The sequence below is a fragment of the Paenibacillus sp. AGC31 genome (genome assembly GCF_057334655.1).
Genome location: NZ_JBHFJH010000024.1, coordinates 346,029 through 537,773 on the forward strand (window position 1 = coordinate 346,029; position 191,745 = coordinate 537,773).

Consider the following 191,745-nt stretch of genomic DNA (forward strand, 5'->3'; position numbering starts at 1 on the left):
TTAGAATTTGGGGAATACATATTTAACCAAGAAGTATAAGAATCCGAAAAAGATAATGACATATGCGGCATATTTAATAAATGTGGAAGCGACCATACTTGAATCCGACTTATGCTGAACATCCTTATGTTCCACCTCAACCGTACGATGTGGCTCATTCATTGTAATCATCTCCTTAGCGTGTTTGTTTGCTTTGAGAAACCATTACACCCGGAGCAAAGGATTGAATCGCAGCCATCGTTTTTACAGCTTTTCCTGTTTTGCCTATGTTATGATGAAGCTTGAATATGTAAGGGAGGAATTTCATGTGGACTGGTTCACACTGGGCAATATGATCACACGCATTCGTATCGGGCAAAAGGCTTCCACACCCGGGTTCTCCCGTACCGTCATCCGTCGTCCGGATGGTTTGTTTTGGGTAGGTGGTATATGGTCCGGGCAAGTTGTACAGTTACGGGATTTCCTTTTTTCCGACATATGGACCATCTATGATGATGAGGAGACAGAGCAGTGGCTTGAATTTCGGAGTCAAGTTGAACAGAAAGAACGAGAAATGATCGTGAACCAGTTCGAAGACTTGCGTGATTAATCGAATATCTTTAACAATAAAATGGAAATAAGACTATAAATCGACTTAAATGTGAAATTTCATTTTATCTCAAGAAGGTGACGTGACAAACGGTGGCGAATGATAAATGAGAGAATCTAAGATAGGGAAAATTAGAACTTTGAGGTGCTGTGAATGAAAAATGTGCCCAAAGCTATCGTCATCTTATGGATGAGTGTATTGATTATTCTAGGCATGCCACATGGGATAGTCTTTGCAACTACAGGAGTGGTTCAGCAATCTGTATCCATTACAGGATGGGAAGTAAAATGGGGGAACGTCGACGATCAAGGGTTCATCAGTGAGGTTAAGGGAGCAGACGAGATATGGGAAAAGCAGGGCAGCGATAAGTTAGAGTATAGCAATACGGATCGCTCGAATTCTTTATGGACTCGCCTGACCATTCCTGAGTTGAGTGAGGAAAGTTCAGCCATTCGATTTGAGAACATTAAAGGCAATCATATTGTAGTTTATCAGGAAGACCGCAAGGTCTACGAGAACTACCATTACAATTATGATAATAATGCTGTGCTGCTGCCCTTATCCAGCGAAAATTCAGGTGACACGCTCTATGTATGGTCGCAAAATGAGAAAGGCCGTCTGGGGATACAAGGTACTGTTCAGGTTGGACCTTATGCCGCGTTACAGGAGAAATATATTCATAACGGACTTATTGATGTAATTTTGGGCGCGACCTTTGTCTTCACAGCGATTACGATGCTGAGTTGTACGTTCTTCCTTGGCAAATTCCATAAGGGATTATGGATCTCGCTATGCATCGTGATGGGTTCCATCGGCACGATGATCATCACGTACTCGCAATTTTTGTATACGTTCTATCAGGTATATGGTGACCTGTATTCCGTAGTATTTGATCTGGCGATGCTGCTGGGTATGCCAGCGCTATGTTATTTTTTTGAACAGATTATCGGGCCAGGACTGCATGGAATCTTCACCAAACTGCGAAAAATACTATTCATATATTCAGTTATCGCTGTGTTCTCTTTATTTATCTATGTTACTTCAGGTGGGCAATGGGAGATCCTATACAATCTACTCGTACAGCGTGTGGTTGGTATTGTGCTGGTCATTCTGCTAACAATCCTGTTGGTTGGTACCATCGCCAAAGCGTTGCAACGAAATCGGGAAGCTATGCTGCTTGCGACGGGATTCGGTACATTTGCCTTGATCAGTGTGGCTGAACTGTTGTGGTATTATCAGCGGAGTGGGACGTATCATCTGTTATGGTGGAAATGGTCCATGGTTGCATTTGTGATCTCGTTGATTGCCATTCTCGGAAGTCGTTTTGCCGAAAAACATACTAAAGTTCTAGAGTATTCCAAGGAACTGGAGCTGTTTAACAATGAGTTGCAGCGATCCGAAAAGATGGAGATTATTAGCGAACTGGCTGCTTCCGTTGCCCATGAAGTACGTAATCCGCTTCAGGTGACAAGAGGCTTCCTGCAACTTATGACGGAACAGGAAGACAACAAAAACAAGGGGTATGTGCGAATTGCACTGGAAGAACTTGATCGGGCTTCGGGCATCATAACGGATTTTCTTACCTTTGCCAAACCTGAGTTTGACCATATTATCTCGCTCAATATCTCGGATGAGTTCAATCATATTGAAGGCATTCTTGTACCGATGGCTAATCTGGAAGGTGGTAGAATCACCACTGACATTCCGCCAGATCTATATATTCGGGGCAATTCCTCGAAGTTCAAGCAGGCTTTTATCAATATTATCAAGAACAGTATTGAAGCTCTGCAGGGACAAGGCCAGATTGATATCTGGGCGTACAAGCAGGATGGAATGATTAAGGTGCATGTCAGGGATAACGGAGAAGGAATGGACGAGGAAGCACTCTCCCGGTTGGGCGAGCCTTATTTCTCCAATAAAATCAAAGGCACAGGCCTGGGCATGATGGTGACATTCCGAATTGTTGAAGCGATGCAAGGACAGATCAGCTTTACAAGCACCAAAGGGGTAGGAACAGAAGCGGTTGTATCTTTTGCCGAGTTCGTCGATTGACGAACTCACAGAAGGATACAGCGGCTTTTTTGTTCCTACCCCTGATTTCTTACATTACCAATAACTCACCCGGTTTAACTTCTCCACGGTCCGCAATTCACATCATAATTTACTTTGGAAGGATTGGGAGGTATGACAAGCACATAGTCATTCTGCTGCTCCTCAACAGTACGTACCTGAATGTGCTCCGGAATTACGATGCCAAACGCTTCACGAAGCGCCTGCTTCGGATTGGAGTGCAATTGTTGTCTGAAGTGCTCGTCAGTCCAAGCCTTTTCAATAATATCCTCATGCAACGTTTTCTCTGATACCATCATCGTCAACATTCCCTTCATATTTAAAATTAAACTGAATCAGCTTAGTCCTTATGTTTATAATCCCAACTGTTGCTCGCTAATCCAGTGATGAAACCCGCCTTGGAGAAGCTGTTTCTTCCGTTGTGTAATGTCCTGAACAGTTTGTACTAAAGTGCTGCATAAATAAGAATTAAACGCCTCAAGATGCGATATTCCTAAGTTAGACGATGTTAGTATACGATTATAGTGATAAGCAATGTCTACGTAAGAGTTCATGAGTTGTGTATTGTATACATTGTCATGTATACGTTCGCTTAGAGGATGAACTGGATAGTTGTGATTTAGTGCTGCGGATATGTGGGAGAGGTAGCTGTTGTAGTTTCCATGCACAGCATCTTGTTGCGTGTCTGTGAAGTCATCGGTCATCTGGAGAGTCATGAGTGTGATGTTGATGGCAGAACACACCGGGATGATCCGGTCGGACTGATTCTGAAGAAGGAGTGCACCAGTAGCTCCAATGAGGAGAGGGGCAGCCTTTTGCGCAATCAACAAGGGATTCTGCTGGAAATAATCAATGGAATGCTCACCCGTAACACTCAAGGCCCAATCCACTACATATTGTCTGAAATAGACCCAGAACGTGGAGGAAGGATTAAATAATACCGAGTAAGATTGAAGTGCATCCATGTAATATAGATTACCCAGGGATAACTTCAATGTGGCATTCTCCGGTTGTTCATCCATCACGTCGTCCTGATTCAGAAAATATAACATGTGAATGAGACAGGCTGTACTTAATTGGTGTGCTTTCTCTGGGGGTAGTTTATCTGAGTGTCGCATCCAAAGTGGAATGATGTACCCGATGTAGCTGTGTCCCGAATCTTGTAACAGCGGATTAACCGAACGTAGCTGCTCTAATGCATGTCCTGACAAGGGTTCGGGATATTCCCGTACGCGTTGTTCCGCTGAAGCAAACACGACCTCCAGATCAGATCTAAACGGATCTAACCAATCTTTCCGCATTATTACATCTCGTCCTTCCTGCGATAAGATGACTAAGGACTGTTCGACTAGATCATGAAGTTACATTTAGTATAGCGGAAATAAACTGAAAAAAATAGGATTTTTTGTGATCAATTGTGAGAAAAATGATGACTTTTTGTATTTTATGGCATAAAAAAGTGGATTTTAGGTTCAAACTAGGAAGGCACAGGATTTCGACATCGGAAAGGCGGCAGAAAAATGAATTTGAAATGGAAAACATGGATGGCAGCCGGATTGGCAGCCGTAGTCATAACAGCAGCAACAGGGCATGTAGCATTCGCTGATTCAACGGTTCGGGCTGAGGAACATGAAGATGCGTCAAAAGCTTCTTCCTCCGGCAAACCAGCGAAGCCATGCATGCAGGCAGGACATGGTCTGTTTATGATTGGTGAGACAGCAGACTTGCTTGGGATTGGACTTCGGGATCTGAAAGAACAGATGGAACTTGGCAAGACGTTGTCCCAGATTGCGAAAGAGCGTAAGGGACTTAGTGAGGAGCAGTTATTGCAGAAGTTGAAGCCTACACTGGCACAGCGTCTGGATCAAGCCGTAGAAGAAGGTTGTCTCACCAAGGAACAAGCTGCAGCCACGAAGGCGGACATGGATACCAAGTTGAAAAAGGTCATCAATACCCCGCTGGGTGATTTGCGGCGTGAATTTGCCCACCATGGCAAACGTTCCATGGTAGATAAGGGCGAAATTGCCCGGTTTATTGGAGTCACTCCTGCGCAACTGCACGAGCAGCTTCAGGGAGGGAAGTCCCTGGCTGAGATTGCTCAGGCAAAAGGCATTAGTGAAACGCAGCTGGTGGACAAGCTGAAGGAACAATTAACGGGTGATCTGAAGAAATTTGTGAATCAGAAGGGCAACGTGCATCCAGCCCCGGGTCCCCAGGAACCTGTTCCTGGACGATCAACTTCGAGCGAAGTGAAATAAAGAAGAGCGTCTCCTTGAGGGGACGCTCTTCTTTATTTTTAAAACGGCTCACTCGTTCCCGGACTGCGAGTTGGGCCGGGTGACGGAGTTCGCTCAGGTGAATTTCTTTTGTCCACAGCAGCTGATGAATTAGGTATAGAACGTGGTTTACGCATTAACCCTACGGTGAAACGTGAGCCAGGAAGCTTGGATAGCGCCCAACTGATTGCAAGAGCAATACCAACGGTTACAAGGAACGATAGCAACGTTACAGGCAGATGCCATCCACTGAGTTGTAGCGGTCTGGTTACATAAGCGATCGCGTAGATCACCAGTGCATGAACCAGATATCCACCAAATGAATAGCGGCCAATCCAGGCTAAGAGGCGCTGAAACCGTGTATCTTTGCCCTGCATCACTACAAGGAAACCATACATCATAAACATCTGAGCCATAATGATCAGGAATGTGGTTGGTTTCAGATAGGTCGAGATATTCAGATTAACAACATCCCCGGACCCACGCAGCACATCGTATCCAAGCCATATATACATCCCTATGAACAGACAGATCGTCCATGGCAGCACCTTGGTGGTCCAACTCCTCCAGCTATCCACTGACCAGGCACACACGGCACCCAGTAAAAAGTAGAACCAGTACATCACCCATGAATAGGAGCGATATTGCAGCAACGTTGACCAAGGCTCAGACATGGATTCTGTCCAGCCCCCCATATTATAGTAGGACCATTGCATAAGCAGGGCATATAGTGCTGCTGCAAAGAGAATTAGCCCCATAATGACTTGCATGGGCGTGAAACGTGAGGTGTTCTGGATACGTCTCTGAATGGCTTTTGCTCCTGTCCAGAACAGGGGGAACAGAATATAGAACTGAAACACCATAATGACAAACCAGAGATGATATCCCGTCTGTGGTATAAATAGTTCACGAACAAGACTGCGCAAATCGGGTATGCCTCCACGCCAGAACGCGGGAGTGAAGATACCGACAGCAAGCCAGTAGATCAGTGTCCATACGACAAACGGCATATAGATATCGCCAAATCGCTTTCGAATGAAGCGAGGATATTCCGGTTTGGTGTTACGGTGATGGTAAAACAACAGTACACCCGATAAAAATACAAACGTTGGCGTACCAAATCGGGTCAGATGATAAATCATAGTCAGCATAATGGAATCCGGTTGTTCAATATCAGCACGATAGATATACTCAGCGATACTATGCTGCATGACGATTGCCAGAAAGGCAATGCCCCGCAGTTCGGTCCATTCCGCTATTCGCGGTTTTTTCACATTATAATCCTCCCTCCAGAAACCGGAGTTCATCCTATAAGGGTAGCTGTTATACATTAAGACTGCATTAAATGGAGAAAATAGGTACTAAAAAAGACGGCTGTGGCCGTCTTTTCTGTCGATATATCACTCAGGCAGATCTTGTTCAATCAATGCTCCAGTTTTTTGATTGTTTTTAGTTCAGGTCCTCTGATGATGGAGTCTCCGAGGACGCGGCATCTTCTTCAAACAGTTTCTGAATGTAGGACTGGAGTTTCGTTACATCGACACCCAGCACCTGTGCTGAGCCCACGAGTTCATTGGTGAGCAGCTTATTTGGAGGAATCTGCTGCTGATCGATATCGTTCACATGGATATCGAAGCCAAGTGATGCGAGTTTTAACATCTGGGTTGGACTAAGGTCCGTCTTAATATAGGGAGCGATCGCTTCCAGGATATCCGGGATTTTGAAAAGTGACGTGGTGCTCTGCATTTTCTTGGCCAGCTGGGTCATGAAGATCCGCTGCCGTTCGGTGCGCGTAAAATCCGAGGTGGCATCATGCCGGAACCGAACATATTGCAGGGCGGTCTTGCCGTCCATATGCTGCAATCCTTTTTTCAAGTCAATGTCGTACATATGTTTATCTGCTTTACTGGTGTAATACATGTCTTTCTCCACATCGATCTCAATACCGCCTACCGCATCAACAAGTGCCATGAAACCTGTAAAGTCTGTGTAGACATAATGCTGGATGGGAATACCGAGCAGATCACTTACGGTTTGTTTGGTCAACTCCGCACCCCCGTAGGAAAAGGCTGCATTAAGTCTGCTTTTGCCATGCCCGGGAATTGCGACATAGGTATCTCGCAGTACGGAGAATAGATGGGCTTTCTTGGTGACCGGATCAATGGAAGCGACCATGACCGAGTCCGAGCGTCCTGCATCGTCGCCTCTTGAGTCTCCACCAAGGAGCAGAATGTTCACCCGTTCCTGGCCCTCCCATCTGGGAATCGTTGTCGTTGGTGTGTCTGAATCGCTGTCTGTGCCGGAAGAGGACGAGTTGGATGAAGTCCCGGAAGCCGTGGAGATGCTATTGGCAAAATGAACAATCGAATATCCGTAATATACAACGACACCTGTAATCGCAAGTGCCAGGGTCAGGGCTGTACCCCATAACCATTTTTTAAGCATAATCTTCACCTTTCTATGATTGAACTGATATGTAACCCAAACTAGTTTAACAAAAAGAAAGCAAAAAGTCCTCTTTGATTTCGTAACATCGGTCAATGTGAGGAATGTTTGACAAATAGTTAGTGTATATTTATTATGTAAAAACTAATCTTGTTTTGTGTAATGGGGGTATTAAAAGTTAGTTATGAATCAATCACTATTTAATTGGATTAATCAGTATGCAGACCAAATACCGTTTCTGGACTGGTTTATGATCACATCATCCGAGTATGCGGTTTGGGTCATGATCGCACTGCTTGTTATCGTATGGTTTCTCGGCGAACCATCGAAACAGCGAATTGTTTTCTATGCCTGTGTGGCATCCATTGTAGCGCTAGTTCTGGCCAAATGGGGGATATCACCAGCGGTCGGTCATCCAAGACCTTTTGTAGAAGGGACTGTGCATCAGCTGGTTGCCCATGTACCTGATCCTTCTTTTCCAAGTAAACATGCTTCCTTTGTATTTGCTCTAGCGGCTGCTTCATTCTTTATTGGACGTCGCTTCGGGTTATGGATGTTGTTACTCGCTGTGTTGACAGGGGTGTCGCGGGTATATGTTGGTGTACATTATCCAGGAGATATTCTGGGAGGATTCATTCTCGGAAGTCTGCTTAGTGTGGTTCTGATTACAACACGCAATTATACCAAGTCGATTCCCGACTTTTTCATTAACATACACCGACGTGTTTTCCAGTAATGTCTGATAAACAATGTCTAGTGAAGTGGTGGTAGTTTCATTGAATGAAAGAAGTCTCTTAATCTCTGGTTCTGCCAAAGATGGGAGGCTTCTTTTATGTTATGTTCGAAGTTACAAGAAATTTAGAGAAATTGAATTCTAACATCTACAATTCATGACTACAGGTGACGATATACTATAAATATGTATTATTTGAGGAGTGGGACACATGGAAGACACGCGGGGAAACATGTTGGGGAAATTGAAGTTAACGATTCGAGGCAAGTTACTGACTGGTTTTCTCATAGTCGTAGCTTTGTTGATTATTGTAAGCAGCTATGCGCTAATTCAGATCCATGAAATGTCTGGCAAAGCCAATGATGTGGATCAGACCTGGATGCCGAGTGTAAGCCTCTTGGGCTTGATGAATGGTGACATCTCAGACGTAGAACGATTGGCGCTGGCGATTATCGTTGAACAGAACGAAGATGAAACAGCTAAGTTAAATGAAGCATTACAGCTGCTGCTTACGAAGATTGAAGGTGAGCGTAAACAGCTGCTAACGTTCATTGAGAGCAATGATGAAGCGATGAAGCTCTACAATGATTTTAGTACGAATTATGATGCTTATGTGGCGAAAATGCCAGCATTTATCGAATTTGGTTTGAAGAACAATTATGAAGAGTCCAGTCGTTTACATACAGAGGCTTACCCGATGTGGTACACAGCAAACGACTCTATCACCAAGTTAATCACTTTAGGTAATGAAGGATCAGACGCGGCAACAAATGAATCGGTTGTGATGGCCGAAAATACATTTAATGTAATTTTGGCAGTGACGATTTTTGCTTTCCTGGTTGCGATATTCATTGCATTCTTCATTGCAAGTATCATCTCACGTCCAATCAAAAAGATGAATGAAGCGGCCATGGCTATTGCCAATGGTGATCTGACGGGTGAAACGATTGTGCTCAAGAACAAAGACGAATTGGGAACACTTGCGGCTTCTTTCAATACCATGAGTGGCAATCTGCGCTCCATGATTGAATCGGTATCGATGACTTCCGAACAGGTAGCTGCTTCATCGGAGGAGCTTCTTGCAAGTGCAGAGCAAAATACTCAAGCCTCGGAACAGATTTCCCAAACAGTCGAGGAATTGGCTGTAGGTACATCTGATCAAGTTGATATTGTGAAGCGTTCTTCACAGGCGATGAATGAGATGGCTCTTGGATCGGAGCAGATTGCCGAGCTTGCTCAGAGTGTATCCGTATCTGCTGTGGATGCGGCGAATCAGTCTTCCGAAGGAAATATGATTATTCAGCAAGCGGTTGAACAGATGGGTTCTGTTCGAAATTCCATTGCTTCGCTGACTGAATTGGTTACAGGGCTGGGGGAACGTTCAGCAGAGATTGGAACCATTACCGAGGTAATCAACAACATTGCCCGGCAGACTAATCTGCTTGCACTGAATGCAGCCATTGAAGCCGCACGAGCAGGAGAGCATGGACGTGGTTTCGCCGTAGTTGCGGGAGAAGTGCGGAAGCTCGCTGAGGAATCTTCCACATCTGCGCAAAGAATTACGGATCTCGTTCAATTGATTCAGAAAGATACGGATCATGCTGTTCAGGCAGTTAAAGTGAACAGCAGTGAGACAGAGTCAGGAATCGAGATGGTTACTGCGGCAGGACAAGCGTTCGAACAGATCTCGGATGCGGTCAACAAAGTAGCGGGTGAAATCCAGGAAGTATCTGCAGGTTCAGAAGAAATGTCGGCGAGTACAACTGAGGTTGTAGGCTATGTACGCCAGATCTCCAACATTGCCGGAGAGGCAGCGGGCGGCGTTCATAATGTATCTGCCGCAACTCAGCAGCAGTTGGCTTCCATGGAAGAGATCGCTTCATCCGCAGGTTCATTATCCAAAATGGCGGAAGAACTGCAGGAGCAAATTAACAAGTTCAAAGTGTAACTAATGAGATATTCCGATACTTAAGGTATACAGGAGCATATTGATGGTCAGAATGCCATTCGATTTGTACTGTTGATGATAACAACGGCGAGAAGCTGTTTCTCTAACGCACATATGCGTCAGAGGAACAGCTTTTTTTGTCGCATGACGCAGAGCAGGTCACAACAATGTTATTTCAGAAGTCACCAACGCTTATATAGCAAGTGAAACAAACGGCTATAATGGTAATTAATGGTGGAACTTACACTGAAATACACCATGGGGAGGAGCGATATAAACTTGCAGTCCAGAGTAATGCATACGGAATATTGATGAAGAGGAGATGAATAGTTGAACATGAAGGGGAGCTGGTGGAGACGAGTCGCTATGATCGCGTTATCGGCAGGACTACTGGCAGGGAGTTTATCGATGGGCACAGGAATTCGTAAGGCGGATGCGGCCGCTGGAGATCAGAACTATGCTGAAGCACTGCAAAAGGCCATTTACTTCTATGAGGCACAGCGTTCGGGTCCGTTGCCAGCCAGTAATCGGGTCGAATGGCGTGGTAATTCGGGCATGCAGGATGGGGCTGATGTAGGCGTTGATCTGACCGGGGGATGGTATGATGCCGGAGATCACGTGAAGTTTGGCTTTCCGATGGCTGCTTCCGCAACGATGCTCGCCTGGTCTGTCGTGGAATACGGCGACGGTTATGAACAGGCTGGACAACTGGAGGAGATCAAGGATAACATCCGATGGGCGACCGACTATTTTATGAAAGTGCATACGAAACCTAATGAATTATGGGGACAAGTCGGAGCCGGGAATACCGACCATGCCTGGTGGGGACCGGCAGAAGTCATGCAGATGAACCGTCCTTCGTTCAAGATCGATGCTACATGCCCAGGCAGTGATCTGGCGGCAGAAACGGCTGCAGCACTGGCAGCGTCTTCGATTGTATTTGCAGATGATGATCCGGCATATTCGGCCAGACTGCTCCAACATGCGAAAGAGCTGTACAACTTCGCAGACACATATCGGGGGGAATACACCGATTGTATCACGGATGCCGCAGCGTTTTATAACTCGTGGACAGGATACGAAGACGAGCTGGCATGGGGCGGAGCATGGCTTTACTTAGCTACTAATGATAGCGCTTACTTGTCCAAAGCCATTGCAGCTACGGACCGGTGGTCTTCTAGCGGCGGCTCAGCCAATTGGCCGTATACCTGGACACAGGGCTGGGATAGTAAACATTATGGTGCCCAGATCCTGCTTGCCCGAATTACGTCCAGTTTGAACATGCCGGAGGCAACGAGATTTATTCAGTCCACCGAGCGTAATCTGGATTATTGGACGGTTGGAGTCAACGGGACACGAGTCAAGTATACGCCAGGAGGTCTGGCATGGCTGGATCAGTGGGGCTCGCTCCGATATGCAGCGAATGCATCCTTTATTTCTTTTATATACTCCGACTGGGTCAGTGATCCTGTGAAAAAGTCAAGATATCAGGATTTTGCTGTCTCACAGATGAATTATATTCTGGGCGATAATCCGCGTCAGAGCAGTTATGTGGTCGGATATGGGCAAAATGCACCTCAACATCCGCATCATCGGACTGCTCACGGTTCATGGCTGAATAACGAAGATATCCCGGCTAACCATCGCCACATTCTGTATGGTGCCATGGTCGGTGGACCAGATGCATCGGATGGATATACCGATGATATCGGGGATTATGTGAGTAATGAGGTCGCAACCGATTACAATGCTGGTTTTACCGGCGCACTGGCAAAGATGAATTTGCTATTTGGTCAGAATCATCAGCCCCTTGCGAACTTTCCTGCACCTGAGGTGAAGGGAGATGAGTTCTATGTGGAGGCTGCAATTAAATCATCAGGTGCCAATTATACGGAAATCAGAGCACAGCTTAATAATCGTTCCGCTTGGCCTGCCCGAATGGGAGATCAACTGTCCTTTAAGTATTTCCTGGATTTGAGTGAAGTGTATGCTGCCGGACGTACGGTATCGGACGTGCAAGTGACAGCCTCCTATACGGAGGGGGCGACGGTATCCCAACCAGTTGTGGTGAATGCAGCCCAGCATATCTATGCCATTACGGCAAACTTCGGTAATACCAAGATCTATCCAGGCGGGGAAGGAAATTATCGTAAAGAAGTACAGTTCCGCATTACAGGCCCACAGGGTGCATGGAATGCCAGCAATGACCATTCGTTCCAGACACTGACCACAGGAACTCCTGTGAAGAGTATATACCTTCCAGTCTATGATGCAGGGGTGAAGGTGTATGGACAGGAGCCTGGTGTTACACCAGTCACGGTTCCAGGCGCACCTGCTGGCGTGCAGGCTGTAGCGGGAAGCAGTCAGGTTAACCTGACTTGGGTTGCTGTATCCGGGGCCGAATCGTATACGGTGAAGCGTTCCGAGGTGAGTGGAGGACCATATACAACTGTTGCGACGGGTGTTAATGGATTGACCTACACAAACACGGGACTGACCAACGGGACAGCTTATTATTATGTAGTGACTGCTGTGAATTCAGCAGGGGAATCATCGGGTTCTGTACAGGTGTCGGCTACCCCGCAAGCAGTACCGGGAGCGCTGACTTTAAGTGGGACAGCTGGTAATGCGCAGTCGGTCCTGACTTGGACAGCAGCCTCGGGCGCTACTAGCTATAAGGTACAACGTTCGGTGGTAGGCGGAACATATGCAGATGTGGCAACCGGTTTGTCCGTGTTGACGTACACCGATACAACAGCGCTGAATGGCACCACGTACAATTACCGGATTGCAGCTGTGAATGCGAACGGACAGACACTGTCCAATGTCTTGGCACTGACACCTTCTGCACCTCCGGTGACGACCGGTACACTCGAAGTGCAGTACCGCAGCGGAGGGTCCGGGAATTCAAGTAATGCGGTGACTCCGCAGTTCAACGTGAAGAATACCGGAACACAGGCGATTGATCTCAGTACCGTGAAGATCCGATATTATTTCACCAAGGATGGTGCGGATCAAATGACCTTCTGGTGTGATTATGCCGAGATGGGCACGGCCAATGTTGAAGGTACATTTGTCGCAGTGAATCCGGCGAAGGGTACCGCAGATACGTATCTGGAGATTAGCTTCAAGTCGGGAGCAGGCAGTTTGTCCGCTGGAGCAGAGACCGGCGTGATTCAAGCACGCTTTTCCAAAAATAACTGGAGCAATTTCGATCTAAGTAATGATTATTCTTATGATGCTTCCAAGACGGATTTTGCCGCATGGAACAAGGTAACCGCGTATCAGGGAAACACCAAAGTATGGGGCTTGGAACCGTAACTGGCTGAATGTCAGAAGCAGAAGAGCAGCATGGGCAGACCAACAGCGTTTATATTCAATTTCCACTATTCCAGGGAGGTATATATTAATGTTGAAATCAGCTGCGAAAAAAAGTTTAACAGCCATGCTGGCGGGAACCGTCATGTTGACCGGATACACCGGACTCTGGGCAGGGCCGCAGACGGCACATGCCGCAGATCAGGCCATCGAGATTCAGGCAGACGGCATTAATGAAGCCCGGTTTTTGCAATTGTATGATCAGTTGAAAGATCCGGCGAACGGATATTTTTCGCCAGAGGGTCTACCGTATCATGCCATTGAGACCCTGCTGAGTGAGGCCCCGGATTATGGTCATATGACGACGTCTGAGGCATACAGCTACTGGCTGTGGTTGGAAACCATGTATGGTCACTACACGGGAGACTGGTCCCAACTGGAAGCAGCTTGGGACAGTATGGAGAAATACATTATCCCGGTCAACGAAGGTGACGGCAAGGAAGAACAGCCTACGATGAGCTCGTACAATCCGAACAGCCCTGCTACGTATGCAGCGGAAAAACCTTTTCCTGATCAATATCCATCGCCACTTAATGGTCAATATGCAGCGGGTAAAGACCCGATTGATGCCGAACTTAAGGCGACCTATGGTGACAATCAGACTTATCTCATGCACTGGCTGGTCGATGTGGATGACTGGTATGGATATGGAAACCTGTTGAATCCATCACATACGGCTACCTATGTGAACACGTTCCAGCGTGGGGAGCAGGAGTCTGTGTGGGAAGCCATTCCGCATCCATCCCAGGATGATAAATCTTTTGGTAAGGCAAACGAAGGCTTCATGAGCTTGTTCACAAAGGAAACTCAGGTACCGTCAGCGCAATGGCGTTACACTAACGCAACGGATGCGGATGCACGTGCAGTACAGGTGCTGTATTGGGCGAAGGAGATGGGATACAACAATCCGGAATATCTGGATAAAGCGAAGAAGATGGGGGACTATCTGCGCTATGGTATGTATGATAAATACTTCCAGAAAATTGGGAGTGCAAAGAGCGGTACACCAACTCCGGGTACAGGCAAGGATTCCAACATGTATCTCATGGCTTGGTATACGTCTTGGGGAGGTGGCTTGGGTCAAGGTGGGGATTGGGCTTGGCGCATTGGAGCGAGCCATACCCATCAGGCTTATCAAAACCCGGTTGCAGCGTATGCTTTGTCTGATCCGGCTGGCGGCTTGATTCCGGAATCAGCAACAGCGAAGGCAGATTGGAATGCTACGCTGAAACGTCAGTTGGAATTCTACACTTGGCTACAATCCCATGAAGGAGCTATCGGCGGGGGAGCAACCAACAGTCTGGATGGTTCATACAAAGCCTATCCGGCAGGCGTAAGTACATTCTATGACATGGCTTATCAGGAGGCACCTGTATATCGTGATCCGGATTCCAACACCTGGTTTGGATTCCAGGCATGGCCGCTGGAGCGTGTAGCCGAGATGTACTATATTCTTGCGGAGAGCGGGGACTTGACCTCTGAGAACTTCCAGATGGCTAAGAAGGTAATCACGAAGTGGATCGACTGGAGTAAGGATTATGTATTTGTAGGTGAGCGTCCGGTGACGGATGCGCAAGGCTATTATCTGAATGCGGCTGGACAGCGCATTTTGGGTGGAACTAATGTTCAGGTAGCAACAACGCCGGCTCCGGGAGAGTTCTGGATTCCGGGTGGTCAGGAATGGCAGGGTCAACCGGACAAATGGAATGGATTCAGTTCGTTTACGGAAAATCCGAACTTCCGTGTAACGACCAAAGATCCAGTGCAGGACACCGGAGTTCTGGGAAGTTACGTTAAAGCTCTGACCTTCTTCGCAGCTGGAACACAGGCAGAGAATGGTACACTTAGCGCGGAAGGCCAAGAAGCCAAGGATTTGGCTGAGGCTTTGCTGGATACAGCTTGGGATTACAATGATGGTGTGGGGATTGTTACGGAAGAAGAACGTAAAGACTACTTCCGCTTCTTCGCGAAAGAGATCTATATCCCGGCGAACTGGTCTGGAACCTTTGGTCAAGGCAATACGATTCCAGGTACAGCAGGTGTACCTTCCGAGCCGGCGAAAGGTGGCAATGGCGTATACATTGGATACTCCGATCTGCGTCCGGCCATCAAGCAAGATCCGGCATGGGCTTACCTGGATAACCTGTACAAAACGTCGTATAACACAACCACGAAACAGTGGGAAAACGGTGCACCTACCTTTACGTATCACCGGTTCTGGTCACAGGTGGATATGGCTACAGCGTATGGAGAGTATGATCGTCTGCTCGGTGATACCGATACGCCGGAAGTTGAAGTCCCGGCTGCTCCTGCCGGCGTAACGGCTGCTGGTGGCAGCGAGCAAGTTGTACTGAACTGGAACGCAGCCACTGGTGCAACGTCATATACGGTGAAACGTGCAGAAGTGAACGGTGGCCCTTATACGTCTGTAGCGACAGGAGTCACAGGATCAACATTCACGGACACAGGCTTGACCAACGGCACAACGTATTATTATGTCATCACTGCGGTGAATGCCGTAGGTGAGTCTGCACCGTCGACACAGGCATCTGCAACACCACTCGCAGGTACCGTTGTGCCCGGCGTATTCAACCTTACTGGAACGGCTGGCAATGCCCAGGCGGTACTGACATGGACCGCATCAACTGGAGCAGCGAGTTATAAGGTACAACGTTCGGTTGGCACCGGAGCATATGCTGATCTGGCAACAGGTTTGACCGCACTGACGTATACCGACGCTACAGCGGTGAATGGTACGGCTTATAATTATAGAGTCGTAGCCATTAATACGAGTGGTCAGACGAATTCAAATGTATTGGTGTTGACCCCATTGGCACCTCCAGTTACAACGGGAACGCTTGAAGTACAATACCGTAATGGTAGTTCAGGAACTTCGGTCAATGCGATTACTCCACAGTTTAATGTGAAGAATACAGGTACAACTGCTGTGGACTTGAGCAAAGTGAAGGTCCGGTATTATTTCACCAAGGATAGTGCAGCTGATCTGAGTTTCTGGTGTGATTATGCACAGATTGGCAGCGGTAATGTGGAAGGACATTTTGTTTCGGTAGATCCGGCCAAGGGCACGGCAGACACCTATCTGGAGATTGGATTCAAACCGGATGCTGGCAGCTTGGTTGCGGGTGCCGAGACCGGAGTCATCCAGGGACGTTTCTCCAAAAACAACTGGACTACTTTTGACCAAACGAACGATTATTCCTTTGATTCCACCAATACGGCCTTCAGTGCCTGGACTAAAGTGACAGCGTATCAGGATGGCGCCAAGGTATGGGGAATTGAACCTTAAATGAGTTGATCAACCAATTGTAGAGTGATGTTACTCATCATACAGGTTAAGCCGGGGAGAAATCCCTGGCTTTTCTTTTTTTATGGAAAAGCAAAAATGAAATACAAAATAATCAAACGGACACTGCTGATAAATCGATCCGTATTGAGGTTGGAGGCAAAAATGTGAATTCGGGGAACGGTAATCGGCAAATGAATCATAGTAATGTTTACCATATTTGCGGTTTTAAACATTAAAATCTAGGTCATATGGCATATGCACTGAATGAGAAACGGCCTAGCTCTTGTATCGAGGAAAAATCAAGCATATCAAATAGTTACAATAATTTAACCTTTCAAAAAGAAGGAATCAGCAGTGAATTTTTCCAGCAATCCATGGACACACCCTGATACTTAGTGCTCAAGTTCGCCTCTATCAATACAGGACTTTCGACTGATGAACGTTATGGATAGCCCGTTTACAATGGGGCAAGCCCGGGAGAACCAAGCCAGGTTAAAATTCTGTAACATCAGGGGGAACTCGACATCATGAACTGGAAAAAAACGATTGTTACGGCAAGTGTCACAGCAACGATGCTGATGGGAAGTCTGACGACAGGAGCACTAACGGCACAGGTATCGGCAGCTGCTGTTAACAATTCACAAGTAAAAGTAATCTGGGGCGTAAACCTACGCACAACACCTTCTTCTTCTGCGAAGATTGTTCGCATGGTCGCTAAAGGGGAAACGGTAACGGTGCTTCAGCAATCCGGTTCGGATTGGTATAAGATTAAGGATTCTGCTAACCGGACAGGCTACATATCTTCTTCATCCAAATACACACAAGCGATTAGTGGCAGCACAAGCGGATCAGGTTCGAATAGTGGTACATCGGTGACCGGTAATGCATCTGTGGAAAAAGTGATTGCGGCGGGAATGAAATATTTGGGAACACCGTATGAGTTCGGAGCCAGTCGTAACAGCACAGCTACTTTTGACTGTTCCAGCTTTGTACGCCAGGCATTCGTCGATGCACTTGGTATCAAACTTCCAGCGGATTCCCGCAAACAGGGAGACTATGTAAAAGCCAAGGGTACAGTTCAGACGAACTGGAAAAACCTGAAACGCGGCGATCTGATGTATTTCATGTCGTATAAAGGCAGCTCTGCATCATCGTATTCGGGCGTGAATAAATCTAGCGCAACCATTACGCACACAGGGATTTATCTGGGCAACGGCAAGGTATTACATACGTATTCCAACGCTGGCGGTGGTGTAACCACTAGTGATATCTCCGGCAAACACTGGGAGTATCGCTTCCTGTTTGGTGGCAGTGCGCTGTAGGTTAGAACAAGAACCTTCTTAAATAATCCACGCATGTTCATATGCATACAAAACACCTCCCATTCTGTCTTTGACAGGCGACTGGGAGGTGTTTTGGTGTTGTTTATTATTTTGAAGAACTCAATCGTGATAGTACAGTCGGAACAGGATATCCTGATTGTAGTTGCCGAATCCCTCGCCATATAAGGTAAGCCCGCCTACATGCTGAGCATCTTCCTCCACCGAAAGACGAAGAGTCCATTGGTTGCGTTCGACCGGGATATCTGCGAGTGTAATGTCGGATAGATGTTGTCCATCGATAAACGTACCTTCATTCGTAATTCGCAGCACCTTGAGCATGCCATATTGATTGATACTGTCACTCCACCATTCCGGGGTGAACATGCCGCGTCCGTTGCCTGAATCTCCAGGGCTTGTCCATTCCCCCAATCGAATGCCATTAAGCATAAATGTAATATCCGAGGGCCAATTCGGATTCACCGAAGGGGCTTCTGATCCAATCTCCAGAGATAATTCAATGGCATTGATCTGCTGTCCGGATAAGATATAGTTTGGAATTTTGTACTCCACAAATCCACGGCCAAACCACAGAATATGAGCATGCATCCGCTCAGGGTCGAGAAAATAACGAGGATCATCATACTGTCCGATAACATGATTGGACGTAGCCAGACCACATGTCGGATAGACATCAAAGTGTGTGTAGTGTCCCACAGGTACAGAAACTTCGTGCAGCTTGCGGGCTGTGCCACTTTCCTGCGGCATGGAGATGCCAATCCAGTCTACAGCAAGACTGTTCATTTTATGTGTGCCGCCGTCTTTACGTATCATTTTGGACTGAATAATGCCCACATCCTGAAGTTTGCGGACATGCATGGTCACGATGGCACTACTCAAACCCAGTGAAGCAGCGAGGTCCTTCACATTCATGGGTGTCTCTGCAACAAGGCGGATGATCTGTAAACGGACTTCACTGGCAAGTGCTTCATATAGGGGTAGCCATTCGGCATCGGTATTTGCTCTGATCACAATTGTTCCTCCAATATATCTGTATAGAATTAAGTTAAACATAAATTCAGTAAAAAGAATAACATTTTGCAAAATTCAGGTTGAAATTAAGGCTATAATCGATTTTAATATAAATATGAACGTTGATCCATAGAATATCAATTAATTTTTATATTAATCTTAGGGAGTTGAAATTCATTATGGAAAAAGCAAAAATGACGGTAGATAAAGATTTTACTATTGGTGTAGTGGATAAGCGCTTGTACGGATCATTTATTGAGCATCTGGGACGTGCCGTCTATGGCGGGATTTACGAGCCGGGGCATCCATCAGCGAATGAACAGGGTTTCCGCACGGATGTGCTGGAGATGGTCAAGGAGTTGAACGTACCGATTGTACGTTATCCTGGAGGTAATTTTGTATCCGGTTACAATTGGGAAGATTCGGTTGGACCTGTGTCAGAACGCAAACGCAGACTGGAACTGGCCTGGAGAACGATTGAGACCAATGAATTTGGCTTCAACGAATTCGTGGACTGGGCGAAACAGGCTAATTCTGAAGTGATGATGGCTGTCAATCTGGGAACACGGGGTACGGATGCAGCTCGCAACATTGTGGAGTACAGCAACCATCCGGAAGGTTCGTACTATAGTGATCTTCGCATCAAGCATGGATACAAGCAGCCACATGCGATTAAAACATGGTGTCTGGGCAACGAGATGGATGGCCCTTGGCAGATTGGTCACAAAACGGCAGAAGAGTATGGACGTGCAGCTGTTGAAGCGGCAAAAGTCATGAAGTGGACAGACCCGACGATTGAACTGGTAGCCTGTGGAAGTTCAAACCTGAATATGCCATCCTTCCCGGAATGGGAAGCAACGGTGCTGGATCATACGTATGATCACGTGGAGTATCTGTCCCTGCATCAATACTACGGCAATCAAGAGCAAGATACGCCAACGTTTCTGGCACGCTCGCTTGAAATGGATCGTTTTATCGATACCGTGAAGGCGACTTGTGATTATATCAAAGCGAAGAAACGCAGCAAAAAGACGATGTATCTATCCTTTGATGAGTGGAATGTATGGTATCACTCCAATGAAAATGATTCAAAGATGGACCCTTGGCAGATTGCTCCGCCACAGCTTGAGGATATCTACAATCATGAGGATGCGCTGCTTGTTGGATGTATGTTGATCAGTATGCTCAAACATGCGGATCGGGTCAAAATGGCATGTCTGGCACAACTCGTTAACGTGATTGCGCCGATCATGACAGATACGGGTGGTGGTTCATGGAGACAGACAATCTTCTATCCATTCATGCATACGTCCCTCTTCGGACGTGGAACAGCATTGGTGCCATTGATCCAGTCTCCAAAATACGATACAAAACAAATCACAGATGTACCTTATCTGGAAGCTATTGCAGTGCATAACGAAGAGCAGGGTGAAGTGACTGTATTTGCAGTCAACCGCCATCTGGAAGAATCCCTTCCGCTCGAGGTGGACCTGCGCAGCTTCGGGAAGTGTACCGTGATCGAGCATATCGTGCTGGAAAGTGATGATCTCAAAGCATCTAATACGGCAGCACAACCAAACCGCGTTGCTCCTCATAATCGCGGGGGTGCAGTTGTATCCGAGACCCTGATTACGGCGAGCTTGGCAAAAGCATCATGGAACGTAATCCGTTTGAAAGTCCAGTAAGGGATAGCATAAAGGCACGGGACATGTGAGAGCGCAATGGCAGACATGATGCTCGAGAAGGAAGCCAGCGGTTCAGCGTGTTCCTTCAATCAAAAAAGCTGGGTGCGAGTTCATCGCATCCAGCTTTTTTCGTCACGTGCTACGGTCTCACTTACGCTTTAAACTCAAAACTTTCGCCGTCACGTGGAATGAGCACCTGACCATCCAACTGCTCGGATGCCAGATAAGTCGCAAGGTCCGTGCGAGACACCACACAATGGTTAATTGCATCCATGTGCACAGCGATGACATGAGCAGATGGTGCATGGCGCTTCACGGCTGCAACGTCTGGCCCGTCCATTGTAATGGGATCACCCTCTACGAAGCGAGCTCCTCCGGCGTTTAGGACAATGACTTCAGGGCTATATTGGCGAATAGCCTCGGCGGGTTCTTCACACCAGATGGTATCCCCGGCAATGTACGTGACAGGTTCTCCATTTGCTTCGAGTACAAAACCGGACACCTTGCCCATACGTTCGCCGATTTCACCCGTACCATGACGCCCGGAAGTACGTGCGAATCGGACAGAATGATGCTCATGTTTTTCATCTATAGCGGTTACATCCGTGAATCCAGCCTCCAGAAATACGTTCTCGTCCCCAGGTTGGCAGATCAGCGGGATGTCCTTGCGAAATTGCTTCGCTGCTGCTTCATCCCAGTGGTCCAGATGGGTGTGTGTGACAATCAACAGATCCGGATTCAGATAATCCGTTTCGATTTCAGGCAGACCGACTCTCGGGTTACGCAGCTCATTCGGTGTGTTTGGAAATGCAGGCATGACTTCAGCGTCCATCAACATCGGATCAACGAGGATATTCAGCCCTCCGAATTTCAGCCAGAGTGTAGCATGGCGAATCAATTGAATTTTCATTATATTTGCACTCCTTCAGGTTGTTTAATAGTATTACCCTTATGGTATACAACCCGTTTAACGGCGTACATAACATGATGAATGGAATTAGGCCACACTAATTTCACGGTGAAAGGATTGCTGAAGCTAATGAATGAAACGATAGATCACACAGATATACGCATTCTGCAGATCCTGATCCGGGATGCCAAGCGTTCTCATAAAGAAATTGGTGAAGAGGTGCATCTTACAGGGCAGGCTGTTGGTGCAAGGGTGCGTAAGTTGCAAGATCTGGGTGTAATCGAAGGGTACACGGTAAAATGGAACCCCGAACGTATAGGCCTCGGCCTACAGGCTTTTGTCACGGTTTTTCTGAACTCCGGCGACAGACATACCGCCTTTCGTGCATTTATTGCCGAACGTGAGGACATCGTTGAAGTCCACCGTGTGAGCGGGGAAGGCTGTTATCTGATGAGAGCGCAGACCGGCACCACAGAGCAGCTTGGTCAACTGCTGGAAGCATTACTTCCTTACGGCAATTACAAAGTTAGCCTGTCCATAGGTGTAGAGAAATCACAGTGATGTGTGGGAAGCTTGTCCTCATCCATCCCGATGCTCAACGATCCTGCTGCTGTTCCTGTAAAGCCTGCTGAAGCAAAGTCACTGCCTGATTCAGCTCTTTTTTGCTGAGCAGGTGATCGGTCTGAACGTGAGATCGCGTGCCGTCCTTCAGGTACAGGACGAACATGGGTGAGGTGGATAGTAGCCACTTACTACGGGCGGGTGAGGCGAGTTCAACTTTGCGAATCTGGCTCCAAGGAATCTTCCGTTTGCCCGTGCTCAACGCATCATCATCCCAAGACAACAAAACAGTGGGAGTTCTGGTTAGTCGAGACAGGAACATGAAGAACAATGGACCGATCAACCACATACCCAGCACGGCTGCAATGGAATAGTATATCGTCTCCAGTCTTTCGGCTTGTCCGTCCACGATGATCCATAATAAGCTCACGCACAAGAGAAGGAACAGGAAGCATAAACTTCCTTTCCATAGAGCTGTGCTGCGTTGGTAACGAATCTGCTGATGGTCACGCTTGGGTGTTTCGGGTTGTTGCATAGATGTTCCTCCTAATTAACTATGCTGATCGATATGCCAAACGTGCCGCCTGTAAGCAGAGCGGCATGTTCAACGTTCTCTATCTACTATAACTCAGGTTCATTACCCTGATATAGCTGAATTTTTACCTGCATCACGCGCATGGGTGTACAAGTCTGCATATACACCTTTGGCTGCGATTAGTTCCTGGTGCGGTCCTTCCTCCACAATCTCACCATTCTCCATCACCAGAATTCGATCAGCATGCATCACAGTGGACAGACGATGAGCAATGACAATGGTGGTGCGTCCCTGGGATACCGATTCCAGCGCCTGCTGCACAAGCTGTTCGGTGTGTGAGTCCAGATTGGCGGTTGCCTCATCCAGGATGAGCACTCGGGGCTGAAATACCACAATCCGGGCAAATGAGATCAACTGCCGCTCCCCGGCGGACAGTCCGCTTCCGCGTTCGGATAGATGCGTATCATATCCTTGAGGCAAACGTGAAATCATCGCATGTGCTCCGACAAATCGGCAGGCCTCAATTGCCTGCTCTCGCGTAATATCCTCACGAAACATCCTCACATTATCAATAATGGAACCGGAGAACAGGAAGGGTTCCTGTTGAATCAGACCGACGATCCGATGAAGCTTAGCCTGCGGCAGATGCCGGATATCGGTACCATCAATCTCGATACTGCCCTTGTCTACATCATAGAAGCGATTGAGCAGGGAGATCAGGGTGCTTTTGCCAGCGCCTGTTGTGCCCACAATACCTACCATTTCACCCGGATAGAGGTGCAGGTTCATCTGCTGAATCAAGGGCCGGTCAGCCAGATAACCAAACGACACATCATTAAAATCAATCTGGCCCATCACATTTTGTGGTTCAAGCGAGGAGGCCATCCCGGGTTTGGGATCAGCAACTTCAGGCCGTGTATTCAGAATGTTCCAGATGCGATCCATCGAAACGGTCGTGGACTGGAATGTATTCCATTGCATCGTAATCTGGTTAATCGGTTGAAAGAACTGACGGATATAGCTGATAAATGCATACAATACCCCGACTTGCAGGGACTCACCCAGTACGGCGCGACCTCCAAGCCAGACCATCATGACCAGTGCCGCATTGCCAAGGATATCAAACGTTCGGTTGAAGATGACATTGGAGCGGGCTTGCGCAATGTTGGCTTTCAGATGAAGTGCGTTCTGTTCCGAGAAACGTTTCTTCTGTTCTTCCTCCTGGTGAAAAGCTTGAATCAAAAACATGCCGGACAGGTTCTCTGCTGTAAATGCGATCAAACGGGAAAGCCGGGTACGCGCATTTTGATAAGCTTTCCGCAGTCGACTACGGAATAATACAGCCACCACAGCAATGACAGGCAGAACGATCAGGGAGTATGTCGCCAGCACAGGATCAAGTTGGAACATAAAGACGATAATGAGCACCAGCATCATACCATCCCGAATCAGACTGAGCAGTACTTGAGTGAAAAAGCTGCTGATGGTCTCCGTATCACTGGATACGTTTGTAACCAGACTGCCGATATGAAAACGGTCAAAGAAGGACATGGACATTTTGGAGATATGCTTGAACAGGTCCTTTCTGATCCGGGATACAATGTTCTGTCCTACGTGCTGCAACAGATTATTCTGGATATAGGTAAAAATAAAACTGATGACAGCCAGCCCAAGAAAGATGGCTGCGAGCTGAACGAGAAAGCCCACACTGGTCTGGCCCACGGCCAGATGATCATCGATGGCGATCTTCACCAGATAGGGTTGCAGCAGATCTGCCGATATGCCAAGCAGTGAACAGAAGAAGATACCGGCAAAAGCCCATTTATGCGGTTTGGCGTATGCCATCATGGCCTTAAACGAAGTTCGTTTACTCTGATCGGCCTCTGCATCTGGGTGAAGTTCAGCGTTAGCTTTAGACATGATGTAATCCCTCCTCCTGCAAACGGTAGGTGGCCGCATATAATCCCTTGGCAGCCATCAGCTGAGCATGTGTTCCCTGTTCAGCAACTCGCCCTTCATCCAGAACGATAATATCGTCCGCATGACGGACTGCGCTGATGCGGTGAGAGATGATTAATGTAGTCTTGCCCTTGCCGATCTCGCGCAAACTGCGCAGAATACCACTCTCCGTGACGGCATCAACCGCGCTCATACTGTCATCCAGAATAAGTAACTGTGCTTGTTTGATCAGTCCTCTTGCAAGGCTGGTTCGCTGACGTTGTCCACCAGACAAGGTGAGTCCACGTTCGCCAAGCAGTGTATCGAAGCGATCAGGAAAACGGACAATATTGTCATAGATCATGGCTTGCCGTGCACTATGTTCCACCGTATCCAGCGATACTTCCCGGTCGCTGAATGCGATGTTATCCCGGATGGTGGTACTAAACAGGAATCCATCCTGAGGGACATAGGCGATGCGCGTTCTTAGACTTTCCAGCGACAGCTGCCGAATATCGGTACCATTGATGCGAATTGTTCCTTCAGGTGGTTCATATGTACGCAGCAATAGCTTAACGAGGGTACTTTTACCTGAGCCGGTCTTGCCTACAATACCGACCGTTCGCCCGGCACGGATATGGAGTTGAATGTTTTTGAGAGCAGGAGATGAACTGCCTGGATAGGAGAATGTTAGATTCTCCATGGTGATATCTTGTACGGTTTGGAGCGCTGTGGCTTCAGGGAGTTCACGTACATCCGCTACTTCGCTGAGCAGGTCATTTACCCGCTCCAGTGATGCGCCTGAGCGCTGAACGGTATTAATAACATTGCCGATCTGTTGAAGCGGTCCCATAATAATGCGCAGATATAAGGTTAAGGCGACAAAACTCCCGAGTGTAATAGAATTCTGCATGGTCATAATACCTCCGACAAGAAGGGAAACAACCAATGAGATCGCTCCCAGCAGCGGGAGCAAAGCCTGAAACAGGGAAGACAGGCGGACAAGCCGCAGCTGTTTGCTTTTGATCGCATCGACGGTGGTTCCAAAACGTTCACGGGCACTGTCTTCGATGGCAAATGTCTTGGTTACGCGAATACCACCCAGTTGTTCTTCTGCGGACTCCGTCATGGTCGCAAGGGCCTCTTGTACGTCACGAGAGCGCTTGCGAATTCGCGGACCGAAAAACACGACCAGAAATGGAATCGCCAACAAGGGCACAACACTGATCAGAATGAGCGTCAGTGGAATCCCGCTAAGCAGCATCATGACTATGCAGGATAACAGCAGGAAAGTAGCATTGGTCATAAGCGTTACGCCATTGGATATCGCTTCACGGACGGAAGTCACGTCATTCATGACATAACTGAGCAGCTTTCCGTTTCCCTGTTTGGAGAAATAGTGCTCACTAAGTTCGGAAAACTTACTGAATATACGCTCACGTGTCATGAATTCGAAGCGTCGACCCAGCTTCATAATCATGAATTGCCCGGTACCGAACAGCAGATTATACCCGATGGCAATAGCCAGAAGGGACAGGCTGTACCTTACGACCGTCTGCATCTGAAGAGAGTTCTGCATCAACTGATCCGTGAAGCTGCCGAGTATGCGGGGCAGGGATGCTTGCCCGACATTGGAGGCGATGATCAGAAGAACAGCAACCAGATAAACAGGCCAGTTCGACACAACATAACCGCGAAGTAATCCTTTCTTGGACATAAGCGTTGTTCTCCTTTTGTTATAGGTGAAGTCAGTTCAGGCAGGTGGAGTCAAGAAAAGGGCCGACACCTGTTATTAGCGCGTCGTGCCCTCTTACTGTATGCGATCCAGTTCGTTGTTTATCCGTCATCCGATGGATTTCTCTATTCTTATTTTTGCGCTAATCCGATGGGATGTCAACGAAGCCAGTTAGCAATAGCAGGTGGCCCCGATTAGTGACAGCGGAGAAGAGTTGTATGCCGTGTTCTCGTGTTGTATTCACCAGATGTCGAAATTACTGAAACATTTTCTAGGGATACCCCGTCTGTAGGAATGAAGAGGTAACAAATAGGCTTTACTAAACATATGGAGGTGCCAGGAAATGAAACATAAAAAAGGATTGGCTGCAACACTTGCGCTCTGCGTTTCTTTGACAGCAGGAGGTGCATCGGTACTCGCGTTTTCAGATGTGAAGGATGAAGGGCAGAAGTCGGTTGTAGATTCATTGAAATCAAAAGGCATTGTTAACGGAGTAACAGCGGATCTGTTCCGTCCAGATCTTGCATTGTCCGAGCCACAGGGTGTTCAACTGATTGTGAATGCATTTGGTCTGAAAAATGAATTTGCGGAAGCATCCGCTCAGAATAAAATCAGTCCGGACACTTGGTATGCTGACGCTGTTCAAGCCGCTACTCAGAATGGACTGTCCATTCCGGTTGAAGTGAACCCGCAGGGCAAGATGACGCGTGAACTGTTTGTCATTTTGCTACATGAAGGGATTAACACAACCGGGAATTATCCGGTCATCATGAAGTATAATCTTGTTAAGGACGAAAATAAAATCGGTAAGGACGCCATATCTGCAGTCCAGAACCTGCTGAACATGAACATCATTGAACTGGATAAGGACGGTAACTTCCGTCCAGATCAGTCGCTTACCCGTATGGAGGCTGCAAGCATGATCTTCAATGCACTTGAATTTGTGGATAAACACGGCAATGGCGGCTCGGCAGAGCCAGCTCCAACTAATCCAGGTGAAGGCCAACAAGCGATTGTACCTGAAGTAACAACGACGAAGGTTGATGACAAAACAACCAAAGTTAAACTCAGTGCTGAAATGCCACACCCTGGTTATGGATTGAAGATTGATGATGTGAAATTGGAGAAGGATGGACGCGCTATCGTGCTCTACTCCATTATTCAACCTGATCCAGACATGATGTATCCGATGGTTATCACAAATGTGACCGCAGAAACGGATATCCCAACGGGATATACGGCAGAAGCTCAACCTTCTGGTAAGTAAATTCACTGCAAACCATACAAACTAAACGCTGATTAAACGGATATGTATCCTCAAACCCACCTTCCATATATGTATGGAGGGTGGGTTTTTCATTTGAGTTGAAGTGAATTCATCTCAGTCGGGTTACATGACAACTTTTCCTTTGTATGATAATTTAAATTACACTTTATGAAGTTTTATAAATTATTTGTGTTATGTTTATTAACATAAATCTATAATCTATGAAATATATAATGGGTATTTGTTAAGGTTATACAGCTAATTTGTGTTATCGTAGCAGCTTATATTATGGTCTTTTTCCAAAAAAACTCACCGGACCCAGTTTACAAGCCTTGTGCAAAATCTACATATACGACTCAATATCCCCAGTGTTTACAGGCATTCATGTATCCTATAGGCAAAGATAAAAACAACATATATACGAAAGAGGGAGGAGAATTATAGAATAAGGACAAGCAGTTACAGGTTTGTATTATGCGTTATGTATATGAAAGATAATATTACACTTCGATTTAACATTTAAGTGGCTTTCCCTGCAGTATGATGCGTTTAGACATGAACACCCTGGTCAGGTAAGTATGTGGGTTTTGACTTTAAGGCCTGTTTGCTAACCTCCGTTTAGTTCCAACATCTTTCCAAGTTCGTAGGATACAACTCCAAATGACATCTAAAGGAGGGAAAAAGGTCAAATTCTACATGTTTTACTTCCCAAAATGACAATGACAAGCTGATAACAAAAGTGTAAACCCCCGTTGTAACAGTATATTCCGTGATTTTAAGAGTGAAGATGGAAATGGCATATTTACGAATTAGAGAATGATCCATAAACTCAGTATGTAAGCGTTACCAAATAGGAAGGGGAACAGAGCTGCTCGTCATGGAAACGGTTCGGAAATCCTTCCTTATATTTAAACAGGTGTGCTGGGCTCTTCCTCACAAACGGCCGGATTTTCATTATAAAAGGAGGAAACAACTGATGCAGCTAAATGGGGAGTCTCCCTCGACGCAAAACTTAGCGGTAAACACGATTCCGAACAGCAAGAAAAATAAATTATGGAGAAGGATGATTCGAAACTGGGAGTTGTATCTGTTTATCGCGCCAGCCTTTCTATACTTTCTGATATTCCATTATGGTCCGATGTACGGCATACAAATTGCATTCAAAAACTTTATTCCAACGCTTGGTGTCACGGGAAGCCCATGGGTCGGATTCGATCATTTCATCCGTTTCTTCAATTCTTATTATTTCTGGGATTTACTATGGAATACTCTTAGCATCAGCATGTATGAGCTGGCTATAGGTTTTCCGCTGCCGATTATTCTGGCGTTAGCGTTCAATGAAGTAAAGGACTCCTTTTTCAAACGTACCGTACAGACCGTCACGTATGCACCGCATTTTATTTCGGTCGTTGTCATGTCGGGGATGATCATTACCTTTTTATCACCATCGTCAGGCATGATTGTCAATTTGGTACAGGCCCTTGGATTTCAGTCACCTCAATTCCTGACGGACCCTGCGTGGTTCAAGACAGTGTATGTTCTGTCAGGAGTCTGGCAAAGTGCAGGCTGGGGCACCATTATATACCTTGCCGCTCTATCGGGTGTGGACCCGCAACTGCATGAAGCGGCTGTGGTAGATGGTGCGAGCCGGTTTAAACGGATTTTGCATATTAACATTCCAGCGATCATCCCTACAATCACCATCTTGTTAATTCTGAATATGGGCAGTATTCTGGGCGTCGGATTCGAGAAAATCCTGTTGCTGCAAAATCCGCTGAACATGGGCTCGTCCGATGTCATCTCAACATTTGTCTATCGGTCCGGTCTGGTTGATGCGCAGTACAGTTTCTCTACGGCGGTGGGATTGTTCAACTCCGTAGTGAATGCAATTCTGCTTATTACCGTGAATCAGATTGCACGCCGCACCAGTGAAAACAGCCTATGGTAAAAGGAGGGAATACACATGTCATCCGCTGTGAAAGAAAGCAGAAGTGATAAATTGTTCTTATTGTGCAATTACATCTATCTGACGGTAGCGCTCGTCATTGTGCTGTATCCGCTGTTATACATCATCAGTGCTTCAATCAGTGATCCCAAATATGTAGCCTCCGGTGAGATGTGGCTGCTACCCAAAGGCATTACTTTTGAAGGTTATGCCCGGGTGTTTGAGAACACCAACATCTGGATTGGGTACAAAAACACGATCATCTATACCGTTGTAGGCACCATCGTTAACCTGATTGTTACACTACCCGCAGCCTATGCGCTCAGCCGCTCGGACTTTGTGGGACGTGGATTCTTCATGGCGATGTTTATGGTAACGATGTTCTTCGGCGGAGGGCTTGTCCCAAGTTACCTGCTCGTTAAGGATCTTGGTATGGTGAACAGCATGTGGGCACTTATTCTGCCTGGAGCTGCATCCATATGGAATATTATCGTATGCCGGACGTTCTTCCAATCGACCATTCCCAAGGAGTTACAGGAAGCGGCGCATATTGATGGGTGTACCAACACCCGGTTGTTCATCAAGATTGTGCTCCCGCTTTCCATGCCAATCATTGCAGTGATGGCGCTCTTCTATGGAGTCGGACACTGGAACAGCTATTTTAGTGCCATGATCTATCTGAATGATTCTTCCAAGTACCCGCTGCAGCTCTTTCTGCGCCAGATTCTGGTGCTTCAGGAAATGGCGGCTCAAGGGGGAGGCGCTATCGATACGTCTTCAGCAACGGCGATGAATACCAAAGCGGAGATCGCTGCACTGGTTAAATATGCCGTCATTATTGTTGCCACCCTTCCGGTTATTGCAGTCTATCCGTTCCTACAGCGTTACTTTGTACAGGGTGTTATGATCGGTTCCGTTAAGGGATGATCTTAATCCATATACCACATTAAACAAGGGGAGTTGTTGTCATGAAAAAGCTTCGTAAGGCTTCATCCATTACACTCTGTCTCACCTTATTCGCAACATTGCTTGCAGCTTGTGGTTCAACCAATGAAGACGGAAGCACGACCTCCAAAGTAGAGGGGGTCAAAAAAGAAGGTTTCCCCATTGTAGACAAAACACTAACGTTGAAGGTCATGTCCCAGGATGCGGGCGTAGCCGACTGGAGCACCATGCCTGTGCTGCAAGAAATGGAGAAACTGTCGGGCATCAAGCTGGAGTACCAGCTCTCACCAATCGATAGCTTTGAAACGAAGAAAAATCTGGTTTTCGCGAGCGGGGACTTGCCAGATATGTTCTATGCTGCAGACCTCAAGCCAGCTGAGCAGGTGACTTATGGTAGCCAGGACATTCTGATTCCGTTGGAAAAATACATTGACGAAGGTTATGCACCCAATATCAAAAAGATCCTCGATGAGAACCCGGATGTCCGCAAATCATTTACAACACCTGATGGGCATATGTATGCACTCCCATTCATTGATAAAGCGGCCGTGTGGTATAGAGGCCCAATGTGGTACAACGGGGAATTCTTGAAGGCACTTAACGTAGAAGAGCCCAAGACTACGGAAGAATTGTATACGTATCTTAAGCGTGTAAAAGAAGAAGACCCTAATGGCAATGGCCAGCAAGATGAAATACCGCTTACTTCTGTAAAACTGGATGATCTTCGCATGTTTTTCTTCGGCTTCTGGGGAATGTACAACGAAGGCATCTATTCCGATAAAGACGGAAAAGTTCACTATCCTTATCAAGAAGAAGGCTACAAAGGTTATCTTACATTCATGAACCGCTTGTGGAAGGAAGACTTGCTGGATCACGAGACCTTCTCTCAAACAGGTGATCAGAAAAAAGCTAAAGGTGAAAGCAACAAACTTGCACTGTTCAACGATTACCATCCATACTTCACGCTTGGTGGTGAACCTAGCACGGATCATCCGCTGATGACACCCGTGAAGAGCGAGGTGGCAGACTCTCCAGTGTACGGCAAGCATCCGGGGATGTCGGCTCGCGGTACCTTTGCTATTACAAGCAGCAACCCGTCACCCGAGGCGACGATGCGATGGATCGATTACTTATACAGCTATGAAGGTGCGACACTGTTCAATCAAGGTCCAGAAGGTGTGCTGTGGAAATTCAAAGACAAGGAAAATCACGTGAAAGAGTGGCTCCCTGTTCCTGGCGGCGGTGATCGTGAGGAATACCGGGGTAAAATCACGCCGAACTTTGGTATCCTGACACCGGGTATTAATGATCCGGATGTAGCGAAGGGGCTACGCACCGAATTTGATGAGTGGATTGACCAGCAGAATCAAGAGAAGTTGGTACCTATCGGAAAAGCACCATTTCCTAACGTTTATCTGACGAATGAAGAGCAAAGCGAAGCAACCGCTCTATTGTCTGACCTGGATACGTACGTCAAACAGATGGAAGCGAAGTTTGTGACCGGTCAGGAACCGCTTGAGAACTGGGATAAGTACACTGCACAGATGAAGAAAATGGGCAGTGACCGTATCATCGAACTGTATCAGGGGGCATATGACCGCTGGAATACTGGAGAATGACCTAAAGATTTTTCACAGATAAGGACTCTCGAAAGAGGTGTGGACAGCTATGCAGAAATGGTTTGAAGAAGCCAAACTGGGGATATTCATCCACTATGGCATCTATGCGGTGGACGGGGTTGCGGAATCCTGGTCCTTCTATAATGGCAGGATATCCTATGAAGAATATATGAAACAGTTGGATGGTTTTACGGCATCGGAATTTAATGCGGAGAAGTGGGCGGACTTGATTGAGAAGTCTGGTGCCCGTTATGCCGTATTAACAACGAAGCATCATGATGGCGTTGCTCTATGGGATACGCAATATAGCGATCTCAATGTTGTCAAACAGACACCAGCGAATCGGGACATTGTGAAGGAATATGCGGAAGCGATTCGGGAAAAGGGCATTCATCTGGGGATGTATTTCTCGCTAATCGATTGGTCGCACCCGGATTATCCTAGCGTATATGAAGGTGGAAAAGTACCGGAGGATCTCACTAGTGTTAACCGGCATTCAAGTCCTGTGGACGGCGTTCAAGATCAGGCAAAGTGGCAGAAGTTCCTGCAATTCAATAACCAGCAGCTGGAAGAGATTTTGACGAATTACGGAAAGGTGGATCTGCTGTGGTTCGATGGCGACTGGGAACGGAGTGCCCAGCAGTGGAATCTGCCGCAGTTCAAGCATTATCTGCAATCTTTCAATCCGGATATCATCATTAACTCCCGTCTGCAGGGTTATGGGGATTACAAGACACCAGAGCAGGGCATTCCAATTACAAGACCGGAGGGGCCCTGGGAATTCTGCACCACGATCAACACATCATGGGGTTATGTGCCAACCGATCATAAATACAAATCGTTAAATCAGATCATTCGAATGTTCTGTGACTGCATTTCGATGGGCGGTAATATGTTGCTGGATATCGGTCCGCGTGAAGATGGCACCATCGATCAGAGGCAGGAGGATATTCTGCTTGGGCTGGGAGCATGGATCCGAACCCATGAAGAGGCCGTCTTTGGTACGGGTGAAGGCATTATGCCTCGCTATTATCTGGGGGGAAGCACCGTATCCGAGGATCGAAAGACGCTGTACCTGTTTGTGTATGACGATCCAAAAGAGAATGTGTGCATCAAGGGTCTCTGCAATCCGATCAAGAAAATTACCGTGCTGCATTCGGGCAAAGAGCTGAATCATGAGATTCATGGGGGCGTGCCTTGGTTCAATATCCCGGGGACAACGTGGATCAAGATGACCCCGGAGGACACGCATGAACAGGTGACCGTTCTTAAGCTCGAATTTGATGAGGAGCTGGAAATGTACGGCGGCTCTGGAGCCGTTGTCACCCATAACTAACCATTACGGGGAGGGCATGTGCTGGTAGATGCATGCCCTCCCTTACGAATTGGAGAGAGTGACATGAACAGAAGTGGAGTGCCAGAACCCAGGATTGAGTATGCTCCCAAACATTATATATGCAAGCGTGCGCAGGAACCGTTGGTGTTAGACGGTCGTGTGGATAAGGCATTTTGGAATGCGGCTCATTGGACGGATGATTTCGTTGATATCGAAGGGGATCTTCGTCCGAAGCCAGAGAAACAGACACGGGTAAAAATGCTGTGGGATGACGACTATTTCTATTTTGCTGCCGAGCTGATTGAAGATCAGATCTGGGCTACCCTGACTGAACGTGATTCCGTTATTTTTTATGACAATGACTTCGAAATTTTTATCGATCCCGACGGGGATTCCCATCAATATTATGAGTTCGAGATCAATGCGCTCAATACGGTATGGGACCTGTTATTAGTGAAGCCTTATCGGGATGGTGGGCCTCCGGTTAACGGTTGGGATATCAGCGGTCTCAAGACGGCCGTATATATCGATGGGGAACTGAACAGACCTGATGCAGAGAACCGGAAATGGAGCGTGGAAGTTGCGATTCCCTGGGCCAGTCTAAAGGAATGTGCCGAAGGAAACCGTCCACCTGCGCCGGGTGAGTTCTGGCGTGTCAACTTCTCGCGTGTGGAGTGGCAAACCGAGGTACAGGACGGTGAGTACCGCAAGGTGTTGAATCCAGATACGGGTAAACCTTATCCGGAGGACAACTGGGTGTGGTCACCTATGGGCATCATCAATATGCATTACCCGGAGTTGTGGGGTTATGTTGTATTCTCGGATGACGGAACGGATCATTCGTTTGAGTTGACGGAAGACGAACGAATCAAATGGGAGCTTCGTAAGCTCTATTACCGTGAACGCAATTATTATGAAACCCATGGTGAATTTACACAGGATGTGAAGCTGCTTATGGGTGAGGAATCGTGGAGCTGTGAGCCTGTTATTGAAACGACTCGCAGCCTGTTCCAGATTACTGCGCCTTCCGCGGATGGCACGGCCTTGATCTGTATTCGGGAAGACGGAAAGCTGTGGAAGGAGTGAGAACGCAATGACCAGCCAAACCTTGGTGTTTTCCCTTGATGCACAGTCATTGGAGAGGATTGAGCAGAAGTTCCAGGAGAAGGTACGTTTTGCAGAGGCCCGCAAATCGGAATTGTTTCATGTTTTTCAGCAGGAGCTAACGCAAGAAGAGACATGGGCACTGAAGTATGTCTATGCCTATATGCCGGTAAACGACATGGCTGATTATAACGGGGCCTTGTTCTTGAGCCATGTGCGCCAGGCTTTGGACACCCGCAAACGTGTGCCTTGGGGAGAACGCGTTCCTGATCATTTGTTCCTTCATTTTGTACTGCCTTATCGCATAAATACGGAGAATATTGAAGATTTCCGCGGTTTGATATATGACGAATTAGCCGAGCGGACAGCGAAGTTATCCATGGCGGATGCCATTCTAGAGACCAATTACTGGTGTCATGAGAAAGCGACCTATATTGGCAGCGATCTGCGTACGATATCACCGCTGACGATGATCCGGAATGCTCGTGGTCGATGCGGCGAAGAATCCACGCTGGCGGTGGCCGCTCTTCGCAGCATTGGCATACCCGCCCGTCAGGTCTACACACCGCGCTGGGCTCACTGTGACAGTAACCATGCTTGGGTAGAAGCCTGGGCAGATGGTCAATGGTATTACATCGGGGCATGCGAGCCTGAAGCCCGTCTGAACCAAGGGTGGTTCAGTCCGCCAGCCCGCAGGGCCATGCTGATTAATACGAGGATCTATGCCGACTATCCCGGACCGGAGGATATAACGCTCTCCGAGAAGGGATTTACGGAAATTAATTTGCTTGAGAACTATGCGCCCACACGCAACATTTATGTGAAGGTGAAAAATGAACAGGGAGAGCCTGTACTCGGCGCGAGTGTCCGTTTTGAGCTGTACAATACCGCTGAATTCTATCCGATTGCCGAAATCAGGACGGACGCACAAGGGGAAGCTGCTTTTAAGACAGGCTATGGCGAACTTTTGATTCGTGCGGTCAGCGGCGGCAAGTGGAGTGAAATCCTATACAAGGCTCAGGACAGCGATCATGTTGAGCTAGTGTTGAACTCGTCAGAGCAGCCATCAGGGATCGTGGATTTTGATATGGTTCCCCCTCCGGAAGGGGAGGGAGAAGTAGTGACTGCATTACCGGAAGAGAAGATCCGGGATCACAACCGCCGCCTGGAGGAAGGCACGAAGATTCGGAGTGGATATGAGGGTACATTCCTGAGTGAGGAAGAGGCGTTTGCTTTGGCTCGTTCGGCTGGACTGCCTTCGGAACGGGTATGGGACATTCTACGGAAGGCACGAGGGAACAGTCGCGAAATCGCAGCTTTTCTGGAGGAACGTTCCAATGCATATGGTGAGTGGCCGCTCCGGTTGTTGGAGTCGATGAATGAAAAAGATTTAATGGATACCTTTCGTCAGACGCTGGACGATCATCTGATCGGTGCGCTCTCGCAGCAAGGATCATGGGCGGAAGATACGTTCGTGAGCTACATCTTGTGCCCGCGGATCTCCTATGAGATGCTGGTCCCTTATCGAGGTGTATTCCAGAATGCCTTTTCGGCAGATGAGGCGGCAACTTTCAGGGAGAATCCCTCGACACTTGCCCGAATGCTGGAACAGCAATATGAATACTATGAAGATCTTCCTAATCTAAAAGGCAAGGGTAATCCTATCGGGACATTTGGTCTGATGAAAGGGGACACTCAGTCGCTGGATATTTTGTTTGTGGCTGTATGTCGCAGTTTGGGTATTCCGGCCCGATTACATCCGAGCGCACAGAAACCACAGTATCTAAGTGACAGAGGCTGGGAGGATGCAGTGTTTAGTCTCACCTCACTTCAAATTCAGGAGAGCACAAGCTGGGGAATGCTCCAACTTCATAGGGATATAAAGGCTCCGCAGGATACACCTGCAGCATCCTATTTCGAAAACTTCTCGTTTGCCCGTCTGGAGGATGGCGTCTACAAGACGTTGATATATCCTTATGGCAGCACGAATGTCTATAGCGAGCCATACGAGATTGAAGCAGGAGCTTATCGCTTAACGACAGGCATTCGTCTGAAAGATGGAACGGCAAAAGTACGCTTTGTTTACTTTACCGTGAGCGCCGGAGATACCACTGAAGTTGTATTGTCTTATCGTGAGAATGAGGTTGATATTCCTGTACTGGGTAAACTGGCACCAGGAAGTAATCTGACCCGTCTGGATGGCTCAGAGGCAGAACTGGAGGAACTTCTAGGATCGGAGGGTGCCATTGCTGCCTGGATTGAGCCGGAGAGGGAACCGAGCAAACATCTGATTCGGGAACTGTGCGAGCTTGCTGACCCGCTGAATAAGCTGGATGTGCCAATCGTACTCATAATCGGAGATGCAGAATGGAACGCTTCCTTTGATCCTGTTGGTTATCCGAAGCTGCCTGTGCGCACGGTTTTTGTACGAGATTCCAGTTATGCTTCCTTGTCCGGTTACATTTCAAAGCCTGCAGCTCACGAAGCGGGCTATCCACATCTGTTTGTGCTGGATGACCAGGATCAAATTCGGTATTTGGCTTCCGGGTACAAGATCGATACCGGGAAGGAAGCCCTGCAGATTGCTGCTGCGATATCTCAATCATCGAACGGATCGGAGTGAAGAGAGTGACGAAATATATTGCTGCAGGTTATGCCGTTGATTCAGTTCTCCCCGATATGACACATGAGGATCTGTCGAAGTTAACACATCTGAACGTAGCCTTCGGCCATGTCAAAAACGATGAAATCACCACCGAGCATTTAAAAAACGGTCACGTTATCCAGACTATGAAGCGGGAGCATCCGAATCTTACGGTGCTGCTATCTGTTGGCGGATGGAGTGCTGGCGGTTTCTCGGAGGCCGCTTCAACCCAGGCGGGGAGGGACGCCATGGCCGCATCGGCAGTCCGGGTATTGGAGGAATACCCTTTTGACGGGATTGATCTGGACTGGGAATATCCTTGTTATGGTGAAGCTGGTATCACATCCAGTCCTGATGATAAACGGAATTTTACCTTGCTGCTCAAGACGATCCGGGAGACACTGGATGCCAAGGGAGCCGAGGATGGCCGTCATTATCTGCTCACCATTGCGGCAGGGGCTGACCAATACTACGTAGACGGTACAGAGATGGCTGAGGTGCAGCAGTATCTGGACTTTGTCCAGTTGATGACCTATGATATGCGCGGCGGTTTTCAGGTTCTAACCGGACATCACACGAATCTGTACACGCCAACAGGAGATCTGTTTCGAATTAGTGCGGATGCATCCGTGAACCTGTTTGCTCGAGCTGGCGTTCCGAGGGAGAAAATTGTGATCGGTGCCGCGTTCTATTCCCGCATCTGGACTGAGGTCCCTGACCGAAACCACGGGCTCCATCAGATGGCGGGCAGCACAGGCGGCTACGGTCCTTCATTTGCCGAGCTGGAAGCGAAGTACATCAACAAGAATGGATACATCCGTTATTGGGATGAGGAAGCCTGTGCACCGTTTCTGTTTAATGGGTCCAGCCTCATATCTTATGATGATGAAGAATCGATCCATTGCAAATGTGATTACGTAAAGGAACAAGGTCTGGCCGGAATCATGTTCTGGGAGTACGCCTGTGATCCGACCCGCCGTTTGCTGGGTGCAATACATCAAGGGCTGCAGGATATTCCGGCTGGGAAAATAGGATAAACATGTCAGGGAGCCGACGGGTCAGATGATGGATATGGACTAAAAACATATGAAGGGGCCGTCCTACAAGTCATGAGCATGACTTGTGGGATGGCCCCTTGTTTGCGATATTTTGGTCTAACGAATCTGGCACATGTTAGACGATATCTCCATTTATCCAATACATTCCTCGTCGTCATCTTCTGGGGAATCGGGGGAGCCGTTAGGACGGTGCATTTTGCGATACTGTCCGGGTGTGTAACCCGTCTCTTTCTTAAACTTGCGGATGAAGTTCGGTGTATCCAGGTAACCGACCCGTGTAATGATGTCTTTTAACGGATCAGTTGTATGCAGCAGCAGCCGAATGACCTCATCCATCCGTTTCTGCCAGATGTATTGGGTGAAATTCATGCCGATCTTTTCTTTGAAGGAACGACTGAAATATGATGAAGAGATTGTGAATTGAGATGAGATCGTACCCAGGCTGAGGTCATAATTCGAGAAATTGGCATCGATATAAGCAACGATTTCATCCATAAGGGAACTTTCTTCCGTCTCGCTCTTCGCCTCGACGTGGGCGCAGATTTCGGCGGCAAGCCCTGTCAGTTTCTTCTCCAAATCTTCCAGCGAGTCATAGGATGTGATTCTTGGGAGTTGATTAACGACATGATGAATCCCAAGCTCCGATGCGGTTTTTAGCATGGTATTCAGAATATCAAAGCAGATGCAACGCAGCAGTGGTACGGACGGCATTTCGGCTTTCAGGTTGTTTAATGCGGTCGACACCATCTGAACCGCCACATCATAGCTACCCTGTTTTAAGCTCTGAACCAGCTTCAACAGTACATCCTTAGGGACCCAGAAGGAAGCATCCTGTTCACTGGAGCCGGAAAGGGCGTTAAAGAAGGTACTGCTGCCCTGTCCATGCAGCATCGATGCTTCAAGAGCGGTCGATGCTTCAATGTAAGACTGATTCAGTTGCTCCGGATAACTGTATCGATTACCTATCCCGATTGCGGGCGCGACCCCGGTGTGATCTGTCACCATCCATTGCAGTTTTTCAACAATAGGCTCCATACGGGCATTTAAGCTACCTTCATGCTCTATTTCGGCATCAAATCCTATGATAAGGGCTAATTGGTCTGCCTGTGGCAGCTCTACGCCGTAAGCATAAGCGGACAACTCCGGCAGCTCCACATCGTTCATCAGCTGCATGACAGTAGGTTGCTCGGGATTATCACCGTTAGGAAAAGCATGCATTTCCCAGCCCATGATCATGACAAAATAATGGGATCGGTTAAACCGTATGCCAAGCTTATCCGTAAACTCAGAGGGGAAATCTCCGGTATGACCATGCTTCAGCAACATGAGCAAAATGTGATTGCGGGCATAGGGCTCCTGAAGATCTACACGCTGACTATAATCATGCAGTGTTTTCTTGATCCATTCCAGCTCGTTGGTGGTTGTGGAGGATGGATCAGGATCATTCTTCAACCGAATGAACTCCATTAAGTCTGAAATCGGATGGTACTGTCTTCGGGCCAACATAATGGCGAGGAACGTGCCCATCACCACCATGAAGGAGAAAACGAGAACAACAAAGGTGCGAATATGAACGATTCGGCTAAAAAATTGATTGCTGGGCATAGCGGTCACATAAGTCCAACCCGCATCCGATTTAACGGATACAACCGAATGTGGTTCTTGATTTAAGGAGATGCTGTGCGTCCCGGGTTCAAGGGCAAACAGAGCATTAACTTCTTGCTCGGATATGATTTCTCCCTTGTAATTGGCTGCCAGTACTTGCCCGTAATTATCGAAAATATACGTCATCCCGTGATAGTCACTGAGGATGGAATCAATTAAGCCTGTCAGATTGGACTCGTGAATCAGGTACATGACGGTTCCATGGGCGGGTGTATTGTTAGGTGCAATCGGTACAAGATAGGCCAGCATGGAATTGGGTATTCTGGTTCCTTGGATGACCTGCTCCGCTGGACGTATCGTGGGGGACTGCACGTTATTCAAATCCCGGATCATGTCTGTTTTGTTCCACGTAGTAAATTTGTAGCGGCCAGTGAATACATCCAGATTCTCAGAACCTTGAGAAGAATAGATGTTATCATCTCCGCGGAAGAACAGGAATAACTCATCGATAATGGAACTGGTGGCTTTGTATTTGACCAATGCGCCGATTGATTCCCGGCTATAGTACGGATGGTGGGTCCAATACCGCGTTAACTGCTCATCGTACGCGATGCGAAAAGCAATGTCCTGTAATTCCTTCATGCGATCATCGATGACAGTTTTGGCTTGAGTGAGCTGATTGACATTGGTCTGTTCAATCTCTGAACGGAGCGTGTTCACAGCGTTGTGATAAATAATGATGGTTAAAATAACAAGAGGGATAAGGAATATGGAGATATAGGATAGTGTGTACTTAAGCAGAAGCTTGGACTTGAAGTGATTCCATTTCATATCTGCAACCTCCCGTTTTTCTTTCGTGCTGCAGCGATAGCGCTCTCATATGGGCAGTGAAGGTATTGCCAAGATGAGAGCTGCTGGGGTGTTCCTTCTAAAAATACTAGGAGAACTTCTCTAATAAAGCAATGGTTCTTTTATAAATTCCGGTGCAATCCGTAAGAAAGATATAGCTATAGCAAAATCCCCTCAAAGTTCACTCATTTCCTTATGCTACCACACAAGGTTTTTCAAAGAGTATCTACTTTAAGGGGATATATTTTATATTTTCTAATTATTGAGTATACGAGTTAAAACGATTATTCGTTCAGAGGTTCATAGTCAAACCAATCGTAACTTGCAGGCGTACACTCCCCCGATGGAGCATAAGCGTACATGGCGATCATCACACCTGTGAAACCACTTGCTACTTCGGTAGATAACAGATGTGTTTCCCCTGAACCCATTTCGATGGCATCGGATGAACCTTGCTGGTAGAGGAACGTGAAGTGATTCCGGTCAGCCTTGATTTGTAATACAACCGGCCCCGTCTCACAGTCAAGCTCCTGTTCGGTTCGCAGAGAGCCGACGGTTCGTCGCAATACAATTTTCTTCTGCCCATCGACCTGTGTTACAGCGAAATCGTAATGATATTTATCATTCATAAATAAGGTTAATCCGGCTTCTTCACCGCTCGCATTTGGCTCATAACGCAGCTCGGTGGCCATATTGCATAAGAAATGGCTCAATCGACGTCCAACAAAGGCTGGATTTTGTCCATCATCAAGTGAAACCGAATGACCAAAGAGGGTGAGTTGCCCAGGATTCTCAGTGAGCGTCCAACTACCCGGAGCCGGATTACGTAAGAAGATCCAGTTCATGCCTAATGATGGTTCGTCAAAATCATCCCGAATAGCCTGGGGCGACCAAGGGTGCTCAGTCAACAAAGGACCAGTCATCTCCTGCTCAATATGTCCGTCCACACCGATCACCGGCCAACCGGTGTCCGTCCAAGTGACAGGTGCCAGGAATGTTTCGCGTCCCAGATGGTGTCGCATAGGGTAACCTGCTGGACGAATACCAAGAGATACGGCCCACCAGCTTCCATCCTGGATCTGCACAAGGTCTGCATGACCGGTTGCATGAATGCTGGATTTCATGCTCCGATTGGAGAGAATCGGATTATGTGGACACGGATCAAAGGGTCCGTAGGGCGCTGTACTCCGAGCAATGGTCTCCATATGACCATACTCGGTTCCACCTTCGGCGATCATCAAATAGTAGAAGTCGTCTATTTTGTACAGGTGGGGGGCTTCGGGGGCTGCGCCTCCGGTTCCAGTCCAGATCAATCGACTATTGGTCAGTCTGGCTCCGGTCGTGATGTCTATCTCGCACTGATAGATGCCCTCGCCTTCATCGCCGTTACAGGCCGTTTGAAAATACACACGACCATCTTCGTCAAATAGAAAAGAGGGATCTATACCATCTTGATCAACAAAGATGGGAGCAGACCATGGCCCTTCGGGTTGGATGCTGCGTACATAAAAATTTCCGCCGCCGCTTACATTGGTTGTTGTCATATAGAACCAGCCATCATGGTACCGGAGTGTTGGAGCATAAATACCGCCAGAGCTGCCTGCATTCGCTAGAGGAAGTTGTTCTGGGGTAGTAAGGACATGACCGATCTGTCGCCAATTCACAAGGTCTTTGCTGTGGAAGATGGGCACACCAGGGAAATATTCAAAGGTACTGGTTACCAGATAATAGTCTTCATCTACACGGCAGATACTCGGATCTGGATAAAACCCAGGAATCACCGGATTGGTATATTTCATCATGATATGCTCCTATTCATTTCGAGAGTTTAGTGCGAATCTGGACACATTGAAAATCCCTGCTACAAGGCGAATTATAACGTCTTTAAGTATATTACACCTTGATTTTTCGGTCCTCGAATAGCATGATATAGACATTCAACCCAACAATGTTCGTGGAGGGGAATGCTTTTGAGTAATGCATATTTGAGATGGTTTACTTCAGATCATCAACAATTCCCGTTTTTTATTCAGTACGGCGGACATGTTGAGGATACGGACCTTCATAATCATGTGGACTTTACGGAACTTGTCATTGTTCTGAGTGGTCATGCAACTCATGTGGTGAACACCGAGGAATTTTTTATTAAAAAAGGGAACGCATTTGTGATTAATGGCGACACTCATCATGCGTATAAAGACCCTCATGATTTTAGGATCTGTAACATTATGTTCAGTCCCGAGATGCTTGCTTCGGCTGGGCCCGATCTGAGAAAATCTAACGGCTTCCAGGCGCTGTTTGTTTTGGAACCGTTTTATCGTAATATTCACTCCTTTCCGAGTAAATTGGCGTTATCCATTTCCAGTCTGGAGTATGTAGAATCGCTGATATCGTTCATGATTGAGGAGTATCAGAGTAAACAGCAAGGGTATCAGACGATGTTGATCTCACGTCTTACGGAGATGGTTGTTTATTTGTCGAGGCAATATGATACACAGGAGAAAGGAATCGAAGGTAATAATCTGATGCATCTGGCAAATGCCATTTCATTTATTGAAGATCATTATCTTGAGCCACTGTCGCTGGAGGATATTGCGGGGAAGTCGAATATCTCAATAAGGCATCTGAATCGGATTTTTCGATCCTATTATCAGATGACCCCGATCTCTTATCTGCAAAAGTTGCGTCTGGAGAAGGCATGTCATTTGTTGAAAAACGGGAACCTGTCCATTACGGAAATTTCGTATGAATGCGGGTTTAACGACAGTAATTATTTCACCCGTCAGTTTAAGAAAGCCTTTGGCAAGTCTCCCAAAACATACAGGCAGACTCATTAATACATGACCGAATATAAAACACCAAAACAGGGCCTCCTCATAAGAAGGTCCTGTCTGCTGTCTCGGGTAATTTCAATAGTCCAAAAGCCGTCCGTTGTCATGCCACTGACCGTACATTTTATTCTCCTTTGTGTTGGTTATGAACTTATCCAATCTGCACTGGAATAATGCTGGCTGTTTCTTGACACTTTGGATCGTATCGATCCGAACGTGTTGATACAGAGCAGGAAACGCCATGAAATTTGCATAAACCTGATAATCTTCTTTCAGCCTTTGTTCGATCACACCATCAATTATGAAAGCATTTGGCTCCATAACAGGAAGAACCTTTCTACCCTCGTCATGCATGAGGCCCAACTTTTCAAGACGACGGACACGTTCCTTGTTCAATTCAGTCCAAGAGCTTCGTTTGCTTCGAGGAGATAATCTCTGTGCTAATTGGGTCTCGGATATTTTCTTTTTAACTCCATCGATCCAGCCGAAGCATAGCGACTCCTCAACCACATCCAAGTACAGCAGGGTATCAGAAGTTGGTTTCATGCTTACAATGACCCAGCAAGATTTCTCAACTTTTCCATGTGTCCGCAACCAATTTCTCAATTCATCCCTCGACGTTACGGGGATACAATGTACATTTTCCATTCGATTGTCAACTATACCTGAGCCGGTTCCTGATACCAAAAGAGTGAATAGTCATTCATGATGGAGGCATGCCCCAATTGACGAAGCATGGTAGAAATATTGCCTCGATGATAGGTTCCGTGGTTAACCACATGGATTACCATGTCCGATAAGCTGGTTTCACGAACTCCTTCAAATGGATTCTCGAGTAGAATGGTTTGCTCCAGATTAGCTTGGCCTCGTAACCACTCACTGTATTGTGCCGACAGGTCGGTAAAACATTGGATGTACTCATTCACAGAACCGTGAATTTCACTATTGAGTGGTATGCATGCTTGCAGTGCCTCGGGCATACCTGTGCCGGTTAACACCAGGTACCACATCTTATCCACCGCATAGATATGGCTGAGTGCATGAGCGATGGTTGGAAACGAACTATTCACTTCCTGACTCAGGACAGAAGAGGGCAGTTCCTTAATTCTGCCCAGGATGGTTTGAGTGGCCCATGCGTGGTAGTTATACATTTGTTCCGGATGATTCATTGATGATCGTCTCCTTTAATTTGGCGATGGATTGGATGAACTTACTGAGATGATTATAAAAAAAGAAGTATGACAACAGCGTGTCATACTTCTTCATAGAGCTTAAGTGCGTTTCGAAGTTGTTCTTTCAGAATGCCTCGTAATTCAATCGGTTCGAGTACCTCAGCGCCACTACCCAAACTAAGCAGAAACGACCATAACCACTTGGCTTGTAACGGCTGATGAACCGAGATACGCATCGTCATACTTCCATCCTCGTGAAATTGCTTATCTGCCTGTTGAAAATGATCCATGGCTTCCGCGAGCGCTTCCGGGTTCACCCGAAACACTACATCACTTACCTGATCTTGCCATGACGGATCTGACACAACTGTCTCTTGGGGAAGCTCAAGGTGGGGTTGGAAGTGTTCCGATGTCAGTTGCACGTTCATCATCCGGGACAGTCGGAACTCGCGATAATCCTGCCGTGTCTGGCAAAATCCATATACATACCAATTACGATATTTAAAATGGAGTCTTACCGGTTCCAGATGGCGGGGTGTATGTTCATTCTTAGTATTGATGTAGTCAAAACGGACAACCTGATGATCCGTAATACCTTTACGCAGATGAGGGAGGGCATCCGGTTCTGTTCGGCGAGTCTCCAGATCCACCGACAGACTTGAGGTTTGATGCTCCGGTCCAATCGTTTGCAGACGTTCAATCGTGCCTTGTGCACGTGCATCTTCAAATACTGTGGATAGACTGCTCAGGACCGTGATCAGGGAATCCACATCATAAGAACCGAGCAAGCTTTTATCCATCTTGTATCCGTCCATCATGCCGTAGCCGCCTTTGAGTCCCTGATGGGAGACGACCGGGAAGCCGGCGGCACAGATCACATCAATATCCCGATAGATCGTTCTTGGGGACACCTGAAACTCTTCCGCCAAGGTGGAAGCAGACAATACTTCGTGGTTCAGCAGTTTGTATATGATTGAGATTAAGCGCTCCAATTTCAAAAGGTATCCCCGCCCGTTATTCCATTTTGTCATTACAGGCCATTATTATATCACGACACAGTGAACAAGATGGATGACTACGGAGGGCCATTATAATCTACTATGTGTTGTTCCAGCCTGAATGAACAAGGGATTGGTTGGGATGGAACAACAAAAAAAGAGTGCTGGATCGCACTCTTTACAAGGCACATTATTGTTGTGTAGAAAAACAGGTATCTTAGGTATCTTGGCAGTTCTGTTGAGCTTAGCTTTTATTATGGGCATTTAGTCAGAGCTGGCTCTACTCTTCTTGCACGTTATAGAGAACGCGGGCGAGCAGATTCTGTCCATAGTTACCAAAGTTTTTGCCAAAGATCGTTAAACCGCGTTTGTTGAGAGGTCCATCGGTAACCGCAATGCGGAAGTGAATATCGCTTTTGTAATCCAGCCCAATTTGGTCCAGCGTTACATCCGAGATACGACACCCATCAATATAGCTGCCTTCCTGCGTGATTCGGATCAGCTTCAGCATGCCGTACTGGTTCAAGTGGGGAGGCCACCATTCCGGGTTGAAGGTACCACGTGTATTGCCAAAATCCCCCGGACTTGTCCAGCAGCCAATCTCAATCCCATTGACATAGAAGTAAATATCCGAAGGGTAATTGTCACAAAAGCCAGGGGCCTCCGATCCCAGTTCCATCGACAACTGAATTTCGCTAAAGGACTGATTAGGTTTGAGATAGTTGGGAATCCGATACTCGAGATAACCTTCAGCCAGCCAGATCATCTCCGCATCAATTCGCAGTGGATCAGCAAAGTACCGCGGATCATCGAACTCTCCAACAATGCTGTCCCGGGTAGCGAGACCACATGTAGGTGCAGCCTGATAATCGCTGTAATGACCGACCTGAATTTCCACCTCATAACGATTGTTAATCTCCTGTGAACGCAGATCAACCATAAGTTTTTCCTCATTGAGATAACATATCTTCTGAATTCCATGTTTGCCAACAGCGGTGTTGATCTCGATCAATCCGCTCTCTTCAAGTTTCTTGATATGCATCGTAATGGCGCCATTGCTCAATCCCAGCTTGGTTGCGAGATCATTGAGATTAAGGCTTTGGTTCTTGGCCAGCAGCTCGATGATCTGAATCCGGATTTCCGAACTGAGCGCTTTGAAGATATTCACACCCGACATCAGATCTTTAATATAAATCATAGGTGGATTTCCTTTCCCCGTTCTGAACAAAGTCTTCGACACAGACATTTGCACATTTATATGTTTTATTTCAGATAATTATAAATCATTCCCTCATGGAAGGGAAGGGTGGAGAAATAGAAGCCAAAACCCTTGTGTATAGCGCAAATACGAAAATATAATCTATATTTTGTTCACTATTCCGGTTAAAATAAGTGTTAATCAGTTCACATATATTTGAAATATACCATTGAAATGTCATGTAACCGCTTTTATAATCCTATTATACCTAAATTGATTCATTACTTCATGAACCTAATTAACCATTTGATCAGGAAAGGTGGAGTTTGGTTTGGAAAAGTTAAGCAATGTGAAGAGGTTTAAGTGGAAACGGTTGACGTTACCGGCATTACTTGTCGTGGTATTACTGCTGGCAGGTCAGTCAAAAGCTTTGGCGGCGTTCTGGAATCTGACCGGAGATACCGCTGTTCATGATCCGTCGATTATCAAAGAGGGCAGTTCATGGTACACCTTTTCAACGGGTCCGGGCATTCAAGTATTGAAATCCGATAATGGATCGTCCTGGTATCGTGTTCCGCAAATCTTCTTAAGTAAGCCATCCTGGTGGGCTTCTGCCGTTCCGGGACAAAGTGGATTGGATGTATGGGCACCGGATGTAGAGCAGTATAACGGAAAAGTATGGCTCTATTATTCGATCTCCACCTTTGGCTCCAATCGGTCTGCGATTGGTCTTGCTTCTGCGAACAGTATTGGAGCAGGGCAATGGAAGGACGAAGGATTGGTGCTTCAAACCACGACCGCCAATAATTATAATGCCATTGATCCGAATCTGGTCATTGATGCTTCAGGTAATCCATGGCTGACCTTTGGTTCTTTCTGGAGCGGTCTGAAGATTGTCAAGCTGGATAAAAATACGATGAAACCAACGGGAAGTATAACTTCCATTGCTGCGCGCCCGAATAACGGAGGTGCTATTGAGGGACCAAGTATTGTATATCGTGGTGGCTACTATTACCTGTTTGCTTCCATTGATTCTTGCTGCCAAGGGGTGAACAGTACCTACAAAATGGTCTATGGACGTTCGACCAGTATAACAGGCCCTTATGTGGACAAAAACGGAGTCAATATGCTGAATGGCGGCGGGACGATATTGGATACAGGCAATGTGAAATGGAAAGGTCCAGGTGGTCAGGACGTGTACAACGGTAATGTCATCGCAAGACATGCCTATGATGCAGAGGATAATGGCAATCCGAAATTGCTGATTAATGACTTGCTTTGGGACTCGAATGGCTGGCCGAAATACTGATTTATTTTAAACAAATATAAAATGTTTTATAAAAGTGTTGACTAAAGTGATCTGGATTTGATAAATTTAACAACAGAAATCTTATTTCATCCAATTGAATACGGTTACAAGTCCAGATCAGGAGGGGTTCAGATGGTAAAGAAAAAGAGTTGGGTCACATTTATGCTTCTTATGCTGGTAAGTGCGCTGGTACTTGCGGGATGTGGAGGAAGCAGCGGTGCAAGTGGGGACAAGGAGTTAACATTTATGTTCCGCGGTGGTACAGACGAGCAGAAAGCATACCAAGCGGTGGTTAAGAAATTCGAAGAGGATCATCCGGGTGTGAAAGTCAAAATTATCGTAACGGCTGCGGATCAATATGCAACCAAGCTCAGAGCGGCAATTACAGGCAACAGCTTGCCTGACGTATTTTATATCAATCCGGGCGACGTGAAAGCGTATGTGAACAGCAATGTGCTGATGAACCTCACTTCGTATATTGAAAACAATCCGGATGTTGATCTTGATAATATCTGGAAATACGGCGTGGATCTGTATCGTTATGACGGCAAAATGGCAGGACAGGGCGATATCTACGGTATGCCGAAGGATCTGGGGCCATTTGCACTGGGCTACAACAAAACGTTGTTTGAAAAAGAGGGCATCCCACTCCCTGACAAGGATAAACCATACACATGGGAAGAGTTCATCAAGGTGAACCAGCAAGCGACCAAGGATACCAATGGAGATGGTAAACCGGATGTATACGGTACTGGATTCAACGTACAGTGGGCCCTGCAATCCTTTGTATGGAGCAACGGTGGGGATTGGTTGGATGAGACCAAAACAAAGGTAACGATTGATGATCCAAAATTCGCGGAAGCGCTGCAGTTCTTCGCGGATATGCAGAATGTATACAAAATTACACCTTCCATTGAGGAAGCGCAAACATTGGATACGTATCAACGCTGGATGAAAGGTGAAATGGCTTTCTTCCCTGTAGGACCATGGGATATGAGTACATTTGAGAAATTACCTTTCGATTATGATTTGCTGCCTTTCCCTGCGGGATCGACTGGCAAGTCGGCAACGTGGATCGGATCTCTGGGAATTGGAGTATCGGCGAAAACAAAACATCCGGAAGAAGCTGCTGCATTGGTGAATTACCTTACGGCTTCGAAGGAAGGCATGCAGCAACTGGTGGATGCCAAGGTACAGATTCCGAACTTGCTTGATATGGCAGACGAGTGGGCCAAAGATACATCCACGAAACCAGCCAACAAACAGGAATTCATTGATATCGTTGAAGATTACGGCCGGGCTCTGCCAGGTAACTACACGTACAATGCGGAATGGTATGACCTGTTCTTCACGGACATCCAGCCGGTATTGGATGGCAAGATTACAGCCGCAGACTATGTGAAGCAGCAACAACCGAAAATGCAAAAACTGCTCGACAAAGCGGTTGAGCAAGAAAAGAAATCTCAGAAATAGTAGATAGGAAAGGGTGATGCCGGCAGCCTGCAATCATGCTGCTGGCATCATTCGTATTGGAACTTATTGGATTCCATACGGGCATGTGGCATTCGTTGATCGACAAGGTTCAATCGAAGAATGCCACATGCTGATACTAGAAACAGGGGTGAACGTCGTGATTACGAAATCGAGTTTGTATCGCAAAGAGATGCTGTACGGATATCTGTTTATTTTACCTCCGATTCTTGGATTGCTGATCTTTGTCATGTTCCCGTTCCTCTACTCCCTTTATGGTTCCTTTACGGATTGGGACGGACTGGGACAGATGAACTTTATCGGTTTGGCCAACTTTAAGGATTTGCTCACGGATGACCTCTTCTACAAAGCGATGTTTAATACATTTTTCCTGATGCTCGGTATTCCGATTGGATTGTTGCTCGCATTGTTGCTGGCAATGGGTCTGAATCGTAAAATTCCCGGCACAACGACATTCCGTGTGATCTATTACATTCCAGTTATTTCTTCCCTCGCTGCGGTGTCCATCATGTGGAACTGGGCGTATAACGGGGATTACGGTCTGGTGAACCAGTTCCTTGATCTGTTTGGGATTAAAGGGCCTAACTGGCTCGCGAACAAAGACACGGTCAAACCGGCTCTGATTATTATGACGGTGTGGAAGGGTCTTGGATACACGATGTTATTGTACTTGGCGGCACTGCAAAGTGTATCACGTACATACTATGAAGCGGCTGAGCTGGATGGAGCGAACGGGTTCCAAATCTTCCGCAATATCACCTGGCCTATGGTGAAGCCGGTTACCTTTTTCCTCATTGTTACAAATATCATTGGTGGTTCCCAAATCTTCACCGAGATGAACATTATGACACCTACGGGTGGTCCTGAATATTCTTCGGCATCAATCGTTTTCTACATCTGGCAGAAAGCCTTCAGTAACTTGCAGATGGGTTATGCCTCAGCGATGGCCATGATTCTTGGTATTTTCATTTTTGTCATTACCCTGGTGCAATTCAAAATGAACGAAAAATCAGCCTATGATGGGGATTGATTGTCAAGGAAAGGAGTGAACCGGAGATGTCTTACAGTCAAAAGAGGAAATTAACAAACTCGATCATTTTTATCGTACTCGCGATTGGTGCGATTGCAATGATTGCACCACTGATCTGGATGTTGTCCACGTCATTGAAGGAGAAGCAGGATGTGTTCGCGCTTCCGCCTGTATGGATACCTGAAGTTTTCCAATTTGGAAAGTATAAAGAAATCTGGGAAGCAGGCCCGTTGCTCAGCGGGATCAAAAACAGCCTCATCGTTGCGGTTAGTGTAACGGTGGTGGGTACGTTTACGTCCAGTATCGCAGCATTTGCTTTTGCCAAATTAAGATTCCCGCACAAAAACAAACTGTTTCTCGCGTTGCTGGCATCCATGATGATTCCTTATCCGACAGTCATGATCCCGCAATTCATCATGTTTGCAAAGCTGGGCTGGGTGGATACGCTGTTACCACTGATTGTTCCTGGCCTGTTCGGTAACGTAATTATGATCTTCTTCCTGCGCCAATACCTGCTTAGTGTGCCTGATGCGATTATTGAAGCAGCTAAAATCGATGGAAGTTCTTACTTCCGGTTGTACTCCAGTATTACGTTTCCGCTCATCAAACCGGCGATTGCTGCACAGTTGATTCTCTGGTTCATGGGCATCTGGAACGATTATCTGGCACCGATTATTTATCTGAATTCACCGGAGAAGCAGACGTTACAGCTCGTTATAGCAAACTTTAATGCCACGTATGCAATTCAAACCGATTACCCGCTTATTATGGCGGCGTCGATTGTGGCTCTGTTACCTGTATTAATCATCTTCCTGATCTTCCAGAAACAGATTATTGAGTCGGTTGCCATTTCGGGAGTGAAGGGATGAACCAGCGGAAGAAATTCCGACGGTGGTCGAATTCAGGCAAAGGAGTGGTTGCTTCCATGTTGTTATTGTTGGTTGTTGGAGCTACGGGTTGTTCAGGGGAAGGAGCAGGAGAAACGGTGTCCCGTCCCGTCTTTCCTGAAGCTCCTCAAGATACTCAGTTGTATGACACTTCCATTTTGGACGATGAATCACGCTGGACGGTGAACAATGCGCATGATCCGGCCATTATCAAAACAGACCAGGGATACTACGTCTATTCCACAGACGTTCGTGTAGCAGGGGAAGCGAAACCCGGCGTCATGGTACGCAAATCGGATGATCTGATCCACTGGAAGTGGGTAGGTCAAGCTCTGCCGGGCATTCCGCAAGAAGTGTTGGACTGGACAGGTGCAGTCAATCTGTGGGCACCGGATGTGATCCAGGCTGGTGATACCTATCGGATGTATTATTCGGCTTCTTCTTTTGGCAGTACCCAGTCGGCGATTGGTCTTCAGACATCCTCTTCTCCCGAAGGTCCATGGACTGATGAAGGACTGGTTGTGAAAACTTCTGCGAATGAACAGGACAAATTAAATGCCATTGATGCCAATCCCATTGTGGATGCCGAAGGCAATTCGTGGATGGTATACGGTTCATTCTTTGACGGAATCTACATTGCGCCACTTGATCCCGACACCGGCAAATTCAAGGACGAAGGTTACGGTACTCGCATTGCCGCTCGGGATCGTGCTACCGAAGAGGGCGCAGTCGAAGGTCCATACATTGTGTATAACCCGGAGTTCAAAAAGTATTATCTGTTCGTCTCCTATGATTCTTTATTCGAGGACTATAACGTGCGGGTTGCGCGTGCTGATTCAATCACAGGACCGTACACAGACATAAACGGCAATAACATGCTGGATACGGAGTATCTGCCGCAATATGAGATCGGCACCAAAATTCTCGGCGGTTATCGCTTCATAGAAGGCGAGGGCTGGGTTGCGCCCGGACATAACTCCGTTCTGAAGGACGGAGACGATTATTACATCGTGCATCATGCACGGGGCGAGACGGATAAAAACTGGCCCTATCTACATGTACGCAAAATGTTATGGACCAAGGACGGCTGGCCTGTCGTTTCACCGGAGCGTTACGCCGGTGAGACTGTACAGGACATTCCGAAGTCCATGATTGCCGGGGAGTGGGAAGGTATGGCGCTTGATCCGTCCGTGGACGGACAGATTCATGCCGTGCCTTATACCCTAACAAGCAACGGTAAGATTAAAAGCGAAAAAGGTTCAGGAACCTGGACATTTGATGGTAAACAAACATTGACGTTGAAGTGGAAAGAAAGCCCATGGGGCGGAGCCTCCACGGACCAGCTGCAACTGCTGCCATCCTGGGACTGGGAGCGAAGCCAGCCCGCACTGGTGGTGACAGGCCTCAATGACCACGGCATCGCGGTCTGGGGCAAGCAGATGAGCGCAGCTGAGGAGTAAGGGGCTAGCTGCTACGCCGATGGTGCACAAGCAGTGAGGGGGTGGAAGGAGCCGCAGGAGCGAGTTTGGCATCCGATTTCAGCCGCCAGGAGCGGTGGAAAGAGAAATCGGAGGACAAGAGAGCGCCAAGGCCCTACCGCCCCCGAACGTCCGCTGTGCATGCAAGCTGCCTATTAAGGTGCGCTAACACAGATAGACACTCAAGATTCTCATCTATGCTGGCCTATGTCTGAGGCCAATCATGCTCTAAATACGGGGAGAGTTGACCCTGCGAAGTGGTCAACCCCATAAGACCGAGCCAAACAATGGTTCGAGGTTGAGTTGTAACCCAGCGAGCACGTTAAGAGCGAGCTGCCGCTCTGAGGGTGCACAAGCAGTGAGGGGGAGGAAGGAGCCGCAGGAGCGAGTTTGTCCTCCGATTTCAACCGCCAGGAGCGGTGGGAAAAAGAAATCGGAGGACAAGAGAGCACCAAGGCCCTGCCACCCCCGAACGTCCGCTGTGCACCACCCAAAAGGGTTTTCGTTTTTTTCGCAATTGGGTTACATCCCCCAACTTCGAGCCAAACAACATTTGAAAGGGGAGCATTCCCATGACTGATTCCATTACCTTTACTAATCCCATCCTGGAGCAGCGCGCTGATCCGTGGGTGTACCGTCATACAGACGGTTACTATTATTTCTCCGCTTCCGTACCAGCCTTTGACCGGATTGAGATCCGGCGAGCAGAGACGTTGGAAGAGTTAAGAAATGCTGAGCCGGTAACGGCTTGGACCAAGCGTGATACGGGGCCAATGAGTGCCAACATCTGGGCACCGGAGATTCATTTTATCGATGGCAAATGGTACATACACTATGCTGCGGCTCACACCAGTGAGACCAACGAAGGTCTGTTCGATCACCGTATGTATGTTCTGGAGAACGATTCCGCGAATCCACTCGAAGGAGAGTGGGTAGAAAAGGGACAGATACACACACGGTGGGAATCATTTGCGCTGGATGCAACAACCTTTGAACATAAGGGTATCCGCTATCTGGTCTGGGCACAGAAAGATCCTGATATTGTGGGCAACTCGAACCTGTACATTGCCGAAATGGAAAACCCGTGGACGCTACGCGGCGAACAGGTCATGATCTCTACGCCAGAGTACGATTGGGAGATCATCGGCTTTAAAGTCAATGAAGGAGCAGCCGTGATGCATCGGAATGGACGGTTGTTTATCGGCTACTCGGCAAGCGCGACCGATTACAATTATTGTATGGGTCTGCTCACCGCAGATGAAAATGCCGACTTGCTTGATCCGGCCAGCTGGGTGAAATCACCCGAGCCGGTGTTCCAGACTTGTGAAGCGAACGGCCAATACGGTCCGGGCCATAATAGCTTTACCGTGTCGCCGGATGGCAAGACCGATATTCTGATTTATCATGCGCGTAATTACAAAGACATCGAGGGTGATCCCTTGTATGATCCAAACCGTCACGCCCGTGCTCAAGTGATTCATTGGCGTGAAGATGGCACACCTGATTTCGGTGTTCCGGTTCCAGATGGAAAAGCAGTAGCAGAAGCAAAATAAGAGGTAGTGAAACCTTTCATACGAGAGTCCTTAGTTAGCGAGTGATGCTGATTAAGGGCTCTTCCGTATGTGAACGATAAGATAGAGCGGTCTGAACATATGTGTCTGGACATAAAAACAAAGCAACCACAACGATGATTTCTGCGTATGAGAAAGATACAGATTACGATGCAGAACCTATTAGGAGGATCACATATGGATTCACGCGAGACATTGGACAAGGAACTTGAACAGATTTTGAAATGGGAGAAACAACAGAAAGACTTGTTTATTTGGGATAAACTCGGGCGTTTGCCCTTTGCGATGTTGGATAAAGTGATGCCTAAAGCGCTGAAACAAAAAATCGGAGATTCCCTGAACGACGTGGGTCAGTATGTGCAGAATGGAGGCAAGTTCCTCGTACAGAAGAAAAAAGTAGCCAAGCTGCTGCAAGAGGAAGCCGAGAGGTCCGGTTATTCCATGATGGATACGACCTACCGTCTGGAGCAGGATGCTGAAGCGGAGGGGACAGCGAAGATTCATAGTGTAGAGAATCTGCCACTTCAGGTACTGGACCAGGTGGCCGATAACATCACCGAGAGTCGAACGAAGTTTGCCGCGGCTCAGGGAGCAGCTACAGGTTTTGGTGGCATTGTAACCATTGCAGCAGATATTCCGATGGTGATGGGGCTTTCTCTGAAGGTACTTCAGGAGATGGCACTATGTTACGGGTATGATCCAGATGAACCGCTGGAGCGCATCTTTATTGTCAAATGTCTGCAATTCTCTTCCGCTGATATTGTAGGCAAGAAAGCGATTATTGAAGAACTCGCAGCTTACGATGATCCGGACAAGCCCATTGAAGTGGTATCGCAGATGCAGGGGTGGCGGGAAGTGTTTAACTCCTACAGTGAATCCTTTGGTTGGAAGAAGCTGTTCCAACTCGTGCCGATTGCCGGTATGGTGTTTGGTTCCGTGAGCAACAAAAATACAATTCGAGATGTAGCCGAAGCAGGCAAAATGTTGTACAAAAAACGGCTGATCCTTCAGCGTTTGAAGTAATATTACAGAAGAAGTAATATTAGAGAAGAATATTTATATTGAAAGAGATGAATTTGTTATGTTAAACAAACAGGGTTTCTATGATCTTTTGGATCGCAATAATATCGTTTACGAAAGTATTGAACATCCCGCAGTATACACGATGGAGGAAATATTCTCTTATCAGATTCCACATACAGAACGTATCGTTAAAAATCTGTTTCTGCGTGATGACAAGAAGCGCAACTATTATCTGGTGACGATTGCCGGAACGAAGTCAGTTGATTTGAGAAGTTTAAGCGAAAAGATACCTAGCCGCAAATTAAGTTTTGCCAGTGAAAAGGATTTGTTGGAATTCCTCGGATTGGAAAAGGGCCACGTAAATCCAATGGGAGTGTTTAATAACATACAGAAAAACGTGACCGTAGTTTTTGACAAGGATCTAGTCGGTCAGAAAATCGGAATTCATCCGATGGAAAATACGGCTACGGTATTCCTTGAATTTGAAGATGTGAAGGAACTGATTACAGCTCATGGCAGCAGCGTTATCATGTGTGACGTTGAATAATACGTTTGAAGCTAAATACGAGAAAAACATATATAACAAAAAAGGTTCCTACCGTTCTGTATATACAGAGATGGCGGGAACCTTTTTGTTGTGGTTAAATTTTTTATTTAGACTGCAGATGTAGGTTACTCTTCACTACCATTTTCTTTCGCCCAGATATTCAGTAATTTATCGGATGGAAGCAGGAACGTGAAGATCCCGAGCAGGGGCAGGAAGCTGCACATCTGCATCACGGGTGATACACCGAAGACATCAATCCAGTTGCCCAGCACGAGTGCGCCCAGGCCTCCCATACCAAATGCCAGACCGGTAATTAGACCGGAAACCGTTCCGATTTTGCCCGGAATCAGCATTTGTGCATATACAACCGTAACCGAGAAGCTGGATAACATAATAAAACCAATAATGGTTAGTAGTACGCCTGTCCAGAACAGATTCGCATAGGGCAGCAACAGCGCCAGTGGAGCAGCTCCGGCCATGGACAGGAAGATCAGATTACGTTTGCCGAATCGGTCCGCCAGTGGGCCTCCGAAGAACGTACCAAGCGCCCCGGCAGCCAGGAACAGGAAGATATAGATCTGCGCGTCCTCTGTGGACAATCCAAAGGTATCTTTCAGATTAAACGCATAGAAGCTGCCGATGGAAGCGATATACCAGGAACGAACAAAGACGAGCAAAATTAATAGCGTAATGGCGGCAGTAATCTTTTTACGTAAAGCAGGATTGGGTGCACGACGAGCAGCAGCCTGTCTACGCAGGTATCCTCCTGATTGCAGCATGCGTCCATACCAACGGGCTATGTAGATCTGAACTGCAATCCCCATGGCAGCAATGCCTGTAAATCCAATGGCACCGAACAGTCCAAACGGGATAAAGATCCAGCGTGTAAGCAATGGGGCAAGGGATTGCCCAGCGTTACCACCGACTTGGAAGATGGACTGTGCCAGGCCACGGCGTTGCCCGGCAGCCATGTGTGATACACGCGAACCTTCCGGATGGAAAGCAGCGGAACCCAGACCGACAAAGATAACGGAAATCAGGACAGCCATATAACTGTCAGCGAAGGCCAACAGCAACATGCCGGTAAATGTAAAACCCATGCCAATGGGCAGGATAGATGGTGTCGGTTTTTTATCAGCAAACCAGCCTACGACAGGCTGCATAATGGAAGCGGTAAAGTTGATAGCAAATGAGATCCATCCGATTTGAGTATACGTGAGATGCATAGAGTCTTTCAGAATCGGAAAAATGGCGGGAATGACCGACTGGATTGAATCATTGAACAGATGAACCAGACTGATCGCAATGAGTATCCGGTATACGGTGCTTTGAGCATCCAATCCGGGTGGGTTTTTCGAACGCGCTGTGGCGTCCTTGGTTAATGAGGTTTGTGTAGACATGTACAATTCTCCTTTGGTCGCGGTCACGAGGGATCAGCGCCTGATGTTGTATTCTATGCGTGTAAGCATATTGTTACATAATAGGATAGATTGATTGGACCGACAAGGGGAAAAAGAGAAAACGTACATTTACAACAGAAACGTATTACTTTAGCATCTACTGTAAGAAGATCCATATTTATGTGTAAGAAGGCCAGAGGAGGGATGGATATGAAATCGCTATCACCTTATGCTTCTGCCAAACGTGAGCTGTGATGACCATTGTATATATGACTGTAATAACGTTTCAGGCTATATATGTTGCACCGAAATCTCTATCTGCTGCCATCGTCATATTTATCATTTTTCAATCGATTGGTATGCTAATGTTGAGACATTACGTTAAAAAAGTCAAAGAACTAAAGGAAGATCAGTCTACTTGAATGCACTGCGATCCCATTGTATCGAGAGACTGAGTTTCTAAAGGTTTATACTAAAAAGCCGAACTCTGTTATATAAGTTGAACTAAAGATTATTTACACTGGCACTACGATGACAGAACAACCTTCCAATCGCTGTTATCCCCAGATTTTTTCCATTCCCTTTCCTAAAGGGAAAAATGGGGGATAAAGGCGAACGCTTCGCTTTTTCAGGTTTTTTCTGTCCTCTCCGTTATCGTGTAAATGATTAATTCAGCTTATATAGCTTAAGAAGTTCGGCTTTTGGCATTCTATGACTCTATTGTATACAGAATGGATGAACCTAAAGATTTAACGATTATCAATCGTCTCCGGATACATATCATGATTCATCATGCGGTGGTCAGCCATCTGCTCGTACTTTGTTCCCGCCTTACCGTAGTTCGTATAAGGGTCAATGGAAATACCCCCGCGTGGTGTGAATTTACCCCATACTTCGATGTAGCGGGGGTCCATCAGCTTGATCAGGTCGTTCATGATGATGTTCACACAGTCCTCGTGGAAATCACCATGGTTACGAAAGCTGAACAGGTACAGCTTGAGTGATTTACTCTCGACCATTTTCACATCGGGAATGTAGCTGATATAGATCGTTGCAAAATCCGGCTGACCCGTAATCGGGCACAGGCTGGTGAACTCCGGGCAGTTGAATTTTACAAAATAATCGCGGTACGGATGTTTGTTATCAAAGCTCTCCAGGATGCCCGGATCATATTCAAACGTATATTTTACGTTCTGGTTACCCAGCAACGTCACATCTTGCATCTCATCAGGTTGTCTCATCGGTTATTAAACGCTCCTTGTTTCCGTCAAAGCCCGAAGCCTCGCGGTATATATGAATAGGCATTTTTGCCTGTTGAATTCTCTTTTTTGTCTGAGGACATTTCGTCCTCATCCTTACATCATGCCGCCCATTCCACCCATACTGCCCATCACACGCCGCGTTTGTTGCCCCATACCAGCGTATGAAGCTGTGGAAGCACACGAACATCATTCAGGTCATCGGAGGCGCTGACTTGGTCGATCAGCCACTCATAACGAGCAAGCAGTGAGGACGCCAGATCTGGCGTTTCAGCGGAAGTCACATCCGGGTTCCCGGTTTGTAAAAATAAATCCGTGCCCGGATACCGTGCATGTACACGGCGGGCATAGTCCAAGTCTGTCTCATCGAAGATCACGATCTTCAGACTGTGACTTCGTTCTACCGGACCAGCTGCCAGCCGTCCGATCAGATCATCCAGCACGGCCCAATCGGTGTCCATGCCGGAGCTGGGTGGCTTGGGCGAGACGGTGACTTCGTCAATGTCCGCCAGCCAAGGCTGCCAGCGAGAGCCCTGTGTCTCCACCGCGGTGCGGATGCCGTTCTCCCGCAGCAGGGCAACCAATCCGCCCAGCGAAGCGAGCAGGGCGGGATTACCGCCGGAGATGGTGACATGGGAGAAACGGGTGCCGCCAACGCGGCGCAATTCTTCCCATACGTCCTCTGGCGTAATCATTCGAATCTGGTCCTTGCCACTGCCGTCCCAGGTAAAGGCTGAGTCGCACCAGGAGCAGCGATAATCGCAGCCCGCGGTGCGAACAAACATCGTTTTTTGCCCGATGACCATGCCTTCGCCTTGAACCGTCGGTCCAAAAATCTCCATCACGGGAATACGAGCCTCTTTGCGAGATCCCGTCTCATTCACCGTATGCTTCTGGTGTGTCACACTACTCATGGATCATCCACTCCCGTCTCGCTTCCGCGTAACTGGTGGGTGTCTCGAAAAGTCGGACAAACTCCGTCCGCCCACCATCGGTCAGCCCGGCGTATGGTTCCGTCTGGAGCGCATGTTCCATTTGTTCGAACAGCCAAACGACCATATTTTCAGCCGTGGTATTCATTAAAGGAAGTGTCTCGTTGAGGTACTGATGATCCAGATATCCCTCAATCTGAGTTTTCCATATATCTTTGATATGTCCAAAATCAACCGTCAGCCCGGTTTCACCCGGATAACCGCTGATACCAAAAATAACTTTATACGTATGACCGTGCAGGTTCTTGCACTTGCCTTCATAACAATGCAGATGATGTGCTGCGTCAAAGGTGAATTCTTTGCTTACAAGCACACGTTTGCGGTGATAGCGCAGCTGGGTGGGCAGAATATCTTCTCCGATGCGTTGCAGATGCTCTACAATACGGAATGTTCCCGGCTCTCTCATCGTACATCCACTCCCGCCGATTCAGCAGTAGTACGTTGCTGTACATAGCGATCCAGTCCAGCTTTGCGCAGTTTGCAGGCAGGGCATTCTCCGCAGCCATCGCCGATCACGCCGTTATAACAGGTGAGGGTACGCTCGCGTACATAATCAAAGGCGCCGAGATCATCGGCCATCTTCCACGTTTGGGCTTTGTCCAGCCACATGAGCGGGGTGTGAATGACAAATGGATAGTCCATCGACAGGTTAAGCGTCACATTCATCGACTTTACAAATGAATCCCGGCAATCCGGGTATCCGCTGAAATCCGTCTCGCATACACCTGTAACCAGGTGACGAGCTCCTTTTTGCTTGGCCATAATGGCCGCAAAACTGAGGAATAACAGATTCCGTCCATCTACAAATGTACTCGGCAGTTCGCCTTCTTCATGGGTAATCTCCACATCCGTGCGAGTAAGCGCGTTGGGTGCAAGCTGATTTAACAGCCTCATATCAAGTACCGTTTGCTGTACGCCCAGATCACGAGCGATCTCGGCTGCACATTCAATCTCCAGCTTGTGGCGTTGACCGTAATCAAACGTAACAACCTCGACTTCGGCAAACTGTTGTTTGGCCCAGAACAGACACGTGGTACTATCCTGACCTCCGCTGAATACAACGACTGCTTTTTCTTCGTTCAACATAAAAAAACCTCTCTATCTTCTTGAGATCAAACCATGCACATAGGCATAGAGTGTCGGAAGAACAGAGAAGTTCATGAACTGGCATCCATCAAAAAACACACCTTCTCGATAACCGCTTCAAAAAAGCAGGCAAGAGTAAGTGTCCTTAGTTTTTTACGTACATGATTGCATGGTGACCGCAACGTGTACGCAAGACTTATACTGACCATCGCATGGTCAAGTCTTGTAGAGGGAGTTCGCGAACCTCTCCCATGCCACAGGCATGGATTTTCTTCTTCAATTGTCTGAACCATTATAACATGAAACAGTGTGGTGACCACCCCACTGGAGCATAGTGGCAGCTCATCGGTCGGTTCCATCCTATAACAGCTTACTTGATCAATACATTGCCGAAAGGGATAACTTCTTTCAGGATTCGTTTGAACAGTCCCTCATCGTTAAGATCCTGTTCCAAGCGGTGATTCTCACGTCCAGCCTGAAAGAGTACAGATCCATGCCCGGTCATCTTCCAATGATAATTCATATGCTGACTGGCAAGGTTGTTACCATATACGGTGAGTTCCAGATGTGCATTTTCGGGATAGGCAATAATGCTGCCAGCATCCACATAGAGTGGCGCTGTTGGGTGAAGTTCCTGTTGGCAGACCTGGCCTTGAGTGAGCAATCCGATTTTGCCTTTGCCGGAAAATTTCATTTTCACTGCATCACGGGTGATCAGCATATTTTTGATTTTCTGAATTTTGGTATGCATGGTTACACCATCAGAGTAGAAGAACAGGTGGCGGAAGTCATAGAGCAGATCACTGTCCTCCGTGAGCTCCACTTCCTTCATGGTGAATCCGGGAGGCAGGGCAGCCACAAATTGGCAAGGTCCGGTGATTTCGGATTTAATCAGCTTTTTTTTGCGATATATGCCCGTGATATTCATGAATTTATCATTGCGATTCCCACTTGGACCGCGAAAGGCCACAATCTGCTGCGGATGCAAAATATGAAGGCGGTCATCTTTAATCAGTGAAAATGTGACGACTTGTCCTGCTCCGCCTGCTTCAGCATTGTTCAGGTGTATGTTCATGCAGTTGCTCCTGTTCTTTTATACTCGGCCTGAACGGCGACGCATTCCCCAGCGCATCACACGAATCAGAACAAAGTAACCCAATATGAGAGAAACGACAGTGATGATCGTCGTCTGAATTCGTTTGGTGGTAGCTGCTTTGGCATTCTGGTCGTCCTGTAATTTACTTACCATTTCAGTGAGTTTCTGGTTCTGAGCCAGCAGTTGTTCGTTCTGGGTCTTAAATGCTTCGACATTGGCCTGGGCTTGTCCCAACTGAGCAGATGTTTGATTTAATTGCTCCATTGTTTGCTTATAACTTTCCTGCAGAGCGTTCACTTCTCCGGGCAGTTCGGAGACTCGCTCCCATCCGCTGTATATATCCGTAAAAATATTGGCGCTGGCTGCACTTACTGTCGAAGCGATCGAAACGGTAAATAGAATGCATGTGGTGAATAACACCCGAATGAAATAACCCTGAATGGATTTTGGCATCGTTAACACCTCTTTCTTCGGTTAGATAGATCAATTGCCGAATTCGTCGTCTATTGTTGAAATACGGCTCTTACATTATACGTCAAAACCGGGACGATGGGTTCAAGATGATATCGTTTTATTACCCGAAATATTTAAAATGATTTAGGAACACGGCTGTTTAACTTACAGTTCTGTGGGGTAATAGAACGATAGGCAAGCACACCGGACCGTTTTACAGATCTTTTACTTCAGTTCCGGGTGCATGCTATTCACAAATGCGCAATTTAATGAACGATGCCAATATATCCGATTGAATATAAGATCGTGAACATGAAGGAGTAGAAAGATATGTACACAACAGATCAGAACACATCAACCAAAACAATTATGATCACTGTTAATGGGGAGCCAGTAGGCCGTAAGCTGGTCATTGATAGTGTCACCTATGCTCCGGTAACCGAAGCAGATAACACACAGTATTTACACAAAATGGGAATCGATCATTCTACTGTTTAATTTGGGACTTGTCATAGATAAGTGATTGAAAAGCTTGGCATAGCGCCAGGCTTTTTCGTCGTTTATTGTCGTATTGAGACGGATTTAGGGATATAAAACTAATATATTGGAAAAATTTAATGAGAACATGTGTTCCGTGACAATATAGTGTCCATTCACCCTGATAACTTAGAAGATAATACATATAAATCGGGGGAGAGACTACCAGTGAACTCAGTCTTTGAAGTATCTTATTCGTGGAATAAAGAGGCCATACCGACAGGGGGAGCCGACCCCGTATATATGATGGTAGAGTGGCGTAACGGTGCCCCTGCCAAAAGACTTAGGAAAATAGCACCCAAAATTGTATCAAGAGATTTGGAACTTTTGCTCAAACCGGAATATGGAGTACAGCTAAAAGGTATCTATGGATGTCGTTCCAAAGAAACGGATATTGGCTGGGTACTGAGGCTTGGCGATATGTACAAGGGGGAAAGCAAGCAAATTTTGCTTGAATTCGTCATGGGACCCCGTGCATCAGGAAAAGCTGCCGTATGTTCAGCCTATTGGAGCACAAGGAAGTTGAAACAAAGTCAACGTGTATTGTTACGAAGAGAACAGTTGTATATTCAGTACACCAGTCATCTGGGCATGTTGCGACAGCCCGAAGATCCCAAGGTGGAGAAAACGATCAAATTAAGTGAAACGGTGCCCTTGATCAAACAAGCCCTGCGCGCTTACGAAAGAGGACGGGTTCAAGAGGGAAACAATATGTTGCGTCGTCATGCAGATGCATTGTTAATTGAAGCTGCACGGAAACAGGATCTGGACTATTACGCGGAAGCCGAGATCGTCGAAAAGCTACGTTATCACTACGAGATCACGTTTACAACCGGATATCATGATCGTGAAAAAAAGATATTAGGGGAATAGGGTTGATTTCAAATGGTAACGGTTAGAGTGAGTCTACATATTTGAAGGTGAAGTTTAGGAGAAGGTCGAATGTATGTATCAATATCATATTAAACAATGGATGGAGTTGTATCAAATTTATTGAAACAACATCGTGGAGGGTCCGGCAAAATGACAGACCGACTAATCCGATTAATGCGCATTATAACGCTGGTACAGGCCAAGCCGGGTATTCTGGCACGTGAGCTTGCCGAGCGATGCGAGACGACGGAAAGGACGATATATCGCGACATGGAGGCCCTCAGTGCAATGCATATCCCGATCGCCAATATGGGACACGGGCAAGGGTACATGTTTATCAGCCAGTTTGCCATGTATCCGCTAAATTGGTCTGATGAAGAAGCCCAAGCTTTCATGCATCTTGCTGAAGTCATGGAGAATATTCGTCCTTTGCTGAAACCTGCTTTTGAGAGCGCTTATGAGAAAGTGGTTGCTGCGAGTCAGAAAAACAAAACAGAACGAGTGGAATGGTCGGAGCATATTAGTAGTTTGTTTAAACTGGGGTTGCCTGCATGGCAAAATGAGAGAAATGATCCACAGAATCAATCTCTAATTCCCCTGCTTCAGGCTGGCATTTCACAGAACACCATTGAAGGGGAATATCTGTCTCAAGGTAAAAAAGGGATCGTACGCATAGATCCTTACTGTCTTATCCCTCGCGAGTACAGATTCGAGCTGTTAGCATATTGTCACCTGTCGGAGAAACTTCGAATCTTTCAGGTAAGTCGGCTGCAGAGGATACGAATATTGCCACGCACGTTTCGCAAAGAGGATCATCTCATACAATCGCATTTCCGCATTCCTTGGGCATACGAGGGAAGTACGGAGTGGACAGCGTTCAAAATTCGATTTGCACCCCATGCTGTGGAGCGTGTGATGCAGGAGCAATTTTTTATGCGACCGATCCTAACCATTGAACCGGAAGGTAGCCTGTTATTTGAAGCCATATTAAGTGATGTTGACGAATTTCTCGTATGGATATCTAAATATGGACCTGATGCGGAAATCCTCGAACCGGAGATCTGCCGCATCAAGATGAAAGAACGTCTGAATGATTGGCAACAAATGTACAATAAAAGTTGAGATTAGAATGCCATCCATCCTAAGGCAAAACACGATTAAGTACTGTGCTTTGGACAGTTATTCTTTGGTTTTGAAAAGGCTTGCCAGATTGCCAAAAGGTGATTCTTTCTCTTCATCTTCTGTGGAGCTGGAATAGACAACCTTGGATGTAATGCCCTCATCATCGGCTGCACAGTTGTTTTCGAGCGTGAATCGGTCAAATTGATGCATAAATACCTTTGCTGTATTGATGGCATCATCCAAGGCACGGTGCTGGGTACCATCAAATTCAATTCCGCAGATTTCAAGAGCCTGAGCGAGTCCGAGTTGACGGAATTTGCCTTCTTTGCGGACGGTGCGGGACCACTGTTGCTGGAGATCGTTATGATTGGTGATCCAGGCCACATCAAGTTGATGGGTGCGACAATGAGAGATCAGTTTGCTGCGGTCATCGGGTCCCCAGGAACACATGTAATAGGGGTCACTTCCCATCCAGGCAATGAATTGGTTCAGTGCTGCCGGGAAAAGAGGGGCTGCATCAATATCTTTCTGCGTGATACCTGTAAATTGAATCGTGTCAGTGGACAGCACGGACTTGTTGGAAGGACGAACATACGTATGGAACGTATCCGTTACGACCAATCCATCGGCACTTTCCGTAACTTTGACGGCACCGATATCAATAATTTCAGAAGAATAGCGAGTATTGCGGCTTACCGTGAATTCAAGATCATATATGATATATGGCATAGGACAAGCTCCTTTATCGATTAATACCTGTGATAGATTTCTATTTCTCTATATTACAGGGAACGTGCTGCCATGTCAGCCATCGCCAGAGAATTCATTATAGTCAGGATGAACGAAGAGTCAAAAAGTGGTCATTATAATGAGGAAAGTTAGGGACTTTCCTATATTTTGTTTGTATTTATGGTAACATAATAGTAGAATTTTCCGTCTTATTATCAAAACTTCCTAACACCGTTAAAGTGTTGGGGAGTTTTTTATTATGTATAGCATGCTCATGTTGGAAAGGAGAAAAGGTTAGTCGGTTGTTGGTATAACATAGGAAAACTAGTTCACGAGTTAGTATTATTGAATTTAAAGTACATATGGAGGTTTGTTTCTTTGATTAGTCGAAAATTGAAAATAACAGCAATTACAGCTAGTGTGTTTATTGTGTTAATTGGCGCTGCATATGCTGCATTCTATATTTGGAACAAAAATTATAAATTTAATAATAATTATGTATGGCAGCCTTTGGAGGACGTGCAATCTACACTAAACCTGAAAGATTCCTATAACGTGATTGTAGCTGGAACGGATCCGGAAGGTATTACTGCTGCCTTATCAGCTGCTCGTAATGGGATGCGTGTATTGTTGGTGGAAGCAAGAGATCGCAACATGTTGGGAGGATTGTTGACCGAGGGAGGCCTTAATACGCTGGATCTAAATTATTCCCCTGAACAACCGCAGCTATTGAGTAGTTTGCGGCAGCCTGACTTTTTGAACAAAGGCATTTTCCAGGAATGGTTTGACCAGATCGAGGGTAGTTCATTTGATACCAATACAGCGGCTAACATGTTCTATCGGATGGTTCGTTCCGAACCTAATATTGACCTGTTGATGAATGCTAAGGAATTAGTTCCACTTACTGAACAATCTACGGGAGATCACACAACAATAACGGGTATGAGTATAACTAAAGAAGATGGAACAACTGTTCAGATCTCAACCCGCTCCATCATTGATGCAACGCAAGATGCGGATATTGCAGCCGCTGCAGGAGTTCCATATTCCATAGGCAGACAAGATATTGGAGATGGTAAATCCAAAATGGTCTCTACGCTTGTATTCAAGCTAAGCGGTGTTACTGATGAGGTATGGCAAAAGTTCAGGGAAAGAGATGGGACCGGGGTTGATAAGATGAGTGCTTGGGGGTACGGTGATGCTAGAAAATATGAATCCTCCAATCCACAACATATTAAGATTCGCAGTCTGAATATCGGAAGACAAAATGATGATACAATCTTGATTAATACAATGCAGATCTTTGGGGTAGATCCGTTAGATCCGATATCTGTGAAAGAAGGTCTGGAAATCGGACGTAAAGAAGCCCCGCTAATTGTTGATTTTCTGAAGAAAAATTATGATGAATTTGCAGGGTTACAATATGCTGGAACAGCAGACGAGCTTTACGTGAGGGAATCACGTCATATCTATGGAGAGTACCGATTAACATTAGCTGATGTCATGGAAAATCGTGATCATTGGGATGCCATCGGATACGGCTCATACGATATTGATATTCAGAGCACGAGTGTTGGAAATCCCGGCACGATTATGTTGAGTCCGATTCAATATGGTGTACCCTTTCGCTCGCTTGTACCGTTAAAGGTTGATGGTTTGCTCGTCGTCGGACGTGCAGCAAGTTATGATACCATCCCACACGGTAGTGCAAGAGTTGTCCCACTGGGCATGGCAGAGGGAGAAGCAGCAGGAGCAGCGGTGAAGCTGGCATATATGCATAAGGAGTCCTTCCGCGAACTCTCAGCTTCTAAAGAGCGAGTATCTGAACTACGTAAAATGCTGGAGAATCAGGGTATGGATCTGAAAGTACATCGTTTCGAACAGCCAGATTATATGGAGCATAAGGATTACAAGGGATTGCTGGCTGCAGCGAGTATGTATATGACTTCAGGCAATTATAATAACGATGGTTGGGAACTGGATAAAGGAATGAATCCAGAACGATTTTTAAGTAAATTGAAAAGAATGCAAGCGATGTTTCCAGAAGCCTACACAGGTAGTGCCGACCAAGCTCTAGCAAATATGGAGAATGCCGTAACCCTACCTTTAACGTTGGATCAGGCTGCGTATATGTTATGTCTGGCAATGGGATCTTCAGAAACGGAAACTTCACTTGAACAGGCACTTGCTCATTTGCAAACACAAAACTTTATAAGTGCCGACACGCTTACTGGCATTGCTGACAAGAACAATCTTACCAATGGGGATGCGTTTATGCTCATTCGTGATGTAGTGGAGTATTATTCAGGAGTTGTATTCGACTAATTGGTTGACAATTACTTGTAAATGAACTAATGTGGTCAAAAATGAGAACAGCGTTATAACGAGGACATGATTGTGCAAGCCAGCTTCAACAGAGAGGGAACAGTGTGGTGCAAGGTTCCTGTAGCTGCTTCATAATTCCTACCTCGCGAGCTGCGGAAGAGAATGCCCATCCAGGGTTGCAACCTCCGCCGGCAGGGCCCGTTACGCCCCGTAGGACTGCATGTCACAGATCGTATAGGTTGCGAACGGATTAATTTGCAGTTAAACAAGGGTGGTACCACGACACATTCGTCCCTTGACGGATGTGTCTTTTTGCTGTTTATGCGCCGTATTTTGATAACAAAAAAGAAAAATTAGGAGTGTGTTATGATGCGTCAAAGTGAAATGCTTGTTCCAACATTACGTGAAGCGCCAGCGGAGGCAGATGCAGCGGGACATCGTTGGTTACTGCGTTCCGGTATGATTCGCCAACTTGCTGCGGGAATTTACAGTTACCTGCCCCTTGGACGGCGTATATTGTTAAATGTTGAACGGATCGTTCGTGAAGAGATGGATCGTGCTGGATGTCAGGAAGTATTGCTGCCGATTATGCAGCCTGCGGAGTTGTGGGAAGAATCCGGAAGATACACACAGTATGGTCCCGAATTGATGCGTCTGAAGGATCGTCATGCACGGGAATTTGCTCTTGGACCAACACATGAGGAAGTCGTAACCGCTTTAGCGCGGGACGAGGTGAGTTCGTATCGTAAGCTGCCATTCACCCTGTACCAGATCGGAACCAAGTTCCGGGATGAACGCCGTCCTCGATTTGGATTGCTGCGTGGACGTGAGTTCATCATGAAGGATGCGTACTCTTTTGCTTCGGACTGGGAAGAGCTTGATCGTACTTATCAGGCGATGAACAAGGCGTATAGTCGCATTCTGGAGCGTTGCGGTCTGGACTATATCCGTGTTGAGGCGGACGCGGGAACGATTGGCGGTCAAGGTGAAACACACGAGTTCATGGCTCTTGCTGATGTGGGTGAGGACACAATTGTAACCTGCAAACATTGTGGATATGCTGCGAATCTGGAGAAAGCGGATTATCAGACTTCTGGAGATATGGAGAAAAAAGAAGGAAGTTTGGAAGTTCCAGTCGTCTCTGCGAGTGCAGACTCCGCGCTTCAAACGGATGAACATTCGGGAGCGGAAAACCTAGTACGAATCTCGACACCTGGCGTTCGTACGATCGCAGAGTTAACCACTTTTGTGGGCAAAGGTGCTGAACATATGATCAAAACGTTGCTTTATGTGGCGGATGGTCAGCTCGTCGCTGCGCTTGTACGTGGAGATCATGAACTGAATGACATCGCATTGAAGCAGGTGTTGGGGGCAGAGGAACTGATCCTTGCAGACGATGCAGCCATTGCGGCACATCCAAATCTGAAGGTAGGATTCCTGGGTCCGATTGGACTAAATCTGCCGATGGTGGTGGACGCTGACGTGGCAGTGATGAAGAGTGCAATTACAGGAGCCAATGAACTGGATGTACACGTTTCCGGCGTGCGCCCAGGCTTTGATTTTGGATTGGAGCGAGTTGAACGAATTCGCTTTGCTGCGGAAGGGGATACTTGTCCAACATGTGCGTCACCACTTGTGTTTACCAAAGGTATTGAGGTTGGACATATTTTCAAATTGGGAACGAAATATAGTGATGCCATGGGCGCTTCCTTCCTGGATCGTAATGGTCGGCAGTGTGCGCCCGTCATGGGGTGTTACGGCATTGGCGTATCCCGCCTAATGGCCGCTATAGCTGAACAATATGCAGGAGATGATGGCATAAAATGGCCTGCCGCTGTTGCGCCTTATGATGTGCATCTGATTACAGTAAGCTGGAAGGATGAGCAGCAGCGTCAGCTCACCCTCGAACTGGAACAACAATTGATCGATGGCGGTTACACGGTATTGGTTGATGATCGGGATGAACGGCCGGGTGTGAAATTCAAGGATGCGGAGCTGATCGGATTGCCTGTGCAGATCGTTATTGGCCGAGGAGCAGCCGAAGGGCAGGTCGAACTGGGATCACACGCACTTGCAGCATCAGGTGAATCGAAACGAATCGGGTTGAATGCCCAGGAAGCTGTGCTTTATGTGAAGGAACAGCTCACTTCCTAAATTCAGGGGAGCTTCTAATTATATGAGTTCATATAATAGTACCGAATATGATGCGGTAGATGATTTTGATTGCTGAAATTCCAATGTGAGCATGAAAAAGAGGGCTATAGGCATGCAATTTGGCAGGATTTTATGAGTGATATCATACGAAATAACTATATTTGGTTCTATGTATTTAGTATACAAATGGTTTTATGATTAAGGATTTGAAGATGATCCTACTCAGGCGGATCTATGTGCAAGTATGCAATGTTGAGAAGACAGAGATGTCGAAATTAAATGTACAATAACCGCATGAACACGGTCATTCCTGAGAGATTTTATATAGTTCGGTGTCGAAGGCACATGATAAAGATGGGCCATAAAGGCTGCACTGGGATTTATTTTTGCCTCAGAGGATTGTCAGGATCAGCAGGATATGTCCACAGGAAATGTTGAAGTATCTGATGTGGATGGATGTTTAAGAATGGAGATACAAAAGGGTGTCCCCTCAACCAGTAATCTGGCTTGGGGGACACCCTTTTGGTATGACAAGATAGATTCGTTATGTTGTTGCGCCATATAAGCGATCATGCCTATATGCACTTTGCTATGCTGAGCTTAAGAAGCTGCAGGCAATTTCAATTGTTGACCTGGATAAATCCAGTGTGGATTTTTGATATTATTCAGCTTCTGCAATGCCTGCCAAGTTGTGCCGTATTGTTTGGAGATAGAGTACAGGGAATCTCCGGATTTCACAACATGCAGTTTGGCTGGAGCTGGTTTACTTGGTGTTGGTTTAGACGGTTTTTCCGGTTTTGGTGTTTCTGGTTTTGGCTTGGTTGGAGCTGGTGTTTCTGTTGCCGGAGTTTCCGGCTCTACTGCAGGTTTTACCGCTTCACTGATCCGACCATCTGTTTTGATGTCTACAGCGCCAAGCTTTTGCATGTAGTTGATCAATGCTTCATCCAATGCGCCGTACATACCTGTTGTAGCATATTTGGTGAACATGGTGTACTCGTCACCGCCAACAGCTGTGAAATCATTGGTTGCCAGTGTGTATGTTGCTTCCGGATCAAGGGCTTTATCGCCCACGGTTACGGAATGTACACGGCTACCTTCTGCAGCGGAAGTGTCGATTTTGAACTTGATTCCAGATACTTGTGGGAATCCACCGCTTGGTTCCGGGTAGGAAGCTACACCAACTTCAAGGGCTGCCAGAATATCAGACCCTTTCACTTCAAGGGTTACCACTTGATTACCAAAAGGAAGCACTGTGATAACATCACCTTTGGTTACGATACCCTTTTCAATGGAAGCACGGATACCACCACCGTTAGTCAGTGCAATATCGGCGTTGCTGACATCACGAATGGCATCTGCAAGCAGGTCACCCAGGTTGGTTTCACCTGCACGTACCTGTTCACGTTTACCATCCAGCAGAATGGCTGTATTGGCTACTTCTTCTTTCAAAATAGGCTCTTGTTCTTTTTGAATGGAGTTCACGAGAGCTGCGACTTTCTCATTTGGTTTGATGTCTTTTGCTTCAGTTTCATCAATTAATGTTGCTTGTTTCTTCGTTACTTTACCACCATCTACCCACAGGTCGATGACACCTACGTAGTTAGTGTATTCTCCTGCACTTGCGATCAACGTTCCGTTATCGGACACAAGACCGTCCTGCAGTATGGTGTGGCTGTGACCATCGATGAATATATCAATGCCAGGGACTTCTTTAACGACTTTTAAACTAGTATCTGTGCTGGACGCATCTTGTCCAAGGTGTCCCAATACCACAACAACATCTACTTTGCTGCGGATCTCGTTCACCAGAACTTTAGCCTCTGCAGATGGGTCTGTAATATCTAGACCTTCTACGTTTTTCGGATTCGTTTTGTACATCGTTTCAGGTGTGGACAGGGCAATGATTCCAACCTTTACACCATCAATTTCTTCAATCAGGTAAGGATCGAAGAGACGAGTTCCATCTTTTTTCTTCACGTTGGCACTAATCATTGGGAAGTTCATCATGTCTGCCAGTTCGATCAAGCGATCCGAACCATAGTTGAACTCATGGTTACCCGGTACGATAGCTTGGTAGCCCATTTCATTCATGACTTTCACGATGCTCTCACCATTCACGAGAGTGGCAAAAGTTGTACCATGTACAGCATCTCCAGCATCTAGCAGGAGCGTGTTCGGGTTTTCGCTGCGATATTTGTCAGCGATTCCAGCTACTTTGGCAAAACCCATAGCAGGTGAAGATTCAACTGCACGGGCATGCGTATCATTCGTATGTAGAATGGTAATGTGTTTGCCTGTGCCCGGAGTAGTATCCGTTGCAGCCGCGGCAATACCTACACTGCCAAACAGCAAACAGACCGTTAGCAGAAGTGAAACGTAATTCTTCCAGATTTTCATATGAATCCGAAACCTCCCCAATTAATAATCTACTTGAGCGTTTACACAGCTCACGTAGTATTTTAACAGACTATTATTAGGAAATCTCGCGAATTACGTAAAAATAGGTAACCTGAAAGTGACATGTAAAATCTGCTGTTAGATAATATAATCTTCGGATAGAACATATGTTCTTAAAGAGTGTAAAAAAAATGCTGCGCTTCACGCGGCAGTCCGGTACGTAAACAAAATTTCTCCAAAGATTCATCCGGTTCAGGCATCACTCCGGAGGTTAGCAATTGAATGGCAAAACGATTGGCCTGTCTCTCCAGCTTGCCTGGAGCAAAATAGGAATGTTCCTCCAGAAAGAATCGATTGATTCCTTTATGAAGCCGATCATGACCAAGCTCATGTGCGCACACGAACCGCTGCCATTCCGGCGGCAAATCATTGTGTATGACGATAAACCTGCGCCGGAGCTTGCGAAAGTACAGTCCCTTGGTGGACTTCCCCAAATTGGTGAAACGAATCTGTATTCCAACCGCGCGGGCAATGCTGAACGGGCAGTTGGTCCGGTGTTTGCGAATCAGCTTTGTTACGATGTCATCCATATGATCTCACCTGCTGCTTCATTAAATTCAGTGGGTCATGCCTCATGGGCGATTGTCCGATTCGTCTGTCTTTTTGCGTTTGTTCATCTGTTTGGCTTCCCAGAACAGACCTGTCAGCACATCCTTGATTCGTTTCTTGTCCTCTTCATCGAGTGGAATGCCGTCAAACATCAGATCATCATCGTCTTCCAGCATCTTTTTGAAATCACGACGGTCTTTGTATGTAGCCCATTCCGGTACGTCCTGAAGTTCAGCAGCACTCCCTGGTTCAATATAACCGGCCTGCTTCATCATCTCTGTATAGGGCACCGAGAGTGCGTCTGAAATCTTGCGAATGGTCGCTGGTTTCGGCACACCCCGGACCCCATTCTCAATACGTGAAATCTGTGAGTTGCTTATTCCGGCTGCTTCGGCGAGCTGATTGATGCTGTATCCCTGCTGCTCGCGCAGTTGTTTCATATAAGGACCAAAAGCGTGCTCCACAATTATGCCAACTCCTTCGATTCGTACAAGTACTTGAATTAATATTAAGAAGAAACTTGAATGCGACAACTCCTAAACCCTCTGCGGGTGCGCCGTTCCGGATTCGGATCGTTCTTTTGATCGCTGTTATCCCCGGATTTCCTGTTTCCCTTTCCTAAAGGGTGAAATCCGTTGATAAAGGCGAACGCTTCGCTTCTTCAGAATCGATTCCGTCTCCTTCACTACGTATGCGCTTGATATGTACCTTAGCGGCATTAAGGAGAAGGGGAACTTCTTAATATTAAAAATCAAATGACTTATACGGAAGTTCATTAATTAAACAGTACTATAACGTATATATACCATTAGGTAAAGGGATATGAAACAATTATGCCAAAAGGCATAGGAAATGAGAGCGAAGGTTTTATTTTATCGTCAAAACGAACCAAAATGGAGGTTTACTCTGATCTCCAGAAAGTGGTATCCTCAAATAGAAATACGAACAATATACGAACAAAATGTAAACTTGATACAGGTTAGAGTTTGGAGGAGTACCTTCCGAACAATGGAATTCCGCGAAATATAGCGGTTTGGATTGATTCCAAAAGGCAACAGGGAAAATTGAAGAAATGTCGTTACTTTTTTAGAAAACTGAATAACTCTATGAATAATAGCTTTTTGCTATCGTCCAAAGAACGATAGCAAAACAATATCATGTGAACGATAGAGTGACTTAATTGATTAATGAGAAGAAGTGCGGGAGATGAGATGGTTGCATGTTTAACTGTATAGTTGAACGGAAACGTAGAGGATAGAAATAACCTGAAGAAGCGGAGTTGAAAGTTTTCTGAAAGAAAGCTGCATCGGAAGCTTGTTCTATCATCAGAGTGAATATGCGAAGCTACTAGACTTTCATTCTATAGCGAATACTGAAGGAGGAAGATAAATATGGAATTGATGCTGCCCGAATTGGACCGACGCAAAACGCAAACAGCTGTTGAAGCTGCGCTGGAAAAATACCGAATTTATAAAACCATTGCATTTGAAGAACGAGAGGTTATGGTGACGGCAAGTTATGCCGAGCGTTTCCACGGTGCAACCAATGTGACGGGGGATTCCACGGCGAGAACGGCGATCTACAATGTGGACGTGCAGCGCGCGCGTCAGGCATACTGCGATACGATTGATTTTGTAGTGTCCCGGCTGAGTGAAAAGGAACGTGTACTCGTCTGTGAACGATATTTGAAAGACGATGATGTGTTTGACTATAAGGTGTATAACCATGTGTTTGATCCACCTGTCAGCAAGGATACGTATACGAAGATTCGTACACGTGCTTTCTACAAAATGGCGCTGGCTCTGTCAGATCGAGGTCTGATTAATATGGAACCTTTGTCTGTGTCTCGCAAAGAGCGTCAGAAGCTGGGCTGAGTGAGCGATTGAAGAAGTTGATCCTTTAATATCCAAGGTGGATTGGGTACAATAGTTGAACAAACCACAGTTGGCATTAGGTCGTGTCTGAAAACTCGCTGAAGTGCATCTTTTACCGCCTTTTCGTCCCCTGCTGCGTCACTTTCCCTTGACGTGCCCCGGCACGCCTGCGAAAAATTTCCTTGCTTGGAACGAAAATTCAGCAAAATCTGCCTCCTTCGGAGTTTCCAGACTCGCCCTACCCAAAGGAGAGAAGTCTGCCATGTCGGAAGAAGTCGGAATGCAGGAAATGGTCACATTGAAGACAATCGCGGAAACGCTCAATACGTCCAATGATCTGAACTTAATGCTGGATACCGTGGTCGGCAAATTACTGGAGTTGACCGGATTAACGGCAGGCTGGATGTTTCTGATTAATGAACGTGGAGAATATACCTGTTTTTCGGATTACAATCTGCCCCCGGCATTACTGCGTAAAAATAAAGAGCCCATGCGAACGGGGACCTGCTGGTGTGTGAACCGCTTTAAGGATGGTCAGCTCAATCATGCGGTCAACATCATTAACTGTAAACGTCTGGAGGATGCGGTGGAATTCCAATGGGGAGATACCCATGATATTACCCATCATGCAACCGTCCCGTTAAGGTCAGGTGAGAAGATGCTCGGCCTGCTCAATGTGGCTGCGCCAGCCAAGGAACATTTCAGCGACAGTGAACTGGCACTGTTACAGGGCGTGGCGTACCAGATTGGTAGTGCGATAGAGCGGATGAGATTGTATCGTGCGGAGCAGCGACGAGCTGATCTGTATGCCAAGCTGGGGGAGTTCAGCACGGCTTTGGGTCTTTCAGTGAACGAATGCAACAATTCGGATGCTTTTTCTTTAAAAGTTGTACAGTTGCTTGGGCAGCATTATGATTGGCCTTTCGCTACCATTATTCAGCAGAGAAATGGCGTATATACGGTGCAGGCAGCTTATGCAGGTGGCATCGTTCAGACGTTACCTAGAGCGACTCTATCTTTGGAAGCAGAAAACCACATGAACCGAGTGATCAATAGTCATCGTGCTACATCTCTGTCTGCAATAGAGATTGCTGAGATATTTACCCTGTGCGAGCCCGACGAGGCTATGAATTTCTTTACCTTCGGAATTGCTGCTCCCCTTCCATACCATACGCCAGGGGAAACGGGAGTTCTGGTGATTGGAATAGGAACAGCTGGTCCTGCGCAGGCGGACCGTGAGGTGTTGGAGGCACTGGCCGAACATATTGCGGCCTCATGGGAGAGTCTGAAGCTGGCGGAGAATCGCCGCGAACTTGCGCGAATGGAAGAGAGAAACCGGTTGGCTCGCGATCTGCATGATTCGGTTAATCAGATTTTATTTTCACTATCGTTAACTGCTAAAGGCGCGGAAAGTATGTTATCCGGCTCCGAGCAGTTGCACCCGGCAACGGAAGCGATGAAGGATGTTCGGGCTTTGTCTCAGGAGGCTCTCAAGGAAATGCGCGCTTTGATTATGCAGCTCCGTCCCGCGGGACTGGAAGCAGGGCTGCTCCATGCGCTACAGGAATACGGCACCAGCCAGGGTCTTCAAGTGGTGATGAATCGGACGGGAATGATGTCTTTACCGCGTAATATAGAAGAAGCATTGTGGCGAATCGGACAAGAAGCGCTGAATAATGTACGGAAACACGCGGATGTTCCTTCTGCTGAGGTCTCCCTCAAATTAAGTGATCATGAAGTGGTGCTCACCGTCACAGATCAGGGAAAAGGTGGTACGGAAAGGCCAAAAGCCTCGTCTGGAAGCTCCCTTGGCCTGTCCATTATGAAGGAACGGGCTCAATCGCTCGGGGGTAGCTTAGAAATAGTTAGCTCTTCCCGTAAGGGAACAACAGTAACGGCAGTCATTCCGCTTCCGTTCGAATCTGTATAAAGTCTGGGGGAAGAAGAGATGCCAATTACCATTTTGCTCGCAGATGACCATGCGATGGTGAGACGAGGGCTGCACGTTTTTTTGACAACGCAACAAGACATGGAGGTTGTTGGTGAAGCATCGAACGGGCAGGAAGCACTGGCGCAGGCGGAAGCGTTAAAACCTGACGTGGTATTAATGGATCTGCATATGCCGGTCATGGACGGAATTGAAACAGCCAGACGGTTGCGTGCATTAATGCCAGCAACGCGAATCATTGTGCTCACATCGTTTTCGGATCAGGATCATGTGGTTCCTGCTGTACGTGCAGGGGTGAAGGGGTATCTACTCAAGGATATTGAACCGGAGGATCTGGCTGTGGCCATTCGCAATGTGCATGCAGGTCAGGTAGAATTGCATCCCGCCGCAGCAGGTCAATTGATGCATGTGATGGCTTCATCCGATTGGTCTAAAAATGAACAGCAACCACAGGATATACCGACAGATCAGTCAGCAGACAGTCAACATCAGGAGCCAAAGCAGGTTGGAAAATCAAATGAAATATCCCTTGGTGGTCCAGATATGCTCACTCGCCGTGAACAAGAGGTTTTGGGGTTGATTGCTCAAGGATTGAGCAACAAGGAAATTGCAGTTCAATTGGTCATCACCGAAAAAACGGTCAAAACACATGTCAGTCATCTGCTCGACAAACTCGGGCTGGCGGATCGGACACAAGCAGCTCTTCATGCCGTAAGAAATGGCTGGGTCGTCTGAGCAATTCCGACATATGTTCATACTTAAGTCGTATAAACTCAACCTAAAGGTTGAGTTTTTTGGTATTTCAAGTTAAGTCTATCTGCTGACGATTTGGATGCCAAAGAAAGGTAAGATAAGAGTAGAAATAACAGATCGGTTGAAACATGAGCGTTTGAATTATTAAAAAACCAAGGAGAGTGACATGAATGAATATTGTTATCTTGGCAGGCAGCAATCGGAACAATGCAACCAGTACACGTCTGGGAGAGTATGCTGTGGAGATTATTCGAGGTCAGGGACATCAGGCCAGCCTGTTTGATCTGTATCAGACGCCACTTCCATTCTACGCGCCAGATGAAAAACAAGCGGATCATGAACATCTGGCAGAACTGAATACACGTATGCTCGCGGCTGATGCAATCATCCTGTCTACACCAGAGTATCACGGCAGTATAAGTGGTGTGCTCAAAAATGCACTGGATCACCTGAGTCAGGCTCATTTCAGCGGCAAGCCCGTCCTGTCCATCAGCTCCTCTGGCGGAGCGGTGGGGGTAAGTTCGCTTTTACAACTGCAAGCGATTGTTCGCAATCTGCATGGCATCAATGCCCAAGAGTGGATTTCGATTGGTGGTGCGCAGCGCAGACGATTCGAAGCGACATTTGACGGATACGAGGAGTACGAAGGCAGTCAGGATATAGAGGACCGGGTGCAGCGGGTTATTGGATCGTTTTTAAATCTGGCACAGACGTTAACAAATGCGCGGAATTCAACCATGAGTTGAGAACAAGCGAAGATGAAAATGGGAAAAGGAAAAGAGGTTGAACATGATGATTACAGGCATATTTGAAACACATTTAAACGTTACGGATCTGGAGAGATCCCATCATTTCTATGAAACGGTCCTGGGCTTACCTCATGCCTACGGGCAGAAAGAACGTGGAAACTCCTTCTACTGGATAGGTGGAAAAGGCAATGCCATGCTGGGATTGTGGCAAAAGGAACCTTCCGAGGTGCAACGTCAGCACTTTGCTTTTCATGTATCTCTGGAGGATATGAAACATGCGGTGGCTCACTTGGAGAACAAAGGAATCAAGACACAGAACTTCCTGGATGATGATATCGGTGAACTGTACGTCTTCGGATGGATGCCCGCAGTATCTGTATATTTTAACGATCCAGATGGTCATTCGCTTGAATTCATCGCCATGCTCCCGGATGAAGCGAAGCCTGAGCTTGGCATGGTGCCATGGAGTCGGTGGGAGGAGATGCAGGAGAAGACCGTATGATGATTGAAGAATTACAGTTATATACAACACGGCTGGAGGACCTCAAGCATTTTTATCGTGATACGTTGGGCATGGAGGTGTCCAATGCGACAGATCAGGCCTTCAACCTGGAGGTTGGAGGGACAAAGATGATTTTCAAACCGTGTGAAACAGATCCGGAGCCCTTCTATCATGTAGCCTGGTTGATTCCAACGAATCGGTTCAAGGAAGCGAAGCAGTGGGCTGCATCACGTGTTGTTTTAAGTAGGGAAGAACATCGGGATGAGACGTACTCTGCTAATTGGGACTCTCATTCCCTCTATTTTGAAGATCCGGCAGGCAATATTATCGAGTTGATTGCTCATCATCGTATTCAGAACGAGAGTGACCATGACTTCTCTACTAAAAATATATTACAGGTGTGTGAGATTGGCCTGGTGACGGATGACGTTCTGGCTGCGGTGAATGAGCTTCAGCAGATTGGAATCACGCGATGGGGTGAGGTTAGTGATACCTTTGCTCCTGTAGGAGATGTACATGGTTTATTTATTGTGGTGAAGAAGGATCGGACGTGGTTTTTCTCCAAGCAAAAAGCAGAGATCTATCCGCTGGAAGTATCCATTCGTGGTGTGGGCAAGCTTCGAATTGGCTAAACTTTGCATTCCGGGGCAAAACGGGCATATGTGAAGCATTTCCATCATGTTATAGAAGTAAACGCTTTATTTATTAATTAGGATATATAAGTTGAACTAAATTTACACGATAACGGAGAGGACAGAAAAAACCTGAAAAAGCGAAGTGTTCACATTGATCACCGGATTTTCCCTTAGGAAAGGGAATCGAAAAAAATCTGGGGATAACAGTGATTGGAAGGTTGTTCTGTCATCGTAGTGTCAGTGTAAATAATCTTTGTTCAACTTATATAGTTTCTCTGATGGGCTTACATATGATGAAGGGTGGTGGCAAGCTTGGATCGACGTTTGTTGGAAGAAGGACTTGCAATTATTGTTTCCAGTCGGGAACGTACAGGAGATCTGTGGCACGCCCATTATGGGGCGGGTGCGATTGCGGCATATTTTTGGTTGCGGGAAAATCGTCTCACTGCCCTTGCCGCCGGCAGTGTTACGGCCGAAGCAAAAGCCATGCTTCGCCAGCATGGAATCAGCCCTGATCAGACCTCTCCGATTGGTGAGATGATGCCCAGGGAAGATGCCGAAGCGCGTATTACGGACGCATTGGATCGAACGATTGGAGAGCTGCACTGGGTTGGGCACCAGGCCATCTACGGGGCAATCAGTCTGAAAGCCATTCGTGAACTGGATGGATGGGGTACTGCAGAGGATATTGATCGGCTGGTTGAACTGATCGATTCATTCGATCGGACCATCCCAGGAAGATCCTGGATGAACACAACGATGAAAGAAATTAGCAGTCTGAAGCCGGAAAACAGCGATGGTTTCCCTGAGATTGAAGATCCAGTTCAGTTGTCACGCCTGATTCTGGATGAGCTTGGGGCATTCCAGACCATCTATCACGCGGAAGCGCATCATGATCTAATCGGTCATATGCTCACCTACGGACATGCGCTTAACATATTATATGAATTGGGTTATCCGGCATTATTCCATAAAGGTATTCCGCCTTTCCTTACTATGGTGAAGGCGCTACGCTTAAGCCGAGATGTGGATATTGAACAGGAGATGCCGACATTGCAATCACCCGTAGATCTGCTGCCACTAGAACGGGCGGAACGATCAGTGGCGCTCCCTCATGAGCTGGAATATTGGCTCACCGACAGACGTTCCCGCGACTGGAACGGAGGTCATGTATTCAAATTCCCGTTCAGCTTCTATCATCATGCCAAGAACGGGGAGCCTGTACCGGAAACATGGGAGAACTTTCGTTATATCATCGCGTGAGTAAAAACATACATTTAAGAAGGGGTGTCCGTAATGACGGACACCCCTTCTAGGCATTATTCTAGTCTACCGAATCGTGGGCAGCCTGCACCTTTTTAACGGGGCCAAATTTCAAGGATAAAAAGGATCAGCATGACTCTGGACACCAGCATGTATGGTGATTTTCGTACGGGCTGACGCGCTGCCCATATTCCCCAGGAACTCATAAGTGCAATACTCCCCCAGAACATCCATAAGGAAACGCCTTCGGGTGTAAATGGAAAGGATAGCTTGGGCAGTCCTGTGTTGCCAGCCCCAAGAAGAACAGTGGTCATATAGACAAGCACAAGGAAAAGCAGCTCGAAGAGCAGGGTTTGCAGCCAGAAATAATAGATGTTTAACACTCGAAGCATGATGACTGTGATCAGGATAAACAGGATGCCAACGGATAAGAATGTTGCCGCGGTCCATCCAATGAGTGATGTCGTTACAACATCTGTTTCCTGATATAAGATGTACATTGTTAAAGCATACATAGCGGGACCCGCCATATAACTGGTGACAGCAATCCAAAGATAGAAGAAGTACCTTTTTTTCATGGTCATATCCATCCTTTATTGTTCGTAGGATTTGAAAGCTACTTATGTCATATAAACATCATCAGGATGAGTTTGGTTGGACTATCGATAGGAGTTTCTCGCGGGAAATCGGCATTTAACCGCCATAGAGACAACTACATTCAGGCGTAATTCATCCCGTTTACCATCAGCGCGAGTGGGAAAAGGCGGTAAGATGGTATTATCGGATCAGCAGCAAGGAAGACACACCGACAGCTCATACGCTAACGTACAGCCGGCTAGGGGCCGTTTTTTAATTCGGTGATTGCATCCTTGCCCTGATCGGGTATTAAAGACTAGATATATAAGTTGAACTAACGATTTACACGAGAACGAAGAGGACAGAAATAACCTGAAGAAGCGGAGCTAACAGCTTTCTACAAGAAAGCTACTTCGGAAGCATACACTGCGCCTTTATCCACGGATTTCTACCTTTATATAGTGGATCAAGAAAATCCGGGGATAACAGCGATCGGAAGGTTGTTCTGTCATCGAAGTGGCAAGTGTAAATATTCTGTAGTTCAACTTATATAGATAACAGGAGGCTACGTGATATGAAAACAGTATTGTATGTTCCACTGGATGATCGTCCAGCGAATCTGGATGATGTGATTGTGCAAGGGAAAGCAGCCGGTATCCATATCGTTACACCGAACCTGAGTGATATTAAGAATCGTCTGGACTCGGAGAAAACCGTAGATGGCACAACGCTGCTCGGCACCTCCACGCCGGTTTATGGCAAACCGTCCAAGATTCACGACTTTATTCTGAAACATGCTGCCAAGGTCGACGGATTCATTATCTCATCCGATATGCTCGCTTATGGCGGTCTGATTGGCAGTCGTCAGCTCCGCGAAGATGGAGGAGGTGTTTATCCGGAATACGATGAGGAGACCACTCGTTTGCTGGATGTGATTCGTGTGATCAAGCAGAAATACCCACGCAAACCTGTATTCGTAATGGATACCATCATGCGTTTGGCTACAACCTCGTTTGCAGATGGCTTGGCGCTTGATGCATATAATGAGTCTCGTGCGTTGATGCAGAAGCCACGTCAGACATACACTGAGTTTGAGGATATTATCGAAGGTTATAACCTGTCCCCGGATGGAGTGGAATATGGGACAACGACCTATTTTGATAAAGAACAGTATTACAATACAAGGCAGCATAAATTCAAAACAAATCTGTACATTTTAGATCAGCTGGCTCGCACAGGTTATATCGATTTCCTCGCGGTTGGAGTCGACGATGCCAACACGCAGGGTGTTCAGATCAATGAGATCAAATATGTAGAAGCGCGGATCAATGAATGGCTGGGTGGAACCAACGGGCAAAATCCGGATCGTGCTATCATCTTGCCGGATGCGGATGGTCTGGGACACGCTTTGGTTGCTCGCATGGCTAACCAGTTGTTCCGAGGCGGGGCGAGGACACGTTACGCAGTGAAATATTTTGGTCCTCACGGCAATACCATCATTAACACGTATGAATACATGGATGTACACGAGAATGTGGTTCGTCATGTGGATATTGTAGGTGGTGTGCTTGTAGCGGATTCGGCATATCCTGAACCGGAGGTGGTGACGGATGTGGGTGCTGGCTTGGAAAATGAACAGCTAGTGGCTGTAGCAGCCGATCAAGTTGTCCCGTTTGACATGACCTCCGAACTGGATCGTATGACCAAGGGTCATCCGGGTAATTCCGGGGAGAACACAAGCATCGATATCGAGATTATTGCCATTACGGCTCTGGATCAGGTGCAGGCTGCGTTGGAGCAATTGACGCTGAATAGTGAGCAAGGTTTGCCTTCGGTATTGATTGATTTTGTGGGTAAAGGACCAGCGAATGTCGATGTTGCCGAAGCATTGCTAAACAGTCCATATACCGGACGGGTTCTGGGTTATAGTGCATGGAATACACCAGGTAACAAGATCGGTATTGCCGTAGGCATGGGGCAGTCGAGGTACGCGTTGATCACAACAGAGAAGCATGAGCATAAGTTGCGTGATGCGATGAACGCGCATGGCTCGTTGTTGTTTAAGCGTTTCCTGAAGGATTACTACTACAAAGCGGTAGCGATTGCAGAGATCCGGACGTATTCCCGAGCCCATGCGCTATATACAAACGTGGCTACCCTTTCGGATCAAAATATGTTGCTGTTCAACTCAGAGGAAGACTATGCCCATTTGCAAACATTGCTCCGTGATTTGATGCAGACTTATACCACGGCGCTTGCGAATAAAACAGCCTTCCAGACAGGCAATGTGGCGATTAAGCAGATCTGTGATGACGAATTGTCCTATGCGACGTATGGCAGTGCGCTGCTGGAATATGCGAATCCTGATTTCATTTGGGGGCGTGCATTTGAGATTACGTTGAACCCGAAGGTTACGCTGAACTAAACTGTTATCTCACCATGGGCTCCTCATGTTTGGGATCATCACTGGTATGACTGTACTGCTTAATCTCTCTGTTGTTAAAAATGATATATTGATACTTCGCTTCGAGTTCATCCGCGAATATTACTGAGGCACCGTAAGGTGCTTCAGAACTTTTTGAGGAGTAAGTACCTTGTACTTCGATAAGCTGTTCGGGTGAGTAACCTTTCTGTTCAATCAGGTAAGTGGTTACCTGTTGTTCAGCATCATTTTTCTTCAGCGGATTACCAAGCAGTCCGAAGTAAGCCCAGCAGGATATTCCGAGTATAAATGCTAAGACAGCAAGTGAAGTAATCTTGAATTTTTTACTCATAGTTACCTCCTTCTTTTACGTAAGCCACAATGAATTTGATAATGAAATATTAATATATTTGGATAAATTTATCAATTTATTGAACTTAATGCTTAATTGTTTGTTCGTTAAAATGATGATTCCAGAATCGTCTTTTTTCCACCCGAACGACGCCCTTAATCGCACCGAAGTCGTACGAATCACCATCCGCGCTAGGGATGAAAGGGTGTAAGATTGTATTATCGGATCAATAACAAGGGACACACCGAAAGCACATACGCTAATGTACAGACCGGCCAGGTGGCCGGTCTTTTTGATGCGGTGAATGTAGTCCCAGTACTGGTTCGATAGCAATACAGACTCTGAGTTAAAAGGGGGAGTCTACTGCTGCTGCACTGTCGCTGCATCGTGTGGGCAGATCTCAAACTTGCAGCCAAAGGGGGCGAAATGAATGTGTCTATGAGAAATGAGATTAACACTGACATGAGCACCAGTAAAATGAGTACGCTCATTAAAAAAACGCTGAAACAGAAGCTCGCGGTACTTGTTCCAGATTGGGGCGGTCGTGTGCTGGATGTACCTGGGCCAGGCGAAGTGTTGGCTGGGCCTTGTGCCGTGGTTGCGTTTGCCGAAGAGGTGCCGAAGTCTGCCTGGGCGGGATACCGACGGATCATCAAAATCTCACCATACGCTCGTCCGGAAGATGGTGGCGCTGAACAGGTGGAAGCTTGGTCAGCCCTTCTAATCGAAGGGTTGCACCAGGTAAGGCTGGTGGATGAAGCAGGTGGGGCATTCACATGTATCTATCTGGGTTCTTCAGATAGTGATCGGGTGGATGCTGGGTCTGGCATGGTTACGCGCAGTCTGCGGTTCGGAGTGTATGTTCCCGAAGACTCGGGAGCTGTCCTCGCCGAAAGAGGCGACGCGTGGTTAGCTGCGCTTCAAGACTGGACACAGCAAGAGCTTGGCTCGAACTGGTCGGTATATGGTGATGCCTGGCCTGGAGGATATGAGATGCCGTCTGTGTTATGGCGATTGGCCGGATACAGCACGTCTGTGGCGGGCACTTCGGCATTGGAGGTTCGACAACAGTGGATTGGGCATGTGCTCACCGATCATTCGGTGCTAACACGGCAGACCGTTACTCGGTTGGCCCGGCAACTTGCAGTGCAATCTCGTCTTGCCGTCACTGAAACGGATGGCGAAGAGCACGAAGGTAACACGCGATATATCACAGTGGATGAAGTCACGGCAGATCTGCAGACCGATGCGTATCTGAACGGACAGATTCGCCTGACGTTGCAACAGCGGATTCGTCGTCCGGGTACGAATGTACCTTTGATTCGTGAGATTCACCATAGCAAAGGTATGGAGTAAACGTTAGTCGAGAGGAACCTTCTATTAGAGGTTGTTCAAAAAGCCCGCTTTTGATTACAAAGGATGCCTAACGGCATCATCAGCATCGAATATGGAATTCAGCCGAAATGTCCGTTGCTCACGTAGTTTTCCCTACGCTCTGCTACTCCATTTCTAACTTCATCCCATCTTCTCGGTACTGAAAACCGATCTTTTTGAACATGCACTTTTAAGAGTGGTTCCAGATTATAGCTTTGAAATGATAGATGTAGCTTCAACATTATAGCTTCATATTCATAGGATCAAAAATTCATAGATCAAGCTTAAAGATCATCGTTTCACGAAATTAGTAGTCCAACAAATGAGGTGAGATGGCAATGGCAAGCTCAGTGAAAAAAAGTAAACAGACAGCCCCACGGTATACACGGGCAGAACTGATGAATCATGCAGAAGCCCTCTTTGCCGTTAAGGCAGAGGTGCTATACGGTGCGCTGTACGAAGCGGCGCAAGAGACGTTTTCCATTGAAGAAACGCAGGAACGAATTAACCAATTTATGAAAGCGAAGGTGAAGGGATAATGGCAGGCGGAAATTGGGAGCAAACAAATCGTCCGGTCCTTCCGGGCTTATATATGAATTTTCAGGCGGCAGCATCCTCGGCCATTCAAGCGGGTACGCGGGGGACGGTCGTGGTGCCAATCAAGGCCAACTGGGGTCCGGTGGGGACTTTTGTTGAAGTAGGGAGCGAAGCAGCAATTGAACGTATTTATGCGGCGAATGTGCGGGACAACGGCACGGCCTATACGTCCTTGAAGCTCGCCCTGTTGGGTGGGCCGAAAAAGTTGCTCGCTTATCGGGTAGCAAGTGCTGCGGCCAAAGCAGCTACGCTTACTTTGAAGGACAGCGGTGATGTGAATGTGTTGCAACTGGATGCGAAGTATCCAGGGGATCGTGCGAATGGATTCTACGTCACCATCCAGCCGGGTGTAATTGATAATACGAAACATGAAGTGCGCCTTTTTGAAGGTAACCGGATGTTGTATGCGTTCCTGACAGCGGATATTACAGCAGCTTCTCTGGCAAAAGAGATTAACGCGGATGAACAAAATGTCTGGGTAACGGCGCAGGCGATTGGCGATGGTACTGGCGTGGTTGCTACTGTTGCGGGTGCGGCATTCAAAGGCGGCGTAAGTGGCAACGATGACCTGACCAATGCAGAATACATTGCTGTACAGGGTGCGCTGGAAGGGGAGCAATTCGACGTCTTGGCTCTGGATCAGGCGGCTGATGCACCTCTGCTTGCGAGTTTTGCGGCATGGGTGAAACGTGTGCGTAGTGAAGGTAAACCGGTGGTGGCTGTATTTGGCGGTTCCGCAGCGGATGACACTTCTGCTACAGCAGCACAAAAAGCGGCAGCACGTTCGCTTGCGCTCAACCATGAAGGTGTGATTAATGTAGGTACAGGCGTACGCCTTGGAGATGCATTCTACAGCTCGGCGGAAACATCCGCTTATGTTGCAGGACTGATCGCCGGACAACGTCTGAACCAATCCACAACCTATGCAGCTACTCCGTTCGATGATGTGACACGTCGCTGGACGCGTGCAGAACAGGAGCAGGCGGTACAGAATGGCGTATTTATTTTCTTCCATGATGGACGGCAGGTGAAAGCACTTCGCGGTGTAAACACACTTGTAACTCCGGCCGCTGGACAGAATAATGCGTGGAAAAAAATCCGTTCCATTCGTGTGTTGGATGCCATCAACACGGATCTGCAACGTTCCGCGGAAGATACGTACATCGGTAAAGTAAACAATACCGAAGAGGGTCGGCAGGCACTGATTAGTGCCATGAAGGCCTATTTGGCGTTGCTAGCACAGAGCAATGTGATTGAAGCTGACGGTTATGATGTCATTCTTGACCCGGCATATTATGGCGCGGCACCAGTTCTCAAACCGGAAGCGGATCAGGTATTCCTGCAATGGAATGTGAAGCTGACGGATGTAATGGAGCAGTTGTTTGGTACATTTTACGTGCAATAAGGTTGTGTGAAAGGAAAGAACCGTTTTCTAGAATAAGTACTACACGTTGAACTGATGGTTTACACGATAACGGAGAGGGCAGAAAAAATCTGAAGAAGCGAAGCGCTCGCCTTTATCCACCGGATTTTCCCTTTATTATGAAAAGGAATCAAAAAAATCTGGGGATAACAGCGATCGGAAGATTGTTCTGACTGCGGGGTTATACCGTGTAATATTTATTAGTTCAATGAACCCAAGGAGGAAAATATATGTTGGATGCGTCAAGAGTAATTCTCGGTACCCATGGTCAGCTGCATATCGATGGTGTGTGGCAGACGAACATTAACAAGTTGGAAGCGAGTGTGGAGATTGAAAAGCGTGAGCTGAATCTGGTCGGTAACGACTGGAAAGTGCACAAAAACGGCGCAAAAAAAGGAACAGGCACGATGACCGGCTACAAAGTCACTTCGGATATGATCCAGCGCGGCTTCACCAAATTCGAGATTATTTCCAAGCTGAACGACCCTGAATCGTATGGACATGAGAGCGTTTTGCTTAAAGGTTGTATGGTGGATAAAATTCAGCTTGCCAACTGGACAGCTGGCGAAGAAGTACCGGAAGAAACAGGCTTTACGTTTGAAGGATTTGAATTGCTGAATCCGATTGTGGCGAACTAAAGATTGGAATAGGCACGTGTGATTGGGCTAGTTTGCTCCAGCGTGGTTGCATAGTTACTTCATATCAAATGGACACCAATGCGGGCCGAGATGATCTCGGTCTCTTTGTTGTCTCTAAAGGCTTGGAAGCTGGCATAGATAAACCCATTTGTGAAATAAGAAGGAGATAACGCCCGATGAGTATGAATGAAAATATGTCCGAAGAACAGATTTTGGATCAGTTGTTTGAAGCAGCAGAACGTTTGCCAGAGGAGAATGTGCGCATTCAGCGTCTGGATCTATTGTTGACCTTGCGTGGACTGACGTCTTCCAAAGTGGATCACATTCGCGAACGCTGTACCATTCGAAAAACGACCAAAGGGCGCACCGAGGAAAAGGTGGATACCGAAACGTTTAACGCGCTGCTCATCTCTGAAGCAACGGTGAAATTGAAAGTCCGCAGCCTGGAATTGTCCGGCTGGGGGGATACCCGTATTACTGGCCGTATGAAGCTGTCTGGTGGAGAACAGGCGGTTCGCCGCATGCTGCTGGCTGGTGAATTGGATGCTGTAGGTGATAAAGTGCTGGAGCTGTCCGGCTTCGGTGTGGAGATTGAAGACCTAAAAAACTGATTCACTCCGGCGGGATGACCACGTTTCTATATCACATGTGGGTGCGTCATCATCTCCGGCCCGGAGAGTTCTGGTCTTTACCACGTGGGGAGCGCTCGCTGTTGATTGCGTTCTCGGAAGAGGAAATGTCAGCGATAACTTCGCAAATGAATCGATAACGATATAAGGCAGGAGGTGAAAAAATGGCAGAAATGATTGTAGGTCTATCCAAATCCAATGCGGAAATGCGGACAACCCTTCGTTATCTGGATCAGATTCAGCGTTCCACGGAACGTCTGGGCAGAGTTCGTTATCAGAGTCTGATTAAGGTGAACAATGAACTGAGAACGACCGGACGCAGGTTGGAAAGTATATATAGTATGGCTGTTCGAATTAGCAGGCTGCGAATCACACCGACGATTGGGTTGATTGATAAGCTGAGTCCGGCACTGGATCGCGCATGGGTTAAACTGAATAAATTCAGGGACCAGATGGTTACGGCTTCGGGAACAGTATCCCTTGAAGTTCGGCAGAAGATTGAAGTGGCGATGGGTAAAGGAGGAGCTTCGGGTCCAACTATGGCTGTCGTGATTCAAAACAACAAAAGTATCACTAATGCTACGAAGGAAGAAGATCCTAAGAGTTGGTTGGATAAATGGATTTTTGACCCTGCCGACAAGATTAATAGTTTGTTTGATGTATTTAATAACGTTAAGGGAATATTTGATAAATTCAAAAAGAAAAAAGAAGAAAGTCCTGCATCTGATCCAACCCGAAGTCCAGCATCCAAATGCTGCTGTTGCACAGGTGGAAAGATGGGCAAAAACCGTAGAGTTCGTTCACCGAATGCGGATGGTGGTGGATCAGATCGTGGAAGACGAAATTACCGAAGTGGTAGAAGGTCTAGTAATCGTTCGAACCGGGTCCCATCACCAGTACCCAATCCTGTACCTGATACTCCAACTCCTCCGGCCGATCGCAACCGTAATAGGGGAGGTGGTAGAAGAATACGAGGAAGCGGTAGATTAGGATTTGCGGATGGTGGATTGGGATCTTTAACCGACATGCTGGCTGGTAATGGATTGATGGATAATTTAAGTAGTGGCTTTGCCAAAGGAGCAAAAAGGTTGCTTGGACCCATCAGCATGCTTGCTGATGTGGCAAATGTAGCGACAGCACCCCCGGAAGAGCGTGGTCGAGCGGTGGGTTCCATGATTGGCGGCACAGCAGGTACTGCGATTGGTAGCGCCATAGGTAGCGTTCTTTTGCCTGGCATCGGGACATGGGTAGGTGGTGCAGTAGGTGGTTGGGCCGGAAGTGAAGCAGGCGGTTGGATTGGAGACAAAGCGAAGGATATTGGAAACTTTATGTCTAGTGCTACCGAAGGTGTAGGTGATGCATTGTCGGGTGCAGCGGATTACGTCTCTGAGAAAACAAAAAATATCACCGATGGTATATCCAGCTTCTTTGGATTTGGTTCCAAAAAAGAAGAGAAGACGATCTCGGCAGCAACGGTGGCTGCACCGTCTCCAGTTGCAACCGGCCCGCAGATGGCACCTGCCTATATGCCACCTGCACTGACCATGACAGGCCCAGCCGCATATATGAACAGCAAGGTCGGTCAGCCTACATCTGCTGGATTCATGGGAACAAGCATGATGCAGAACCAAGCAATGGCGCTTGGTAACGGTGCGCAGACGAATGGGAAATCTTCCACAATGACGGTACAAATATCCGAAGACCAGATGAGCAGTCTGTCCGGATACTTGAAGGATTTCAAAACCGAAACTACCAATCAGATTGCGATCAATATTCCACCGGGTACGGTACAAGTGACCGTTCGGGAGAACGCTATTGATTATGACGCAGTTTCTTATCAGGTGGGGCAACGTATCTCTGATGAGTTCCGCCGCGCGATGCAAAATCGCAAAACAATTATGGCCTAAGCAGAAAGGAGGCCGCAGATATGTCTGTACTTGAAGATAAAGTTGGTCCTAACAAAATGTCATTTACGTTGAAGGATGGCAATACTCCATTTCAATTTCCGGTAAACCCTGAAGAAGTTAATATTTCCAGATCTAAGGGATATGAAACGGTCAATATGTTGGAGCATGGCGAGTTTGATTTTGCACAAGGGGAGAAGGTGAAGGAGATCACCTTCTCTTCTTTTTTTCCGAAACGATATGATCCGTCCTATTGCATGGATGAAAAATATTTTCTGGATCCACGCGTGGCGATGAATGTGTTGAACACTTTTCTCATCTCCAAAAAGCCACTGCGTTTCATCATCTCCGAAACCGGAGTGAACGTGCCTGTTTTTATTGTTTCGCTTAATTCGAGCTTTCGTGGGGGGGAGACAGGAGATATTTACTTCGACCTGACCCTGCGCACATGGCGTGATTCCAAGGTGGAGAAGGTCGGTTCTGCGGCATCCGGGGGCAAGTCAGGTTCTCGTACCGATTTGAAAAAGAGTAGCAAGACCTACACCGTCAAATCTGGCGACTCCCTGTCCAAAATAGCAAAGCTTGAGCTGGGCAGCAGTTCCAAATGGAACGAGATCTACAAGCTCAACGCAAAGATCATCGGGAGTGATCCGAACCGGATCAAGCCCGGACAAAAGCTGGTGATGCCATGACCTACAAAGTCATTGTCGACGACAAATATGACATCACCAAGCTGGTGGAGACAATTACGCTGAAGGACTCGCTTGACCAGATTGCCTATCAGGCTAACATCCGGCTGGCAGTGTCTGCATCTTCCGGTCTGCCTTCGATCTCACCGGGCATGGCGGTGCGGATTAGCGGGGTTCCTTTTGGCGAAAAATCCATAGTTCATCTGTTGCATCCTGCGGTCATCTGGGAGGTGGAAAGCTCGAACAGCGGCACCAAGCGGCTGTCTCTCACGGTGTACGACCGAATGATATATCTGGAAAAATCAGAGGACGAGTTCCTGTTGCCTAAGGATCAGACCGCTACGCAACGACTCAAAACCTACGCCAAAGAGTGGAAGATTCCATACGCTACATTGCCAGAAACCAAGACAAAGCTGGGAAAAGCCGTGTATCGGTCACAGACGATCTTCTCGATGATGTTTGCTGATCTGAAAGAAACGGCGAAGTCCGGCGGTGAAATGTACCATCCACGGATGACGCCCGGTGGGTTGCAGCTCTTCCAGGTTGGAAGTAATGCAAAGGTGTATGAGCTGGATCGACTAATTGATCTAACCCAGATGCGTACGCTTGAAGGGGCGGTTACCAAAGTTAAAGTCATGGCGGCGTCGGAGTCACCGAGTGGCAAAGAAGTTCCTTCCAAAGTGCTTGCGATTGAGCAGGATCGTGTGGAAGAACTGGGCACATTGCAAAAGCTGGTCGAGGACGATCAGGTGAAATCGACAACCGCCGCGAAAAAACTGGCGAAAAGTCATCTGACGGGTATTCAGGAGACCTTTACGATATCCGCACCGGATGTGAATACGATCCGCGCTGGGGACGCAGTGTTGTTAAAAGGACTGAAGCTAATCGTCATGTCGGTTAGCCGTGATCTGTCTGCCGGACCTGGAATGATGACGTTGGAACTGGGGACAGCCGAGCTGGTGAAAAGGAGGTATTACCTTGAATAAAGATGATCCGTATGGGCATTTTGCCGACGTCATGCGGGGTGCGATGAGTACACATTCCCGTCAGGCCGTGAGCGGGCTGGGAGCAGTACTGGGTACGATGACCTCATCCGGCGTGAAGCTGGATGATTTCAAGCACGAAGTGCAGGATTACCTCGTGGCCGAGTTGCCGGGCACGCTTGGACTGCCGGAGCGCGACACTGCTGGCGCGATCTCCGGTATACCTGACGTGGCAAACGGCGGAACAACGGGCACGGGACGGTTTCTTTTGCAAGAAGAGGAAGTGGAAGAAGCGGTGTGGTCTCTTGGTAAGGGATTAAAAGCGGGAGATCGCGTGCTGGCGATGCGGGTGAATGGCGGTAACGACATTGTGGTGCTGTGTAAGGTGGTGAGTGCGCATGCCTAGTTTGTTCCCGGAAACGGGTGTGGTATGGGGAGATGAGGAGGATCTGTCGGGGGCGGTTTCAGAAGAGGTACGCTTTGGACGGAGCTGGCGATTTGATTACGATGCAGGGGATTTTGTACTGACCCCAAGTGGTAAAGTCGCTGCGGCTGGTGGGCATGAAGCCTGGGTACAGTGGTGCATTAAGGCCGTGAAAACGCCAAGATACAGACATGTGATCTATTCCCGAAACTACGGTTCGGAGCTGGAGGATCTGGTGGGTCAGGGTGACAGCCGGGGTGTGATGGAAAGTGAGATTACTCGGATGGTGACGGAGACGTTGCTGGCTGATCCGCGCACGGATTCGGTAGACCAGTTTACGTTTGATTGGAATCGGGAGCAGTGCATGTTCTCGTGCCGGGTGGCAAGTGTGCAGGAAGAGATGTTTATTCTGGAAAGTGAGGTGATCTGACGGGATGGCTGAGATTCCGCGTTATTTGGAGGACCAGACGGAGGAACAGATTATGCAGCGCATGCTGGATCGTCTGCCCGCGGATCTGGATAAGTCGGAGGGGTCGTTTCTGTGGGATGCGGAGGCTCCGGTTGCATTTATGCTGTCTGAGGCGGCATTGTGGGCTCAGGAATTACTGCGGCGTGGGTTTGCAAGTACGGCTGCAAGCAGTGATCCGAATTTTCGTTCGGAAGAGCTGGATCTGCGGGCAGGAGAGCACGGCATTACGCGGCGGGCTGCGGTGGCGGCACAGGGTTCGGTGAGGTTCGAGGGTACGCCAGGTAAAGTGGTGCCAGCAGGCACGGTTGTGGCTACGCTCGCAGATGAAGTGTCTGCTGAAGCTTCGCTCGAATATGAGACAGTGGGACGTTTGGAACTGGATGCAGAGGGCTCCGGGGTGGTAGGTGTGCGAGCGCTTGTTGCCGGGAAAGAGAGCAATGTGCCAGCGGGCACGGTAACTGTGCTGTCTACACCTGTAAGTGGCGTGACTTCTGTCACGAACGTTGATGTGATCAAAGGCGGTGCGGATATTGAGGCCGATACGGCGTTGTTGGAACGCTTTTATGCCAAAGTCCGCAATCAAGGGACAAGCGGCAACAAATCGCAATATGTGCAATGGGCCAGTGAAGTGCCAGGGGTTGGTGCAACGCGGGTTATTCCGTTATGGCAGGGGCCAGGCACGGTGGGATTGTATCTGTTGGACACGGACAAACGTGCTGCGGGTACGGATTTGGTGGCGGCGGTGCAGAAGTACGTAGATCCGACGCAAGATGGACAGGGTGAAGGTGTTGCGCCGGCGGGGCCAGTGGTGTCCGTGATGCCAGCCGAAGAAGTGCCGATGAACATTCAGGTGAAACTGACGCTGGCAAGTGATGCGACACTGGCTGATGTACGAGCATTGATCGAACGCGGGGTGACCGCGTATTTGAAGCAGTTGGCTTTTGCAGATCCACTCGTTCGTTACACTCGCATTGCCGCGATTCTGCTGGACATTCCGCCCATTATCGACTATTCGGAGCTTACCGTGAACGGTGTGAGTGACCAGAATATCGAGATGACCGCGAGTCAGGTGGCCGTGCTGGGGACGGTGGAAGTTCATGAGTAGTGTTGGGCAGATGGTGGATGAGAAAGTAGTTTGGGAGTGCGGAGGCCTAGGGAGATTGGGAGAAATACTCCGTTCCGGGTTAGAGCTAGTGAGCGAGACGCTCCATGTGGATGTGCAAGGAAGGGAGGGAACAGGGCATGAGTGCTCCTTCTATTGTAGATGTTGGACTGACGAGTGAGAAAGGGCGGGAGTTGTTCTCGTATTTGCCAAGGTATTATGAGACTTCACGCGTGATGCAGGCAGATATGCAGGCCAAAGGCAACGAGATGGATCTACTGTACCAGGCGCTGGATGAGACGTTGGAGCAGTTTTTTGTCCGTACAGCTACGTGGGGGCTGGACTTCTGGGAGCAGGAGCTCGGCATCGAGACAGATCGTCTCAAACCTGTGGAGCAAAGGCGTGCCGTGGTGGAGTCGAAGCTGCGTGGTGCCGGGAAGTTCTCTGGCATGCTGGTTGCGAATGTGGCCGAGGCGTATGCCGGGGGCAAGGTGGATGTAACTTTTCAGCCGGAAGCGTGGAGTTTTACGGTGAGCTTTGTGGATACGATGGGCATCCCGCCCAACATTGATGATCTGAAGGCTGCGATTGAGGATATTAAACCTGCACATATGGCTGTGGAGTATGAATATCGCTATCTGGTCTGGGATGACCTGGACAAGAGACAAAAAATGTGGGATGAACTGGACGCTGCGTCCCTGACGTGGAATGAACTGGAGGTGTGGGCGTAATGCCACAAGAAACGGATCGATTGAAGTTACCTCTACCTTTGGGGAACGAGAATGTGACCCGGGAGAGTATTAATGGGATTTTTGAAAAGATTGATGCTGGTGTTGCGACGCAAGCGGATTTGGATACGCTTCGTGAAGCGGTGAGTCAGATGGATATTCCTGATGCGTCTTTGACACAGAAGGGGAAGGTGCAGTTGTCCAGTAAGACGGATGGCCCGTCTGAGACGGTGGCGGCGACGGAGAAGGCGGTTAGGGATGCGAAAAATGCGAGTTTGCCGCGTACAGGCGGAGTTATGACTGGACGACTAATTATGAATCAGTGGGGAACGATTTCTGGCTCTTCAAATGGTTCGGTGTTGTACGGTAGTAACTGTTTTCTTGATGGGAATACATTCAAGTACGAAAACAATCATTCTAACTTAGGCGCTCGTGGTATTTACATGCGGTATTCAGGCGCTGTTGCGACGGAAGTTTACATGTTTGATACAGGCCCGGTCGCAACCACAGCAGGAGCAGTTTTCACGCCAAATTTGGCTCGAATTGTTCACATGGGGGACTTGTTCCAAAAGCACAAATTAACGGCTGATGACGGTAAAAACCAAGTACTAGCATCAGGGACTAACCTTAACTCTTTGACGGCAAATGGACAGTACAACGGCTATAATCTGGTGAATTCTCCCTTACCATCAAGTGCTGACGGATGGTGGTACATTGAAGTTCAGTGCCATACAAACAGTACAGGTTATGTACTCCAAAGAGCGAGTCGGCTTAATGGAGGGGTGCAGACTTTATATCAAAGAACCAAAGAAAATAATGTATGGTCGTCTTGGAGCCCTGATCTTTTTCAGGCTGTGGCTGATGCTAAAAACAGGCATATTATCTCGTCTGCAGCGCCTTCTGGCGGCAATGACGGTGACATCTGGTATCAATACTCATGATAGAGGGGAGGAGCATAATGCATGGCTTTAGGCATTAAGGTTGGCGGGACTTGGAAAACGCCTAATAAGTTATCAGTCATGGTCTCAGGGAATTGGCGGGCTGTCCAACAAATTTATGCGAAAGCCGGGGGAGTATGGCGACCCATTTGGTCAATCGCACCGACTATGCGTAAGGGTTACGTATGGGGTAGCAATTCATATGTGGTCAAACAATCGGACCATGTCGAATGCTACGCATATAACTCAAGCACGGGCGGCGGCGAGGCAGCTGTGGTGACAAACATACCAGTGGATTTAACTGGCGTTTCTTATGTGGTGTTCGATTACGCTCTAGAAGGTTCATCTGACATCCAATCGGACGGAATCTTTATTGCTTCCTCTTCGCAGATGGGTGGAGCTGGAACATTTGACGCTCGAATGTATCGTGGCTCACTGACGACAAGGACTACAGTCAGCTTAAGCGTGTCCAGTCTGTCCGGGCCCTACTATTTGCGGGCGCACGCTTCAAACAACGGCGGCGTAGCCGTATGGAAACGTGTGCGTCTTTACCGCATCTTGCTGGACAGCAAAGAGATTTGGAACGCCAGTGCGGGTGGATCTTACGTCTAATAAGGAGGCGCGATCATGTCCGATTACAATTATGTGCAATACTACGAAGAAACCGGTAACGTTGTGACCATCTCGACGACAGAACCACGAGCGTCGGATGGGTACGCTGTGGCCAAAACGGAGAAGGGAAGCCGGGCGACGAGTTCACATACACCATAACGGTATTGAATGTAGATATTGAAAAGGGGGTTATTGATTCAGACTATTCAGTCCTGAACAACCCGCAGGCGGCGCGGTTTCTTGCTGACAATGCCGCATTGAAAGAGGAAAAACGCCGAGCTGAAAACTGCAGTAGCAGAACTGACTATGATGATCGCTGCAGGTCAGGCACGAGGGGGATAAGCGATGACATTTACATCTAACAGCGGACTGGTCAAAGTTTGGGTCAGTTTGGTCATGACCGGCACGTATAAACTGGAACAGGTATCTAATCTATATAACCTTAAAGCAGTCGTGTCGGATGTTATTAACGCAAGAGCATAAGCGCCGCAAGGCGTTTTTTATTATGTCCTCTGGAGCGGTCAGGGGGCTTTTCCTATTACAAAGAAGGGTTTGCGGCGGCAGCCATGACAGGCACACCAAGAGTAACACTGGATTATTCGGGATCACAGCGTAAGATGCGCTCGCCTTTTTATATCGCAAATGAGTTGTTGTGCATTATTGAAAATGGAGGCAAACTGGGTGCGCCGATTAAGTCTCTCACAGGATCAGCTCTGAACGTATATTTATAACACGTAAGATCGGATGCTAGTCCTTGTTAAATAGGAGACCTGACTTAATTTCAGTTCTTACCAATAAAAAGGAGGTGAACCATGACCACAAACCAACTAACCACTGCCATCGCAGACGCTCTGACGCGGCATTTCCCCAACATCCCGATCCAACCTGCAACAGGCGGTACAAGCTCCACCTCAGACTCCAAAGGCATCACATACCGTCTGCTATCCGCCCAACTTACCCGGGAACGCAGCGATCGCTTCGTGCAATCTCACGCTTTCGAAATCCGCTGGCTTGATGCAGACAATATCCCGGCAACTCTGCCGGATGAACTGTTTGAAGCATTGGAAACCATTGAGATGGAAGGCACGCCCTATCGGGCAACGGAGCTGCATTGGGAGACGGAGAAAGATACTCCACGAATGCTGGTGTACTATACCATGCGAACCACTAAAGTGTCGGAGTCCGCCGCTACCATGCAACAACTGGAGCAGCGACCCACCGCACTTAAAGCTACGAGAGAATAACTAAACCAATGAGGGGATCTACATGAAAGGAATAGGAGGCGCATTGGCGATGTTTACGAAAAAAGAACAGGATCCTAAAAATCCGGAAGCTCAACAGAAAAACAACCAAGAATACAGCAAATCGCAGTTCGCCGAATCCCGGCAACTTAGCCGGATCGAGAAAGATATTTTGGCAGCAGTTCTGCTGGAACAAGAAACATACACCTTACAAGAAGCACAGCAACACATCCAACAATTTATGAATGGGGAGGCACAATAATGGCTGGAGGAACATGGACAACACAAAACAAGGTACGCCCCGGCGTATATATGAATTTTGCATCAGAGGGCTCATTGCCGGGTACGGTAGGAGAGCGAGGAACGGTGGCTTTGGCACTTCCATTGTCGTGGGGGCAAGCAGGCACAATCCTGACCGTACAAGCAGGTGAAGATGTACAAGCCAAATTAGGCTATGACTGGACAGCACCGCAAATGCTGCTGATCCGCGAGGCATTGAAACGGGCGCAGACCTTGCTACTTTACCGACTCAACGCAGGGACCAAAGCCAAAGCAACCTTGGACAAACTGACAGTGACAGCCCAACACGGCGGCGTACGTGGTAATGATCTGGCAGTTGTAATCTCCGCGAATATCAATGACCCAAAACAATTGGATGTCTCCACTTTGCTTGCGGGTAAAGAAGTGGACAAACAAACTTCATCCACCATCGAAGCTCTGGAATCCAACGCATACGTCACATTTACTGGTGAAGGTGCACTCACAGCTACAGCGTCACTTCCACTAACAGGTGGATTGGATGGTACAGCAACCAACCAGGAGCATGCCGATTTTCTGACCAAGCTAGAGGTGCTGGATTTTAACACGGTCGGTCTGATTTCAGATGATGCCACACTCAAGTCAGTCTACACAGCTTACATCAAACGTTTGCGTGATACCGAGGGCAAGAAAGTGCAACTCGTTTTGTCTGATTATCCTGCTGCAGACCATGAAGGCATCATAAGTGTCAAAAATGGTGTTGTGCTCGCAGATGGCACCGTCCTTACGCCGAAACAAACAGTAGCATGGACTGCCGGTGCAACAGCGGGTGCTAACCTGAATGAATCCCTGACGTTCCGTGCGTATGACGATGCCGTGGATGTGAATGGCAGATTGACACATAGCGAGACAGAAGCAGCATTGCGTAATGGCGAGTTTGTCTTTACCGCGAGCAGCAACCGTGCAGTGGTAGAGCAGGATGTGAATACATTCCGTTCCATTACACCGGATAAGGCACGTCATTTTGCCAAAAACCGTGTTGTCCGTGTTCTCGATGGCATCGCTAACGATATGAAACGGATTTTTGAGTCCTATTACATCGGCAAAGTGAACAACAACGAAGATGGGCGCAGCCTGTTCCGTTCCCAATGTGTCACTTATCTGAAGCAGCTTCAGGATATTGGGGCGATTCAAAATTTCGATTCCAAAACAGATATCACTGTTGCTCCGGGCAATGAAACTGACAGTATTCTGATCGAGATTCAGGTCCAACCTGTGGATTCCGTTGAAAAAGTATATATGAAAGTGAAGGTGGTTTAAGATGGCATTTTTGAAAGCAAGCGACACGATCTCCGGCCAGGAAGGCCGCGCATACGCAACGATTAACGGACAGACGGAAGAAATGTTCTATGTGAAGACGCTGGAAGCAACAGTGGAGAAACAAAAAGCAGAGGTCAAAACCTTGGGGCGCCGCGGCGTACAGCACAAAGCAACCGGTTGGTCCGGTTCGGGTTCCATGACGATCTTTTATACCACTTCCCGTTTCCGCGAGCTGATGCTCCAGTACATGCAGAATGGGGTGGACACGTACTTCGACATTGAAGTGACCAACGAAGATCCTTCCTCTACAATTGGCAAACAGACGGTGACCCTCAAAGGCGTCAACCTCGACAGTGTAATCATGGCATCTCTGGATACCGAGGCCGAGGCGTTGGAGGAAGAAGTGAGCTTTACTTTTGAAGATGTCGATATGCCTGTATCGTTTAATCTGCCGAAGTAATGTAGCGTGAAAGCATAATGATTTGAGATTTATAAAGAGTATAAATTTACAGCGGGTTTGTAAAAGAAACCTGTTCAACTTGCCTGTGTTACGGGCTATTTGGCGTGTGGAAATTCTGCTCTTCGCCGCTTCTTGCGGCGGGGAGCCTAACTTTAGAGGAGGAACAATACATGAGTGGATTGAGTATGTTTTTTGCCCAAAATGCAGCAACGGATACAACGGAGGAGTTTATCGTATCCCCCCGTTTTAAAGATGAGAAAGGCGAGCCGGTTGCCTGGAAACTGCGCAGCATGACCGAGGACGAAAACCAGGAATGCCGCAAGGCAGCTACCCGCAAAATTAAGGGTAAGAACGGTGTCTACACACCCGACATCGATGCAAATGATTACATGGCTCGCCTGATGAGCGCAAGTGTCGTGTATCCCGATCTGAAAAATGCTGAACTCCAGCGTTCATATGGCGTGATGGGGGCGGAATCGCTTTTGCGGAAAATGCTGTTGCCTGGGGAATTTGCTTCGCTTGGCGAACAAGTCCAGAAGCTGAACGGCTTCAATCAGGACATGAACGAACTGGTGGATGACGTAAAAAACTAATTAAAGAGGGCGATTCCGAAGCCAATCTGGCTTATTACGCTCTCCATGAATTGAACATTTTGCCGCATGAGCTTATGGCCTTCTCCATGCGAGAACGAGCGGCCATCTATGCGATGATCTCCATCCGGGTGGAGGAAGAGAAGAAAGAACGGTCCAAGAGTCGAGCCCGGAAGAAATAAAAAGGAAAGGAGGGAGAAATGAATGTATGCCATGTTTGCAAGACTGTATATCATGTCAAATAATATGGTTCAGCAATTTCAAAATCTGCCTACCGTAATCAATTCGGTATTCAACCCTGGAAATCTGAGCCGAATTCAGTTGGCAGGCAACTTACTCCAAGGTGTGTCAGAAGAACAGGCTAAGGTAAATGCTGCCTTTACAGAAGGTGCCCAGCGAGTGCGAGCCTGGATCAGCGTGATCAAGTCAGCAGGACAAGCTGTTCTCGTACCAGCTGCGCAGGAAGAGGATTTGAAGCAGCGATATATGGCTGCTACGGGTGATGATGCTCAGGGGGAGACGATCTTTAATCGCTACCGTGCGGAAGCTTTCAAGAGCGGACAGAATGTTACGGATGCTTTGAAAGGTACACTATCTCTCATTCCGTATGCACAGAATACGGATCAGGTTGACCAACTGAGAGATATGACTAAACGGTTGAGCATGCTTTCTCCAGATGGAAAAAGTATGTCAGATGCATCCAGTGCCTTGGTTGCTGCCATGAACGGAGACAATGGAGAACTTGCCAAGTCGTTTAACATTCCTGCTGAAGCTCTAAGCGGAGCAGGTCTGCAACAAACCATTGATTCATCCAATCTGGATGGATTTATTACAAAGCTTGATATTATTTTGCAAAAACAAGGCTATACCCAACAGGCTTTTGACACCATGCTGGATTCACCGTTGCAGAAGTGGAATGCATTGGTGAATCAGTTTAATGGGGTTCTCGGTCAGATTGGACAGGCAGCCCTCGTTGCCTTAACACCTTTACTGGATCGATTAAATGAAGCCTTTGCAAATGGGGAGTTCACGGTCATTATTGAGTGGATTAGCAATGCATTTACGGTTGCGGCAAACGCGTTGACGATGCTGGTAAACGGTATTTTATACATTGCAGCCGTGATTCAGCAGAACTGGGATATCATTCAGCCTATCCTGATGGCATTGGCAATTGTTGTTCTGGCATTGGTTATCGCACAAGTCTATAGTCTCGTTGCGGCCTGGTTATTGCTAAATTGGCCAATCCTGCTCGCCATTGCTGCAATCGCAGCAGTTATTGGAATTTTGAACATGATGGGAATGTCAGGTACAGAGATTTTGGGAGTCATCATAGGTTCATTTATGATGCTTGGAGAAATCGTAAGAGTAGTTGTGGCGACGGTATGGAATCTGTTTGCTTCGCTGGGGGAGGCGATTTTTAACTTTTTCAGAGATCCGGTATATGCCATACAGATTTTATTTAAAAACATGGGTATTTTCATACTTGATATCTTCTATAACGTGGTAACCATAATTGAAGATGCGATGGAACGAATTAATGGCGGACTTAACAGTCTGATCAAACTTGTTAACAAAACCTTTGGTTTCAATATTGGTTTGTTTCAAGATTCTGATATTAGTTTGGGTGGCAAGGAAATAAAGGAATGGAAGAAAGGTCTGGAATCCTGGGAGCCTACGAGTGACAAAGATGTGAAGTCATTTTTCAAAATGAACGGAGAGTACAATCCTAAAGCTTTTGAAGATGGTCAGAAGGTTGCGGAGGATTTACTTTCTGGTTTCTCTTCAACCTCGAATGCGGATTCCAAGGAAAAAGGTCTACCAGGTAATTTTGGCAAAGACTTCACACCCGAAATACCCAAAACCCCTTCAATGCCATCGATACCAACAGCACCTGCTCCCACCGTTGTTCCCAATAGCAACATGAGTAACATCAACAAAATCAACAATATCGGACAGGTGGACAAGATCGGTGACGTGGACGGTACAGTGGATGTGACCAGCGAGGACTTGAAACTGATGCGTGAGCTTGCAGAGATGCAGGCGATTCAGCGATTTGTCAGTCTGACGCCAACTGTTCAGGTCACTACAGGTGATATCAACAGCGGACATGATGTGGACAGCATCATCAGCAAAATCACCGATGGACTGAACAGTCAGATCGTCTCCAGTGCCCAGGGGGTGTATGGATAAGTGGAATATTATATTCAACTAAGCTTCAATAACCGCTCTGAATACATGTTTTTCCCGGTCACACCAGAGAGCATTGAGTTTTCGGATTCGGGAGATGGCAGTACGTTTAACGTTAGCGCTTTGGGTGAAATTAACGTGATCAAATCGCCGAAGCTGCGTGAAGTCAGTTTCAGCGGGATATTTCCGGCAGACTACAGCCCGTATCATTTGAATTACGATGCAAGACATCCGGCAATTCAGAAGCAGTTTTACCGTGATCCCTATGAATATGTGAAAAAGATCATCCGTTGGATGCAGACGGGCAGACCCGTAAGACTGTTCTTTTCCAGTGCAAGGTACACCATTAATATGGCTGTTTCCATTGAGAGCTTCGACTGGAAGGAGACTGCGGGTACGGTGGGGGATATCCAGTATGATATCAAGCTGAAGCAGTTCATTTTTTATGCCGCGAAAAAAGTAGTGCCACTCAAGGACAGCAAGGATACGGCTGCTTCGAAAACAAAAACCAAAGCCTCCCGGCCCAATGAAAAAATCCAGCCCAAGACCGTCACACTCAAAGCCGGAGACTCCTTGTGGTCTGTAGCTAAAGCCCATCTGGGAGATGGATCTCGCTGGAAAGAGTTGCAAAAGCTGAATAGCATCAAAGATGCACAACTGAAGAAGCTGCCGATTGGACTTGTGATCAAGCTTCCGTGAAAGGAGAGGGAATATGCAAGAGCAGATCAGGCTGGATGATAAGCTGGCAAACATGAAGGAACGGTTATTACTGGATGACAAGCAGGGCAACATCTGGGACATTAGCGAAATTGCCGGTGACATTACGTACAAAACCTCCCGCATCGGCAAACCTTCCTCTCTGGAATTCACGTTGATCAAGGGCAGTCTGTACCAGAATAAGAAATTCACATATGAGAATGGATATGTCGTGAAATATATCAGCAACGAGGTGGGCATATTTTACGGATATATCTTCTCGGTGGATAGCGGTAAGGACGAAAGTGTCAAAATCAAGGCCTACGACCAGACTCGTTATCTAACCGCGAATCAGACGTACAAGTTCGTTAATGCCACTGCTGCGGATGTAATTAAACGAATTTCAAAGGATTTCCTGTTGAAGACTGGTGATCTGATTCAGCCGAAATATGTTATTCCGCGTATGTTATTCGATAACAAAAAGCTGATTGACATGATCTGTGAGGCGTTGGACCGAACGCTGATCTATGGCGGTAAAAACTATATCTTCTACGATGATTTCGGCAAACTTGTGCTTCGGGATGTGGAAGAGATGCCTTACGGCTTTGTCATCGGGGATAACAGTCTGCTCACGGATTACAGTTATACGCGGTCGATTGACGACCAGACATATAACAAGATCAAGCTGTATCGGGATAACAAGGATACGGGAAAAAGAGAAACGTTTGTTCATCAGGATTCAGGCAGCATCCGTCAATGGGGGCTGCTTTTTTTGTACCAAAAAGCGGATGATGGCCTGAACGAAGGTCAGATTGATGAAATGCTCAAGACCCTGATGACCCTCCGTAACCGCGAGACGCAGACGTTGAAAGTGGATGCGCTTGGTGATTTCAAGGTGAGGGCAGGCAGTTTTGTCAACATCCAGATCAATGAACTGAAGATTAATCAATATTTTCTGGTAGACGAATGTACGCATAAGGTACAGGGGGGCGTGCATACGATGTCACTGGATTTGAAGGTGGTGTAACGATAAATGATGCTGGACGTGATTAAAAAGGCGGCGGTGGCCGCTGTAGATGCCAAGTCTCCCGTTCAGGTAATGTACGGAAGCGTGACAAACACACAGCCTCTGGAGATTACCGTTGAACAACGGCTGGCATTGGCTGAGCCTTTTCTGGTACTGCCGGAATCCGTAGTGAACAATACTTGGACCGTGGGTGACCATGTCTTGTTGTTACGTGTTCAAGGTGGAGACAGCTTTGTTGTGCTGGATCGGCTGGTGAATCCATGATTCCACAGGGTGCGCAGATTAGCGCAGAAGATCAGGAAGAAGCTGCTGTGCTTCCAAGTCTAACGTATGTATTTCAAGCTTCGGGACAACGAATTGGAAGATTGCAACTGGATGGAAAAGATGCGGTAAAACAGGCGGTGTATAAAGCGTTGTCCACACGCCGCTATGAGCATCTAATCTATTCTTCGGATTATGGCATGGAATGGTCCTGGGAAGGAATGGCAGGGAGATCCATGGTTGAATCGGAACTGGAACGCTGGATTCGCGAAGCGCTGCTTCCAGATGATCGCATTTCGGATGTAACCGAGTTCGATTTTGTCCACGGGGCTGACGGGGTACGGGTTTCTTTTACCGTGGAAACGGATTTTGGCAGCTTCAGGGAAGAGACGGAGGTGAACATGAATGTATGAAGAGCAGACGTTTGAAGTTATTTTAAACCGAATGCTGGATAGGGTACCAGATGGTGTGGATAAACGTGAAGGCAGCATTATCTATGATGCGCTTGCACCAGCGGCAGTGGAAATGGCTCAGATGTATATCGAGCTGGATGTGAACGCCAATCTGAAGTTTGCGGATACAGCTTCTGGAGAGTATCTGGATCGCGCGGTGGCTTGGTCTGGCATTAGTCGGAAAGCGGCCACGAAGGCACGTTGGGTTGGCAGTTTTCGGGATAACGAAGGGAAGCCTGTTGAAGTTCCTTTGGAGAGTCGTTTTTCCACGGGGGATCGGGTGTATGTTGTTGTGGAGCGCGTCGAGGTAGGGCGATATGTGTTGGAATGTGAAGTCGCGGGAGCGGAAGGTAATGAATATACGGGGGCACTGCTACCCATAGATTATATCGCCGGCCTGACGACAGCTGAATTGACACAGTTGCTTGTTCCTGGCGAAGACGAGGAAACGGATCAGGCCTTATATGATCGTTATCAGGACAAAGTTTCCCGTCCGGTCACGAGTGCGAACAAATATCAATATGAGCTATGGGCACGGGAAAACTCCGGTGTGGGCAAAGCGAAGGCTTTTCCACTGTGGGACGGCCCCGGTACAGTCAAAGTGGCGTTGTTGAATAATGAAATGCAAACACCCGCTGAGGCGGTTATTGAGGCGGTGCAGGAGTATATCGATCCAACCCAGGATGGAATGGGCGAAGGTGCTGCTCCAATCGGACCTGTGGTTACGGTGGTGGGAGCAGAAGAAGTACCTATTGATGTGGAGGTGCAGGTCACGCTTGCTTCCGGTTCAACGTACGACGGCGTGAAGACACTGATTGAAACGGGAGTTACGACGTATCTGAAAGAACTGGCTTTTGCCGATCCGTTGGTTCGTTGGACACGTATTGCCAATGTCATTCTGGATATCCCGCCCGTGATTGATTATAGTGATCTGCTGGTGAATGGTGGTATGTCCAATCTGGAGATCGCTCCCGGCGCAGTAGCTGTTCTTGGGACGGTGAAGGTGATATGAGTAAAGCAGAGGTATTAATGACTCTTTTGCCCCCATTGTATGAAAATGTGCTTGAGATGGAGCTTCTCACGGAGACCGAAGGTGTAGAGCTGGACAAGCTTACGGTGGGTTTGGAAAGTGTGCTGGATCAATTCTACCCGGAGTCTGCGACCTGGACATTGGAACGTTATGAGCGGGATTTGCAGATTCCGACGAATCAAGCCAAGCCAGACGACCAGCGGAGATCCGTAATCATTTCCAAAATGCGCGGAAGTGGTAAAGTTTCCGGTTCGATGCTGAAAAATGTGGCACAGGCGTATGAGAGTGGTGGGATCGAAGTTTCGGTTGATTCAGGCGAATATAGGATCATTATCCGTTTTACAGATACCTTGGGATTGCCACCCAATCTGGACGATCTGAAGGCAGCGATTGAGGATATCATACCGGCACATATGATCGTGGAGTACCGTCTGCGGTATTTGACGATTGCGGAAGTGGAAAGCATGACGCTGGCTGAGATCGAACAGACCCGTCAGGATGAATTTTTAGGAGGTGGAGCTTAAATGAATGGACCAAAAACACCGAATCTTGGGTTGAATAAAATTGACCGTTCCTCGCCATCGACGACCTATTTTGATCTGGATAAATATTTGGATCAGAACTGGGAGAAGGTTGATGAGGGTGTAGCGACTAAGCAAGATTTAGAGGAACTTCGTGAAGCGATAGAGGAGATAGATGTTCCTGATTCGTCTTTGACGCAGAAAGGGAAGGTTCAGTTGTCTAGTAAGACGGATGGCACGTCCGAGACGGTGGCGGCAACGGAGAAGGCGGTTAGGGATGCGAGGATTGCTACAAATTATGCAATTGATGTTCATGCCGACTCAATAGTTAATAGTTCGGAAACGCATGGCTTACGAATCAAAGCTGGAAAGATGGAATATTATAATGGAATCATATGGACTCCAGTGGCTGCAGGTCCAACGACATCTACTGAAAACTTGACATATTATGTTAATGCTAGTACAGGATATGATGGTAATACAGGCTTATCTCCTGCCCAGGCTTTCAAAACTATAGCTAAGGCTATTTCAATCCTACCTGAAGTTATAAACCACAGAGTTTATGTAAGAGTGAATAAAGGAAACTATCCGGAGCAGATTATAATATCTGGAAAGTCAGGTATAGGTAGAATTTATTTGAACGCTTCCAACGAAGTGACAATAGGCAGCTGCTATTTAAATAATTGCTCAGTCGAAGTCGAGATATACGGATTTGATGTAATCAACACTCGAGGCACTTCTTTTCAAATTGAACTATGTAAATATGTACGGTTGAGCAATTGTAAATTTGAACAGGCAACTAGTGATACTGGTATTGGTGTTTTCATACGCAGTGCTTCTAATGTAGCCCTTATTGAAAATAAAATTAGCAACAAATATTATGCGCTATATGTGGATTTAATTAGCCATGTGTATGCTGAGAAAAACACAGGTAGTAATAACTATCTAGCTTTGTATGTCGTTGGTGGATCCGTAGTATCAAAATCAGATTCACAGCTACAAGGTTCGGAACTTACTTTTGGTGGTGGGGTAATTCGATGAAGTTTTTAAGTAGTTCAATTTCAGTTTCAATATTGGTTTCGAATTGTGACAGAGAGGAAAAACATAATTATGTATTAGGAAGTAGAAACCTTTTTTAGGGATTATTTATAAGTTAATTTTTGTATTGTAAAGTTGATAGATTATATTATACTTAACTTTTATTTTGAACAGGGAAGTACTGTTTGGGTTGATTAATTGGAAACTTTGCTTGTTACGTTTGAGAGAAGAAGAATACTAAAGAAACTTAAAGATTAATTGAGGTGAAACCATGGAACGATGGGATACCCTATGGAAATGGGGAATTGCACTCATGAGCAGCTCGGTAACCTACTTCTTCGGAGGCTGGTCAGGCGTGCTCGGTGTATTACTCGTATTCGTCATCCTCGACTACCTAACTGGTATCGCGGCGGCGGGTATGAGTGGGAAATTAGAAAGTAACGTAGGCATGTTCGGCATCGCCCGAAAGGTATTTATATTTGCAATGGTATCGGTGGCTCATCTGGTGGACGGTGTTCTGGGAGACGGACATTTGTTCAGGGATGCGGTCGCCTTTTTTTATATCGCAAATGAGTTGTTGTCCATTATCGAAAACGGGGGCAAGTTGGGCGCACCTATTCCGCCGGTGATTCGGCAAGCCATTGAAGTGCTCAAGGGCAAAGGGGGAACCGGGGAACTCCCCGGTAACTTCTCCCCAAGTGCCAAAGATTCTTTTTCACAGGCTGATCCGGACGACATCGATTCACAGGCTGGAGATAGTAAGAAGTAATGCGACTATAGTAAGCCAGCACGTGAAACTACACATAACTCAACACATCAGGGACACGCACACAAGCAACCCCTGATCCAACCGCATTAACTATAGGAGCATTTTGCATCAATCCAGAGAGTGACATCCAATCAGCAATGTATAGATCAGAATGCTCTAATCTGTCTATACTTGTACCTGGGAACGCTTGAATCGAATGATGTAAAATGCTGATACAAACGGCAATTTGCCGCATAAAGGGTGTGAGAAACATGCAAACGAGAAGTTCGGGCAACACACAGGGCATTGATGTCTCCCGATACCAGGGCAATATTGACTGGGCGAAGGTGAAGGCAAGTGGCATGACATTTGTATTCATCAAGGCAACAGAGGGACAGACGTATACCGATCCTAATTATCAGAAAAATGTAACTGGCGCACTGGCGGCGGGCATGCTGGTCGGAACATATCACTTCTTCCGCGCGACATCTACCGATGGTGCCAAGGCCGAAGCGGCACATTATGCCAATACACTTAACAAAGTTGGAGGGGCCAAAGCTTTACAACTTCCACCCGTCATGGATTACGAGAACAACCCTGGCAACCTGAGCAAAACGCAGATGAATACCGTTGCCAAAGCTTTTTTAACCGAATTACAACGTCTGACAGGTGTAAAACCGATCATATACACGGGCAATTCATTTGCCGGGAATTTTGACATATCACTCAGCTCATACGATCTGTGGATCGCGCGTTACAGCAACACCCGTGTACCGGACGACCAGCCGGCATGGAAGCGTTGGACGTTCTGGCAGTATACGGATTCAGGCAAGGTGAATGGCATTAGTGGTAACGTGGATATGAATGAATTCGAGGGAACAGCGGCACAGCTCAGAGCAAGATACGCAGCAGCCACTCCGAAACCACCGGAGCCATCCAATCCGACGAATCCAAGTCATCCGAATCCACCAACCGAACCACCGAAAGGGGGCGAACCGATGACAGCCGAAGAGAAAGCAGCGTTTGATGCGCTCAAATCCCAGGTCGACAAACTGCAGGCGCGTCAGCAAATGGAAGTTCCAGTATGGGCGAAGGCAGCTGTGGATGCAGCACTGGCATATGACACCAAAAATCCATTGTTCAGCATCGATAATGGGGCGAGTTATGATTTTTACCGTTTTATTACCGTGATGCATCGCAGAGGTTTGTTTAAAAAGTGAGCTGATTCTTAGCAAATTAAAATGTTGATCTGATCTGAAAGTGGATTGAGTGGAGAAGGGACACGGGACGTTTCTTGTCGAACTGTGTTCCTTTTTTGTGTTTAGTGTAAGTGATATTAACACATATAATAAAGTTGAAGACTTATGTCTGTAAATCTCTTGTCTAATTGATTAATGTGATGTAAAGTAAGTTACACGAAATTGTTTTTCACCACAGTTTATTTACACAATCCTCCTCATCATGACAAAACCATAACATATGAAGTTATTGTAATGTCTCCCTGTTGTACAATCCAACATCTCAAGATGACTCGTTCATACGTTTTACACATCCAATCTGCAAGAGAAAACCACTCTAATAAACAACTTACACAGCTAACAACCTAGCCTTTGTTGAGTTTCTTTCATCCGTATTGCAAACGAACGCTACCTAATCCGGCTTCCACACTCCATGCTCAAGACGACACGCTCAAGGAACAGACTTTATTGCGTAGCCAGCAGCGTAGTATCCGTATGCCCATCTGTATTTTCGATCTACCAACTTAAACTTGCTCTTACCAGTCCATACCCACTCGCTGTTGCTTATTGACCTAAGTTCAAATAAAACGCATCAATTTCATTCATTTTCATAGATTCATCTCACAAGATACGTTGTCGAACCTTTTTCTTTTTTTTATAAAAGTAATCAACCGACGTCCTCAATCCATGTGCACGATCTGAAATTTACCTGTATTCCATACGTGTCCCATGCTGTTTTTACATTTCATATACATGCCGTACTTTCCCCAGAACTTTAATTCAGGTATCGCAGGCATCTAAAGCCTTTTATATGATACATAGCACCAAACCGATTGCCAACATTGGAGATCTTTCATGCCAGCATCACACACATTATGAGACAGGGAAGGGTGTTGTACGTATGCGAATGAGAAAAAAATGGATGTCCGGTGTTCTAACGATGGCTTTGAGTACCGTATTGGTGTTGTCTGGTTGCTCCAGTAATGAGAGTGGAGAGGCTACACCTGCTCCGGCGGAAGGAACCGACCCTCCAACCGAAACGGTAGCCCAGGATACGATGATTATGGGCCGTGGTGGGGATTCGGTAGCACTCGACCCGGCGATTGTAACCGATGGGGAGTCGCTGAAGATTGGGCATCAGGTGTTTGATTCGTTGCTGGACTACAAGGAAGGCGGAACAGAGGTCATTCCTGGACTAGCAGAGAGCTGGGAGATTTCGGCGGATGGGCTCAAGTATGTGTTTAAGCTGAAGTCCGGTGTGAAATTCCATGATGGAACTGACCTTAACGCGGAGGCTGTTGTGTTCAACTTTAACCGCTGGGGCGATCCGGCGAGTGAATATAAATTCGAAGGAGATTCCTTCGATTATTACGACTCCATGTTTGGTCCAGAGGACGGACGTGTGATCAAGGAAGTGACGGCGACGGACGAGACTACGGTGGAGTTCACATTAAACCAGCCACAAGCGCCTTTCCTGCAAAATATTGCGATGACGCCATTTGGCATTGCCAGCCCAACCGCGATTCAGGAGAAAAAAGAGAACTTTAAGAGCGAGCCTGTGGGCACCGGCCCATTTGTATTCAAAGAATGGAAGCGTAACGACTCCATCACCCTGGAGAAAAACGCGGATTACTGGAAAGAAGGACTACCGAAGCTGAACAAGGTGATCGTGCGTTCCATTCCGGATAACACCGCTCGCTTCAATGCCCTGCAAAACGGCGAGATTGATGTCATGGAAGACCTGAACCCGGACGATCTGTCCATCCTTGAAGGCAACAGCGAGTTACAGAAGATCGAGCGTCCACCGTTCAACGTGGCCTATATCGGCTTTAACTTTAAGAAGAAACCATTTGATAATGTCAAAGTCAGACAAGCTCTCAATCATGCGGTGAATAAGCAGGCCCTTATTGATGCATTTTTTGCTGGACAAGCTGAGCCTGCTGTCAACCCTATGCCGCCAACACTGTGGGGATACAACGATACCATTGAGGATTACCCATATGATCTGGAAAAAGCAAAAGCTCTTCTGGCCGAAGCTGGCTTCCCTGACGGATTGCCTGATCCGGTAACCTTCTATGCAATGCCAGTATCCCGCCCGTATATGCCTGATGGCAAGAAGGTAGCGGAAGCGATTCAAGCTGATTTTGAGAAAATTGGCGTGACCACGAACATCGAATCCCCAGAATGGGCGACGTATCTGGATGATGCCAAAGCCGGGGAGAAAGATGATATCTACATGCTCGGCTGGACAGGTGACAACGGGGATCCGGATAACTTCCTGTACACTTTGCTCGACAAAGACGCTATTCCGGGCAACAACCGCAGCTTCTATGTAAACGAAGAATTACACACATTGCTGACGGGTGCACAGACAGAAACCGATCAAGACAAACGTGCGGAACTTTACAAACAGGCACAGGTCATTATCAAGGAAGACGCACCATGGATTCCTCTGGTACACACGACGCCAATTCTGGCGGGTAAAGCCAATCTGAAAGGTTTCGTCCCTTCTCCACTGGGCACCGAATCCTATGCCGGTGCTTATTTCGAGTAAGCTGTAAGCTGAACTTATCCATTTCAGGATAACTGCGATCTGAAGATGGCACTACAGTTCGGAGTGATTACGTTTTAATTATTTCTCTCAAAGCGCTGGTGAGACGCAATGCTTGGCAGAACCCACATCCGGACGTAACTATCCAAAGCATGCGTTTCTGCCGGCGCTTTTTATTTTGCACGATATGTCGAAGGCAGGTGAACAGGATTGAACAGCTATATTGTCAAACGTGTGCTTGTGTTGCTGCCCGTACTGCTGGGCATGACCCTGATCGTCTTTTCCATCATCCACGCGATTCCGGGTGACCCGGCTGAGACCATACTTGGGCAAAAGGCAACCGAACAATCCAAGCAGGCCCTTCGTGACCAGCTCGGTCTGGATAAACCCTGGTTCCAGCAATATTTCGCCTACTTGGGCGACTTGCTCAAAGGCGACCTGGGAACATCCATCCGCACTAAGGTGCCTATTGCCCAGGAAATTGTGCCTTATCTGACAGCAACCCTCGAATTAACGATGGCTAGTATGTTGTTTGCTGTCATTATTGGGGTGAATGCCGGGATTGTCAGTGCATGGAAGCACAACTCCTGGTTTGATTATTGCTGTATGGTCATTGCTTTGGTGGGTGTATCGATGCCTATCTTCTGGTTAGGTCTGATGGAACAATGGCTGTTTGCGAACAAGTTGCAGTGGCTGCCTTCCATTGGGCGCATGAATGCACGTGATCCGGTCGAAGCCATTACGGGCTTGTATGTGCTGGATACGATGATTGCTGGACAATGGAATCAGTTGTGGACCGTAACGAAACATTTGATTCTCCCGAGTATTGCGCTTGGTACGATTCCGATGGCTGTCATTGCTCGGATGACGCGTTCCAGCATGCTGGAAGTGATGAGTTCGGATTACATTCGTACAGCAAAGGCGAAGGGACTGGGGCCGTTTTTTGTTGTATATGGACATGCACTCAAAAATGCTTTTATTCCCGTGCTCACGGTTATCGGCATCCAGACCGGATCGCTGCTTGGGGGTGCGGTGTTGACCGAAACGATCTTTGCTTGGCCGGGCGTGGGACGTTATATATATGAAGCGATTAGTTCGCGGGACTATCCGGTGATCCAGAGTGGCATTCTGATCGTGGCGTTCTTTTTCGTGGTGATTAACCTGATTGTGGACCTGCTCTACGCCGTGTTTGATCCGCGGATCAGTTATAAATAGGGGATTTATCATTCATTCATATCCAAGAAAGGAGACGCCGCATGGCCAAATTATCAACCAATACCGGACCATCCATAGACGCTGCGTCGGCGAGCACATCCGGTCCATGGCGGGAAGCGTGGAGAACGTTTCGGAAAAATCGGCTTGCCCTTGCAGGTCTAATTATTATCGTGTTTTTTATCCTGTTGGCCTTCCTCGCGCCATATATCGCTCCTTACGATTACAAGGAACAGGTGCTGGTGGATCGGCTTCAGGCCCCTTCGGCAGAGCATTGGTTTGGTACCGATGATCTGGGGCGTGACGTGTTTTCCAGAGTGATGCATGGGGCGCGTATTTCATTATGGGTAGGCTTCTTCTCCGTCATTGGTTCCATTATCGCGGGTACGTTGCTTGGTTTAATTGCCGGATTTTATGGAAAATGGGCGGACATGCTTATCTCGCGTTTATTTGATATCTTGCTCGCTTTTCCCGGGATTTTGCTGGCCATCGCCATTGTGGCGATATTGGGCCCGTCGTTGCAAAATGCACTGCTCGCCATCGCCATCGTGAATATCCCGACTTACGGAAGATTGGTGCGCTCACGGGTACTCAGCTTGAGACAGGAGGAATTCATTACGTCGGCGCGGACACTTGGAGCGGGTAATGGGCGAATCTTGTTTCGCCACATCTTGCCCAATAGTCTTACTCCGCTGATCGTGCAAGGTACACTTGGAATTGGGACGGCGATCATCGAAGCTGCTGCGCTCGGATTTCTAGGCATGGGCGCACAACCACCCGATCCCGAATGGGGTAAAATGCTGTCGGACTCCCGTCAGTTTATACAAAAAGCACCGTGGACACTGATCTTCCCCGGCGTTTCCATTATGTTAACCGTTCTCGGCTTCAACCTCATGGGCGACGGTCTGCGCGACACCCTTGATCCGAAAATGGTGAAAAAGTAAAATTTTCTAATCCTAACCGTAGTATCTTTCCCTATGCCGGTTCGAACTTTGGTTCGAGGCGGCTTTTGTTTTACCCGCGGGATTACGTTAAAATGATTGGTGATGTGCAAAAGTTGAAGGGTTATTCGATCTTTTTGTTAAAATAGCCGCCTGCGTATTGACACCCAATTTTCCCATATGTTATATAAAAGGAAGGGTTTAGCACTCCAATCATTAGAGTGCTAACAGATGATGTTTTTACTGTACGCCTACATATGGAATGATTCTGTTTTTGAAAATAGAGATTGAACCTGAGTAGGACATGCGAAGCCAAGGAAGCAACAGACTTGAAGGAGCATTCCGCGTTTAAGAGATATCACTTCATTGATGTTCTCTATCCTAAAAATCAGTCGCTGATCAGATGCAAAAGTAGTGCAGGGGACGAAATCGATTTGGAGGAAGCAGAGCGTTCGCCTTTATCACCGGATTTCTCCCTTTTAAAAAGGGAATCAAAGAAATACGGGGATAACAGCGATCCGAAAAACGATTCGTAACCGGAACGGCTACATTGCAGAACGTCGTGCACTTATTTTTACAATGAGCCAGTTAGAAGTGAATCACAATATCTGTGGACTAGAGCGATCAAAGGTTTTTGAGTCTACTAATGGCCGCAGGATTACTCAGTAACTTTCTATTTTCAATCAAATCATTCGATATCCAATTTGAAAGGAGTCCAACCACTCATGGCTAAAAAAGAATTCCAGGCAGAATCCAAACGTTTGCTGGATATGATGATCAACTCCATTTACACCCAAAGAGAAATCTTTTTGAGAGAATTGATCTCCAACTCCAGTGACGCCATTGATAAAATTTATTACAGAGCACTTACCGACGATTCACTTGTTTTCAACAAAGAGGACTACTTCATCAAGCTCACGATTGACAAAGAAAACCGCACGCTCACACTGACGGATACCGGAATCGGGATGACGCAGGAAGAGCTGGAGAACAACCTGGGGGTTATCGCGAAGAGTGGTTCCCTGGCGTTTAAGAAGGAAAATGAAGCAAAAGACGGCCACAACATCATTGGACAATTCGGGGTAGGTTTCTACTCGGCATTTATGGTGGCGGACAAGCTGACCGTAACGAGTAAAACGCTGGGCAGCGACGAAGCTTGGAAATGGGAGTCCGAAGGCGCGGATGGTTACACAATCACACCAGCTGAGAAAGATTCCGTAGGTACGGAAATCGTCCTGACGATCAAAGAAAATACCGAAGAAGATTCGTATGACGAATTTTTGGATGAGTACCGCCTGAGATCCATCATCAAGAAATACTCCGACTTCATTCGCTACCCGATCAAGATGGATGTAACGGGTCAACGTCCGAAAGAGGGCACGGAGAACGAGTTCGAGGAATATCAAGAAGAACAAACCGTGAACAGCATGGTGCCGATCTGGCGTAAAAATAAAAGCGAACTGACCGAAGAAGACTACACGAACTTCTATATGGAAAAACGCTACGGTTTTGACAAACCGCTCAAACACCTGCATATCAGCGCAGATGGCGCAGTGGTATACAATGCAATCCTGTTTATCCCGGAGAACACGCCGTTTGACTACTACACCAAAGAGTATGAAAAAGGCCTTGAACTCTACTCCAACGGTGTATTGATCATGGATAAATGTGGGGATCTGTTGCCAGATTACTTTGGATTTGTTAAAGGTATGGTGGATTCGGAAGACCTGTCCCTGAACATTTCCCGTGAGATGTTGCAACATGACCGTCAGCTTAGCCTGATCGCGAAAAACATCAAGAACAAAATCAAGAGTCAACTGCAAAGCCTGCTGAAGGACGAGCGCGAGAACTACGAGAAGTTCTACCAAGCGTTTGGCCGTCAGTTGAAATATGGCGTATATAGCGACTATGGTGTGAACAAGGATACATTGCAGGATCTGCTGTTGTTCACGTCTTCCAAAGAGAGCAAACTCGTGAGCCTGGACGAATACGTCTCCAGAATGCCGGAAGATCAGAAGTACATCTACTATGCATCCGGTGAGTCCATTAACCGTATTGAGAAGCTGCCACAGATCGAGGGTGTTCTTGAGAAAGGGTACGAAGTATTGTACTTTACCGATGACATCGACGAGTTTGCAATCAAGATGATCACGAACTACAAGGAGAAAGAATTCAAATCTATCTCCAGTGGTGACCTGGGTATCGAAGATAACGCGGACAAAGAAGAAACGGACGCTCAGGACAACGACAACAAAGAGTTGTTTGAAGCGATGCAAGCTCAATTGGCAGGTAAAGTCAAAGCCGTTAAAGCTTCCAAACGTCTCAGAAGCCACCCGGTATGTTTGTCCACTGAAGGTGAATTGACGATTGAAATGGAGAAAATCCTGAAAGCTATGCCAAACAGCGAAAATGTACAAGCCGACAAAGTGCTGGAAATCAACGTGAATCACGATGTCTTCAAATCGTTGAAAGACGCTTTCGCACAGGATCAGGAAAAGCTGAACCTCTATACCAGCCTGCTGTACCATCAGGCATTGTTAATCGAAGGATTGCCAATTCAAGATCCAGTAGAGTTCACCAACGATATCTGTAAGGTTATGGTGTAATACCGTTGCACCCACCATCTCCACCCCGACAGGGCGTTTCAGTCCTGTCGGTTTTTTTTGTTTTTACCAACAACGGGGAGGGCGCGGGGGAGGCAGACTATCATTGAAGCAAATGATGATATTTTCTAAATTGAACTTGATTTTCACTCGATTTTTTAGCGAGTTGAATGATGAATACCATTATGTATTATAAGGACAGCAAAAGTAGTGAAGGGGACGGAATCGATTCTGAAGAAGCGAAGCGTTCGCCTTTGTCTCCGGGTTTTTCCCTTTGTAAAGGGAATTCAGAAAACCTGGAGACAACAGCGATCAGAAGAACGATCCGTAACCGGAACGGCTACCTGGTGGCACAGTGAGTACTTATGGTTGTTCTGCTATGGGAGCGAGCATATGTGAATAATGAGTTCAATATGAATCATTGTCATTTAGATGCACGGATGATAGTCTGGCAGGGTATAATAAGAGAAGATGACTGTTCATTACAAGTTGATGTAAGAAGAGATGACAATCGCAGACAGGTTTTACTTTTCGAAACCACAGATGTTGTGTATAATCACTCAAAATAGAGACAGTCGGCTAGGAGTGATCCCCATGCAATGGAACGATCTGAGAGAACATAGACAATATCCTGAATTAACCAAATTGGATGGATCTCGTGCAGCGTATGAACGGGACTATTCGAGACTCATTCATTCACCGACCTTCCGTCGGTTACAGGGCAAATCGCAGGTGTTTGGCGCAGGAACGGGTGATTATTATCGTACTCGTTTGACCCATTCCCTGGAGGTGGCACAGATTGCCCGAGAGGCTGCCCGAAGCCTAATTCGCCGTTTTCCCGAGGTGGACTGGGACCGCGCGGATAACCCCGGCCTTATTATTGATTCAGAAGTGGTGGAGTGCGCTGCAATCGCACATGATTTTGGTCACCCGCCGTTTGGACATAAAGGTGAAGAAGTATTGGATGGCATTCTGGATGACCTCATCAACACCGAGGCTAAGAAAATCATGAAAAAAAGCCGCAGCGCCAAAGTTCCCAAGGTGGAGTCTGAAGTCCGTGCCGAGTTAAAACGGAAATACGAGCATTTTGAAGGCAATGCACACAATTTCCGTCTCATTATGCACTTGGAGAAGCGTGAAGATATCGACGGACTGAACCTGTCTGATGCGGTATTACTAGGAATCAACAAGTATCCGTACCCTGGGACAGAGAGCAAAAAAGGCATGTATCATCATGAGTGGCAATATATTCGGGAGATCCGTGATCGCTGGAACGTGCCGGCAGGCAAGAAGACGCTGGAAGCACAGTTGATGGACCTTTGCGACGATATTGCGTACTCCTCACATGACCTGGAGGATGGCATCAAAGCAGGCAAAATTGAAGTACATGAGCATTTCCTGCAAGATCCGCATGTGAATCGACTGATTGTGGATAAAATTACAACGCTGGAGGATCTGTTCTGGAACGGATGGACCCGAGAAGCGATTGGGCAAAAGGTAGAAGAGGTCCTCGCTTCGTTCCTGCGCATCTGGAATGAAAAGATGCCGTTCTGCGAGCATGATTACTCGCGTACCCGTCGTGAGGTGAAAGCCTACTGGGTGAGCTTTTTTGTAGGCAGCCTTGGCGTTATTGACGACGGCGACTGGAAGAAGGTAACTTTTGTCCGTGAAGGGGCAGAAGACCTTGATATGCTTCGTACGGTGAGTGTGCTCAAGAGTTTTGCCTGGGTGACCATGATTCGTGATCTACGTGTGCAGCGGCTACAGAAGCGCAGTGAGTGGATGATTAAGCGATTATGGGATGCATTCCTCGATCCGGAAACGTCCAAATCCATTATTCCATCCGACTGGCTGCAGCGGTATGAGAAGGATCAAGCCAAAGCCCAGCCAATCTGGACTTGGGAACACATGGTGATCGATTATATCGCAGGAATGACAGATGCATTTGCCGAGAAAATATATAATGAACTCTACGGTCTGAAGGTGGGTTCGATCTACGATCTGGATTAAAATTAACCGATATAAAGGGAGATGAGACGCGTGGCTAAGCGTATGAGTGAGACGTTCAGTCTGGGCGTACTTGACCTTGTTCCAAGGTTAAACGATGCCACAGCGGAACAAGCGCTTCAACAATCGGTGACACTTGCGCAACATGCCGAGGCTTGGGGATACGCCCGATACTGGACGTCAGAGCATCATGATATGGCTGAACTGGCATCGGCCTCTCCCGAAGTACTGTTATCGCACATCGGAGCAAGGACAACAACGATCCAACTTGGCTCTGGTGCGGTCTTGTTGCCACACTACAGCCCACTCAAGGTTGCGGAGTCGTTCCGCCTGCTGGCTGCGCTCTATCCGGGACGCATTGAGCTTGGGCTCGGACGTGCTCCGGGCGGTGGACCTCATGCCACGATGGCACTCAGTGGCAATTACTTGCAGCATGTGTCCAAGCTGCCTGAATCGCTCGCAGCACTCACAGAACTGCTCGAAGACCGCTACATGTACGAGGATCATCCCGTGACAGCTCGTCCCATTCCCAAGCTTCCTTTATCACTCTGGATGTTGGGGACTAACGTGAAGAGTGCAGAATTTGCGGCACGGTTTGGCATGGGATATGTATTTGGTCAATTCATGAGTGATGCCGATGGTACAGAGGCTGTAAGGCGATACCGAGAAGGATTTATTCCTAGTGCAACGATGAAGGAGCCTGAAGTTATGGTGGCAGTTAGCGTATTGTGTGCCGAGTCGGATACGGATGCTTTGGCTTGGAGTCGTGAAATGGCGGAGAGGCGCAAGCTGGATGGGAAAGGACGTTCAACCGAGCCGAATTCAAGTGGTATCGCGGGCTCTGACACGAATGATGAAGCCGTTAGTGATCAAAATGAATCGGTGCGGCACTATGCAGGTACACCTGAGCAGGTATGGGCTCGATTGCAGCAGGTGAGTCGCAGGCTGGATACGGAGAGGTTGCTTCTGGTTACGGCAGGACCAGATTATGAACGCAGATTGGATTCATATCGATTGCTGGCTGAGCATGTGACAGCAATACTGAACTAGGCTGATTGCTTTATGAAGGTAGCTGTTGAAATCCGAACAAACCGAAGAGCTGCAGATCGGGACATTACCGTATGCTGCAGCTCTTCGGTTTGGACTTTGTCAAGATTCAACAATCTTTTACAAAATCAAGCATCTTAATGACAAAATAATGTTATAATACTTTACGTCTATTTTCCTACCGATATAATATAGTTAAGTTCTTTTGACAAGAAGTCAAATAGAAGGGGAAAACAATGACAAACGCACCTGTATTCGGGATGACCGAAGAGGTCAAGGGGGAAATCATATGTTCAGCAGATTCAAGATCAAGAGTATCGGTCTGCGTATCAGCATCGCGTTCTACTTGTTAATCCTCTGTTTAATTGTTTTGAGTGTCACGATTGTCACCCGGATGAATTCAATTGAAACCAATTCCAATGAAATTACGAACAATTGGATGCCATCAATCCAGCAAATTAACCGGTTAAATTATACCACAGAGCATGTCCTGTCACTAAGTTATCGCCACTTTGACGCGGAAGAGACAGACAAGGCATTTTTGTCAGAAGAGCGTACCAAGTATATTCGTGAAACGACGCAGGCGATTAAAATCTATGATCAGCAGGAGAAGTCTGCGGATGAGCTCGAACACTGGACAGCGTTCAAGAACAAATGGGAAGCGTATCTCAAGATTAATACACAAGCGATCAAGTTGAGTGATGAGGGGCAGACACAGCTGGCGAAGGAAGTAGCTGATAAAGGTGCCGATTCCTTTGACACCATGCAAGTCGATCTTGATTATCTCGTGGAATACAATCAGGAACAGTCCAATCTTGCGGCGGCCCAGACGATCAGATCGGTACAGGATGGTAGATTAATCATCATTATCGGTGTTCTTGTCATGATTGCCATTACAGCGATCAGCATTCCGATTATTCGTTCACAGGTCGTGAAACCACTGCTACGTGTCATTAGTGCGGTGAAACTGATTGCAGAAGGACAATTGAATGTTCAGGACATACATACCAAACATGAGGATGAAGTTGGTGTTCTGGCCAAAGCGGTGAATGACATGAAAGGTAACCTGACTTCCATGGTTCTGAGCGTCAGACGAATTGCGGAAGCTGTTAATCTACAAAGTGGGGAACTGGCAATATCCTCAGAAGAGGTTAAGATTGGTAGTCGCCAGATTGCTGTGACCATGGAAGAGTCAGCCAAGGCCGCAGAGAGCCAGGCAGAGACAGCCGTGGAATCAGCCCGTACGGTTGAAGTGTTGAATGATCACATTCAGAATCATACGGAACAAGGCAGCCAGCTGCGCGTCATGTCGGATCTTGTACTGGAGCAAGGGTTGAATGGTCGCAAGGTGATGGAACAATCAGTGCAGCAGATGCAACAGATTTCCGGTTCGGTCTCGGCTTCCATGAACAAGATGGAACGATTGAATCGTAAAAATGAAGATATTTCCAAGCTGGTTCAAGTCATTCATGACATTGCACGCCAAACCAATCTGCTGGCATTAAATGCCTCCATTGAGGCAGCGCGTGCGGGAGAGAGTGGACGCGGATTCGCCGTAGTGGCATCAGAAGTGAGGAAGTTATCTGAGGCTGTGCAGACTTCGGTTGAAGAGATCACGGCGATTACCGAGGATATTCAGCAGGAGTCACAAGGGGTGGTTGCGGAATTACGTACGAACGTTCAGGAGACCGAACTGGGTCAGGAACATGTGCTTACTTCAGGTCAACTCTTCCGTACAATTAATGAATCGGTGGAAGGCATGGTTGGTGTCATCGGCACGATGACAGATGGTCTCGTAGGCATGCAGGAAGCAAGCGGAAGAATGAATGATTTCAGTCAGCAGATTTCCGCTGTTTCGGAACAATCGGCAGCGAGTGTGGAAGAAGTTTCTGCATCGGCGGAAGAGCAGGTAAGTTCCATGGAAACGATTAGCGGCAACATTCAAAGTCTGAAAGAATTATCGGAAGATTTGCTTACATCCATTGAAAAATTAAAAATATAACCTTCTCCTTATAATAGAAGAAGCTGGAATCACGCAGGCGGCTAATGGTGAGAAATCAGTATGATATATGAGCTGTTGGCCTATAACGTTTACTGGCAAGAACGATTAGATTTCCAATGTTATAATCTCAAAATAAAGTAAGGCGTTCCTCAACAATGGGAACACCTTATTTTTTTTCTTTCCAAATAAAATGTGCAAGGAAATAGAGAGTTGTCTAGGAGCCTAACATTGTATACAATGGCTACCTGAAGCAAACGTTTGAGTCGTATTTGATATGTCTTCAATGAGCTTACTATTTATATAGAAGAAACATGATTAATGAAGGAAGGAGAGGGGAATTTTGCCTGATGAAACACTTGGTATGTACGCCACTTCTGGGAAACACCTCTATACCTTTGCTTGCCACGAGAACGAGCAAGAATTATGCATGCTGGAGCTGAATACGCTGCTTGAACCGAGTTCGGAGATCCCTATGGATATGGGGTCGTATGTGTGGTCTGAACGATGTATTCTACCTGGACGCAGTCCTTTTATCCATGGCAGACTGGACGTGATTGGCGAAGGGGGCAGCGTGACTGATCTGCTTCCTTTTGCCAGAGATATTCATCTGTTGCCAGAAGAGACATTTAAGGTGATTTGTTTGAAAGAAGGGGATCAAGCCCCTGATTATGCACAGTCTCGTCAACTGGAAAAAGAAGTTGGCATGTGCATTAAAGGCAAGGCACAGATGAAACAATCTAAGGTGACTTTCGGCCTAATCCGAACAGGAGAAAAATGGATCTTGGGCCAGTGGACAGAAGCGGATCGATCATGGCAGATTCATCGGCAGAAGCCGCAAAATTACTCAACTGGATTTGGCATCACGCTTGCGAGAGCGCTGGTTAATATTGCTGTTCCGAGAGTAGAAAATCATCGATTGCTTGATCCATGCTGTGGTATGGGAACGGTTGTGATTGAAGCTTTATCCATGGGAATTGACGCAAAAGGTAACGATCTCAATCCTCTGGCTGTCCGAGGTGCACGTATCAATCTGCCGCATTATGGATATGATTCGGATCGAATCACACTCGGGGATATGAATGAACTGCAAGATTTGTATGATGCAGCAATTCTGGACATGCCCTATAATCTCTGCTCTGTACTTCCGGATGCTGAGCAACGAGCCATGCTGGAGAGTTTGCGCAGATTGGCAAAACGGGCAGTGATAGTTTCCACAGAGTGGGTAGAAGAGCACTTGTTGGAAGTAGGATGGACTGTAAAAGAGTACCGAACAGTACATAAAGGCACGTTTATACGTCATATTTGGCTGTGCATGTAAGCGTAAAAAACAAAAAAATCTACCTCTAGGGAAATTTCCAGAGGTAGATTTTTTTATTGCTTACATATCCATTGAACTAACCGTTTACACTAGAACGTAGAGGACAGAAATATTTCTTTAGTTCCATTGATATCGTTGATCTGATTTGCACAATATTGCATGGGAACGGGTGTTTGTGTTAATATTTATGACTATAATCCACAAGGTTCATCGGCAGGGTATCGCCAGCGACGTAAGCTTCCAGATTTTTGACGAAAATATCGACTGCTCGATTCGTGTATTGCTCTGTACTTCCTGCGATATGAGGCGTAATTAACACATTATCCATGCCCCATAGCGGGTGGTCTGCAGGAAGTGGTTCTTCTTCGAACACGTCCAGTGCGGCGAAGGCAACTTGGCCGTTTTGGAGCGCATTCAGCAAGGCTTCCGTTTTCACACTGGGGCCGCGGCCCACATTGACAAAGCAGGCACCAGATCGGAACTGCTCAAATGCAGTTTGATCATATATATGTTTGGTTTCATCAGTTAGCGGTAAAATGTTAATTACATAATCGCCCTGGTTCAAGGCTTCATGTAAACCGGTCATGTCGTACATTTGGTCCACATTGGGGACATCCTTACCTGAGCGGCGAACTCCGATTGTGTGCATGCCGAGTGCTTTGAGAATACGGGCTGTTTCCGTACCGATCTCACCTACACCAACGATGACCGCTGTTTTACCATGCAGTTCCGGCAGTGGTTTGGCAGGAGCTTTCCATTCGGCCTGCTGTTGATGCAGCATAGCTTGTCTCAGCCAGCGACTGTGGGACAACATCATGCCCAGAATAATTTCGGTGATTGGAATCGCGTGAACTCCATTTGCACTGGTGACCTGAACGTTCTTCTGTTGCAGATCTGCGAAGGGGAGATTGTCCACACCAGCAGACCATACCTGAACCCACTTCAACAGGCTGTCCTGTTTCAATGCATGTTCTGTGACGAGTGGGGACCAGCCGAGAATAATCTCAGCTTCTTTCAACTCAGCGGGGTCCAATTCCTTGGCTTTTCCGAATTTCAGGGTGTATCCCGGTGCAGCATTCTGAATGCGTTGTCGCTGTTCTTCGGATAGAGATGGAAAACATACAATTTTACCCATAATGTGTGGTCCTCCTGAGATAAATAGTTTGATGAGTTTGATAATTAAAGTGTATCAGATTTGATGTTGGATGTGCATTAAGGTGGGAAATGCAGGAATCTAGCCTTATTTGCAAATGGTTATATTTGTGTCAATCTATACTTACCCAACTTGAAACGATATGTATAGTTATGAAATAATAGAGCGAACTTTAGAGAGGTGTATGCAATGAATAACCAATCACATCAGGATCATTCATCCCGACGGGAAAGATTGTTTGTAGCAATTCGTCTTCCTGTTGCTGTTCAGCAGTCTCTTCAGATGGATGCGAGGCTTGTACAGAACAAGCTGGATTTTCGTAAATGGACAGATCATAGAGATTATCATATAACCTTGCAATTTCTGGGGGATACGTTAGTTAGTGACATCGGGCACCTGCGAAAAGCATTGCGCTCAGCAGCAAGCGGATTTGAGCCGTTTGAACTTCAGCTTTCAGACTGGGGCACATTTGGACTTGAAGAAGCACCTAAGGTGCTTTGGAAAGGTGTTAGCGGAGAGATAGAGCACTTGTTTTCATTGCAAAAACAAATCGTGCAGGCGACTTCGCCCCTTGGGTATGAAGCTGAATTAAGACCGTATGCTCCCCATATTACCGTTGCCAGAAAATATCTGGGACAAGTTCCAGGTAATGAGAATAAAGGGGTATCTGGCGTGCTTCCGGAACATTCCACAGGTACTAATTCATGGATGGTGGAGGACATTGTACTTTATGTGACAAGGCTGGGGCAATCGCCAATGTATGAGGTCGTGGATACGTTCACTTTTTCCTGATAATCATTTTTATGCCATAAAATCACATTGACATAACGTTTATCCCTATGTAATATTAGCCAACGTTATTCAAATTCTTTTTTTTGGGTTACTTAGTTAAGGGAATTGTTTCGACAGGAGGAATCTTCGAATGAACATTATAAGCAAAAATCGTTGGGTAGCACCGATGTTATCAGTGCTGCTTGTATGTATAGTGGGGGTAAATGTCGTTCAGGCGACGGGGAAGTGGAATGAAGCTAGTGATAGTAAACAGATGACCGAACTTGCGGCTTCTGGGCAAAATAACCAAACATCTACGCAAGAAGAGAGGCGCATGATGGAAGATGGGACAAGTCTGTCCTCTAATCTGTCTGCCCAAACCGTAGCGTGGACTGAATCTCTGCCAGCGAAGAACTGGCTTACGACTGCTCAGGAAGAGCAGGAACTGCAAGAAGCCAAGGCCAAGAACAAAGCTAGAGCGCTAGCTGCGGCCAAAGCCAAAAAAGAAGCTGCACTGAAATTGGCCAAAGTGAAACGTGCCAAAGAAGTCGCTGCTGTAACAACTCCCCCCCAAAAACTATACTTTACACGGACCAAACTTCTGAACCAGGAAGACTCGAAACTCGCAACCTGGTCATACAGTGTGTCCGATAAAGAACTGCATCTGCTGCAAAAAATCGTCATGGCAGAAGCGGAAGGTGAACCGTACGAAGGCAAAGTGGCAGTTGCCAATGTTGTCTTAAACCGGCTGCGGTCAGCCAATTTTCCCGATACCATTTACAAGGTCATCTATCAGAAATCCCAGTTTAGTCCTGTAGCGAACGGACGTATGAAACGTGTGGTTCCCAACGAGGACAGCATCAAAGCAGTGAATGCTGCGTTGAACGGGAAGAAGGAAGTTGCCGATGATACCTATTATTTCTTATCATTGACGCTTGCCGACGATCTGACAGTTGCTCGCTCGCAGAAAAAAGTAAAAACGATCGGTCATCATACTTTTTACAAGTAATCGACCCGTAAATTCTGCAAACAGGCAGGATAGTTAACTGTGTGGGCATCACACGGCCCTTGAAAAAGCCTGAATCGTAGTTTTATTTCGTTATTTTAAAATATTGTTATACTCTAAATTACCCTTTTTTCTATCAAATCATACGGTGGAATTAGTAAAAATAAAAGAAGGTTCCCTTCCAAAAATTCGGAAGGGAACCTTCTTTGTATATCTTGAGTAATTGTCTTGTGCCCTATAACACCTCGTGAGAGCTGTTCTATAGGCCCCTAGAGGCGTCAGAATGGTATTCTGGTACCTGACAAGGACGTGGCAGCAATTCCGGCTGTGAAGCGCTCCACGGAGGTTGTTGTGACTTCGGCTGTAGTCGGGAACAATAAGTTATGAACAGCTTGAGCACAGCACTTCGGATCATAGGCCGACTGATTACCTGAAATATGTGCTACGTTCAGCGGGCTTTCAGTTTGAGTAGATGCCTGCTCAACTAGTTGTCTGAAACGATTGGTGATCACGTCGGCAGAATGAATGACCTGGCCGTATCCGGCTTGTACAAAGTATTCACAGTTCTCTTCCTCTTGACCTGCAATCGGAGGAATGAACAACATCGGTAGACCCTTGGCCAGTGCTTCGGTGCATGTCATGCCACCTGGCTTCGTAATCAGCACATCGGATACATCCATCAGTTTGCTTACTTCCCGTGTATATCCCAGAATACGAATATTCGGATGCTGGAAGCAAGGCATTTCCTTCATTTTTGCGATCATTTTTTCATTGCTTCCTAGACAAAAGACCAATTGAACACGATCTGCCCAGGACGTGAGAGCTTTCATATGGTCCTCATCAAACGAAAGTCCCCATCCACCACCCATAAGCAGCGCCGTAGGCATGTTCTGAAGCCCCATCTCTTCCCGTAGCTTCACCTTATCTCCTGCTTCCCAGAAGTCTGGATGCACAGGGATTCCCGTGATCTGAATATGGGAGGGATCGACGCCCCGAATCTCAAGCAATGCTTTGACCTGAGGGGTAGAGACCAGATATTTGTTCACTTCCGGATTAATCCATGTTCCGTGCACGTCATAATCCGTCACGACCGTATAGAGCGGGATATTCAGACCCTGGCGTTTGAGCCGGGAAATGACTGCATTCGGAAAAGGATGGGTACAGATGACCGCATCGGGTTTCAGTTGGGATACGACCTGTGCCGTCTGTGTATAGAAAATTCGGTGCAACGCCAGCTTGGTAAAACCATTTAATGATTTATTGTACTGTGTGCGGTACAACAGGCTGACCAGTTTGGGTTGAACCGATAGTGTCTTTCGATATGCAGAGAAAATTAGTGGAGCTACCGTTGGGTTCAAAAATTTGCCTAGTTCAATGACACGACTGTGAACATGTGGACTGACTTTTTTGATGCCATGTGCCAGCGCATGAGCGGCCTGAGTGTGACCGGTACCGAAACCTTCCGATAATAAGAGCACTCTTGGTTTTCGCATGAGTTCACCTTTATTCATAAGTTTTAATTCAAAATGAAGATATTCATTGTTTATTCTAGCTAGGGAATGCGTTATTACATGAATATACATTGAAGCGTAAAATCATGTTTCTTCTATGAATATTTACACCATATATCATACAATGAGACAACCTAAACTTCATTATATATACGTATTATCTGAGTCATCTTACACTATAGACGACGACAGAAGGAGTTTCCACTGCATTTAGGTTAAAAAATATTAACACAATTTTTAAAATGTTAGGGTTGCAATCTGTTTTCTAAGGTGGTATTGTATATTTTGACCGAATGACCGAATTGTATTTTTGGTCATTTATGTAGAGCGATTGAACAATGAATGTGTTTAAAAGGAGGGATATGATGGCTCCGATTGACAGGAGACAGCAGGTTATTCATGCAGCAGCCCAGTCGTTTGCCATGTTTGGATACAAAGCAACGACGATGGATCAGGTCGCCAAGATTGCGAACGTTGGCAAAGGAACAATCTATACGTTTTTCACCAATAAGGAACAATTGTTTGATCAGATCCTGGTAGAAGTGATTCAGGAAATGAAGAACATCGCGCATCGTGAAGTACATCAGGAAAGTGCATTTTTCGATAATCTGTTTCGGGTGCTGGATGCATTGTTAGAGTTTCGTCGTGATCACGACCTGCTCGTTAAGTTATCTCAGGAGCTGAAGGACTTTGGAACGCTGCAGGCCAAGGAAGGTTTAGACAAGGTGGAGAAGGTAATCTCCGACTTTCTGGCTAAGGAGCTTGAGAAAGCAAAAGACAATGGAGAGATTCGAGATTGTGATCCGCAAGTCGTCGCATTTATGATGATTCGCCTGTACATTGCACTCACCTCAGACTGGAGCAAACAACATCAACCGCTGAGCAAAGAGGAAATCAAGACTTACTTTCGCCTTTTCTTAATGGAAGGAATTGCTGCTATAACGTAATCCGAATTTATATCTACTATAATATATGGATTTTCACGCGTATCAAGCAGGGAGGCTTGTCGGAAGACAGGTTGTTTTTTTTGTCCTAAAGTGACCGTTTGAGGAAAGTGGTCAGTTCGTGTTTCAGTATGTTTTCTGGAATGCCGCATTGTATTTCATTATGGTTATTCCTGCTCATGGAGCAGAGAGATTAAGGGGAGAAAATGACATGAAATCTTTATCCGTGTTTTTCAAGGATGTGGGATCGGCCGTGAGAAACCCGAAGGTGTTGATCCCTGTTATTGCAATTATGTTTATACCGATCCTGTATAGTGGCATCTATCTGGCGGCCTATTGGGACCCGTATGGTCATGTGGATGAGATGCCGGTTGCTGTTGTCAATCTGGACAAAGGCGCTGAGCTGGAGGGCAAATCCCTCCATGTGGGTAGTGATCTGGTGGATGAACTGAAGAAAAATGCCGATTTCAAATGGGACTTTGTCAGTGCGAGTCAAGCCAAAGAAGGCATGAGTAATGACAAATATTATATGCAAATTACGATTCCGGAGAACTTCTCATCCCAAGCAACAACATTGCTCGATGACAAGCCGGAGCCGGCTGATCTGATCTATGAACCGAATGGCAATTACAGCTTTGTCGGTGCGCAGATCGGTAAGACCGCTATTAAGGACCTGAAAGCAAAAGTTTCCGCCAAAGTAACGGAATCCTATGCAGAGACATTGCTCGACAAGTTCTCCGAAGTATCAGATGGCTTGGCTGAGGCAGGCGATGGGGCTGGTGAACTGAATACCGGCGCAGGCAAACTGGATGATGGTGCTGTTAAGCTCAAGGATAATCTGGCGAAGCTTGCATCAGGAACGCTTGAACTTCAGGAAGGACTTTCTCCATTAAGTGATGGTGTTAACGCGCTGCATACAGGGGCAACCAAACTTGAAAGTGGAACATCGAATCTTGTATCCGGTCTGCAACAGCTTCAGGCAGCTGCTTCTAGCCAGCTTCAGAGCGGAGCAGATCAGTTGAAGGATGGCAGCGCCAAGTTGGAAACCGGACTCCAGTCTTCACTGGATGGCACAAGCAAGTTGCAGGCTGGCCTGAAATCGTCAGAACAGGGCAGTGCGAAGCTGTCGGATGGTCTGCAAAGTGCCGTTCAGGGCAGCGGTACACTGGCAACAGGCCTGCAATCGGCTGTAGATGGCAGTTCCAAGGTTGCTGATGGTGCACAGGGTGTAGCCGCCGGATTGAAACAGCTTGCTGCATCAAACCCGGAACTGGCCGAAAATGCGGATGTACAGAAACTGCTTGCGGCAAGTGAAGCTGTTGCTGATGGCAGTGCGCAACTGCATGAGAGCGAGCAGAAGCTGGCGCAGGGTGCAGATCAGCTGCATCAGGGTAACCAGCAACTGGCTGCGGGTGCAGCCGAGCTTCATGGAGGTCAGGAGCAACTTCTGGCTGGTACGAACCAGTTAGTGGATGGTCAGCAACAATTGCTGGCTGGTGCCGGGCAGCTTAGTCAAGGAGGAGCACAGCTCTCCGATGGCCTGAAGCAGTTCAGCGGCAAGTTGGGTGATGCTGCAAGTGGCGGTACATTGCTTGCAGATGGTGCCAAGCAGCTGGGCTCAGGGACAACAGCTTTGCAAACGGGTGTAGGTAAACTAAGTGGTGGCGTTCATTCACTAACCGATGGTTCGAAGCAATTGGGTGATGGCGCGGGCAAACTGGCTGACGGTCTTACCGAGCTAAAAGATGGCTCAAGTGAACTGGCAACCAAGCTGAATGACGCCGCTCAGAAAACATCCGAAGTTAAGAAAACGGATGATGTAGTGAACATGTTCGCTGAACCGGTGAACTCCTCGGAGAACACAGCAGAGAACGTGAGCAATTATGGTACAGGATTGACACCGTTCTTCCTGTCGATCGGTCTGTTTGTGGGATCGTTGATTTCCACGATTGTATTGAAAATGCGGGAAACGTCCGTACCTGGTGCAACAGGCTGGAATCGTTTTGTCAGCCGGACACTGGTATTTGGGTCCGTGAGCATTTTCCAATCGGTTATCGTGGCAAGTTTCATGTTATATGGTCTTGGACTGGAGACACACAGCATAGGGCTGTTCTACCTGTTTACCATTATTACCGGGCTGACCTTCATGTTGATTGTTCAGGCACTTGTAACCTGGCTGGATCTGCCTGGACGTTATGTTGTCATTCTGCTTCTGGTCTTCCAGCTTGCGGCAAGTGCAGGAACCTTCCCGGTAGAACTGATTCCATCATGGCTTCAGGCATTTAGCCCTTGGTTGCCAATGACACACAGCATTATGGGCTTCAAAGCCGTGGTATCGAGTGGTAATCTGGATGTGATGTGGCATCAGGCAGGTATTCTTAGCATCTATGCAGGGGTATCCATTCTGCTGACGCTTGCTTACTTCCTCTGGAATGGCAGACGTCCGAAAAAAGAAGTCGAACAGGCTGATTCTGGTCAAGTTGTGACGGCATAAGTCGAACCTGATCTTCAGCAGGGACATATTTTTGAAAAAAACTTTATTTTCTTGTAGTGAAATTATGCAATATAGTAGTCAAATAGTGCAAATAGCCTGTAGCCCCAAAAAGGGGTTGCAGGCTATTTTGTATACAAATGCATAGAGAAGTAAAGTTTCGCTGGCTTAAGCAGTGAAAATTTGGTGGAATTATGGATAAACGTAGGCTGCACATGGAACGATTTTCTTCTGTCAGCAATTTAATTCAGTTGTACTCTGGCTTAAAAAGTGTATAATTATTCGAAAAAGAGATGAATTTAAACGTCACTACTGTAAAGCTGTACTGCAAAACATTTCTTATCAGAGGTATTAAAAAGTTTAAATTGCGCTGATGTTAGGTCGGTGTTAAAATAATAGAACTATATCAAAAAAACGTCGCTCCATTTCAGTAGCCGTGCCAGCGGCTGCGTGTTGATTTATACAGGCTGTTTGCCGGATCGTCCGGATCAGCTCATCTCATTACAATGGCTTCTGCCCAATAGCAGGCATTATTTTTGACAGTCTCATGCTGTCACCTCTTCTATCTAGCAGGCTCTATCGCAAGCGAAAGGCCAGCTCCTCCCGTTTCATTGTTGCCTGTTGCCTATGTTCTTGATCTTTCCGAAATACTTCATTATAGAAAGGTTGCGTTCCATGAGACACATCGGATTACCTCCAAAACAGGGTCTGTATGACCCGCAGTTCGAAAAAGACGCATGCGGAATGGGTTTTGTTGCCAACATCAAAGGAGTACCTTCACACGATATCGTTAGTCAGGCACTGACCATGCTCAGTAACATGGAGCACCGTGGAGGACAGGGAAGTGAGCCGAATTCCGGTGACGGAGCAGGTATCCTGATTCAGATTCCACATCGCTTTTTTGCGGAGGAAGCGAAACGCCTTGGTTTTGCATTGCCTGAACAGGGATTCTATGGCGTAGGTATGTTGTTCCTCTCCCAAGACCCTGCCATTCGCAGTGCGCATGAAGAGAGCCTTAAGAAGATTATTGAAGAAGAAGGTCAGACGTTCCTGGGTTTCCGGGATGTTCCTACTTTTGATGAAATGCTTGGCCGTTCTGCACTTGCAGCGAAACCTTATGTACGTCAGGTGTTCATTGGAAGATCCGCAGATGTGAAGGATGAGCTTGGATTCGAGCGTAAGCTGTATGTTATTCGCAGACGTGCTGAGCTGGCTATTCGTTATTCGGCAGATGAAGCAGAAGGTGGTTCGTTCTACCTTCCGAGCATGTCTTGTCGCAAAATTGTATATAAAGGCATGCTGACAACTGAACAAGTTGGCGGGTTCTATCTGGATCTGCAGGAAGAACTCGTGGAATCGGCCATTGGACTTGTGCATTCCCGTTTCAGTACAAACACCTTCCCAAGCTGGGAACGTGCCCACCCGTATCGCTTCATGATCCACAACGGTGAGATCAACACGATGCGTGGTAACGTGAACTGGATGCATGCTAGACAGTCCTTGTTTGAGAGCGAGTTGTTTGGTAACGACATCGCCAAAGTGAAACCAGTCATCAATCCGGACGGTTCGGATACAGCCATGTTTGATAACACACTGGAGTTCCTGTATCTGAGCGGCCGTTCTCTGCCACACGTGGCCATGATGATGGTTCCTGAACCTTGGAGCACGGATGAGGGAATGGACCCTGCCAAAAAGGCATTTTATGAGTATCACAGCACAATGATGGAGCCTTGGGATGGACCAGCAGCAATGGCCTTCACAGATGGTTTGCAAATCGGTGCAACACTCGACCGTAATGGATTACGTCCAGCTCGTTATTATGTAACCAAAGATGACCGTATTATCCTGTCCTCCGAAGTTGGGGTACTTGATATCGCGCCGGAAGAGATCCTGTACAAAGATCGTCTGCGTCCAGGTCGGATGTTGCTTGTGGATACACAAGAAGGCCGCATCATCGCGGATGAGGAAGTAAAAGCAATCATTGCAGCCGAGAATCCGTATCAGGATTGGCTTGACGAGCATTTGATGGATCTGAGCGAGTTGCCGGAAGCACCGGAACTTCCTGATCCAAAACATGATAACGTGACCCAGCTTCAGCTCGCTTATGGTTATACATTTGAAGAACTGCGTAAAATCCTGGAGCCCATGGCAACAACAGGTATGGAAGCTACGGGTTCGATGGGTTATGATGCACCGCTGGCTGTGCTGTCGGATCGTCCGCAGCGTCTGTACAACTACTTTAAACAGATGTTCGCCCAGGTAACCAACCCGCCAATCGATGCAATCCGTGAAGAGATTGTAACATCTACGGCAACAACGATTGGTCCTGAGCGCAATTTGCTGAACCCTGAACCGGAGAGTTGTCGCCAGATACGTCTGGATACACCGGTATTGTCCAATGAAGACTTTGCGAAGATTCGCCATGTGCGTCGCCCAGGGTTCCGCTCCATGACGATTCCAATCTTCTTCACCGCTGCGGAAGGAGCAGAAGGACTTCGCAAAGCGATGGATTTGCTCTTCGAAGCTGCAGACCGTGTCATCGACAAAGGTCATAACATTCTGATCCTGTCTGACCGCGGTGTGGACGCAGAGAATGCTGCCATTCCTGCATTGCTTGCTGTAGCAGGTCTGCATCACCATCTGATTCGCCAGGGAACCAGAACCAAAGTCAGCATTATGCTCGAATCGGCAGAACCGCGCGATATTCACCACTACGCGTTGCTGCTGGGTTATGGTGTAAGTGCGGTGAACCCTTATCTGGCCTTTGAAACGCTGGATGACATGATCCAGCAAGGGTTGCTGCGTGGCATCTCGCATGAGAAAGCAGTGAAAAACTACATTAAAGCAGCTACCAAAGGCGTTACTAAAGTGTTGTCCAAAATGGGAATTTCTACGATTCAATCGTATCGTGGAGCTCAAATCTTCGAAGCGGTAGGTCTGAAATCAGACTTCGTTGACCGTTACTTTACCTGGACACCTTCCCGTATCGGTGGAATTGGGTTGGAAGAAGTGGCAGCCGAAGCGTTGACACATCATAACCGTGCCTTTACGGAAAAAGACGGTAACGATAAAGTATTGGATTCCGGTGGGGATTATCAATGGCGTAACGACGGAGAAGAGCATCTGTTCAATCCGCAAACCATTCATACCCTGCAACATGCAGTACGCACTGGGGATTACAAGCTGTATAAAAAATATTCCAAACTTGTGCAAGGTGAGAATGATCAACTGTTGACCATTCGCTCCATGCTGAAACTGAAACCGGTGGGAGCTTCCATTCCACTCGAAGAAGTTGAATCCGTAGAAGACATCATGCGTCGTTTCAAAACAGGTGCAATGTCCTTTGGTTCGATCAGTAAAGAGGCGCATGAAGATCTTGCCATTGCTATGAACCGTGTTGGAGGTAAATCCAATACCGGTGAAGGTGGAGAAGATCCGGCTCGCTTCATTAAAGATAGCAACGGGGATTCCCGCCGCAGTGCGATTAAACAGGTAGCATCCGGACGTTTTGGTGTTACATCCAACTACTTGGTTAATGCCGACGAGATTCAGATTAAAATGGCTCAGGGAGCTAAACCAGGTGAAGGCGGACAGCTGCCAGGACGTAAAGTGTATCCTTGGGTTGCTGAAGTCCGTGGTTCAACACCGGGTGTAGGTCTGATCTCGCCACCACCGCATCACGATATCTACTCGATCGAAGATCTGGCAGAGTTGATCTATGACTTGAAAAATGCCAATCCGCGTGCTGAGATTAACGTGAAGCTGGTATCGGAAGTGGGCGTGGGTACCATCGCAGCTGGTGTAGCCAAAGGCCGTGCCGATATTATCCTTGTCAGCGGTTATGACGGTGGTACAGGTGCATCACCGCAAGGTTCGATTCGCCACGCAGGTATGCCTTGGGAACTAGGTCTTGCAGAGACACATCAAACGTTGATGCTGAACAATCTGCGTGACCGTGTTGTCCTTGAAACAGACGGCAAAATGCTTAACGGTCGTGACTTGGCGATTGCAGCCTTGCTTGGAGCAGAAGAGTATGGTTTCTCTACAGCACCGCTCGTTGCACTTGGCTGTATCATGATGCGTGTCTGTCAAATGGATACCTGTCCGGTTGGTGTAGCGACACAGAATCCGGAATTGCGTAAAAATTATATGGGTGATCCGGCTCATGTGGTTAACTTCATGCGATTTGTTGCTGAAGATGTGCGTGAGATCATGGCTGATCTTGGTTTCCGTACGATTCAGGAGATGGTCGGACGTACAGATTGCCTCGAAACGGTAGAAGCCGTAGATCACTGGAAGAAAAAAGGTGTGGATCTGTCTGTATTGCTGCACGTGCCTGAAATGCCGGAAGGCTCTGCGCGTTACCGCACACAGCATCAGAATCACCAATTGGAAGAAACGCTGGATATGCAACAATTGCTGCCACTGGCACAGTCTGCTATTGAATCCGGTCAACCGGTTGAAGCGGTGCTTCCAATTACAAACGTTAACCGTGCAGTAGGTACCATTTTGGGTAGTGAGATCACACGCAAATATGGACTCGCAGGATTGCCGGAAGATACGGTTAAATTCAAATTTGTCGGCTCTGCCGGACAAAGCTTTGGGGCCTTTGTACCTAAAGGTATGACCTTGACCGTTGAAGGGGATTCCAATGACTACGTTGGTAAAGGACTGTCCGGAGGTAAACTGATCGTGATGCCTTCCCCGAAAGCAACGTTTGAGGCGGAAGATAACATCATTATCGGTAACACGGCTCTCTACGGAGCAACAAGCGGTGAAGCGTACATCCGTGGTATTGCCGGTGAGCGATTTGCTGTACGTAACTCGGGCGCCAAAGTAGTCGTTGAAGGTGTAGGCGACCATGGTTGTGAGTATATGACAGGTGGACGTGTCGTTGTACTGGGCGATACAGGTCGTAACTTTGCAGCAGGGATGTCCGGAGGTATTGCCTATGTGTATGATCCGGAAGGTACATTCCTGAAACGTTGTAATCTGGAAATGGTTCTTTTGGAGCGTATCGAAGATGTGGCCGAAAGTGCAGATCTGCGAGGCATGATTCAACGTCATGTTGCCAATACAGGAAGTGCTGTCGGTCAGCGCGTTCTGGATAACTGGCAAGATGCGCTGAATCAGTTCGTTCGGGTTATTCCGAAGGACTTCAAGCGGATGACAGAACAGATCGAACGGATTCAGGCAACAGGTCTGACAGGAGAAGCGGCGCTGCTTGCAGCGTTTGAAGCGAATATGCGTGAACTTGCACGTGCTGGAGGTTAATAACTTCCATGTTCAAAGGTGGAAGTGCATGAACAGGTTGTATTAAGAATAATAGGAGCAATATGGTTGCCATTCCGGCACCATATTGCTCCTATTTTGCTTTCGACAAAATTAGAACCCCATCAAAAAACGTTATCGCCATGAGACGACAACATCGAGGAACATTCTCAAGTATAATAAGGCTAGTTTTGGAGGGCAGGGAAAGTATAAAGATAAGAGAGGTTAGCGGAATGAATATGAAGCATCCAAACAGGGACGATCGTAGGCCGACAGGTAAACAAGTCGAAGCAACCCAGATGGACATCATGAAGGTTTTACTGCAATGCGGAATCGACCCGGAGCGTTGGAACCATTTCGTATCCTCTGTCAACAACAAGCGTCCTTGACACAATAGACAAGCAGGGAATGGAAGGGAATTAAAACACAAAAAAAGCCCAGAAGCCAGAGAGGTTATCTCTCGGGAACTGGGTCCTCTTTCGGGTTTAGTCCATGCTGCGTTCCATTCGGACAAACGCAATAAAACGACGTGCCTCTTCTTCTGTTAAGGACTTCCCATCAATCATCAGATCGAAGCGTTCCAACACTTCCTTATCCGATAACTCCAAGGTATCAACGAATTCGCGTACGTCCTCATCCATCACGACATCGCTTTGCTTTGTACGTCCTATAAGATAATCAATAGACACCTCAAAGATGTCAGCAAGTCTCGTTAACACTTCGAAATCCGGTTTGCGACGGTTCTTCTCGTAGTGGGAGAGAGCAGCTCTGGTAATATGAATGGAGCTCGCAAGTTCTTCTTGAGTAAGTCCCCGCTGTTCCCGTAATTCAGCAATGCGATTTCCGTAGCTCATAAGCTATTTCCCCCTGAACGACATCAAATATATATTGAAACAATCCTGAGCCAAGTGTTTGATCAGGGCAGCTTTCCTGCAAAAGAGTAACTCCGCATGTGTTTCCTTTAACCCATTCCCATTTGTAAATAGGTCTGTCTAAGGACATCTCAAATTGTCGTAAATCAAAAGAACCATGTCCAAATACCGCTTGACATGATACGTATTGTATCGTAAATTGGACGTATGGAGTTACAAAATGTATCATTTGGAATATTTTAAGTATCTCCTTGTTGCCTGGACCATATACCTGTGAGAAGGAAGTGGAGGCAGTCCAGTTGGCTAATCCATTCTAAAGGAATGAAACCATGTATTCAATAATTCAGGAATGGGCTGATATGAAATTAAATGTCCATATGTACATTCAGGAGTTTCATGGGAAAATGGTAGACCGCAAAAGACGCCCTGTTCTGTTACTTGGAATGGACACTCAAGCAATCACCTTCCTGAGCGACCTGAACTTGCCGGTATCATCAGAAATGCTCATTGGTTTGGATGTTGAAGATCAACATGTATGTGTACGACTTCACGCAAGGTTGCAATGGAAACAGCCCTTCGGTGAGCTCACAATGTATCATTCGAACTTGCATATTCAGCACGAACAGAAACTATATATAACTGGACAGTTAAACACAATGCTTACTGAAGTTCAGTTTCCCGCGGTTTCCCGTTTTCAGTATGAAAAGGCAACAGAACAAAAGGCTCTGCAGGAACCCTATCATTACATTGATTTCACCATATAATTCCAAGTCGATTCTTAACATTTTCTGAACAAAACATGTACTTAACGCCATTTTACTATATTTCATAGCGTTATGCATTAGTTCTTTAACACCAAAAGCATTTGCGCAATGAATAAAGGGGCGAGGGGGCTCATACTATTTCAGGAAGTTTGGATATGGTTGAAATGCACTGCCACATATTATCCGGCCTAGATGATGGTCCTGTTCGAATGGAGCAGTCCATTGCAATGGCTGAGAAGGCGGCAGCCTCAGGAATTACCTCCATTATTGCTACTCCGCATCACCTGAACGGGCAATACAACAATGAACCGATGGTGGTTAATCAGGCCGTGAACCTGCTTCACGCAGAACTTCGCAATCGCAACATTCGCCTGGAGATCCGTCCCGGACAGGAGATCAGGGTGCATGACAACCTGATTGGAGACTTATATGCAGGAAAGTGCTGCACACTCGCCGGAAGTCGTTACATGTTGTTGGAACTTCCCTTTGGTCATATTCCCTCACAGTTCCCCAGGATACTGCATGAATTACGAATAGCGGGAATTACCCCTATTATTGCTCATCCGGAACGCAATCGTGTCATTTTGAAGAAGCCAAAGTTGTTGGCTGATTACTTGAGTCAAGGCGGACTATGTCAGCTCACAGCTCAATCTTTCACTGGGCTTTTCGGACGGAAAGTTCGGCAGTGGTGTTTTCATTTTTGCAAAGAAAACGGGTTTCATTTCATTTCATCAGATGCACATGATACGTGCACAAGGACATTTGCCATAAGTGAAGGAGAGCGGGTCATCGAGCGTCGATTTGGAGCTGAAGCCGTTAAGAGGCTGGCAGAGAATGCGTCGCACATTCTATCGAATTCGTGTCTGGTTACAGAACGCTGGAAACCTCGCAAATGGCTACTGTCCATCTGGTAGTTACATAGGATAGATCACAACGTATAGGAGGAATGAAAGTGGAACTGAAAGGATATTTTCGACTCTTACAAAAGAAACTGTGGTTGATTGTTGCAATTGCTTTGATAGCCGGTGTGGGTGCAGGGGTCAAAAGCATTTTCTTCACCCAGCCCATCTATGAGGCAAGTTCCAAATTGATCGTGAACCAGACCTCTAACGTACAAGGCCAAGCGATGATGGACTTCAGCATGATTCAAACCAATATCAAACTCATTAACTCTTACAGAGAAATTATTAAATCTTCCGCCATTATGGATAAAGTCGCTACCACGTATCCAGACCTGGGCTTAACCTCTGCTCAGCTCATGAATAGCACCTCCGTCTCTACAGCCAGCGAATCCCAAGTGATGAGCATAACTGTACAAGGGACTACCTACGAAAAAGCCGCAAAAACGGTCAATGCCATCTCCAACGTGTTCCAATCTCAAATCCCCCTGATCATGAAAATCGATAATGTGGCTATCCTCAGCGAAGCAAAAGTGGATAGTAACGCATCTCCAATCAATATGAAAACCACATTAAGCATCATTGTCAGTCTGTTCGCAGGTCTTGTGCTCGCGATTGCACTCGTATTCCTGCTGGATTATCTGGATGACACATTCAAATCCGAAACTGAACTTGAAAAAGAGCTGGGCCTGCCTGTGCTTACAGTGATATCCAAAATGAAAAAAGATGATCTGAAAAACACGAAAAATTACGTATCTCAACAGAAAGTGGGGGATGGCAAATATGTCGCGGCTAACCAATGAAAATAACAGTCTGGTGACCTATTTTAACTCCAAATCTCAAATCTCGGAGGGATACCGTAAATTACGGACGAACATCCAGTTCTCCTCAATCGACAGTCATATCAAAAAAATCATGGTGGCTTCCGCTGAATCCGGCGAAGGCAAGACCACAACCATTAGCAACCTGGCGGTAACCTATGCCCAGGAAGGCAAAAAAGTTCTGCTGATCGATGCGGATCTGCGTAATCCTTCCTTACACCAGGTGTTTTCCGTACCGAATCATATCGGTCTTAGTAGTGTGCTGTCTAATCAGTACAGTGTGGAAGAAGTGCTTAGAGAGAGCTACATCGACAATCTCCAATTATTCACTTCTGGCCCAATTCCGCCGAACCCTTCCGAGATGATCGGTTCCAACCGGATGAAAAGGCTGATTGAGAAGTTAGAGGATCAATATGATGTCATCATGTTTGATACACCGCCGGTGCTCGCGGTAACGGATGCACTCATTGTGAGTTCGCTGTGTGATGGTGTGCTGCTGGTCGTGAACTCGGGCAAGGTCAAGAAGGAACTGGTGAAGAAGACCAAGGCTGCTCTGGAACATGTGAATGCACGGATCCTGGGCGCAATTCTGAACAATATCAAAAACGCTGCAGTACCGGTGGGCTACGGAGAGAAGTAAACCTTCCATCCAATGCTCCCAAGCAAACAGGTAATGTCTACTGCACCTTTATCACTGTAGGCACTCGGTCATGCTGTGGGTTCAATGAACCTTAGACGTTAATCGTCGAAGGTATGACGTGAGGACGGGTTAGATGCCCTGGTTCAACTTTTATCAAACTAAAAAAAAAGAGGATAGGGTGGTATTTATGAAAAAAGTGAGAAAAGCAATCATTCCTGCAGCTGGACTAGGTACACGATTTTTGCCAGCCACAAAAGCGATGCCCAAAGAAATGCTCCCTATTGTGGACAAACCAACTATACAGTATATCGTTGAGGAAGCCATTGCCTCTGGAATCGAAGACATCATCATCGTAACCGGTAAAGGGAAGCGGGCAATTGAAGATCATTTCGACAACGCTTTTGAATTGGAACATAACTTGCTGGAAAAAGGGAAGCTGGGCCTGCTTGAAGAGGTTCGCAAATCCTCTAACGTGGATATCCACTACATAAGACAAAAAGAGGCCAAAGGACTTGGTCATGCTGTCTGGTGTGCACGTAACTTTATCGGTGACGAACCTTTTGCCGTGTTGCTCGGAGATGACATCGTCGTATCGGAAGTTCCATGCACCAAACAATTGATTGATCAATATGATCAGGTTCAACATTCCATTGTTGGCGTACAAACCGTACTTGCTGAACAAACAGACAGATACGGCATTGTAGACCCGCTTCAATCGGATGGCCGTTTGACAGAGGTTCTCAGGTTCGTAGAGAAACCTGCCCAAGGCACAGCGCCTTCCAACCTGGCGATTATGGGGAGATACGTACTGAGTCCAGAGATTTTCGAACATCTGGAGCAACAAGAGATTGGTCAAGGGGGAGAGATTCAATTAACAGATGCGATTCAGCGCTTAAATGAGACACAAGGAGTGTATGCTTACGATTTCGAGGGAGTACGTTATGACGTGGGCGAGAAACTGGGATTCATTTTGACAACCATCGACTTCGCTCTGCAAAAGCAGGAACTTAGAATTCCAATGCTGCAAGCTCTGCAACAGATTCTGGAAAAAGAGTCGGTAGAACATGTAGCCGGGGGGGAGTTTGAATGAGTCCATCTCCCCAAACGAAGGAAGCGGAGATCGTTATGGACCCAAGTCTGGGGTACAATGCATCAACGATGTCAGGACAAAATGCGGATAAAGTGTATCTATTTATGAAAAGAATGCTCGATTTGCTGGGTTCTTTCATAGGTTTGATCATTTTGTGCCCATTGTTTGCGGTCATCGGATTACTGATCAAAATCGAGGCCCCGCAGGGGTCTGTTTTTTTTCGTCAGGTACGGGTCGGACAGAATGGAAAAGAGTTCCACATGTACAAATTCAGGTCCATGGTTGCGAATGCAGAAGATCTGCTGGAACAGCTGATTGATCAGAATGAAGTGAACGGGAATATGTTCAAAATGAAAAATGATCCCCGCATTACCCGGATTGGCAAGTTCATTCGGAAAACCAGTCTGGATGAGTTGCCACAGTTGTGGAACGTGTTCAGAGGAGAGATGAGTCTCGTTGGACCCAGACCGGCTCTGCCCAGAGAAGTGAAGAACTACACTTCCTATGACAGACAACGTCTTCAGATGATTCCGGGATGTACGGGATTATGGCAAGTCAGCGGTCGAAATAGTGTTGGTTTTGAGGAAATGGTGGAGCTGGATCTGACGTATGCCCGTGAGCGCAGCATGATGGTGGATATCAAAATTATCTTCAGAACGTTCAAGGTGCTGGTAGGTTCGAAGGATGCGTTTTGAAACACGATTCTGGCTTTAAGGTGGCATAGCAGATATGCAAAAGACCGGTATACTTGCTGCATTAAATATGAAGTCGTTTAATATCATTCTTTTTTCGCTGGTAATTGTCTTCGCAGCAATCTATCTTCCACTAGTCTCGGTTGTTGCACTCATAGCTGTAATTCTGCTGGGCGTTTATATTAAACAGCCCAGCTGGATTTTTATGATTCTCATCGTCAGTTTTTCATTGTCCATTGATAAGATATTTAGCATTCATCTGGCAGGACTGGATTCACTGTCCTTCTACAAGCTGGCAATTCTGGGTTTTGTCGTCTCTCTTTTTTTACGCTTTGGTATTCGCAAAGAGTTGATCTATCCTGCACTGGCGATTGGTTTTTTATTTGTGGAGAGTTATTTTCTATCGGATCTGCCCAATAAGGTTAGTCCGCTCGATCCATTCAAGGCCTTTCTGGGAGTCATTGTTCCTTTTTTGTTGCTGATGCCCCACTTTTCAAGAGAGATCAGTCAACGAATTATACGTGTACTCGCATGGTTGCCGCTGTTCAGTCTTGCTGGTGGTTATATTCTGCAACTCGCCGGCATATTGTCCATTACTAACCTGGAGATGTCGGGAGTAACCCGGTTACAGGGTGCCAACATTGCTGCGCATCTGGCCATGTTGTGTTTTATCTCCATCTGCGTCTGTCTGATTCAGATCAAACAAGGCCATCAGGTTGTTCTGTATTACATGCTTACCTTGACACATCTGGTCATTCTGGTCCAGACGGGAACAAGGGGGCCGCTTATTGCGCTTATTCCGATTATTCTGGTCTATCTTTTTGATCAACTGAAAGCCTTCATCAAAGGCAGAGTCAGTGCCATTATTCCTCTCATTCTGTTTGTTGTCGCTGTGGCCTATATGGTGATTGCGCAGTGGGACAATTATGAGATGAGGTCAGAGAGCAAAGGCCTGTCGGGAAGGGATGTAGCCTGGAATTATTTTATTGGCAAAGCAAATGAGTATCCGATATTTGGACGTGGACTCGGCTCAACACTTGTAGCGAATGATGGAAGTATTTTTTCTGGATTCGTTGTTCCGCATAATGAATACATTCGTTTTTATTACGATGGCGGTTTAGTTGGAGCCATCCTGTTGTTTCTTTCGCTGCTGCTGGTGTTTCGGGCTGTGTACTTCCGATTGGGCGGCATGATCCGGTTGTATTTTGCCGGTATGATTATCGGTTTTCTGACCTATTCCTTTTTTGACAATACCCTGTCCACGGTTCATCTGATTGCTCCATTCTGTATCTTCCTGAACGCGTTATATGCTACGGGAAATGGAATTCATTCCAAGTCAGGGGCTAAAGCAGAAGTGGATATACAGATACAGCGAGCCAAGGACGTATCCTTTTCAAAGGAGATTAGAACATGAAGGTCTGTTTGATCAGTTCTACAGGCGGTCATTTTGATGAATTAACCAAAATTATTCCTGCGGTTGAAGAACATGATTATTTCCTGATTACCGAGAAAAATAAAAGCAGAAAAGTAGAATCGTCTCAGGGCAAAGTATACTTCTTAATGCAACAAGAGCGGAAGAATGCGATGTTCTTGCTAATCTTTGTGGCTAATATTATCAAGTCGTTCTTTCTATATCTGCGTGAGCGTCCAAAGGTGATCATTACAACAGGGGCAGGAGCTACCTATCCTTTTTGCCTCATCGGTAAAATCTTCGGTGCCAAGCTGATTTATATCGAAAGTTATGCCAAAATCTATTCCTCCAGCGCAACCGGGAGATTGATGTACAAAATCTCGGATGAGTTCTTCATCCAATGGGAAACGTTGCAGGATAGCTATCCCAATGCAAAATACAGGGGGGCTTTATTTTGATATTTGCTATCGTTGGAACCCAGCGTTTTCCCTTCAATCGGATGTTTGAGCTTATTGATGAGGCGATTGAGGCAGGAATTATTGAAGAAGAGGTTATTGCCCAATCCGGATATACCGAGGTTCAGCCCCGAAATTTCACTGTGATTCCTTTCCTTACCCAGGAAGAGATGAATGAATATGTGGAGCGCAGCAGATGCATTATTTCTCATGCGGGTGTGGGTTCCATCACAAATTGTCTTGAACGTGGCAAGCCGGTTATTGTCATTCCACGCCGGAAAGAATGGGGCGAGCATGTGGATGACCATCAGCTTGAAATCTCCAAGGTTTTTCAGGATAACGGCTATGTGGCCGTCGCGGAGAGTCAGGATGAATTGCAAAAACTGGTTCCGTGCATAGAGGAGCTGACGTTCCAGCCTTATGTGAGAAAACAGTCTGATCTGATCTCATCCATTAAAAATTACGTGAACAGTCTGTAAGAGGTATGAAGATTAACCATGAAAAAAAGGAGTCTATCATGAAACCAAAAGTATTGGTTGTTGGATCATCCTTGAAGGATATGGGTGGAATTGTGAGTGTCATCAAAAATATTGAGGATTCCTCCATCTCGGAAATGTATGCCATGCAGCGGGTCGAAACGTATATCACGGGCAGCGTGTTCTCACGGCTGCTTATTTTTATACGGGGATTCATTCAATTCTGGATGAAGCTGTATACGTTTAAGCCGGATATCGTGCATATTCATATGGCAAACAACGGGAGCTTTTATCGGAAGTCTCTATTTCTGCTAACCGCACGAAAGTTGTTTCGAAAGTCAGTCATTCTGCATATTCATGCGGCCAGCTTTGATGATTTCTACAACCAATTTGCTCTGCAGCGTAAGTATTGTCACTACATTCTGAATCAGGCAGATAAGTTGATTGTCTTGTCCCAGACGTGGAAAGAATACTTTGCTACGATTGTGCCGGAGACAGCGATTGAAGTTCTTTATAACGGGGTCTTTGTCAAAGAACCGTTTGTGAGAGAACAACAAACAGCCGTTAATGCTCTTTTCATGGGCAGACTCGGTGAGCGAAAAGGAGTCTACGATCTGCTACAGTCCATTCAGCAATTGAAGGCGCTGGGCGTTACAGCTACCTTTAATCTGGCAGGGGATGGCGAAGTCGAAGAAGTCAAAGCAATCGTGCAGCAGTATGGAATAGAGGATCGTGTCAATGTACTCGGCTGGATTAACGGAGAGCAAAAGGAAAAGCTGATGCGGGAAGCGGATCTACTGGTCCTGCCTTCTTATCATGAGGGATTACCTATGGCCATACTTGAAGCAATGAATTGTGGCTTGCCCATTATATCGACCACCGTCGGAGGCATCCCCGAAGTGATTACATCCGGTCATAATGGGCTGTTAATCGAGCCGGGAGATGTGCACGGGCTGATATCAGCGCTGGAATATCTCATCACGGATGAAGAGGTTAGAGCAAGAATGGGTTCACATAACAGAGAGATTATATCGGATAAATTCGATATGAATCTTCTCGTAGGCAGATTGTCAGGAATATATGATGCCCTTCAAGTGAAGGTATCCTAGTGAACAGGAAAAGGTGATGAAATGAACCCCTTGGTATCTTGCATCATTACGACCCATAACCGGGCCGAGTTATTGAAAAATGCGTTGAGAAGTGTACGAGAGCAAACACATCCGTATCTGGAGATTTTCATTGTGGATGATGGTTCAGAAGATCAGACGCCAGAGATCTGTCAGGCTTGGGCCCGGGAAGATTCACGGATTCGGTACATCCGGGTTCCATATCCCAAAGGAGCCAACCATGCACGGAATGTAGGGATATCTCAAGCCAATGGCAAATACATTGCCTTCCTGGATGATGATGATGAATGGATGCCTGACAAAATAAAAACCCAGGCGGAAGTGCTGGAACGAACCCAGGAATCATTCACCTTTTGCAGCAAGTATCTCGCATACACGAATGAGCAGCATCAGGTGGTCAAACGGAAATTGTCGGTGGAACCTCGCGATGTTATTCGGTATGAGGATCTGCTTACATTCAACTGGATTGGGGAAACGTCCAAAATCATGGTACTTACCTCATTGGCCCGTGAAGTTCGATTCGATGAAAATCTGACATCCGCTCAGGATTATGACTTTTATCTGCGCATATTGAAACGAGGCTACATCGCCGTGAATGTGAAAGAACCGCTGGTGGATATTAACATCCATAGTGGTCCGCGAATTTCAACCTCTACAACGGCCAAGTACAAGGGCCAACGCAAGATCATTTTGAAATACTACAATGACATGTCCAAGGAACAGAAGCGCCGTCAGTTACACCATTATCGAATGCTCGAATGGTCGAGAAATACACTTCGCAATAACGTTTATTTGAAAAAAGCACTGTCGCTGTACCCTTGGTGGAAAGACTGGGTGCTGCTCAAGCGTAATACCAAAATTATGATGCAAGGATTTCTAATGAGATTTCATGCAAGGCGCGCAGTTGGAACGTATACAGAGGAACCTGTGCGAATGAAACTAAAGTAAGAGGTGTCTGGATGGAAAATCCGACGGTGTATATGCTGCCCAAGATGATTGAGAACAATAAATTCAATGAGCTGTTATCCGATTCCATTGAGAACAAGGGATGGGAAGTGAAACAGTTTACCAAAAGAGATCTACTCAAACTGAAAAAAAATGATGTGCTGCATTTTCATTGGCCCAGCTTTTATTACAGAGGTTCATCCGTACTGACAACAGTGATCAAGTCCATTCTGTATGTATTGATGATTTGTTTTGCACGGTTGCGCGGGGCCAAATTGTTCTGGACAGTGCATAACATCTGGCCTCACAACAGCGGTAAGACACGGTTTGATTATTGGATGAGAAAAATACTGGTCCAAAATTGCTCCAAGCTGATTGTCATGGGTAAACCCTTGATCTCGGAGATCTGTTCGACGTTTGGGATTGATTCCAGCCGGATCGAGGTTATTCCGCATGGACATTACAAGGGAGTGTATCAGGGGAAAGGCGTGAATATCCGCTCCCGGTTTGGCATCCCGGAGGATAGTTATGTGTATGCTTTCTTCGGTCAGGTGTCGCCTTACAAAGGCGTGGATGATTTGCTGGAGGCATTCAAGGATCTGGATTCCGAACAAGCCCATCTGTTGATTGCCGGCAAAAAGGTAAAGGATTATGACCTTGGAGATGAATTTCTCAAGAGCGGACATATTCATACCCATTTTCATTTCATCGAAGATGATGAATATTCGGACTATTTTGATGCAGTCGATTCGATCATTCTTCCATACAAGCAAATTGCAACTTCAGGCAGTGCAATTCTGGCATTGACCTTCTGTAAACCGGTGGTGGCACCACGGATTGGCTTGTTGGAGGAATACCTGCCCGAAGATTGTGCGGTACTCTATGAACCTTCCGATCCGGATGGATTACTCAAGGCAATGAATATGATCCGGTTAAAACAATCGGAGTTTCAGGAAGGCAGTGGTTTTGTCAAAGCGTTGGAGCGGCTGGATTGGCCAGTGATTGCCCAAAGGACACTTACCCTGTACTCCAGTTAGTACAGATGAGAGAGTGGACCTAATTGAAAAATATGGGGATGAAATGATGAAGGTAACCGTCGCGATCTGTACGTATAACCGTGCACAGGATGCGGTAGAGGCTATACGAAGTGCGATACAACAGAATTACGCAAGCAGCGACTATGAGATCATACTTATTGATAACAATTCGAAAGACAACACACGGGAAATCGTGCTCCAAACCATCTTGCAGCATGAGAACCATTCAATCCGGTATGTGTTGGAAGAAAAGCAAGGCTTGTCTGTAGCCCGTAACCGGGCCATTCACGAGGCGCGCGGCGAGTATATCCTGTTCCTTGACGATGATGCTTTTGCTTGCAGGGATTGGATTCGCCAGATCGTTAGCGTCTTTGAAATGAATGAAAATATCGGTTGTGTCGGTGGCAAGATTGATCCGATCTGGGAAGTACCTGAGCCAATGTGGATTCCACCGGAGAACAGGTCGCTGTTCACCATTCTGGATTTTGCAGATGAAGTCACTGAGATGAAAAGTCCTTATATTCCATTTGGTGCCAATGTGGCCTTTCGTTTATCCGTCTTTGATCAACTGGCCCCCTTCCGTGAAGACCTTGGAAGAGTGGGCAACAATCTTCTCTCCAGTGAAGAGAGTGAGTTGATTGCAAGAATACGGACAAAGTTCAAGGTATATTACACGCCGTATGGCGCGGTACAACATAAAGTAGCCAAAGAGCGAACGACGAAGAACTGGTTTCTGCGCAGAATCTATTGGCAGGGTGTGAGTGATGCCATTCGGGATCAGGATCGTGGTGTTGTACGTACGGCCAAACATGGGATCAAGCTCGCACAGGGGATCACAACCTCACTGATCTACATTTATAATGCAGATCGGTTCACACGTCAGCTTGCCAAAGTATGTTACCGAAACGGCATGATTGTTGGGTCGCTTCGTCAAAACAGTAAGGGATGAGGATCGCTATGGCGCAAGTTGCACTTCGCAAAGTATTCAGAGGAAACGGCTTAATGAGTGCCATATTTCAGACAAGTGGGACCAATCTGCTGGTCATGACACTGACGATGCTGTCTTCCATTTTGACGTCACGCATGTTCGGTGTAGAGGGAAAGGGCGCATTCTCGGCCATCTTGTTCTGGCCGGCGCTACTAACCGGATTGGTCGGTTTCGGACTACCGACATCCATCATTTATAACATCAAACAGAGCGCAACCGAGAAGAGTGCGCAGTATGTTCGGTTAAGTTTTCTTTTTCAAGTTCCGGTGTGCATCATTATTGGTATTGTGGCCTGGTTTGGATTACCTTTCTGGCTCTCCAGCTTTCCGCCGGAGGTCGTGCAGATATCCAGATGGTATACGATTGCTACCGTTCCTGTACTTATTGTCATCAATCTCATATCAGCGCTCTCGCAGAGTCGGGAGAAATTCGCTGTATATAATGGTATCCGGTTAATGATCCCCCTGTTTAATGTAGGCGGGCTTTTTGTGTTATGGGGCCTGGGGATGCTGAGCATTCAGCTCGCGGCTGCGATCTATTTTGTAACCAGCTTCTCCGTGGTGGCGTGGGCTATCTATGCGAACCGTGATGAATTGAGACTGAGATGGTTCAAGGATCGGGTGGACCAGAGTTCGGCCAAGAAACTTTTTGGTTATGGCAGCAGGGTGTATGGTGTTGAATTACTAGGAACATTGTATACCCAGTTTGATAAAATCATTATTTTGGCTTTGCTCACCCCGCGTGATTTTGGACTGTATTCCGTCGTATTTGCGTTATCCCGAATCTACAATGCCGTTCAAACGGCGATCAGCAATGTTGTTTTCCCAAAAGTGACCGGATTACCCCAAGAGCAGATTATTCGAACGGTCGGCAGAGCCTTCCGCATCTCGCTCATGGTCATGATGATCATTGTAATACCCACCATGTTTGTGGGGAACTACCTGATGGGTCTTCTGTTTGGCTCCGAATTTTTGGAAGCGAGCGTTGCGTTTTATATTTTGGCTGTGGAATGCATCATTGGTGGTGGCTCCTGGATTCTAGCATCTGCATTTAATGCACTGGGTCGGCCAGGACTTGTGATGATCAGACAACTTATTGCACTCTCGGTGACGGTGGCTTTGTTCTTTGTATTCACTCCGCTGTGGGGGCTCAACGGAATTGCAATTGCCTTATTGATCGGGTCCATTGTACGAATGGTGGTTACTGTGGCTGCGATGAAGATTGTATTTAAGGTGAAGTTTGCCGCCATGTTCTATGACAAGGAAGATATACCGTTTCTCTATGAACGGTTAAACAAAAAAAGAAGAAGAGTCACCCAAGGAGGAGATGGAGATGCTGGGCACTAACAATATTCATCCAATGGAAGAGTTGAAGGGACATTTACGTCAGATTTTGAAGGTCATTCCACCGCGTACCGAAATCTATTATTTGGATTACCCGGTGCATAGCAATGGTGGCGACTTGTTGATTATGAAAGGTACTGAGGCTTTCTTCCGGGACAATGATATTCATGTACGTGCCAGATACAGCATTCTGGATTGCCCTTTGTCCCTCAAGGTACCGGAAGGTATCACGATTGTGTTGCACGGGGGAGGTAACTTTGGTGATCTGTACCCTGCCCATCAGAAATTGAGAGAGCGCATGATCGCCCAGCATCCGAATCACCGGATTGTCATTCTGCCACAGACGATGTTTTACAAGAGTGATATTGAATTGAAAAAGACAGCCCAAGTATTCAATCGTCATAAGGATGTGCACTTTTTTGTCCGGGATACCTTATCTTATGAGATAGCCAGTAAAGAATTTCAACAAACGAATGTGTACCTTTCTCCGGATATGGCGCATCAGTTGTGGCCTCTTAAGTCCAAGAGCAAGCCTACCGCAGAGATGTTGTATTTCTTCCGGAAAGACATTGAGAAAACTCAGAATCAGGTGCATTACGAATCCGTCAGTGGACCCAAGGCCACGTTTAAAGACTGGGAGACATTGTACAACCGGGTAGACCGGAAGATCATTCGCATGATTACGTCCCGGTTAAAGTCAGGGAAAGGCAGCTCTTTCGCCCGCTGGTTGTGGTACAAATACTCTGATCGGATGGTACATACGGCCATTAAGGAATTCAATCAATACCAGACCATTACGACATCCCGTCTGCATGGACATATTCTGGCCTGTCTCCTGGATCAACCGAACATCCTGCTGGATAATTCATACGGCAAGAACTCGAATTATTATGCAGCTTGGACCAAGAGTAATCCGGCAGGCAGACTGGAGTCCAATCAGACCAGCACATATAACAAGCCAACCGAGACTGGCAAGGGAGCAAGTACGGTTGTGCTGTCGGATGGTGCAGCCCTATGAGAAGTATTCTGTTATCTGGTGGTTCTGGCAAGCGTCTGTGGCCGTTATCCAACGATTCCAGATCCAAGCAATTTCTTAAAGTTCTTCATGGGCCAGAGGGAAGTCCGGAATCCATGGTACAGCGGGTATGGCGACAGCTGAATCATGCGGGACTTGCATCAGAAGCGCTGATCGCGACCAGTTTGCCACAGGTGGAGATTCTGACTTCTCAGCTGGGAGATGATGTGAGACTGGTTGTGGAGCCTGAGCGCAGAGATACGTTTCCTGCGATTGCACTCGCTGCCTCCTATCTGTATTCCGTAGAGAGTGTGAGTCTGAATGAGACGATTGCAGTGTTGCCTGTAGATCCCTTTGTTGAAAAAGAATTCTTCGAGGTGCTGGCAACCTTACCGGAGATGCTTGATAAGTCTGGTGCTGATCTGGCCTTGATGGGAGTTGTGCCGACGTACCCGTCAGAGAAGTACGGATACATCATTCCGCAATCCCTATCTTCCAGTGACAATAACAATGAATACGTGAATGTAGCGAAGTTCCAGGAGAAACCCTGCGAATCCGATGCGGTCCTCATGATTGAGCAGGCCGCATTATGGAATTGCGGGGTTTTTGCTTTTAAGCTGGGTTATTTGATTAATCTGCTCATTGAGATGGAACTGCCAATCCAGTATGACGAAATGCTGAAGCAATACGGAAGATTGAACAAGATCAGTTTTGATTACCAGGTTGTCGAGAAGGCAAATCAGATTATCGCTATTCCGTATAACGGCTTCTGGAAAGATCTAGGCACGTGGAACACACTCACGGAAGAGATGGGAAGCTCGGTTGTAGGAAAAGGGTGGATTACGGGAGATTCTTTGAATACCCACCTGGTCAATGAATTGAACATTCCGGTTGCCATATTGGGATTGTCGGATGTGGTGGTCGCCGTGAGTCCGGATGGCATTCTGGTCAGTGACAAAGAAGCCAGCCCACGGATCAAGGAAATCTTAAAGAACGAGGATCAACGCCCCATGTATGAGGAGCGCAGGTGGGGTTGCTACCGGGTTCTGGATTACACAAGAAACGAAGCTGGCGGTGAGGTTCTCACCAAACGAATCTGCATCAGTGCCGGGAAAAACCTGAGTTATCAATACCATTTGCTTCGCAATGAGGTATGGACGGTTGTATCGGGAACTGGGGAATTGATTCTGAATGGGCAGAGCCGAATGATCGGGCAAGGAGATACGGTGATCATTGACCGGAGTATGCTTCATTCCGTCAGAGCCGTTACGGAACTGGAGATCATTGAGGTACAGATCGGCAGTCAGCTGATTGAGGAAGATATCGTTAGAGTGTCTACCGAATGGCAGGACATTGTTCAGACATATGTGAAGCACGCGTAACCAACACATTAGAACATGGGGGAGATTATGGAATGAATATTACGGTGATTGGCACAGGGTATGTGGGTTTGGTATCAGGCGTATGTTTTTCGGAACTGGGAAATAACGTGATCTGTGTCGACAACAATGTGGAAAAAGTGAATATGTTAATGGACGGTCATGTTCCGATCTATGAACCGGGTCTGAAGGATATCATGAATGCCAATATGAAAGCAGGAAGGCTGTCCTTCACCACCAACATTCAGGATGCTATCAGTCGTTCGGATATTATTATCATCGCGGTGGGTACGCCATCCCTGCCTAATGGCGAAGCAAATCTGAGCTTTATTGAGCTTGTCGCGCGAGAAATAGGTTCTTATATGGATAATTATAAAATAATAATGACTAAAAGCACTGTTCCTGTCGGAACCAATGATCGTATTCAGGAATGGATCAGCAGTTTGACGAATCACCCATTCGACATGGCATCGGTACCGGAGTTCCTGCGAGAAGGTACCGCTGTCCAGGATACACTCTATCCTGACCGGATAGTCATTGGGACACATAGCGAACGGGCGGTTGCCACACTGAAAGAGCTGCATCAGCCATTAACCGATCAGATTATTGTTACAGATATTCGTTCGGCCGAAATGATTAAATATGCATCCAACGCTTTCCTGGCAACCAAGATCTCATTTATCAACGAAATCTCTAACATCTGTGAAAAAGTAGGAGCAGATGTCAGCCGTGTTGCCGAAGGCATGGGCTATGACAGACGAATCGGTGCCTCCTTTCTCAAGGCAGGCATTGGTTACGGAGGTTCCTGTTTCCCTAAGGATACACAGGCTCTGATTCAAATTGCAGGTAATGTGGATTATGACTTCAAACTGCTGAAGTCCGTGGTGGAAGTGAACAAAGATCAACGCTTCAACGTCATTCGTAAACTGGAAGACGCACTGGGCTCACTCGAAGGGAAGGAGATTGCCATCTGGGGGCTTGCTTTCAAACCGGATACCGATGACGTTCGGGATGCTCCGGCGATTGAGATCATTCAACGTTTGCTTGAGCAGGGAGCAGTGATTCGGGCATATGACCCCATCGCTACCGAGAACTTCCGCAAAGAGGTGGATTCCCCATCCATTACGTGGGAAGAGCGTGCCATGAAAGCGGCGGAAGGTGCTGATGCACTCTGTGTTCTGACGGAATGGAAAGAGTTCATGGAGGTTAATCTGACTGATTTGGCAGCGCATATGAACCAACCCATCCTGATTGATGGAAGAAACATCTACGGAGAAGATCAGATTAAAGATACGTCCTTTCAATACTACTCCGTTGGTCGTCCAGGTCTAACCAATATCGATGGTAGAAAAACGGCAGTCATCTAACGGAGGCCATAACATGAGACGCGGGATCAAAATAACATTAGGTGCCATTTCCCTTGTTGCAGTTGTTATGATTGGATATTCTGTGTACCTGTATTCGCATGTCAAATCAGCGGCGGATCAAATGTATGAACCCCGGGAACCCATCAAGCAGGTATCTATTGTCGACCAGCGCGGTGGGGGAGATTTCCCTGTGGACATGGAGAATGAAGAACCTTTTAATGCTTTGATCCTGGGTGTGGATGAACGTTCCAATGATCGGGGGCGCTCCGACACCATGATTGTATTAAGTGTTAATCCTGCGAAGCAATCCGCTCTTATGTTTAACATCCCCCGAGATACCAGAACAAATATTGTTGGACACGGCACGGAGGATAAGATCAACCATGCATACGCTTTTGGGGGCGTTAACATGTCTGTGCAAACGGTGGAACAATTGCTTGACGTTCCCATACATTACTACATGAAAGTGAATATGGAGGGCTTTGCACAAGTCATCGACATGGTGGGTGGAGTGAATGTGAATAACCCGTTTGCATTTGACTATGAGGGTTACCGGTTCGAGCAAGGGAAGATTCATCTGGATGGTGAAGCGGCTTTGGGATTTTCGCGGATGCGTTATGATGATCCGAAGGGGGATCTCGGACGGAATGACCGTCAGCGGGAGATCATCAAACAAGTGCTGAAGAATACGGTCCAGGTATCGAACGTGTTGCAACTGGAGACGTTGCTGGACGAAGTCAGTGCTCACGTCAGAACCGACGTTACCTTTGATGAGATGAAGCAGATGTTCTCCAATTATCGTTCGGTACTGGATCATATTGAATCCGTTGAGATTAAAGGCACGGGCAAGAAAATAGACGGAGTGTACTACTATATCGTGGAACAGTCGGAACGAGACAGGATACATCAGATGATTGAAGAACATTCAAAATGATCGGATAGGGCGGTGAACCAGATGCGTATCTCCAGACTAATGAAATTGTCCCTGATTGTGCTACTCATGTATATGCTCATGATACCGGCAAGTACAAATTATGTTCAATCAGCTCAAAACTATCAGTGGAATAATATACCTATTGGTGGTGGGGGGTACGTTACGGGGGTGGTCATTCATCCGACTGAGCCTGATCTGGTTTACGCTCGAACTGATGTTGGAGGAGCTTACCGACTGGATGTAACTTCAGGAGATTGGATTCCACTACTGGATCATTTTGGAGATGAGGACAGTAATCTGTACGGCGTGGATGGAATTGCGCTGGATCAGCAAAATCCCAACGTTGTGTATATCGCTGCTGGGAAGTACGGGAACGTGGGGCCAAGTGATATTCTGAAATCCACAGACCGGGGAGAAACCTGGATTCGAACCGGACTTAATCTTCGGAATGAATCGAATGGAAATATCCATCGAGCCATGGGAGAGAGCATCGCGGTTAATCCCACGAACTCCAATTACCTGCACGTGGGTACACGATATGATGGATTGTATACTTCCAGTGATGGTGCATCCACGTGGAGCAAGGTATGGGATGTACCTAGCGGGCTGTCCGGTGAGGGGATTCGGAGTGTAGCATATGGATTGAATCCCGTGACGAAGCAAGGTCAAGTTGTGTATGCGGGGGTTCGCGGCATTGGTGTGTATAGCAAAGCACCAAGAAGCAATGGGCAGACCACCTGGCAACTTACCGGGAGAAGCCCCGAATATCCTGCACGTATGACTGTAGCGAAGAACGGAACGTTGTATGTGACCACGGATAATCAAGGCGTATACAAGTTCAATGGTGTGCAGTGGACGAATATAACACCCAGCTCTAGTTACTCATCTTATTATGGAATCACGATTGATCCGAATAATGATAATCACATCCTGGCAGCCGTTCGAACAGGCGGAGATAATCTTCCGCTGTATCGTTCCGTTAATGGCGGGCTGAGTTGGACAACAGTGAGCAAAACGTTGGTATCCAAACCGTCATGGTGGACACCCAACATGTTTTTCTCAGCAACATCCAGTATCAAATTTGATCCGCATAATCCGGGCACCGTATACGCTACAGACTGGTTTGGCGTGTACAAGACGGAAAATATCAATGGTACCAATGGATTGACTGGCAGTACAGCGAGTACTTGGGAAGCTATCACCGATGGACATGAAGAAGTCGTCGCACTCACGGCCTCCACACCACCTCAGGGTGTTTCATTCTTTAGTGGTTTAACGGATCAGGTCGGATTTAGACATGAAAATGTAACCGATGTTCCTATTAATAAAATCCCACTCTCAGGTATGCGAGAAATTGTGAGTATTGACTATCATGAGGCAAACCCGAATTACATGATATTTCTGGGAAGCAGTGACTGGTATGGTACCACCACACGCTTATTTGTCTCTTCCAATAACGGGGTTACCGTAACTCCAATGAATGTTCCGGCTGGCTCCAAGCTGGGGAGGGTCGCCTACTCGGCCATCAATCCGAATGTAATTGTTTATTACCCCCAGACCGGTAATCCGGTCAGAAGCACGAATCGTGGCGCAACATGGCAAAATATGAATGGTGCCCCATTTCAGGCCATCGGGGGGAATATGGTCTTTGCCTATAATCATCCACTGGCTGCGGATCGCATCAATGGATATAAATTTTATATGTATGCTGCCGGTTATCTGTATCGGTCTACGGATGCAGGAGCCAACTGGTCCAAGGCCAATGCGGTTCGCCTTCCTATTAATACGGATATCAATACAAGCTTCATTAAAGTCGAGGCTGCACCTGGCGTGGCGAATAATGTATGGGTGAGTCTGGGAACCGATGGATTATATGCATCAACGAACTCTGGAAATACCTTTTCCAAGATCCCGGGTGTGCAGAATTCCAAACTATTTGCCTTTGGAAAAGCGAAGCCGGGTAAATTAGTTCCAGCTGTCTATGTATATGGTACCGTAAATAACGTGAATGGATTCTTCCGTTCAGATGATATGGGGGCAACCTGGAACAATATAGGTCCTTTAGGTAATGGAATCGGGCTGGGCAATGAACCGCAAATTATGGTGGCAGACCGTCAAATCTATGGTCAGCTATATGTAGGTACAAATGGCAGAGGCATGTATGTTGGATCAATAGAATAACGAGAGAGATATGAAAGTGGTGAAGATCAAAATGATGGAGGAGGGCTCCGGGCGCACGAGACAAAAGCATGTACGAAGAACGTACGGATTTCTCATTGCTCTGCTGTTGATTGTGATCTGGATTCTGGTCATCTGGTCCATGTCCACGCAATCCTCTCAACAGCAAGACATTCAGCCTTGGCTTCATAAATGGTCCCAAAAATTGCACATCGGTTTTACACTTCCTGATGTGCAATTCACTTACGGGGAGTATGAGTATTCGCTGAAACAGAGGCCGTATGATTTTGCAGAGTTCATCTTTCGCAAGAGTGCGCATTTATTTGTATACGCTGTGCTCGCCGTGCTTGTCTATGGCGGGCTGCGGTACAGAAGAACATCCCTTGTAACCAGTATCGTTTCTGCTCTGGCTGTGGTGTTTGTTATAGCCTCCATTGATGAGTATATTCAACAGTTCAGCCCGGACAGGACAAGCTCGATACGTGATGTTGGAGTGGACTTGCTCGGCGGTTGCTGTGGGATTGCCATATATGCAGGGCTTCAGTCCATGATCCGAAGGATCAGAAAGGAGGGAAAGCGTACTTCCATTCACAGCGAGTGATTTCCCAGGAAATTAGATGTATCGTTCAACTTCTACTTGTCTGCCATCCATCATAAGTATGGAGTAGGACAAGGAGGACTGGACATGCTGCGAAGAAGGAACCGGAATGCTTTGCTCAAAAAGATCGGGTTCATCACGATCATTGTATTATTGCTGTGGTTGATTGCCAGAACCATTCCGTATTTGTTTCAGGCAGATACAACGGATGAAGCTGCTGCTGTTGCCGAAGAGTTCTACAAATATGAGCAGACGGGTGACTTCGGCAGTTCATGGGAACTTTTTCATCCCCTGATGAAAGAGCGGTTTCCCAAGAGTGCTTACGTACAGAACAGAGCACATATATTTATGCAGCACTTTGGCGTGGAAACGTTTGAGTTGGAGATGGAGAAGCCGGAGCGCGAGTTCGATGTAACCGTGATCGATGGCGTTAAGCCATTTTCTGAAGCCTACCGAATTCGGGTCACCCAGAAGTACTCAGGTACCTTTGGCCAATTCGATATTGTGCAGACCTGTTATCTGGTAGAGGATGGCGATGAGTGGACCTTACTCTGGTATTATCCAAATCAGAAAAATGAGGATACCTCGCAGGTCGACAATAGTGACTGATCAAGAAATAATATTAACCCATACATTGAACCGAATTGTATCATTTACCTAACATCTGGCTCCATAAATGCGAGACTTTTGTCGCATTTATGGAGCTTTTTTTGTATTTTGCTTGTTTTTATGGCTTTGAAGCCTTGACATTAGTCCCGGTGTCAAGTAAATTACGAGATAGATACAAAATGTATCAATTTTCAGCGTCTAACGACAAATAACAAGGACTTCTAAGCTCCTTGTGAGGGGAAGGAATATCATTGATCGAAACGGGCCGCTTTTACTGTGTCAGTTGTGGGATGATTGTGTCGGTCACTAGAAGCTCTGTCGAAATGAAGGAAGAGGGCAATGGAGGCAATCACGTATTTCGCACCGGATTCTACCGGAGTGAAATGCCGCTTGGATGCTGTGAAGCGTGTGTAGTTGAAGCGAAACGTCAGGGGAAATCCCAGTTTGCGGGACAATATACTAAAGATTATGATACACTATGTTCATATGAGAAACGGGCATGAATGATGTGCTCGTCCATGAAGGAGGGGATTGAATGCAGCAGGAGCCGGTCGTCCGGATTCAGGGCGTCAGCAAAATCATATCCTCCCGATCATTGGTCAGCGACCTGACTCTGGATATTTCTCCGGGGCAGGTTTTTGGTTTTTTAGGACCTAATGGCGCGGGGAAAACAACAACGATTCGGATGATGGTTGGACTGATGTCCATCAGTAAAGGTGACATTTTCATCTCGGGACACAGTGTGAAGAATGAATTTGAACAGGCGGTAGCCCAGGTAGGAGCTATTGTAGAAAATCCGGAAATGTACAAGTTTCTGACCGGGTACCAGAATCTCGTTCACTTTGCCCGCATGTCGCCGGGAGTTACGAAAGAACGTATTGCGGAAACGATTGAACGTGTGGGGCTTACCGCCCGTATTCACGATAAGGTCAAAACCTATTCACTGGGCATGCGCCAGCGTCTGGGGGTCGCGCAAGCGATATTACATAAACCGAAGCTGCTTGTACTGGATGAGCCGACCAATGGTTTGGACCCGCAGGGTATACGGGAACTGAGAGATTATTTGCGTCAGCTCACCCAAGAGGAAGGTATTACGGTCTTTGTATCCAGTCATTTATTGTCGGAGATGGAGCTGATGTGTGATACAGTGGCCATCATCCAGAACGGCAAGTTGATCGATGTAAGAAACCTTCGGGCTGAAGCCGGTTCGGATGCATTAATCGAAGTTGCTTTTGAGCTGAATGATGCTGACCGCGCTGCGGATCTGATTCAGGGTGCTATCGTGCAGGGCAATGTCCTGGTGATGCGGGTGTCTCGTGAGCAGATTCCGGATATCAATGCCAAGCTGGTTAGTGAAGGGTTTCAGGTATACGGTATTCGTAACGTGACTCACACCCTGGAAGAACAATTCTTGCAAGTCACTGGGGGTGGAGGAATTGGGTAGTTTCGGTAATCTGATATTGAATGAGAATATGAAAATTTTCCGTCGTCCCCGTACCTGGATCATGTTATCGATTCTGGCGCTGATCTCGCTATTAATGCCAGTGTTACTGCGAGAAGGCATGGGGTCCAATGAAGTTTTGTACTGGGAAGCGGCTGTAACGACCATCCAGATTACGTTTTTCCTGAACACGATCTTCTGTGTCGTGATTGCAGCGGAATCGGTTGCGGGCGAATTTACCTGGGGAACCATCAAGCTATTGCTGATCCGTCCATGGTCACGAAGCAAAGTTCTTGCTTCCAAATATCTGACCGTCGTTGGCTTCAGTATTGTCAGTACATTGCTGATCATCGCGATGGCCATGCTAACGTCTTATATCCTTTTCTCGCATGATGCTCCGGGAGGAAGCAGTAGTCCGGCTACGAATGCTCTGACGTTATGGGGATATTTGTACGTTGATCTGTTCATTACGCTTGCGATTGCTTTTATGGTGTCCTCCGTATTTCGTTCAGGTGCACTTGCGATTGGATTATCCCTGTTCATTATGTTCTCACAGAGTATCTTCTCGCTCATATTCAATCCGGTCCGTTATGAGTGGGCCAAGTATGTTCTATTCAACAACATGGATCTGAGCAAATACATGACCTCCGGGGCGGATTTTGCGCTAATGGGTGGCCCGAGTGCAGGAATGACACTAGGTTTCTCCATTGCAGTCCTGGCGGTGTATTACGTTATTTTCATGGTGATTTCCTGGGTTGTATTCAGCAAAAGAGATGTGGCAGGCTAACGCCTGCTTCTTTTTTTTGCTCCAATGTTTGTTTTGGAAAGAAAATAAGTGTATATTCAGCATCGCCTGTGGCATGACTGTCATTTAAGGGTACTTATAAATGACTAGATATACATATGAACGCTCCAGTCAATTTGGCAGAGCAGCGCATGGAGGGATCACGTTTCTTGATAAATAACAAGTTCTACCGCATATGCACAGCGATTATTCTGCTGCTGCTCATCGTGTATCTGGGGGAAAAAGTGAACTTTATTTTCAGCCCCTTGACCTCACTGATTCATATCATCATCATTCCGCTGCTGATTGCTGGTTTCTTCTATTATCTGCTGCGCCCCCTCGTCGATTATATGGAAAGGCATAAGATCAAACGTGCATTGTCAGTTCTGATTATTTATGTCGTAATTGCACTAATCCTTGCAGGTTTTAGTGTGCTTGTATGGCCTTCCCTGCGTGAACAATTGATGAATTTCGTGGAGAATGCTCCAGCGTTGGTTACTTCACTCAGCGATCAGTTGAATGCACTTGAAAAGAGCAATTTTGTGTCCAGATACCTGCCTGATGATTCCAATCTATTCTCACGATTATCCGATGTTCTGAGCCAAGGGATCACACAGGTAACCAATTATGTCTCAGGGTTATTCTCCGTGGTATCCAATCTGGTTATTATCCTGGCAACGTTTCCGATCATGTTGTATTACATGCTCAAGGAAGGCAGCAAGTTTGGAACGAATCTGACTTTATTGCTGCCAAGACATTATCGGAAGGATGGGGAAGAAACCGTCCATGAGATCGATGAAGCACTAAGCAACTATATTGTTGGCCGGGTTATTGTTAATGTAGCCCTGGGGATTTTGATGTACATCGGTTTTCTCATTTTAGGTTTGCCTTACGCATTGCTGCTGACGGTTGTATCCATTATTCTGAACTTCATCCCTTATGTGGGTGCTTTGCTGGCAGCTATTCCGGTTGTCATTGTTGCGTTTATCGAATCACCTTCGATGGCGATCTGGTCACTGGTCATCATTGTAATCGCACAGCAAATCCAGGATAACCTGATCTCACCTTACGTCTATGGCAAGCAGCTCGATATTCATCCACTGACTACCGTTATCCTTTTGCTCGTGGGTGCTGACCTGGGAAATATCTTGGGTATGATCATCGTAATTCCTCTATATATGATTCTGAAAATTATAGTTCGCAAAATCCATTATCGGATTGTTGAAGATAAGACTGAAACTTAAATGGAAGTTGAAATACAACGCTATCATGTGTGCCACTACTAATGTTTGTTATTGAATCACATCGATAAGCTCATCAGGATAAGCCGCATATCAATGGTGAAGGGTCAGGTAAGTTTACCCTCGCCATTGATATGCGGCTTTTTTTCATACATATTGCTCATTCGTGTTATATCTGTTATACTTGATATATAACAGATAACAAAAAGAAGGTGAACCCTTGATTATTCAACTGGATATGCAATCCGAACTTCCCATCTATTCGCAACTTGTTTATCAAATTATTGAAGGCATTGCTAGTGGTGAGTTACAGCTAGGTGAGGCGTTACCTTCGGTTCGGAATTTGGCAGCAGATATCGGTGTTAACCTTCACACCGTCAACAAGGCTTATACCCTACTCAAGCAAGATGGATACATTCTGGTTCATAGACAAAAGGGAGTTGTAGTGAACCCTGATGGAATGCCTGGTTTAACGGATGATTTTTTGAAAAAGCAGCAAAGAGAATTAAGACCGATTATTGCCGAAGCGATCTGTCGCGGAATGACCAAAGAGGAACTATCTGCGGTGTTAGACCAAATGTATGACGATGTAAAGATGGGTCACAACAAAGAATAAAGAATCAAGGGAGTGTGTTATGTATGCAGCTATTTAATATATTACCTATCATTTTAATCTTTGCCCCATTAGCCTTACTTCTATCCTTTGCACCATATCTGACAAGGGAAACCATTAGCTTTGGGGTTACGGTAAGTCAATATAATTACTACACACCCACCTTACGTAAGCTAAGGAGTACGTTTGCTAAAGTAAGTCTGATCGGAAACGGGATGATTATACTTATCTGTCTGTATTTTCTCCGATCAGCTAATGAAGATTCTACTGCAATGATTACCGGTGTTAGTACAATGATATTTATTGTGTACTGGGCAGCACTACACATCTTATTCCATTTCAAGATGAAAAAGATCAAAGGAACACTTACAACTGTAGAAGCACCTCAAAGAGTTAAAATCGATACCACCTTCCGCCAAAATAAACTCACCTATTCCAACTATTGGTTTCTCGTTCACATGGCTATTATTGTAGCTATTGCAATCATTACGATCCTGAATTATAAGGCACTCCCTAACGCCATTCCCATAAAATATGATCTTCAGGGCCATGTCACTTCCAGTGTACCTAAAACCTACCTCTCGGTACTGGCTATTAATCTTGTACAGCTAGGAATCATTGCACTTCTGATGTTGGTGAACTGGAGTATTAAATCAAGCAAACAACAGCTTACTACGTCTAATCCTGGCCAATTTGCTGCTGAGAATATTCAATTCCGCCGTAAATGGTCCCTATTTACGCTTGTAACAGGCTTACTTCTTACCATTTTATTTGCCTTCATTCAGATCAATATGTTCGTCCCTAATCTGGTCTTGTTAACAGCTATTAGCCTCATCACTCCTGTGGTGATCGTATTAGGTGTTGTATGGCTGTCTCTCACAGGCAGACAAGGCGGTGGGAAAATTCGTAATCAACAAAAGGATCACGAACGATCTAAGGAGCAGCCTGTGAATGACGATGATTATTGGAAGCTTGGGTTTATTTACTTCAATGCCAATGATCCTTCTTTAACCATAGAAAAGCGTTATGGAATAGGTTGGACGATTAACTTCGCTCGTCCACTATCTTGGGTCCTGTTGTTATTCATCATTGCTATTGTTGTTATAAGTATAGTTCTGAGCCAATAAATGCTCATAGATCTATGCATATGATAGATAAAATGATTAGGAGGAATTATTACAATGAACAATTGGAAAAAGCTATTACTTTCTCTTACTTTCGTAGGTCTCATCCTTCCGGTGACACCCATCTCAGAAGCTGCTGAAAAATCTGCTGGTAGTGAAAATCTTGTTCCTATTCGTGAGATTGCAGAAAAGAATGGGGCAGAGGTATCTTGGCAACAAAAGACAGGCGAAATCACAATACGAAAAAGTGAGCTTACGATTATAGTTAAGGTAGGAGAGAAACAGGCGATGGTGGATGGGCAAGCCATATCCTTAAACAATCCTGTTCAGTTAACGAAAGGAACTACCTATATGGATGGGGCATTTCTTTCCGAGACGCTGAAGGCAGCACCTGAGGACAGATTCATTTCACTTATTAGTGAGGGCGATGGCAAGGAGGCTGCCAAGTATGTTCATACCTCTGTGAGTGGAGTGTTGTCACCCACGTTGTTGAGCCAGCTGTGGGGAGCTTTAGAAGGACAAAATGGCAAAATTACAAGTGAAGCCATAGCTATGCATGTAGAAAATAATACAGTGCATCGCAATGTTACCTATACGTTCAAAACAGAGCTGACTCGTTTGAATATTACGGTCAGAATGAATCATAACGGACTTGTGGATGATTTGCATATTGCCGCCGCTACGCCAGATGTGTATCAAAAACCAAGCTACGACGACCCATCTGCCTATACAGAACAAGCCATTACGGTTGGTCAGGGTGATTTGGCTTTGCCAGGGACATTAACTTTGCCCAAGGGAGAGGGACCTTTCCCGGTTGTCATTCTGGTACACGGATCTGGGCCTAACAATCAAGATGCTGCCATTGGTGGTGCAAAGCCATTTCGCGATCTTGCGGTAGGTTTAGCTTCACAAGGAGTTGCTGTATTAAGATACGATAAGGTCACGTATGAGCATACCTATAAGGTGGCTTCACAGCCTAAATTCACATTAAAACAAGAGAGCGTAGATCAGGTAAATGATGCAGTGGAATTCCTTAAAAAGAATGCACATATTGATTCTACAGCGATTTTTGTAGCTGGACATAGTCAAGGCGGGTTTGCAATGCCATTAATCATTGCTGAGGATAAACAACATGATATTGCAGGAAGTATTCTACTTGCTGCACCAAGTAGTAGCTTCGTGGATGTGCTTACCGAGCAGCAGGACGAATTGGTAGAGCGGATGAAGCAGCTTGGTTTAGACACGGAGATGATTCAAGGACAAGCCGATTTTTATAAAAATGTGACTGCGATGGTTAAAGATCCAAAATACTCTGTAGATCATCTTCCTGAGGCGTTTCCACTTCAACCTGCTTATTGGTGGTTTGAGCAGAGAGATTATGTGCCTGCGGAACTGGCTAAAACACAAAATAAACCTATGCTTGTTATACAAGGCGAAAATGATGTGCAAGTGTCTATGGATCAATTCCAAACCTGGAAATCGTCGCTTCAAGGTCATTCCAATGTAACGTTCAATAGCTATCCAAAGGTAAATCATCTTTTATCCAGCTATGATGGACTTTCAATCGGTCAAGAGTACGCTGAGCCATCTAATGTCTCCAAAGCCATTATCGATGATATTGCAAAGTGGGTATTAAAATCTAACTAAAAACGGGAGTTCCATTCTTGGTTGAATGATAAATTGGAGAAGTGTCGGATGGGGCGAGATATATAAGAAGAGCACTTACCGATATAGGCAAGTGCTCCTTTTCTTTTTTTACAAATTTGCTTTATTTAGACCAATTGGACTCTTTCTCGTCTTCATCGGTATAATCAGACATGGTCAGTGGTTCCTTGGGAACAACGGCCACTTTGTAGAACCGATTTTTATCTTTTTCCAGCAAAACAAAAATTAGATTCTCGAACTCATATTCTTCCTGTTCGTTCATCTCGGGACGATGGCTGTAGAGCCATCCACCAATGGTGTCCCACTCATCTGCATCCAGGCTGGACATAAACATGTCGTTCACCTTCGATAAGGAAACCTTACCATCCATAATGACATAGTTCTCATTGATGACTTGAATATCTTCCACTTCGTCTGCGTCGAACTCGTCGCGAATCTCACCAACAATCTGCTCAAGTACATCCTCGATGGTTACAATTCCGGAAGTTCCGCCATATTCATCGACCAGCACGGCGATATGTACGCCATCCTTCTGCATTTTCTTGAGCAAGTCCTTCACAGGAGTTGTTTCGTGAACAGCCGATACAGGCTGGATCAGGGAGGATAGATCGACAGGTTCATCGTTTCCGTAAAGTTCCAGGAAGAATTGTTTCGTATTAATGATACCGATGATATCGTCTTTACTCTCATTAACTACCGGAAAACGGGTATATTGTTCCTCACGAATGATCTCCAGGTTTTCCTCATTTGTTCTATTCACATAAAGGCAGACCATATCGGTCCGGGGTACCATGATTTCTTTGGCTAACATCTCATCAAAGGCAAAGATCCGGCTTACATAACCGAACTCGGCTTGGTTGATTTTACCACTTTCAAAGCTCTCATTAATAATGATCTGCAACTCTTCTTCGGAGTGTGCATCTTCATGCTCGGAAGCAGGTTTGATTCCGAACAGTTTCACCAGTTGGTTCGCTGAGCCGTTTAACAGCCAGATAAAAGGATACATAATTCGGTTAAACCAGATGATAGGTGTAGACGTCAGCAGTGCAACAGTCTCGGCTTTCCGGATTGCAATCGTTTTTGGAGCGAGTTCACCAACCACAACATGCAGATACGTGATGGAAGCAAACGCGATAACAAACGATAAGAATGAAGAAACCGCCTCAGGAATTTGCAAGCTTTCAAACACAGGGTGGAGAATCTTCTCTACCGTCGGTTCACCCAGCCAGCCCAGTCCCAGAGATGTGATCGTGATTCCAAGCTGGCAGGCAGACAAATATCCGTCCAGATTGGCAACAGCTTGTTTAACAGCCAGCGCACGCTTGTTTCCTTCTGCAATCATTTGGTCGATCCGGCTCGGTCGAACCCGCACTAGAGCGAATTCCACTGCAACAAAAAACGCCGAAAGTCCTATCAAAAAAGCAACCATTACTAAATTTAACGCATACCTCTCACTTTCCATTCACTGCTCTTCTCCTTTAGGTAATAAGTTTTTAACGATTATTATATCTAATTTTACGTAAGAAGACCACCTCCAGACAAAGAAATGAGGAAGAGTCTGGAAGGTGGAATGAGCAGATTGGCGTCACAAAGCGAATCTGCTCCATCATTAAACTGATATGTAGAAGGTAACACAGTCAAAATATACAATGAACAAAGTAGAAATCTGAATTTCCAGAATCAAGTATTCCGTCTGCTTATGTAAAGTTTTATCTAAGTAAACGTTACGAATAGGGGGTACAATGGGTATCTATGATTAGCTGATTACATAATCGTCAAAGCTGTGTAGGTGAGAGAAGGGCAAGGTCATGAAGCTTGCTACTTGAGGAGGAAGCCAAATGTTCTGGCTGGTCATTATATTACTCGTATTTATTTTCCAGGCAGCCACAATTCTACTGCTGGAATTTCGTAATCCGGCTAAAGCTGTGGCTTGGCTGTTTATTTTGTTCTGCGTGCCTTTGATCGGTTTTGTAGTGTACTATTTCGTAGCGCAGGATTATAACAAACGAAAAAAACTTCGCAAAGGTGGATCGCGGATCTTCCGTGAAATGAAGGAAACGATCTGGGAACAAGCCCACATCATTGGAGATGTCGAACATATGCCTGGTGATCGTTTCAGCCACCAGCATCGATTGTTTAACCTGTTATCCCATCTGTCGGAGAGCCCGATTACAGGTTGTAATAACAGTACGGTGCTCACAAATGGTGAAGAGGCATTTGCGGCAATGCTGAGCGAAATGGAAAAAGCAAAGCACCATCTGCATGTGGAATTTTACATTTTCCGTGATGATGTGATCAGTACGAAGTTTCAGGATGTCATGATTCGCAAGGCACAGGAGGGCGTGAAGGTTCGGTTTATTTGTGACGGTCTCGGCAGTCACAAGATGAGCTGGAGTTTTATCCGCAAACTGCAGGATGCAGGTGTGGAGTTTCATTATTTTCTACCGCCACTGATTGCAACGATTGACCGAAGAGTCAACTACCGGAATCACCGTAAAATTGTTGTTGTGGATGGACAGGTTGGCTTCGTGGGTGGCATTAATGTAGGCGATGATTACCTTGGACGATATCCGGAGGTGGGTTTCTGGCGGGATACACATGTGCAGATTGAGGGAGATGCCGTATATTTCCTGCAAAGTACGTTCCTTAACGACTGGAAATTGGCTTCCGGTGAGCGAATTACCGAACCCCAGCTTGTGGAATTGTTTCCACCTCATATCTGTAGCGGGGAAGAACGAATTCAGATTCTGGCCAGTGGGCCGGATCAGGACTGGGATGCCATTCAGGAAATGTGTTTTGGAGCCATTTCGGTAGCCTGTGACCGGATTTACATTACCACACCTTATTTTATTCCTGATCCTGCCCTGTATGAGGCACTCAAAACAGCCGCTGTCAGTGGCGTTGATGTGAAAATTATCATTCCGTATCAATCCGATTCAAAGCTTGTTCATTTGGCATCCCTTTCATATGTAGAGGAACTTCTGCGAGCAGGTGTTGAGTTCTTCCAATATCGCAAAGGTTTTGTACATGCCAAAGTGATGATTGTGGATGAGTTGCTTGCAACGGTAGGCACGGCCAATATGGATATGCGCAGTTTTTTTTGCAATTTTGAGTTAACGGCTGTCCTGTTCGAGTGCTCTCCGATTCGTCGTTTGATCACTGACTTTGAACGTGATCTCGGGGAATGCAGTCAGATCAATGGGGAGGTATTTCAGAGGCGTTCACGACGGCAAAAAGGCGCAGAAATGCTTTCTCGGATGCTTTCTCCGCTTCTTTAGGCGATTTAGGGCAGATTTCTGAGGATAAGTTCACTTTTTGTGAATTTATCTTCTTTTTGCTAAGTATTTTGTGCAAATTTGATCTTTTATGATATAATAGATATATAATTTATGTCTTGGTGAAGGAGGGGAGTCTGCGGGAAAACAGGCTCCCTTTTGCTCTCTTTTGAAAGTGCAAACCGGGATGAAGACCATTTTGAATCCATTTTATATCGCCTTTAGATGCTTGTGCTTGTATAGCCAGGGTACATGTAGAACAGCAGTTTGCTGTTTTCTAGATGTAGATTCACCCTGAGTATTTAAATGATTTATAAAATGGATTCACACACTGATTTAACGGGGGGGATACCATGTCCAATGTAACGGTGAAAGAACTAACAGTCAAGCCAGCTGACCGCGGGGTCAAAAGCTCGGTGTTTACATTAAAGCTGCTGCAACGTATTGTGATGATTCTGATTGGTGCTGCACTAATGGCTGTATCACTTGAAATATTCCTTGTGCCCAATGGCGTAATTGATGGGGGAATTACAGGTATTTCGATTATGGTGTCAGAGCTAACACATCTGCCACTCGGAGTATTCCTGACCTTGCTCAACTTGCCATTCCTGATTCTGGGATACAAGCAGATTGGTAAAACATTTGCGTTATCCACGCTGCTTGGGATCGTGGTGATGTCCATCGGGACTGCGTTGTTGCACCGCGTGCCTGCATTAACACCAGGAGAGCCATTGCTCGGAGCCGTATTCGGCGGATTGATCCTGGGTGTGGGGGTTGGACTCGTGATTCGTTCAGGTGGTTCACTGGATGGTACGGAGATTGTCGCCATCTTGCTGAGTGAGAAATCACCGTTGTCTGTAGGACAGATCGTATTGTTCATTAACGTGTTTATTTTCGCAGGTGCAGGATTTGTATTCGGCTGGCCGAACGCCCTGTATTCCATGATTGCATATTATATTGCGATGAAGATGATTGATATTGTGAATGAGGGACTTGACCAGTCCAAATCAGTATGGATCATTAGTGATAAATATCGTGATATCGGTTCAGCCCTGACAGACCGTCTTGGTCGTGGTGTAACTTTCCTGGATGGAGAGGGCGGATTCAGCGGGGACGAGAAAAAGATCATCTTTGTCGTGATCACCCGTTTGGAAGAAGCGAAGCTTAAGACCATCGTTGAAGATTGGGACCCGCAAGCCTTTGTGGCTATCGGTAACATTCATGATGTGAAGGGCGGACGTTTCAAGAAAAAAGGTATCCATTAGCGATTGATATACGCATGAATGATAATAGCCGACACCCTTGTGATGAGGGAGTCGGCTATTTTTTCTTCAAATGTTTGAGAATGAGCTCCACCGGTTGGGGTTCAACAGCTGCGATTAAATCACCGGTTTGGTTCAAGCGTTCAATAATGTTCATCAGATGGTAATCCTGGATGGAGACGTTGCTTCTAACCTCGTCCCAGGTAAGGGGTGTAGAGACAGTGGCCCCGGATTTGGCACGTGGTGTATAGGGAGCGGCAAGGGTCTTGCCTCCATAATGCTGGAGATAGTCAAAATAAATGCGGTCTCCACGGTCCTTTTTGAGTCGTTCCAGTGTGAACAGATCCGGGTGCTTCTGAGTGACATATTTACCCACAAAATAACCGATCTCTCTCAATTCATCAAAGGTTACTCCTTGCACAATGGGAACGATGATTTGAACTCCTGTTGCGCCCGAAGTTTTGGGAATAGACCTCAGACCAAGGGAAGTCAGGGTTTCTCCAACGATGAGTGCAGCATGCATGATCCGCGGTTCATGTTCCTGAGAGGGGTCCAGATCAATCATCCATTCACTGGGCAGATGGCTTCCCACAGTATGCAGAGAAGGATGAAATTCAAGTGCGGCCAGATTGCCAAGCCATAACAATTCCGGAAGTCCATTCATGACCACATAGCGGATGCCGTCGTGAACTTCAGTCCGCACATAATCTGGTATAGGCTCAGGGGCATTCTTTTGATAGAAAAATGTCCCTCCAGCGCCGTGGGGATATCTTATCGTGGTGAGAAGTCGATTGCTCGTATACGTGAGCAGATAAGGAGCCAGAGCGGCCAGCTTTTGCAGATAGATGGCTTTGGTGACACCCGCATCCGGCCATAACAGCTTGTCCGGATTCGTTACCGTCAGTTCTGTGCCTTCTATTATGATGGTTCCCTGGATCTTGGGGGCCATATGGAACACCTCCTATACGTGTAATCAATCTTGGACTGAGTCATTGAAGAAGCTGGTTCGCCAGACAATCCTCACGGGTTACATCCGCGAAGGTCTGAATACTGGGATGGCGTAGAGTGTGATGATGAGTCAACTCCATATATTGCACTTTGACTCCTATTCGTGGTTCCACCCAGGTGGTCTCTGCACTGCGCTCGGGTACATTATGGAACGGTCTGTCCTGTCTGATCAAAGGCTCGACTTGATGGGTGAGTTCCCGCCACGTATTGGAGTTCAATTTGCCAGTCCCGACATGACCAATATAGACAAAATTAGGCCCATCATATACACCGACCGCGACGGCATTCACAATACCGCTCCGGTACGTGACTCCCCCGATCATGGCATATACATCATGCATGATTTTGACTTTCTGCCAGCGCTGGTCCTTGCCCTGTATGCCATAACTGCTGGTGAGATCCTTGCAGACAATGCCTTCCATCTGATGTTGTCTCATGACCGTAAGCAGGGAAGAGGCATCAAGCGTATTGGTGACCTCCTGAACATGGGGAGCGGTGTTAAGGACCTCGTGCAACAGGCGCTGTCGATCTGCCAAAGGCTGATCCGTCACCCATTTCCCCTCATAGAACAGGATATCAAATACCATATATGTGACCGGAATCTGATGTATGGCTTGGGCGATACCTTCGGGTCTGCTCATCCGATCCCGCCGAAGAACATGATAAAACGAAGGTTTTCCGGTGTCTGGGTCCAGCGCAATAACTTCTCCATCCAAAATATAAGAGGAGCCTGCACATAAATTGCGTGGTGTTACCAGCTCGGGATACTGTGCGGTTCGATCATGTAATCTGCGATTCACCAGGCGCAGCTCATGCCCGTCCTCATAGGCAAGCATGCGGACTCCATCCCACTTGACCTGGGCAATCCATTGCGGTCCTGTGGGTAAGGTATCTCTGGAGATGGGTTCGAATGGAATCAACGGTTTGAACATGGGGTACTCCTTTCTTGTCCGGAGCATTAGAGAAACGAACGCCCTAAACATCATGCGTCTTTTCGATCTCCATATTTTTTGAATTTAACTTGTCGGAGTAGTCGTTAGGATGCACTAATATGGACGGTCTTATAAAAAGCGAATGAAAAAGCCCGGGTATCCGATCTCTCTGTGATGTGGAGAAATCAGGTACTCGGGCTTATGTTATGAAATTATCCATAATGATCGTGTGTGTCCTAACCAAATCAATTGGCAGCGGTTAGACGTACACGGATGTTCTGTGGGTCTACCGTAACCCAGGTACCCTCCACTTGTGTAACGACTGCACCGGAATGACGCAATTGTTCAAGTGCCTGATCCAATTGTTCCTTTGAGGCGTACACAATGGTGAAGTAGTCAATTCCTGTAGCGTTATCTGGATTAGCAGGTGCATTCACTCCTGCCCAGATATTAAGTCCCAGATGGTGATGATAACCCCCAGCGGAAACAAACAGCGCAGACATGTTGGCGAAGTTGCCCACGATATCAAAACCGAGTATGCCGGTGTAATAGTTGCGGGCTTCTTCCAGGCTGCGGACGTGGAAATGTACATGACCAATAACGGTGCCAGCAGGCAGGCCATGCCAAGGTTCATTCTCCGATATGGCAAACAGGCTTTCCACATCTACAGGATCACTTGCCATTACGTAGTTATTGTCGCTATCCCGTTTCCAGGTATCACGTGCACGGTCCGCATAGATTTCAATTCCGTTCTGATCGGGATCGGAGATATAGAAAGCTTCGCTGACCAAGTGATCGCCTTGGCCGATATCGATGCCGGATGCAGCCAGATTACGAAGAGCAAGACCCAGGGACTTGCGGTCAGGAAGCAGGATGGCGAAATGATACAAGCCAGCGTGTGAGCGTTCCGGCAGGGTAATTCCATCCGTGAGCTCTTCCAATCGCAGCAGGGACTGTTTTCCGTCGGCTGTCAACGTAGCCACTTTGCCACTCCGCTCAAGTAATTTTAATCCAACCACATCGGTATAGAACTTAATTGAACGCTCCAGGTTCATAATTCGCAGACTCACTTCACCCAGATGGGTTGTGGCAGGGATTTGATACGTTGTATTCATGATGGTTTCCTCCTGAGAATAGATAATATAGGTTCTGTTTGATTGTGTATATGCGTTGAAAACGGATTATTTAATTGCATACTGTTGAAGCTGAATTACAGGGTGACTGTATATTCATAAATAAGTTACTTTTCATAAGTTAATATAAAATATAAATCAGCTTTCGTCAATCGCATTTTGGAATTATAACTGGAGTTTTATTGACTAGTACTGCTTAAATCGTTCTGTAAAACAAAAAAATCCGACTGTGAAGCCGGATCGGAGTAAACCTCGTTACATGAGTCATATAACGGAATCGGTCTTGCATTAGCGACATTCAAACTTTTGGTTTGGGTGTCGCGTTTTTTCTTTTGGCTGGTGCAGCAGGTGTATCGGATTCTCCTCCGGCAACCGCTTGAGCAGGCGTTTTTCGCGGTGCACGTTTCTTAGGCTTGGCCGTTGTTGTCCCAGGGTCAGCCGGAATAGGCTTCACGGCCTCGATACTTGCCTGCAAGGCAGCCATCAAATCCATCACATTAGCTTCAGGTTTGGCTGGAGCAATCTTGATTTCTTCGCCTGCCACTTTGTGCTGAATAAGATCCAGCAGTTTGCTGCGATAGTCATCGGTGTATTTACCGGGTTCAAAAGGCGTGGACAATTGATCAATCAGCAACTTTGCCATCGTGAGTTCCTTTTCATTCACGTTCTGCACTTCAGGCAAGTTGGGCACCTGGGAGACAGGACGAATCTCGTCCGGATAGAAAATCGTCTCCATGGAGAGGCAATCTTCCAGCACACGTATGGCAGCCAGACTGCTTTTGGAGCGAATGGAGATTTTGGCGATCCCAATTTTGCTGGTATCTCGCATCGCGTTCATCAACAACTGGTAGGCATTTCCCCCAGCCTGATCGGGCGATAGGTAATATGTTTTCTGAAAATAGATCGGATCAATCTCAGTCAAGTCGACAAAATCCAGTATGGTAATGGTTTTGCTGGTGGAATCATTCAACGCTTCCAATTCATCTTTCTCGAAGAGAACAAACTTTCCTTTTTCATATTCATAGCCTTTGGTGATCTCTTCCCACTTCACGTCCACTTCACAGGAGGGACATTGACGAACATAAGCGAGCGGGCTGCCGCAGACTTTATGGATATAACGCATCGAGATGTCTTTGTCTTCGGTAGCCGAGAACATTTTGACAGGGACATGCACAAGGCCAAAACTGATTGCACCTTTCCAGACGGTATGCATAGATCGGCTCCTTTCAAAAGGTTGTTCAAAAATTTCCGCTTTTGATTACGAATCATGCCTAGCGGCATGATCAGCATCGAATATGAAATTCAGCCCAAATGTCCGTTGCTCACGTAGTTTGCCTACGCTCCGCTACTCCATTTCTAGCTTTATTCCATCTTCTTGGTACTGAAAACCGGACTTTTTGAACACGGATTTATATTCAATAGTATGGGCATCTGGTGCGAGGGATAATCGTCTTGTAGATGAACGAATTCGTATGGTTCGGCGAGACTCGGGGATGATAACAGAAACATGTTTGGATTCCGACAGGAAGACGAGCATGGGATAGGTAGTTATTCTCGCAGCACATATGCCGGGAGGTGCAATATTGAAGAACAGACGTGATGAGGAAGAAGCACACAAGCATGCATTTTCTCCGTATCCTCTTGCCGAAGCCGAAAGTGCTGAAGAATTCTATACACCTGCTACAGCTGTAAACTGGGAAGCGGTCACTTCGGAAGAATTGCCCCTTGATCGGGAGTCCTTTATGCTCGACATTGACCGGATGGTGAATGAAGGGTTAGGCGGGGGACAGGTTACGGAAGATAACGGTTATATTGGTGATAGCACAACAGACACCATGATTAGGGAAGACCACGAAGATCCGGAAGGGGAGTATGAATAAAATGATGGATGCGAAGCGCGCCAAGGCGATCTATGATTCGAAGGATACCATTGCTGTTACGCTGGAAGGAGATCCGGTCTGGATCGAGAGTGTGGATGAAGCCAATGGCATGGCAACCGTTCAGGTGGGCAGTAACCCGGGAAATACCCATACGGTACGTGTGGATCGTTTGGAGGAGTAGATACAAGTAACATATAGTTATTGAGGGATTCGAGAATGAATAAAAGCTGAAATTTATGCATAACACGGCCGGTACCGAGAGGTGCCGGTTTTTGGTTTTTCCTAGTGGGTGTCTGAAACTTCGAAGGAAGCGAGTTTTGTGACACGTCTAATAATGCATGTTATATTTCCGCTTGCCTCCTTGGATGTTGCGGGGGAAGAAAGGGACCGATATAATAAGGTTCAAAGTGAACTCAGGCGGCTGGACCGCCAAAGGTGGGGCGAATATTGAATCAGACGCACGAGCAGTGGGTGTATCAATCCCATGGCATTGCAGATACAGAAGCACTCGCTTCCGCACTCGCCAGACAGGCAAACGCCGGCATGGTGGTTGCTTTGGATGGTGATCTGGGCGCGGGTAAAACGGCATTTTCACAGAAATTTGCCTGGCATTTGGGTGTACGTGATGTGGTAAGCAGTCCCACATTCACACTAATCAAGGAGTACGAAGGGCGTCTGCCTTTATATCACATGGATGTATATCGCATATCGCTGGAAGAAGCGGATGAGCTTGGACTTGATGAATATTTCTATGGAGCCGGAGTCAGTCTGGTGGAGTGGTCGAGTATCATTCCCGAATTGCTGCCGCAAGAGCATTTGCATGTGCAGATTGAAACAACGGGCCTGGAGGATCGAACGATTACACTGGATGGGTACGGCGAGACTTATGCAGCCATGTGCCGACAGTTCAGACAGAATGGGGTCAAATGATGATGGAAGATTTACAAAAAGAGCCGCGTCAGCGGTTTTTGGCGTTGGATACATCCACCGCAGTGATGGCAGCTGCGATGATGGAAGATCATGCGCTTCTGGAAGAACGCAATGAACGGGCTGAGCGTAACCATTCGGTACACGTCGTACCGGTGATGGAGCAGCTGCTGGCCGCCAGCAACACACAGCCTGGCCAACTGGACGGCATTGCCGTTGGCGTTGGCCCAGGCTCGTATACGGGCATCCGCATTGCGGTGACCGCTGCGAAGACACTGGCCTGGGCGTGGGACATCCCCGTAGCCGGGGTGTCCAGCCTTCAGGCCATCGCCTGGGGCGGCTGGCACAGCGGGCTTGCCGCCAAGGCAGAAGCTGCAGCAGAGGATGCCGCAGTAGGGGCTGGCGGAAAGCCATCCGCGGACCAGGGCAGCACAGGTGCTGCCCCTGTCCACTGGATCGTTCCGCTTGTGGATGCACGGCGCGGTCAAGCGTGCACCGCGCTGTTTGCCTCCGCCGGGAGCGATGCCCCCCGGCGTCTGGCGCCTGATGCCATCCGCAAGATGGACGGATGGCTGGAAGCCCTCGCCGCCCGCATGGCGGAGGCGGCGCCGGAAGAGCGGCCCGCAGCCGTCTGGATCGTCGGCGAGACGGGCCCTCATGCTGCGGCAGCGGCGGAGCTTCACTGCCCCGCAGGAACGGCGCTCCAGCTCGTACCTTATGAGCTGGAAGGCCGCTGGGTTGGGCGCCTTGGCGCCGCCGCGCTGCTTGCAGGTCAGCGTGATGACGTGCATGCGCTGGTGCCGAACTACACCCAGCTGTCTGAAGCGGAAGCCAATCTGCTGCGCAAAGGCTAAAGGGGGAGGGGAAGCAGATGGACAATGTGGCGAATAATAAGCAGGAAGCAACGCTTCAGTTCAGGTTCATGACACTCGCGGATATTCCCGATGTGATGGAGATTGAACATGAGGCCTTTACCCTGCCCTGGACGGAAGAAGCATTTCAAAATGAATTGACACACAATCATTTTGCTAAATATATGGTGATGGAATTGGAAGGCAAGGCCATTGGCTATGCAGGTATGTGGACAATCATGGATGAAGCCCATATTACCAATATTGCAGTCAGAGGCGCGTATCGTGGACGCAAGCTTGGCGAAAAGTTATTGGATGAATTAATGAGCACAGCGGCTTATCTCGGGATGGAACGAATGACGTTGGAGGTCAGAGTCTCGAACAGCATTGCCCAGCGTTTATATCAGAAAAAAGGGTTTGAATCGGCGGGTCTTCGTAAGGGGTATTACTCCGATAATGGGGAAGATGCGATGATTATGTGGGCGAACTTGCCGTCTGCAGGCCGGAGCGGCGAAGAGGAAGGAAGCGTACTGGATTCATGAACGAACTTAATGAAAAAATAAATTCTGCACCATCCTACATTTTGGCGGTGGAGACAAGCTGTGATGAAACGTCGGTAGCAGTAGTGAAGGATGGACGGGAAGTGCTGTCCAATCTGATCTCAAGTCAGATTGAGACGCATAAGGCATTTGGTGGAGTAGTACCTGAAGTGGCTTCACGGAAACACGTTGAAGTCATTACGTTGATGCTGGAACAAGCGATCGAACAGTCCGGCATTCGTCCACGTGATCTAAGTGCAATTGCTGTAACACAGGGACCTGGGCTGGTCGGAGCACTGCTGGTGGGTATCGTTGCGGCCAAAACGATGGCGATGGCACTGGGCAAACCGCTCATTGGCACACATCATATTGCCGGGCATATCTATGCCAACCGACTTACTCATGAACTGCAATATCCAGCGATGGCACTGGTCGTATCCGGTGGACATACAGAACTTGTGCATATGGAATCCGAGGGCAAGTTCAAGCTGATTGGTCGTACACGTGATGATGCTGTAGGCGAAGCGTATGACAAAGTAGCACGTGCACTGGGTTGTCCTTATCCTGGTGGCCCGCATGTGGACCGGATGGCGTCTGAAGCGGAGGACGTAGTGCCATTACCACGGGTATGGCTGGAAGCAGGTTCGTACGATTTCAGTCTCAGTGGTCTGAAGTCTGCTGTACTGAATGTGCTCAACCAGGCCAAAATGCGCGGAGAAACCTTGGAGCCGTCTGCGGTTGCACGTGGTTTCCAGGAAGCTGTTGTTGAAGTGTTGGTGGAGAAAGCCGTTAGAGCAGTTCGTGAGTATGGTTCACGTCAACTGTTATTATGCGGTGGTGTTGCAGCTAACCGGGGGTTACGCTCGGCATTACAGGAGCGATGCACGAAGGAAGGGCTTGAACTGTTAATCCCGCCAATGGAATATTGTACAGATAATGCGGCCATGATTGGAGCGGCTGCGTATCTGAAATGGCAGCGGGGAGAAATTGCTGAATTTGATGCGAAGGCAGATCCGGGACTTTCCCTGGAGGAATGGTCCGTTCAGTCCGTATAGGCAAGCAGTTTGAGATTAAGAGTTGACAACAGGGATGTAAAGAATGTATATTTAGTTACAAATTTAAACAGGAATTCAGATTCCTGAACTGATAAACGCGATGAACAGGAATAGTAAGGTCATTCCCGGTTATAGAGAGCTGCGGTATGGTGCAACGCAGTCGAAGGAAACCTGAAACTCACCTGGAAGCGGAACGATGGAACACGGTGACTCCCCGGGAGAATCCGAAGGCCGATCATGGCCCAAAGTACATGGTTACGGGTTGCCTCCGTGAATGGGCCGTTGTTGGTAGGACCGTTATTACAAGGATCAACTGACGATAACTGAGGGGGCTTTCAGGCTGCTTCAAGTGATCCGGATATGCGAAAGCATTCAGGGGTTGTCTTGAATGAACAGGAAGGAAGTCAACAAGAGTGGTACCGCGAAGGTGAACAGCCTGTCGTCTCTTGCATTATTGCATGAGGTGGCAGGCTTTTTTTGATTTTCAAAATTAGGATGAATGAAGTTAGGTCATATTATAAATGTGATGAACGGGAGCAGTAGAACGATAAAGCGCTCAGAGAGCTGCGGGGTGGTGCGACGCAGTGGCTGGAATCATTCGAATCTCGCCCGGGAACGGAGCTGTGGAAGCGTGGGGACGATATCTATCGCCCAGTTGTCCTGATGGACAACAACATGTGTTACACAGCAACGGTTAACCCCCGTTATAGGGTGTTTCTCCGAATTCCAGTGATGTCGTGCTTGCACGCACATCCAGCGGATCTCGGAGACGACGAGGTGGATGGAGTCCGGCGCAAGCCCGGCCCATCAAGCGAGAGTGGTACCGCGGAGGGGATAATAACCCGCCGTCTCTTATATGAGATGGCGGGTTATTTGTGTTTGCTGCCGGCAGCAGGGTGGGCATGGGAAGAACCATATGGAGATTGAAGAATCAGAAGGTCAGGGTGTAAGTCGACGTACACTCTGTCATGAAGGTAAGCATGATATACAACGAACGAGTAATGAACATTGAACAACAAGTATAGGCACGAAACATTCAATAGGTATTACTGATCACCAAGGACTAAGCTACAAACAACATATGTGTTTACAAACAAAATATATAACAACAGTGACGGCGATTAGCAGGTGTTCTGTGGCTCGTGGATCGTAACGAAAATATTTATAAAAATTTGATGGAGGTTGATGGATATGACAACAACTAATAACAAACGCATGATTGAGATTTTTGATACAACGCTGCGTGATGGAGAACAGGCACCAGGAGCAAGTCTGCAGCCCGAGCAAAAGATTGAACTGGCACACCAACTGGCTTCTCTGGGTATCGACGTCATTGAGCCTGGATTCCCGATCTCCAGTCCAGGTGAGTTCGCGGCGGTTCAGGCGATTTCGAGACAGTTGCAGAACGTGGAAATCTGCGGATTCGCGCGTGCGGTCAAAGGTGATATCGATGCAGCTGTTCAAGCAACAGCGGATGCAGCACGGCGCCGAATTCACCTGTTTATCTCTTCTTCGGATATTCATATCGAGCATCAACTGCGCCGTCCGCGCAGTGAAGTGGTGGCTACCGCTCGTGAGATGGTATCTTATGCACGCCAGTTCACGGACATCGTAGAGTTCACAGCTATGGATGCTGCCCGTACCAAGATGGACGATTTGATTGAAATGGTTGAAGTCGCCATTGAAGCTGGAGCGAGCATTATTAATCTGCCGGATACGGTCGGTTATGCCCTGCCACATGAGTATGGCGAGATGTTCCGCCGGGTGCGTGAGGGTGCAAGAGGCGGCGATCAGGTTCGCTATAGTGCTCACTGTCACAATGATCTGGGCCTGGCCGTAGCCAATAGTTTGGCTGCGATTGCCAATGGAGCTACCCAGATTGAAGTAACCATCAATGGTATCGGAGAACGGACAGGGAACTGTGCACTGGAAGAGCTGATTATGGCGCTGGAGACTCGGGGAGACGCAATTGGTGCAACGACGAACATTAAGCTGAATCAGCTGTATGAGACTTCACGTCAGATTAGCCGTGCGATGCACTTCCCGATTGCTTACAACAAACCAGTGGTGGGACGTAATGCATTCCAGCATGAATCTGGCATCCATCAGGATGGTCTGCTGAAGAATCGCAGCACCTATGAGATTATGGACCCGGAAGCGCTGGGTATTCCGCGCAGCATGATTATTTTGGGGAAACACTCCGGTCGTCACGCCCTGAAGGATCGGGTTCGTAAATACGGTTTTGAGCCGGATGAGCAACAGATGGAGCAATTGTATGAGGTGTTCAAAGAAACCGCAGACCAGCAAAAAGTGGTCAGTGACGACCAGTTATTACAGATGGTTAGCCAGACCATGAATATTCCTGCACAGGACTATGAACTGGTTGAATTGCAGGTGACAGCGGGCAGCATGACGGATCGAATGGCCGCCGTTCGCATTCGCACAAGCGCTGGAGAACAATCATACTCCGCTGTTGGCGGGGGACCCGTGGATGCAACCATCCGTGCGATTGGTCAAAGCATTTCCGATGATATTGCGTTTGTTGATATGGAGATGCATGCCTTGAGTGGGGGAGAGGGTGCAAGTGCAGAAGCTGTAGTTACCGTGGAGCGTGCAGGACGTGAGTTCCGGGGAACGGCAACACATAATGATATCGTCATGGCTGCCGGTCTTGCTTATGTAGCGGCTTGTAATGCTGCTGGGCTGAAGGCGGAGTCTTCCGAACATCATGAACAAGAAGCACATGCCTAAAACATCTTTGCCAGATCGTATCTACAGCGGCAATAGTAGCAATTGCAATTCGTTGTAAATATGCATGGCATATAGTAAATCAATGACGGGCAGGCCTTGAACGACAAAGGTCTGCTTTTGTCTTATTATGGAGGAGCATTGAGGAGTGGAAGGATGCATTTGTCAAGGTGTGACTATAGTTATCCACATATCCAGTGAAAATTGTGGGTAACTAGGATAAAGTCAAACCAGTATAGTTTTCGAAACGAAAAGGGTTTAGGGGATAGAATGACTCCTTACTATCCACAAAGTTGTGGATAAAGTGGATAACTTGGTGGATAAATATGGTTTTTGTGTGTAAAAGGCTATTCTACCGCTGTATAATTAAGCTTATTAATGTGCTTGCTATCTTGCTTTCATGTGGATAAGTGTGAGGGAAAAGGGGATAAAAATATTTCTCTTCATTCGAGTAAATTTGACAAAAGTCAAAACAGCTTCCCTAACCTCCGTATGTTAGAGATCAATCTCAAGGAACATACAGAACATAAGGTGCATACCTTCAATACTCATCCGTAACAAACAAAAAGCTGATCCCAATAAGGAATCAGCCAGTGGTACAACTATACTTGTATGGACGCGATCAAGCCATGGTCTGAGTCTGTACAATTCGTCCTACTATTCCATAGCTAGTTCTTCCCAGTCCTCGTATGCTTTGGTGAGTTCTACTTTGTGTTTCTCCGATTGTTGCTGGAGTTCTTGCAGCTTCATATAATCCTGATAGATTTCAGGCAGAGCCATCTGTGCCTCAAGTTCGGTAATCTTTGTTTCCAACTCCGCAATCTGTTGTTCCAGAGCTTCCTGCTTGCGTTGACGGTTACGTTCTTCACGTTTCGCCTGTTTTTCCGCTTCGAATGAAGCCGCTCCGGATTTTTCGGTTGTGGCTGTGTTCAGATCGGATTTGGACGAGTTCTTGGACGAAACCTGACGTGCCTCAGCAGCTTCACGTGCGATGTCCTCAAGCTCCTGTTTTTTCTCCACATAATCATCGTAATTACCGAGATATTGTTCTGTGCCGCCTGGATGAAGCTCAACAATGCGTTCAGCCATTTTATTGAGGAAGTACCGGTCATGGGAGATGAACAGCAGAGTGCCTTCATAATCCATTAATGCCGCTTCCAGCACTTCTTTGGCAAACAGGTCGAGATGGTTGGTAGGCTCGTCCAGAATGAGCATGTTGGCTTCCTTCAGCATCAACTTGGAGAGAGACACACGTGCTTTCTCACCTCCGCTGAGGGAGGAAATCTTCTTGAGCACATCGTCACCGCTGAACAAAAAGTTCCCCAGTACAGTCCGAATACGGGCTTCTTCCATCCCAGGGTAGGCACTCCACAGCTCTTCGAGAACCGTATTGGACGGATTGAGCCCAGTCTGTTCCTGATCATAATAGCCAATCTGCACTTTTGTTCCCCATTGGATCTCCCCGGTTACCGGACGTAAACTTCCCGTAAGGCACTTCAGCATGGTAGATTTACCGATACCGTTTGGACCAATTAGAGCAACGGTCTCCCCGCGCCGCAGATCGAAGGATACATTGCGGAACAATGGAGAGGCCTCGTCATAAGCGACAGACAACTGATCCACTCGAAGTACTTCCTTGCCGGACATAACAGCTGTTTCGAAGGAAAAGTGGGCTTTTTTCAAATCTCCCATCGGTTTATCAAGGCGCTCCATTTTGTCGAGGGCTTTGCGCCGGCTTTGCGCCCGTTTGGTCGTCGAAGCACGTACAATGTTTTTCTGGACAAAATCTTCCATTTTGGAGATTTCACCCTGTTGTTTCTCATATTGCTTCATCTGAGTTTCATATTCGGCAGCTTTGAGCTCCATATAACGGCTGTAATTTCCCGTATATTTTTTGGAGCGGTGACGTTCGATCTCAACGATGGTCGTTACGAGTCGATCAAGGAAGTACCGGTCATGGGATACCACGAGCAGTGCGCCTGAATAACCTCTCAGATAATCTTCCAACCAAGTAAGGGTGGCGATATCGAGATAGTTGGTAGGCTCGTCCAGCATGAGCAGATCGGGTGCCTGAAGCAGAATTCGAGCAAGCGCAAGGCGTGTCTTCTGCCCGCCGCTCAGCGTAGCAATGGGGGTGTCTGGCGAAAATTCGCCGAATCCCATCCCGTGCAGTACGCTGCGAATGCGGGTTTCCATCTCATAACCGCCATGGTCCTTGAACCAGTCGGAGCGTTTTGCATAACGTTCCAGCAGGTCCGCATACTTTTTCTCGTCTTCCATCTGGGCAGGGTCGGCAATATCGCGTTCCATCTGACGCAAATCGGCTTCAGCCTGTGTCAGGTGAGCAAAGACGTTCATCATTTCTTCCCAGATGTTACGGTCGGATTGAAGCCCGCTGTTCTGAGCGAGGTAACCGAGCGTCGTTTCTTTGGATTTGAAAATCTGTCCTCCATCATAGGACATTTCACCGGCTACAATTTTGAGCAAAGTGGATTTTCCTGCACCGTTTACACCAACGAGGCCGATGCGCTCGCGTTCTAATATTTGTAAGTTCACGCCGTCCAGGATAGGATCGACACCAAAACGTTTGATAATTCCGGATACTTGCAGCAGCATAAAATTAAGTTCCTCCATAGGTCCAGTTCTTGATATGACAACTATATCCCAGTTTACATGAAATACAGAGCAATTGCACCGATTGGGAACGCATGGGGTATGTAGTCTTTTTGATCAATCAATGATAAACTGAAAGAAGGCATGTTATTACATGAGGATTTTGCAGAAAATGAATCATTTTAACCATTCAACAAGATGACAACTGGTCATAACATATAAATTGTTTTAAATGAGAGCTTTTTTCTACCTTCCCTATCAACAGGAGGTTATTCAAGGATATGCAGGATCATGCGGAACTGAAAAGTCAGCTTCGATCCAGACTGAGACAGAGCCGTGATCTGATGGATGCAAGCATGCGTCAGCAGGCAATGACTAAGATTAACGCTGGAGTGAAGCGGGAGCTGGAGCGCCTTAGACAGGCCAAGAGTAAGGTCGTGAACAGACCACTCGTCATATTCAGTTATTTGTCCTATGGAAGCGAAGCGTCCACAGCTTTTCTGTTTCAAGAGGGCTGGAAACATGGAGATGTGATGTTTGCACCAAAAGTGTTGGCGAATCCACCTCGAATGGAGCTACGGCGAGTGACCGGAGAACAAGATCTGGAGCCAGGCATATGGGGGATACCGGAACCCAAGGATTCCTGTGAAGTCCTGACGCCTGATGATTGGCCGGGTATCGATCTCATATTGGTACCGGGGCTTGGTTATGATCTCCATGGCGGGCGTATTGGTTATGGTGGCGGTTATTATGATCGTTTTGCCGAGACGCTTGCAGCAACATGTGCGATGCCGGGCAAGAAACCGTTGATGGCTGCGATGGTGTTGCCGGGTCAGTTACAGGAGGAAATCCCGATGGACCTGCTCGATCTGCGGATTGATCTGTTGATAACAACCGAAGGTATATTACATATCGAATAAAGGGTTGTGATGTGATTGAGTTCAGAAGTGAACAACGGCCAGGATTCCGGTGGTAAACTTACCCATTTTAATGAACAGGGCCGGGCCCGGATGGTTGATATTTCGGGTAAGGAAATTACCGTACGTACGGCTGTGGCCGTGACGAAAGTGACGATGAATCCAGATACACTGGAAGCGATTCGGGAGGGCCGAATCGGTAAAGGTGATGTTCTGGCTGTGGCTCAGATTGCCGGGATTCAAGGCGCGAAGAAAACGTCGGACTGGATTCCGATGTGCCATCCACTGGCACTGACGGGTGTAGATATTCGTTTTCATGATAACGGAGTGGATGAATTACACATTGAAGTTACTGTCAAAACCGAAGGCAAAACGGGGGTTGAGATGGAGGCGCTCACGGCTGCCTCAGCTGCAGCACTGACGGTCTATGACATGTGCAAGGCCATGCAAAAAGATATGATTATCGGTCCAACCATGCTGAATTCCAAGAGTGGTGGCAAAAACGGTGATTACAGCCGATAGGCAATATTTATTTTCATAGAGGAGAAGGGTGATCTTTATGGTGTGGAGAACAGCAATCCTGACAGCCAGTGACAAAGGAGCCCGCGGGGAACGTGAGGATACGAGTGCACAAGTCATTCGGGAGCTGGTGGAAGAAGAGCTGGGTGGTCAAATCGTGGAGTACCGTATCGTTCCGGATGAACCCGATGAGATCATTGCGGCTTTGATTGAGATGACGGATTATTTTCACGCCGATCTGGTGCTGACTACCGGTGGCACGGAGCTGGCCATTCGTGATATTACTCCGGAAGCGACCCGGCGCGTAATTGAGCGAGAAGTTCCCGGGATGGCAGAGGCCATGCGGTACAGTGTAATGAGCAAAAACCGTTCTGCAATGCTGTTCCGTGGGGTATGTGGCATTCGTGGACGCACGCTGATTGTGAATCTGCCAGGTACACCAAAGGGTGTGCACGAACATCTGGCTGCCATTATGGATCAGCTTCCGGAAGCGCTGCTGATGGTTACGGGTCAGTTCAAGCAATAATTGGGCATGGACTCTTGGGCAAGATATCCGATTAGCCATGACCGTTGTTAGATTGTTCTAGTGACATCTCTTATTTGTGAATTTTGCGGGTTATGTAAGTGGTTACATCTATGGTATGATGGGCTTAAATTAAGAACGCAGTAGAGACATCTATGAACATCTGGCCGAGTATGCGCATCTTCGAAGCTTGAGACGAGGAGGATTATCAATGTTAAGTTCCATTGGACCAACGGGTTTTATTTTGCTGGCCGTGATTGCATTGTTGTTGTTTGGACCCAACAAACTTCCGGAACTGGGACGTGCAGTTGGGCGTACCTTCCGTGAATTCAAAGAGGGCGCTCGCGAGATTATCTCTGAGGATGACTCGTCCAATCGAAAAGAGCAGGAGAAGGCGAAACCGCTGGCGGCTGAGAGCACACCTGCAGACAAGCCTGCTGATAAACGCCTGCCGGAATAATCTTGACGGCAATGAAAGAGAAATCCCTTCCTGCCGGAAGGGTTTTGTATTTTAAGCTGGCAATAATGGGGGGCAGGCATGACGCAGCAAATGGAAGAAATGTCGATTACGGAACATCTGAGTGAGCTGCGGAAGCGGCTGATCTACGTATTAAGTATATTTGTGCTGGGCCTGATTGCAGGATTTTTTGTGGCGGACCCGGTATACCAATATCTGACCAAGGCAGAGTCGGCAAAAGGTTTTGTTTTACATGCCTTCTCGTTCTGGGACGGGATAGGCATCTACATGAAGATTGCCGGTTTGTTTTCACTTATTATTACGCTGCCGTTTACGGTGTATCAGATCTGGAAGTTTGTTAGTCCAGGACTAAAGCCGCGCGAACGAAAAGCAACGCTGAAGTATGTGCCCTATGTGTTTCTTTTATTTCTGACAGGTATGGCTTTCTCGTATTATGTTATATTTCCGATGGCACTTGCCTTCACAACAGCAATTACGGAGAAGATGGGGCTTGTGGAGACCTACGGGATGAAACAGTATTTCAGCTTCCTGTTTGGTATTGTGCTGCCTGTGTCCCTGTTATTTGAACTTCCTTTATTTATTATGTTTCTGACAGGACTGCGGATTCTGAATCCAATTCGCCTTCGCAAGATGCGCAGAGTTGCTTATTTTGTCTTGATCTTCATTGCAGTGGTCATTACACCTCCAGACTTTATTTCCGATCTGCTGGTGATGATTCCCTTGCTCCTGTTATATGAGATCAGTGTGTTATTATCCGCAATCGTATACCGCAAGCAGCTTGCAGCCGATGAAGAGATCGAATCCCGCTACGTTCGTGCCGAGGATAAGAAACATGCAGGCTGAATGAGGATAAGCTGTAATGTGCCCGGAAAAGACGGTATGTTCTTATCCGGGCTATTTCTGTAGACTGCCGACCAAACTACAGGACAAGCAGGCATATTATGTTCAACAATGGATACAATGGGAAAGGGACTGTCTGCTAACGTTGCAGAAGGGCTAAACAATTTCGTAGAATAAGATTAGTGAATTGCAACATAGAACCAGGCACAGCGGGTGTAATTTGGCTATGTTTGTGTAAATTCAACGTAAATTCTCGCAGGAATTCGTCAAAAGGACTTGAAATCATGCTTCAAGTTGAGTATCATAAAGTTGGTTGTTAGCACTGAACACTGTCGAGTGCTAATACATATGGCTACAACCTACAATGTAACGTTATATAATTTCAAAAGGAGGCTATTTTTCATGATCAGACCTTTAGGTGAACGCGTATTGGTAGAACCACTGGAGCAAGAACAAACAACTTCTTTCGGGATCGTACTCCCGGACTCCGCCAAAGAAAAACCGCAAGAGGGTAGAATCATTGCAGTTGGTGCTGGAGTATTGAAAGACGGCGTACGTGTAGCTCTGGAAGTGAAAGAAGGAGATCGCGTTATTTTCTCCAAATATGCCGGTACAGAAATCAAATTCGAAGGTAAAGAATATTTGATTATGAAAGAGAGCGATATTCACGCGATTCTCGACTAATTCAAATTTAATCGGATAACCGAACCATATAGCACCACCATTTTTCAACAAAAACTAGGGAGGTTTTCTTAAGATGGCTAAAGACATTAAATTCAGTGAAGACGCTCGTCGCTCCATGCTTCGTGGTGTGGACGCATTGGCTAATGCAGTAAAAGTAACACTCGGTCCTAAAGGCCGTAACGTGGTTCTGGAGAAAAAATTCGGAAGCCCGCTCATCACTAACGATGGTGTAACCATTGCTAAAGAAATCGAACTGGAAGATGCATTCGAGAACATGGGTGCACAACTGGTTAAAGAAGTAGCAACGAAAACCAACGATGTTGCCGGTGACGGTACTACAACAGCAACTGTATTGGCGCAAGCGCTGATCACAGAAGGTCTGAAAAACGTAACTGCAGGCGCTAGCCCAATCGGTATCCGTAAAGGGATCGACAAAGCGGTTAAAGCTGCGGTTGCTGAATTGCAATCCATCTCCAAACCAATCGATTCCAAACAATCCATCGCACAAGTTGCAGCAATCTCTGCAGCTGACGAAGAAGTAGGCGAACTGATCGCTGAAGCTATGGAAAAAGTGGGTAAAGATGGCGTTATCACAGTAGAAGAATCCAAAGGATTCGCTACAGAGCTTGAAGTGGTTGAAGGTATGCAATTCGACCGTGGATACATCTCTCCTTACATGATCACTGATACGGACAAAATGGAAGCTGTTTTGGACAATCCGTACATCTTGATCACAGATAAAAAAATCTCCAGCACGCAAGACATCTTGCCATTGCTTGAGAAAATCGTTCAACAAGGCAAACCGCTGGTATTGATCGCTGAAGATATCGAAGGCGAAGCACTGGCTATGCTGGTTGTGAACAAATTGCGTGGTACATTCAATGCTGTAGCTGTTAAAGCTCCAGGATTTGGTGACCGTCGTAAAGCAATGCTGCAAGACATCGCTGCCCTCACTGGTGGCCAATTGATCACGGAAGAACTGGGTCTGGACCTGAAATCCGCTGTTGTGGAACAACTGGGTACAGCTCGCCAAATCCGTGTAACAAAAGAAAACACAATCATCGTTGACGGTGCTGGTAACAAATCCGATATCGATGCACGTGTTAGCCAAATCCGTACACAACTGGAAGAAACAACTTCCGAGTTCGACAAAGAGAAACTGCAAGAGCGTCTGGCTAAATTGTCCGGCGGTGTAGCAGTAATCAAAGTTGGTGCGGCTACTGAAACAGAATTGAAAGAACGCAAACTTCGCATCGAAGATGCCCTGAACGCAACTCGCGCTGCGGTTGAAGAAGGTATCGTATCCGGTGGTGGTACAGCGCTCATGAACGTATATAGCGCGGTTGCGGCTGTAGCTCTGTCCGGTGACGAGCAAACAGGCGTAAACATCGTCCTGCGTGCTCTGGAAGCACCAATCCGCACAATCGCAGCTAACGCTGGCGAAGAAGGTTCCGTAATCGTGGAACGTCTGAAAAAAGAACAAACAGGAATTGGCTTCAACGCTGCAACTGGCGAGTGGGTTAACATGATCGAAGCTGGTATCGTTGACCCTGCAAAAGTAACTCGTTATGCATTGCAAAACGCTGCTTCTGTAGCAGCAATGTTCCTGACTACTGAAGCAGTTATCGCTGACAAACCAGAACCAGCAGGTGCTGGCGGCGGAATGCCTGACATGGGCGGTATGGGTGGAATGGGCGGCATGATGTAATAAAGGTGTAAAATCCTTTAAAGCATCATGTGCCTAGCAGAGTGAATTCTCGTTACGATGTGACAAGAATTTGTGAAGCAGTCACTGTTACAAATGATAAACAACACAAAAACCACTTCTTAATTAAGGAGTGGTTTTTGTGTTGTTTATCATTTTCATATCAGGATTTTTTGGATGATCGTAAGTATAAAAAACACAACGAAAGTTTGACTATACTAGGGTGTGTGTTCAAACTAATTAAATGGTAATATACGATACGAAATTCACGTGAGACAATGGTGGCTAATTCAAATTTTTTCCATCTGAACGAAACCACAAGGAGGGCATCCCGTAGTGGACAATCGAATTATGTTAGCGCTGACCTACAAGACCACTTCCCCAATAGGAAATCCGTCTACACCGGTTTTAGACGCTGACAGAAAGCGGGCATTTTGGATGGAGTGTTGTTGAAGCATATTTCCCTAAATTCTTATTAGGAAAGTGTGATGATTGATGCTTCGATTGTATGAGTACCAGCATGGATCAGTCGCAAAAGGGGCAAAGCAAGCGATTGGACGTTCCCGAGGTGGATTAACACCCACCTGAGTTCTTTTTTTATTTTGCGTGTAGTAATAGAAATATCCTTGAAGTAGTAGTTAAACAGACAGCTAATGAGTGGATGATATGGGAATAATGGGAGAAATAAACTTGAATATGTTGTATAATTATGGGTAATAAAGTGAGAATTAAGAGTGATAAGAAAATATATATTGAAGAGTACATGAAGAAAAGGAGCAAATTGATAAAACAATTATATGAAGCAAAAAACGTAATGAAAAGCTCGAGGGCAACATTCCTTATCATATATAACAAAGGCAAGCTGTATACAGATGTTATAAAAATTTTGGAAAGAGAAGTTATATATATATGAAGAAAATTAAGAGATTTAATTGCGTTACTGCCTAAAAGAAATCGGTAGAACGCTTGACTATAGCAAGAGTACAATTATCATATTAACAATTTATATTAACAAAAAAATACAAAATTATTTAAAAAGAGTAGACTATTAAATACTTATATGGTAACATTACCTTTATAACCTTTTTAGGTTAAAAAATAACAATAAAACAAATATTTAGGAGGTATTTATATGATGAAAAAAGGTGCAGTTGTATTGTTATCCAGTGCAATGTTACTTAATTCTTTAGTTGTTGCTAGTGCTAGTGCTAATGAAGTTTCAACCACTATTAATGATGTGAAAGTTTCTGCTGAGGTAGAGACAGTTTCTGTTCGTGATATTGTGCCAGCAGAGTACTTTGAAGAAGTAAAAGGGAAATATAAATCGAAAGAAGAAATTTTGAAAGCTACAGGATTTACAGTAGAGAAAACTGAAAATGCTAGTACTGTGCAACTTAACAAAGGAGCAACAACTGTAGATGATTTGGATGAATATGCTGCTCTACTGACGTATTATTCAGATATTGCTAACCAAAGCTTTAAAGCGTCATCAGCTCCTCAGATGAGGGCTGCTGCAGCTGGTTCCAATACAGCTACAGTTTGGGGAGATGGATTGGCTGCAGGGGCAAACCTTTCTTGGATTACAGCTACCGTGTATTATGATAGAAATAGTTCTGGGAATATAACCAAAGTTACTGGTAGTTCAAGCTCTCTTCAGGGTTTCCACCCTGGAAACTCTTGGGTTCATGATGCTGTTGCGACTAACAATTCTGCCTCTTTTTCAGGAAAGTCAGGTTCCATATATATCAAAGGAACTAGAACCCTTAGCATAATTTCTGGTGGTATTGGTGATATCGTATCAAAACCTCAATCATTTTTTATGGGATTGGGTTAAAATTATAAAAAAACTAAACTACCACCTTGCATATGGTCATACCCCTGTCAAGTAGACAGATGAAAAAAGCTATGCTGCCAGCGCGCATCGATATTCAATCGGTGCGCGCTGTTTGAGTTTGGCTTGAAATCGTCGGTAGTTGTAATGGTACATGTAATCTTCCACGGCTTGTCGAATCTCTGCTTCTGAATTACCCTGGTTAAGGTACAGCTTCTCTGTTTTGAGATGCGAAAAGAAAGATTCGATGCATGCGTTATCCAGGCAGGTTGCTTTGCGAGAGTGGCTGCCTTTGACGCCGAATGCTTCTAATCGTGTGTTGTACGCCTGAGACGTGTATTGGAAGCCTTGATCCGAATGGAGCACGGCTTCCGAAACGTCTCTTTTTTGTGTCCATTGTTCCACCGTATCCAATACGAGCTGAACATCGTTCCGTTTAGATAATTGCCAAGCTACAATTTCGTTGTTGAACAAGTCTTGAATGACAGACAGATAAACGAATGTGTTTCCATCCGAAATATAAGTAATATCCGTCACCATTTTTTGCTGGGGGGCTGTGGCATGAAATTTGCGCTTCAGGCGATTCGGATAAATCACAGATGGCGTATAGCTGGACTTCTTCCGCTTCTTACGAA

171 protein-coding genes and 1 other annotated feature are annotated in these 191,745 nt (G+C 46.8%); of the genes, 132 read left to right on the forward strand and 39 right to left on the reverse strand.

Annotated features, from left to right (window positions below; translation table 11 throughout):
- Entirely contained in the window at positions 1 to 162 is a 162-nt protein-coding gene (locus ACE04G_RS09305; protein ID WP_221819028.1) for a hypothetical protein, read from the reverse strand.
- Between the two features lie 145 nt (positions 163 to 307).
- Here ACE04G_RS09305 and ACE04G_RS09310 point away from each other — a divergent pair, with 145 nt between their 5' ends.
- Together ACE04G_RS09310 and ACE04G_RS09315 are read left to right on the forward strand one after the other, a co-directional pair.
- The gene (locus ACE04G_RS09310; RefSeq protein WP_017690238.1) at positions 308 to 589 is read left to right on the forward strand and encodes a hypothetical protein; all 282 of its coding nucleotides are present in this window, start codon (positions 308 to 310) and stop codon (positions 587 to 589) included.
- A gap of 153 nt (positions 590 to 742) precedes the next feature.
- Positions 743 to 2,641 (forward strand): sensor histidine kinase, encoded by a 1,899-nt coding sequence (locus tag ACE04G_RS09315; RefSeq protein ID WP_221819029.1) that lies wholly within the window; start codon positions 743 to 745, stop codon positions 2,639 to 2,641.
- Positions 2,642 to 2,715: 74 nt separating this feature from the next.
- On the opposite strand, the gene ACE04G_RS09320 is transcribed toward ACE04G_RS09315, so the two are convergent.
- Together ACE04G_RS09320 and ACE04G_RS09325 are read right to left on the reverse strand one after the other, a co-directional pair.
- The gene (locus tag ACE04G_RS09320) at positions 2,716 to 2,958 is read right to left on the reverse strand and encodes an NHLP leader peptide family RiPP precursor (protein ID WP_091015589.1); all 243 of its coding nucleotides are present in this window, start codon (positions 2,956 to 2,958) and stop codon (positions 2,716 to 2,718) included.
- Positions 2,959 to 3,012: 54 nt separating this feature from the next.
- Positions 3,013 to 3,960 carry a hypothetical protein gene (locus ACE04G_RS09325; RefSeq protein ID WP_221819030.1) on the reverse strand — a complete coding sequence of 316 codons (948 nt, stop codon included), beginning with the start codon at positions 3,958 to 3,960 and terminating at the stop codon, positions 3,013 to 3,015.
- A gap of 219 nt (positions 3,961 to 4,179) precedes the next feature.
- Here ACE04G_RS09325 and ACE04G_RS09330 point away from each other — a divergent pair, with 219 nt between their 5' ends.
- Positions 4,180 to 4,917 (forward strand): hypothetical protein, encoded by a 738-nt coding sequence (locus ACE04G_RS09330; protein WP_221819031.1) that lies wholly within the window; start codon positions 4,180 to 4,182, stop codon positions 4,915 to 4,917.
- Between the two features lie 38 nt (positions 4,918 to 4,955).
- On the opposite strand, the gene ACE04G_RS09335 is transcribed toward ACE04G_RS09330, so the two are convergent.
- The gene (locus ACE04G_RS09335) at positions 4,956 to 6,209 is read right to left on the reverse strand and encodes an acyltransferase (RefSeq protein ID WP_449005283.1); all 1,254 of its coding nucleotides are present in this window, start codon (positions 6,207 to 6,209) and stop codon (positions 4,956 to 4,958) included.
- Positions 6,210 to 6,384: 175 nt separating this feature from the next.
- Positions 6,385 to 7,380: an LCP family protein gene (locus tag ACE04G_RS09340; RefSeq protein WP_221819033.1), complete on the reverse strand. Its 996-nt coding sequence runs from the start codon at positions 7,378 to 7,380 to the stop codon at positions 6,385 to 6,387.
- A 184-nt stretch (positions 7,381 to 7,564) separates the two neighbouring features.
- On the opposite strand from ACE04G_RS09340, the gene ACE04G_RS09345 reads away from it, so the two are divergent.
- The 5 genes from ACE04G_RS09345 (at position 7,565) to ACE04G_RS09365 (ending at position 18,068) form a co-directional block, all read left to right on the forward strand.
- Positions 7,565 to 8,116, forward strand: a complete 552-nt coding sequence (locus ACE04G_RS09345; RefSeq protein ID WP_221819034.1) for an undecaprenyl-diphosphatase — start codon at positions 7,565 to 7,567, stop codon at positions 8,114 to 8,116.
- Between the two features lie 208 nt (positions 8,117 to 8,324).
- Complete coding sequence (locus tag ACE04G_RS09350) at positions 8,325 to 10,061, forward strand: methyl-accepting chemotaxis protein (protein ID WP_260632570.1); 1,737 nt, start codon at positions 8,325 to 8,327, stop codon at positions 10,059 to 10,061.
- 336 nt (positions 10,062 to 10,397) lie between these two features.
- Positions 10,398 to 13,382, forward strand: a complete 2,985-nt coding sequence (locus tag ACE04G_RS09355) for a glycoside hydrolase family 9 protein (RefSeq protein WP_260632609.1) — start codon at positions 10,398 to 10,400, stop codon at positions 13,380 to 13,382.
- Positions 13,383 to 13,470: 88 nt separating this feature from the next.
- Positions 13,471 to 16,746: a glycoside hydrolase family 48 protein gene (locus ACE04G_RS09360; protein ID WP_221819035.1), complete on the forward strand. Its 3,276-nt coding sequence runs from the start codon at positions 13,471 to 13,473 to the stop codon at positions 16,744 to 16,746.
- Positions 16,747 to 17,273: 527 nt separating this feature from the next.
- On the forward strand, positions 17,274 to 18,068 hold the full coding sequence (locus ACE04G_RS09365) for a C40 family peptidase (protein WP_221819036.1): 795 nt from the start codon (positions 17,274 to 17,276) through the stop codon (positions 18,066 to 18,068).
- A 120-nt stretch (positions 18,069 to 18,188) separates the two neighbouring features.
- Here ACE04G_RS09365 and ACE04G_RS09370 read toward each other — a convergent pair whose 3' ends face one another.
- The gene (locus tag ACE04G_RS09370) at positions 18,189 to 19,094 is read right to left on the reverse strand and encodes an ArsR/SmtB family transcription factor (protein WP_397376240.1); all 906 of its coding nucleotides are present in this window, start codon (positions 19,092 to 19,094) and stop codon (positions 18,189 to 18,191) included.
- Between the two features lie 182 nt (positions 19,095 to 19,276).
- Here ACE04G_RS09370 and arfA point away from each other — a divergent pair, with 182 nt between their 5' ends.
- Positions 19,277 to 20,782, forward strand: a complete 1,506-nt coding sequence (gene arfA, locus ACE04G_RS09375; RefSeq protein WP_449005284.1) for an arabinosylfuranosidase ArfA — start codon at positions 19,277 to 19,279, stop codon at positions 20,780 to 20,782.
- Positions 20,783 to 20,933: 151 nt separating this feature from the next.
- Here the strand turns inward: arfA and ACE04G_RS09380 are convergent, their stop codons facing one another.
- Positions 20,934 to 21,692: an MBL fold metallo-hydrolase gene (locus ACE04G_RS09380; protein WP_221819039.1), complete on the reverse strand. Its 759-nt coding sequence runs from the start codon at positions 21,690 to 21,692 to the stop codon at positions 20,934 to 20,936.
- Positions 21,693 to 21,821: 129 nt separating this feature from the next.
- On the opposite strand from ACE04G_RS09380, the gene ACE04G_RS09385 reads away from it, so the two are divergent.
- Positions 21,822 to 22,253, forward strand: coding sequence for an Lrp/AsnC family transcriptional regulator (locus ACE04G_RS09385; RefSeq protein ID WP_221819040.1), 432 nt, complete (start codon positions 21,822 to 21,824; stop codon positions 22,251 to 22,253).
- A 34-nt stretch (positions 22,254 to 22,287) separates the two neighbouring features.
- Here ACE04G_RS09385 and ACE04G_RS09390 read toward each other — a convergent pair whose 3' ends face one another.
- The 3 genes from ACE04G_RS09390 to ACE04G_RS09400 form a co-directional block, all read right to left on the reverse strand.
- Positions 22,288 to 22,788, reverse strand: coding sequence for a hypothetical protein (locus ACE04G_RS09390; protein ID WP_221819041.1), 501 nt, complete (start codon positions 22,786 to 22,788; stop codon positions 22,288 to 22,290).
- Positions 22,789 to 22,890: 102 nt separating this feature from the next.
- Positions 22,891 to 24,708: an ABC transporter ATP-binding protein gene (locus ACE04G_RS09395; protein ID WP_221819042.1), complete on the reverse strand. Its 1,818-nt coding sequence runs from the start codon at positions 24,706 to 24,708 to the stop codon at positions 22,891 to 22,893.
- Positions 24,701 to 26,443: an ABC transporter ATP-binding protein gene (locus tag ACE04G_RS09400; protein ID WP_221819043.1), complete on the reverse strand. Its 1,743-nt coding sequence runs from the start codon at positions 26,441 to 26,443 to the stop codon at positions 24,701 to 24,703. The genes ACE04G_RS09395 and ACE04G_RS09400 overlap by 8 nt, the downstream gene beginning before the upstream one ends.
- A gap of 361 nt (positions 26,444 to 26,804) precedes the next feature.
- Here ACE04G_RS09400 and ACE04G_RS09405 point away from each other — a divergent pair, with 361 nt between their 5' ends.
- The 8 genes from ACE04G_RS09405 to ACE04G_RS09440 all read left to right on the forward strand — a co-directional run bounded on the left by ACE04G_RS09405 (position 26,805) and on the right by ACE04G_RS09440 (position 38,358).
- Complete coding sequence (locus tag ACE04G_RS09405; RefSeq protein WP_449005285.1) at positions 26,805 to 27,728, forward strand: S-layer homology domain-containing protein; 924 nt, start codon at positions 26,805 to 26,807, stop codon at positions 27,726 to 27,728.
- Positions 27,729 to 28,704: 976 nt separating this feature from the next.
- Positions 28,705 to 29,676 carry an ABC transporter permease gene (locus tag ACE04G_RS09410; RefSeq protein ID WP_449005286.1) on the forward strand — a complete coding sequence of 324 codons (972 nt, stop codon included), beginning with the start codon at positions 28,705 to 28,707 and terminating at the stop codon, positions 29,674 to 29,676.
- 15 nt (positions 29,677 to 29,691) lie between these two features.
- Positions 29,692 to 30,600: a carbohydrate ABC transporter permease gene (locus tag ACE04G_RS09415; protein WP_036668765.1), complete on the forward strand. Its 909-nt coding sequence runs from the start codon at positions 29,692 to 29,694 to the stop codon at positions 30,598 to 30,600.
- A 41-nt stretch (positions 30,601 to 30,641) separates the two neighbouring features.
- Positions 30,642 to 32,237 carry an extracellular solute-binding protein gene (locus ACE04G_RS09420; RefSeq protein ID WP_449005287.1) on the forward strand — a complete coding sequence of 532 codons (1,596 nt, stop codon included), beginning with the start codon at positions 30,642 to 30,644 and terminating at the stop codon, positions 32,235 to 32,237.
- 49 nt (positions 32,238 to 32,286) lie between these two features.
- Positions 32,287 to 33,573 carry an alpha-L-fucosidase gene (locus tag ACE04G_RS09425; RefSeq protein WP_449005288.1) on the forward strand — a complete coding sequence of 429 codons (1,287 nt, stop codon included), beginning with the start codon at positions 32,287 to 32,289 and terminating at the stop codon, positions 33,571 to 33,573.
- 63 nt (positions 33,574 to 33,636) lie between these two features.
- Entirely contained in the window at positions 33,637 to 34,659 is a 1,023-nt protein-coding gene (locus ACE04G_RS09430) for a carbohydrate-binding family 9-like protein (protein ID WP_221819048.1), read from the forward strand.
- A gap of 7 nt (positions 34,660 to 34,666) precedes the next feature.
- Complete coding sequence (locus ACE04G_RS09435; protein ID WP_449005289.1) at positions 34,667 to 37,300, forward strand: transglutaminase family protein; 2,634 nt, start codon at positions 34,667 to 34,669, stop codon at positions 37,298 to 37,300.
- A 5-nt stretch (positions 37,301 to 37,305) separates the two neighbouring features.
- Positions 37,306 to 38,358: a glycoside hydrolase family 18 protein gene (locus tag ACE04G_RS09440; protein ID WP_449005290.1), complete on the forward strand. Its 1,053-nt coding sequence runs from the start codon at positions 37,306 to 37,308 to the stop codon at positions 38,356 to 38,358.
- Between the two features lie 153 nt (positions 38,359 to 38,511).
- Here ACE04G_RS09440 and ACE04G_RS09445 read toward each other — a convergent pair whose 3' ends face one another.
- Together ACE04G_RS09445 and ACE04G_RS09450 are read right to left on the reverse strand one after the other, a co-directional pair.
- A complete protein-coding gene (locus ACE04G_RS09445) occupies positions 38,512 to 40,815 on the reverse strand; it encodes a helix-turn-helix domain-containing protein (protein ID WP_449005291.1) in 2,304 nt (767 codons plus the stop codon).
- A gap of 302 nt (positions 40,816 to 41,117) precedes the next feature.
- Entirely contained in the window at positions 41,118 to 42,632 is a 1,515-nt protein-coding gene (locus ACE04G_RS09450; protein WP_449005349.1) for a glycoside hydrolase family 43 protein, read from the reverse strand.
- A gap of 165 nt (positions 42,633 to 42,797) precedes the next feature.
- On the opposite strand from ACE04G_RS09450, the gene ACE04G_RS09455 reads away from it, so the two are divergent.
- On the forward strand, positions 42,798 to 43,670 hold the full coding sequence (locus ACE04G_RS09455) for a helix-turn-helix domain-containing protein (protein ID WP_449005292.1): 873 nt from the start codon (positions 42,798 to 42,800) through the stop codon (positions 43,668 to 43,670).
- A 72-nt stretch (positions 43,671 to 43,742) separates the two neighbouring features.
- On the opposite strand, the gene ACE04G_RS09460 is transcribed toward ACE04G_RS09455, so the two are convergent.
- The 4 genes from ACE04G_RS09460 to ACE04G_RS09475 all read right to left on the reverse strand — a co-directional run bounded on the left by ACE04G_RS09460 (position 43,743) and on the right by ACE04G_RS09475 (position 47,032).
- The gene (locus ACE04G_RS09460) at positions 43,743 to 44,312 is read right to left on the reverse strand and encodes a YdeI/OmpD-associated family protein (RefSeq protein WP_449005293.1); all 570 of its coding nucleotides are present in this window, start codon (positions 44,310 to 44,312) and stop codon (positions 43,743 to 43,745) included.
- 11 nt (positions 44,313 to 44,323) lie between these two features.
- On the reverse strand, positions 44,324 to 44,833 hold the full coding sequence (locus tag ACE04G_RS09465) for a DinB family protein (protein ID WP_449005294.1): 510 nt from the start codon (positions 44,831 to 44,833) through the stop codon (positions 44,324 to 44,326).
- A gap of 83 nt (positions 44,834 to 44,916) precedes the next feature.
- A complete protein-coding gene (locus ACE04G_RS09470) occupies positions 44,917 to 45,834 on the reverse strand; it encodes a helix-turn-helix transcriptional regulator (RefSeq protein ID WP_449005295.1) in 918 nt (305 codons plus the stop codon).
- Positions 45,835 to 46,114: 280 nt separating this feature from the next.
- Complete coding sequence (locus tag ACE04G_RS09475; RefSeq protein ID WP_017690213.1) at positions 46,115 to 47,032, reverse strand: ArsR/SmtB family transcription factor; 918 nt, start codon at positions 47,030 to 47,032, stop codon at positions 46,115 to 46,117.
- A 373-nt stretch (positions 47,033 to 47,405) separates the two neighbouring features.
- Between ACE04G_RS09475 and abnA the strand changes: the two genes are divergently transcribed.
- The 8 genes from abnA to ACE04G_RS09515 all read left to right on the forward strand — a co-directional run bounded on the left by abnA (position 47,406) and on the right by ACE04G_RS09515 (position 56,368).
- Positions 47,406 to 48,341: an arabinan endo-1,5-alpha-L-arabinosidase AbnA gene (gene abnA, locus ACE04G_RS09480; RefSeq protein WP_449005350.1), complete on the forward strand. Its 936-nt coding sequence runs from the start codon at positions 47,406 to 47,408 to the stop codon at positions 48,339 to 48,341.
- Positions 48,342 to 48,473: 132 nt separating this feature from the next.
- Positions 48,474 to 49,814, forward strand: coding sequence for an ABC transporter substrate-binding protein (locus ACE04G_RS09485; protein ID WP_340909624.1), 1,341 nt, complete (start codon positions 48,474 to 48,476; stop codon positions 49,812 to 49,814).
- Between the two features lie 157 nt (positions 49,815 to 49,971).
- Positions 49,972 to 50,862: a carbohydrate ABC transporter permease gene (locus ACE04G_RS09490; RefSeq protein WP_036611613.1), complete on the forward strand. Its 891-nt coding sequence runs from the start codon at positions 49,972 to 49,974 to the stop codon at positions 50,860 to 50,862.
- Positions 50,863 to 50,888: 26 nt separating this feature from the next.
- A complete protein-coding gene (locus ACE04G_RS09495; protein ID WP_036611483.1) occupies positions 50,889 to 51,731 on the forward strand; it encodes a carbohydrate ABC transporter permease in 843 nt (280 codons plus the stop codon).
- A gap of 56 nt (positions 51,732 to 51,787) precedes the next feature.
- Positions 51,788 to 53,209 carry an arabinan endo-1,5-alpha-L-arabinosidase gene (locus ACE04G_RS09500; protein WP_449005351.1) on the forward strand — a complete coding sequence of 474 codons (1,422 nt, stop codon included), beginning with the start codon at positions 51,788 to 51,790 and terminating at the stop codon, positions 53,207 to 53,209.
- A gap of 590 nt (positions 53,210 to 53,799) precedes the next feature.
- Positions 53,800 to 54,780: a glycoside hydrolase family 43 protein gene (locus tag ACE04G_RS09505; protein ID WP_221819059.1), complete on the forward strand. Its 981-nt coding sequence runs from the start codon at positions 53,800 to 53,802 to the stop codon at positions 54,778 to 54,780.
- Positions 54,781 to 54,975: 195 nt separating this feature from the next.
- Positions 54,976 to 55,821 (forward strand): EcsC family protein, encoded by an 846-nt coding sequence (locus ACE04G_RS09510; protein ID WP_449005296.1) that lies wholly within the window; start codon positions 54,976 to 54,978, stop codon positions 55,819 to 55,821.
- 58 nt (positions 55,822 to 55,879) lie between these two features.
- Positions 55,880 to 56,368, forward strand: coding sequence for a prolyl-tRNA synthetase associated domain-containing protein (locus ACE04G_RS09515; RefSeq protein WP_449005297.1), 489 nt, complete (start codon positions 55,880 to 55,882; stop codon positions 56,366 to 56,368).
- Between the two features lie 125 nt (positions 56,369 to 56,493).
- Here ACE04G_RS09515 and ACE04G_RS09520 read toward each other — a convergent pair whose 3' ends face one another.
- From ACE04G_RS09520 to ACE04G_RS09550, 7 genes are all read right to left on the reverse strand, one after another.
- Entirely contained in the window at positions 56,494 to 57,768 is a 1,275-nt protein-coding gene (locus tag ACE04G_RS09520; protein WP_076319042.1) for an MFS transporter, read from the reverse strand.
- Positions 57,769 to 58,517: 749 nt separating this feature from the next.
- Complete coding sequence (gene queF / locus ACE04G_RS09525) at positions 58,518 to 59,009, reverse strand: preQ(1) synthase (protein ID WP_449005298.1); 492 nt, start codon at positions 59,007 to 59,009, stop codon at positions 58,518 to 58,520.
- Positions 59,010 to 59,158: 149 nt separating this feature from the next.
- Complete coding sequence (gene queE, locus ACE04G_RS09530; RefSeq protein ID WP_221819063.1) at positions 59,159 to 59,941, reverse strand: 7-carboxy-7-deazaguanine synthase QueE; 783 nt, start codon at positions 59,939 to 59,941, stop codon at positions 59,159 to 59,161.
- Entirely contained in the window at positions 59,934 to 60,425 is a 492-nt protein-coding gene (gene queD, locus ACE04G_RS09535; protein WP_100530025.1) for a 6-carboxytetrahydropterin synthase QueD, read from the reverse strand. Before queD ends, queE begins: the two co-directional genes overlap by 8 nt.
- Positions 60,422 to 61,102 carry a 7-cyano-7-deazaguanine synthase QueC gene (gene queC, locus ACE04G_RS09540; protein WP_221819320.1) on the reverse strand — a complete coding sequence of 227 codons (681 nt, stop codon included), beginning with the start codon at positions 61,100 to 61,102 and terminating at the stop codon, positions 60,422 to 60,424. The genes queD and queC overlap by 4 nt, the downstream gene beginning before the upstream one ends.
- A gap of 373 nt (positions 61,103 to 61,475) precedes the next feature.
- A complete protein-coding gene (locus ACE04G_RS09545; protein ID WP_076209556.1) occupies positions 61,476 to 62,180 on the reverse strand; it encodes an AIM24 family protein in 705 nt (234 codons plus the stop codon).
- An 18-nt stretch (positions 62,181 to 62,198) separates the two neighbouring features.
- Positions 62,199 to 62,654 (reverse strand): hypothetical protein, encoded by a 456-nt coding sequence (locus ACE04G_RS09550; protein WP_036611459.1) that lies wholly within the window; start codon positions 62,652 to 62,654, stop codon positions 62,199 to 62,201.
- A gap of 330 nt (positions 62,655 to 62,984) precedes the next feature.
- Here ACE04G_RS09550 and ACE04G_RS09555 point away from each other — a divergent pair, with 330 nt between their 5' ends.
- From ACE04G_RS09555 to ACE04G_RS09565, 3 genes are all read left to right on the forward strand, one after another.
- Positions 62,985 to 63,152, forward strand: a complete 168-nt coding sequence (locus ACE04G_RS09555; RefSeq protein ID WP_237176642.1) for a hypothetical protein — start codon at positions 62,985 to 62,987, stop codon at positions 63,150 to 63,152.
- Between the two features lie 207 nt (positions 63,153 to 63,359).
- Positions 63,360 to 64,064: a hypothetical protein gene (locus tag ACE04G_RS09560; protein ID WP_221819066.1), complete on the forward strand. Its 705-nt coding sequence runs from the start codon at positions 63,360 to 63,362 to the stop codon at positions 64,062 to 64,064.
- Between the two features lie 150 nt (positions 64,065 to 64,214).
- The gene (locus tag ACE04G_RS09565) at positions 64,215 to 65,186 is read left to right on the forward strand and encodes a helix-turn-helix transcriptional regulator (RefSeq protein WP_076209866.1); all 972 of its coding nucleotides are present in this window, start codon (positions 64,215 to 64,217) and stop codon (positions 65,184 to 65,186) included.
- A gap of 57 nt (positions 65,187 to 65,243) precedes the next feature.
- Here ACE04G_RS09565 and ACE04G_RS09570 read toward each other — a convergent pair whose 3' ends face one another.
- The gene (locus ACE04G_RS09570) at positions 65,244 to 65,915 is read right to left on the reverse strand and encodes a 3'-5' exonuclease (RefSeq protein ID WP_017690193.1); all 672 of its coding nucleotides are present in this window, start codon (positions 65,913 to 65,915) and stop codon (positions 65,244 to 65,246) included.
- A 378-nt stretch (positions 65,916 to 66,293) separates the two neighbouring features.
- Here ACE04G_RS09570 and ACE04G_RS09575 point away from each other — a divergent pair, with 378 nt between their 5' ends.
- Both ACE04G_RS09575 and ACE04G_RS09580 read left to right on the forward strand, forming a co-directional pair.
- Positions 66,294 to 68,240 carry an FAD-dependent oxidoreductase gene (locus ACE04G_RS09575; protein WP_449005299.1) on the forward strand — a complete coding sequence of 649 codons (1,947 nt, stop codon included), beginning with the start codon at positions 66,294 to 66,296 and terminating at the stop codon, positions 68,238 to 68,240.
- A gap of 369 nt (positions 68,241 to 68,609) precedes the next feature.
- Positions 68,610 to 70,394: a proline--tRNA ligase gene (locus tag ACE04G_RS09580; protein ID WP_449005352.1), complete on the forward strand. Its 1,785-nt coding sequence runs from the start codon at positions 68,610 to 68,612 to the stop codon at positions 70,392 to 70,394.
- A 600-nt stretch (positions 70,395 to 70,994) separates the two neighbouring features.
- On the opposite strand, the gene ACE04G_RS09585 is transcribed toward ACE04G_RS09580, so the two are convergent.
- From ACE04G_RS09585 to ACE04G_RS09595, 3 genes are all read right to left on the reverse strand, one after another.
- Complete coding sequence (locus ACE04G_RS09585) at positions 70,995 to 72,794, reverse strand: 5'-nucleotidase C-terminal domain-containing protein (RefSeq protein WP_449005300.1); 1,800 nt, start codon at positions 72,792 to 72,794, stop codon at positions 70,995 to 70,997.
- A 173-nt stretch (positions 72,795 to 72,967) separates the two neighbouring features.
- Positions 72,968 to 73,384, reverse strand: a complete 417-nt coding sequence (locus ACE04G_RS09590) for an ImmA/IrrE family metallo-endopeptidase (protein ID WP_017690190.1) — start codon at positions 73,382 to 73,384, stop codon at positions 72,968 to 72,970.
- Positions 73,385 to 73,426: 42 nt separating this feature from the next.
- The gene (locus tag ACE04G_RS09595; protein ID WP_082219000.1) at positions 73,427 to 73,870 is read right to left on the reverse strand and encodes a helix-turn-helix domain-containing protein; all 444 of its coding nucleotides are present in this window, start codon (positions 73,868 to 73,870) and stop codon (positions 73,427 to 73,429) included.
- 924 nt (positions 73,871 to 74,794) lie between these two features.
- On the opposite strand from ACE04G_RS09595, the gene ACE04G_RS09600 reads away from it, so the two are divergent.
- The 7 genes from ACE04G_RS09600 (at position 74,795) to ACE04G_RS09630 (ending at position 81,127) form a co-directional block, all read left to right on the forward strand.
- Positions 74,795 to 75,277, forward strand: coding sequence for an ArpU family phage packaging/lysis transcriptional regulator (locus ACE04G_RS09600; RefSeq protein WP_017690187.1), 483 nt, complete (start codon positions 74,795 to 74,797; stop codon positions 75,275 to 75,277).
- Between the two features lie 262 nt (positions 75,278 to 75,539).
- Complete coding sequence (locus ACE04G_RS09605) at positions 75,540 to 77,207, forward strand: GAF domain-containing sensor histidine kinase (protein ID WP_449005301.1); 1,668 nt, start codon at positions 75,540 to 75,542, stop codon at positions 77,205 to 77,207.
- A gap of 18 nt (positions 77,208 to 77,225) precedes the next feature.
- Entirely contained in the window at positions 77,226 to 77,960 is a 735-nt protein-coding gene (locus ACE04G_RS09610; protein ID WP_449005302.1) for a response regulator, read from the forward strand.
- A gap of 188 nt (positions 77,961 to 78,148) precedes the next feature.
- Positions 78,149 to 78,724: an NADPH-dependent FMN reductase gene (locus ACE04G_RS09615; RefSeq protein WP_449005303.1), complete on the forward strand. Its 576-nt coding sequence runs from the start codon at positions 78,149 to 78,151 to the stop codon at positions 78,722 to 78,724.
- A gap of 43 nt (positions 78,725 to 78,767) precedes the next feature.
- Positions 78,768 to 79,229, forward strand: a complete 462-nt coding sequence (locus ACE04G_RS09620) for a VOC family protein (protein ID WP_237176633.1) — start codon at positions 78,768 to 78,770, stop codon at positions 79,227 to 79,229.
- Entirely contained in the window at positions 79,226 to 79,861 is a 636-nt protein-coding gene (locus ACE04G_RS09625; RefSeq protein WP_449005304.1) for a VOC family protein, read from the forward strand. The genes ACE04G_RS09620 and ACE04G_RS09625 overlap by 4 nt, the downstream gene beginning before the upstream one ends.
- A 306-nt stretch (positions 79,862 to 80,167) precedes the next feature.
- Positions 80,168 to 81,127, forward strand: coding sequence for a hypothetical protein (locus tag ACE04G_RS09630; RefSeq protein WP_449005305.1), 960 nt, complete (start codon positions 80,168 to 80,170; stop codon positions 81,125 to 81,127).
- Between the two features lie 95 nt (positions 81,128 to 81,222).
- On the opposite strand, the gene ACE04G_RS09635 is transcribed toward ACE04G_RS09630, so the two are convergent.
- A complete protein-coding gene (locus ACE04G_RS09635) occupies positions 81,223 to 81,705 on the reverse strand; it encodes a hypothetical protein (RefSeq protein WP_449005306.1) in 483 nt (160 codons plus the stop codon).
- Positions 81,706 to 82,277: 572 nt separating this feature from the next.
- Here ACE04G_RS09635 and ACE04G_RS09640 point away from each other — a divergent pair.
- Entirely contained in the window at positions 82,278 to 84,128 is a 1,851-nt protein-coding gene (locus tag ACE04G_RS09640; RefSeq protein ID WP_449005307.1) for a DUF4127 family protein, read from the forward strand.
- Between the two features lie 4 nt (positions 84,129 to 84,132).
- Here the strand turns inward: ACE04G_RS09640 and ACE04G_RS09645 are convergent, their stop codons facing one another.
- On the reverse strand, positions 84,133 to 84,477 hold the full coding sequence (locus ACE04G_RS09645; RefSeq protein ID WP_449005308.1) for a YfjL-like protein: 345 nt from the start codon (positions 84,475 to 84,477) through the stop codon (positions 84,133 to 84,135).
- Between the two features lie 432 nt (positions 84,478 to 84,909).
- Between ACE04G_RS09645 and ACE04G_RS09650 the strand changes: the two genes are divergently transcribed.
- From ACE04G_RS09650 to ACE04G_RS09850, 41 genes are all read left to right on the forward strand, one after another.
- Positions 84,910 to 85,833 carry a hypothetical protein gene (locus tag ACE04G_RS09650; protein WP_449005309.1) on the forward strand — a complete coding sequence of 308 codons (924 nt, stop codon included), beginning with the start codon at positions 84,910 to 84,912 and terminating at the stop codon, positions 85,831 to 85,833.
- Between the two features lie 356 nt (positions 85,834 to 86,189).
- Positions 86,190 to 86,390, forward strand: coding sequence for a YqzN/YkzM domain-containing protein (locus ACE04G_RS09655; protein ID WP_017690177.1), 201 nt, complete (start codon positions 86,190 to 86,192; stop codon positions 86,388 to 86,390).
- A complete protein-coding gene (locus ACE04G_RS09660) occupies positions 86,390 to 87,853 on the forward strand; it encodes a phage tail sheath subtilisin-like domain-containing protein (protein WP_449005310.1) in 1,464 nt (487 codons plus the stop codon). Before ACE04G_RS09655 ends, ACE04G_RS09660 begins: the two co-directional genes overlap by 1 nt.
- Positions 87,854 to 88,101: 248 nt before the next feature.
- Positions 88,102 to 88,509, forward strand: coding sequence for a phage tail tube protein (locus tag ACE04G_RS09665; protein ID WP_124117078.1), 408 nt, complete (start codon positions 88,102 to 88,104; stop codon positions 88,507 to 88,509).
- Between the two features lie 176 nt (positions 88,510 to 88,685).
- Positions 88,686 to 89,120 carry a phage tail assembly chaperone gene (locus ACE04G_RS09670; RefSeq protein WP_017690174.1) on the forward strand — a complete coding sequence of 145 codons (435 nt, stop codon included), beginning with the start codon at positions 88,686 to 88,688 and terminating at the stop codon, positions 89,118 to 89,120.
- Positions 89,121 to 89,302: 182 nt separating this feature from the next.
- A complete protein-coding gene (locus ACE04G_RS09675) occupies positions 89,303 to 91,045 on the forward strand; it encodes a hypothetical protein (protein ID WP_449005311.1) in 1,743 nt (580 codons plus the stop codon).
- 56 nt (positions 91,046 to 91,101) lie between these two features.
- Complete coding sequence (locus ACE04G_RS09680; RefSeq protein WP_449005353.1) at positions 91,102 to 91,734, forward strand: LysM peptidoglycan-binding domain-containing protein; 633 nt, start codon at positions 91,102 to 91,104, stop codon at positions 91,732 to 91,734.
- Positions 91,731 to 92,717: an XkdQ/YqbQ family protein gene (locus ACE04G_RS09685; protein WP_449005312.1), complete on the forward strand. Its 987-nt coding sequence runs from the start codon at positions 91,731 to 91,733 to the stop codon at positions 92,715 to 92,717. The genes ACE04G_RS09680 and ACE04G_RS09685 overlap by 4 nt, the downstream gene beginning before the upstream one ends.
- Positions 92,710 to 93,120 carry a hypothetical protein gene (locus ACE04G_RS09690; RefSeq protein ID WP_449005313.1) on the forward strand — a complete coding sequence of 137 codons (411 nt, stop codon included), beginning with the start codon at positions 92,710 to 92,712 and terminating at the stop codon, positions 93,118 to 93,120. Before ACE04G_RS09685 ends, ACE04G_RS09690 begins: the two co-directional genes overlap by 8 nt.
- Positions 93,113 to 93,568 (forward strand): DUF2634 domain-containing protein, encoded by a 456-nt coding sequence (locus ACE04G_RS09695; RefSeq protein WP_047841940.1) that lies wholly within the window; start codon positions 93,113 to 93,115, stop codon positions 93,566 to 93,568. Before ACE04G_RS09690 ends, ACE04G_RS09695 begins: the two co-directional genes overlap by 8 nt.
- Positions 93,569 to 93,572: 4 nt before the next feature.
- Positions 93,573 to 94,712: a baseplate J/gp47 family protein gene (locus ACE04G_RS09700; protein ID WP_449005314.1), complete on the forward strand. Its 1,140-nt coding sequence runs from the start codon at positions 93,573 to 93,575 to the stop codon at positions 94,710 to 94,712.
- A gap of 137 nt (positions 94,713 to 94,849) precedes the next feature.
- The gene (locus tag ACE04G_RS09705) at positions 94,850 to 95,440 is read left to right on the forward strand and encodes a YmfQ family protein (protein WP_449005315.1); all 591 of its coding nucleotides are present in this window, start codon (positions 94,850 to 94,852) and stop codon (positions 95,438 to 95,440) included.
- Positions 95,440 to 96,378 (forward strand): pyocin knob domain-containing protein, encoded by a 939-nt coding sequence (locus tag ACE04G_RS09710; protein ID WP_449005316.1) that lies wholly within the window; start codon positions 95,440 to 95,442, stop codon positions 96,376 to 96,378. The genes ACE04G_RS09705 and ACE04G_RS09710 overlap by 1 nt, the downstream gene beginning before the upstream one ends.
- A gap of 21 nt (positions 96,379 to 96,399) precedes the next feature.
- Positions 96,400 to 96,987, forward strand: a complete 588-nt coding sequence (locus ACE04G_RS09715) for a hypothetical protein (protein ID WP_449005317.1) — start codon at positions 96,400 to 96,402, stop codon at positions 96,985 to 96,987.
- Between the two features lie 15 nt (positions 96,988 to 97,002).
- Entirely contained in the window at positions 97,003 to 97,146 is a 144-nt protein-coding gene (locus ACE04G_RS09720) for a hypothetical protein (protein ID WP_449005318.1), read from the forward strand.
- Between the two features lie 186 nt (positions 97,147 to 97,332).
- Positions 97,333 to 97,470 carry a hypothetical protein gene (locus tag ACE04G_RS09725; protein WP_449005319.1) on the forward strand — a complete coding sequence of 46 codons (138 nt, stop codon included), beginning with the start codon at positions 97,333 to 97,335 and terminating at the stop codon, positions 97,468 to 97,470.
- An 83-nt stretch (positions 97,471 to 97,553) separates the two neighbouring features.
- Positions 97,554 to 97,718 (forward strand): phage holin family protein, encoded by a 165-nt coding sequence (locus ACE04G_RS09730; RefSeq protein WP_449005320.1) that lies wholly within the window; start codon positions 97,554 to 97,556, stop codon positions 97,716 to 97,718.
- 81 nt (positions 97,719 to 97,799) lie between these two features.
- On the forward strand, positions 97,800 to 98,231 hold the full coding sequence (locus tag ACE04G_RS09735; RefSeq protein ID WP_449005321.1) for a phage tail terminator family protein: 432 nt from the start codon (positions 97,800 to 97,802) through the stop codon (positions 98,229 to 98,231).
- Positions 98,232 to 98,280: 49 nt separating this feature from the next.
- Complete coding sequence (locus ACE04G_RS09740) at positions 98,281 to 98,490, forward strand: YqzN/YkzM domain-containing protein (RefSeq protein ID WP_449005322.1); 210 nt, start codon at positions 98,281 to 98,283, stop codon at positions 98,488 to 98,490.
- Entirely contained in the window at positions 98,490 to 99,806 is a 1,317-nt protein-coding gene (locus ACE04G_RS09745; protein ID WP_449005323.1) for a phage tail sheath family protein, read from the forward strand. Before ACE04G_RS09740 ends, ACE04G_RS09745 begins: the two co-directional genes overlap by 1 nt.
- 1 nt (position 99,807) lies before the next feature.
- Positions 99,808 to 100,266, forward strand: coding sequence for a phage tail tube protein (locus ACE04G_RS09750; protein ID WP_017690162.1), 459 nt, complete (start codon positions 99,808 to 99,810; stop codon positions 100,264 to 100,266).
- Between the two features lie 170 nt (positions 100,267 to 100,436).
- Positions 100,437 to 100,859 (forward strand): phage tail assembly chaperone, encoded by a 423-nt coding sequence (locus tag ACE04G_RS09755; protein ID WP_036611390.1) that lies wholly within the window; start codon positions 100,437 to 100,439, stop codon positions 100,857 to 100,859.
- 201 nt (positions 100,860 to 101,060) lie between these two features.
- Positions 101,061 to 103,046, forward strand: coding sequence for a phage tail family protein (locus ACE04G_RS09760; protein ID WP_449005324.1), 1,986 nt, complete (start codon positions 101,061 to 101,063; stop codon positions 103,044 to 103,046).
- Positions 103,047 to 103,742: a LysM peptidoglycan-binding domain-containing protein gene (locus ACE04G_RS09765; RefSeq protein WP_036668863.1), complete on the forward strand. Its 696-nt coding sequence runs from the start codon at positions 103,047 to 103,049 to the stop codon at positions 103,740 to 103,742. It abuts the gene before it with no gap.
- 13 nt (positions 103,743 to 103,755) lie between these two features.
- On the forward strand, positions 103,756 to 104,766 hold the full coding sequence (locus ACE04G_RS09770; RefSeq protein ID WP_449005325.1) for an XkdQ/YqbQ family protein: 1,011 nt from the start codon (positions 103,756 to 103,758) through the stop codon (positions 104,764 to 104,766).
- A gap of 6 nt (positions 104,767 to 104,772) precedes the next feature.
- A complete protein-coding gene (locus ACE04G_RS09775) occupies positions 104,773 to 105,030 on the forward strand; it encodes a DUF2577 family protein (RefSeq protein WP_449005326.1) in 258 nt (85 codons plus the stop codon).
- Entirely contained in the window at positions 105,027 to 105,440 is a 414-nt protein-coding gene (locus ACE04G_RS09780) for a DUF2634 domain-containing protein (protein WP_449005327.1), read from the forward strand. The genes ACE04G_RS09775 and ACE04G_RS09780 overlap by 4 nt, the downstream gene beginning before the upstream one ends.
- On the forward strand, positions 105,433 to 106,491 hold the full coding sequence (locus ACE04G_RS09785) for a baseplate J/gp47 family protein (protein ID WP_449005328.1): 1,059 nt from the start codon (positions 105,433 to 105,435) through the stop codon (positions 106,489 to 106,491). The genes ACE04G_RS09780 and ACE04G_RS09785 overlap by 8 nt, the downstream gene beginning before the upstream one ends.
- Positions 106,488 to 107,033, forward strand: coding sequence for a putative phage tail protein (locus ACE04G_RS09790; RefSeq protein WP_449005329.1), 546 nt, complete (start codon positions 106,488 to 106,490; stop codon positions 107,031 to 107,033). The genes ACE04G_RS09785 and ACE04G_RS09790 overlap by 4 nt, the downstream gene beginning before the upstream one ends.
- Positions 107,034 to 108,071 carry a phage tail protein gene (locus ACE04G_RS09795; protein ID WP_221819100.1) on the forward strand — a complete coding sequence of 346 codons (1,038 nt, stop codon included), beginning with the start codon at positions 107,034 to 107,036 and terminating at the stop codon, positions 108,069 to 108,071.
- 268 nt (positions 108,072 to 108,339) lie between these two features.
- Positions 108,340 to 108,837 carry a phage holin family protein gene (locus ACE04G_RS09800; protein ID WP_221819101.1) on the forward strand — a complete coding sequence of 166 codons (498 nt, stop codon included), beginning with the start codon at positions 108,340 to 108,342 and terminating at the stop codon, positions 108,835 to 108,837.
- 251 nt (positions 108,838 to 109,088) lie between these two features.
- A complete protein-coding gene (locus ACE04G_RS09805) occupies positions 109,089 to 110,036 on the forward strand; it encodes a glycoside hydrolase family 25 protein (RefSeq protein ID WP_449005330.1) in 948 nt (315 codons plus the stop codon).
- A 925-nt stretch (positions 110,037 to 110,961) separates the two neighbouring features.
- Positions 110,962 to 112,608, forward strand: a complete 1,647-nt coding sequence (locus ACE04G_RS09810; protein WP_449005331.1) for an ABC transporter substrate-binding protein — start codon at positions 110,962 to 110,964, stop codon at positions 112,606 to 112,608.
- 207 nt (positions 112,609 to 112,815) lie between these two features.
- Entirely contained in the window at positions 112,816 to 113,820 is a 1,005-nt protein-coding gene (locus tag ACE04G_RS09815) for an ABC transporter permease (RefSeq protein WP_340909505.1), read from the forward strand.
- Positions 113,821 to 113,861: 41 nt separating this feature from the next.
- On the forward strand, positions 113,862 to 114,761 hold the full coding sequence (gene nikC / locus ACE04G_RS09820; protein ID WP_076209596.1) for a nickel transporter permease: 900 nt from the start codon (positions 113,862 to 113,864) through the stop codon (positions 114,759 to 114,761).
- Between the two features lie 326 nt (positions 114,762 to 115,087).
- A complete protein-coding gene (locus tag ACE04G_RS09825; RefSeq protein ID WP_221819104.1) occupies positions 115,088 to 115,294 on the forward strand; it encodes a hypothetical protein in 207 nt (68 codons plus the stop codon).
- A gap of 189 nt (positions 115,295 to 115,483) precedes the next feature.
- Positions 115,484 to 117,364 carry a molecular chaperone HtpG gene (htpG, locus tag ACE04G_RS09830; RefSeq protein ID WP_449005332.1) on the forward strand — a complete coding sequence of 627 codons (1,881 nt, stop codon included), beginning with the start codon at positions 115,484 to 115,486 and terminating at the stop codon, positions 117,362 to 117,364.
- A gap of 591 nt (positions 117,365 to 117,955) precedes the next feature.
- Positions 117,956 to 119,371, forward strand: a complete 1,416-nt coding sequence (locus tag ACE04G_RS09835; protein ID WP_076209597.1) for a deoxyguanosinetriphosphate triphosphohydrolase family protein — start codon at positions 117,956 to 117,958, stop codon at positions 119,369 to 119,371.
- Between the two features lie 21 nt (positions 119,372 to 119,392).
- A complete protein-coding gene (locus tag ACE04G_RS09840) occupies positions 119,393 to 120,418 on the forward strand; it encodes an MsnO8 family LLM class oxidoreductase (RefSeq protein ID WP_449005334.1) in 1,026 nt (341 codons plus the stop codon).
- A gap of 286 nt (positions 120,419 to 120,704) precedes the next feature.
- Positions 120,705 to 122,417: a methyl-accepting chemotaxis protein gene (locus ACE04G_RS09845; protein WP_449005335.1), complete on the forward strand. Its 1,713-nt coding sequence runs from the start codon at positions 120,705 to 120,707 to the stop codon at positions 122,415 to 122,417.
- 340 nt (positions 122,418 to 122,757) lie between these two features.
- On the forward strand, positions 122,758 to 123,735 hold the full coding sequence (locus ACE04G_RS09850; protein ID WP_449005336.1) for a TRM11 family SAM-dependent methyltransferase: 978 nt from the start codon (positions 122,758 to 122,760) through the stop codon (positions 123,733 to 123,735).
- 178 nt (positions 123,736 to 123,913) lie between these two features.
- Here the strand turns inward: ACE04G_RS09850 and ACE04G_RS09855 are convergent, their stop codons facing one another.
- Positions 123,914 to 124,870, reverse strand: a complete 957-nt coding sequence (locus tag ACE04G_RS09855; protein ID WP_449005337.1) for a D-2-hydroxyacid dehydrogenase — start codon at positions 124,868 to 124,870, stop codon at positions 123,914 to 123,916.
- 207 nt (positions 124,871 to 125,077) lie between these two features.
- Between ACE04G_RS09855 and thpR the strand changes: the two genes are divergently transcribed.
- Positions 125,078 to 125,680 carry an RNA 2',3'-cyclic phosphodiesterase gene (gene thpR / locus ACE04G_RS09860; protein WP_449005338.1) on the forward strand — a complete coding sequence of 201 codons (603 nt, stop codon included), beginning with the start codon at positions 125,078 to 125,080 and terminating at the stop codon, positions 125,678 to 125,680.
- Positions 125,681 to 125,810: 130 nt separating this feature from the next.
- A complete protein-coding gene (locus ACE04G_RS09865) occupies positions 125,811 to 126,668 on the forward strand; it encodes a cell wall hydrolase (protein WP_449005339.1) in 858 nt (285 codons plus the stop codon).
- Between the two features lie 275 nt (positions 126,669 to 126,943).
- Here ACE04G_RS09865 and ACE04G_RS09870 read toward each other — a convergent pair whose 3' ends face one another.
- Positions 126,944 to 128,158: an MGDG synthase family glycosyltransferase gene (locus tag ACE04G_RS09870; protein WP_237176597.1), complete on the reverse strand. Its 1,215-nt coding sequence runs from the start codon at positions 128,156 to 128,158 to the stop codon at positions 126,944 to 126,946.
- A gap of 383 nt (positions 128,159 to 128,541) precedes the next feature.
- Between ACE04G_RS09870 and ACE04G_RS09875 the strand changes: the two genes are divergently transcribed.
- From ACE04G_RS09875 to ACE04G_RS09890, 4 genes are all read left to right on the forward strand, one after another.
- Positions 128,542 to 129,123 (forward strand): TetR/AcrR family transcriptional regulator, encoded by a 582-nt coding sequence (locus tag ACE04G_RS09875; RefSeq protein ID WP_076209603.1) that lies wholly within the window; start codon positions 128,542 to 128,544, stop codon positions 129,121 to 129,123.
- 208 nt (positions 129,124 to 129,331) lie between these two features.
- The gene (locus ACE04G_RS09880) at positions 129,332 to 131,614 is read left to right on the forward strand and encodes a YhgE/Pip domain-containing protein (RefSeq protein WP_221819110.1); all 2,283 of its coding nucleotides are present in this window, start codon (positions 129,332 to 129,334) and stop codon (positions 131,612 to 131,614) included.
- A 672-nt stretch (positions 131,615 to 132,286) separates the two neighbouring features.
- On the forward strand, positions 132,287 to 136,885 hold the full coding sequence (gltB, locus tag ACE04G_RS09885) for a glutamate synthase large subunit (protein WP_339182679.1): 4,599 nt from the start codon (positions 132,287 to 132,289) through the stop codon (positions 136,883 to 136,885).
- 230 nt (positions 136,886 to 137,115) lie between these two features.
- Complete coding sequence (locus ACE04G_RS09890) at positions 137,116 to 137,271, forward strand: hypothetical protein (protein ID WP_017690128.1); 156 nt, start codon at positions 137,116 to 137,118, stop codon at positions 137,269 to 137,271.
- Between the two features lie 96 nt (positions 137,272 to 137,367).
- Here the strand turns inward: ACE04G_RS09890 and ACE04G_RS09895 are convergent, their stop codons facing one another.
- A complete protein-coding gene (locus ACE04G_RS09895; protein WP_017690127.1) occupies positions 137,368 to 137,736 on the reverse strand; it encodes a helix-turn-helix domain-containing protein in 369 nt (122 codons plus the stop codon).
- A gap of 377 nt (positions 137,737 to 138,113) precedes the next feature.
- Here ACE04G_RS09895 and ACE04G_RS09900 point away from each other — a divergent pair, with 377 nt between their 5' ends.
- From ACE04G_RS09900 to ACE04G_RS10035, 28 genes are all read left to right on the forward strand, one after another.
- A complete protein-coding gene (locus ACE04G_RS09900) occupies positions 138,114 to 138,518 on the forward strand; it encodes a hypothetical protein (RefSeq protein WP_127551237.1) in 405 nt (134 codons plus the stop codon).
- A 155-nt stretch (positions 138,519 to 138,673) separates the two neighbouring features.
- A complete protein-coding gene (locus ACE04G_RS09905; protein WP_339182683.1) occupies positions 138,674 to 139,432 on the forward strand; it encodes a tyrosine-protein phosphatase in 759 nt (252 codons plus the stop codon).
- A 32-nt stretch (positions 139,433 to 139,464) separates the two neighbouring features.
- Positions 139,465 to 140,220: a YveK family protein gene (locus tag ACE04G_RS09910; protein ID WP_152417061.1), complete on the forward strand. Its 756-nt coding sequence runs from the start codon at positions 139,465 to 139,467 to the stop codon at positions 140,218 to 140,220.
- Positions 140,201 to 140,878, forward strand: a complete 678-nt coding sequence (locus tag ACE04G_RS09915; protein ID WP_339307243.1) for a CpsD/CapB family tyrosine-protein kinase — start codon at positions 140,201 to 140,203, stop codon at positions 140,876 to 140,878. Before ACE04G_RS09910 ends, ACE04G_RS09915 begins: the two co-directional genes overlap by 20 nt.
- A 187-nt stretch (positions 140,879 to 141,065) precedes the next feature.
- Positions 141,066 to 141,968: a UTP--glucose-1-phosphate uridylyltransferase GalU gene (gene galU / locus ACE04G_RS09920; RefSeq protein ID WP_036611572.1), complete on the forward strand. Its 903-nt coding sequence runs from the start codon at positions 141,066 to 141,068 to the stop codon at positions 141,966 to 141,968.
- Positions 141,965 to 142,663: a sugar transferase gene (locus ACE04G_RS09925; protein WP_036668903.1), complete on the forward strand. Its 699-nt coding sequence runs from the start codon at positions 141,965 to 141,967 to the stop codon at positions 142,661 to 142,663. Before galU ends, ACE04G_RS09925 begins: the two co-directional genes overlap by 4 nt.
- 34 nt (positions 142,664 to 142,697) lie before the next feature.
- The gene (locus tag ACE04G_RS09930; RefSeq protein ID WP_449005340.1) at positions 142,698 to 144,074 is read left to right on the forward strand and encodes an O-antigen ligase family protein; all 1,377 of its coding nucleotides are present in this window, start codon (positions 142,698 to 142,700) and stop codon (positions 144,072 to 144,074) included.
- Positions 144,071 to 144,529: a PssD/Cps14F family polysaccharide biosynthesis glycosyltransferase gene (gene pssD, locus ACE04G_RS09935; RefSeq protein ID WP_036668906.1), complete on the forward strand. Its 459-nt coding sequence runs from the start codon at positions 144,071 to 144,073 to the stop codon at positions 144,527 to 144,529. Before ACE04G_RS09930 ends, pssD begins: the two co-directional genes overlap by 4 nt.
- Positions 144,526 to 145,005: a PssE/Cps14G family polysaccharide biosynthesis glycosyltransferase gene (gene pssE, locus ACE04G_RS09940; protein ID WP_221819116.1), complete on the forward strand. Its 480-nt coding sequence runs from the start codon at positions 144,526 to 144,528 to the stop codon at positions 145,003 to 145,005. The genes pssD and pssE overlap by 4 nt, the downstream gene beginning before the upstream one ends.
- Positions 145,006 to 145,043: 38 nt before the next feature.
- Complete coding sequence (locus ACE04G_RS09945) at positions 145,044 to 146,111, forward strand: glycosyltransferase family 4 protein (protein ID WP_221819117.1); 1,068 nt, start codon at positions 145,044 to 145,046, stop codon at positions 146,109 to 146,111.
- A gap of 21 nt (positions 146,112 to 146,132) precedes the next feature.
- On the forward strand, positions 146,133 to 147,077 hold the full coding sequence (locus ACE04G_RS09950) for a glycosyltransferase family 2 protein (protein WP_221819118.1): 945 nt from the start codon (positions 146,133 to 146,135) through the stop codon (positions 147,075 to 147,077).
- Positions 147,078 to 147,088: 11 nt separating this feature from the next.
- A complete protein-coding gene (locus ACE04G_RS09955; RefSeq protein ID WP_221819119.1) occupies positions 147,089 to 148,111 on the forward strand; it encodes a glycosyltransferase in 1,023 nt (340 codons plus the stop codon).
- Positions 148,112 to 148,154: 43 nt separating this feature from the next.
- Positions 148,155 to 149,060, forward strand: a complete 906-nt coding sequence (locus ACE04G_RS09960) for a glycosyltransferase (RefSeq protein ID WP_256704149.1) — start codon at positions 148,155 to 148,157, stop codon at positions 149,058 to 149,060.
- An 8-nt stretch (positions 149,061 to 149,068) separates the two neighbouring features.
- Complete coding sequence (locus tag ACE04G_RS09965) at positions 149,069 to 150,445, forward strand: lipopolysaccharide biosynthesis protein (RefSeq protein ID WP_221819120.1); 1,377 nt, start codon at positions 149,069 to 149,071, stop codon at positions 150,443 to 150,445.
- Positions 150,432 to 151,460, forward strand: a complete 1,029-nt coding sequence (locus ACE04G_RS09970) for a polysaccharide pyruvyl transferase family protein (protein ID WP_036668919.1) — start codon at positions 150,432 to 150,434, stop codon at positions 151,458 to 151,460. The genes ACE04G_RS09965 and ACE04G_RS09970 overlap by 14 nt, the downstream gene beginning before the upstream one ends.
- Positions 151,457 to 152,839, forward strand: a complete 1,383-nt coding sequence (locus ACE04G_RS09975) for a sugar phosphate nucleotidyltransferase (protein ID WP_221819121.1) — start codon at positions 151,457 to 151,459, stop codon at positions 152,837 to 152,839. The genes ACE04G_RS09970 and ACE04G_RS09975 overlap by 4 nt, the downstream gene beginning before the upstream one ends.
- Before the next feature lie 32 nt (positions 152,840 to 152,871).
- Positions 152,872 to 154,203: a UDP-glucose dehydrogenase family protein gene (locus ACE04G_RS09980; RefSeq protein WP_047841972.1), complete on the forward strand. Its 1,332-nt coding sequence runs from the start codon at positions 152,872 to 152,874 to the stop codon at positions 154,201 to 154,203.
- Between the two features lie 13 nt (positions 154,204 to 154,216).
- Positions 154,217 to 155,137: an LCP family glycopolymer transferase gene (locus tag ACE04G_RS09985; protein ID WP_221819122.1), complete on the forward strand. Its 921-nt coding sequence runs from the start codon at positions 154,217 to 154,219 to the stop codon at positions 155,135 to 155,137.
- A gap of 21 nt (positions 155,138 to 155,158) precedes the next feature.
- The gene (locus tag ACE04G_RS09990; RefSeq protein ID WP_221819123.1) at positions 155,159 to 157,318 is read left to right on the forward strand and encodes a hypothetical protein; all 2,160 of its coding nucleotides are present in this window, start codon (positions 155,159 to 155,161) and stop codon (positions 157,316 to 157,318) included.
- A 10-nt stretch (positions 157,319 to 157,328) separates the two neighbouring features.
- Positions 157,329 to 157,916, forward strand: a complete 588-nt coding sequence (locus tag ACE04G_RS09995) for a VanZ family protein (protein WP_221819124.1) — start codon at positions 157,329 to 157,331, stop codon at positions 157,914 to 157,916.
- An 84-nt stretch (positions 157,917 to 158,000) separates the two neighbouring features.
- Positions 158,001 to 158,522 (forward strand): hypothetical protein, encoded by a 522-nt coding sequence (locus ACE04G_RS10000; protein WP_221819125.1) that lies wholly within the window; start codon positions 158,001 to 158,003, stop codon positions 158,520 to 158,522.
- Between the two features lie 251 nt (positions 158,523 to 158,773).
- On the forward strand, positions 158,774 to 159,025 hold the full coding sequence (locus ACE04G_RS10005) for a hypothetical protein (protein ID WP_143760279.1): 252 nt from the start codon (positions 158,774 to 158,776) through the stop codon (positions 159,023 to 159,025).
- Positions 159,026 to 159,057: 32 nt separating this feature from the next.
- Positions 159,058 to 159,966, forward strand: coding sequence for an ABC transporter ATP-binding protein (locus ACE04G_RS10010; protein ID WP_221819126.1), 909 nt, complete (start codon positions 159,058 to 159,060; stop codon positions 159,964 to 159,966).
- Positions 159,959 to 160,750, forward strand: a complete 792-nt coding sequence (locus tag ACE04G_RS10015) for an ABC transporter permease (protein ID WP_036668933.1) — start codon at positions 159,959 to 159,961, stop codon at positions 160,748 to 160,750. Before ACE04G_RS10010 ends, ACE04G_RS10015 begins: the two co-directional genes overlap by 8 nt.
- A 167-nt stretch (positions 160,751 to 160,917) precedes the next feature.
- The gene (locus ACE04G_RS10020) at positions 160,918 to 161,991 is read left to right on the forward strand and encodes an AI-2E family transporter (protein WP_260632581.1); all 1,074 of its coding nucleotides are present in this window, start codon (positions 160,918 to 160,920) and stop codon (positions 161,989 to 161,991) included.
- A 217-nt stretch (positions 161,992 to 162,208) separates the two neighbouring features.
- On the forward strand, positions 162,209 to 162,604 hold the full coding sequence (locus ACE04G_RS10025) for a GntR family transcriptional regulator (RefSeq protein ID WP_036611299.1): 396 nt from the start codon (positions 162,209 to 162,211) through the stop codon (positions 162,602 to 162,604).
- 23 nt (positions 162,605 to 162,627) lie between these two features.
- Positions 162,628 to 163,728: a DUF1648 domain-containing protein gene (locus ACE04G_RS10030; protein WP_221819127.1), complete on the forward strand. Its 1,101-nt coding sequence runs from the start codon at positions 162,628 to 162,630 to the stop codon at positions 163,726 to 163,728.
- A 54-nt stretch (positions 163,729 to 163,782) separates the two neighbouring features.
- Positions 163,783 to 165,372 carry an alpha/beta hydrolase family protein gene (locus tag ACE04G_RS10035; RefSeq protein WP_339307255.1) on the forward strand — a complete coding sequence of 530 codons (1,590 nt, stop codon included), beginning with the start codon at positions 163,783 to 163,785 and terminating at the stop codon, positions 165,370 to 165,372.
- A 121-nt stretch (positions 165,373 to 165,493) separates the two neighbouring features.
- On the opposite strand, the gene ACE04G_RS10040 is transcribed toward ACE04G_RS10035, so the two are convergent.
- Entirely contained in the window at positions 165,494 to 166,852 is a 1,359-nt protein-coding gene (locus ACE04G_RS10040) for a hemolysin family protein (protein WP_076209623.1), read from the reverse strand.
- Positions 166,853 to 167,228: 376 nt separating this feature from the next.
- Here ACE04G_RS10040 and cls point away from each other — a divergent pair, with 376 nt between their 5' ends.
- Together cls and ACE04G_RS10050 are read left to right on the forward strand one after the other, a co-directional pair.
- On the forward strand, positions 167,229 to 168,668 hold the full coding sequence (gene cls / locus ACE04G_RS10045; RefSeq protein WP_221819129.1) for a cardiolipin synthase: 1,440 nt from the start codon (positions 167,229 to 167,231) through the stop codon (positions 168,666 to 168,668).
- A 350-nt stretch (positions 168,669 to 169,018) separates the two neighbouring features.
- Entirely contained in the window at positions 169,019 to 169,930 is a 912-nt protein-coding gene (locus ACE04G_RS10050) for a YitT family protein (protein WP_221819130.1), read from the forward strand.
- Positions 169,931 to 169,985: 55 nt separating this feature from the next.
- Here the strand turns inward: ACE04G_RS10050 and ligD are convergent, their stop codons facing one another.
- The 4 genes from ligD to ku form a co-directional block, all read right to left on the reverse strand.
- Positions 169,986 to 170,876, reverse strand: a complete 891-nt coding sequence (ligD, locus tag ACE04G_RS10055; RefSeq protein ID WP_339307257.1) for a non-homologous end-joining DNA ligase — start codon at positions 170,874 to 170,876, stop codon at positions 169,986 to 169,988.
- Positions 170,877 to 170,916: 40 nt separating this feature from the next.
- Positions 170,917 to 171,867, reverse strand: coding sequence for an ATP-dependent DNA ligase (locus ACE04G_RS10060; protein ID WP_221819132.1), 951 nt, complete (start codon positions 171,865 to 171,867; stop codon positions 170,917 to 170,919).
- 245 nt (positions 171,868 to 172,112) lie between these two features.
- The gene (locus ACE04G_RS10065) at positions 172,113 to 172,982 is read right to left on the reverse strand and encodes a VOC family protein (protein ID WP_449003788.1); all 870 of its coding nucleotides are present in this window, start codon (positions 172,980 to 172,982) and stop codon (positions 172,113 to 172,115) included.
- Positions 172,983 to 173,298: 316 nt separating this feature from the next.
- The gene (ku, locus tag ACE04G_RS10070) at positions 173,299 to 174,213 is read right to left on the reverse strand and encodes a non-homologous end joining protein Ku (RefSeq protein WP_486094403.1); all 915 of its coding nucleotides are present in this window, start codon (positions 174,211 to 174,213) and stop codon (positions 173,299 to 173,301) included.
- Positions 174,214 to 174,583: 370 nt separating this feature from the next.
- On the opposite strand from ku, the gene ACE04G_RS10075 reads away from it, so the two are divergent.
- From ACE04G_RS10075 to ACE04G_RS10105, 7 genes are all read left to right on the forward strand, one after another.
- Positions 174,584 to 174,880 carry a hypothetical protein gene (locus tag ACE04G_RS10075; protein ID WP_186327780.1) on the forward strand — a complete coding sequence of 99 codons (297 nt, stop codon included), beginning with the start codon at positions 174,584 to 174,586 and terminating at the stop codon, positions 174,878 to 174,880.
- A 4-nt stretch (positions 174,881 to 174,884) separates the two neighbouring features.
- Positions 174,885 to 175,061 carry an H-type small acid-soluble spore protein gene (locus ACE04G_RS10080; RefSeq protein ID WP_145321463.1) on the forward strand — a complete coding sequence of 59 codons (177 nt, stop codon included), beginning with the start codon at positions 174,885 to 174,887 and terminating at the stop codon, positions 175,059 to 175,061.
- Positions 175,062 to 175,327: 266 nt separating this feature from the next.
- Positions 175,328 to 175,810 (forward strand): tRNA (adenosine(37)-N6)-threonylcarbamoyltransferase complex ATPase subunit type 1 TsaE, encoded by a 483-nt coding sequence (tsaE, locus tag ACE04G_RS10085; RefSeq protein WP_211084337.1) that lies wholly within the window; start codon positions 175,328 to 175,330, stop codon positions 175,808 to 175,810.
- A gap of 2 nt (positions 175,811 to 175,812) precedes the next feature.
- The gene (gene tsaB / locus ACE04G_RS10090) at positions 175,813 to 176,661 is read left to right on the forward strand and encodes a tRNA (adenosine(37)-N6)-threonylcarbamoyltransferase complex dimerization subunit type 1 TsaB (protein WP_449003792.1); all 849 of its coding nucleotides are present in this window, start codon (positions 175,813 to 175,815) and stop codon (positions 176,659 to 176,661) included.
- A gap of 17 nt (positions 176,662 to 176,678) precedes the next feature.
- On the forward strand, positions 176,679 to 177,200 hold the full coding sequence (gene rimI, locus ACE04G_RS10095) for a ribosomal protein S18-alanine N-acetyltransferase (protein WP_036668955.1): 522 nt from the start codon (positions 176,679 to 176,681) through the stop codon (positions 177,198 to 177,200).
- Positions 177,197 to 178,252, forward strand: a complete 1,056-nt coding sequence (gene tsaD / locus ACE04G_RS10100; RefSeq protein ID WP_017690086.1) for a tRNA (adenosine(37)-N6)-threonylcarbamoyltransferase complex transferase subunit TsaD — start codon at positions 177,197 to 177,199, stop codon at positions 178,250 to 178,252. The genes rimI and tsaD overlap by 4 nt, the downstream gene beginning before the upstream one ends.
- 517 nt (positions 178,253 to 178,769) lie before the next feature.
- Positions 178,770 to 179,108: a binding site (T-box leader), on the forward strand.
- Positions 179,109 to 179,443: 335 nt separating this feature from the next.
- On the forward strand, positions 179,444 to 181,003 hold the full coding sequence (locus ACE04G_RS10105; RefSeq protein ID WP_036668956.1) for a 2-isopropylmalate synthase: 1,560 nt from the start codon (positions 179,444 to 179,446) through the stop codon (positions 181,001 to 181,003).
- A 654-nt stretch (positions 181,004 to 181,657) separates the two neighbouring features.
- On the opposite strand, the gene ACE04G_RS10110 is transcribed toward ACE04G_RS10105, so the two are convergent.
- On the reverse strand, positions 181,658 to 183,616 hold the full coding sequence (locus ACE04G_RS10110; protein ID WP_449003793.1) for an ABC-F family ATP-binding cassette domain-containing protein: 1,959 nt from the start codon (positions 183,614 to 183,616) through the stop codon (positions 181,658 to 181,660).
- A 278-nt stretch (positions 183,617 to 183,894) separates the two neighbouring features.
- Here ACE04G_RS10110 and ACE04G_RS10115 point away from each other — a divergent pair, with 278 nt between their 5' ends.
- The 8 genes from ACE04G_RS10115 to ACE04G_RS10150 all read left to right on the forward strand — a co-directional run bounded on the left by ACE04G_RS10115 (position 183,895) and on the right by ACE04G_RS10150 (position 191,113).
- The gene (locus ACE04G_RS10115; RefSeq protein ID WP_221819137.1) at positions 183,895 to 184,533 is read left to right on the forward strand and encodes a 5-formyltetrahydrofolate cyclo-ligase; all 639 of its coding nucleotides are present in this window, start codon (positions 183,895 to 183,897) and stop codon (positions 184,531 to 184,533) included.
- Between the two features lie 15 nt (positions 184,534 to 184,548).
- Complete coding sequence (moaC, locus tag ACE04G_RS10120; RefSeq protein WP_221819138.1) at positions 184,549 to 185,052, forward strand: cyclic pyranopterin monophosphate synthase MoaC; 504 nt, start codon at positions 184,549 to 184,551, stop codon at positions 185,050 to 185,052.
- A 37-nt stretch (positions 185,053 to 185,089) separates the two neighbouring features.
- A complete protein-coding gene (locus ACE04G_RS10125) occupies positions 185,090 to 185,575 on the forward strand; it encodes a MogA/MoaB family molybdenum cofactor biosynthesis protein (RefSeq protein WP_017690080.1) in 486 nt (161 codons plus the stop codon).
- A gap of 208 nt (positions 185,576 to 185,783) precedes the next feature.
- On the forward strand, positions 185,784 to 186,032 hold the full coding sequence (tatA, locus tag ACE04G_RS10130) for a twin-arginine translocase TatA/TatE family subunit (protein WP_036611264.1): 249 nt from the start codon (positions 185,784 to 185,786) through the stop codon (positions 186,030 to 186,032).
- 78 nt (positions 186,033 to 186,110) lie between these two features.
- The gene (gene tatC, locus ACE04G_RS10135; RefSeq protein WP_405131605.1) at positions 186,111 to 186,893 is read left to right on the forward strand and encodes a twin-arginine translocase subunit TatC; all 783 of its coding nucleotides are present in this window, start codon (positions 186,111 to 186,113) and stop codon (positions 186,891 to 186,893) included.
- 399 nt (positions 186,894 to 187,292) lie between these two features.
- Positions 187,293 to 187,574, forward strand: coding sequence for a co-chaperone GroES (gene groES, locus ACE04G_RS10140; RefSeq protein WP_017690077.1), 282 nt, complete (start codon positions 187,293 to 187,295; stop codon positions 187,572 to 187,574).
- A gap of 73 nt (positions 187,575 to 187,647) precedes the next feature.
- Positions 187,648 to 189,282, forward strand: coding sequence for a chaperonin GroEL (gene groL, locus ACE04G_RS10145; RefSeq protein ID WP_036611259.1), 1,635 nt, complete (start codon positions 187,648 to 187,650; stop codon positions 189,280 to 189,282).
- 1,129 nt (positions 189,283 to 190,411) lie between these two features.
- Positions 190,412 to 191,113: a hypothetical protein gene (locus tag ACE04G_RS10150; RefSeq protein ID WP_449003790.1), complete on the forward strand. Its 702-nt coding sequence runs from the start codon at positions 190,412 to 190,414 to the stop codon at positions 191,111 to 191,113.
- A gap of 69 nt (positions 191,114 to 191,182) precedes the next feature.
- Here the strand turns inward: ACE04G_RS10150 and ACE04G_RS10155 are convergent.
- The coding region (locus tag ACE04G_RS10155; RefSeq protein WP_486094406.1) for an IS3 family transposase at positions 191,183 to 191,745 on the reverse strand (563 nt) is incomplete at its 5' end.

Bases quoted from the DNA above. Each gene is read 5' to 3' on its own strand.
- ACE04G_RS09305 (WP_221819028.1), bottom strand. From the start codon at position 162: ATGAATGAGCCACATCGTACGGTTGAGGTGGAACATAAGGATGTTCAG.
- ACE04G_RS09315 (WP_221819029.1), top strand. From the start codon at position 743: ATGAAAAATGTGCCCAAAGCTATCGTCATCTTATGGATGAGTGTATTG.
- ACE04G_RS09320 (WP_091015589.1), bottom strand. From the start codon at position 2,958: ATGATGGTATCAGAGAAAACGTTGCATGAGGATATTATTGAAAAGGCT.
- ACE04G_RS09325 (WP_221819030.1), bottom strand. From the start codon at position 3,960: ATGCGGAAAGATTGGTTAGATCCGTTTAGATCTGATCTGGAGGTCGTG.
- ACE04G_RS09330 (WP_221819031.1), top strand. From the start codon at position 4,180: ATGAATTTGAAATGGAAAACATGGATGGCAGCCGGATTGGCAGCCGTA.
- ACE04G_RS09340 (WP_221819033.1), bottom strand. From the start codon at position 7,380: ATGCTTAAAAAATGGTTATGGGGTACAGCCCTGACCCTGGCACTTGCG.
- ACE04G_RS09345 (WP_221819034.1), top strand. From the start codon at position 7,565: ATGAATCAATCACTATTTAATTGGATTAATCAGTATGCAGACCAAATA.
- ACE04G_RS09350 (WP_260632570.1), top strand. From the start codon at position 8,325: ATGGAAGACACGCGGGGAAACATGTTGGGGAAATTGAAGTTAACGATT.
- ACE04G_RS09355 (WP_260632609.1), top strand. From the start codon at position 10,398: ATGAAGGGGAGCTGGTGGAGACGAGTCGCTATGATCGCGTTATCGGCA.
- ACE04G_RS09360 (WP_221819035.1), top strand. From the start codon at position 13,471: ATGTTGAAATCAGCTGCGAAAAAAAGTTTAACAGCCATGCTGGCGGGA.
- ACE04G_RS09365 (WP_221819036.1), top strand. From the start codon at position 17,274: ATGAACTGGAAAAAAACGATTGTTACGGCAAGTGTCACAGCAACGATG.
- arfA (WP_449005284.1), top strand. From the start codon at position 19,277: ATGGAAAAAGCAAAAATGACGGTAGATAAAGATTTTACTATTGGTGTA.
- ACE04G_RS09380 (WP_221819039.1), bottom strand. From the start codon at position 21,692: ATGAAAATTCAATTGATTCGCCATGCTACACTCTGGCTGAAATTCGGA.
- ACE04G_RS09385 (WP_221819040.1), top strand. From the start codon at position 21,822: ATGAATGAAACGATAGATCACACAGATATACGCATTCTGCAGATCCTG.
- ACE04G_RS09390 (WP_221819041.1), bottom strand. From the start codon at position 22,788: ATGCAACAACCCGAAACACCCAAGCGTGACCATCAGCAGATTCGTTAC.
- ACE04G_RS09395 (WP_221819042.1), bottom strand. From the start codon at position 24,708: ATGTCTAAAGCTAACGCTGAACTTCACCCAGATGCAGAGGCCGATCAG.
- ACE04G_RS09400 (WP_221819043.1), bottom strand. From the start codon at position 26,443: ATGTCCAAGAAAGGATTACTTCGCGGTTATGTTGTGTCGAACTGGCCT.
- ACE04G_RS09405 (WP_449005285.1), top strand. From the start codon at position 26,805: ATGAAACATAAAAAAGGATTGGCTGCAACACTTGCGCTCTGCGTTTCT.
- ACE04G_RS09410 (WP_449005286.1), top strand. From the start codon at position 28,705: ATGCAGCTAAATGGGGAGTCTCCCTCGACGCAAAACTTAGCGGTAAAC.
- ACE04G_RS09415 (WP_036668765.1), top strand. From the start codon at position 29,692: ATGTCATCCGCTGTGAAAGAAAGCAGAAGTGATAAATTGTTCTTATTG.
- ACE04G_RS09420 (WP_449005287.1), top strand. From the start codon at position 30,642: ATGAAAAAGCTTCGTAAGGCTTCATCCATTACACTCTGTCTCACCTTA.
- ACE04G_RS09425 (WP_449005288.1), top strand. From the start codon at position 32,287: ATGCAGAAATGGTTTGAAGAAGCCAAACTGGGGATATTCATCCACTAT.
- ACE04G_RS09430 (WP_221819048.1), top strand. From the start codon at position 33,637: ATGAACAGAAGTGGAGTGCCAGAACCCAGGATTGAGTATGCTCCCAAA.
- ACE04G_RS09435 (WP_449005289.1), top strand. From the start codon at position 34,667: ATGACCAGCCAAACCTTGGTGTTTTCCCTTGATGCACAGTCATTGGAG.
- ACE04G_RS09445 (WP_449005291.1), bottom strand. From the start codon at position 40,815: ATGAAATGGAATCACTTCAAGTCCAAGCTTCTGCTTAAGTACACACTA.
- ACE04G_RS09450 (WP_449005349.1), bottom strand. From the start codon at position 42,632: ATGAAATATACCAATCCGGTGATTCCTGGGTTTTATCCAGATCCGAGT.
- ACE04G_RS09455 (WP_449005292.1), top strand. From the start codon at position 42,798: ATGCTTTTGAGTAATGCATATTTGAGATGGTTTACTTCAGATCATCAA.
- ACE04G_RS09460 (WP_449005293.1), bottom strand. From the start codon at position 44,312: ATGGAAAATGTACATTGTATCCCCGTAACGTCGAGGGATGAATTGAGA.
- ACE04G_RS09465 (WP_449005294.1), bottom strand. From the start codon at position 44,833: ATGAATCATCCGGAACAAATGTATAACTACCACGCATGGGCCACTCAA.
- ACE04G_RS09475 (WP_017690213.1), bottom strand. From the start codon at position 47,032: ATGATTTATATTAAAGATCTGATGTCGGGTGTGAATATCTTCAAAGCG.
- ACE04G_RS09485 (WP_340909624.1), top strand. From the start codon at position 48,474: ATGGTAAAGAAAAAGAGTTGGGTCACATTTATGCTTCTTATGCTGGTA.
- ACE04G_RS09495 (WP_036611483.1), top strand. From the start codon at position 50,889: ATGTCTTACAGTCAAAAGAGGAAATTAACAAACTCGATCATTTTTATC.
- ACE04G_RS09500 (WP_449005351.1), top strand. From the start codon at position 51,788: ATGTTGTTATTGTTGGTTGTTGGAGCTACGGGTTGTTCAGGGGAAGGA.
- ACE04G_RS09505 (WP_221819059.1), top strand. From the start codon at position 53,800: ATGACTGATTCCATTACCTTTACTAATCCCATCCTGGAGCAGCGCGCT.
- ACE04G_RS09510 (WP_449005296.1), top strand. From the start codon at position 54,976: ATGGATTCACGCGAGACATTGGACAAGGAACTTGAACAGATTTTGAAA.
- ACE04G_RS09515 (WP_449005297.1), top strand. From the start codon at position 55,880: ATGTTAAACAAACAGGGTTTCTATGATCTTTTGGATCGCAATAATATC.
- ACE04G_RS09520 (WP_076319042.1), bottom strand. From the start codon at position 57,768: ATGTCTACACAAACCTCATTAACCAAGGACGCCACAGCGCGTTCGAAA.
- queF (WP_449005298.1), bottom strand. From the start codon at position 59,009: ATGAGACAACCTGATGAGATGCAAGATGTGACGTTGCTGGGTAACCAG.
- queE (WP_221819063.1), bottom strand. From the start codon at position 59,941: ATGAGTAGTGTGACACACCAGAAGCATACGGTGAATGAGACGGGATCT.
- queD (WP_100530025.1), bottom strand. From the start codon at position 60,425: ATGAGAGAGCCGGGAACATTCCGTATTGTAGAGCATCTGCAACGCATC.
- ACE04G_RS09545 (WP_076209556.1), bottom strand. From the start codon at position 62,180: ATGAACATACACCTGAACAATGCTGAAGCAGGCGGAGCAGGACAAGTC.
- ACE04G_RS09550 (WP_036611459.1), bottom strand. From the start codon at position 62,654: ATGCCAAAATCCATTCAGGGTTATTTCATTCGGGTGTTATTCACCACA.
- ACE04G_RS09555 (WP_237176642.1), top strand. From the start codon at position 62,985: ATGTACACAACAGATCAGAACACATCAACCAAAACAATTATGATCACT.
- ACE04G_RS09565 (WP_076209866.1), top strand. From the start codon at position 64,215: ATGACAGACCGACTAATCCGATTAATGCGCATTATAACGCTGGTACAG.
- ACE04G_RS09570 (WP_017690193.1), bottom strand. From the start codon at position 65,915: ATGCCATATATCATATATGATCTTGAATTCACGGTAAGCCGCAATACT.
- ACE04G_RS09580 (WP_449005352.1), top strand. From the start codon at position 68,610: ATGCGTCAAAGTGAAATGCTTGTTCCAACATTACGTGAAGCGCCAGCG.
- ACE04G_RS09585 (WP_449005300.1), bottom strand. From the start codon at position 72,794: ATGAAAATCTGGAAGAATTACGTTTCACTTCTGCTAACGGTCTGTTTG.
- ACE04G_RS09590 (WP_017690190.1), bottom strand. From the start codon at position 73,384: ATGGATGACATCGTAACAAAGCTGATTCGCAAACACCGGACCAACTGC.
- ACE04G_RS09600 (WP_017690187.1), top strand. From the start codon at position 74,795: ATGGAATTGATGCTGCCCGAATTGGACCGACGCAAAACGCAAACAGCT.
- ACE04G_RS09605 (WP_449005301.1), top strand. From the start codon at position 75,540: ATGTCGGAAGAAGTCGGAATGCAGGAAATGGTCACATTGAAGACAATC.
- ACE04G_RS09610 (WP_449005302.1), top strand. From the start codon at position 77,226: ATGCCAATTACCATTTTGCTCGCAGATGACCATGCGATGGTGAGACGA.
- ACE04G_RS09615 (WP_449005303.1), top strand. From the start codon at position 78,149: ATGAATATTGTTATCTTGGCAGGCAGCAATCGGAACAATGCAACCAGT.
- ACE04G_RS09620 (WP_237176633.1), top strand. From the start codon at position 78,768: ATGATGATTACAGGCATATTTGAAACACATTTAAACGTTACGGATCTG.
- ACE04G_RS09625 (WP_449005304.1), top strand. From the start codon at position 79,226: ATGATGATTGAAGAATTACAGTTATATACAACACGGCTGGAGGACCTC.
- ACE04G_RS09635 (WP_449005306.1), bottom strand. From the start codon at position 81,705: ATGAAAAAAAGGTACTTCTTCTATCTTTGGATTGCTGTCACCAGTTAT.
- ACE04G_RS09640 (WP_449005307.1), top strand. From the start codon at position 82,278: ATGAAAACAGTATTGTATGTTCCACTGGATGATCGTCCAGCGAATCTG.
- ACE04G_RS09645 (WP_449005308.1), bottom strand. From the start codon at position 84,477: ATGAGTAAAAAATTCAAGATTACTTCACTTGCTGTCTTAGCATTTATA.
- ACE04G_RS09655 (WP_017690177.1), top strand. From the start codon at position 86,190: ATGGCAAGCTCAGTGAAAAAAAGTAAACAGACAGCCCCACGGTATACA.
- ACE04G_RS09660 (WP_449005310.1), top strand. From the start codon at position 86,390: ATGGCAGGCGGAAATTGGGAGCAAACAAATCGTCCGGTCCTTCCGGGC.
- ACE04G_RS09665 (WP_124117078.1), top strand. From the start codon at position 88,102: ATGTTGGATGCGTCAAGAGTAATTCTCGGTACCCATGGTCAGCTGCAT.
- ACE04G_RS09670 (WP_017690174.1), top strand. From the start codon at position 88,686: ATGAGTATGAATGAAAATATGTCCGAAGAACAGATTTTGGATCAGTTG.
- ACE04G_RS09675 (WP_449005311.1), top strand. From the start codon at position 89,303: ATGGCAGAAATGATTGTAGGTCTATCCAAATCCAATGCGGAAATGCGG.
- ACE04G_RS09680 (WP_449005353.1), top strand. From the start codon at position 91,102: ATGTCATTTACGTTGAAGGATGGCAATACTCCATTTCAATTTCCGGTA.
- ACE04G_RS09685 (WP_449005312.1), top strand. From the start codon at position 91,731: ATGACCTACAAAGTCATTGTCGACGACAAATATGACATCACCAAGCTG.
- ACE04G_RS09695 (WP_047841940.1), top strand. From the start codon at position 93,113: ATGCCTAGTTTGTTCCCGGAAACGGGTGTGGTATGGGGAGATGAGGAG.
- ACE04G_RS09700 (WP_449005314.1), top strand. From the start codon at position 93,573: ATGGCTGAGATTCCGCGTTATTTGGAGGACCAGACGGAGGAACAGATT.
- ACE04G_RS09705 (WP_449005315.1), top strand. From the start codon at position 94,850: ATGAGTGCTCCTTCTATTGTAGATGTTGGACTGACGAGTGAGAAAGGG.
- ACE04G_RS09710 (WP_449005316.1), top strand. From the start codon at position 95,440: ATGCCACAAGAAACGGATCGATTGAAGTTACCTCTACCTTTGGGGAAC.
- ACE04G_RS09715 (WP_449005317.1), top strand. From the start codon at position 96,400: ATGGCTTTAGGCATTAAGGTTGGCGGGACTTGGAAAACGCCTAATAAG.
- ACE04G_RS09720 (WP_449005318.1), top strand. From the start codon at position 97,003: ATGTCCGATTACAATTATGTGCAATACTACGAAGAAACCGGTAACGTT.
- ACE04G_RS09725 (WP_449005319.1), top strand. From the start codon at position 97,333: ATGACATTTACATCTAACAGCGGACTGGTCAAAGTTTGGGTCAGTTTG.
- ACE04G_RS09730 (WP_449005320.1), top strand. From the start codon at position 97,554: ATGACAGGCACACCAAGAGTAACACTGGATTATTCGGGATCACAGCGT.
- ACE04G_RS09735 (WP_449005321.1), top strand. From the start codon at position 97,800: ATGACCACAAACCAACTAACCACTGCCATCGCAGACGCTCTGACGCGG.
- ACE04G_RS09740 (WP_449005322.1), top strand. From the start codon at position 98,281: ATGTTTACGAAAAAAGAACAGGATCCTAAAAATCCGGAAGCTCAACAG.
- ACE04G_RS09745 (WP_449005323.1), top strand. From the start codon at position 98,490: ATGGCTGGAGGAACATGGACAACACAAAACAAGGTACGCCCCGGCGTA.
- ACE04G_RS09750 (WP_017690162.1), top strand. From the start codon at position 99,808: ATGGCATTTTTGAAAGCAAGCGACACGATCTCCGGCCAGGAAGGCCGC.
- ACE04G_RS09755 (WP_036611390.1), top strand. From the start codon at position 100,437: ATGAGTGGATTGAGTATGTTTTTTGCCCAAAATGCAGCAACGGATACA.
- ACE04G_RS09760 (WP_449005324.1), top strand. From the start codon at position 101,061: ATGTATGCCATGTTTGCAAGACTGTATATCATGTCAAATAATATGGTT.
- ACE04G_RS09770 (WP_449005325.1), top strand. From the start codon at position 103,756: ATGCAAGAGCAGATCAGGCTGGATGATAAGCTGGCAAACATGAAGGAA.
- ACE04G_RS09775 (WP_449005326.1), top strand. From the start codon at position 104,773: ATGATGCTGGACGTGATTAAAAAGGCGGCGGTGGCCGCTGTAGATGCC.
- ACE04G_RS09780 (WP_449005327.1), top strand. From the start codon at position 105,027: ATGATTCCACAGGGTGCGCAGATTAGCGCAGAAGATCAGGAAGAAGCT.
- ACE04G_RS09785 (WP_449005328.1), top strand. From the start codon at position 105,433: ATGTATGAAGAGCAGACGTTTGAAGTTATTTTAAACCGAATGCTGGAT.
- ACE04G_RS09790 (WP_449005329.1), top strand. From the start codon at position 106,488: ATGAGTAAAGCAGAGGTATTAATGACTCTTTTGCCCCCATTGTATGAA.
- ACE04G_RS09795 (WP_221819100.1), top strand. From the start codon at position 107,034: ATGAATGGACCAAAAACACCGAATCTTGGGTTGAATAAAATTGACCGT.
- ACE04G_RS09800 (WP_221819101.1), top strand. From the start codon at position 108,340: ATGGAACGATGGGATACCCTATGGAAATGGGGAATTGCACTCATGAGC.
- ACE04G_RS09805 (WP_449005330.1), top strand. From the start codon at position 109,089: ATGCAAACGAGAAGTTCGGGCAACACACAGGGCATTGATGTCTCCCGA.
- ACE04G_RS09810 (WP_449005331.1), top strand. From the start codon at position 110,962: ATGAGAAAAAAATGGATGTCCGGTGTTCTAACGATGGCTTTGAGTACC.
- nikC (WP_076209596.1), top strand. From the start codon at position 113,862: ATGGCCAAATTATCAACCAATACCGGACCATCCATAGACGCTGCGTCG.
- htpG (WP_449005332.1), top strand. From the start codon at position 115,484: ATGGCTAAAAAAGAATTCCAGGCAGAATCCAAACGTTTGCTGGATATG.
- ACE04G_RS09835 (WP_076209597.1), top strand. From the start codon at position 117,956: ATGCAATGGAACGATCTGAGAGAACATAGACAATATCCTGAATTAACC.
- ACE04G_RS09840 (WP_449005334.1), top strand. From the start codon at position 119,393: ATGAGACGCGTGGCTAAGCGTATGAGTGAGACGTTCAGTCTGGGCGTA.
- ACE04G_RS09845 (WP_449005335.1), top strand. From the start codon at position 120,705: ATGTTCAGCAGATTCAAGATCAAGAGTATCGGTCTGCGTATCAGCATC.
- ACE04G_RS09855 (WP_449005337.1), bottom strand. From the start codon at position 124,870: ATGGGTAAAATTGTATGTTTTCCATCTCTATCCGAAGAACAGCGACAA.
- thpR (WP_449005338.1), top strand. From the start codon at position 125,078: ATGAATAACCAATCACATCAGGATCATTCATCCCGACGGGAAAGATTG.
- ACE04G_RS09865 (WP_449005339.1), top strand. From the start codon at position 125,811: ATGAACATTATAAGCAAAAATCGTTGGGTAGCACCGATGTTATCAGTG.
- ACE04G_RS09870 (WP_237176597.1), bottom strand. From the start codon at position 128,158: ATGCGAAAACCAAGAGTGCTCTTATTATCGGAAGGTTTCGGTACCGGT.
- ACE04G_RS09875 (WP_076209603.1), top strand. From the start codon at position 128,542: ATGGCTCCGATTGACAGGAGACAGCAGGTTATTCATGCAGCAGCCCAG.
- ACE04G_RS09880 (WP_221819110.1), top strand. From the start codon at position 129,332: ATGAAATCTTTATCCGTGTTTTTCAAGGATGTGGGATCGGCCGTGAGA.
- gltB (WP_339182679.1), top strand. From the start codon at position 132,287: ATGAGACACATCGGATTACCTCCAAAACAGGGTCTGTATGACCCGCAG.
- ACE04G_RS09890 (WP_017690128.1), top strand. From the start codon at position 137,116: ATGAATATGAAGCATCCAAACAGGGACGATCGTAGGCCGACAGGTAAA.
- ACE04G_RS09895 (WP_017690127.1), bottom strand. From the start codon at position 137,736: ATGAGCTACGGAAATCGCATTGCTGAATTACGGGAACAGCGGGGACTT.
- ACE04G_RS09900 (WP_127551237.1), top strand. From the start codon at position 138,114: ATGAAATTAAATGTCCATATGTACATTCAGGAGTTTCATGGGAAAATG.
- ACE04G_RS09905 (WP_339182683.1), top strand. From the start codon at position 138,674: ATGGTTGAAATGCACTGCCACATATTATCCGGCCTAGATGATGGTCCT.
- ACE04G_RS09910 (WP_152417061.1), top strand. From the start codon at position 139,465: ATGAAAGTGGAACTGAAAGGATATTTTCGACTCTTACAAAAGAAACTG.
- ACE04G_RS09915 (WP_339307243.1), top strand. From the start codon at position 140,201: ATGTCGCGGCTAACCAATGAAAATAACAGTCTGGTGACCTATTTTAAC.
- galU (WP_036611572.1), top strand. From the start codon at position 141,066: ATGAAAAAAGTGAGAAAAGCAATCATTCCTGCAGCTGGACTAGGTACA.
- ACE04G_RS09925 (WP_036668903.1), top strand. From the start codon at position 141,965: ATGAGTCCATCTCCCCAAACGAAGGAAGCGGAGATCGTTATGGACCCA.
- ACE04G_RS09930 (WP_449005340.1), top strand. From the start codon at position 142,698: ATGCAAAAGACCGGTATACTTGCTGCATTAAATATGAAGTCGTTTAAT.
- pssD (WP_036668906.1), top strand. From the start codon at position 144,071: ATGAAGGTCTGTTTGATCAGTTCTACAGGCGGTCATTTTGATGAATTA.
- ACE04G_RS09945 (WP_221819117.1), top strand. From the start codon at position 145,044: ATGAAACCAAAAGTATTGGTTGTTGGATCATCCTTGAAGGATATGGGT.
- ACE04G_RS09950 (WP_221819118.1), top strand. From the start codon at position 146,133: ATGAACCCCTTGGTATCTTGCATCATTACGACCCATAACCGGGCCGAG.
- ACE04G_RS09955 (WP_221819119.1), top strand. From the start codon at position 147,089: ATGGAAAATCCGACGGTGTATATGCTGCCCAAGATGATTGAGAACAAT.
- ACE04G_RS09960 (WP_256704149.1), top strand. From the start codon at position 148,155: ATGATGAAGGTAACCGTCGCGATCTGTACGTATAACCGTGCACAGGAT.
- ACE04G_RS09965 (WP_221819120.1), top strand. From the start codon at position 149,069: ATGGCGCAAGTTGCACTTCGCAAAGTATTCAGAGGAAACGGCTTAATG.
- ACE04G_RS09970 (WP_036668919.1), top strand. From the start codon at position 150,432: ATGCTGGGCACTAACAATATTCATCCAATGGAAGAGTTGAAGGGACAT.
- ACE04G_RS09975 (WP_221819121.1), top strand. From the start codon at position 151,457: ATGAGAAGTATTCTGTTATCTGGTGGTTCTGGCAAGCGTCTGTGGCCG.
- ACE04G_RS09980 (WP_047841972.1), top strand. From the start codon at position 152,872: ATGAATATTACGGTGATTGGCACAGGGTATGTGGGTTTGGTATCAGGC.
- ACE04G_RS09985 (WP_221819122.1), top strand. From the start codon at position 154,217: ATGAGACGCGGGATCAAAATAACATTAGGTGCCATTTCCCTTGTTGCA.
- ACE04G_RS09990 (WP_221819123.1), top strand. From the start codon at position 155,159: ATGCGTATCTCCAGACTAATGAAATTGTCCCTGATTGTGCTACTCATG.
- ACE04G_RS09995 (WP_221819124.1), top strand. From the start codon at position 157,329: ATGAAAGTGGTGAAGATCAAAATGATGGAGGAGGGCTCCGGGCGCACG.
- ACE04G_RS10000 (WP_221819125.1), top strand. From the start codon at position 158,001: ATGCTGCGAAGAAGGAACCGGAATGCTTTGCTCAAAAAGATCGGGTTC.
- ACE04G_RS10010 (WP_221819126.1), top strand. From the start codon at position 159,058: ATGCAGCAGGAGCCGGTCGTCCGGATTCAGGGCGTCAGCAAAATCATA.
- ACE04G_RS10030 (WP_221819127.1), top strand. From the start codon at position 162,628: ATGCAGCTATTTAATATATTACCTATCATTTTAATCTTTGCCCCATTA.
- ACE04G_RS10035 (WP_339307255.1), top strand. From the start codon at position 163,783: ATGAACAATTGGAAAAAGCTATTACTTTCTCTTACTTTCGTAGGTCTC.
- ACE04G_RS10040 (WP_076209623.1), bottom strand. From the start codon at position 166,852: ATGGAAAGTGAGAGGTATGCGTTAAATTTAGTAATGGTTGCTTTTTTG.
- cls (WP_221819129.1), top strand. From the start codon at position 167,229: ATGTTCTGGCTGGTCATTATATTACTCGTATTTATTTTCCAGGCAGCC.
- ACE04G_RS10050 (WP_221819130.1), top strand. From the start codon at position 169,019: ATGTCCAATGTAACGGTGAAAGAACTAACAGTCAAGCCAGCTGACCGC.
- ligD (WP_339307257.1), bottom strand. From the start codon at position 170,876: ATGGCCCCCAAGATCCAGGGAACCATCATAATAGAAGGCACAGAACTG.
- ACE04G_RS10060 (WP_221819132.1), bottom strand. From the start codon at position 171,867: ATGTTCAAACCGTTGATTCCATTCGAACCCATCTCCAGAGATACCTTA.
- ACE04G_RS10065 (WP_449003788.1), bottom strand. From the start codon at position 172,982: ATGAATACAACGTATCAAATCCCTGCCACAACCCATCTGGGTGAAGTG.
- ku (WP_486094403.1), bottom strand. From the start codon at position 174,213: ATGCATACCGTCTGGAAAGGTGCAATCAGTTTTGGCCTTGTGCATGTC.
- ACE04G_RS10080 (WP_145321463.1), top strand. From the start codon at position 174,885: ATGGATGCGAAGCGCGCCAAGGCGATCTATGATTCGAAGGATACCATT.
- tsaB (WP_449003792.1), top strand. From the start codon at position 175,813: ATGGAAGATTTACAAAAAGAGCCGCGTCAGCGGTTTTTGGCGTTGGAT.
- rimI (WP_036668955.1), top strand. From the start codon at position 176,679: ATGGACAATGTGGCGAATAATAAGCAGGAAGCAACGCTTCAGTTCAGG.
- tsaD (WP_017690086.1), top strand. From the start codon at position 177,197: ATGAACGAACTTAATGAAAAAATAAATTCTGCACCATCCTACATTTTG.
- ACE04G_RS10105 (WP_036668956.1), top strand. From the start codon at position 179,444: ATGACAACAACTAATAACAAACGCATGATTGAGATTTTTGATACAACG.
- ACE04G_RS10110 (WP_449003793.1), bottom strand. From the start codon at position 183,616: ATGCTGCTGCAAGTATCCGGAATTATCAAACGTTTTGGTGTCGATCCT.
- ACE04G_RS10115 (WP_221819137.1), top strand. From the start codon at position 183,895: ATGCAGGATCATGCGGAACTGAAAAGTCAGCTTCGATCCAGACTGAGA.
- ACE04G_RS10125 (WP_017690080.1), top strand. From the start codon at position 185,090: ATGGTGTGGAGAACAGCAATCCTGACAGCCAGTGACAAAGGAGCCCGC.
- tatA (WP_036611264.1), top strand. From the start codon at position 185,784: ATGTTAAGTTCCATTGGACCAACGGGTTTTATTTTGCTGGCCGTGATT.
- tatC (WP_405131605.1), top strand. From the start codon at position 186,111: ATGACGCAGCAAATGGAAGAAATGTCGATTACGGAACATCTGAGTGAG.
- groES (WP_017690077.1), top strand. From the start codon at position 187,293: ATGATCAGACCTTTAGGTGAACGCGTATTGGTAGAACCACTGGAGCAA.
- groL (WP_036611259.1), top strand. From the start codon at position 187,648: ATGGCTAAAGACATTAAATTCAGTGAAGACGCTCGTCGCTCCATGCTT.
- ACE04G_RS10150 (WP_449003790.1), top strand. From the start codon at position 190,412: ATGATGAAAAAAGGTGCAGTTGTATTGTTATCCAGTGCAATGTTACTT.